This is a genomic window from Rhizobium gallicum bv. gallicum R602sp (assembly GCF_000816845.1).
Classification (GTDB): domain Bacteria; phylum Pseudomonadota; class Alphaproteobacteria; order Rhizobiales; family Rhizobiaceae; genus Rhizobium; species Rhizobium gallicum.
Map to the genome: position 1 here is coordinate 1,419,778 of NZ_CP006877.1, position 221,998 is coordinate 1,641,775.

Here is a 221,998-nt window from a genome sequence, read left to right on the forward strand (position 1 = left end):
CCTGCAGTCGGCGATGGTCTATCCGCTGGCAATCTGCGGCGCCTGCATCCTCACCTCGATCGTCGGTACCTTTTTCGTCAAGCTTGGAACCAACGGCTCGATCATGGGCGCACTCTATAAGGGCCTTATCGTCACCGGCCTCCTTTCGATCGTCGGCCTAGGCGCTGCGACATCGTTGACGGTGGGCTGGGGGTCGCTCGGACAGGCCGGCGGTGTGGATGTTACCGGTACCAATCTCTTCTTCTGCGGCCTCGTCGGCCTCTTGGTTACGGCGCTCATTGTCGTCATCACCGAATATTATACCGGCACCAACAAACGCCCTGTCAATTCGATCGCCCAGGCATCCGTGACCGGCCACGGCACCAACGTCATCCAAGGCCTTGCGGTCTCGCTGGAATCGACGGCGCTGCCTGCGATCGTCATCGTTGCCGGTATTATCGGCACCTACCAGCTCGCCGGCCTCTTCGGCACCGGCATCGCCGTCACCGCCATGCTCGGCCTTGCCGGTATGATCGTTGCACTCGATGCCTTCGGTCCCGTGACCGACAACGCCGGCGGCATTGCCGAAATGTCCCATCTGCCGCCGGAAGTCCGGAAGTCGACGGACGCGCTCGACGCCGTCGGCAATACGACGAAAGCCGTGACAAAAGGCTACGCGATCGGCTCTGCCGGACTCGGCGCGCTGGTGCTTTTTGCGGCCTATTCCTATGACCTCAAATATTTTGCGGCAAATGGCGACAAGTTTCCCTACTTCGCAGGCATAGGGGAGATTTCATTCGATCTCTCCAACCCCTACGTGGTGGCCGGATTGATCTTCGGTGGGCTCATTCCCTACCTCTTCGGCGGTATCGCCATGACGGCTGTCGGCCGAGCCGCCGGCGCAATCGTCGAGGAAGTGCGCCGTCAGTTCAAGGAAAAGCCGGGCATCATGCAGGGCACGGAAAAGCCGGACTACGGCAAGGCCGTCGACCTTCTGACCAAGGCCGCAATCCGCGAGATGATCATCCCCTCGCTATTGCCGGTCCTAGCTCCGATCGTCGTTTATTTCGGTGTTCTGCTGGTCTCCGGCTCCAAGGCCTCGGCCTTCGCCGCACTCGGCGCATCGCTCCTCGGCGTCATTATCAACGGCCTGTTCGTCGCCATCTCGATGACATCGGGCGGCGGTGCATGGGACAACGCGAAGAAGTCATTCGAGGACGGATTCGTCGACAAGGACGGCGTACGCCACATGAAGGGCTCGGACGCACACAAGGCCTCCGTGACCGGCGATACGGTCGGCGATCCTTACAAGGACACCGCAGGTCCAGCCGTCAATCCGGCAATCAAGATCACAAACATCGTCGCCTTGCTGCTCTTGGCGGTCTTGGCCTGATCGAAGAAGAAACCCGCCGGAGCGATCCGGCGGGTTTGTCTGTTGGGGCGGATATTTATCGGATACTTGCAGGATTCTGCGGATTGCCTGAAGGCGTTCCGAACAGGCTCTTTGCTGCACCGCCCGCGCCGCCTGCCAGAACCTGCTGCAGGAAGGTCAGTTCGCGGCCGCCGGTCGGGGTCACGCGCGAAATCGTATCGAAGACCCTGCCGTCCTGGAGCGTGTAATTCGCGCGGCGCGCGACGACGCCGTCCTTATCGAAGTAGATCGCAAGCACGCTCTGGTCGACGACCTTCAGTTTCTGGAAGGCGACGGAGCGCGTGCGCCTCTGCGAGATGTAATAGAAGACCTCGGTGTCGAACGTTGCCGTCGTCGAAGGCGTGCCGAGCGACAGAAGCACCTGTTCGCGGCTCGAGCCTTCCGGAACGAGATTGAGGGATTGCTCGTCGACAATATAGCCGCCGTTAAGCACTGTTCCCGTTTGGCAACCTGTGAGGCCTGCTGAGGCAATCATGATGGCGATGGCTGCGCTGCTGAAGAATTTTATGTCAGACTTGAAATACCGTTTCTTCAACGACATCTACTCCCTTGAGGTCTCGATAGGCAGCTTTCCGGCCCTGCAATCACCGCTGATGCAAAACCTTTGTGGCCTTTCCGGGGTCGAATACTCCCAATTCCCCGAGATCGGGCCGACAAGGGCACTGTCCCGAAAGTGGCCACCTTCGGCATTGCAATTCGCGCCTGCTTCGGTAAACCAGCTTTCGAAATCATGCAACACGGCCCACGCAACTCCGCGTGAAGAACGAGGCTTTTCCGGAAGAAACAATGATCTTCGGGCTCTTTCGAAAGAAAAACAACAATCAGGCGATCGTCGGACGGCAGTATTCGGTGCTGACTGCCGCAGCCCGTATGCCGCAATTCTACGAGACCATGCATGTTCCGGACACCGTGATGGGCCGTTTCGAGATGCTGTCGCTGGTAATGATCCTCTTCTTCCGCCGCACACGCTCCTGCCAAACCAGTGGACAGGAAATTGCCCAGGAGATCGTCGATGCCTTCTTTGAGGATATCGACCATTCGATCCGCGAACTCGGCATCAGCGACAACGGGGTTCCGAAACGCATGAAGAAGCTTGCCGGCATGTTCTACGGACGTCTCGAATCCTATTCGGCGGCAATCGACAGCGGCGACCGCGCGGCCCTTGCCGCAGCCCTTAACCGCAATATCCATCCACAAGCCGCCGACGCTTACGACATGACGGCGCTTGCCAACTGGATGTTTGGCGCCGAAGCCGATCTGTCGGCCCAGTCCGAGGAGCGGATCGCCACCGGCTCGGCGACGCTGCCACAGGCAGCGTAAGGAGGACCCCAATGAAACATCGCAAAGACGACATTCCATTTTCTTACCTAGTCAAGGTCGGCCATATCTCCGCAAACCCTGTCGAAGTGCACCTCAAAGCGGACGAGAAAGAGCGCAAAGCGCTTGCCCAACGCTGGGATGTACTGTCCGTCGACGATCTGCGTGCGGACCTGCAGATTAATCGCTGGAAGAAGGATGGCGTCCGCGTGAAGGGCAGGGTGCAGGCAAAGATCGTTCAGGCCTGCGTGGTGACGCTCGACCCGGTACCTGCCGATATCGACGAGCAGTTCGAGCAGATCTACGTGCCCGAGAATTCGAAACTCGCCCGGCACCCGGCCAATGATGCCGGCGAAATGGTTCTCGATCCTGACGGATCGGACCTGCCTGACACCTTCGTTGGCGACACGATCGACGCGGGAGAAGTGGTGATGGAATTCGCCGCGCTGGCGATCGATCCCTATCCCCGCAAGAAGGGTGTCGAGTTCTCCGGCCATATCGAAGATACGGGTGAAAACGATAAGAAGCCTTCTGCCTTTGGGGTACTCAAGGATTGGCAGAAGGACTGAACACCCGTGGGGTATTTGACACAATTCAGTTGTAAGCGATAGGAAAACCGGTATTTTGGCCGAAATTTTCGCTCCCCTCAGGCGAAAGAAAAGGATCAGGGACGCGTGATCAGAATATCTCTCGACCTCATGGGTGGCGACTTTGGTCCCCAGGTTGTCATCCCCGGTGCCGCGAAAGCATTGGAAAGGCACCCGGATATCTCCTTCGTCTTTTTTGGACTGAAAGAGCAGTGCGATCCGGTTCTCGCCAAGTTTCCGAAGGTGAGGGAAAAGTCCGTCTTCCACGATTGCGAACTTGCCGTTCGCATGGACGAGAAGCCCAGCCAGGCGCTGCGCCGCGGCCGATATATTTCCACCATGTGGCGCTCGATCGAGGCCGTGAAGACGGGCGACGCTGATGTCGCCGTTTCCGCGGGAAACACCGGCGCTCTGATGGCCATGGCAAAGTTCTGTCTGCGCACGATGGCCAATATCGAGCGCCCGGCGATTGCGGCCATTTGGCCGACGCTGCGAGGCGAGAGCATCGTTCTCGATGTTGGCGCGACGATCGGCGCTGATTCTCAGCAGCTGATGGACTTCGCCCTGATGGGCGGCGCCATGGCGCGCGCCCTCTTCGAACTCGAACGGCCGACGATCGGCCTGCTGAACGTCGGCGTCGAAGAGATGAAAGGCCAGGAAGAAGTCAAGGAAGCAGGCCGGCTGCTTCGCGAGGCCAATATCGATTCGCTCGAATATTCCGGTTTCGTCGAAGGCGACGACATCGGGAAAGGCACCGTCGATGTCGTCGTGACCGAAGGCTTTTCGGGCAATATCGCCTTGAAGGCGGCAGAAGGTACGGCAAAACAGATTGCCGCATACCTGCGTGCTGCGATGTCCCGCACGCTGCTTGCCAGGATCGGCTATCTCTTTGCCAAGAGCGCCTTCGACATGCTTCGCGAAAAGATGGACCCGAGCAAGGTCAATGGCGGCGTATTCCTTGGTCTCAACGGCATCGTCATCAAGAGCCATGGCGGCGCCAATGCAGACGGCATCGCTGCTGCCATCGAGGTCGGCTATGATATGGCCAAGAATGGCCTCAATCAGAAAATAGAAAACGATCTCAAGAAATATCATGCCAAGCGGTTACCCCCGATGGGGCCGGAAGCCGCATGAGCAACGAGGTTTAACCAGAATGATCCGTTCAGTGGTTCGCGGGTTCGGAGCCGCACTTCCGAAACGCGTAATGACCAATCGCGAGTTGGAAGATGTCGTCGATACGTCTGACGAGTGGATTGTCCAACGCACCGGCATCCGCCAGCGACATATCGCAAGCGATGACGAGACCACGTCTTCGCTCGGCGAGCGGGCTGCGCGTGCGGCGCTCGACAAGGCAGGGCTGACGCCTGCCGACATCGATCTCATCATCTGCGCCACCTCGACGCCGGACAACACTTTCCCGGCGACGGCGGTCAATATCCAGAACCGTCTCGGCATGCACCACGGCTTCGCCTTCGACGTTCAGGCGGTCTGCACCGGCTTCGTCTATGCCGTGACGACGGCCGACGCCTATATCCGTGGCGGCCTCGCCAGGCGTGCCCTCGTGATCGGTGCGGAAACCTTCTCGCGCATCCTCGATTGGAACGACCGCACCACCTGCGTGCTTTTCGGCGACGGCGCCGGCGCGATCGTGATCGAGGCTGCCGAAGGTGAGGGTACGACAGCCGATCGCGGCATCCTGACGGCGCATCTTCGCTCCGATGGCTCGCACAAGGAGAAACTCTTCGTCGATGGCGGCCCGTCCACCACCGGCACCGTCGGCAAGCTGCGCATGGAAGGCCGCGAGGTCTTCAAATATGCCGTTGGCATGATCACCGACGTAATCCAGGCCGCCTTCGATTCGACGGGTACGACCGCCGAAGATCTCGACTGGCTTGTGCCGCACCAGGCGAACCGCCGCATCATCGACGGCTCCGCCAAGAAGCTGCATATCGCCCCCGAGAAGGTCGTCATCACTGTCGACCTGCACGGCAACACCTCAGCCGCCTCGATCCCGCTCGCACTTGCCACTGCAGCAGGCGATGGACGCATCAAGAAAGGCGATCTGGTGATGCTGGAGGCGATGGGCGGCGGCTTCACCTGGGGTGCTTTGCTGCTGCGCTGGTGACGGCGAAGAATCGCAAAAAACTGGCGACGAACAAGAGCTTGACCGTAAGGCGCAAGACAAATAGTCTTTGCTCGCTTTTAAAAAATATTTTGTAGAATTGGCGGGGAGACCATGACCGGAAAGACAGTGACGCGAGCAGACCTGGCGGAATCGGTTTTCCGGAAGGTCGGTCTCTCCAGGACCGAATCCGCCGAACTCGTCGAGACCGTGCTCGACGAAATCTGCAACGCCATCGTCCGCGGCGAAACCGTCAAGCTTTCCTCCTTCGCCACCTTCCAGGTCCGCGATAAGAATGAGCGCATCGGCCGCAACCCCAAGACGGGCGAAGAAGTGCCGATCTCGCCCCGCCGGGTGATGACCTTCAAGGCTTCGAACGTCCTGAAGACCCGTATTCTCAAGGCGCACACCCTGCGCAAGGTCAAGCAGAAGCCCGCAAATCCGGCCATGTAAGGGTGCAATGGGATAAGTTGAATATCTGTCCCTGATTGCTGCCTCCTGATCATTTTTCTCCAACCGCGCTTTCGGGCTTGTGGGTACGCGAAGACATGACTTGAATTCAACGCCGCAAACCGTTGAAATATGATGAGTCGCGGTTTGGACCGCCACCGGTGATCGCGTAGGGAGTACGACCTTGGACAAGAGCCCCGATGCCTTCCGAACAATCAGCGAAGTCGCTGACGACCTCGATCTGCCGCAACACGTTCTGCGTTTTTGGGAAACGCGCTTTCCGCAGATAAAGCCAATGAAGAGGGGCGGCGGGCGCCGCTATTACCGGCCGGAAGACGTGGATCTGCTGAAGGGCATCCGCCATCTCCTTTACGACCATGGCTATACGATCAAGGGCGTTCAGAAGCTCCTGAAGACCAACGGCAACAAGTTCGTCGTCGCTGTCGCGCAAGGCGATCTCGCCAGCGTCGAGGCGCTTGCCGCGGGTGGCAGGGACAGCGCTCCGGGTGAACCGCGCGTCGGCATTGCGGAGGAGGATCAGCTGGTCGGCCGCGCAAAGCCGCCGATTACCCGCCGCTTCTTCAATTTCGTCGCCGGCGACGACGATCAGTCTGAAGTCTCGATCGGCAAGTCGAGCGTCAGCAAGGAGGACAGGGCGCTTCTGCAGGAGGCGCTCTACGATCTTCTGGAATGCAAGCGCCTTCTCGATCAAGTGCGCTAAAAATCCTTGTGCCTTAGGAATGCGGCCCGTGACCGGGCACTGGACGGTGACAGACGGGGTGACGAAGGTCGGCCAATTCCAGGCGGTATCGTCGACGCCGATTGCCGTCTCCCATGGAAAATTTCGCCGGAAGCAGCGTCTTTTCCGACGGGAGGGTAGGCGAATCCGGCGCTCGCAGCGGTGGTGCTCGCATGCGGCTGGCGGTAGCTGCACCCGTCATGCGCCGGGAAGGCTGATCATCGCCGGCTCTGGACCAAGGCTTCCTGAGGATGAGATGCCTGTGTCTTGCTCTCGGAGGACATGGGCGCGAAGCTTTTGAGCTTCGCGCCTAATCTGATCACTCAAGGATTTGAATGACGCGGTGCGTCTGAGGTTCGACGATCACTCTGCGATTGTTGACGACGGTATAAGCATAACCGTCCATATCCGGGACCTCGTGGATTTCAACCGTCTCCGGAAGCGTCGTTCCGACGACGACATCGCCCTCATAGACGACGGAAGGTACCTGCTGCTCCATCACATAGGTGCGAACTTCCCCCGGCAAGACGATGGAGCCGGTGGGTGCAGGGTCGACGATTACCGTACTCTGCGCGAAGGCGGTAGAGCAGACCGTCAGCGTTACGGCGGCCGTAGCCAGCATGGTCTTGCGCATAGTGCAAACTCCTTTTCCTACCCAGCCTTGATCAAAAAACGCCCCCACGGGTCCGTTGTTCCGGAAAAGGTCGCAGCCGCCTGCTGCTTCGCTGACGAGGCACCGACCTTGGCAAAGCCGCCGGCATCTGTTTAGAGAGGATCGCACGAAAGGACTCGTGCACAGAGAATCGACAGAAAACAGAGAGACAATCCTGATCTCCGTCCGCCTTTCTGCTTACAAAGCCCGTTTTCACAAGGAATTCCCCTGTGTCCTCACTCAATGTACCCGGCAAAGCCTACGATGCATTCCTCTTCGACATGGACGGCACGCTGCTTAACTCCATAGCGGTCGTTGAGCGTATCTGGGGCGATTGGGCAAAGGATCACGGCCTCGAGCCGGAAGTGTTCCTGAAGACGATACACGGCGTCCGTGCCAGCGACACCATCCGTCAACTGGCACTTCCCGGTGTGGATCCGATGCTTGAAGCGAAAAAACTCCTGATCGAGGAAATGGAAGACGTCGACGGCATCGTGCAGATCCCCGGCGCAGTCCGCTTTCTGAACGGCATTCCCGCCAACAGATGGGCGATCGTCACCTCCGCCCCATTTGAACTCGCCAAGCGACGCATGGCCGCCGCCGGCATCCCGATGCCGAAGGTCATCGTCACCGGCGAGGAAGTCCAGGCAGGCAAGCCTAGCCCGGAATGCTACCTGCTCGGCGCCAGCCGCCTGGGTGTCGATCCGAAACGCTGCTTGGTCTTCGAAGACGCGGTTGCGGGCATACTTGCGGGAGAAGGAGCAGGAGCCGATGTCACCGTCATTACCACGACACATGCCACGCCCTTCGAAACACCGCACTTCTCGATTTCGGACTACGAGGCATGGACCGTGACGACAATCGGAGGCATCGGAATCGGAATCGTCGGAGCATAAGTGGCACATCGGCTTTTTGCGCGGAGTACGGCTTTTTCCGCTTGCATTGGGCGACACGAAAAAACTAAACGAAACAAGCTGTTTCGGCAGGTCGAGGCGTAGCGCAACCAGGTAGCGCACTTGACTGGATCAAGGGCGCTGGTTCGATATAGGGATCAGCGAAATTGTTGAGGCCTAGCGAATGAGGCATGTGACGGAATGTAGCGCAGTCTGGTAGCGCACTTGACTGGGGGAAATGGTCCTCTAGTCCAAATTTTCGCCTTATTTCAATACCTTAGAAGTGCTACTTGAATCTCTCGTGGGACTTTTGGTGGGACTTGCTGTCATCTCCAATGCGTTCCGCAGATCGTCGCCCAGAGCGTGCGCATAGCCGGCTGCGACCACGTCTTCTATCGTCTTATTGTCGTCGACGAAGCGGCCGATATCGGCGCGTATGGCCGATTTCAGGCCAGGCGGAAGTTGCTCCCATGGACGCTGCGTCATGCCGGCGACCAGCTTGCGAGCGACCGTCTTGTCCGGCCCGTCACCCGCGGTGCGAAGGTCGCGATAGAGCTTGGCAACAGGATCCTCGCGGACGACCTTCGCTTCTTCGATCTGATCGGTCTTGCTCATGTCAGATGTCTCCCGAGAGATAGATGCGGAGCATCGAGCGCGCATCGTCGGCGTGGTTCTTGATTTGAAAGGTGCTGCCGGGCTCGATCCGCTACTGCAGGGCGTCGAGTTCGAAGATCGTCACGCTGTCGCGCTGGCTGACGAGATCGGGCACCTTTGAATGCGCGACGGAAAGCAGGTGTGTTGTGCCTTCGACGGCCTGCCCCTGCTCTTCGCCTTCATCGACGTCCCGCCACTTCCGGAAGATGGCGCGCACGCCTGAGCGCGGTCTGCCCGGACCAGGTGCCCGGCTTCCACTTGGCGAAGTTCGGATGATCGTAGGAGGCGCCGACATAGGCCGCCGAAGACATGGCCCGGTTCTTTGCCATCTGCAGGCGCACAGCCGCCCTCACTTGTGGAGCAAGCGGCTTTGCATCGGGACCGAGGATCTGCATCTGCGCGCTCATCCGAAGATCACGCCGCGGCTGCGCGCACGAGCCAACGAACGCAGTCCAAGCTGCGCTTCGAGCTGACGGATGTCATCAGCTTGATTTTGTCGGCCAGCGCCGCTGGCTCGCCCGGCTTTCTCGTCTCCGCATAGGCAAGCTCCCAATGCGCGGGCACATCAATCACGTAGTTAAGCCAGTTCTCCCGCATAAGCTCTAAGTCTTCCGGACACCTGATAAGCAAGCCGACGATATACTGAGCCCACGCCTCGCGGAAGTTGTCCTTGTATATCGTGCGACCGCTGCCGAGGGCATGCATTGCCTTCTCGGCAAGAGTGTCGGCTGGCGCAAAGAACTCCTTCTCGATGTCTGCTGCCTCCTCAGGTGGCACGCTCTTCATGGAGTAAAGCTTACTGAGATAGCCCGTCGTTTAGGCGAACCCTCCCGGATATGCAGACCATTTTCCGTCAGCTCGTATATCGTGAGCAGGCCGTTTGTCGTCCATCGCTTCCTGTAGAATTTTGGGATGTAATGGTGGGCCTCGGCGGTGTTCTGAATCGGCTGGCTCATGCCAAGATTCTGCACTGTTGCGTTGCAGAAGGAAGAGCTGCGCCTTGCTAGCCCACAGCTAGGCTATTAGATTGTATTCGCCGCGACGACCGCTTTTGATGCTGTGGACGGCTCCTCCGCCGGCATCGCGATGTGCCATATTTGCGGTGTTGTTCAGGAACCGCATGGGAGGAGCCATCCATGGAAGAGATTACCACGATTGGACTCGACATTGCTAAGTCGGTGTTCCAGGTGCACGCCATTTCCGCGACCGGCACGGTCGTCATCCGCCGACAGTTGAAGCGCCGCTTTGTTCTTCAGTTCTTCGCGAGCCTCAAACCCTGCCTCGTGGGCATAGAAGCCTGCGCAACCGCGCATCATTGGGGTCGAGAGCTGGCAAATCTCGGGCACGAGGTCCGGCTGATGCCGCCGCGCTATGTGAAGCCTTACGTCAAACGCAACAAGAACGATGCGGCGGATGCAGAGGCAATATGCGAGGCGGTGACACGGCCGAACATGCGGTTTGTGCCGATCAAGACAGCCGATCAACAATCGATCCTGATGCTTCATCGGACCCGCATGCTGTTCATTCGCCAGCGGACTATGACCATCAATGCTGTTCGCGCCCATCTCGCCGAGTTCGGCATTGTTGCGGGGATCGGTCGTAATGGACTGCTTGAGCTTCTCCATCTCATTCGGAAGGGCGAGAAACCTGAGATACCGGCGGAGGCATGTTTATGTCTTGCCGCTTTAGCGGACCAAGTCGACCTCTTGAAGCAGCGTATACTGGAAATGGATCGGCAAATCATGAGGTGGCACCGCGCTCACGAACTCAGTCGTAAGCTCGAAGGAATTCCAGGTGTTGGTCCATTGGTGGCAACAGCACTGGCTGCCAGTATTCCCGATCCCAGCGTCTTTCGTTCCGGTCGTGATCTGAGTGCCTGGATTGGCTTAGTCCCGAAACAAAACTCTAGTGGAGGCAAGGAGAAACTCGGTGGGATCAGCAAGGCCGGGAATCGATATCTGAGGCAGCTATTGGTGGTCGGCGCGTTGGCGGTGATCAAGAGAGCGAAGCTATTGGGCTACGCCCGCCATCCTTGGCTGGTCTCACTGATGGAGCGCCGTTCGGCAAAGGTCGCGGCGGTAGCACTCGCCAACAAGATAGCGCGGATTGCCTGGGCGATGATGAGCCGCAACGAACCCTATCGAGCAATCCCGGTCACCGCCGAAAGGTGAAACACGGCGCAAGCGTCGTGAACGTCTTTGGTAAGAGCAGGAGACTTATAACGCACCTACGCCAGTCGGCCCAAGGACAGCCTTCGGCCCGTAGCTGCCGCTCGCCGATACCGCCGGTATGTCCGTGCATGGCTCGCGACGCGGACGTTTACCTTTCCTGGCAAGGTTCGGCCTTGAACAACTGCCGGTGCAGCGGTGTGCTAATCGCACCCGGGACTGCAAACCCGTCTCCCCTCATGCATAGACGCCTGCGCATTGTATCTAATTTCGAGACAATGCGGTCCGTTTTCATCGCCTACTGCGATTATCCGAACCCGATTAGATTTCTGCTCACACCAGTTAGCCATCAACATGGAAACGGTGGACGAAACGTCAAACACGGAGAACTGCCATGCTCACCCGTAGAGGCCTCATCAAGAGCGCAGCGGCGCTTTTTGCAGCGGGAACCGTTTCGGGCGGCTTCACCCCGGCCCTCGCGAAGGCACCCTTTCAGCCTTTCCAGGCTCCCGGCTTTTACAGAATGAAGCTTGGGAACTTCGAACTGACGGCGCTTTCGGATGGTACTATTCCGTTGCCGCTTCCGGAGCTTTACACAAACACCGACGCCGAAGATGCGCGCAGAGCGCTGGCTGCGGCGTTCATGGGCACGCCCACAGATACGTCGGTCAACGCCTTCCTCGTCAACACGGGGGACAGGCTGGTGCTGATCGACGCCGGCACAGGCGCCTATCTCGATGGTGCGCTCGGCGAGCTCGTCGCCAATCTCGAGGCGGCCGGCTACAAAGCGGACCAGATTGACGACATCATCCTGACGCATATCCATACCGACCATTCCGGCGGGCTGACGATCAAGGGCAAGCCGGTGTTCGCCAACGCGACCGTTCACGTCAACAAGCGTGAACATGATTTCTGGATGGAAACGCCTGGGGAAAGCCGATCGGCCAACGTGCCGCTAAGCTATTTCGTCGAGGCGCATGAGAGTCTGGGGCCCTATGCCGAAGCCGGCAGGGTTCGCACCTTCGCCGATAATGCCGGAATCCTGCCGGGCATCGGCTCGATCCTGCGGGCCGGGCACACGCCGGGGCACAGCTCGATAGTCGTGGAAAGCGCAGGCGCAAAGATCGTTTTCTGGGGCGACATTACCCATGGAAACGTGCTTCAGTTCGACGAGCCGGACGTGGCGATCCAGTTCGATACGGATCAGGCCGAGGCGATTCGTGCCAGGGAGGCGGCCTTCGCGGATGCGACCGACGGCAAATACCTGGTGGCCGGCGCTCACATTGCCTTTCCGGGCATCGGCCATGTTCGCCGCGATGCGACGAATTACGAATGGGTTCCCGTCAATTATGCCTCTTGAAAACGACCCATCGCGGCGCAACGGAGCGGAGCCCGTTGCGCCGGTTTCATGTCCGGGCGGCACCGGTCGCGATCAGTCCCGGCTTCAATAGGCCCCGTGCGACCAGCGAACTGCTTGCGACCACCCGGAACAAGAAGCCTCCTCACCACGCCCTGCCGCAGAGCCGTTCAGTGCGAAGCAGCAGCATTCTCGTCGCGGATCTCAGCAAGCTTCAGCCTCGGCACCAGAAAGTCGAGAAACGCCCTGACCTTTGGCGGCTGGATACGTCCGCCTGCTCTCATCGCGTAAAGCGTGGGGGCCGGTCCGGACCATTCGGGCAGCACGTGGACGAGGCGTCCTGCCGCGACGTCCGCCCTGACACGGAGATGACTGGTCATTTGCAGGCCTTCGCCGGCCAGCAGAAAGCCGTGCAACCCTTCGGGATCGCTGGCCACCGCAACGGGCCGTACCGGAAACTCGTTGCACCGCCCCTCGCGCGTCAGAGGCCAGGCGTGGACCGGCTTGTCGAAATAGAACTGTGTCAACAGGCAAGCGTGATCTGCGAGCTCTGCCGGATTCGAAGGGCTTCCGTGCCTTTCAAGATAAGCGGGAGCCGCATATATGCCCATTGGCAGATCGCCAAGTCGGCGGGCAGTGAGCGAGGAATCGGGCATGGGTCCCTCCCACAGACGCAGGGCGATATCAATATCCTTGGCAACGACATCCAGCACCTCATGGGCCAGAAGCAACTGTGGATAGACATCCGGGTAGAACCTTCTGAATTCGCTGAGCACCGGCGCTAAAATGCGGGTCGACAACCAATGTGGAGATGTGATCCTGAGCCAGCCCTTGGGATGTTGCTGCAGCTCGGCCACAGCGTTTTCGGCATCTTCGATATCTTTGACCAAGCCCTCGCAACGCTGGAAGTAGATCGTGCCGGCTTCGGTGAGCTTCAGGCTGCGCGTTGTCCTGTGGAGAAGCTGGGCCCCTAACCGCGCCTCCAATTCCTGAACTTTGCGGCTGATCCGCGTCTTCGGCGTTCGCAGCGCCCGTGCGGCACCGGTGAAGCTGCCCTCCTGCACGACCTTTACGAACGCCGCCGTGTCGCTGAAGTCACGCAGCATGGACCACCCCCATTTATCCTGAATTCGGGACAATGAAGACCGATCTCGCCGGATAATCAAGCCAATTCAATTCCTCTATTTCTCGCATCGATCGCTGCCAAAAAGGGATTCCCGGTTGATCTCCTTGCGCGCCATTGCTTCTCCTAAGCTTACTAAAACCTCGTCGCGTTCATCCTCGTCTAGGCGTGTTAGCTTGCGTGGGCTTATCGTCCGTTAACCTTGTGGGGGTAAGGGCTGCCGAACGCTAAGTGAACGCCCGGGGACTCTGGTGGGACTTTCTGCTCTAACTCGCGCTTTTTCGTACGTTCCGTTCCATTTTTATTCTCACTCGTCGATTTTTCCCTTGCGCCTAAAAACCCAAAAGACTAACAGGATCAAGCCGTTTCGGCGTAACGGAATGTAGCGCAGTCTGGTAGCGCACTTGACTGGGGGTCAAGGGGTCGTCGGTTCAAATCCGGCCATTCCGAGATTTTTACTCGTTCATTCAACGAGTTATCGTTGGGTATACGAAAAGGCGGCTGGTGGGGCAACGTCCGACTGGCCGCTATTTCTATCTGGAACAGTTACTTCGGGCTCTGAACAGAGTTAAACGATAATAGATTCAATAATTTACAGAGTTCCATTTTTGGCGTCACCTGTTTTGGAACGTCGCAGTCGACGCCAGGCAAATCCAGTGCTTGTTGAACAAGTCCGCCTCAAAAATGTCTTCGCCCATATAAAGGCGAGCCCGGCAGCGGATGCCCATCGTCGCGGGCGTTACACGGTTGAAAGGCGCAGATCTTGGTCGCGCTTCGGTAGACCCGATTGCCAAATTCCCTTGCCGGAGCATACATCTAGTCCAGTCGCCCCGACCATTTATCACATTCACATCTCAGGAAAAACTTGACCGAGAGCTCGTCATGGCAGCGCTGGAAGAAACCGGCCGCTCGCGAAAGCGTGATGAGCTGTTATCATGCAGCGCCGGTGTTTCCGGAACAAGCCCGTCCCCTTAGGGTTAGCCTGCCGTCACCCACGCAACACTGGAGGACGTTATGCCAACAAAACTTTTAGCAGCATCCATTCTGGCCCTCGGCATGGCAACATCGGCTTCCTATGCCCAGAGCCAAGGCGCTTCGGCCAGCTCAACGCGTTCGCCCCCATCGGTGCAGGAAGGGGAAGACTATCCTTTCGGCAACAATAGCAATGCGCCTGCTGGGGTTGATCCCAATGTAACCGGCAGCACGACCATGACTCGGGGAGGCTCCATGGAAGGCAATTGCTCTGCGTACGACAAGGCGCGGACCTCTCCTGGTCGCGGCGACGACCAGACCGACATGGCAGAATTATGTGGTAACAAGTAACCGATGTGCTTCCTAGGAAAGGCCGGTGTCGCACCGGCCTTTCCTTTGCTTGTGTCCACTCAATCGGCGCTGTCGACTACATCACGCCGTCTTACGAGCTTGAGGCTTCTGTCCGGTTGAATGATGTAGGTTTCCTCCACCCATCGGCCGGTCGGGTCGATAAATTGATGGGGCAGAACAGAGCCGGGTGGCGATTTGCTAAGCCGCACCGGTGGCTGGCCTCCATATGTGATGCTTCCGCGTATCGGCTCAATTCCTTCGGAGCCGCTGGTGCAGCCGGATAACACCAGAGCAGCTATCAAAATCGTCAGTCGAATTCCCATTACTATTGGCCTTCAAATGTTTTGCCGCGTAACGGCGCAACGTTTCCGTGTCGCGCGCCTCTGGCGCACCAAGTAAATGGTGCTCTGTTTTATGCGGGAAAGCGTAAGCTCGACTGGCATGCAAAAAAAGCAGGCAGATCGCCAGTCAGGGCGCCGGCACAAGCGCAGGCGCGCCGGAATCCAGCCTGCGACCACGAGACATTTGTTCCAGTTGCCAAGCCGGAAATCGGCGCGCATATTATCTATATCGTCGGCCATGGATGGGCGGCCGGCGAATGATGCTAGTTGTGCTTTCGCCCTCATGGGAAGTGCGGCTCGATGCTCGATACACCTTTTCATCCCCGTGATCTGCCGCTCTTTTCGGAAGACCTAGATGTGATTTCCGGCGTGTTGGATGTCGTCTGCAAGGCGAGGGGACTAAGCCGCAACACCCCCGAAGCCGAGCACCTCGGCGCGCTGATCATCCAGCTCTATCGCCAGGGCGCCAAGGACAGCACGAAACTCGCCGCCCTTGCGAAGGCCTATCTCTAGTCCTCACTTTTCCTCGACGGAAATGCCGTTCTGGCCGATGCGAAGTTCGATGCCATCGGGCTTGCGTTCCTCATTAAAAATATAGGCGCCAAGGCCGACAATGACGACGACCAAGGCGCCGATGACGAAATACAGACCATTGTTGCGGTTCAAGATGTTTTCCCCAACGTTTTGATATCGAAAGAAAAACGCGTAAGGATCCCTTTGGTTCCTTGCGCGGGCCACACTCAGTCGTCGTTGGTGGCGTTGAGGTTTTCGGGCCGGATGCCGTCGTCGCTTGACGTGCGCGCCCGCAGACGCACGCCGGGGCCGCCTTCGTCCTGATTGCCGCTGGCGATAAAGATCACGCCGGCTGCCTCCAGCGCGTGCTTGGCGGCAAGGAATGCGCCGGGCTCGCCCATTCCGTCGCCGTCTTCGAGCGCCTCTATAGCTTCCGGCGTCAGGCCGGACGCAGCGGCAAGCTCATCGATGCTCATCCCGGTCATGGCGCGCGCGCCGCGTATCTGCATTCCTGTGATCATGCTTGGAAGTTTAGCGCGAATGCCGCCGTTCTCAAGTACTTAGACCGCGCTATGGCCGGGGAAACTCTGCCGGTAGCGATGTTCGAGTGCGGCGCACCCCCAGACAATGCCGAGGAGAAGATAGACATGCCGCCAATGGTCGATGTCGATCACGTTGCCGATGACTGCGTGGCCGATGATGCAGATCCAGGCGATCATCAGATAAGGCTGCCAGGGCCGATCCCTGAGGAGGTTCTTGAGGCCGAGGTAAAGCGTCCACACGAGTAGCGACACGTAGGAGACGAAGCCGAGCCAGCCATAGGTCGTCAGCGTCTTCAGCCAGATATTGTGCTCGTCTTCCGGAAAGATGGTGCCGAACACCATCGGGCCGAGACCGAGCGGCCTTTCCATCATCATCTGAAAGCCGATGCGGTGGCGGTCGAAGCGGCCGAGATATTCGCCGTCATATTCCTGGACGAGCTGTGCGCGGGTGCTGAACAAATCGCTGACCTGCGGGAATTGAAGCGCAATCAGAAGGGCTGCGACCATCAAAACGATCGCCAGAAGCGAGAGGATGAGGATGCGCAGCCGGAAAGCGCCGCTTCGCTCCTTCAGGAGCATCAGGAAGATGAGCAGCACCACACCGAGCAGGAAGAGGCCCCAGGCGGCGCGCGAAAAGGACAGGAATACGCCGAGCGCAACGATCAGCAGCGCGGCGGCGCGCAACGGCGAGGTCTTCAGGTCGCGCGTCAATATGCCGTGGATGAGATAGAGGGACGGTACGACCAGGAACGGTCCGAAGACGTTCGGATCCTGGAATGCGCCCTTCGCGCGGTCGTAGAGCGTGAAGACCTCGGCGCCGGGAAAGGCATGGAAATATCCAAGTATACCGAGCAACGAGGTGATGACGGCTGCAAAGACCCAGGCATTGAAGATCAGCGGCAGCCGCTTGGCGCTGTCTTCAATGATGGCCGCATAGAAGACAGAGGTCAGGGCAAGGAAGGTCGAGACCGCGACATACATCGGCCCGCCGGTCATGTCCTTCATTTGCGTCAGTGAAAGCATGCCGCCGACATTGAAGGTCAGGAGCAGGGTCAGAAGCATCGCGGTGAAGCGCGAGATTCGAAGGCCGAGGATAAACCAGATGCCGACGAGCCCCGCCATCCACAGTTCGTAAGGCGCAGGCTCATTGATGACGAAGCCAGCGAGGAAGACGCCGAAGGCAACCATCGCCGAGCCGATGAAGCGCAGTGCGGCGCGCTGCGGTTGGGCGACGTGGGAATATGCCGCCTCGATCGGGCTCAATAGGCGTTTTCCGTGTTGAGTAACCGCACCGGCGTCAGGAACAATATCTTGAGATCGAACCAGAGCGACCAGTTCTCGATATAGTAGAGGTCGTAGGCGGTGCGGAACTTGATCTTGTCGTCATTGTCGATCTCGCCGCGCCAGCCGTTGATCTGCGCCCAGCCGGTCACGCCGGGCTTCACGCGGTGACGGGCGAAATAGCCTTCAACGATGTCGCCCCAGGCGCGATCTTTGGTCTGCGCCAGGACTGCATGCGGCCTGGGGCCGACGAGCGAGAGATCGCCTTTCAGCACATTGAATAGTTGCGGCAATTCATCGATCGAGGATTTGCGGATGAAGCGGCCGACCGACGTCACGCGCGGATCGCCCTTGGTCACTACGACCTTGGCGTTGTGATCACTCATGTTGGTGTACATCGAGCGGAACTTGAAGACGTTGATGACCTCATTGTTGAAGCCGTGCCGCTTCTGCATGAAGAAGACTGGACCCTTGGACGTCAGCTTGATTGCAATGGCCGTCAGGATCATCACCGGCCAGAGCAAAACAAGCGCAAGCGATGCGAAGAAGATGTCGAAGCCTCGTTTGGCGACCGAGTCCCAATCACGGATCGGCTTCTTGAAAATGTCGAGCATCGGCACGGAGCCGATATGCGAATAGGCACGCGGTCGGAACCGCAGGCGGTTGGCATGTGCCGCAAGGCGGATATCGACCGGCAGGATCCAAAGTTTTTTGAGAAGCTGCAGGATGCGCGCCTCGGCGCTCAGCGGCAGCGCGATAATCAGCATGTCGATCCGGGTCAGCCGTACGAATTCGACCAGTTCGGCAACGGTGCCGAGCTTCGGATAGCCTGCGACCATGACCGGCGAGCGCTTCTCGCCCCGGTCGTCGAATATGCCGCATATGCGGATATCGTTGTCTGCCTGCTGCTCGAGAACGCGGATCAGATCCTTGGCAGGTTCGCCGCCGCCGACGATCACGGCGCGGCGCTCCATGACGCCGTTGCGCGCCCAGTTGCGGATGCCGTAGGCGACCAGGAAGCGTGAGCCGAGCAGGAAGACTGAGGCAAGCGAGAACCAAGCAACATGCAGGTTTATCTCTGCCCATGCTAGATCGCGGAAGAGCGAAAAGATCGCTTCCGTCACGGCAAAGGCAGCCGCCCAGGCGCCGAAGATGCGCGGAAGCAGACGAATGCGCGCCCGCAGAGCCGGAATGGAATAGGTATCCGAAAGCTGCAGCGCCATGACGCCCAACGCTGCCGCGGCAGCTGCTATGCCCGCCCGCGCGCCAAGGCTTTCGCTGCCGTCTCCAGGCCAGATCAGGAAGGCGAGCAGCCCGATTGCGAATTGAGAGACGAATTCGAAGAGGCGCAGCTGGCCGATGACCATCGACGGGGAACGCGTTCCCTCGCGGAACTGTTCGGCAATCTGCCGGGCATAGGCGTTGATCTCTCCGGGGGTTTCCTTCCCGCCACCGTCTGCGTTGGCAGCGGAAACCCGCTTGCGCAGGGCTTCCACGTCGAACTGATCGCTCTTTTCTGCTTTGTTCATAAGGCTTCAGCCGCTCGTTGTTTCAAACGGCATTAGCAGAAAGGCCCTAAGAAAGGTTTACGGATGCCTCATAGGTTTCGGAGGCTGAAGAGCCCTCCGCGAGCGTGTGGTACAGTTTCAGGACATCTCTTGCCATTACGGAAGAGGAAAAAACGGACTTCACCGAATCGATCGAAGGCATCACGGCATTATGCCAGCCGGGTGTCGTCAGCGCGTCGGCCATGACGCGGGCTAGGTCATCCGCGTTGTCGGGCGCGACGAGGGCAGGGCTGCTCCTGCCGAGCACTTCCGGAATGCCGCCGACGCGGCTGGCGATGACCGTCTTTCCGGCGCCGAGCCCTTCGAGGATGATGTAGGGCATGGCTTCGGCGCGGGACGGCACCACCAGGTTCTGCGCCATCGCGAATGCTTCCTGCACACGCATCGGCGGCAGCATGCCGATACGCTTGCCGAGGCCGCGCTCGACCATCATGTCGCGGTATTTCTCCCGGTCCGGCCCGTCGCCGATCATCAGCGCCGAAAGAGGGCGACCAATCAGCCGCTCGGTCTTGGCAAATGCATCCACAAACAGATCGGGACCCTTAAGGTCCCGGAGCATGCCGACATAGATGAAATGTACGGCATCGGATCGTGTGGGAATAATCTGGAAATCCCGCTCCCCGATCCCGTTGTAGATCAGCCGCGTCAGGGGTCTCGGCCGGCCCACTTTCTGTGCATAGGTGTCGCGCTCGTATTCGCAGATGAAGACGAGGGCATCAGTGAAATATTCCTGCAACCGCTCCATCCGCAGGACGAACTGTCCGGTGAGCGACGAGCGGGAATAGTGCAGGCTTCCGCCGTGGGCGGTATAGAGGCGGGCTACGCGATACCTGTTCACCCGCAAGGCTGAGCCGACAAGGCGCGCGAGCACGCCGCCCTTGGCGCCGTGTCCGTGCAGCACGTCCGGCCGCAAACTTTTGATTTTCTTGTATGTCTCCCATATCACGCCGATATCGGAAAGCGCCACGGAACGCCGGATCGGTATGCGCGTCAGCCCGAGTGAGAGAAAGGGACGGATATCGTCGAAGAGCCGGTCCTCGTGCTCGCCGCCGGTGGAGCTGTCGCAGAGGATGCCGATCTCATGCCCGGCCGTGCTGTGTTCCTCCACCAGATCGCGGACATGGCGGAATATCCCGCCGACGGGCGATCTGAAACAATGGAGTATACGGAGGGGGCGCTGTTGTGCCATCAGCGATCAGAACAGCCGTTCGCGGACATAGATCGTGTCGCCGGCGATGATTGAGGACGAAATGTTGACGCGTCCGGTCAGCACCTGGCCGTTGATCTTGCGGGTGACGTCGACCGTGCCCTGATTGGCGCGGGAGGTGAAGCCGCCGGCAACGGCGATCGCGTTCTGCACCGTCATGCCCGGCACATAGGAATACTGGCCGGGCTGACCGACTTCTCCCATGATGAAGATGGAACGGTAGCGGTCGACATCGATCGTCACATCGGGATCGCGCAGATAGCCCTGCTGCAACTTCTGGGCGATCTGACCGGAAAGCTGCTGCAGCGTGCGTCCGCGCGCCGGCACCTGTCCGACGAGCGGGAAGGCGATGTAGCCTGCCTGATCGACCATATAGGTATTCGTCATGCTCGGCTGATCGAAAACGGTGATGCGCAGGCGGTCGCCGCTGTCGAGCGTATAGGGCTGGATCGTTGCCTGATTGAAAGCTCTCGGCGCGGGCTTATAGGTGTTGCAACCGCTCAATGCCGCCGTCATGGCGACAAGGCTCAGAGCCAGAAGCGTCTTGGGCTGGACGAAAAGCATCCGCGTTTTGCTCACAGGAAACGAACTCGGTACTGCCGTTATCGATCCGTTAGGGTTAATGGCTGGTAAAAATGCGCCGCATTTTTGCATTTTGCCCGGCCACGCTTCGATTTGCTGATGCGGGGCAACATTAACCGTCGGGTTACTATAGTCGTTTACGCTTCGCACCATGTTTTGTTCTCGGAGTACGAGTATGTCCGGCGTAACGGGTAATCAGGATGTGGACATCGACCTTGGCCAGCTCGTTCGAGCCGTCTGGGCCCGCCGGCTGAAGGTTGTCGCCGTCACGCTGATCGGGGCAGGGGTCGCCTTTGCCGGCGCCAAGATGATCTCGCCGAAATACAGTGCCGAAACGCGTCTGCTGATCGAGCAGCGTGCACCGGCTTTCGCCAACACCCAATCGAACGACGGCAATGCCGGACCGCTGCTCGACGAGTTGAACATTGCGAGCCAAGTTCAGCTTCTGCAGTCCGCCGATATCATCAAGCAGGTCATCAACAGCGAGAAGCTCTATGAGCTGCCTGAATTCGACGATGCCGTCAACGGCTCTGCGCTGAGCGACATCCTTGTGGCACTGCATATCAAGAAGAACCCGCTTGATAATCCGCCTGAAGAGCGCGTGATCGATGCGTTCATCGAGCGCCTTCAGGTCTACCAGGTTCCCGGTTCGCGCGTCATCGGCATCACCTTCACGTCGAGGGATCCGAAGATTGCCGCGCGCATTCCGAATGCCATGGCGAATGTCTATCTCGCGACGCAGAGCGGCGCCAAACTCGATACGAACTCGGAGGCCACCCGTTGGCTCGAGCCGGAAATCGAGAACCTTCGCCAGAAGGTAAACGACGCCGAGCAGAAGGTTGCCGAATACCGCGCCAAGCACGGTCTTCTGCCGACGAACGGAGGCGGGAACTTTCCGCAGCAGCAGCTGAACGATATCTCTGTTGAGCTGACCCGCGTACGCGGCGAAAAGGCGAATGCCGAGGCGCGCGCCCAGTCCGTCCGCAACGCGCTCGCCTCCGGTGAGGCGTCGGATACGTTGCCGGACATCATGTCCTCGCAGTCCATGCAGCGGCTCAAGGCCACTGAGTCGGGCCTCCAGTCGCAGATTTCCGATCTCAGCACGTCGCTGCTCAACAACCATCCGAAGTTGAAGAGCCTGCGAGCGCAGCTTGCAGACATCAAGACGCAGATCCGCCAGGAAACGCAAAAGATCCTGGCCAGCGTAGAGGGCGAAGCGAAGGTCGCCGGCCTTCGTGCTGCCGAACTCGAGCGCCAGTCCGGCACCTTGCGGGCAAACAGCGCCCAGGCGGGCGAAGACGAGGTGGGCCTCAATGCCCTGCAGCGCGAGGCGAACGCCCAGCGCCAACTCCTCGAAACCTACCTCGCGCGCTATCGGGAAGCCGCTTCGCGCGCCGACAGCAATTCGAGTCCGGCGGATGCGCGCATCGTCTCGCGCGCCATCGAGCCTGTCGATCCGTACTTCCCGAAGGTCGTGCCGATCGTTGTCGTCGCTGCCGTCGCGACGTTGATCATGAGTTCGATCGTCATCATGCTCGCGGAACTTTTCAGCGGCCGGGCACTGCGTCCCGTCGACGGCAGCGTCCAGCCGGCTGCGCCGATCGAAGAAAAAACGCAGGCCGCCGCCGCGCCGAAAGCCAAGCGTGACGTCAAGCCCAGCATGCTTTCGGCACCGCTGGAAGAAGAGCCTGCGCACGAGGCGCCTCAATCTTTGGAAGAAGAAAGCGAATTCTCGATCAGCTCTGTCGCCCATTATCTCACGAGCAGCCGGGCAACGCTCGCTGTCGCGATATCGCCGACTGGCGACGACGGTTCCGCGGCGACTGTTTCGCTGGCCCGCGCACTTGCCGACGTCGGTCAGCGCGTGGTCCTGGTCGACATGACCGGCTCCGGCTATCCGACCGAGTTGATGGGCGACGACCCGAATGCGCCGGGCGTCACCGACCTGCTCTGCGGCGCTGCCGCTTTCGGCGAAACGATTCATGGCGACCGTGACTCAGATGCTCATCTGATCCCGCAGGGCATCAGCGACATCCGTCAGGCGATGCGCGGCGCAGACCGGCTTTCGCTGCTGCTCGACGCATTGTCCTCAGCCTATGATCTCGTGATTGTCGAGTGCGGCGCAGCCGATGTTGCCGGCGTCTCCCGCCTGACGCGCAGCAAGGATGTCGAGATCATCCTTTCGATGCCGGACGTGATCGAAGAGGAGTTCGTCTTCGCGATGACGGAATTCGAAAAGGCGGGCTATCAGCGCGTCGTGCTGATGTCCGGCGACGAGACAATTGCGGAGGACCTCCCGCGCCGGGCGGCCTGATCAGACGCCGATCTTTGAACGAGCGCGCTGCGCGAATTTATAGAGGCCGGGCCGAGCCTTGATGTGGGCCTTGCTCCGCGTGATGGCCCGGTGCGCAAGCCCGGCGATCCTTCCCACGAAGGACAGCGGCAGCACTACATCGTGATGATCCGTTTCGATCGGTGCCCAAGAACGTTTGTAGACCTGATCGCCGAGGCCGAAATCGAAGAGGGTGACGCCCTTCCCGTGCAATTTGGAAATCATCTGCCAAAAGAGGAATTCGCCCGGGCTTGCATCCGCCGCAACGCTTTCGTTGATCGAACTGAACTGGCAGATCACGTGATCGCCCTTGCGCGAGATACCGGACAGCGCAGCGATATGCCCTTCGTTTTCGCCCTTGAGGCGGATCGCATGCATCTCGAGCCCGAAATCGTCGCCGCCGCGGATATCGATCAGGCCATGGAGAAAGGTCCGCGTTTCGGCGTCGGCAAAGACGTCGGGCAGCCCGAGTGCCTTGAAGCGCTCGGCCTTCTGAGCGAAGAACTGGTCAAGAAAGGCGTGCTGCTCGCCGGCCGTCCCGCCAGCGACATAGTCGAAGCCGCCGATGGCTTCGAGGCGTTTCGATTGCACCCGGAACTTCTTCCGGCGGCTCTTGGAGTTCAATTGCCTGAGCGTCGCCTCGAAATTTTCAAGCAGCGGCAGCTGATAGGCGTGGTTCTGGTTCTGCACCAATGGCAACAGACCGAGCGGGCTCTTCTGGCCGCGCCACTCCAGCGGGATGTTCTGCAAGAGCAGCAGATCGGCCTTGCCGCGAAGGGCGTGACGAAGGCTCTCGGCGAAGCAGTGCGCATCGAGGTCAACGGCGCGGCGCAGAAAATGCTCCGTGAAAAGTCCAGTATTGATGTTGCTGTGATTGGCGCCGATGAATTTCGCGATCCGCACGCCACGGGAGCGCTCGATTTCGACCGGCAGGATAAAGACCGTTTCTGGCCCGCAGACCCCCCGCAAAATGGCGAGCGGCCGCCGATAGGCGCCGACCCAGCTATGGCACCAGTCATAGCCCTGATGGAGAGACGTCAAATTGTCGAGCTCCAAAGCGCGCCAATCCTTTTCCAGCGGCGCCATCGTGTCGAAGACAGTGACATCGAGTTCCGCGCTCAGCGAGCGAGGGCTCGCAATGCCTGCCTCGGCTTTCGCCGCTTCGTCGAGCGGTCGTTGATGGGCATCGAGCTTTTGCGTCTGCACGGGTCTTCTCCGGTCAAGATGGCTTGGCCGGAAGCATAAAGGGCGAGTGCCTTCATTTGGCTTAAATGCAAGAGGGCAGAGCGTCTTTTCCGCGGATCAGGGTTATTCCGGCGTTAACGGCGTTCACTTCTGCCGCGGACCGGCCATCCATTTGATGATCAGCATCGCCGGCAGGACCCAGACAAGGCCCGTCACCGAGAAATAGAGGAGGTGGACCCACCACGACGATTCCCCAAGTGTCGCGACGGCAATCGTGTTCGCCAAAAGCGCATAAAGAAGCACGAGAACGACGATGAGGATCGTGCCGATGAATTTGCGCAAGCGGACGGGCATGAAATCTCTTTCCGGAGTAGGTGGACCCGCGCGACGGCATGCCGCAACAGTTCGGGGCTTGTTTTGCATGAGCCGTTGGGGCAAATCAACTGCCGGAAAGAAGGAACAATCATGGCCGTCGCGAACTTGACCACGCAACAGGCGATCTTGAGCGAGGTCCGCAGGTTGGACCGGAACCGCCGCGCACTGCGCATGTGGCTGGGTATCGTGCTCCTCGCGCTCGTCTGTCTCGTGCTCGTCGGCGGCGCGACGCGTCTTACCAATTCCGGCCTTTCGATCACGGAATGGAAGCCGATCCACGGCGTCATTCCGCCGCTCACTGCCGCTGAATGGGAGGAAGAATTCAAGCTCTACCAGCGCATTCCCGAATTCCAGCAGCTAAACAGCGACATGACTGTGGAAGATTTCAAGACCATCTTCTGGTGGGAATGGGCGCACCGGCTGATCGCCCGCGGGATCGGCGTTATCTTCGCTTTGCCGCTTGCCTTTTTCTGGCTGACGGGCATGGTCGAACGGCGGCTGCGCTGGCCGCTCGCCGGCATCCTGGGGCTCGGAAGCCTGCAGGGTTTCATCGGCTGGTGGATGGTCTCGTCTGGCCTTTCGGTGCGGACCGATGTCAGCCAGCATCGCCTCGCGGCGCACCTCGTCATGGCCTGTCTGATTTTCGCCGCCTGCATGTGGATCATGCGCGGCCTTTCCCCGCATTCGAACGACGCCGCGCCTACTGAAGGCTCGCGGGCGTGGGCGGCGATAATTGCCATTTTCGCGCTCTTCCAGATCTATCTCGGCGCGCTGGTGGCCGGTCTTGATGCCGGCTTCGCCTACAATACCTGGCCGCTGATGGACGGCGCGATCATCCCCTTCGATCTTCTCATCCAAAAGCCCGCCTGGATCAATTTCTTCGAAAACCCGAAGACCGTTCAATTCATCCATCGCGCCGGCGCCTACGTGCTCTTCGCGCTCGCTTTCATCAATATGATGGTTGCGCTCCGCGCAGCGCCCCAAACCACCCACGCCCGCCGCGCTGTCGTGCTCTTCGCGCTCGTCACGCTGCAGGCCGCAGTCGGCATCGCCACGCTCCTTCTGCAGGTCCCGCTTCATTGGGGCCTTTTACATCAGGCAGGCGCCCTGATCGTCTTGGGCTTTGCCGTCGCCAATTGGCGCGGCTTCTACGGTGAGTTTGCGCACGACACGATGATTGCGGAAAGGGACTGAGGAGGAGGTTGCCTCAGGAGCTTACCGCAAAATCCCGTCGAGCGCTGGCATGCCGATGATGGCGGCCGCGGCGATGAGCAGATAGCAGATCAGCCGGAACGTGCTCTCCTTCGCCAAGCCGAACAGCTTCGAGCCGCCATAGAGGCCGAGCGCATAGCCTGGCAGGATGACGAGCGTCAGAGCAAAGACGGCCTGCACGAAAAGCCCTCCGGCATAATAGCTGATCGCGCTGAAGGAGGTGGAGATCGAGAAGTAGAGGATGACATTTGCCCGGACGCGGGTGAACCCGCTCTTGCCGCCGAGCCAATAGGCAACGACCGGCGGGCCGCCAAGCTGTGCCGCGCCGCTGAAAAGACCGGCGATAAGGCCAATCCCGGCACTGAGCGGCGCGCGCGGCTCGCCTTGATGGCGCCAGCCGGACACGAGGAGCGCCAGCAGCGATATAGCCACGGCGGTGATGATCCAGCGGAGCGTCAAGGTATCCATCAGCGCAAGTGCAACTGTGCCCGCGGGAACGCCGAGAGCCGCGCCGATCGCCATCGCGAAGACTTCACGCCGGTCGGCGCTGCGCCAGGCAGGCGGGATCATGCCAAGTGTCGCAAGCCCGTCGATGAGAAGCAAAACGGGAGAAATCAACTTCGGGCCGACAATCGCACCGCCAAGCGGAATGAAGATCAGCGCCGCCCCGAAGCCCGAAAAGCCGCGCGCGAGTCCGGCAATGAAGGCAAAGAAGATTAGCGCATAGATGCCGTGATCCGGCAACGCAGCGGAAAACCATTCAGCAACGCCGGCCGAAAGCGTATCGATCGGCATGTCCTTGGGGCTCCGGAAGGTTTACGAGGCGAGCATCAGGTCCATGTTTTGGACGGCCGCACCCGAGGCGCCCTTGCCAAGATTGTCGAGCAGAGCGACGAGGTTGACCTGACTGGCGCCCGGCGTGCCGAACACGAAGAGCTTCATCGTGTCCTTACCGGCAAGCTCCACGGCATCGATACGGGCAAGTGTGCGACTCGTTTCGAGCGGAACGACCGTGACGATATCCTGACCGGCATAATGCGCTGTCAGGGCCGCATGGATGCTTTCGAGCGTCGCATCGCCCGAGAGACCGTCGAGATGCAGCGGCACCTGGACGATCATCCCCTGCGCGAACTTGCCGACCGAAGGCGAGAAGATTGGCGCTCGGTCGAGCAGGCCATGGATTTTCATCTCCGGCACATGCTTGTGTGTCAGCGGCAGGCCATAGAGGAAATGCGGCGCGGTGATTGCATCGTCGCGGCTTTGGTCTTCGATCTGCGCGATCATCTGCTTGCCGCCGCCGGTATAGCCGGAGACCGCATTGACGGTGACTGGATAGCCGTCCGGCAGAATGCCTGCAGCGCGCAACGGCCGGATGAGGCCGATGGCGCCCGTCGGGTAGCAGCCGGGGTTTGCGACAAAACGCGCGGCCCTGATCTTTTCGGCCTGCTCCTTGTCCATTTCGGCAAAGCCGTAAGCCCAGCCGGGATTGACGCGGAAGGCGGTCGACGTGTCGATAACGCGCACATTGTTGTTCGCCGAAACCATCTGGACGGCTGCCTTCGACGCGTCGTCGGGCAGGCAGAGGATGGCGATGTCGGCGCTGTTCAGCAGGTCCTCGCGCATCGCGGCATTGCGGCGTTCAGCCTCCGGAATGGACAGAAGCTCGACATCGCGGCGGCCGGCCATGCGCGTGCGGATCTGCAGACCCGTTGTGCCGTGTTCGCCATCGATGAAGATTTTCGGTGCCATGATAATCCTGCGCTTTCAATGAGTTCGGGTTGCTTCCGGAATCAGTGTGCCATGAAGTTGAATCAGTTTGATAACGGCCTAGCGTGCCGCTGCGTGCCGCTCGGCGCGGAGCCCCAGCATATACATCGCGACCGTCGCCCCTGCAATGGCGGTGATATCGGCGTGATCATAAGGCGGCGAGACCTCGACCACGTCTGCGCCGCGGATATCGAGCTGCTGCAGGCGTTGCAGGACCGAAAGGATCTTGGCGCTCGACGGCCCGCCCGCTACTGGCGTGCCGGTGCCTGGCGTATAGGCCGGATCGAGGCAGTCGATATCGAAGGTCAGATAGGCCGGAGCGTCCTTGGTGTGCGAGACTATTGCCGAAGCGATCTCAGCGGCATTCATTTCTTCGACCTGGTGGCCGTAGAGGATGCGAATGCCGAAATCCTCCGGCGCGTGGGTGCGGATGCCGATCTGGATGGAGCGGTCCGGGTCGATGATGCCGTCGCGGGCCGCGCGTGCGACGAAGGAGCCGTGATCGATCCGCCGGTTGTCGTCGAGCCACGTATCCTGATGCGCGTCGAACTGCACCAGCGCCAACGGACCGTGCCTGGCCGCATGCGCCTTGAGGATCGGCCATGTGATATAGTGGTCGCCGCCAAGCGTGAGGAGGAAGGCGCCGCTGTCAAGAATCGTATTCGCCTGCCGCTCGATTGCCGCCGGCGTCTCCTGGTGATTGCCGTAGTCAAGCAGGCAGTCGCCGTAGTCGATCACCGCCATTTCGGCGAAGAGATCGCGATTGAAGGGATATTGCGGATCGTTGTCGAAGATCGCCGAGGCGCGACGGATCGCCTGCGGCCCGAAGCGCGTTCCCGGCCGGTTGGAGGTTGCCGCATCGAAGGGAATACCCCAGACGACGACGTCGGCGCCTGTCAGAACCTTGGTGAACCGACGCCGCATGAAGGAGAGCGCTCCGGCAAAGGTTGGATCAGTGGCCGAGGATGTGAGGCTGGTCGCCATAAAAGCGTGATCGATCGACTTTTCTGCCATGGCGGCCCTCCATCACATGTTGGCGGGACGTTGGACAATCACGGCTGACAAGGCAAGCCCCGAACGAAACGAAATTCCTGTCGCTCAGGACGCCTTGGCTTCGAATGCCGGCGGGAAGTCGCCGAGAGCCTTGGCCTCGTTGATGCGTGCACCGATATCTTCCTCGATGATCGACTCCAACTGCGAAAAGCTGTCGATCACGTAATAAATCGGCTGGACGATATCGATCCGGTAAGGCGTTCTCAGCGCCGTCATAAGGTCGAAAGGCCGGAATTCGCATGCCTTGCCTTCCATTGCCGCCCGCGTCTCGTTGGGCGAAGAGACGATACCGGCGCCGAAGCAGCGGCGTCCCTGCGGCGTGTTGATGAGGCCGAATTCCACAGTAAACCAGAAAATCCGAAACAGATGCCAGGAGTACCCCTTGCCAAGGCCGACGGCCTTTTCGCCGAAGCGGCGGACGAAATTGGCGTAGCTCTGGTTGGTCAGGAGCGGACAGTGGCCGAACACCTCGTGGAAGATATCCGGCTCTTCGATATAATCGATATGCTCGCGGCGCCGGATGAACGTCGCCAGCGGAAACTTGGCCTGCGAAAGCAATTCATAGAAGCGCGACGGCGGGATGAGAGCAGGGACGCCTTCCACGCCGAAGCCGGTGGTTTCGTTAAGACGCCGATTGACGTCGCGAAGCTGCGGAACCTTTTCCGGCTTCAGCCCGAGGGTCTTCACGCCGTCCAGATATTCCCGGCAGGCCTTGTCGGCGAGCAGCGTCATCTGGCGCTGATAGAGCTCGCTCCAGATTTTGTCTTCTTCAGCGGTGTAGTGATAGATGCCGTTCGCATCCGGCAGGTTCGCCGTGTAGGTGCTTTCCTTGGTCATGAGCGGCCTCCCGGTCTCTGATCCAATGAGCCGGGCGATTCCGACCTCCGGCTGTCATGTCACCATTATATCCCTGGGAATGCGGGTAAACATTTCAGCATTGCCGGATTATGGTTGGAAAATGGGAGAATAATCCATGAGGAGGGGTAAGAATGAAAGAAAATTTGAAGGCCGCCCGCAAGCTCCTGCAGCTTGTGCAGGCCGGCAGCAGTCTGTCGCTCGCCGAGCTGGCGGAAAAGGCCGGCATGTCGCAAAGCACCGCCTGGCGCAAGATGCAGGAACTCGAGACGGAAGGCGTCATTCGCAAGCGTGTGGCGCTCCTCGATCCGGCAAAGCTCGATCTCAAGCTCTGCATCATCGCCCATGTAACCTTGGAGGATCACCACGAAGAGGCGATCGAGGCCTTTGCCGCCGCAGTGCGCGACCGGCCCGAGATCATGGAATGCTATGCGCTATCGGGGACGTTCGACTATATGCTGAAGATCAGGGCGCGCGACGTCGAAGCCTACGAGGCTTTCATGACGCGGTACCTGATGCGCAATCCACATGTGCGCAATGTGGTGTCGAGCTTCGTCCTGCGCGAACTGAAGTCGACGACAGAGCTGCCGATCTGAGGACCGGTTGCCGGCGATGGCAAAGAAAAGGCCGGGAAAGACCCGGCCTTTGCAAAATCCGTATTCTGAAGCGATTAGCGCTTCGAGAACTGGAACGAACGGCGGGCCTTGGCCTTGCCGTACTTCTTACGCTCGACGACGCGGCTGTCGCGGGTCAGGAAGCCGCCCTTCTTGAGCACGCCGCGAAGGCCCGGCTCGAAGTAGGTGAGTGCCTTCGAGAGACCGTGACGAACGGCACCGGCCTGGCCGGAAAGACCGCCGCCTGCAACCGTTGCAACGATGTCGAACTGGCCGTCGCGGGCTGCAGCGACGATCGGCTGACGCAGGATCATCTGCAGGACCGGACGGGCGAAGTATGCCGTGAAGTCCTTGCCGTTGACGGTGATCTTGCCGGAGCCGGCCTTGAGCCAAACGCGGGCTACGGCATCCTTACGCTTGCCGGTCGCATAGGAGCGGCCAAGCGAATCGACCTTGCGGACGTGAACCGGAGCAGCTGCTTCCGACGACGTGCCGAGGTCCTTCAGGGAAGAGAGGTCAGCCATTATCAGGCGCTCCTTACGTTCTTCTTGTTCAGCTTGGCGACGTCGAGGACGATCGGCTGCTGTGCTTCATGGGGATGGTTGGAACCGGAGTAGACGCGGAGGTTCTTCATCTGGCGACGGCCGAGCGGACCACGCGGGACCATGCGCTCGACGGCCTTCTCGAGGACGCGCTCCGGGAAGCGGCCTTCGATGATCTGGCGAGCGGTGCGCTCCTTGATGCCGCCGGCATAACCGGTGTGCCAGTAGTAGACCTTGTCGGAATACTTCTTGCCGGTGAAAACGACCTTGTCGGCATTGATGACGATAACGTTGTCACCGTCGTCAACGTGAGGCGTGAAGGTTGCCTTGTGCTTGCCGCGCAGACGCATGGCGATGAGTGAAGCGAGGCGGCCAACGACAAGCCCTTCGGCGTCGATGATCACCCACTTCTTCTCCACCTCTGCAGGCTTCTGGGAGAAGGTTGCCATAGTAATTCTCTCTTTTGGATCCCTGAGCCCGAGGGCGAAGGGCGTTTCTTGTTGCTTGGTTTGACGCACCTGGAAGCGCGCCAAAAAGAAAGCAGCCCGGAAAGGCTGCGTTTCTGGCGCGGTGTATAGAGGGAAAGGTCTTAATGGTCAATATCACCTGTTTGCGCCACTGTAAAAAATACTAAACAAAATCAATAAGTTAGCGATGTGGTAATATGATACCGTACTTTTATCGCGGTGGAATCGAATAAGTTGCCGTCGCATGGGCCACCAACTCGGCCGGATTTTCCTGAAAGATGGCGGCGTCGATAACGGCGAGCCGCTTTCCGAGCTTGAGGATCCGGCAGGTGCAGGTCGTCGGCTGCGGCTTCGGCAGGCGCAGGAAATTGATGTTGAGGCTGGTCGTGACGGCAAGTGCGACCGGGCCGATATGGGCAAGCACCGCTGCATAGGCGGTGACGTCCGCCAGCGTGAAGAGGGCAGGACCGGACACGGTGCCGCCAGGGCGCAGATGCCTTTTTGACGGATCGAACCGCGTCGAGACACTGCCGGGCGTAATGTCCGTCACGGTAAAGACGCGCCCGTCCGTGTGGATCTGCGGGAAATCGGTCTCCAGAAACTGGTGGACCTCCTCGATCGTCATGACCGGCTGCATCGCTTCTCCTCGAAATTGCCGATAGCTTGTGACAGAACTGTTAGCACGAAATCGCAATGTAAGGAGTTAGACAATGGCCGAAGTCGTATCCTTCCGGAAGGGCGCAAACGAGGATGGGAGCGTCCTCGTTACCCGCTCGCTTGCCGATGGCGTGCTGCGACTCACGCTCAACAACCCGCCGGCGAACGTGCTTTCGATCGCGGTGATGGAACTGTTGATGGGCGAGCTTCAGAAAGCCGCTGAAGACGGCGAAGTCCGCGTAGTGGTCATCGCCTCGACCGGCGATGTGTTCTCTGCGGGTCACGATCTCAAGGAGATGACGGAGCATCGTGCCGATGCCGATGGCGGGGTGGCCTTCTTTGAGGAGACATTTGCGCTTGCAGCCGATCTCATGCTGGAGATCACCCGCCTCCCGAAACCGGTGATCGCGCAGATCGACGGGCTTGCGACGGCAGCCGGCTGCCAGCTCGTCGTCTCCTGCGACCTTGCGATCTGTACCGACACCGCGACCTTCTGCACACCTGGCGTCAATATTGGGTTGTTCTGCTCGACGCCAATGGTCGCCGTTACGCGCGCCGCGCACCGGAAGCAGGCGATGGAAATGCTGCTGACCGGCGAAACGATCGATGCTTCGACCGCCAAGGACTTCGGCCTCGTCAACCGGATCGTACCCAAGCAGTATCTGACGCAGGTCGTGAGCAAATACGCTTCGGTCATCGCTTCGAAATCACCCTTGACGCTGAAGATCGGCAAGGAGGCCTTCTACCGCCAGCTCGAAATGCAGACAGAAGAGGCATACAGCCACGCGGCCCAGGTGATGGTCGACAACATGCTGACTGCAGACGCGGAAGAGGGCATCGGCGCGTTTCTTGCAAAACGGGTGCCGAGTTGGACCGGCGAGTAGCGCGCTCGACATTCTGCGGGACGAGCAGCCAGGGCCAAATGCTAGTCGTGCTCACTATGCGAAATCGCTGGACGATTTAAGCTAAAATCTGTTGGACTGCATAAATTGAGCTGCGATCGGAAAGATCAGTGGGCAATGACAATCAATGGCCCTTGGCGTCAATGCCTTCGCTTCGAAGAAGGGAAACGATCCGCAGCTTTGGCTCAATCTGCAATCTGCTTGCGATCTGGCTATTGCAGAACGTGAGAAGGGCGAGCGGATTTCAAACGAGGTTATTCCAGCGCGCGGCGTAGTTCTTACCCGAGCTTCAGGATCAGTCCGCCGCTCGCGATGATCACGCCTGCGAGATAACGCCATGGGCTGGCTTTCTCCTTCAGGACCAGCACTGAAATGATGAGCGCGAAGAGAATCGACGTTTCCCGCAGCGCGGCGACGGTGGCGACGGGCGCCTTGGTCATGGCCCAGAGGGCGAAGCCGTAGGAGGCGATCGAACCGGTGCCGCCAATCAGACCGCGCCACCAATTGTAGCGGACATGCACCGCGACCGCGAGAAGGCCGCGGCGCGAGATCGCCCATGCAAAGAGCAGCACCGGCGGCAGCAGCGCCATCCACAGCGTATAGGACACCGCATTGCCGGAGACGCGTGCGCCGATGCCGTCGACATAAGTATAGGTAGCGATGACGCAGGCATTGACGAGCGCGAGCATGATGGCATGTTTGCTGCCGCGCCGCGCCTCGAAGGCAAGGGTCAGAATGCCGGCGCAGATCGTCATCGTGCCGATGAGCGCGCCGCCCGAAAGGCTTTCGTTCAACACGAAGCCGCTTGTGGCGGTGATGAGGAGCGGCGCGCAGCCGCGCATCAGCGGATAGACGAGGCCGATATCGCCTGCGCGGTAAGCGGCCGCGACCAATTGAAAATACGCAAATTGCAGGACGGCCGACGCGCCGATGAAGGGCCAGGCCGTTGGCTGCGGCAGCGGCAGAAAGGGCAGGAACGGCAGCGCCGCCACCGCCCCGCCGGCCGAAACAAGCGCCGCGTCCAGCGATTTGTTGGTCCCCGCCTTGATGATCGCATTCCAAGTCGCATGCAGGAATGCACCGAAGAGAACGAGCAGAATGACGTCGAGGGGCACGATGCGGACCGGAATGGGAGAAGGGGAAGGCTAGTTGGGGAGAATGGGTATGAGCCGTGTTGATGCGAAAATCAATCTTGCGAGCGGATTTTGCAACCGGTGGCTGGTCTCCTGCTTGAAAATGAGAATCGTCATGCTCGGTTCCGGCGCTAACGAGCAGTACCTCCGGGGCGTAGCCCACGCGCTCGAAATACGTTTATTTTGGCTGCGTACACTCAACTATGAGGTGTTTCTAATAGACCCAAGAACGAAAAAGGAACAAAAAGAATACAAAAGAAGTTTAATAGATGATAACATTTCTCCGCTTAGTCCATTCTCGATTTATACTTCTGTAATATAGAGATTGTTCTATAATTTTGCTATATCCATTTTGATGCAAACCCAAGTAGCAATTCGAACCGCTTCTGATATACAAAGGCCGGAAGCTGCGTGTTTCCGGCTCTTGCGAAATCGTTTTCGCGTCCGAACGCCTGCTACAGGGAGTGGTTTGGTATGAAGAACATCCCGTCAAGATTGTCGATACTCTGGCAGTTGAGGACCGGGCAGGACCGGTCGTCTCTGGTCGGTATGTTCTTCCACTCCGCATATTCGTTAGCGTCGCAGTACCGACTGTTGCGGACGTAGCGATCGTAAAGCGGAAGGCCGCGCGGCGAGGTCCAGCGGAAGATGACGGCGCCTTGATTGTGGATTGCGGCGCGGGCACTTTGGCAGGTCATGGACATCGGATTGTAGCGGGAGATCGCCAGCGATGGTGAGGCCGCAAGGACAAGTGCTGCGGTGAGAGCGAGTTTTTTCATGGGTTGTTCCTCCTTGGGAACCCGGATGCCTATATATACGCCCGAAGGAACTGTCAGTTTCAACTCTCTGCAAATAATGTCGACTGGAGGAAAGCTGATGAATCACGACCGTTATCCGGACGATTACATTGCCGGAATTTTGAACTCCGTGAAGACGATCGCGCTGACCGGGGCGTCGCCCAATCCGGCCCGGCCGAGCAACGGCGTGATGGGCTATCTCCTGTCGCGCGGCTACAATGTCATTCCCGTCAACCCCGGGCAGGCAGGCAAGCAGATCCAGGGCCAGCTCGTCTATGCCCGGCTTGCCGATATCCCGGTGCCGGTCGATATGGTCGACGTCTTCCGCGCCTCGGAATATCTCCATGGTGTCGTTGATGAAGCTCTGGCTCTTCCCTTGCGGCCGAAGGTGATTTGGTCGCAGCTCGGCGTGCGCGACGATGCCGCCGCAGCGAAGGCGGAGGAAGCTGGCATAAAAGTTGTGATGGACCGCTGCCCGGCAATCGAAATCCCGCGCCTTGCCGCGTGAGTGCACGGATTTTTCTCCAGACGCCCGGTGGTTGAAACGCAAAGCGATTAACATTTGCGGATCGTAGTCTATGCTCCCGCCATCGATAGCGACGGGAGGACGACATGGCGACGAGCGATCCGGGTTTCAACACGCTGGCAATCCATGCCGGTGCGCAGCCGGATCCGGCGACGGGCGCGCGGATAACGCCGATCTATCAGACGACAGCCTTCGTCTTTAACGATTCCGATCACGCGGCCTCGCTCTTTGGCCTGCAGGCCTTCGGCAATATCTATACGCGCATCATGAACCCGACGCAGGCAGTGCTGGAAGAGCGCGTGGCAGCCCTTGAAGGCGGCACGGCAGCGCTTGCCGTGGCTTCGGGTCACGCCGCGCAGGTCATCGTCTTTCATACGATCATGCGTCCGGGCGAGAATTTCGTCGCGGCCAGGCAGCTCTACGGCGGCTCGGTCAATCAGTTCGGCAATGCCTTCGGGAATTTCGGCTGGCAGGTGCGCTGGGCCGATTCCCTCGATCCGGCAAGTTTTGAAAGCCAGATCGATGAGAAGACGCGGGCGATCTTCATCGAAAGCCTGGCCAATCCCGGCGGCACGTTCGTCGACATCGCGGCGATTGCCGAGGTGGCCCACAGGTACGGCCTGCCACTTATCGTCGACAACACGATGGCCACGCCTTACCTCATTCGGCCGATCGAGCATGGCGCCGACATCGTCGTGCATTCGCTGACGAAGTTCCTCGGCGGCCATGGCAATTCCATGGGCGGCATCATCGTCGATGGCGGCACCTTCGACTGGTCAAAGTCCGGCAACTATCCGATGCTGTCCACGCCGCGCCCGGAATATAACGGCATGGTGCTGCATTCGACCTTCGGCAATTTCGCCTTCGCAATCGCCGCCCGCGTGCTCGGCCTTCGCGACCTCGGCCCGGCCATCTCGCCCTTCAACGCCTTCCTGATCCTCACCGGCATCGAAACGCTGCCACTAAGGATGCAGCGCCACAGCGACAATGCCATAGCGGTCGCCAGATGGCTGAAAGCACACAGCAAGGTCGCCTGGGTGAACTATGCGGGTCTCGAAGATGATCCGAACCACACCCTGCAGCAGCGCTATTCGCCGAAGGGTGCAGGCTCGGTCTTTACCTTTGGCGTCAAGGGCGGCTACGAGGCGGGCAAGGCCCTGGTGGAGGGCCTGGAGCTCTTCTCCCACCTCGCCAATATCGGCGATACGCGCTCTCTGGTCATACACCCGGCCTCGACCACCCACCGCCAGCTGACCGACGAACAGAAGACCGCCGCCGGCGCCGGTCCCGATGTCGTCCGCCTCTCGATCGGCATCGAGGACGTAAAGGACATCATCGCCGACCTTGAGCAGTCGCTTTCGAAGATGTGAGGTCCCATGGCAAACAAGATCACCTTCGGCATAGACGGAACTGAACCCGAGTTCGGCGCACCGGACGCGGACCGCATCGTTTCCGGCAATCCGCAGTTTCGCACCTGGAACCTGGAGGCGGCCGAAGGCGGCCTCTATTCGGGCGTCTGGGAGGCGACCCCCGGCAAATGGCGAATTTCCTATGACGAGTGGGAATATTTCAACGTGCTCTGCGGGCACTCGATCGTCACCGAGGACGGCGGCGAGCCGGTGCATCTGAAGGCAGGTGACCGGATGATTCTAAAGCCCGGTTTCAAGGGAACCTGGGAAGTCGTTGAAACGACTCGCAAGGATTATGTGATCCGGGTTTAGGGCGCAGTACCTCTGTCCTTTTCAGTGGCCGGCGACGAATTTCTTTGCAAAGTCCGGCGAAGCGATGCGGTTCATCGCATTGCGCAGCGCTGCGGATTCCGCTTCGCCGAAGGCGTTGTCGAAACGCGAATGCGCCGCGCGCCAAAGCAGCTGCGCCCCTTGCCACTTTTCGACGCCGATCTCCGTCAATCTTGCCCGCTTCACGCGGCGGTCCTTCTCGTCAGGCACGAGTTCCACAAGTCCGTCGCGGATGAGGGGTTTGAGTGTGTGTCCAAGTGCGGAAAGATCCATCACCAAGCCATCGGCCAGGGATTTCAGGGAAGGGTTGCCGTTGAAGTGAATCTGGCTGAGCAGGCCGTATTGCGTCGCCTTGAGCCCGCTTGGTGCCAGCACATCGTCATAGAGCTGGCCGAGTTGCCGGGTGGCGCGGCGCAATGCGCTGTTGCTGCAATAGGCCCAGCTTTCAAAGCCTTCGGTCTTCTCGTCCATAATCGCTCTCCTGAGGCGATGTCTGCGGATTGTTGACGATCAGTCAATCGCCACTTGGAATTTTTCCATCGATTGCTCTTGCGGGAAATCAGGTTCCGAATATGGTGGTATATACCACTAAAAACCTCGGAAAGGATTACCGATGTCTCGCTCGTCCCTTGGAACTGCACTCGTGACCGGCGCTTCCTCGGGGATCGGCGCGACCTATGCCGATCGCCTGGCCAAACGTGGCTATGATCTCCTGCTTGTCGCCCGCGATGCCAGTCGGCTGCATGCGCTTGCTGAAAAGATAACGGCAGAGCGGGGCATCAAGGCAGAGGTGCTGCCGGCCGATCTCACGGAGCGTGAAGATGTCCGCAAGGTCGAACAACGGCTGCGTCAGGATGAAGATATCACGCTTCTCGTCAACAATGCCGGAATCGGTCCGAAAGGCACGCTGCTGGATGATGACATCGACTATCTCGAAACGATGATCGAATTGAATGTCGTAGCCGTGAACCGGCTCGGCATCGCCGCGGCGCAGACATTCGCCAAACGAGGCAAGGGCGCCATCATCAACATCGCGTCGGTCGTCGCGCTGATCGCCGAGCGTTTCAACGGCACCTACAGCGCCACCAAGGCCTTCGTGCTCAATCTGACGCAGGCGATCAACGCCGAAGCGGGGCCGAAGGGCGTGTAGGTCCAGGCCGTGCTTCCCGGATTGACGCGGACCGAAATTTTCGACCGTGTCGGCAGCTCCTTCGACCGGTTCCCGCCGACGATGATCATGGACGTGACGGACATGGTGGATGCGGCACTGGCAGGCTTCGATCAGGGCGAACTCGTCACCATTCCCTCTCTTCCGGACAATGCCGACTGGAACGCGTTTAGCGCTGCCCGTTCGGCGCTTGGCCCCAACCTCTCGCACGACCACCCGGCCGCCCGCTATGGCGCCCCGAGGGTCTGAGGCGCGCACTGTCTTGGACTGCGGCGAACCAACGCAGTTCCAGGTATTTCTGAAGCAAGCGCTCCGTTCCGTTTCGATCAAGGCGCTAGTTCGGAAGTATTACTACAGCTGACCGCGAGCAAATCATATTATATTTAGCTAATTTAACTTGAGATCGCTTTCCAGTATTGAAACCGCCATCCGGCCTTATCTTTGCGCCGGGAATTTCGTCCGTACGCCTCTTTTCACGCAATCAATCAACTCTTCTTGGGCAGGTGACATGCAGGTGTGGAGGGAAACATCCAGAGGGCACCGCCATATCGCTGTATTGCTTGCCGGTCTTTCGATGGCTGTGACAATATTCAATGTCGCCGTGGCCGGCGAGTTTGTGGATATGCAGCTGGTGATCGCGGCTGACGTATCGACATCAATGGATGCGGAGGAAAAGGCGCTGCAGCAGCGGGGCTTCGTCGAAGCGTTCCGGCGCCCGGAAATCATCGAAGCGATCGCAGCAGGCAGGCACGGCCGGATCGCCGTCACTTATGTCGAATGGGGCGGCGACGGACAGCGAAGGCTAGTCATTCCATGGACCCTCATCGCGAATGAGATGGATTCCTGGATGTTTTCGCTGAAGCTTGAGGTGAGTTTACCGGCAAAGATACACCGAGGCACGTCCATCAGCGCCATACTTTCCTATGCCGATTATCTGATCCGCTCCAGCGGCTATGAGGCGACGCGCTCGCTCGTCAATATCTCCGGCGACGGCGTCAACAACAAGGGGCGCGATGTCATGCCCGTCCGCGCCGGGGTCCTTGCCCGCGGAATCACCATCAATGCCCTAGCTGTTGTGTATGGCGGACTGCTGGGCGATGAAGGAGAGGTCATATCGCCCGAAAACTTGCTTGCCTATTTCCGCAGCGAGGTGATCGGCGGACCAGACGCCTTTGCTGAGCCGGTCGCAGCTCCAGAAGAATATTCGCCGGCAATCTATCGCAAGCTTTTGCGCGAAATCTCCAACATGAGCGAAATCGCAGCGATCGGCGATAAGGCCCGGCATCGCTGAGCTTTGGCGGACAATCGTCACCAGGCCAGATTCAGCGCATCCAGCCCGTGGAAGTGGTAGACGTCCTTCACAGACGGCGTCTTCGCCAACTTGAGGCCCGGCAGCCGTTCAAAGAGGATCGGCAGGACGACGTTGAGTTCGAGCCTGGCGAGCGGCGCGCCGATGCAGAAGTGGATGCCGGCCCCGAAGGAGAGGTTAGGCGCTTCGTTTCGGTCGGGCCTGAAGCTCAGCGGATCGGTGAATCTCGCGGGATCGAGATTGGCGGCGGCAAGGATCAGGCTCACCTTGTCGCCCCGCTTGAAGGAGATGCCATCGATCTCAACGGGCTCCAAGGCCCAGCGCTGGAAGATATGCACCGGCGCGCAGATACGCAGCGTTTCCTCGACCGTGCACTCCGTCGCCGCTTCGTCTTTGAACAGTTCGGCGGGATCACATCCGCTTTCCAGGATGACGCGGACCGAGTTGCCGATCTGGTGCACGGTCGCCTCGTGGCCGGCATTGAGGAGCACGATCGTTGTCGAAACCAACTCGGCATCGGTCAGGTACTGGCCCTTGTGCTCCGTGTGGATCATGTGCGTCAGCAGATCGTCGCGCGGGTTGGCGCGGCGCTCGGCAATCACCGTCTTCACATAATCGGAAAAGTCGCTTGCGGCTCGCTCGGCGCCGTCCTCGTCTTCGCGCGTGCGGCCGAAAAGATACATGCGGATATAGGCGTGTGACCAGGCAAGAAGCTGCGGTCCCATTTCTTCCCGAATGCCGATCATGCGGGCGATCATCGTCACCGGGATGATATCGGCGAAGGCGGAAAGCAGTTCGACCTCGCCCTTGTCCTTGAAACCGTCGATGAGCTTGTTCGCGAGCTCCGCAAGCTCCGGCTTCATCTTTTCGACATGGCGTGAGACGAAGGCGCGGTTGACGAGGGTGCGCAGGCGCGTGTGCTCCGGCGGCTCGAGTTCGAGCAGCGAGTAGCGCTCGGCCAGATCGAAATTTGCCAGATGCTGCTCCGGCTCGGCAAGGCCCAGCTCTTCGCGCGTCGCGATATGCAGGATCTGGCGGCCGAAGCGCCGGTCGCGCAGCAAGCCGTTCACATGGTCGTAGCCGGTGAAGAACCACTGCTTCTGCTGTTCCCAGTAGAAGGTCGGACAATGGCAGTGCAGCGCCTTATAGACCTCGTTCGGATTGCCGTAGAAAGCCGGATCGCTGCTGTCGAGTGAAACGCGGCGGGTGGCGGGATCGATCGAGAAAAAGGGCGCTATCATCATGTTCGCAGGCTTAGCGGATTTGACAGGCCCCGAAAAGGTGGATCGGACGGTCAGCTGGCGCGCGACAGCGAGCCCATCCGCCGGAGCGCGTCGACCTGATCGTCAACCGTCGGGACCAACTCGCCGGCATTCTTGTCCATTTCCGCAGGTGCGGGGGCGGCGGCTTCTTCCGCCCCGAAAATGACACTGCAGTTCCGGCCAGCGGCCTTTGCCGCATAGAGTGCACGGTCGGCTGCGGAAATCAGCTTGTCCATATTGGTTTCGGCCGCAGAGCTGAGCGCAATGCCGATGCTGACGGTGGCCGGCACGATCGCCTCGCCGGTTGCGACCGGCACGCGGCAGAATTCGGCGCGGATCGATTCAGCAAGCGCCTCCGCCTCCATCTGGTCGGAAACGATCGCGAAGGCTGCGAATTCCTCGCCTCCCATGCGGCCAAAGACGTTGTCCGGCACGAACTGGCGCGCCGTCCTCGCAAATGCCGAAAGAACGGCGTCGCCCGCCTGATGGCCGAAACGGTCGTTGACGCGTTTGAAATGATCGAGATCGAAAAGCAGGACTGCGATCTGGCGCTTGTCGTCGAAGGCCTTCTCATGCATTGCATCGAACCGGGCGAAAAGGCCGCGGCGGTTCCAGACGCCGGTCAATGAATCGGTGAGGCTCAAGGCGCGCAAGTGCTTTTCGGAACGTTCCATGACCATGCGGCAGGTGAATGCGAAGGCGATCGTCAGCAGAAAGGCGCTCGCCATGGCAGCTGCGCCGCTGTAGTTGGTCGCTTCTGCGTCGCTCGGCAAGGTCACGGCCATCGTCAGAGCCACGGCAAAGCAGAGCCATGCCTGGCCGATGAAGACGGCGGCAAGTTTGCCGCGCGTCGGTTCGCGGCGCATGCCGGCGCTGCAGACGGCCATGGCAAGGCCGGTGGCGCCGGTCGCCGAAGCAAGATTGTAAAGGATGACGCGGTTGCCGTAGTCGTCGTTGACCCAGGGCAGGTAAACGCCGGCAAGCCATATCGCCGGCGGCAGCAGCGCCCACCATTCGATCTTCCGGCGATCGAGCGCCATGAAGCCTGCAACCCAGGCGCTCTGGCCGAGGAGTGCGGTCGCATTGCCGGCCTCAATCGACAGGATATCGGGGATTTGGCTGCGCAGCGCGATCATGGCAAAACCGGTGCCGCTCAACAGGAACCCGAGGCTCCAATGAAGATAGGCCCTGTTGCGGACGTTATGGCGCCAGGCCATGAACAGCAGCAACGCGAGCGTCATGGCTTCCGCGCACCAGATGGCTAATCCTGTAGTAATATTAAACACGGCAACACCCCTTGGAATGCGGGCAGTTTCGCCGCCGAAATTCTCCAGTCGATTAATGCCGGAACGCCTTGTGCCCTATATTCGCCATTAGGCTTTCCACAAGGTAAACCGCCTCAGGGACTATCCGAGTGTATTTAGGGTTCGTTCATCCTGTCGCGGAGAAAAGCTGTGAGCGCGCTTGGTGGCCTCTCCCGGTCAAGCGGCAGCTGGGAGATAGCCCTGTCATGAGGTTCATCCTGCGCCGGGCTCCGCTTCTTAACGTTATCCTTATGCGTGTCTTGAAGAAGAGGGCGGTGACACTCTATGTAGGGATGAAGCATTTTCTTTGATTCCCGGCGGCAGCCGGCAGACGTTGGCAAAGGACGCACATGAGAAACCCAGTCGATACCGCTATGGCCCTCGTGCCGATGGTCGTGGAACAGACCAATCGCGGTGAACGCTCCTACGACATCTATTCCCGCCTGCTGAAGGAACGCATCATCTTCCTGACGGGCGCCGTCGAGGATCACATGGCGACGCTCGTCTGCGCCCAGCTTCTCTTCCTCGAGGCCGAAAACCCGAAGAAGGAAATCGCGCTCTATATCAATTCGCCGGGCGGCGTCGTGAGTGCCGGCATGGCGATCTATGACACGATGCAGTTCATCAAGCCCGCCGTTTCGACGCTTTGCATCGGCCAGGCGGCCTCGATGGGCTCGCTGCTTCTGGCCGCCGGCCACAAGGATATGCGCTTTGCCACTCCGAATTCCCGCATCATGGTTCACCAGCCCTCAGGCGGCTTCCAGGGGCAGGCATCCGACATCGAGCGCCACGCCAAGGATATCCTGAAGATGAAGCGCCGGCTGAACGAGGTCTACGTGAAGCATACCGGCCGCAGCTACGAAGAAGTTGAAAAGACCCTCGACCGTGACCACTTCATGGATGCCGACGAGGCTCAGAGCTGGGGCGTGATCGACAAGGTCCTGACGTCGCGCATCGAAATGGAAGGTGATCAGGCCTAGTAATTAATAGGGATGGTGTTTTTGCCGCCACAGTTCTATCCCATTTGTGATTGAACAAGGGGTTTAATGCGGTAGCGAAGACGCTAATAGTAACTATTAATGCTATGTTGAATCTGTATGACATAGCATTCGGCATTCGAAGGGGAGTTCGTTGCCGCCGGAACCCGGGCATGTTTTGGCTGGGTACCGGTTTATACCCCTTAAAGCCTTGGCCGGCTGATGCTCCGGTGGGAGCAGGCCGGCGGGCCATTGAGTGGACCGCGATTTCACCTTGAAATGCGGCGTGCTGGAAGGAAAGTGATATGAGCAAGGTCAGCGGCAGCAACGGCGGCGACTCCAAGAATACCCTGTATTGTTCGTTCTGCGGAAAGAGCCAGCACGAAGTCCGGAAGCTAATCGCCGGGCCGACCGTCTTCATCTGCGATGAATGCGTCGAACTGTGCATGGACATCATCCGCGAGGAGAACAAGTCCTCGATGGTCAAGTCTCGCGACGGCGTTCCCACGCCCCAGGACATCATCAAGGTTCTCGACGAATACGTCATCGGCCAGCGGCAGGCGAAAAAGATACTGTCGGTTGCCGTCCACAACCATTACAAGCGCCTGGCGCATGCCACCAAGAACAGTGAAGTCGAACTGGCAAAATCGAACATCATGTTGGTCGGCCCGACCGGCTGCGGCAAGACCTATCTCGCCCAGACGCTCGCCCGCATCATCGACGTTCCCTTCACGATGGCCGATGCAACGACGCTGACCGAAGCCGGCTATGTCGGTGAAGACGTCGAAAACATCATCCTGAAGCTTCTGCAGTCCGCCGACTACAATGTCGAGCGCGCCCAGCGCGGCATCGTCTATATCGACGAGGTCGACAAGATCTCCCGCAAGTCCGACAATCCCTCGATTACTCGCGACGTGTCGGGCGAGGGCGTGCAGCAGGCGCTTCTGAAGATCATGGAAGGCACGGTCGCTTCCGTTCCTCCGCAGGGCGGCCGCAAGCATCCGCAGCAGGAATTCCTGCAGGTCGACACGACGAACATCCTGTTCATCTGCGGCGGCGCCTTCGCGGGTCTGGACAAGATCATCTCGGCACGCGGCGAGAAGACATCGATCGGCTTCGGTGCGACCGTCAAGGCGCCGGATGACCGCCGCGTCGGCGAGGTGCTGCGCGAACTCGAGCCGGAAGATCTGGTGAAGTTTGGCCTCATTCCGGAATTCATCGGTCGTCTGCCGGTACTGGCAACGCTCGAAGACCTCGATGAGGATGCGCTGATCCAGATTCTTTCGGAACCGAAGAACGCACTCATCAAGCAGTATCAGCGCCTGTTCGAGATGGAAGACGTGGAGCTCACTTTCCATGAGGACGCGCTCCGCGAAATCGCCCGCAAGGCGATCGTACGCAAGACCGGTGCCCGTGGCCTTCGCTCGATCATGGAAAAGATCCTGCTCGATACGATGTTCGAACTGCCGGCGCTGGAAGGCGTTCGCGAAGTCGTTATCTCCGAGGAAGTTGCCCGCGGTTCTGCCCGTCCGCTCTACATCTATGCAGACCGGCAGGAGGAAAAGGCAAACGCCTCGGCCTGATGCCCGTCCTCGTATGGTTAGATTTAGGGGCTTGCCGAAGGCAGGCCCCTTTCTATTTGAAAAACCGTGTATGGTCCTGTTAATAATGGCTGGCAAGACTGGGAAAACGCTATTGCTGACGTTGCGGAATGTTCCGTCCTTGGGGATGATGGAATGATTCCATAGCGGGTTTTCCGGCCTGGTGTTTTAGCCGGTTCGAAAGCGGTAAGCGTCGATCCAGTTAGGCGCTTCATTGTACTAGCGTTCCGTTGTAATAAAGCTGTCACAACCGTGGAACGCGGGCGTTAGCGTGGCTTGAAATGCATAGTCAGAACCTCCACTTGTAGCCCAAGTGAGAGCGCCGGCCGATCGCATGCGGCCGCGCAAAGAGCCCGGAAACGGGACGATGGAAAGGAAATAAAATGACGAAGAAAACGTCTGTAGCGAGCAGCACTGCCTATCCTGTTTTGCCCCTGCGCGACATCGTGGTCTTCCCCCATATGATCGTGCCGCTGTTCGTCGGACGGGAAAAGTCGATCCGCGCGCTTGAAGAGGTCATGGGTTCTGACAAGCAGATCATGCTGGTCACCCAGATCAACGCAAGCGATGATGATCCGGATCCTTCAGCAATTCATAATGTCGGCACGGTTGCCAATGTTCTGCAGCTCCTGAAGCTGCCCGACGGCACCGTGAAGGTTCTTGTCGAAGGCCGCGCCCGTGCCGAGATCGATGCCTATACCAGCCGCGAGGATTTCTACGAGGCGCTCGGCCATGTGCTTGACGAGCCGCATGACGACCCGGTCGAGCTGGAAGCGCTGTCGCGCTCCGTCGTTTCGGAGTTCGAGAGCTATGTGAAGCTCAACAAGAAGATCTCGCCTGAAGTGGTCGGCGCTGCCAGCCAGATCGACGATTATTCCAAGCTCGCCGATACGGTTGCTTCGCACCTTTCGATCAAGATTACCGAAAAGCAGGAGATGCTGGAAACCACCAGCGTTAAGGCTCGCCTCGAAAAGGCGCTCGGTTTCATGGAAGGCGAGATTTCGGTCCTGCAGGTCGAAAAGCGCATCCGCTCGCGCGTCAAGCGACAGATGGAGAAGACCCAGCGCGAATACTACCTCAATGAGCAGATGAAGGCGATCCAGAAGGAGCTCGGAGACGGCGAGGAAGGCCGCGACGAAATGGCCGAACTGGAAGAGCGCATCTCCAAGACCAAGCTTTCCAAGGAAGCGCGCGAGAAGGCTGACGCGGAGCTGAAGAAGCTGCGCCAGATGAGCCCGATGTCTGCCGAAGCAACCGTCGTGCGCAACTATCTCGACTGGCTGCTCGGCATTCCGTGGGGCAAGAAATCGAAGATAAAGTCGGACCTCAACCACGCAGAGCAGATCCTCGAAGCCGATCACTTCGGCCTGGACAAGGTCAAGGAGCGGATCGTCGAGTATCTCGCCGTGCAGGCCCGTGCAGCCAAGCTCAAGGGCCCGATCTTGTGCCTCGTCGGCCCTCCGGGCGTCGGCAAGACCTCGCTTGCGCAGTCGATTGCCAAGGCGACCGGCCGTGAGTATGTCCGTATGGCGCTCGGCGGCGTTCGCGATGAAGCCGAAATCCGCGGTCACCGCCGCACCTATATCGGCTCGATGCCCGGCAAGGTCATCCAGTCGATGAAGAAGGCGAAGAAGTCCAATCCGCTCTTCCTGCTCGACGAGATCGACAAGATGGGCATGGATTTCCGCGGCGATCCGTCCTCGGCCCTGCTCGAAGTGCTCGACCCGGCCCAGAATTCGACCTTCATGGATCACTACCTGGAAGTGGAATACGACCTGTCGGACGTGATGTTCATCACGACGGCGAATACGCTGAACATCCCGGCACCTTTGATGGACCGCATGGAGATCATCCGTATCGCCGGCTACACCGAAGACGAAAAGCGCGAGATCGCCAAGCGGCACCTGCTGCCGAAGGCCATCAAGGAACATGCGTTGCAGCCGGAGGAATTTTCCGTCAGCGACGATGCCCTGATGGCGATCAGCCAGCAATACACCCGCGAAGCCGGCGTGCGTAACTTCGAGCGCGAACTTATGAAGCTCGCCCGCAAGGCGGTGACCGAGATCATCAAGGGCAAGGCGAAGTCGGTCGCCGTCACGGCCGCCAACATCGACGACTATCTGGGCGTTCCGCGCTTCCGCCACGGCGAAGCCGAGCGCGAGGACCAGGTCGGCGTGGTCACCGGTCTTGCCTGGACCGAAGTCGGCGGCGAGCTGTTGACGATCGAAGGCGTGATGATGCCGGGCAAGGGCCGCATGACGGTCACAGGCAACCTGAAGGAAGTCATGAAGGAGTCGATCTCCGCTGCGGCCTCGTACGTTCGCTCGCGCGCTGTCGATTTCGGCATCGAGCCGCCGCGCTTTGACAAGAGCGACATCCACGTGCACGTGCCGGAAGGCGCGACGCCGAAGGATGGCCCCTCGGCCGGTGTCGCCATGGCAACCGCGATCGTCTCGATCATGACCGGCATTGCGGTCAACAAGGATGTTGCCATGACCGGCGAGATCACCCTTCGCGGCCGCGTTCTGCCGATCGGCGGCCTGAAGGAAAAGCTGCTCGCAGCGCTTCGCGGCGGCATCAAGAAGGTGCTGATCCCGGAAGAAAATGCCAAGGATCTGGCGGAGATTCCGGACAACGTGAAGAACAACATGGAAATCATCCCGGTATCCCGCATGGGCGAGGTGATCAAGCATGCGCTGGTTCGCAGGCCTGAACCGATCGAATGGGATGGAACGGTTGAAACGCCGGTCATCGCGACGGTCGAGGGCCTCGATGAGACAGGTGCAGCCATCGCTCACTGAGCGCTGCCTGCCACATTTATGTCAAAATGCTGCAAAACTCGGAAAAGGCTGGCTTAAAACGCCAGCCTTTTTTGTGAAAACGTCACAGAGCCGCTTGCTTTTCCTTGATTTGCAGGGCTTTTGGGTTGCGGCGGGCCTGATGAAACTTATTCTGTGCCTGGCTTACAGATTTGAGTCGTTTCGAACCATTGAAAGGGGTGGAAACATGAACAAGAATGAACTCGTGTCCGCAGTTGCCGAAAAGGCTGGCCTCACCAAGGCTGACGCTGCCTCTGCTGTCGACGCTGTTTTCGACGTTGTCCAGGCTGAACTGAAGAAGAAGGGCGACATCCGTCTCGCCGGCTTCGGCAGCTTCACCGTTTCTCATCGCGCTGCCACCAAGGGCCGCAATCCGTCCACCGGCGCCGAAGTCAATATTCCGGCTCGCAACGTGCCGAAGTTCACGCCCGGCAAGGGCCTGAAGGATGCCGTTAACGGCTAATGAGATTTCTGGCCGCCGGATAACGAGACTGGCAGCCCAGGTTTGGAGGGGTCCGGCGAAAGCCGGACCCTTTCCACTTTCCGCAGGTCTTGCGGGCTTTTCAAGTTTCATCTACGGCTTTTCAGTTCTCAGGGCGGGTGAAAGTCCCCACCGGCGGTAAGGGCCTCGGCCCGAGCCCGCGAGCGCCTTTAGCGCGCCCATGGGGGGGAGGGGTCAGCAGATCAGGTGCGATGCCGGAGCCGACGGTCATAGTCCGGATGAAAGAGAATGATCGCATGCACGAAGGGACAGGGAACTGTCCGGCGGTGCTGTTGCGCTCATGCGTCCTGATGTGTGTTGGTCCTTTTTATCTTGGATGAATGACCTGAATCAGACTTCCCTCATTATTTCAACGTCGCATGCCATGGCAGGTGCCGCCTGGATGGTGCTGGCCGGCGTGGTCTTCTCGATCCTCAACGTCGTCACGCAATGGGCGGCGATGAAGCTTGCCTTCCCGTCAGCCTCCATTGCCTTCTGGCAATATGCCTTCGCGCTCGTCTTCTCCCTGCCGTTCCTCTACCGGGCCGGCTTTTCGGCGATGCGCACCAATTATCCTGGCGCCATGTCGTGCGCGTCGCCTGTGCGGCGCTTGGCGTCGAAGCCTGGGTCACGGGGCTCGCCTCCGTGCCAATCTGGCAGGCGACCGCGCTGGTGATGACATCGCCTTTTTTATCATTCTCGGTACGAGACCCTTGCTCAGGAAACGGGTTGGTCCGGCCCGTCGGACGGCAACGGTCGCCGGCTTTGCCGGTGCGATGATCATCTTGCGGCCCTGGTCGGTCAGTTTCACTTGGGCGGCCCTGCTTCCGATCCTCTCGGCGCTGCTCCGGGCGCTTCCTCGCTGATCACCAAGAATCTGACGGGAATCGAGCGGCCCGAAACCATCACGGTCTGGCTGCTGGTGCTTCTGACGCCCATCAATGGCGGGCTTGCGCTGGCGGCCGGCTTCGAGGTTCCGGCGGGCGTCAAGCTGGGGCTTTTCGTACTCGCCGGCCTGCTGACTGTGCTCGCGCAGTATTTTCTCACACTTGCCTATACAGCGGCCGATGCTGCCTATGGGCAGCCCTTCGACGATCTCAAACTGCCGCTCAACGTCTTTGCCGGTTGGCCCGTCTTCGGCTATGCGCCTACCGGTTACCTCTGGCTCGGAGCGGCATTGATCTTTTGCGCCTCCCTCTTCATCATGCGCAACGAACTGCGCCGCGAGCAGACGGCTGCATCGAACATGGCGGTGCAAAACGCGCCGCCTGTCATGTGTCTGTCATCAGCGTCCCTCAAAAATCCCCCGTTTCGGATATTCGACACATGGGGGATTTCATGACCATTTCATCGCGCCAGGCTACCCTGGCTGCCGTGCTTCTCGCGTCCGTTGCGTCCCCGGCCGCTGCGGAGCCTGTTTTCAATCGTATTGCGTCCTTCCCGGTTGCCGCAAACCTGCCCGCCGGCAAGGACAAGCTTTCCACGACCTCCGCCGAAATCATCACCGCCACCGATGACGGCAGGACGCTGATTTACAGCGACAGCCCGCTCGGCGCGATCGGCTTCGTCGACATCATCGATGCCAAGGCCCCCAAGGCCGGCGGCGTGCTGATGATGGACGGCGAGCCGACATCCGTTACGTCGGCAGCGGGCAAGGCGCTCGTTGCCGTCAACACCGGCGAGAGTAAGCAGAAGCCTTCCGGCCATCTGGCAATCGTCGACGTCGCCACCAAAAAGATCGAGAACATCTGCGATCTCGGCGGTCAGCCGGATTCGATCGCGCTCAACAAGGAAAAGACGCTCGGCACCATCGCCATCGAAAACGAGCGCGACGAAGACGTCAACGATGGCAAGATCCCGCAGATGCCGGCAGGCGCTCTCGCGATCTTTCAGGTCAAGGACGGAACGGTCGATTGCGGCACGATCAAGCACGTTGCGCTGACCGGCCTCTCGGCCGTCGCGCCGGAGGACCCGGAGCCGGAATTCGTCGCCTTCAACGGCCAAGATGAGATCGCACTGACATTGCAGGAAAACAACGAGATCGTCATCATCGACGCCAAAACCGCGCAGGTGAAGACGCATTTCTCCGCGGGCAGCACGGACCTTTCCGATATCGACACGAAGAAGGACGGGGCGCTAAGGTTTGCTGGCGAACTGAAGGGTGTTCTGCGCGAACCGGACGCTGTGAAATGGCTGGACGACAACCGTCTCGTGGTCGCCAACGAAGGCGATTATGAAGGCGGCTCGCGCGGGTTCACGATCTTCGACAAGACCGGCAAGGTTCTCTACGAAGCCGGCAGCTCCTTCGAGCGCGCCGTGGCGGTTCTCGGCCATTATCCGGACGGCCGCTCTTCCTCGAAGGGCGTCGAACCGGAGGGCCTGGAAGCAGCCACCTTTGGAGGCCTGCAATATTTCTTCGTGCTTGCCGAGCGCGCTTCTGTTGTCGGCGTCTACAAGGACACGGGCGCCGACCCGGAACTGTCGCAGATTTTGCCATCGGGCGTATCGCCGGAAGGCGCTGTCGCCATCCCCTCGCGCAACCTCTTTGCGACCGCCAACGAAGTCGATCTCGGCGAGGACGGCGGCCCGCGCTCGCATGTGATGATCTACGAGCTTGCCGAAGGAGAGAAGGCCTATCCGCAGATCGTCGAGGCCGAGAAGGATGGCAACCCGGTCGGCTTTGCCGCCCTTTCGGGCCTTGCTGCCGTTCCGGAAAAGCCTGGCAAGCTCTTTGCGGTCAGCGACAGCGTGCTCGGCATGCAGCCGACGATCTACACAATCGACGCGACGCAGAAGCCCGCCGTCATCACCGAGACGCTGATGATCAAGCGTGACGGTGCTGCCGCCCAGAAGCTCGACATCGAGGGCATCGCCGTCGATGAGAAGGGCTGGTTCTGGCTCGCTTCCGAAGGCAACAGCGAAAAGCTGCTGCCGCACGCGCTCTACCACGTCAATCCGAAGGGCGAGATCAAGGCCGAGGTCGCCCTGCCGAAGGAGCTGACCGCCAACGAAATCCGCTACGGTTTCGAAGGCGTGACGATCATCGGCTCCGGAGATGATGCAACGCTGTGGATGGCAATTCAGCGCGAATGGAAGGACGACGAGAAGGGCTTCGTCAAGCTCGTCTCTTACAATCTGAAGAGCAAGGAATGGGGCGCCGTGCGCTACCCGCTCGACAAGTCCGAAAACGGCTGGGTCGGTCTTTCGGAAATCTCTGCCCATGGCGACAGCGTCTATATCATCGAGCGCGACAACCTCGTGGGCGATGCAGCGAAGTTGAAGAAGCTCTATAAGGTGGCGATCGCCGATCTCAAGCCCGCCAAGCTCGGCGGCGAGCTACCGGCCGTCGAGAAGACCGAAGCCTACGACTTCGTCAACGAGCTGAAGACGGCCACCAACGGCTACGTGCTCGACAAGATCGAAGGCTTCACCTTCGACGCCGGCGGCAAGGCCTATGCCGTCACCGACAACGACGGGGTCAGCGACTCCTCAGGTGAAACCCTGTTCTTCCCGGTCAATCTGGTCGGCACGAACTGAGGTCCCAGAACTGAAAGGAAATGGCCGGGTCAAACCCGGCGGGTTAAACTAGGCCATTTTTGGTTCTGAAAGGATAGGCTTACCAGCGCTGATGCACATGCGGTGCAATCAGCCGCTCGTAGATCTCGCGGGTCGCGTCCATCACGTCGTGGCAGAGCGGCGCGAGATCGGCGGCCGCTGCGTTGGCCCTTGCCTGTTCGGCGTTGCGCGCACCGGGGATGACCACGGTTACGGCATCGTTCATAAGGATCCAGCGTAGCGCAAAGGCTGCCATGGAGGCGCCCTGCGGCACCAGCTTGCGCACCTCCTCGACCGCTTGCAGGCCGACCTCGAAGGGAACGCCCGCGAAGGTCTCGCCGACATCGAAGGCCTCGCCGTGGCGGTTGAAATTGCGGTGGTCGTCGCTTGCGAACTTGGTGTCACGGGTGATCTTGCCGGAGAGTAGGCCACTTGCGAGCGGCACGCGTGCAATCACGGCGACGTTCTTGCGGCGGGCTTCCTGGAAGAACAGGCGATCGGGGCGCTGACGGAAGATGTTGTAGATGATCTGGATGCTTTCGACGCCCGGAAACTCGATCGCTTTCAAGCCTTCCTCAACCGTCGAAACGCTGACGCCATAGCCCTTGATCTTGCCGGCCTTCTGGAGCTGGTTGAGACCGTCGAAGACTTCCGAACGGTAAAGCACCTCCGTCGGCGGGCAGTGGAGTTGGACGAGGTCAAGGCTGTCGACCTGCAGGTTCTTCAGGCTGCGGTCGATAAAGCCTTCGAGATTGGCCTTGGTATAACCGCCGGCGACATGCGGGTTCAGCCTTCGGCCGGCCTTGGTGGCGACCATCGGGGGCGTGCCGCCACGGCTCTTCAGCACGTCGGCGACGATTTTTTCCGATCGGCCGTCGCCGTAAACGTCCGCTGTGTCGATGAAGGTGATGCCGGCGTCGAGCGCCGCATTGAGGGCCGCCCGGCCGTCAGCCTCGCTGACATCGCCCCAGGAACCGCCGATCTGCCATGCGCCGAACCCGACATTGGTGACTGAAAACGGCATGCGGCCGAAAGAATGCTGTTTCATGGGAATCCTCCATTCGTGATGAAAAGCTCGCACGGCGACTATCAGCCAGGCCCCGGGCGGACAAGCGCCTGCGGGGGAAATAGGGCGCAGACGTTGCTTGTTCGAGAACGGTGCCGAGTGGTCTCATATCTTTCCACTCCACTTCAAATGGGTCGATCGATGACCTACTTTCTGTGAGGGACGCGCCGGATCAAACAAGGAAGAGGCAATAGCATGGAAATCAAGACAGCCGGTTCCCGGCCATCGGCGAAGGCTTCGGCGGACTATTTCGCCGGCACCGTGCGGCTTGATCCGTTGATCGAAGCGCCCGATCCGGCCCGCGTGAGGGTCGTGCACGTGACATTCGAGCCGGGAGCGCGCACTGCGTGGCACACGCATCCTCTGGGCCAGACGCTGATCGTCACGTCCGGCAAGGGGCTTGTGCAGAGCTGGGGCGGCGAAATCCGCGAAATTAGGCCGGGCGACACCGTGTGGTTCGCGGCCGGCGAAAAGCACTGGCATGGCGCAGCCCCGGAAACGGCGATGACGCATATCGCTATCCAGGAATCACTGAATGGCAGCGTCGCCGACTGGATGGAGCAGGTCAGCGACGAGCAATATGCCGGAAAGGCCTGAAGGACGTTAGACGCGAGAAAATGCGTCGGAAGTCCTCTCAACGCTCAGCTCTTGTACGGCGGCTGGACTTTGCCGTGAAAACAATTTCCGGACTGTCATGGTTTTGTCTCCAAACCTGCTTGACACTCAAATGCGAACCCCTTAGTTAGCCGCTCATCGAAGCGGCCTATCCGTTTTGACAAGGATGCGAAAGCTCCGGATGACTTGAAATGAAGTGCGGGTGTAGCTCAGTCGGTTAGAGTGCCGGCCTGTCACGCCGGAGGTCGCGGGTTCGAGCCCCGTCACTCGCGCCATTTTAAGATGTGCCGCAAGGCGCATTCCGGCCTTTCCTTCAAGATGCGCGGGTGTAGCTCAGTCGGTTAGAGTGCCGGCCTGTCACGCCGGAGGTCGCGGGTTCGAGCCCCGTCACTCGCGCCATTCTTTTCTCCGAGCCATGCAGTTTTTGGTTGGCTGCCATGCAACCTCTCGCAACTTGTGCGTATTTGTCGCGACATCGTTGCATCTGCTTGATAATGTCGCATCCTCACAGGTGGAATTGGCTTTCTAAAAGTCTTGCGCCATGGCTCCGGCTGCGCTAACCACGGCTTGTTGCAACGCACGTTCGCTTGCCGGGCATTTGCCCGTTGCGCTGCCTGGCGCATCCGGCAAGCAGGGATGAACATGATGACTGAACTGCTCAGTTCCTATATTCCGATCGCTATCTTCATCGGCATTGCCCTCGTCATCGGCCTGGCGCTTCTGATTGCGCCGTTTGCCGTGGCCTTCAAGGCGCCGGATTCGGAAAAGCTTTCCGCATACGAATGCGGCTTCAACGCCTTCGACGATGCTCGCATGAAATTCGACATCCGCTTCTATCTCGTGTCGATCCTCTTCATCATCTTCGACCTCGAAGTCGCCTTCCTTTTCCCCTGGGCGGTTTCCTTTGGCGCCATCGGCTGGTTCGGCTTCTGGTCCATGATGGTCTTCCTGCTCGTGCTCACCGTCGGCTTTATCTATGAATGGAAGAAGGGAGCCCTGGAATGGCAGTGACGCCCTCAAGCAATCGCACGCTCGTTGCGCCACAGCCGAACGGGATCATCGATCCCGCCACCGGCAAGCCGATCGGCAGCAACGATGCGTTCTTCGGCGAGATCAACAACGAACTGGCCGACAAGGGTTTTCTCGTCACCTCGACCGACGAGCTGATCAACTGGGCGCGTACCGGCTCGCTAATGTGGATGACCTTCGGTCTCGCCTGCTGCGCCGTCGAGATGATGCAGCTGTCGATGCCGCGTTACGACGTCGAGCGTTTCGGCTTTGCGCCGCGCGCTTCGCCGCGCCAGTCGGACGTGATGATTGTTGCTGGCACCCTCACCAACAAGATGGCGCCCGCGCTCCGTAAGGTCTATGACCAGATGCCTGAGCCGCGTTACGTGATCTCGATGGGCTCCTGCGCCAATGGCGGCGGCTACTATCACTATTCTTATTCGGTGGTGCGCGGCTGCGACCGCGTCGTGCCGATCGACATCTACGTGCCGGGCTGTCCCCCCACAGCGGAGGCGCTGCTTTACGGCGTGCTTCTGCTGCAGAAGAAGATCCGGCGCACCGGCACGATCGAGCGGTAAGGGTTAAGGACAAGACATATGAGCGAAGCCCTCACTGAGCTTTCGTCCCATCTCTCGGAGGCGCGTGGCAGCCTAATTGCCGCGACGCAACTGAAATTCGGCGAGCTGACACTGACAACGACGGGCGAAAACCTGATCGCGCTTCTGGCGTTCCTGCGCGATGACGCCAAGTGCGGTTTCATCAACCTGACGGACATCTGCGGCGTCGATTGGCCGCAGCGCGAAAAGCGTTTCGACGTTGTGTATCATCTTTTGTCGCCGAAGCAGAACTTGCGCATCCGCGTGAAGGTCGCGACCGACGAGGATACGCCGGTTCCCTCGGCCTGCGCGGTCTATCCCGGCGCCGACTGGTTCGAGCGCGAGACCTGGGACATGTACGGCGTTCTCTTCACTGGCCACCCGGATCTCCGCCGCATCCTGACCGACTACGGTTTCGAAGGACATCCCCTTCGCAAGGACTTTCCGACGACCGGCTTCGTCGAAGTCCGTTACGACGATGCGGCAAAGCGGGTCGTTTACGAACCGGTGGAACTGAAGCAGGAATTCCGCAACTTCGACTTCATGTCGCCTTGGGAGGGCACCGAATACGTGCTGCCGGGCGATGAGAAGGCGAAGCAGTAGAAGCGAATAGTGAACAGCGACGAGTCGGGAAGGGGTTGCAGACGATAAACTCCGACAGGGATCTCAAGGTCTGGCAGTTGGCGATCGATCGCGCGGTGGACTGCTATCGGATGACCGAGGATCTTCCCAAGTTGGAGATTTGACGGTCTGACGACCCAGGTACGCAGGCAGCAAATTCGATTGCTGCCAATATTGCTGAAGGGCACGGACGTGAAGTCACTGGAAGCTTTATTCGATATCTGCGCATGTCCCAGGTTCGTTGAAGGAATTGGAAACAGGTATTCATTTCTCACCGCGTCGGTTGATCGGCGAGATTGCGTTCAGGCAGATGACCGAAAAGTGCGACGAGATCAGACGGATGATCAGGGCGCTGGTACGGAGTCTCCAGGAGAAACAATGAAACGGAACGAAACCATTCGCTATTCGCCATTCGCCATCCGCCTAACCAGCGGCGCGTTTGGCTTGGAGTTTGCACCATGACCGAACATAACGTCCGCAACTTCAACATCAATTTCGGGCCACAGCATCCGGCGGCGCACGGCGTTCTTCGTCTTGTCCTGGAGCTCGACGGCGAAATTGTGGAGCGCGTCGATCCGCATATCGGCCTGTTGCATCGCGGCACCGAGAAGCTGATCGAAACCAAAACCTATCTGCAGGCCGTTCCTTATTTCGACCGCCTCGATTATGTGGCACCGATGAACCAGGAACATGCCTATGCGCTGGCCGTCGAGAAGCTGCTCGGCATCGAAATCCCGATTCGCGGTCAGCTGATCCGCGTTCTTTATTCGGAAATCGGCCGTATCCTGTCGCATCTCCTCAACGTCACGACCCAGGCCATGGACGTCGGCGCGCTGACGCCGCCGCTCTGGGGCTTCGAAGAGCGCGAAAAGCTGATGGTGTTTTATGAGCGCGCTTCCGGCTCGCGCATGCATGCGGCTTATTTCCGTCCAGGCGGCGTCCATCAGGATCTGCCGGAAAAGCTCGTTCAGGATATCGGCGACTGGTGCGATCCGTTTCTGAAGGCGTTGGACGATATCGACGATCTTCTGACCGGCAACCGCATCTTCAAGCAACGTAACGTCGATATCGGCGTGGTATCGCTGGAAGACTGCTGGGCTTGGGGCTTCTCGGGCGTCATGGTCCGCGGTTCGGGAGCTGCCTGGGACCTGCGCCGTGCGCAGCCTTACGAGTGCTATTCCGATCTCGAGTTCGATATCCCGATCGGCAAGAACGGCGACTGCTATGACCGTTACCTGATCCGCATGATTGAAATGCGTGAATCGGTCCGCATCATGAAGCAGTGCGTGAACCGCCTGCTCGGCGATGCCAGCACTGGACCATTCTCGTCGGTCGACGGCAAGGTGGTGCCGCCGAAGCGCGGCGAGATGAAGCGCTCGATGGAAGCTCTGATCCATCACTTCAAGCTCTATACCGAAGGCTACCACGTTCCGGCCGGCGAAGTTTACGCCGCCGTCGAAGCGCCGAAGGGCGAGTTCGGCGTCTACCTCGTCTCCGACGGCTCCAACAAGCCGTATCGCTGCAAGATCAAAGCTCCGGGCTATGCTCATCTTCAGGCGATGGATTTCATGTGCCGCGGCCACCAATTGGCTGACGTCGCTGCCATTCTCGGCTCGCTCGACATCGTGTTCGGCGAGGTGGATCGCTGATGCAGCTTGCCGCGCTTTCAGCAGCCGTTTTACTCATGGCATCCGGAGCGTTCGCTCAGGAAAATCAGGGATTCGGCCAGAAGCTGGGCGCGCAGGATGTAGCGCCTCCGGGCGACCAGGCCTCCATGGGCGAGCTATTGTCCAGGGGCTATGAAATCAAGGCTGCCGTTCCGAACGGCAACAAGTTCGTTGTGTTTATGCAGAAAGACCAGTCGGCCTATGCTTGCGAGATGCAGTCTCTGACAGCCTCGCGGTGTGGGACCCTAAACTGACAAGGCGTGAGGAAGAATGTCCGTTCGTCGACTAGCCGAAGATCAATTCCAGCCTGCCGCATTCGCCTTCAATGACGAAAACGCGGTTTGGGCGGATAAAACGATCAAGAAATATCCCGCAGGCCGTCAGCAGTCGGCGGTCATCCCGCTGTTGATGCGGGCGCAGGAGCAGGACGGCTGGGTCACACGCGCGGCGATCGAGAAAGTCGCCGACATGCTGGACATGGCCTATATCCGTGTCCTCGAAGTCGCGACCTTCTACACCCAGTTCCAACTGGGTCCGGTCGGAACGCGCGCACACGTCCAGGTCTGCGGCACGACGCCCTGCATGCTGCGCGGCTCTGAAGGCCTGATGAAGGTCTGCAAGAGCAAGATCCACGATCACCCGTTCGAGCGCAATGCCGAAGGCACGCTCTCCTGGGAAGAGGTCGAATGTCTCGGGGCCTGCGTTAACGCACCGATGGTGATGATCGGCAAGGACACTTACGAAGACCTGACGCCGGAGCGCCTCGAAGAGATCATCGACACGTTCAATGCCGGCAATGGCGCAAGCATCAAGCCCGGCCCGCAGATCGACCGTCATTTTTCCTCGCCCGAAGGCGGTCCGACGACGCTTCTGGCGCCGGATCCCAAGCCGAAGGCTTCCGCAAAGAAGGCCGTCGGCGATGCCGTCAGCCTTCCGCCTTCCGAGGCCGGCCGTCCAAAGAGCGGTGACGCTGAAACCAATCCGGCGCTGAAGACGCCCCATACGGCGCCGAAGGCCGCGGCCAAAAATGTCAAGGCCGTCGAGGCTGCGCCGCTGCCTGCACCGGCCGAAAAGCCTGCAAAGGCAGCCGCTGCTCCGGCCGTGAGTAAGCCGGCGCTGACCGACAAGAACCGGCCGGTCGGCATCGAAAAGCCGACAGCTCCGGACGATCTCAAGCTGATCTCGGGCGTCGGTCCGAAGATCGAGGCCATTTTGAACGAACTCGGAATCTTCACCTACGCGCAGGTCGCAGGCTGGAAGAAGGCCGAACGCGACTGGGTCGATGGATACTTGAATTTCAAGGGCCGCATCGAGCGCGACGACTGGGCCAAGCAGGCCAAGGCGCTCGCCAAGGGCGGCGAAGCGGAATATATCAAGATCTTTGGCAAGAAGCCGCGGTAAGAGGTGTGAAGCATGTTACAAGATAAGGACCGCATCTTTACCAATATCTACGGCCTCAAGGACAAGTCCCTGAAAGGCGCGATGAGCCGCGGCCACTGGGACGGCACCAAGCAGATCCTCGAAAAGGGCCGCGACTGGATCGTCAACGAGATGAAGGCGTCTGGCCTTCGCGGCCGTGGCGGCGCAGGTTTTCCGACCGGTCTCAAGTGGTCCTTCATGCCGAAGGAAAGCGATGGCCGGCCGCACTATCTCGTCGTCAATGCCGACGAGTCGGAGCCCGGCACCTGCAAGGACCGCGACATCATGCGCCACGATCCGCATACGCTGATCGAAGGCTGCGTGGTTGCAAGCTTCGCCATGGGCGCGAACGCCGCCTACATCTATGTCCGCGGCGAATATATCCGCGAGCGTGAGGCACTGCAGGCGGCTATCGACGAATGCTATGATGCCGGCCTGCTCGGCAAGAACAACAAGCTCGGCTGGGACATGGAAATTTATGTCCATCACGGCGCCGGCGCTTACATCTGCGGCGAAGAAACCGCCCTGCTCGAAAGCCTTGAGGGCAAGAAGGGGCAGCCGCGCCTGAAGCCGCCGTTCCCGGCCAATATGGGTCTCTACGGCTGCCCGACGACGGTCAACAACGTCGAGTCGATCGCCGTTGCCCCGACGATCCTTCGCCGCGGCGCCGGCTGGTTCTCCTCGATCGGCCGTCCGAACAATGTCGGCACCAAACTTTTCATGCTCTCCGGCCACGTCAATAAGCCGTGCACCGTCGAAGAGGAAATGGGCATTACTTTCCGCGAGCTTGTCGATCGTCACGCCGGTGGCATTCGCGGCGGCTGGGACAACCTGCTCGCCGTCATTCCTGGCGGCGCCTCGTGCCCGATCGTGCCCGCCAAGGACATCATCGATTGCCCGATGGATTTCGACGGCCTGCGCGCTGTCGGTTCGTCCTTCGGCACGGCCGCCGCGATCGTCATGGACAAGTCCACCGACGTCATCAAGGCGATTGCCCGCATCTCGGCTTTCTTCAAGCATGAGAGCTGCGGCCAGTGCACGCCGTGCCGCGAAGGCACCGGCTGGATGTGGCGCGTGATGGAGCGTATGGCCAAGGGCAATGCCCACAAGCGCGAGATCGACATGCTCTTCCAGGTCACCAAGCAGATCGAAGGCCACACCATCTGTGCGCTCGGCGATGCTGCCGCATGGCCGGTGCAGGGTCTGATCCGTAACTTTCGCCCCGAGATCGAAGCGCGCATCGATCAGTACACGGCGAGCGCCATGGATCACGGTGCGGTTCTCGAGGCAGCGGAGTAGGAAGATGACCAAGGCATCTGGCAGCACAGGGAAGGATGGAGTGGCCGATTTCCCGGCGGACTTCGGCCGTCTTGCAGCCGAGATGCTGGAGCGGGCTCTGCCGATGCATCCGCTGATGGCGCCGCCCGTAGCGGCGATGGCTGCGGCAACTGCGATCGGCTTTGGTTTCTCGACGCAGCTTGCTGGCGCTTTTTTCGGCGCTCTGCAGGGTGTGTTCGAGGAGACCAACAGGATGGCGGAAGCCCTTGACGACACGCCGCCGGAGGAACCAAAGCCGCAAGTGCGCATCAAGCCGGAGAGTATCCGGCCGGCAGCGGCGGGGAAGGCCAAGCTTTCGATTGTCGGCGCAACTGGATCAAAGCCTACGGCACCGAAGAAGCCGGCGGCACGCGCGAAGAAGGCAGACGACCTGAAGCTGATTGCCGGCATCGGTCCGAAGCTCGAGCAGGTGCTGAATGCGAAGGGCATTCGGACCTTCGCCGAGATTGCCGCCTGGACGGATGCGGAAATCGCAAAGCTCGACGCCGAACTTGGTTTCAACGGCCGCGTTGTTCGCGACGATTGGACCGGTCAGGCGAAGGCGCTTTCTGCGAAGGGCCGGAAGCGGACGTGATCTTTTCGGCTGACCCAAGCAGCCGGAGGAGAATGGCGAAGCGGCAAGCGGGCAGGAGCCTGCGAACTGCGCGCCGATCGGGTTTCGGGTTTTCCGAATCCTGGAAGGACAATTTGGGCGACACCGGTGCCTGCGGGGGCAAAATCCCGCATGGCAGCGGTCATGTTGCAAAATAGGTTTGTTTGCCGCCATCCGGCGAACGGGAAACAGGACTGAGTGACGATGGCAAAACTGAAGATAGACGGCAACGAGATCGAAGTCCCGGATCATTACACGCTCATCCAGGCGTGTGAGGAAGCCGGCGCTGAAGTTCCGCGCTTCTGCTTCCATGAGCGGCTGTCGGTCGCCGGCAATTGCCGTATGTGCCTTGTTGAGGTGAAGGGCGGTCCGCCGAAGCCGCAGGCATCCTGCGCTATGGGCGTTCGCGACATTCGCGGCGGCCCGAATGGCGAGCTGCCGGAAGTCTTCACCAACACGCCGATGGTCAAGAAGGCCCGCGAAGGCGTCATGGAATTCCTGCTGATCAATCACCCGCTCGATTGCCCGATCTGCGACCAGGGCGGCGAATGCGACCTGCAGGACCAGGCGATGGCCTTCGGCATCGACACCTCGCGCTATCAGGAAGACAAGCGCGCCGTCGAAGACAAGTATATCGGTCCGCTCGTAAAGACGGTCATGAACCGCTGCATCCACTGCACGCGCTGCGTCCGCTTCACGACGGAAGTCGCCGGCATCTCGGAACTCGGCCTGATCGGCCGCGGCGAGGACGCCGAAATCACCACCTATCTCGAACAGGCGATGACCTCCGAGCTGCAGGGCAACGTCGTCGACCTTTGCCCGGTCGGCGCGCTGACGTCGAAACCCTTCGCCTTCACGGCCCGTCCGTGGGAACTGAACAAGACGGAATCGATCGATGTCATGGACGCGCTCGGCTCCGCCATCCGCGTTGATACCCGCGGCCGCGAAGTCATGCGCATCCTGCCGCGCGTCAACGAGGCGATCAACGAGGAGTGGATTTCCGACAAGAGCCGCTTCATCTGGGACGGCCTGAAGACGCAGCGTCTCGACAAACCCTATGTCCGCAAGGGTGGTCGCCTGCAGCCCGCGACCTGGGCGGAAGCCTTCGGCGCGATCAAGACTGCAGTTTCCAAGACGACCGGCGAAAAGATCGGCGCGATCGCCGGCGACCTCGCTTCGGTCGAGGAAATGTACGCGCTCTCCGAACTGGTGAAGTCGCTCGGTTCCGAGAACCTCGACTGTCGCCAGGATGGGACGGCACTTGATCCGTCGCTCGGCCGTGCAAGCTACCTCTTCAACCCGACGATCGAAGGCATCGAACAGGCTGATGCGCTGCTCATCATCGGCGCGAATCCACGCTTCGAGGCTGCCGTGCTCAATGCCCGCATCCGCAAGCGCTGGCGCCGCGGCGGCTTCCCGATCGGCGTGATCGGCGAAGGCGGTGACCTGCGTTATGATTACGAATATCTCGGTGCTGGTCCCGATACGCTGAAGGATCTGGTGGATGGCAACCATGCCTTCGCCAGGGTTCTGGCGGAGGCCAAGACGCCGCTGATCATCATCGGCCAGGGCGCGCTTTCCCGCACGGACGGCGCGGGTGTTCTGGCAAGCGCCGCAAAGCTCGCCGTTAATGTCGGCGCCGTGGCCGAAGGCTGGAACGGTTTTGCCGTCCTGCACACGGCCGCATCGCGTGTCGGCGGCCTTGACCTCGGCTTCGTGCCCGGCGCCAAGGGCGTCAACGGGGCTGCCATGCTGGCCTCCATGGAGGTGCTTTTCCTGCTCGGCGCCGACGAGCTGGACTTCACCGCCAAGAAGGCCAAGCTCACGGTCTATATCGGCTCGCACGGCGACAACGGCGCGCACCATGCCGACGTCATTCTGCCGGCTGCCGCTTATACTGAAAAGTCGGGCACTTGGGTCAATACCGAAGGCCGCGTCCAGATGGGCAGCCGCGCCGGTTTTGCACCGGGCGATGCCCGCGAGGACTGGGCGATCCTGCGTGCGCTCTCCGACGTCCTCGGCAAGAAGCTTCCCTTTGATTCGCTTGCCGAACTGCGCTCGAAACTCTATGCGGCGTTCCCGCATTTCGCCGCCGTCGACGAGATCGCCGAAGGCGACAGCGCCAAAATTGCCGCACTGGCCAAAAAAGCCGGGAAGATGAACAAATCCGGGTTTGCGTCACCGGTCAAAGACTTCTATTTGACGAACCCGATCGCACGCGCCTCGGCTGTCATGGCCGAATGCTCGGCATTGGCCCGCAACAACTTCAAAGTCGCGGCAGAGTAAGGGCAGGGACCATGGACTCTTTCTTTTCCACATATGTCTGGCCGGGGATCATCATGGTCGGCCAGTCGCTTCTCCTGCTGGTCTGCCTTCTGATCTTCATCGCCTATGTGCTCCTTGCCGACCGCAAGATCTGGGCGGCGGTGCAGCTTCGCCGCGGCCCGAACGTCGTCGGCCCCTTCGGCCTGTTCCAGTCCTTTGCCGACCTTTTGAAGTTCGTCTTCAAGGAGCCGATCATCCCGGCGGGTGCCAACAAGGTCGTCTTCCTGATCGCGCCGCTCGTCGCCGTGCTTCTGGCGCTGTCCACCTGGGCGGTCGTGCCGCTCGCAGACGGTTGGGTGATTGCCGACATCAATGTCGGCATCCTCTATATCTTCGCGATCGCCTCGCTCGAGGTCTACGGCATCATCATGGGCGGCTGGGCTTCGAATTCGAAGTATCCGTTCCTCGGCGCTCTCCGCTCCGCCGCACAGATGGTGTCCTACGAAGTCTCGATCGGCTTCGTCATCGTCAGTGTCCTCCTTTGCGTCGGTTCGCTGAACCTGACCGACATCGTCAATGCGCAGCATGACGGCCTTGGAACGATGCTCGGCCTGCCGGCGTCCTTCCTCGATTGGCATTGGCTCGCACTGTTCCCGATGTTCATCGTCTTCTTCGTTTCCGCGCTTGCCGAAACCAACCGTCCGCCCTTCGATCTTCCGGAAGCCGAATCGGAGCTGGTCGCCGGCTTCATGGTCGAATACGGTTCCTCGCCGTACATGATGTTCATGCTTGGCGAATATGCGGCCGTCTGCCTGATGTGCGCGCTGACGACGATCCTCTTCCTCGGCGGCTGGCTGCCCCCGGTTGACGTTTGGTTCCTGAACTGGGTACCGGGTATCATCTGGTTCACGCTGAAGGCCTGCCTGGTGTTCTTCATGTTCGCGATGGTCAAGGCCTTCGTCCCGCGCTACCGCTACGACCAGCTGATGCGCCTCGGCTGGAAGGTCTTCCTTCCGCTGTCGCTCGCCATGGTCGTCATCGTTGCATTCGTGCTGAAGCTGATGGGATGGGCATGATGATGTCCGCCCTCGTTTCAAGCAATTTTGGAGGTTGAAGATGGCAAGTTTGTCCAACGCCGTCGGCTCGCTGTTCCTCAAGGAATTCGTTGGCGCATTCTTCTTGTCGATGCGCTATTTCTTTCGCCAGAAGGCGACGATCAACTACCCCTTCGAAAAGGGTCCTGTCAGCCCGCGCTTCCGCGGCGAACATGCGCTGCGCCGCTATCCGAACGGCGAAGAGCGCTGCATCGCCTGCAAGCTGTGCGAAGCGATCTGTCCCGCTCAGGCGATCACCATTGAAGCTGGACCGCGCCGCAATGACGGCACGCGCCGCACGGTGCGCTACGACATTGACATGGTGAAGTGCATCTATTGTGGCTTCTGCCAGGAGGCCTGCCCGGTCGATGCGATCGTCGAGGGCCCGAATTTCGAATTCGCCACGGAAACCCGCGAAGAGCTTTATTTCGACAAACAGCGGCTTTTGGACAATGGCGACCGGTGGGAACGCGAAATCGCCCGCAACATGGCGATCGACGCACCTTACCGCTGATTGGAATTTGAAATGCCGCGCGGCGGGCACTCGCCTCCCGCGGTCAACATGCACCGGAGCTTTGCGGGCTTGACGTCACGCCAAGCTCCATTCGGGCAGGGAAACTCCCGGCTGCCCGGGGGAAGATGAAAAAGGCACCAACATGGGTCTGCAGGCTCTATTTTTCTATCTTTTCGCCTTTGTCGCGGTAGCGTCGGCGTTCATGGTCATCTCGGCGAAGAATCCGGTTCATTCGGTTCTGTTCTTAATCGTGACCTTCTTCAATGCCGCAGGCCTCTTCCTGCTGCTCGGCGCCGAGTTCCTGGCGATGATCCTGCTCGTTGTCTATGTCGGCGCAGTCGCGGTCCTTTTTCTCTTCGTGGTCATGATGCTCGATATCGACTTCACGGAGCTGCGCGCGGGCGTTCTTGAATACGCACCGATCGGCGGCCTGATCGGTCTGGTTCTTGCGGCCGAACTCATCGTCGTTGTCGGCGGCAGCGTGATCTCTCCGGAAGTCGCAAAGACCGTCGCGATGCCGATCCCGGCCATTACCGAGCGCACCAATACCGCCGCCCTCGGCGACGTGCTCTATACGAACTACGTCTACTTCTTCCAGATCGCCGGCCTGGTGCTTCTTGTCGCAATGATCGGGGCGATCGTGCTGACGCTGAGGCACCGTACCAACATCAAGCGGCAGAACATTCCAAGACAGGTTGCCCGCACGCCCGCAACTGCCGTTGAGGTGGTCACGGTCAAGCCGGGGCAGGGCCTCTAAAGGCAGGGACAAGGAACAAAGAACATGGTCATCGGTCTTTCCCATTACCTGACGGTTAGCGCCATTCTCCTCACGATCGGTATTTTTGGCATCTTCCTCAACCGGAAGAACGTCATCGTCATCTTGATGTCGGTCGAACTCATCCTGCTTGCGGTCAACATCAACATGGTCGCCTTCTCGTCGTTCCTGAACGACATCGTCGGCCAGGTCTTTGCACTTTTCATTCTGACGGTTGCCGCGGCTGAGGCGGCGATCGGTCTTGCAATTCTTGTTGTCTTCTACCGCAACCGCGGCTCGATCGCGGTCGAAGACGTTAATATGATGAAGGGCTGAGTGGCTCATGTTCCTCTATAAGGCTATCGTCTTTCTTCCCTTGATCGGCGCGATGATCGCCGGCCTCTTCGGCCGTGCGATCGGCGCCAAGGCATCGGAATACGTCACCTGCGGCCTGATGATCGTCGCTGCCGTCCTGTCCTGGTACGTCTTCCTCACCGTCGGCATGGGGCATCTCGAAGGCGGGCCGATCAAGGTCGAGGTCCTGCGCTGGATCCAGTCCGGCGGCATCGACGTTTCCTGGTCGCTGCGCGTCGACACGCTCACCTCCGTCATGCTGATCGTCGTCAACACGGTCTCGACGCTGGTGCATATCTACTCGATCGGATACATGCACCATGATCCGCATCGTCCGCGCTTCTTCGCCTATCTCTCGCTCTTCACCTTCGCAATGCTGATGCTGGTGACCTCCGACAACCTCGCCCAGATGTTCTTCGGCTGGGAAGGCGTGGGTCTGGCTTCGTATCTGCTCATCGGGTTCTGGTACAAGAAACCGTCGGCAAACGCCGCCGCAATCAAGGCCTTCGTCGTCAACCGCGTCGGCGACTTCGGCTTCGTACTCGGTATTGCCGGCATCTTCGTTCTATTCGGTTCGATCAACCTCGACACGATCTTCGCCAATGCCTCGAGCTTCGCGCCGCATGAGGGCGTCGAATCCGCGGGTGAAGTCGTACTTAACCTCTTCGGCATGCAGCTCGACAAGGCGCATGCGCTGACCGGCATCTGCCTGTTGCTCTTCATGGGCGCGATGGGCAAGTCCGCTCAATTCCTGCTGCATACCTGGCTGCCGGACGCTATGGAAGGCCCGACTCCGGTTTCGGCACTCATCCACGCCGCGACCATGGTCACCGCCGGCGTCTTCCTCGTCGCACGCATGTCGCCGCTCTTTGAATTGTCGCCCGATGCGCTGGTCTTCGTCACCATGATTGGCGCGATCACCGCCTTCTTCGCGGCGACCGTCGGTCTCGTGCAGAACGACATCAAGCGCGTCATCGCCTATTCGACCTGCTCGCAGCTCGGCTACATGTTCGTGGCGCTCGGCGTCGGGGCCTACGGTGCGGCGATCTTCCACCTCTTCACACACGCCTTCTTCAAGGCGCTGCTCTTCCTCGGCGCCGGATCGGTGATCCATGCCGTCGACGGCGAGCAGGACATGCGTTACATGGGCGGCCTTCGTAGGCACATCCCGGTTACCTTCTGGATGATGACGATCGGCACGCTGGCGCTGACCGGCGTCGGCATTCCGTTCACGCCGGTCGGTTTCGCCGGCTTCTTCTCGAAGGACGTGATTATCGAAGCGACCTACGCCTCGCATTCACCGGTTGCAGGCTTCGCGTTTACGCTTCTGGTGATCGCGGCCCTGTTCACGAGCTTCTATTCCTGGCGTCTTGCCTTCCTCACCTTCTTCGGCACGCCGCGTGCCTCGCACGAGGTGATGCACCACGTCCACGAATCGCCGCAGGTCATGCTCGTGCCGCTCTATCTTCTGGCGGTCGGCGCGGTTCTCGCGGGTGTCCTGTTCGAGGGCTATTTCTACGGCCACCACTATGCCGAGTTCTGGAAAGGCGCGCTCTTTACCGGCGCCGAAAACGAATTGCTGGAAGAATTCCACCACGTGCCGGCGTGGGTGGCGCTGAGCCCGTTCATCGCGATGCTTCTCGGCTTCGTGACGGCCTGGTACATGTATATCAAGTCGCCCTCGACGCCGCGCGTTCTCGCGCAGCAGCACCGCGTGCTTTACCAGTTCCTGCTCAACAAGTGGTACTTCGACGAGCTCTACGATTTCCTCTTCGTCCGTTCCGCCAAGGCGCTCGGCCGCTTCCTGTGGAAGAAGGGTGATATCGGAGTCATCGACGCTTACGGCCCGAACGGCGTTGCCGCCCGCGTCGTCGACGTCACCAATCGCGTCGTCCGCCTGCAGACCGGTTACCTCTATCACTATGCCTTCGCGATGCTGATCGGCATTGCCGCACTCGTTACCTGGATGATGCTCGGGAGTTCCTTCTGATGACCGATTGGCCCATTCTTTCAACGGTCACCTTCTTGCCGCTCGTCGGCGTGGTGCTTCTGCTGCTGATGAGCGAAAACGGCCCGAGCGGCAGGCGCAACGTGCTTAACATCTCGTTGATCACGACGATCGTTACGTTCATCGTTTCGCTGTTCATCTGGATCGGTTTCGACAATGCGAATCCGGGCTTCCAGATGGTCGAGAAACATAGCTGGCTCGGCACGGGCATCGGTTATCATGTCGGCGTCGACGGCATCTCGATGCTGTTCGTCGTCCTGACGACGGTCCTCATGCCCTTCTGCATTCTGGCGAGCTGGCTTTCCATCGAAAAGCGCCTGAAGGAATACATGATCGCCTTCCTCATCCTTGAAGTGATGATGGTCGGTGTCTTCGTATCGCTCGATATCGTGCTCTTCTACGTCTTCTTCGAAGCGGGTCTCATTCCGATGTTCCTCATCATCGGCGTCTGGGGTGGCAGGGACCGCGTTTACGCAAGCTACAAGTTCTTCCTCTACACGCTGCTCGGTTCGGTATTGATGCTGCTCGCCATCATGGCGATGTACTGGCAGGCCGGCACGACGGATATTTCCGCGCTGCTTTCCTACAAGTTCCCGCCTGCGATGCAGACCTGGCTGTGGCTTGCCTTCTTCGCCTCTTTTGCGGTGAAGATGCCGATGTGGCCGGTTCACACCTGGCTGCCGGATGCGCACGTCCAGGCACCGACGGCCGGGTCCGTCATCCTGGCGGGCGTGCTGCTGAAGCTTGGCGGTTACGGCCTCATCCGCTTCTCACTCGGCATGTTCCCGGTCGCGTCCGATTTCTTCGCGCCGCTGGTCTTCGCCCTGTCGGTGATCGCCATCATCTACACCTCGCTGGTCGCGATGATGCAGGACGACATCAAGAAGCTGATCGCCTATTCGTCGGTTGCTCACATGGGCTACGTCACCATGGGCGTCTTCGCGGCGAACATGCAGGGCGTGCAGGGCTCGATCTTCCAGATGCTGTCGCACGGCATCGTTTCGGGCGCGCTCTTCCTTTGCGTCGGCGTCGTCTATGACCGCACTCATACCCGAGAGATCGTGGCTTATGGCGGCCTGGTCAACAACATGCCGAAATATGCCGTCGCCTTCATGGTCTTCACCATGGCGAATGTCGGCCTTCCGGGCACCTCGGGCTTCATCGGCGAATTCCTGACGCTGATGGGCGTCTTCCGCGTCAATACATGGGTAGCGCTCTTCGCCGCAACCGGCGTGATCCTGTCGGCAGCCTACGCTCTGTGGCTCTACCGCCGCGTGATCTTCGGCGCGCTGGAAAAGGAAAAGCTGAAGGCGCTTCTCGATCTGTCGCCGCGCGAGCAACTGATCCTCTATCCATTGGTGGCACTGACGATCTTCTTCGGCGTCTATCCGGCGCCGGTCTTCGATGCGACGGCCGCCTCCGTGGATATGCTGGTGAACAACTATACGGCCGCCGTAAACGCTGCGCACGACGTTGCGCTGTCGATGAATTGATGACGGGACTTTTTGGACATGACCGCTGAAACCATTCTCGCAAGCCTGCATCTTTCCGCGCCGGAGATCATCCTCGCGGTCGGCGCCCTTGTCCTGCTCATGATCGGCGTCTTTGCGGGCGAGCGGTCGGGCCGTATGGTGAGCGTTCTGGCGCTGATCCTGTTTGCGGCCTCTGCGCTGTGGCTGATCTTCGTGCCGGGCGATGGTCTCGCTTACGGCGGCGTCTACCAGGCGGACGGTTTCTCCCGCTTCATGAAGATCACCGCGCTCGTCGGCTCCTTCGCAGCGCTCTTCATGTCGATCGGTCTTGCCAGGGAAAACCAGCTCGACAAGTTCGAGTTCCCGGTCCTGCTCGTGCTCTGCACCCTCGGCATCTTGCTGATGATCTCGGCAAACGACCTGATCGCGCTCTATCTCGGTCTCGAGCTGCAATCGCTGGCGATCTACGTCGTGGCGGCGATCAACCGGGAGAACCTGAAGTCCACCGAAGCGGGCCTCAAGTATTTCGTTCTCGGCGCGCTTTCCTCGGGCTTGCTGCTTTACGGCATGTCGTTGGTCTACGGCTTCACCGGCCATACGCATTTCGACGATATCGCCCAGGCGCTTTCCGCCGAAGGTGCCCGCTCGCTTGGCCTGGTCTTCGGCTTGGTCTTCATCCTCGCGGGCATTGCCTTCAAGATCTCGGCGGTCCCGTTCCACATGTGGACGCCGGACGTTTACGAAGGTGCGCCGACCCCGGTCACCGCCTTTCTAGCAAGCGCGCCGAAGGTTGCGGCCATGGCCATGATGACGCGCATCGTCATCACCGCCTTCCAGCCGGTCATCGCCGACTGGCAGCAGGTCGTGGTCTTCATCTCGATTGCCTCGATGCTGCTCGGCGCCTTCGCCGCCATCGGGCAGCGGAACATCAAGCGTCTGATGGCCTACTCCTCGATCGGTCACATGGGCTATGCGCTCGTCGGGCTTGCCGCCGGCAACCAGACCGGCGTGACGGGCGTGATGCTCTACATGGTCATCTATATGGTCATGACGCTCGGCTCCTTCGCGATCATCATGTCGATGCGCCGCAAGGACGGCACGGTCGTCGAAGCTGTCGACGATCTCGCCGGCCTTTCCAGCACGAACCCCTTCATGGCGACGGTGCTGACGGCCCTGATGTTCTCGCTCGCCGGCATTCCGCCGCTTGCAGGCTTCTTCGCGAAGTACTTCGTCTTCGTCGCTGCCATCGAAGCCAAGCTCTATGCGCTCGCCATCATCGGCGTTCTCGCCTCGGTCGTCGGGGCCTACTATTATCTGCGTGTCATCAAACTGATGTGGTTTGATGAAGCGACGGATGAGTTTGCCCGCGTTTCCGGCCCACTTCGCCTCGTCTTCGGCCTTTCCGGCCTGTTCGTTCTTGCCTATGTCGTTATCGGTGGCCCGATTGGCGGTGCGGCCGAGCTCGCGGCTGCGACGCTCTTTTGATGATGTTTCCCGTGCGGCGCCGGATATCGCTCGGCGATTTCCGGCACGAGGCGCTGTCGGAAACATCCTCCACCAACAGCGAATGCCTTGCCCGTGCCAGGGCAGGGGACGATGGCTTCCTGTGGGTGACCGCGGAAAAGCAGACCAGTGGCCGCGGCCGCCGCGGCCGCGCGTGGGCTTCGGAACGGGGCAATCTCTACGCTTCCCTTCTCTTGATCGATCCGGCGCCGATGGAGCGCCTTTCGTCGCTTCCGCTGGCAATCGCCGTTGCCGTGCATCAGGCAATCCGCATGGTTCTGCCGCCTGGCGCAGCACCGCTCGAGGTGAAGTGGCCGAACGACATCCTGATCGGCCGCAGGAAGACCTGCGGAATCCTCGTCGAAGGTGAAAAACTTGCAGATGAGCGCTACGCGCTGGTGATCGGGATCGGCATCAACGTCGCCCTCATGCCCGACAATCCGCTCTACCCGGTGACCTGTCTGCGCCAAGAGGGAAGTACCGCCGCCCCCGAAGAACTCTTCGCCCATCTCTTCGCTTCGACGGCAGAGGTGCTCGATATTTGGAACGAAGGACGAGGCGTTCGCGAGATCACCGCCCGTTGGCGGGATGTCGCCTGCGGCATCGGCGAGAAGATCACGGTCAATCTGCCGGACCGCTCGATTTCCGGACAATTCGCCGGGATTGATGATAATGGCTTGTTGATGCTCGAAACCGGCACGGGCAAGATGATGCAGATTGCCGCCGGGGATGTATTTTTTGGATAGTGGAGATTATGGCTAAGCAGGACGAACTGGTATTTCTGCCTTTGGGCGGTGTCGGCGAGATCGGCATGAATCTCGCGCTATACGGCTACGGCCCGGCAGATCACCGCCAGTGGATCATGGTCGATTGCGGCGTCACCTTCCCGGGTCCGGATCTTCCGGGCGTCGATCTGGTGCTGCCCGACATCCGCTTTCTCGCTGCCGAGCGTAAGAACCTCAAGGCGATCATCATCACGCATGCGCATGAGGATCACTACGGTGCACTGGCCGACCTCTGGCCGGGCCTGAATGTTCCCGTCTACGGCTCGCCCTTCACCGCGGGCCTGCTGGAAGCCAAGCGCAATTTCGAGAAAGATGCGATCGGCGAAGTGCCGGTGACGATCTTCAAGGCAGGCGATACGATCAATGCCGGTCCCTTCAGCATTGAAGGCGTGGCTGTCAATCACTCGATCCCCGAGCCGATGTCGTTGATGATCCGCACGCCGCTCGGCAATGTGATCCATACCGGTGACTGGAAGATCGACCACGAGCCGTCGCTTGGACCGCTGACCGACGAGACCCGCTTCCGCCAGCTCGGGGACGAGGGCGTGTTAGCGCTGATGTGTGACTCCACCAATGCGCTTCGCGACGGCGTTTCGCCGTCCGAAAAGGATGTTTCGGAAAGCCTGAGCAGGATCATCGAGAATGCCGAAGGCCGCGTGGCGGTCACCAGTTTCTCCTCGAATGTCGGCCGTATCCGCACCATTGCCGAGGCCGCTGAAGCCGCAGGCCGCGAAGTCTTGCTGCTCGGAAGCTCGCTGAAGCGCGTCGTCGATGTCTCGCGCGAGATCGGACTGATGGAAGGCGTCAAACCATTCATCTCCGAGGACGAATACGGCTATATCCCGCGCGACAAGGTCGTGGTCATCCTGACCGGCAGCCAGGGCGAGCCGCGCGCAGCGCTTGCCAAGCTATCGCGCGACGAGATGCGCAACGTCGCACTCGCCGCCGGCGATATCGTCGTCTTCTCCTCCCGCGCCATCCCCGGCAACGAGAAGGCGATCCAGGATATCAAGAACGGCCTCACCGAACAGGGCGTGCACGTCATCACCGACAACGAAGCGCTGGTTCACGTCTCCGGCCATCCGCGCCGCAACGAGCTTCAGAAGATGTACGAGCTGACACGCCCGAAGATCGTCGTGCCCGTGCACGGCGAGGCGACGCATCTGACAGCTCACAAGGAACTGGCGGAACAATCCGGTATCGGCATCGTGCCGCGGGTGCGCAACGGCGATATTCTGCGGCTTGCGCCCGGTCCGGTCGAGGTCATCGACGAGGCGCCGCACGGACGCATCTACAAGGACGGCATGCTCATCGGCGATTTCGACGAGATGGGGATAGGCGAGCGCAAGAAGCTCTCCTATGTCGGCCATGTCGCGGTCAACCTCGTGGTCGACAGCCGCTACGACATTGTGGGCGATCCCGATCTCGTGGCCATTGGCCTGCCGGTCTATGACGACGAGGGCGACGAGATGGAGGACACGCTCTTCGACGCCGTCGTCGGCGCTATCGAGAGCATCCCGCGCGCCCGCCGCAAGGACCTCGACATGATGCAGGAAGCGGTGCGCCGCGCGGTCCGCGCTGCGGCAAACCAGACCTGGGGCAAGAAGCCGATAGTCACGGCGTTCATCACAAAGGTCTGATCGATGCTTGGCCGCGTCAACCACATCGCCATCGCCGTCCCCGACCTTGCCGCAGCAACGGCAGGCTACCGCGATACGCTGGGTGCCAGGGTCTCGCAGCCGCAAGCTTTACCTGAACACGGCGTCACCGTCGTCTTCGTCGAATTGCCGAACACCAAGGTCGAACTGCTGGAGCCGCTGGGCGACAATTCGCCGGTTGCCGCCTTCCTCGAAAAGAACCCTTCCGGCGGCATGCATCACATCTGCTACGAGGTTTCGGACATTCTTGCGGCGCGCGATCAACTCGCGAAATCGGGCGCGAGGGTGCTTGGCAGCGGCGAGCCGAAAACCGGCGCCCATGGAAGGCCGGTGCTCTTCCTGCATCCGAAGGACTTTTTCGGCACCCTGATCGAGCTGGAACAGGTCTGAGGCAGGCTGCGGCAGAGGGACCTGACTGCGGAAGGGTCCGGATATGGGATTTGAGCTATCCACCATTCCGCTCTATAAGCGCGTCTGTCGCACTGTTTGCAACGGCGTCTCGGGACACAGAAATGCTGCAGATTTTTCTACAGGGCTTTGCCGTCTATTTCATCGTCTGGTGGATCACGCTTTTTGCCGTGCTGCCGATCGGCCTGCGCACGCAGGCGGAGGACAACGATGTGGTTCTCGGCACCGTTCCGAGCGCGCCGACGCGTTTTCGGGCGCTCTTCACCTTTTCACTGACGACCATTGTTTCGGGGGTCGTCTATGGCGCGTGGTATATCTCCTCGACCTATTTCGGCTGGGGTTTCGACGCCCTCCCGCAGATTGGCCCGAGCTTCCGATGAAGTGGAGCTTTTGCTCAATCTTTGAGCATATGTAAACTTGCCGGGAAAGCCGGAGCTGTCATACGGACATCACGGAAATGACGCAGCGGACTCACGCAACGGCATGACGCCTTGCCGTAGGGTAAGAAGTAGGGCTTTTTGCGCCGCGTTAGGCTGGAAAAACCAAAAAAAAACAAGGCTGAAAGCCTTGTTTTAAGTATCGCGTGATCTGTAACCGTTGCCGGGGCTGCGACGAGCGCGCCTAAGATCTGATCCTCCCAAGACTTGACCGCGAATTCGACAGGAATTTAATCTCCCTGCCTGTTTTGTGAGCTAAAGCTAGCTCAAAGATTAAGCTTTGTCATCAGCTTTTTTTGCATTTTTGCTACACTTGAGAAAAAAATACCTGTTGACAAGATTTTGATGCAAACCTTTAGAAATGCCCGCTTTTTTTCGCACAGGCATTTTTCGGCCGCAAACTTGCGTCTACGATAGGCTGCTCGCGCATCACGCGGGTTTCTTTCCGGCCGCGAAGCGGTTATGACGCTCCCGATATCAACGATCGCCGTCGATTCCGCACGAGAGCGGAATCCCAACTGCTCTGGAATCCGCCATGCGTCTGTCCCGCTATTTCATGCCCATCCTCAAGGAAAACCCCAAGGAGGCGGAAATTGTCTCCCACCGGCTGATGCTGCGCGCCGGCATGATCCGCCAGCAGTCGCAGGGCATTTATTCCTGGCTGCCGCTCGGCAAACGCGTTCTCGACAAGGTGAATTCCATTATCCGCGAGGAGCAGAATCGTAGCGGCGCGATCGAGCTTTCCATGCCGACGCTGCAGTCCGCCGAGCTCTGGCAGGAAAGCGGGCGCTACGACGCCTATGGCAAGGAGATGCTGCGTATCAAGGACCGCCAGGACCGGCCGATGCTCTATGGACCGACGAATGAGGAGATGGTGACGGATATCTTCCGTTCATACGTCAAGTCCTACAAGAACCTGCCGCTGAACCTCTATCACATCCAGCTGAAGTTCCGCGACGAGATCCGCCCGCGTTTCGGTACCATGCGCTCGCGCGAGTTCATGATGAAGGATGCCTATTCCTTCGACCTGACGCGTGAAGGCGCCGAGCACTCTTACAAGAAGATGTTCACGGCCTACCTGCGCACCTTCGACCGCCTGGGGCTGCGTGCCATTCCCATGCGCGCCGACACCGGTCCCATCGGTGGCGATCTCAGCCATGAATTCATCATTCTCGCGGAGACCGGCGAATCGGAAGTTTACAGCCACAAGGATTTCGTCAATTTCGATATCCCGCCGGCCGATACCGATTTCGACGATGCCGCCGGCCTGAATGCGATTTTCGACAAGTGGACCTCTGTCTATGCAGCCACCTCGGAGATGCACGACGAAGCAGCATTCAACGCCATCCCGGAAACCGCGCGTCTTTCGGCGCGCGGCATCGAAGTCGGCCACATCTTTTATTTTGGCACGAAATATTCCGAGCCGATGGGCGCCAAGGTGCAGGGGCCAGATGGCAAGGAACACACTGTTCACATGGGTTCCTACGGTATCGGGCCGACACGCCTTGTTCCCGCCATCATCGAAGCATCGCATGACGACAACGGAATCATCTGGCCGGCTTCTGTTGCGCCGTTCGATGCGCTCGTGATCAACATGAAGGCGGGCGATGCCGCTTGCGATGCAGCTTGCGAGAAGATCTACGCGGCGCTTTCGAAGGCCGGCAAGGACGTGCTCTATGACGATACCGATGATCGCGCCGGAACGAAATTCGCCACTGCCGACCTGATCGGCATACCGATGCAGATCATCGCCGGCCCGCGCGCGGTCGCCAACGGCGAAGTGGAACTCAAGGACCGCAAGACCGGTGCCCGCGAAACGATGACGATCGACGCGGCGATCAACAAGCTCTTGGCGTAAGGCCGAACGGAGGCGAAATGGCAGATGCGGCGGTGGACCAGCGGGGTTCGAAATCCGGCCTCGGTCCGGCGGTCAGGCCATTCTCCGCCTTCGAACGCCTTGTGGCGTGGCGTTATCTGCGCGCCCGCCGCAAGGAAGCCTTCATCTCGGTCATCGCCGGCTTTTCCTTCGTCGGCATCATGCTGGGCGTTGCGACGCTGATCATCGTCATGGCCGTCATGAACGGTTTCCGCACCGAGCTGATCTCGCGCATTCTCGGCATCAACGGCCATATGATCGTGCAGCCGGTGGACGGACCTTTTACCGACTATGCGGCATTGACCGACAGGTTCGCGGCGGTGCCCGGCATCAGAATGGCGCTGCCTTTGGTCGAGGGCCAGACGCTGGCGTCGGGCCAGGCGGGTGCCGGAACCGGCGCACTGGTGCGAGGCATCCGCGCCGAAGACCTGACCAAGCTCAAGACGGTTTCCGACAATATCAAGTCCGGAGACCTCGTCGGATTCGCTTCGGGGCAGGGTGTTCTCATCGGTTCGCGCATGGCGGAGCAGCTCGGTCTGCGGGCGGGCGATACCATCACGCTGATTTCACCGGAAGGTGACGTGACGCCGATGGGCATCAATCCGCGCGTCAAATCCTACACCGTTTCCGGCATCTTCGAGATCGGCATGTCGGAATATGACGCGGCGATTATCTATATGCCGCTTGAGGAGGCGCAGCTCTATTTCAATGCCGAGGGCCTCGTTCAGTCGATCGAGCTCTTCGCCAACAATCCCGACGATATCGACAATCTCCGCCCCAAGGTGGAGGAAGCGGCAGGCCGTCAGATCGCCATCACCGATTGGCGCCAGCGCAACCAGACCTTCTTCTCCGCCCTGCAGGTGGAGCGCAACGTGATGTTCATGATCCTGACGCTGATCGTTCTGGTCGCGGCGCTGAACATCATCTCCGGCCTGATCATGCTGGTGAAGGACAAGGGCAGCGATATCGCGATCCTGCGCACCATGGGCGCGACGTCCGGCGCCATCATGCGCATCTTCTTCATGACCGGTGCTGCGATCGGCATCGTCGGCACTATTGCCGGCGTGCTGCTCGGCGTCGTCGTCTGCATCAACATCGAGTCGATCCGCCAGTTCTTCTCCTGGGTCACGGGCACCGTGCTCTTCAATCCGCAACTCTATTTCCTGAGCCAGCTGCCGGCCGAGATGAGTCTCGGCGAGACGGTCTCTGTCGTCGTCATGGCGCTGGCGCTCTCCTTTCTCGCGACCATTTTCCCAGCCTGGCGGGCCTCGCGGCTCGATCCGGTGCAGGCGCTCCGCTATGAATAAGGAATGCTGATTTCAATGAAACGGAACGTCGTTCTCAAGCTTACCGGCGTCGAGCGTCACTATGGCCAGGGCGATACCGTGCTCACCATTCTGAAGGGCGCAGATTTTACCCTCCACAGCGGCGAGATCGTCGCCCTGGTCGCTCCTTCGGGCACCGGCAAATCGACGCTGCTGCATGTCGCGGGCCTGCTGGAGCATCCGGACGGCGGCGAAGTCACCGTCAACGGCCAAGTCTGCGAAGGGCTGACCGACGAGAAGCGCACGGCGATCCGCCGCAGCGAGATTGGCTTCGTCTACCAGTTCCACCACCTCCTTCCGGAGTTTTCGGCCCTCGAGAACATCATGATGCCGCAGATGATTGCCGGTCTGCCGCGAAACGAGGCGGGCGAACGCGCAAAGCAGCTGCTCGACTATATGCGCATCGGCCACCGCGCCAGCCATCGTCCCGGCGAGCTTTCGGGCGGCGAGCAGCAGCGGGTCGCGATTGCGCGCGCGGTTGCCAATGCGCCGACCGTGCTTCTCGCCGACGAGCCGACCGGAAACCTCGATCCCGAGACCGCGAGCTACGTGTTCGATGCGCTGGAGGCGCTCGTCCGCCAGTCCGGTCTTGCAGCGCTGATCGCCACTCATAACCACGAACTTGCTGGCCGCATGGACCGTCGCGTGACCATCAGCGACGGTAAGGTTGTCGAGTTCTGATTAGGGGCGGATGAGGCCGCCTCGGTAATCCAGCTCGTAGGCTCTCCGCTCTGCAACGATGATCATTTCCCGTCCGCTGAAGTGATCGCAATCGCCGGTGCTGTGGTCGGCATAAAAGCCGAAGGCATGCTCGAATTCCATGCCTCCCAGGAAGCGACCGTATTCGGCATACATCGTCGAAAGCGCGGCTTTGATGACCGCACCTGCCTTTTCCCCATCGATCAGCGTCGGCTCGACAATGCGGCCGAAATAGTTCATCACCCAGACGGGCTCGCCGCCCAGCCACACGACTTCTTGTCCGGCGAAATCCGTTCCGCCGAAATAGCTGTCGAGATAGCGCCATTCTCCGCGCGCGTAGCCGATGTCGTGCGATCCGCTGCGGCAGGCGTCTAGCCTTCTTCCGCCGCCGACATAGGTATTTGCCTTCGCTTCGACGACGAAGCCGTTCAATGCAGCAAGATTCATGGCTCTCGGCCTCCCGCTCCGAAGCTCTCCCAAAAACACATGCCTGTAAAGAACAAAATGAGAACTGGCGACTATCGGCCGCAGATCGATTGACCGGTTTCGTCGCTCCACTGCTCGATGGTGATCACGCGTGGCGCGGCTTTCACGTCCTTTCCGTTCTTCTTCAACTCGCCGGTCAGCGCATTGTAGTCGCATGAACCGCCGGCATTGGGATCGAGCGTGTCGTAGTGATTGCGGGTGTAGCCGGCGACAACGAATTGTTTGTTGCGGTAGGCAAGCGTCAGCGTCAGATCCCAGCGCTCGCGGCCGATCGCGCTGTTTTGGGAATGGACTGCAATGGAGGATTTGCCGGCAGCCTTGATCGTGGGCTCTTGGCCGAAAACGCCGTCTGCATCCGTGCTGCCCCAGATCTTGCTGGGCGCGCTTGCCGAAAGCCTGAGAAGTTCGTGGTCGGCGTCACGCAGATAGATGTAGATGCCGATCTGCTCTTTTCTCTCCGCATCGGCCGGTGCGACCAGGATAGCCAGATCCAGCTTTCCGTCGCCATTCCAGTCTCCCGTCGCGCCATCGACGATGGCGCCAGGGTCTATGTCCGCAGCTAACGTCGCCGTTGCGCCGACAATGGCGATGAATGCGATGACAGCCCTCATAATTCTCCTCCGGTTCCGCCGTTAACTATGCGCAAGTGATTCCTGTTGACAACAGAACAATAGAGGAACAAATTGGAAACATAACGAGTAAAGGAGAGCCAGATGACTGACATGATCCGTGATATCGCAGCATTCACCTCCATTGCAATGTTCGTTGGGAGCTTTTCGTTGATCCTCATGGCACTGTAAGTTTTCAGGGGACCGCATCGCTTTCATGCGGTCCGCACAAGGGACTGCTTCTGGACATCGCTGTCATCAACACCGACAATGCAAACCGATTCATTCGGGCGATTGGAAGGGTATGAAATGGCGGATGCGGAGAGCGGCTTTGTCGGCGGTACGCCGGGTTTCGTGCACCTGCGTGTCCACTCGGCTTATTCGCTCCTTGAGGGCGCGCTGCCGCTGAAGAAGATCCTTTACAAGGCATCAGGCGATAGCCAGCCGGCGATCGCCATCACCGACACCAACAATCTGTTCGTCGCTCTCGAATTTTCGCAAAAGGCGATGGAAGAGGGGCTACAGCCGATCATCGGGTGCCAGCTGTCGATCGATATGGACGGCCTGGAGACAGAAAGGCGCGGCGGTCAGCAGGCGCTGGCCAAGCTGCCCTCCATCGTCGTGCTTGCCGCGACCGCGGCAGGCTACGAGCGGCTCGTCGATCTCGTCAGCCGCGCTTATCTCGGCGGCGAAGACAACCAGGCGGTCCATATCAGGGCATCCTGGCTGGAAGAGGCCGGAACCGAAGGGCTGATCGCGCTGACGGGTGCGCTTGGCGGCCCCGTCGATGTGGCACTGAAGCAGGGGCATGCCGCGCAGGCGCAAACCCGGCTGCTTGCTCTGAAGCGGCTCTTCCCAGACCGGCTCTATGTCGAGTTGCAGCGCCACGGAACCTATGACAAGCGCCATGAGCAGAAGGTCGTGGGGCTTGCGTATGAGCACGATCTGCCGTTGGTGGCGACCAACGAGGCCTTCTTCCCGACGCGCGACGATTATGATGCCCATGATGCGCTGATGGCCGTTGCCCATAACGCCATCGTCTCGGACGACAGCCGCTTCCGCCTGACGCCGGACCACTATTTGAAGAGCCGCGCCGAGATGGCGAAACTCTTTGCCGATCTGCCGGAAGCGCTGCAAAACACGGTCGAGATCGCCCGCCGCTGCTCCTTCGTACTGAAGACCCGTAAGCCCATCCTGCCGCGCTTTACCGGCGCCACCGACGATCCCGAGGAGGCCGAACGCGCCGAGGCGCTGGAACTCCGCCGGCAGGCGGAGGAGGGCCTCGACATGCGCCTTTCGACGCTCGGCATGTCGCCCGGCTATGAGGAGAAGGATTACCGCGAACGGCTGGAATTCGAACTCAGCGTCATCGAGCGCATGCGGTTTCCGGGCTACTTCCTGATCGTTGCGGACTTCATCAAATGGGCAAAGCAGCATGATATCCCTGTTGGCCCCGGCCGCGGTTCCGGTGCAGGCTCGCTCGTCGCCTATGCGCTGACGATCACCGACGTCGACCCGTTGCGCTTTTCGCTGCTCTTCGAACGCTTCCTCAATCCGGAACGCGTCTCGATGCCCGACTTCGACATCGACTTCTGCCAGGACCGCCGCGAAGAGGTGATCCGCTACGTGCAGCAGAAATACGGCCGCGCACAGGTGGCGCAGATTATCACCTTCGGTTCGCTGCAGGCGCGCGCTGCCCTCCGCGACGTCGGCCGTGTGCTGGAAATGCCTTACGGCCAGGTCGACAAGATCTGCAAGCTGGTGCCGAACAATCCGGCCAATCCGACGCCGCTCTCCAAGGCGATCGAGGAGGAGCCGAAGCTTCAGGAGGAGGCAGCGAAGGAGCCCGTCGTGGCGCGCCTGCTCGATATCGCCCAGAAAATCGAGGGCCTTTACCGCCACGCCTCGACGCACGCCGCCGGCATCGTCATCGGCGACCGGCCGCTCTCGAAGCTGGTTCCGATGTATCGCGACCCCCGCTCCGATATGCCGGTCACCCAGTTCAATATGAAGTGGGTCGAGCAGGCCGGCCTCGTAAAGTTCGACTTCCTCGGCCTGAAAACGCTGACGGTACTGAAAGTTGCGGTCGATTTCGTGGCCAAACGCGGCATCAAGGTGGACCTCGCCGCGATCCCGCTCGATGACAAGAAAACCTACGAGATGCTCTCTCGCGGCGAAACGGTCGGCGTGTTCCAGGTGGAAAGTGCCGGCATGCGCAAGGCGCTGATCGGCATGAAGCCGGACTGCATCGAGGACATCATCGCCCTCGTCGCCCTTTATCGCCCGGGCCCGATGGAAAACATCCCGACCTACAATGCCCGAAAGCATGGGGAAGAAGAGGTCGAATCGATCCATCCGATGATCGATCACCTGCTCAAGGAGACACAGGGCGTCATCGTCTATCAGGAACAGGTGATGCAGATCGCCCAGGTCCTGTCCGGCTATTCGCTCGGCGAAGCCGATCTTCTGCGCCGTGCCATGGGCAAGAAGATCAAGGCGGAAATGGACCAGCAGCGCGAGCGCTTCGTCGACGGTGCCATCAGCAACGGCGTGTCGAAGCCGCAAGCCGACAACATCTTCGAACTGCTGGCAAAGTTCGCAAACTACGGCTTCAACAAGTCGCACGCCGCCGCCTACGCTATCGTCTCTTATCAGACGGCTTATATGAAAGCGCATTACCCGGTCGAGTTCCTGGCCGCGTCGATGACGCTCGATATGTCGAACACCGATAAGGTCAACGATTTCCGGCAGGATGCCAAGCGCCTCGGCATCGAGGTCATCGCACCCTCGGTTCAAAGCTCGTTCCGCCAATTTGAAACCGGCGACAACCGCATTTATTACGCATTGGCGGCGCTGAAGGGCGTCGGCGAAAATGCCGTCGATCACATTGTCGAGGTGCGCGGCGAAGAGCCTTTTGCAAGCATCGAGGATTTCTGCCTGCGCATCGATCCGCGCCAGGTCAACCGGCGCGTGCTGGAAAGCCTGATCTATGCCGGCGCCTTCGATTGCTTCGGCCAGGATCGCGCAGGGCTCGCAGCCGGCCTTGATCGCATTTTGGGCTATGCCCAGCGCGCGCAGGAAAATAAGCTGAGCGGCCAGTCGGATATCTTCGGCGGCGCGCTGTCGTCCGGGCCGGAGAAAATTGCGCTGCCGCCGTTTTCGCCCTGGCTCGCTTCCGAGCGACTGCTCAAGGAGTTCCAAGTGTTGGGCTTCTACCTGACGGCGCACCCGCTCGACAGCTACAACAACATCCTGCAGAAGATGCGGGTCCAGACCTTTGCGGAATTCTCCGCCGCCGTGAAGCAAGGCGCAACCAATGCCCGGCTTGCCGGGACGGTCATTTCGAAGCAGGAGCGCAAGACGCGCACCGGCAACAAGATGGGCATCATCGTCTTTTCGGATTCGTCCGGACAGTTCGAAGCCGTGCTGTTCTCTGAAATGCTGAACCAGTACCGCGACGTGCTGGAACCGGGGAAGTCCTTTGTGCTAACCGCCACCGGCGAGGAGCGGCCGGAAGGCGTCGGTCTGCGCTTGCAGACGATCCAGTCGCTCGAGGAAAAGTCGTTGCAGATGCAGAAGTCGCTGCGCGTTTATGTCCGCGATTCCGGTCCTATGCGCGCCGTTGCGGCGCACCTGAACGCCAAGGGCGACGGCCTCGTTTCCTTCATCGTCATCAAGGAGGACGGCAAGCGCGAGGTCGAGGTCGAGCTGCCGCAAAAATACCGCATCACACCGGAAATTGCCGCCGCCTTGCGCGCCGCCCCCGGCATCGTCGATGTCGAGCTTGTCTAGGTCATGAACTGCCTGAACCAGAATCAGGGAACGCCCCGTTCCTGAAGAAAGGCTTGAGTGATCTGCTCCGCTAGCCGTGCCATCTCGCCGGCGGGAATCTGCAGCACGCCATGCTCGGCCATGAGCGCGTGGTACTGTTGCTCTTCGAGGGGTACGCCTGCAGGCAGAGGAACCACATGGAAATGGAGGTGGCTGTTGGCTTGCTGGCTGCCGAGTGAAAGAACATAGATTCTTTCAGCATCGAATGCCTTTTTCAGCGCCCGAGACAAGAGGTGTACATGCCCTTGCAATCGCAGGTATTCTTCGGTCGTGAGATCCTGAGCCAAGTCTTCGCGGTGTTTCTTTGGGGAAACCAAACAGTATCCGGGCAGCGTTGGATATTTACTGAGAAAGATGATTGTCTCTTCATCCTCGAAAATGCGATGATGGAAGAACGCAGGATCTCCGCTCACCAGCCCGCAGATAAAACAGGGCCTTGTCGCTATATCGCGCAGGTAGGCTTCGACATTGAACGGCTGGCGTTTGCTCATACTGAACATCAAGGACCATGTGTGTAAATCAAGATTTCTCGCGCTGCCTTTCGGTTTCAAGCGCAGATTGTTTTGCGCGCCTTCGCCGAATCCTGCGTGTGGTCTCTCCGGTTAATGAAGTTGCGTGCCCGAGGGACTGGGTCATGCAGGTACTGATCAGGACCCAGCATCTTGCGTTGATTTAGCTCGGCCGTGCTGAGCGGATCGAAATCGACTCCCTCGATCGCGCAGCCCCACCCGGGATTACGAGATGCCCACCCCTTCCGATGGTGTTCCAGAAGCCGTTCGCGCCTGCAATAGCCGTGATAATCGAAGGCGATGACGCCGTTCGTCACATAGATATGGCCTCCTGCGAAGCCCTCGTTCGGAATGATCCGCTCAGCATGGAAACCTTCGAGCGGCGGAAGCTGAAGGAAGACACCGGCGAGGATGTGGCAGGCGCCATAGCCAAAGAAGATACGGTCAGGCAGCGCCCACCGCTTTTCGGGATTTTTCTTGATCCCGTGTTTCAGGACATACATGCGTGAGCACTTCCATTTTTGATCCAAATGAATCGCGCTGTCATGCAACCAGTATTTCATTGATTGCGACGAGATTGCAATTAGGCGTTATACGCCATGCCTTTGAAATCGATTGCTCAGGCGGCGGCCGAGACACCTCTAAAAGGGCTGCCGGTACGACGGCCGTGCCGCCAGTCATCGAGGGCTTTGCGCTCTAGTGCGTAATTGTGATGAAATCCGTGCCCGCACCTGTCTCTGGGCCGATGCCCGTGTCGGAAATCGTTAGAGTCGAGCCTGCCGCCAGCATGCCGCCGATCCGGCGGCGCGTTTCGTCGGATATCGTAATGCGGTCGAGCGCGCGGGCGATCGGCGTGCCTGTCACGATCGAACTCTCGTTGGCGACGATCCCGAGCCGCTTCATTGCCTGCCTGGAAAGATCGTTCTTGAGCGTCACGCCGAGCCAGTCGGCCTTGCCGTTCTTGGCGTCGACGGCGTGCAGCGCGAAGAAATGCGTGCCAAGTGCCTGCCGTGCATTGTCGATCGTCAGCGGCGCCTCGAAGACCGGCATGAAACCCTGCCGCACCATAATAATGCCGTTCGGCGGCTCGCCTTTGCCTGCCGCGGCGTAAACTTCCCTGAGGAGAGTGTCGCTGACGAGCGCTTTGTCACCTTTGAACTGCGCAGGCCGCAGTGCCTTGAAGGTATTGATGGCCTGAATGGTGGCCGTGCCGACAAGGCCGTCGGGTGTGCCCGTCGAGAAACCGAGCTGGTTGAGATAGGTCTGGATATCGATCACCGTCTCGCGCTCGGTGCGCCGGGAGATGAGAATGCGGATCGGATCGGTGTTTTCCGAGGCCGCGAACTGCGCGACAGGCGGTGGCGCTGCGTTGTTCATCGCCAACTGAACAGGCTCTCCGCGGTTTTCGCCGATCGCCGGGCGCAGTTCCGCATCCGAAAGCAGCAGTGGCGGTTTCGGTAGATCGGGACGGAAGAGATTTGGATGCGCGATCGGCTCGGGCGCCACCTCGGCATCGCTGATGATGACCGGCACGCTAAGATCCGTCATCTTGTAGAGTTGCTTGGCAAAGGCGGCGGGCATGCGCACGCATCCGTGGGAGGCCGGATAGCGCGGCACGGAATTCGATTCATGAAGCGCGATGCCAGACCAGGTCAGTCGCTGCATCCACGGCATCGGAGCTGCCGAGTAGAGGTTGGACTCGTGGTATTTCTTTTTCTCGAGAACGGAAAAGATACCGTTCGGTGTGGTGTGGCCGGCCTTGCCGGTCGAGACTTTCGAGGTCGCGATCACTTCTGTGCCGTCGTAGACGACAAGCGACTGCCTGTCCTTGGAAACAAAGATTTGCAGGGTGCGGGCATCCACCGCAAAGGCCGGGTGATGCACGAGTGCGGTCGCCGACAGCAAGCCGAGGCCGAAAACAAAACGCGAGAACATGTGAGCCAACCAATACGCAATACTTGTCCTTCATATTACGGTACGATGCTTAAGGAAGGCTTGAGCGTTCGTCGTTGGATCGGCGCTCACCCATTGGTGATCTACTTGCGATTGCCCGATTATCCGTCGCGTCTGCCGCTGCCGAACGTATATCCGGTCTCCACGGTCTTCTTGCCGAATTTCTCGCGCAGCTTGTCCATCGCGGTTTCCGCCGCCGCGCGCCGCGTGGATTGCTGGTCGATGAGGTCCGGCGGGTCGGCGCGCGCCGGGTCGCAAAGGTCGGTGACGCCGATGCCGATCAGGCGGAATTTTGTACCGTCCGTTTCCTTCTCCAGAAGCTCGATGCCGGTCCGGAAAATCCTGTCGGCAAGCTGCGTCGGGTCCTCCAGCTTCCGGTTGCGCGTGCGGGACTTGAAATCCGCCGTCTTCATCTTCAAAACGACGGTATTCCCGGCAATGCCGCTCTTCTTCAGCCGCCAGGAGACCTTCTCGGAGAGACTGCGCAGGATCGGCACCAACTCGTCATAGCGTGAAATATCGTCGAAGAAGGTCGTCTCCGAGGAGACGCTCTTTGCCGCATCGTTGAGGTGAACCTCGCGGTCGTCGATGCCGCGCGAAAGGCGCGCGAGCCTCTGGCCGATACTGCCGTAGCGGCGCATCAGATCCGTTTCCTCCATCGTCTGCAATTGTCCGATTGTGCGGATGCCATCCGCTTCGAGCGTTGCCGCGAAAGCCTTGCCCACGCCCCAGATCGTCGTCACCGGGCGCGGCGCCAGAAACTCCACGGCTTCTTCGCGGCCAATGACGGAAAAGCCGCGCGGCTTCTGCAGGTCTGAGGCCACCTTGGCGAGGAACTTGCAGTAGGACAGCCCGACGGAAACCGTGATGCCGATCTCCCTTTCCACTCGACGGGCGAATTTCGCGAGTGTGCGGGCCGGCGGGTCATGGTGCAGGCGCTGGGTGCCGCCGAGTTCGAGGAATGCCTCATCGATCGAAAGCGGCTGCACAAGCGGCGTCAGCTCCTGCATCATGGTGCGGACCTCGCGGCCGACCTTGACGTATTTCTCCATGTCGGGACGGATGACGACCGCCTGCGGGCATGCCTCCAGCGCCTTGAACATCGGCATGGCGGAGCGAACACCGTGGATGCGGGCGATGTAACAGGCAGTGGACACGACGCCGCGCGTGCCGCCGCCGATAATGACCGGCTTGTCGGCAAGCTCCGGATTGTCGCGCTTTTCCACCGCCGCATAGAACGAGTCGCAATCGATATGTGCGAGGGTCAGATCATAGAGTTCCTTGTGCCGCACGAGGCGCGGACTGCCACAAGCCATGCAGCGGCGCGCCTCATCCTTCTGCTCGGCAAGGCAGTCGCGACAGAAGCCGGGTGTCTTGTCAGGGGTGGGGGTCATCGTGGTGAGAACAAAGATTGAACATTGTGAGACTACGCCTTAAACTTCCGAGTCTCAAGAGACTGGAGAGGTTTGGCTTTGGATATCGATCTGCGTTTTGAGCCGGTGACGCCGGAGCGCTGGAAAGATTTCGAGGCGCTTTTCGGTCCGCGCGGTGCCTTCTGTGACTGCTGGTGCGTGGCTCTCAGATTGCCGCATGCAGTGCGCACCAAAATGCGGCCGGATGAGCGGAAAGAGTATATCAAAAACCGCATCGCCGCTGGTCCGCCGCCCGGCATTCTCGCCTATGCGGGCGGCCAGCCGGTCGCATGGGTGCAGGTGGGACCGCGCCAAGATGTTGCCCAATTCAACTCGCCGCGCACGGTTTCCCGGCCGCTGGAGGAGAGCGATGTGCTGGACCCGTCCATCTGGGCTGTGAGCTGTTTCTTTCTTTCGCCGTCACTGCGTGGCAAAGGTTTCAGTCATCGCCTGCTGAAGGGCGCGATCGATCACGCGCGGCAAAACGGCGCGCTCTGTCTCGAAGGCTGTCCCATCGACCATACGAAGCAGTCGAAGTCGGTTACACTCTGCATCGGCTCGACCGCGATCTTCGATGCGGCGGGCTTCGAGCCGGTGGCGCGGCGAAAGCACGGGCGGCCGCTCATGCGGTTGAATTTGCTGCAGTGAGGCTTCGAGCCGCGTCGGCTTCAGTGAAATGACGGCCGATCAGCGATGCAGCCTCGTTCCAGTCGTGAATCCGCTGAATGTCGTGCATGGCCGCAGGCGCGAAACGGTGAATTTCGGAGACCGGCATCAGATGCAGCAGAAGGCAGTTGTCGACATGTTCGCGCACCGAATGAAGATTGACCGCCATGTCGTCGATGAAAGCGACGGGCAGGGGACGCACGCCATGCAGCGCTTTGACGACCGGCCCTTTCGGCTGACGGGTCGCAAGCAGCGGGTAGGGGAGGCTGAAGCGGTCGAGCAACCGCCGCCGTTGATCCGCATAGACCGGCGGCATTGCGGTCAGAAAAACGATATCGGCAGTGGCGGAGAGCCTGCCGAGGGTCTCCGTGGCCCGCGAAAGTGGCAGCTGCCACTCCTCCTGCCGTTCAAAGAAGGTTTCGATCAGCCGGCTGACATGGATAACCTCGAGCGCAACCCCATCTTTAGAAACGATATTGCCATGAAGATGAAAGGAACGCGGCAAAAGCTCATGCCCTTCGCTGAGAAGAAACCGCTGAAAGGGATCGATGAACTGCAGCACGACGTCGTCGACGTCGCAAACGATCAGCGGCCGGTCGCCGAGCCGGACATGCGAGATGTCGAAAGTCTCAGTCTCCATTGCGCTCAGTATTCTCCGGAATCGAGGCCGGGAGAGGAGAAATGCCGCCATACGGCAGCAAGCGTATCGGGCCTCGTGCCGGTCGCCTCGCAGAAGGCCACCGCCGTTGGCTCGTGGTTCATCAGGAAATCCAGCATGCCGGCGAGGAAGCCAGGATCGTGGACGGCGTTGCGGACCTGGGCAGGCTCCACGCCCGTCAGCGCCAGGAAACGCGAGAACATGTCGGGTTCGTTCGCCAGCCAGCTGAGAACGGCAATCGCCGTTTCCTGGGGGTCTGCGGCGAATTGTTTGGAAGTCTTGAAGTTGCTTTGCATTTCGCTGGGTAAGTTACCTTTTCTTCAACCAAATACCGGTAGTTTACCACTATCGGTTTCCTGGATTCGTGCGCGCAGTCTTCTGTCACGGCGCGATCGGCTGCGGGGACGAGACGTAGGGACAAGCATGCCATGCCCAAACAGGTGATGATTGTAGAAGATAACGAGCTCAACATGAAGCTCTTTCGCGACCTGATCGAGGCGTCCGGCTATACGACAATTCAGACCCGAAACGGGATGGAAGCGCTTGATCTTGCTCGAAAATACAAGCCGGACCTGATCCTTATGGATATCCAGCTTCCGGAAGTTTCCGGCCTGGAGGTTACCAAATGGCTGAAGGAAGACGACGAACTGCATGTCATCCCGGTGATTGCGGTAACGGCCTTTGCAATGAAGGGTGACGAGGAGCGCATCCGTCAGGGCGGCTGCGAAGCCTATGTCTCCAAGCCCATCTCGGTTCCGAAGTTCATTGAAACGATCAAGACCTATCTCGGTGATGCCTAGCGCATCTGAAAGACGTTTATGACTGCACGCATATTGGTGGTTGATGATATTCCGGCGAATGTGAAGCTGCTCGAAGCGCGGCTTCTCGCGGAATATTTCGACGTGCTGACGGCGGCGGACGGCTATCAGGCACTGGCGATATGCGAGCGCAACCAGGTCGATCTCGTTCTGCTCGATGTGATGATGCCGGGGCTTGACGGCTTCGAGGTTTGCGCGCGTCTGAAGGCGAGCGCGAAGACCTCGCATATTCCCGTCGTGATGGTGACGGCGCTGGACCAGCCGGCTGACCGCGTGCGCGGCCTGAAGGCGGGCGCCGATGATTTCCTGACCAAGCCGGTCAACGACTTGCAGCTCATCTCCCGCGTGAAGAGCCTTCTGCGCCTGAAGACGCTGAGCGATGAACTGCGCATCCGCGCCGAAACGGCCGAGACGATGGGGATCGACGATCTGCTGCGTGCCGGCGAAGGGCGCCCGGAAGAAGCCGGACAGATTCTATTGGTCGACAGCCGCGCCAATTCGCAGGAGCGTATCATCAAGGCGCTGAAGCCGATCGCCGATGTCACGGCCATCTCCGACCCGCAGGCCGCCCTGTTCGAAGCTGCCGAGAACGCCTTCGAACTCGTGATCGTCAATGCCAATTTCGACGATTACGATCCCTTGCGGCTCTGCTCGCAGTTCCGCTCGCTGGAGCGTACCCGTTTTCTGCCGATCCTGATCATAACGGAGCAGGGCGCTGACGATATGGTCATCCGGGCGCTTGATCTCGGCGTCAACGACTACATTGTTCGTCCGGTCGATACGAACGAACTCGTCGCCCGCGGCTTGACGCAGATCCGCCGCAAGCGCTTCAACGACCGCCTGCGCGCCAGCGTCAAGCAGACGATCGAGCTAGCCGTCACCGATCCCCTGACGGGTCTCAACAACCGCCGTTACCTCGACAATCATCTCAAGGTGCTCTTCAACCGCTCGATGGCCCGGGGGCGGCCACTATCCGTGCTGATCACCGACATCGACCGCTTCAAGCAGGTGAACGACACCCACGGCCATGATGCTGGCGACGAAGTGCTCAAGGAATTTGCCAACCGCATCCGCTCGACCGTCCGCGGCGCCGATCTCGCCTGCCGCTATGGCGGCGAGGAGTTCGTCGTGGTGATGCCGGATACGTCTCCTGAGGTGGCTGCCGCGGTTGCCGAGCGCCTGCGGGCCTCCGTCGAAAGCATTCCTTTTGGGTTGAAATCGGCAGGGCAGGAGCTGAAAGTCACCGCCTCCTTCGGTATCTCGTCACGCCTGTCCTCGGTCATCACGCCGGACCAGCTTATGAAGCAGGCCGATCTTGCTCTTTATGAGGCAAAGAACACCGGCCGGAACCGCGTCGTTGCTGCCGCAGCCTGAAGGCAATACTGTCTCGGGACCGGCGCAGGACATGGTTTTCACCGGAAAAATCCGAACATTACAAATTTGTAATCGTGGCCTTGGCAAAGGGCACACTTCTTCTGTGGAAAAGACCCGGAAATGGATCACTGCCGTCGGTGACCCTCTTAGGGTGCATCTGCCCCGGCGGTAAGAACAAAGGCGCTCTGCCGAAGAATACACGGATAGCGGCAGGCCGCTATGCAAGCAGTGCTATTTCCCGAATGGAAATGTTGCGACCTTACGTAACGTCAACATCTGGCAAAGTTACTGCTATGTGCCTATTGGTTTCTTTGCAAAGCTGGTTCATTTCCTGAGCGCCTAAGTCATTAGGCTGATCTCCACCTGCCCCAAAATTGGACTTTTAACCATAGGACCAGGCAGGAATTGCTCATCATTAAGAATTTGTTGATTTTCTTTCATTTTTGCGCAAATTATTGGCTCATAAGAGAAAAGCACTCCCACTTGAGGAGTCCGCATACCCCATGATGCTCAGGTCCGCCGCATCTCCTGGGTCGTGGGGTCCGGTCGGCTAGCTCGCAATTTTTCGCGGTTCCTCGTGCCGCCTTGCCTGCTGGCCGACCCCCTTTGCCTGAAAAACGCCGTCTTTCCCATCACGGAGAATGACGGCGTTTTTGTTTGCGCTGATAGGGCAAAAATGCAATCTGGGAATGAAAAAAGCGCGCAGCCAGACGGCGCGCGCTTTTTTAAACAACCTGAGATCAAGTATTACTTGATCTTGGTTTCCTTGAACTCGACGTGCTTCTTAGCGACCGGGTCATACTTGGTCTTCGTCATCTTGTCCGTCATCGTACGGCTGTTCTTCGTCGTGACGTAGAAGAAACCGGTGTCGGCCGTCGACAGCAGCTTGATCTTGATTGTGGTAGCCTTGGCCATGGTTGTCCTGCCTTTACGAAAATGAATGCCGTGGAAAGCCGGATGGGCTCCACGGCAAATTCTGGCGCGAAACTACGAATCCGGCCCGAAAAGTCAAGCCCGCTTTCGGAGGAAAAGCAGTCTTATGCCGGCCAGCAAGGCATAAAGCCCGAAGAAACAGGCAATCGCATATGCAAAACCATTGTTTCCGGCAACGTCGATAGCAACTCCGATTGCCTGCGGGCCGGCAACCGTGCCAACGGCATAACAGAAGACGAAGGCGGCATTCGCCGCTGCAAGATCGGAACCTGTCAGCCGGGAACCGAGGTGGCTGAGGCCGACGGTGTAGAGGCCGGCAACGCAACCGCCCCAGAAAAGCAGGACCCCTGCCATCATGATCCAGCTGTGGGACAGCAGTGGAAGCATCAGCGAGCCGATAAGGCCCATGAAGGCCATGGCAGCAAGCAGTGGGCGCTTGTCGGAAATCCGGTCGGAGAGCATTCCGACCGGGATCTGAAAGATCACATTGCCGATACCCATGACGGTCAGCAGCAGCGCCGCCTGCGATTCGGTGAAGTTCGCGCGGATCGCATAGATCGGGAACAGTGAAAGGCCGCCCGCCTCGACCGCGCCGAAAATGAAGACTGCAGCCGTTGCCGTCGGTACCAAAAAGACGTAGCGCATGAAGTGCAGCTCCGGCTTCTCTTCTAGGATCGGGCTTTCGTGTCGCGCGATAAAGATCGGGATGGCCGCAAGTAGGATCGCGGCTGCGCCAACCAGAAACGGCAGTATGCCGTCGCTGCCGAGAATCGAGAAGAGCAGGGGCCCTGCCGCGAAACCGAGCGAAAGCACTGTCGCGTAGATGCCGAGCACGAAGCCTCGTTTCGTGGGCGGTGAGGCGGCATTGATCCAGAACTCGGACAGGATGAACAGGGTCGTCGTCGCGCCGTGGAATGCAAAGCGCAAAGGGAACCAAAGCCAGAAATTCTCGGCGTAGTAAAACCCGAGCGAGCTGAGCGCGGAAATCACCACCGCCCAGAGCATTGTCGGGGCGACCCCGTATTTATGCGCGAGCTTTGTGGTGATCGGGGCGGCAGCCATGGCGGCGATCCCCGCCATGGCCGTATTCAGGCCGATGAGTGTTGAGGGGATACCGCGCTTTTCCAGGATGATGCTGAGAAGCGGAAGTCCGAGGCCGATCGCGATGCCGACAGCGGAAATCGACGAGACGGCGGCAACCAGCGACGGCCAATGGATTTCCTCGACATCGCCCGGTGTGCCGTTTCTCGGCTGAGACATGAATCCATCCTTGAATGACTGAAACGAATCGCCCGTTTGTGGCACATAGAAAGGCACACGCGTGCCAAATCCAAGTGACGGGTTGTGCTTTACGGAAAGTCCGGTGCTGATGGCAATAGATCAAATAATCCAGCTCAAGTTCACTCGGGACTGGCGCTGCGATCCTGCAGCGCCGGCGAGCGTTGCCCACTACACGCGAATTATGTCTGGACGGTGAAGGTGCAGGACTGCTTACGATGAGCGCCCGCGGCCGGGGCTATCCTAATCGTCGTGATCGTCATTCTGGTCGCCGAACCCATGCAGGCGAAGCGCCCATTGCAGGCCGATCACGCCGCCCTTGATCGGCTGGATCGAGACGAGGGCGCTCAGAACGGTGATGGGAGCCCAGATCGCCAGCGTCAGCCAGAGCGGCAGCGGCCAGATCATGTCGGTCATCATGTAGCCGCCGACCACGACGTGGCCGAGAACGAGGATGACGAGATAGGGCGGCAGGTCGTCGGAGCGGTGATGGTGCATGGCCTCGCCGCAGGCGGCGCAATGGTCGACGGGTTTCAGAAAAGCCCTGAAAAGCTTGCCGCTGCCGCAATGCGGACAACGGTTCAGCATGCCGCGCATGATGGAGCGGCCGAGCGGACGCTCGGCCTTATCTGCGTCCCCATAGCGGACCGGTTGTTCGCTCGATGCAGTGGTCATGATCGTTCCTCTTCGAGCCTCCCGACAGGCATGGAGCGCCGAAATCGGCCGCCTTGCGGAGAAGGGACGCTCCTTATTTCAAATGCAGAGCATCCCGAAAAGGATGTCCTATCGCCGCCCCCTTGGCGGCCTTGTCCCGGCCATTTTGCGGGCCTGCCGGTTGTCACGGCGGCCTGCCTTGTGGAACGAGCGCACTGCCGTCGGCATGTTGCGTCCTTCGCTTATCATCTCGAAGCGAAGCGCGCCGGCGAGCGGGATCGCTTCGGCAAGCTTTACGGTGACATCGTCTCCGAGACGGTACCCCAGCCCGGTCCTCTCACCCGACAGCGCCTGATGCGCCTCATCGTAGATGAAGTAGTCCGTGCCGAGCGTAGATATAGGTACGAAGCCGTCGGCTCCATAGTCGGGGAGGGCGACAAATAGTCCCGATTTCGTGACGCCCGATACGCGCCCCTTGAACTCTTCCCCGACACGCGTGCTGAGATGATGGGCGACCAGCCGGTCGACCGTCTCGCGCTCCGCGGCCATTGCTCGGCGCTCGAAGGTGGAGATTTCGGCGGCGATGTCGTCGAGCGCGGCCTCTTCCTGCGGTGTGATGCCGCCTTCGCCGAGACCGAGCGAGCCGACCAGCGCACGATGAACGATCAGGTCCGCATAGCGGCGGATCGGCGAGGTGAAATGCGCATATTTCATCAGGTTCAGCCCGAAATGGCCGATATTTTCGGGGCTGTAGATCGCCTGGCTCTGCGAGCGCAGGACCATCTCGTTGACCATCGTCTGATGCGGCGTGTTCTCGGCTTTTGCCAGGATGCCGTTGAAGTTGTTCGCCCGCACATTGCCGCCCTTAGCAAGCGAGATGCCGAGCGTTGCCAGAAATTCGCGCAGGACCTCCTGCTTGGCGAGGGTCGGGCCGTCGTGGACGCGATAGATCAGCACCTGGCGCTTCTTCTCGAGCGTTTCGGCCGCGCAAACATTGGCCTGGATCATCATTTCTTCGATGAGCTTGTGCGCGTCGAGCCGCGGCGGCACGACGACGCGGTCCACCGTTCCGTCCGGCTTCAGCAGGATCTTGCGCTCGGGCATGTCGAGTTCGAGCGGCTGGCGCCTCTCACGGCCGCGCCTTATCACTTCGTAGGCGTGCCAGAGCGGCTTCAGGATTGGCTCCAGCATCGGCCCGGTCTTGTCGTCTGGCTTGCCGTCGATCGCCGCCTGCGCGTTGCTGTAGGAAAGCTTCGCCGCACTTTTCATCATGATGCGGTGGAACGTATGCCCGGCCTTGCGGCCTTCCTTCGAAAAGACCATGCGCACGGCAAGCGCCGGCCGGTCGACGCCTTCCTTCAGCGAGCAGAGATCGTTGGAGATGCGCTCCGGCAGCATCGGCACGACGCGATCGGGGAAATAGACCGAATTGCCGCGCTTCAGCGCTTCGCGGTCGAGCGCCGAATTGGACCTCACATAGTAGGAGACATCGGCGATCGCTACGGTGATGATCACGCCGCCCGGGTTGTCGGGGGAAGGGTCCGGTTCGGCATAGACCGCGTCGTCGTGATCCTTCGCATCGGCCGGGTCGATGGTGATCAGCGGCACGTCGCGCCAATCCTCGCGATGCGACATCGTCGCGGGCCTGGCCGCATCGGCTTCGTCGATTACCGGCTGCGGAAAGACATGCGGAATGCCGTGCGCGTGGATCGCGATCATCGAGATCGCCTTTTCCGAGGCGACGGAACCGACGACCGACAGCACCTTTGCGCGCGGCAGGCCGAAGCGTCCGAGGCGCGCGATCTCGACTTCGACGAGGTCGCCGTCCTTGGCGTCGCCGGTATAGTCCGGATCGATCAGCATTTCTTCGCCGCGCCGTTCGATCGGCAGCAGCCGTCCGGCGCCGCCGGGGGCGGTGCGGAAAACACCCATGGTCGCGCCGCGGCGCTTGTCGATGATCTTGATGATGCGCGCGGTATAGGCCGGTCCGCCGCGGTCAGCCGCCGGGAAAATCTTCGCCACGACGCGGTCGCCCATCCCGGCAACGGGTGTCTTTCCCTTGCCCTGACGTCCGGCAGGCGACGTCTGGCGGATCGCGACGGCAGGCGCAACGCCCTGATCCTCCGGCCATTCCGCCGGCCGGGCGATCAGTTCGCCGTCCTTGTCGCGTGTGGTGATGTCGAGAACGGTTACGGGCGGCAGTGCGCCCGGCCGGATCAGCGACTTCCGTGTCTTCTGCAGCATGCCTTCCTGTTCGAGGTCCCGTAGCATGTGCTTGAGTTCGACACGGCTGTCGCCCTTGAGGCCGAAGGCCTTGGCGAGCTCGCGTTTGGACGCCTTTTGTGGATGTTCGGCGATGAAGCGCAAAATGACTTCCCGCGACGGCAATGCGCCGTGCACGATGTTTAGCGGTTCGACGGGAGCGGCATCGCGGCTCGCGCGGCCGATCTTCCCCGGGCGCTTGCCCATGGTCTTCGTTCTTTCGCGCGGATTCCTGCTCACTCTCAGCTCTTCTTCGTTTTCGCGGGCGATTTCGCTTTCGCAGCGGCTTTAGCCTTGGGCTTGGCGGCGCTTTTCATCGCCTTGCCTTCGGAAGCGGCAGCCTTTGCCTTCGGTTTTGCTCTGCCCTTGGCCGCCGGCGCCTTGCTGGCCTTGGCCGCGATCAGGGCCAGCGCCTCCTCGACCGTGATTGCCTGCGGATCCTTGCCCCTCGGCAGCGTGGCGTTCACCTTGCCCCAGCTCACATAGGGACCATACTTGCCGTCACGAACGATGATTGCGCCGCCATCCGGATGCTCGCCCAACTCCTTGAGAGCCGCCGGTGTTCCACGCCCGCGGCCGCCCGGAGCCTTGTTCGCCTTCTCGGCAATCAGCGTTACCGCACGGTTGAGACCGATCGAAAACACGTCCTCGACGCTTTCCAGATTGGCATAGCCGCCGTCATGCAGCAGGAATGGCCCGTAGCGCCCGATACCGGAGGAGATCATCTTGCCGGTTTCCGGGTGCTTGCCGATGTCACGCGGCAGCGAGATCAGCGCCATCGCCTTCTCGTAGTCGATGTCTTCCGGCTTCCAGCCCTTCGGCAGCGAAGCGCGCTTGGCATCCTTGCCGTCGCCGCGCTGGATGTAAGGGCCGAAGCGGCCGGAGCGCAGCGTCAGCTCCTCGCCGGTCACCGGATCGGCGCCGAGGTTCTTCGGTTCGTTTTGTGCCCCACCTTCGGCTTCTGCGCCGTTTTCCGAGGTGAGCTGGCGGGTGTAGTTGCATTCCGGATAGTTCGAGCAGCCGACGAAGGCGCCGTATTTGCCGAGCTTCAGCGACAGGTTGCCGGTACCGCAGACCTGGCAGATGCGCGGATCGCTACCGTCCTCCCGCTTCGGGAAGACGAGCGGCGCCAGCTGTTCGTTCAGAGAGTCGAGCACATTGGTGACGCGCAGTTCCTTTGTATCCTCGATCTGCGAGAAGAAATCCTTCCAGAAATCGCGAAGCACCTGTTTCCAGTTGAGCTCGCCTGCCGAGATCCGGTCGAGCTTCTCTTCAAGGTCTGCGGTGAAATCGTATTCGACATATTTGGTGAAGAAGCTCTCGAGGAACGCCGTCACCAGCCGTCCCTTGGAATGGGGGATCAGCTTGCGCTTGTCGATCGTCACATATTCGCGGTCGCGGAGCGTTGCGAGCGTCGCGGCATAGGTGGAGGGACGGCCGATGCCGAGCTCTTCCATCTTCTTGATCAGTGTCGCTTCCGAATAGCGCGGCGGCGGTTCGGTGAAGTGCTGCGTCGAGTTGATTTTCTGCTTTGCGAGGTTCTCGCGCGCATTGATCTCCGGCAGGCGGCCGCCTTCGTCGCTCTCGTCGCTCTGTTCGCCGTCTTCCTTCTGGTCGGTGTAAGCGGCAATGAAGCCGTCAAACCGGATGACGGATCCGACGGCGCGCAGGCCAGCCTTCTGGCCATTGTTGTCAGCAATGATTTCGGCCGTCGTGCGCTCGATTTCGGCCGAGGCCATCTGGCTCGCAATGCCGCGCTTCCAGATCAGGTCGTAGAGCTTGATCTGATCGGCATCGAGGAATTTCCGCACACGGTCAGGCGAACGGTAGAAATCCGTCGGACGGATTGCTTCGTGCGCTTCCTGGGCGTTCTTCGCCTTGGTGGAATAGAAACGGGCCTTCTCCGGCATGTAGCTCTCGCCGAACTGATCGACGATGGCGCGTCGCGCCGCATCGATCGCCTCGGGTGCCATCTGCACGCCATCGGTACGCATATAAGTGATGAGACCGACCGTCTCGCCGCCGATATCAACACCCTCGTAGAGTCTCTGGGCGATCTGCATCGTGCGCGATGCGGAGAAACCAAGCTTGGAGGAGGCCGCCTGCTGCAGCGTCGAAGTCGTGAACGGCGGTCCCGGGTTGCGCTTGACGGGCTTTGCCTCGACGCTGTCGACGACATAGGCTGCACCCTCGAGCAGGGATTTCAGCTTGGCGGCGTCTTCGCCATTGGCGATCGATCGCGCCTGCAACCGTTTGCCATTGGCTGCAACCAGCTTGGCCTCGAATTCATCCCCGCGCGGCGTCTTCAGGAGGGCCGAGATGTTCCAGTATTCTTCCGAGATGAAGCGCTCGATCTCGGTTTCGCGGTCGCAGACGAGACGCAGCGCAACCGATTGCACGCGACCGGCCGAACGGGCGCCCGGCAATTTGCGCCAGAGAACCGGCGAAAGATTGAAGCCGACGAGGTAATCCAGCGCGCGGCGTGCGAGATAGGCATCGACCAGCGGTACGTCGATGTCCCGGGGCTCGGCCATCGCGTCCAGAACCGCCTTCTTGGTGATGGCGTTGAAGACGACGCGCTTCACCGACTTGCCGTTGAGCAAGCGCTTCTTGTTCAGGACGTCGAGCACGTGCCAGGAGATCGCTTCACCTTCGCGATCCGGGTCGGTCGCGAGGATGAGCCCGTCGGAAGACTTCACCGCGTCTGCGATATCCTTCATGCGCTTGGCCGAGGCGCTGTCGACCTCCCAAAGCATTTCGAAGTCCTGGTCAGGAAGAACAGAGCCGTCCTTGGCAGGCAGATCGCGCACATGGCCGAAGGAGGCGAGCACCTTGTATCCGGAGCCCAGATACTTGTTGATCGTCTTGGCCTTGGCAGGCGATTCCACCACTACAACATTCATCATGATTCTCTAAAAAACTACCGCGCCCGGCGAGGAGAAGAGCGTAATACTTGCCGCTCGAAGAATACCGGCCCTCCGACATGGACAGGGAAATCGTTCCGGTCAAGGGGTTTGCTGAATTTAGGCGTTACATCCAGTGCAACCAAAGAGAGATTAAGAACGCATTGCAATTTGCGGTGCCCGTTTTTCAAGTGCGGCCAGGGTTCTTGCAAGCAGCGGTCCGAAATCGTCCAGAGACCACCCTCATGGGGCCCAAGGTTGAAAGGAAGAACAGCGATGGATCGGCCCCGCGGGGAAAAATCGCACCCATCCGCCAAATGTCGCCGAAAAGGAAGAGGTGGATCATGCCGTGCTGTCTGATCGAGATGGCCTATGTCGAGGCCGAGCCTCACGAACCGCATGTAGGAAGCTCAATCGCCCATCGCAAGGCAGACGAGGCAGCCGGCATGCCGGTGCAGCCTTGCGCCGATATCAAGCTCAAGCAGAAACGCGATAATCGCCGAGGCGGAGAGCCCGGCGTGCCGGGTGATCGTATCGATCTGGACTGGCCTCGGCCCCAGCGCATCGGCAATCCTGGCGCGCTCGAAAACATCGGGTGGCACCATGTCCCTTCCGCCAGCGGGGCACTTTCGATCTGTCTCACGTCGACGAAGGGGCGCCGAATTTGCACCAGTTCCAGTTCCCGATATGCCTCGGCTTCGGCGCGCGTCGCACCGCCGCGCGACGAGAGCACCGAGCGCGGTTTGCTCCAGCCGAAATGATTGATGAGGTCGCGGAAGGTGGGCGGGCATTGTCGGAGCGATCAGCCGCAGCCAGGCAATCCGTGCCTTTTCGTCAGCGCAATTCCCTTCGGCCTTGCCCTTGCCGCGGCCATCTTATCCCTTTGCCCCGATCTTGCTCTCCGTCCCACTCATGAGGCGGGAAATGTTGGCTTTGTGCTTGTAATAGGAGATGGCCGACATCACCGCCATGACCGCTGCAACCTTCTCGGCCCCCAGTAGCCACAATGCAACCGGGATGACAAGCATCGCGACCAGCGCCGACAGCGAGGAGTAACGGGTCGTAAAGGCAACCGCGAGCCATACGGCGCCGAAAAGCAAAACCATGACCGGCGCGACGCCAAGCAGCGTGCCGATATAGGTAGCAACGCCTTTGCCGCCCTTAAAGCCAATCCAGACTGGGAAGAGGTGGCCGATGAAGGCGAAGAAGCCGGCAATGATGCCCGCTTCCCCGCCAAGGAAATATCCGACGATCCAGGCTGCGGCCGACGCCTTCAGCGCATCGAGCAACAGGGTCGCAGCCGCAAGCTTCTTGTTGCCGGTGCGCAGCACATTGGTCGCGCCGATATTGCCGGAGCCGATGCTGCGCACATCGCCGAGCCCCGCCGCCTGCGTCAGGATAAGGCCGAAGGGGATTGAGCCCAGCAGGTAGCCCATGGCGGCCGCCGCAAGCGCCAGCGGCGGTGTGATCTGCCAGGTCATCATGTCAGAGACCATTTACTCCATCCCTTTCGTCCAATGGACTTACCCCTCATCCTGACCACTCCTCGCAAACGGGGCGAGGCAACCTGCACAGCGCGCCCTTCGCGAAGGACGAAATGCCGCCGCGAGTCACTTTCACCACGCCTGCGGGGAGAAGGTGCCCGGCAAGGCGGATGAGGGGCACTCCCACTTTATTCCAATCCGTAAACCAGCTTCCCCGCGACATAGGTCGCGACAGCCCGTCCGCTGAAGCGCGCATCCTCGAAAGGCGTATTCTTCGAGCGCGAGAGAAGCATGTCTTCCGAGACAAGCCAAGGCTCGTCGAGATCGATCAGCGCGATATCGGCTTTGGCACCCGGCTTTAGCGTGCCGGCTTTCAGGCCGAAGATCTGCGCAGGGCGCGTCGACATCGCGTCGATCAGCCGCATCAGACTCACCTGGCCGCTGTGGTGGAGGCGCAGGGCCGCTGCAAGCATCGTCTCAAGACCCACTGCGCCATCAGCCGCTTCGCCGAAAGGCAGCCGTTTGGTATCGACATCCTGCGGATCATGCGAAGAAACGATGATGTCGATTGCGCCTCTCGCCAGCGCATCCACCATCGCCACGCGGTCGCCTTCGGAGCGCAGCGGCGGATAGAGTTTGAAGAAGGTACGGTACTCGCCGATGTCGTTTTCGTTAAGCGCCAGGTTGTTGATCGAGATGCCGCAGGTCACCTTGGCGCCGCGGCTCTTCGCAAGCTCGATCGCCTCGACCGATTCCGGTACCGAGATCATCGCCGCATGATACGTGCCGCGTGTCAGCTGTGCGATGCGGAGGTCTCGTTCAAGAGGAATGAGCTCCGCTTCCTTCGGAATGCCCCCGAGACCGAGCCAGCTGGCAAGCAATCCTTCATGCATGACGCCGGTGGCGCCGAGATATTTGTCGCGGGTCTCGCAGGAGATGACAGCGCCGAATTCCCGCGCATAGGTCATCACCCGCCGCATCACCTGCGTGTCGTGAACGCTGGAACGACCATCCGTGAAGGCGACGGCTCCGGCTTCCATCAGCAGGCCGATCTCGGTCATCTCCTCGCCGGCCAGATGTTTGGTGATCGCCGCAGCCGGATAGATGTTGACGAGCGCCGTGTCCCTCGCTGTTTTCTTGACGAATTCGACCAGCGCGATGTCATCGATGACAGGATCGGTGTCTGGCATCATGATGATCGAGGTGACGCCTCCGGCCGCCGCCGCCCGGCTCGCCGAAGCGATCGTCTCGCGGTGTTCGGCGCCCGGCTCGCCGATATTGACGCATGCATCGACCAGGCCAGGCGTTGCGACGAGACCGCTGCAGTCGCGAACCGTGGCACCCTCCGGCGCCCCCTGGTTCTGCGCATCCTTTCCGGCTGCCGCAATCATGCCGTCCTTGACGATGATCGTGCCGATCTCATCGAGATTGCGCGAAGGATCGATAATGCGAACATTCTTGAGAACGATCGAGTTCATCATGCCCGCGGCCCCCGGTTCTGAGACACAAGCAAAGTCTCCATCACCGCCATGCGCACCGCGACCCCCATTTCCACCTGTTCGGCAATCACGCTCTGCGGTCCATCCGCCACCTCGGATGAGATCTCCACCCCGCGGTTCATCGGCCCCGGATGCATCACCAGCGCGTCGTCCTTGGCAGCTTTCAGAGTTTCCGCATCAAGCCCATAGAAATGGAAATATTCCCGCACCGAAGGCACGAAGGCGCCGGACATCCGCTCGCGCTGGAGGCGCAGCATCATAACCACCTCGGCGTCCTTCAGCCCTTCCTTCATCGAGTGGAAGACCTCGACGCCCATCTCCGCGATGCCGGCTGGAAGCAGCGTCGCCGGTGCGACGACACGGACCCGCGCGCCCATGGCATTCAGAAGCAGGATGTTCGAGCGCGCCACCCGCGAATGGAGCACGTCGCCGCAGATCGCCACGATGATGCGCGACAGCCTGCCCTTGGCGCGGCGGATCGTCAGCGCGTCGAGCAGCGCTTGCGTCGGATGCTCGTGCTGGCCGTCGCCGGCATTGACCACCGAGCAGGAGACCTTTTGCGCCAGGAGTGCGGCGGCACCGGCGCTCGAATGGCGGATCACCAGCACGTCCGGGCGCATCGCATTCAGCGTCATCGCCGTATCGATCAGCGTTTCGCCCTTCTTCACCGAGGAATTGCCGACCGACATATTCATGACGTCGGCGCCAAGGCGCTTTCCGGCGAGTTCGAAGGAGGCTTGCGTCCGTGTCGAGGCTTCGAAGAAGAGGTTGATTTGCGTCAGGCCGCGAAGGGTCGATGTCTTCTTCTCGCGCTGCCGGCTGATCTTGACGGCCTCATCCGCCTTGTCGAGCAGGTAGGTGATATCCTGCTCCGTGAGGCCTTTTATGCCGATGAGGTGGCGGTGGGGAAAGAAGACCATGAACCTGCCTCTTGCTGTGTCACGCGCTCTATAATGAGTGGCGCGGTGAGGGGCAAGCATGTGCTGCCGACAAAGGCTTACGTCCCCATGCAATTTTGTCGTAAATCGGCTAGAGCTGAAGCGGGAAAGCTCGAACTTCCGCTTTCCCTTTGCCGGTCTCTTGCACTAGAAGCGAACCATGACATCCGCTGAAGAAAAACTTGCCGAGCTGAACCAGCCAAGTCTCTGGTCCGGCATCAATGCCTACCGGTCCGATCCGCTGATCGTCGACTTGACGGCGGCGCTGCCGCGCGGCACGCGCGAGGACCTGGAAAACATGGGCCGCTACGTGACCTCGCCGGAGGCACAGGAGCTGGCGCGCATGGCAAACCAGGGTACGCCGCAGCTTCGCACCCATGGCCCGCGCGGCGAGCGTCTGGATGTCGTCGAGTTTCACCCGGCATGGCATGCACTGATGCGCCGCTCGATGTCCGTCGGCCTGCATTCCTCAGTCTGGGATCCACAGGCCGATGCCGACGCCAAGGATCAGGCGCACAAGATCCGTGCGGCCCGCTTTTACCTGACTGCCCAGCTCGAATCCGGCCACCTTTGCCCGCTGACGATGACGAGCGCTTCGGTGGCAGCACTCTCCGCTTCGCCTGCCGTGCAGAAGGATTGGGCGCCGAAGATCCTCTCGCGCAAATATGATTCGTCGAACAAGCCAGCCATGCAGAAATCTGCCGTGACGATCGGCATGGGCATGACGGAAAAGCAGGGCGGCACCGACGTTCGCTCCAACAAGAGCACGGCCGAAAAGGTCAGCGAAGGCATTTACCGCCTGTCGGGCCACAAATGGTTCATGTCGGCGCCGATGAGCGATGCCTTCATCATGCTGGCGCAGACGAAGGAAGGCATGGGCTGCTTCCTGGTTCCGCGCCTGCTGGAAGACGGTTCGGCCAATGGCCTGCGATTCCAGCGCCTCAAGGACAAGGTCGGCAACCGCTCGAACGCCTCCTCCGAAGTCGAGTTCAGCGACACCTTCGGCTTCCTGCTTGGCGGCGCGGATGCAGGCATCCGCACGATCCTCGACATGGTGACGTTGACGCGTCTTGACTGCGCGCTTGCCTCGTCTGGTATCATGCGTGCCTCGCTTGCCGAAGCCGTGCACCACACCCGCGGCCGCACCGTCTTCGGAAAGATGCTCGTCAACCAGCCGATCATGACCCGCGTGCTGGCCGATATGGCGCTCGACGTCGCGGCCGCAACGGCTCTGTCCTTCCGCCTCGCTGATGCTTTCGACAAGGCCCGCGGCAATGCGGAAGAGGCTGCCTACGCCCGCGTCATGACGCCGGTTGCGAAATACTGGTGCTGCAAGATCGCGCCGGCGCTGATCTATGAGGCAATGGAATGCATCGGCGGCAGCGGCTACATCGAGGAACGCCCGATCGCCCGCCACTACCGTGAAGCCCCGGTCAACGCCATCTGGGAAGGCTCGGGCAACGTGATGGCGCTCGATGTGCTGCGTGTGCTGACGCGCGGCAAGGATCTCTTCGAAACGGTGTTCACCGGCCTTGCCCGCGATCTCGGCCCGGCCGGCAAGAAGACGATCGACGTCCTTCGCGCCGCAATGGCGCTTTGCGAACGGGACGAGGGCGCGGCCCGTCTGCTGGTTGAACAGCTTGCGCTCGCCGCCGCTGCTGCCGAACTCTACCGCCTCGGTGCCGGCCGCATCGCCGACGCCTTCATCGAGACGCGCCTCGCAGGCGGCTGGCGCGCGACCTACGGCATGCTCGATTCCCGCTTCGACGCGACCTATATCGTGGACCTGCTCTATCCGCCGGCAGGTTAGGGCAAGATAACAGCCTGGGGTACTTGCGCATGGGTTTGAAATCTCGATCGTGAGGCAGCAGGCCGTGACCGCTGCCACAGTTCGTCCATGGCCTTGCGCTGTGCCCGGCGCTGGATGATCTTGCAGGGCTTCCTCGATGGTTCCTTTCTTCGTCGGCAAGCCTTTGAGGCGCATTGCCTGTTCCCTCCGCTCGTCGTCGGTGTCCACATTGGTTTGCATGTTGGCCGCATGTGTATCTTTGGCCGGATTACGCATTCGTCCATTTCAAACAATATCCCCAGGCTTTCCGAGGCCTGCCCATTGTCGGCAAGCAAAGGGTTGGCTACTCACCGCATAGTGACAGGCTGGGCGATCCGATATGTTGAATGAATGCGCGGTTCTTGAAGCTCTTCCGCAGGCTGCAAGCGAAGCCGATAAGCGCGTCCGCGACCGCGGTGCGACCGAAAAGGCGATCCTCAGGGCGGCCAAGGCGCTGCTCTCGGAAGAGGGGTTCCAGAATTTCGGCATTAACGCGGTTGCCCGCCGGGCCGGATGCGACAAGCAGCTGATCTATCGCTATTATGGCGGCCTGGACGGCCTTGTCGAAGCGATCGGCTCCGATCTCGGCACCTGGGTCAGGGACCGCATTCCGGAAGATACCGGCGGCATGTTTCTGCTCACCTACGGCGATCTCATGGAGCGGCTGGCGTTGCTTTTCCTCCAGGCGCTTCGCGATGACCCGCTGATGCGCCGCATCGTCGCCTGGGAAGTCTCGGAGAATACGGAGCAGGTGAGGCGGCTGGCCGAATCCCGCTCGAAGGCGCTGTCGCAATGGCTGGAGCGCATGAAGGGCTCGCTGGCGCCGCCGAAGGGCGTCGATGCCGCCGCCGTCAACGCAATTCTCATTGCCGCGATTCAGCACCTCGTGCTCTCGGCTTCGGCAGGCGGCCAGTGTGTGGGGCTTGCGCTGAAGACCCCCAAGGATTGGGAAAAAGCCGCAACCGCTTTGAAGCGCATCGTTCGCGGCGTTTACGGCTGACGCGGCTTCGTGTCATCCACAGGCGGCGGCTCGCCCGTTAACCTTAACGAATGGTTTACATTGCACCCTGCGGGTTAACGCGACAGGGTATCCGCAGTCTAAAACTTAGCTGTCGGAATCATGGGAACCAAAGCTGCCAAAGCCATGCTGCTCTTTGCCGCGATGATGTTTTTCGCGGTGCTTGCGCTGGATATCGCCGTGCCTGCACTGGTTTTGAGCGTCATGGCATTGTCGACATGGGCGGTCACTCCCGACGCGTCTTTGAGCCGGCAGGAAGGGGAGGCAGCATGAAGTGGTTCCTGGTCTTCTGGTTGGGACCGATCGCCTTTCTGGGCGGCTGGTACTGGCTTTCCTACTACGACATGAACTTCGGCATCTTCATGCTGACGCGCCAGGTTCATGACCTGACCTTCCAGATTTACGGCGATGTGCTCGGCGTACCGCCAGAAACCATTCCGCCGCTTGTCGCGCGCGCGATCGCTGTCGACAGCCTCGTCGTCTTCGCCATCATAGGCTTTCGCAAGCGCAGCAAGCTCATTGCCTGGTGGAAGGCGCGTCAGGCCTCGAAATCGTCCGATCTGGCGAGCAGCGAGAGCCTGTCCAGCGCCCCCTGAAGAATGAAGCTGGCGGCGGCCGAATCGATCCGCCCGGCACGTTTGGCGCGCGACACATCCATCTCGATCAGCGCCCGTTCCGCCGCAACCGTGGAAAGCCGCTCGTCCCAATAGACAAAAGGCAGGGCCGTCTTTTGCTCCATGTTGCGCACGAAGGCTCTCGTCGCCTGAACGCGCGGACCGGCCGAGCCATCCATGTTCATCGGCAGCCCGATGACGAAACCGGAGACTTTTTCCTTCGCGGCAAAAGCAAGTAGCACTTCGGCGTCAATCGTGAACTTCTGCCGTTTGATGACCGGCCGCGGCGTTGCGAAGCGCCGCCCGAGATCGGACATCGCAAGGCCGATCGTCTTTGTGCCAAGATCAAGTCCGGCGATCGCCTGTCCGGACCGCAACACAGCCGCCAGTTCCTCGATCGTCAGCACCGTCATCGTCGTTCATCCCGTCAAAAGAAATTGAAGCATTGGCCGCTTTTCTTTGTGGCCATACCGGATATGTCCTTAGCATCCAATTCCGCTTTTGCATCACGTATTAAGGAGCGATTCCATGAAGATCACCTGGCTCGGCCATTCCGCCTTCCGCATCGAGACGAATGCGGCAAAGATACTGATTGATCCGTTTCTCACCCACAACCCGTCCTTCGCCGGTCAGGACATTAAGCAGGTTGCAAGCGGCATCACCCATATCCTCCTGACGCACGGCCATGGCGACCATGTCGGCGATACCATTTCGCTTGCCCGCGAGACGGGGGCCGTTGTGCTCGCCAATGCAGATCTCGCCGCCTGGCTCGGCTCCAAAGGCGTCGAGAGGATCGAGATGGGAAACACGGGCGGCACGGTTTCGCTCGGAAGTTTCACCGCCACCTTCACCAACGCGCTCCACTCCTCCGCCCAGATTACCGAGGACGGCGTCTCCCATGCGCTCGGCAATCCGAATGGCCTGATGCTGCACTTCGACGACGAGGCAAGCCTGCTCCACATGGGCGATACCGACATCTTCTCCGACATGGCGCTCCTCAATGAACTGCACCAGCCGGACATCGGCATCGTGCCGATCGGCGACCGCTTCACCATGGGCGGTGCCGTCGCAGCACTCGCCTGCCGGCGTTACTTCAATTTCAAGACCGCAATCCCCTGCCACTACGGCACCTTCCCGATCATCGACCAGACGCCGGATAAATTCGTCTCCGGAATGGAAGGCTCGAAGACGCAGGTGAAGGCGCCGAAGCAGGGCGAGACGCTGTCCATCTGAGCAAAACGCCGTTGCACTGGGCGGATATGGCCTTTATAGCGGGTGGGAAATTTCCCATTCGGAGAATGCCATGTCCGTCGATCTTGCCACCGTTAAGCGCGTCGCGCACCTTGCCCGTATTGCCGTTTCGCAAGAAGAGGCAAATCGCATGGTCGGCGAGCTGAATGGCATCCTCGGTTTCGTCGAACAGCTTTCCGAGGTGAATGTCGAAGGCGTCGAGCCGATGACCTCTGTCACGCCGATGGCGATGAAAAAGCGGAAGGACGAGGTCACCGACGGCAGCAAGGCCGAGGACATCGTCGCCAATGCGCCGGTCAGCGACCACAATTTCTTCCTGGTGCCGAAAGTCGTCGAATAAGCCCAGCGCTTTTTCCGACCACGTTGCCAATTCAAAAATCCGAGCGAACACGATGAGCGAACTCACCAGCCTGACCATTGCCGAATCCCGCGAAAAGCTGCGCGCCAAGGAGATCACCGCAACCGAACTGACGGAAGCCTATATTTCGGCTATCGATGCGGCCAACGACCGGCTGAACGCCTATATCAAAGTCACGCCCGATCTCGCCCGCGTCATGGCAAAGAAATCCGACGAGCGCATCGCCGCAGGCCAGGCCGGCGATCTCGAAGGAATCCCCCTCGGCATCAAGGACCTCTTTGCGACCGTTGGCGTCCACACCCAGGCCTGCAGCCACATCCTCGACGGCTTCGAGCCGCGCTACGAATCGACCGTCACCCAGAACCTTTGGGACGACGGCGCCGTCATGCTCGGCAAGCTGAACATGGACGAGTTCGCCATGGGCTCCTCCAACGAGACCTCGCACTACGGCGCGGTCATCAATCCGTGGCGTGCGGCGGGCTCGAACCAGCAGCTCGTTCCGGGCGGCTCTTCCGGCGGCTCGGCGGCGGCGGTTGCTGCCCATCTTTGCGCCGGCGCCACCGCCACCGATACCGGCGGTTCGATCCGCCAGCCGGCCGCCTTTACCGGCACCGTCGGCATCAAGCCGACCTATGGCCGCTGCTCGCGCTGGGGCACGGTCGCCTTCGCATCCTCGCTCGATCAGGCCGGCCCGATCGCCCGCGACGTGCGCGATGCCGCGATCCTGTTGAAGTCGATGGCAAGTGTCGATGCGAAGGATACGACCTCCGTCGACCTGCCGGTGCCGGATTACGAAGCCTCGCTCGGCAAGTCGCTGAAGGGCATGAAGATTGGCATTCCAAACGAATACCGCGTCGACGGAATGCCCGAAGAAATCGAGACCCTCTGGCAGCAGGGCGTCGCCTGGCTGAAGGACGCCGGCGCCGAGATCGTCAACATCTCGCTGCCGCATACCAAATACGCGCTGCCGGCCTATTACATCGTGGCTCCGGCCGAAGCCTCCTCGAACCTCGCCCGCTACGACGGCGTGCGCTACGGCTTGCGCGTCGACGGCAAGGATATCGTCGACATGTACGAGAAGACCCGCGCCGCGGGCTTCGGCAACGAAGTCAAACGCCGCATCATGATCGGCACCTACGTGCTGTCGGCCGGCTACTACGACGCCTATTACCTGCGCGCCCAGAAGGTCCGCACGCTGATCAAGCGGGACTTCGAACTCGCCTTCGACGCCGGCGTCGACGCTATCCTGACGCCCGCCACCCCGTCCTCGGCCTTCGGCATCGCCGACGAGAACCTCGCCTCCGACCCGGTCAAGATGTACTTGAACGACATCTTCACCGTGACGGTCAACATGGCAGGCCTCCCGGGCATCGCCGTGCCTGCCGGCCTCGACCACAAAGGTCTGCCGCTCGGCCTCCAGCTCATCGGCAAGCCCTTCGATGAAGAGACCCTCTTCAAGACCGCGCATGTCATCGAACAGGCCGCGGGCAAGTTCACGCCGGCGAAGTGGTGGTAACGGGCTCATCATCTGCAAAGTGACGGCTTCCGATAAGATGCATCTTGAGAGGTGCTCAGTCGTCAACAGCTGCGGCGCGAGGAGGCGTCATGGACAAGACAGATCTCGCGCCGTTGATCCAGGCATTCGACCGTCTCGCGGCCGGCGGTTTTCACATGGGCGCAGACTGGCAGGCCGTGCATGAAATCTGCCAGGCGAACGAGGGTGAAAAGCCCTTCGACTGGGGTCATGCCCTTTGCCATCGCATCGAAGGCGACGACTGGAATGCTGATTACTGGTACCGACGCGCGGGTAAGAGGCGCGCAGCCGGTACCGTGGCCAAAGAGTGGTCGGCGATGAGGGCCGAGCTTTCGGCGCAGCTCTAACATCGCCCCCAAGGCCACGCGCCGATCACGACATGCGGCTTGGATGGTGCTGCGAAACTATCGATTATCCTGCTCGGCTCTTACCAGCACCAAACCGCGCTCCGTGATGCGGTAGGGCTTACCGCTCGAAGATTTGATCGCCTTCTTCTGTTTGAGTTTGCGGAAGGTGATCAGGTCAAGGCCGGAGAATACCCAGCCTTCGCGGGTATAGAGCTGCAGTTTTTCGATCTTTTTCCTTTCGTCGCGTGTGATTTCGATGCGGCCGCCCTGGGCCAATAGGTGCAGAATGCGCTGCTCCGTGCGGGAAATGTCCATTTGAATGTTGATCCGGTCTTCGCGCCGAAAAAGCGCGTAAAAAAACGATCCGGCGTCAAAGGCGAGCGCCGGGGCTTCGTTTTTTTCTGGCCCATGCGCGCAAGCAGGCTTGCAGGCAGGGCCTTTAGCGGGTCTGAGAGTGGCTCAACATAAGGACTTGGTAGCTCGCCTCGAACAGGAGGTCAAGCAGGCGCCGGGCTTGCGAAAATCGGCTGATAACGATGGCGCGAGCGCGCAAATCATTGGAAAACCCACCGATTCGGTGTTCTACTGAAAGCGTTGAGCGGAGGTGCCATTGATCCACATTCGCAATGCCCGCGAGGGCGAAGCGGACCTTTTGAGTGAGATCGGCCTCAGAGCCTGGCAAAAGGCGATGACGGCAATGGGCGAGTCGGACGCGCTGCTGGATGCGGCGCGCAGTGCTTTCGTCAATTTTACGCAAGGCACATGGTTGACGATCACGGTGATCGAGCTCAACGGTATTGTTGCCGGCTGGGCGGCGCGCGAACACCTGGACGAGACAATATCCGATTTCTGGATCGATCCGGCCTATACCCGCCAGGGCCTCGGCTCTGCGCTTCTGGAAGAGATCGAAAAGGACATTGCCGAGCAGGGTTTCGCGAAGGCGGCAATGCAGACGCATTCGGGAAATACCGAGGCGATCAGCTTTTTCCAGAAACACGGTTACGCCATCCACTGGCTTTCAATCGCCTATAATCCGAAGCTCGACCGCGACGTACCATCGGTCGGATTGGCGAAGGACCTGGAAACCGAGGGCGACGGCATTTACGGGCCTGGCTCTAGCTTCTGACTGACGTGCCGAAAGCCTTGCACCGGCAGACCATTTCCTTTACCTCACCAGTTGAAAAGAACAGCCTCCAAAGAGCATCAAATGACCATTGTCGACGTTCGCACGCCTGATCCGAAACGCTTCATTCCCGGCGCCACCGGCGATTGGGAAGTCATCATCGGCATGGAAGTCCATGCGCAGGTGCTGTCGAATGCGAAGCTCTTCTCCGGCGCCTCGACGGAATTCGGCAAGCCGCAAAATTCAAACGTCTCGCTCGTCGATGCCGCCATGCCCGGCATGCTGCCGGTCATCAACGAGGAATGCGTCAAGCAGGCGGTGCGCACCGGCCTCGGTCTGAAAGCTCAGATCAACAAACGTTCGGTCTTCGACCGCAAGAACTATTTCTATCCCGACCTGCCGCAGGGCTATCAGATCTCGCAGTACAAGGATCCGATCGTCGGCGAAGGCACGATCGTCATTTCGCTTGGTCCTGACCGCCAAGGCCAGTTCGAGGATATCGAGATCGGCATCGAGCGCCTGCATCTGGAACAGGATGCCGGCAAGTCGATGCACGACCAGCATGCGACGATGTCCTACGTCGACCTCAACCGCTCCGGCGTCGCGCTGATGGAAATCGTCTCGAAGCCCGATATGCGCTCGTCGGACGAGGCGAAGGCCTACATGACGAAACTCCGCTCGATCGTGCGATATCTCGGCACCTGCGACGGCAACATGGACGAAGGCTCGATGCGCGCCGACGTCAACGTCTCCGTTCGCCGCCCCGGCGAGCCCTTCGGCACGCGCTGCGAGATCAAGAACGTCAATTCCATCCGCTTCATCGGCCAGGCGATTGAATACGAAGCCCGCCGCCAGATCGGCATCCTGGAGGACGGCGGTACGATCGATCAGGAAACCCGCCTTTTCGACGCGAACAAGGGCGAAACGCGCTCCATGCGTTCCAAGGAAGAAGCGCATGATTATCGCTACTTCCCCGATCCGGACCTGCTGCCGCTCGAATTCGACGATGGCTTCATCAAGGATCTTGCAGCCCACCTGCCGGAGCTGCCGGATGACAAGAAGGAGCGCTTCGTCCGCGAACTCGGCCTTTCGGTCTACGACGCTTCGGTGCTGGTCTCCGAAAAGGCGATTGCCGATTATTTCGAGGCCGTGGCCGAAGGCCGCGACGGCAAGACGGCTGCAAACTGGGTCATCAACGACCTGCTCGGCGCCTTGAACAGGACCGGCAAGGACATCGAAGAGACGCCGGTTTCGCCGGCTCAGCTGGGCGCGATCATCGATCTCATTAAGGCCGAGACCATCTCCGGCAAGATCGCCAAGGACCTCTTCGAGATCGTGCTCAACGAAGGGGGCGATCCGGTTGAGATCGTCGAAGCCCGCGGCATGAAGCAGGTGACCGATACCGGCGCCATTGAAAAGGCCGTCGACGAGATCATCGCCGCCAACCCGGATCAGGTGGCCAAGGCTCAGGCAAAGCCGACGCTTGCCGGCTGGTTCGTCGGCCAGGTGATGAAGGCAACCGGCGGCAAGGCCAATCCGCAGGCCGTCCAGGCGCTCGTCAAGACCAAGCTCGGAATCGAGGAGTAGGGCCGTGTATTTCGTGCGCACGGCAAGCGAGCGGGACCTCGACAAGGTCCGCGCCCTGCTGGTCGAGGCGTTTCGTTCCGCCTATGCCGATCTCTATGGCGAGGCGAAGGTAAGCGAGCTGATCGCGCACCTGTTTTCTCCGGCAGCGCTCCAGGCGCGGCTGGCGAAGAAGAACGCGGAATTCCTCGTCGCCGACAACGGCAAGGCCGTGGGCGGCATTGGCTATGCCGCCATGTCGGACGAGAGGACGAAGACGGTTATGCTGCATTTGCTTTACGTGCGGCCGTCGCTGCATCGCCAAGGCATCGGACGACAAATCTTCGCCGAGCTCGAGACCTGCTTTCCGGATGCAGAGATCATGCGTCTGGAGGTCGAGCCAAGGAACGAAAAGGCGATTGCCTTCTATCACGCGCACGGTTTTACCGACGCCGGCCGCAACGAAAACGACGGACCGGGCCAATCGGGGATCGCGACGCTGGTCCTCGAAAAGCAGCTCGACACCCATTGAACCGGTAACGATGGCCAAAGTTGAGATCCGCAAGGCACGCGAAGGCGGCCTTTCAGATAGGTGGCGACATGCGCTGCAACGCAACTGGTGCGCAGATGATCGAATTGATGTCGGCGATGCAAAAGGCCGCGGCCTTTTGCATCTGCAATTGATCTCCAAAACCAAGCGCCGGATGCGCATCGTTTCTCCAAGCGCCTCAGTTTCAAGCCGTCGCATTTGGGCTTCAAGATGCCCCTGAAATGAGGTTTCGCCGATGGGAATCGCTGGACAATCCAGCGTTCCGGCGGCATAAGCGAAGAACGAATTCCAGTCCCGCTCGCCTTCGGCAAGCACAAGGAAAAGACATGAAGAACCTTCTTTTGCAAATCTTCACCTGGTGGAACGGCCAGACGCTGGGCACCCGTTTTGCGACCTGGCGTTTCGGCAAGCGCGTCGGTGAGGATGAATTCGGCAACGTCTACTATGAAGGCGGCATGTCCTCCTACGGCCTGCCGAAGCGCTGGGTGATCTACAAGGGATATGCCGAAGCCTCCGCCATCCCCCCGGGCTGGCACGGCTGGATGCACCACCGCACTGATGTTCCGCCGTCGAAGGAAAGCTACGTTGCCAAGGAATGGCAGAAGACGCACCGTCCGAACCTCACCGGCTCTGCGCAGGCGTACCGCCCGCCGGGCTCGCTTGCCGTTGCCGGCGAACGTCCGAGGGTGACCGGCGACTACGACGCCTGGACGCCCGGCAACTGATGTCGCTCTGCCAGGCGAGCCGTCCGGCCCCGCTTTTGGCCACAATTGACCTTTACCCGCAGGTTGGTCGCAGGAACTGCGGCCTTGATCTGAAATGCGCTGGAGACGGGTAGATATGACGCTTTTCACGCGGAATCATGTCCTGCGTGCTGCCGGGTTTGCCCTGGCGCTTGGTTCTTCCTTCTTGCCGCAGGCGGCGTCTGCCGCACGCATCGACAATCCCGTTGCCGTCTTCTCCGGCCTCGACAAAATTACCGGCCGCATCACCACCTTCGACGTCTATGTCAACGAGACCGTGCAGTTCGGCGCGCTTCAAGTCACGCCGAAGGCCTGCTATTCGCGCGACCAGGCGGAAGCCCAGAAGATCGACGGGTTCGTCGAAGTCGACGAGATCACCCTCGACCGAAAGATCCGGCGCATCTTCACCGGCTGGATGTTCGCAGACAGCCCCGGCCTCAACGCTGTGGAACACCCGATTTATGACGTCTGGCTGAAGGACTGCAAGGCGCAGTCCGAGGTGCCGGCGCCCGAAGGCGCGGCGAAGTAGCGTTCCATGTCATGAGCAGCGTCGTAGCCATCCTCGTCCGTCGAGGCTACGCCGTATGGGCTTCCGCCAGCACCGATATTTTCCAAGCGCCGACGCCGTGAGAAGCCGTCACCCTGAGGCGAGAGCGAAGCGACCCTCAAAGGGCGAGGGCGGGCGCGGGAAAGACGCTTGCCGCAGCCTCAAAACTTCAGGTGCGGTGAATCCATCGCCGCGGCGAGCATCACCGCATAGTCGTCCTTGGGCACGTCGATGGCGCCGAAGGTCTTCAGATGCTCGGTGGTGAATTGCGTGTCGAGCAGGGTGAAGTCCCTGTCGCGCAGACGCGCAACCAGATGAACGAGACAGATCTTCGAGGCGTCGGTGCGGCGCGAGAACATGCTCTCGCCGAAGAACGCGGAACCGAGCGAGACGCCATAGAGGCCGCCGACCAGTTGATCGTCGTGCCATGCTTCGACGGAATGAGCATGGCCCATGCGGTGGAGCGTCGAATAGAGTGATCTGATCGTATGGTTTATCCAGGTGCTCGGACGGTCGGAGGTCGCCTCGGCACAGGCCGCGATCACGGCATCGAAATCATGATCAAAGCGGATATCGAAGGGTTGCCTGCGGATAGTCTTCGCAAGGCTTTTGGAGACATGGAAGTTGTCGAGCGGCAGCACGCCGCGTAGCTCCGGCTCGACCCAGAAGATTTCCGGATCGTCGGCGGATTCGGCCATCGGAAAGAGGCCGATGGAATAGGCGCGCAGGAGAATCTCCGGGGTAATGCCTGGGGACTTCCTGCGCGAGCCTGCCATTTCCGTTAAGCCGGATGGTTGGCCAGGTAGTGTTCCAGCCAGTGGATATCATAGTCGCCGTTGGCGATATCCTGATTGGACACGAGATCCTGGAACAGTGGTAGCGTCGTCTTGATGCCGTCGACGACGAATTCGTCAAGAGCACGGCGCAGACGCATCATGCATTCGACGCGGGTACGTCCATGCACGATGAGCTTGCCGATGAGGCTATCATAGTAGGGCGGGATCTTGTAGCCCTGATAGGCGCCGCTATCGATGCGCACACCGAGGCCGCCCGGCGCATGGAAATGCGTGATCGTGCCGGGCGAAGGCACGAAAGTGCGCGGGTCCTCGGCATTGATGCGGCATTCGATGGCGTGCCCCTCGAAGGTGACCTCTTCCTGCGTGACGGAGAGGCCGCGGCCGGAGGCGACGCGGATCTGCTCGTGCACGAGATCGATGCCGGTGATCGCTTCGGTGATCGGATGCTCCACCTGCAGGCGGGTGTTCATTTCGATGAAATAGAATTCGCCGTTTTCGTAGAGGAATTCGATCGTGCCGGCGCCGCGATACTTCAGCTTCTTCATGGCGTCGGCGCAGATCTGGCCGATCTTCATGCGCTGCTCGACGTTGAGCGCCGGCGAGTTTGCCTCTTCCCAGACTTTCTGGTGACGGCGCTGTAGCGAGCAGTCACGTTCGCCAAGGTGGATGGCATTGCCTTCACCGTCGCCAAACACCTGGATTTCGATGTGGCGCGGCTTGCCGAGATACTTTTCCATGTAGACGGCGTCGTTGCCGAAGGCCGCCGCCGCTTCCGCGCGTGCCGTCGACCAAGCCTCGATGAGGTCGGCCTCGGATTTTGCGACCTTCATGCCGCGGCCGCCGCCGCCTGCCGTTGCCTTGATGAGAACCGGATAGCCGATCAAGGCTGCCGTCTTGATCGCATCTTCCTCGGTCTTCACTTCGCCGTCCGAGCCTGGAACAACCGGGATTCCGAGTTCCAGCGCGGTCGTCTTGGCGGTGATCTTGTCGCCCATCATGCGGATATGGTCCGCCGTCGGCCCGATAAAGGTGATGTCGTGGGCATCGAGGATGTCCGCGAACTTGGCATTTTCCGAAAGGAAGCCATAGCCCGGATGCACGGCATCCGCACCGGTGATTTCGCAGGCGGCAACGATCTGATGGATGTTCAGATAGCTATCGCGCGAGGGCGGCGGGCCAATGCAGACGCTCTCGTCGGCAAGGCGCACATGCATGGCATCGGCATCGGCGGTGGAGTGAACCACGACGCAGGGAATGCCGAGCTCCTTGCAGGCGCGCAGCACGCGTAGCGCGATTTCCCCGCGATTGGCTATGAGGATTTTGGAGACCATGACGCCCGCCTTATTCGATGACGACGAGGAGTTGGCCGTATTCGACGGGCTGACCATCCTCGACGAGGATCTCCGTGACCTTACCGGACTTCGGAGATGGGATCTGGTTCATCGTCTTCATTGCTTCGATGATGAGAAGCGTTTGGCCTTCCTTCACGGTCGCGCCGACTTCGATGAATGCACGGGCGCCTGGAGCCGGAGCCATGTAGACAGTGCCGACCATCGGCGCGTTGACGGTGTTGGCCGGGTTACGCACTGCGGCGGCCGGAGCAGCAGAAGCAGGCTGCGGTGCGGTTGCGGAAGAAGCGGCTGCAGCATAGGCAGGAACACCAATCGGCGCCTGGACATAATGCGTGTTGCCGGCGCGCGAAACGCGAATACGCAGATCGTCCTGCTCGACCTCGATCTCCGTCAGGTCCGTGTCGTTGAGGATGTTTGCGAGATCGCGGATCAGCGCCTGATCGATACCTTTTTTCGTCTCAGCCATGAGTGTGCCCTGTCTTCTTCTTATGCCGTGAGGTTCTTCAGCGCGTGGAGCGCCAGGATATAGCTATGGGGGCCAAAACCGCAGATGACACCCTTCACAGCGGGCGCAATCAACGACTTGTGGCGAAATTCTTCGCGAGCATGAACGTTGGTGATATGGAGTTCCACCACCGGAATGGAAATAGCGCGGATTGCATCGTGCAGTGCGAGCGAGGTGTGCGTGTAGGCGCCGGCATTGAGCATGACGCCCGCCGCCTTGCCGTTTGCCTCGTGGAGCCAGTCGATGAGGACGCCTTCATGATTGCTCTGGCGGAAGTCGATCTCCAAGCCGAGCTCGCCGCCCGCCGCCTTGCAATCCGTCTCGATATCCTTGAGCGTCTTTCCGCCGTAAATGCCGGGCTCTCTGGTGCCCAGCAAATTCAGGTTAGGTCCGTTCAGGACGAAAATGGTCTGCGTCATCGAATGTTCCGTCAAAAGCACGAGGGCCACCTATAGACTCCCCATGCCTTGATTGAAAGCCCTTTGGGGAAGGCAGCCGGAATCGTGCCATATTTGTCCACATGGCTGAAACACTTGGATTTTGGCGAATTGATGGGCGCGGCCTCAGCAGCTCGTCTTGCCGCAGGCGCGCATGTTCTTGACCTTGGCCTCCAGGTCGTCGAAGCCGACCGCGCCCTGCACCAGCTCGTTGCCGATTACATAGGATGGCGTGCCGGTGATGCCGAGGTTCTGGGCAAGCTGATAGGTCTTCTGAACGCTCTCGTCACTCGGGCTCTTCTTCATCTCCGCGAGGATCTTTTCCTTGCTGACGCCGAGCGATTCCGCAACGCCGAGAGCCTTCTCCTCATCAGCCCGTCCATCGCTGCCGAGCAGGGCGATGTGGAACTCGCCGTATTTTTCAGGCGCAAGCTTGCGGAAGGCGTCCGAGACCTTGTGGGCGGCAGCCGATTCCGGCCCGAGGATCGGAAGTTCCTTCAGCACGAAACGGACGTTCTTGTCTTTTTCGAGCATGGTCTGCATGTCTGAAAGAGCGTGGCGGCAATAACCGCAATTGTAGTCGAAGAACTCGACGATCGTGACGTCGCCCTTCGGATTGCCGATGGTCGCGTCGTATTTCGCGTCGAAGATTTCCTTCTCGTTGTCTTCGATCGCCCTGTTGGCTTTCACGAGGCGAGCCTCTTCCTGCTTCTTCTGGAGGGCGTTTTGAACGTCAATCATGATCTCGGGGTTCTGGATGAGGTATTCCTTGATGAACGCGCCGAACTCCTTCTTCTGCGCGTCATCGAGGGCTGCCGCCGGAAGGGGCAGGGCAACGCTCGCTGCGAGCGCAAGTGTGGTGAAGGCTTTCGGGAAGAAGGTCATTTTATCCTCGTCTACGGCGAATGGGGCGCGATATTTGCTGCATCTTATCATCGCCGTGTTAACAGGTAGAACTGCGAAGCACCAAATTACGGCGCATGGTCCGCTCCTCAAACAGGATTTTTCGCAGGCGCGACGCAATCGCGGGATTGTGATGAGCCGATTATTGCGGCAATTGTCTGGCCGCAAGTGAACTTCCGGAGATATGCAGCCTTGTTTTCCATATCGAGACGCAGCGAAGTCGAACCCTTCCACGCCATGGACGTGCTCGCCGAGGCGACCAGACGGCGCGCAAGCGGTCATCCGGTCATTTCGATGGCGGTCGGCCAGCCTTCCCATCCGACGCCGCAGGCAGCGCTCGATGCGGCACGCGCAGCGCTCGCCAAGGGCAGGATCGGCTATACCGACGCCCTCGGCACCGCACGGCTGAAGCAAGCGCTGGCTGAGCACTACCGCGACCGGCACGGGCTTGACATCGACCCGCTGCGGATCGCCATCACCACCGGCTCGTCTGCGGGCTTCAACCTTGCCTTTCTTTCGCTCTTCGATGCCGGCGATGCCGTGGCGATCGCCAGGCCCGGTTATCCGGCCTATCGCAACATCCTCGCCGCGCTCGGCTTGAAGATTATTGAAGTGCCGGTGACGGCCGAGACGCATTTCACGCTGACGCCGGAAAGCCTGGAGGCGGCGCAGCAGGAAGGCGGCGTCAGGCTGAAAGGCGTGCTGCTCGCAAGCCCGGCCAATCCGACGGGCACGGTGACGGGCAGGGAGGGGCTGAAGACGCTCGGCGATTATTGCGCCGCCAACTCGATCGCCTTCATCTCCGACGAAATCTACCACGGGCTGACATTCGCCGGCGAGGAGACGAGTGCGCTGGAGCTGACCGGCGAGGCGGTCGTCATCAACTCCTTCTCGAAATATTATTGCATGACCGGCTGGCGCATCGGCTGGATGGTGTTGCCGGAGCGTCTGGTCCGGACGATCGAGCGCGTGGCGCAAAGCCTCTACATCTCGCCGCCGGAGCTTTCCCAGATCGCCGCGACGGCGGCACTCAACGCAACGGCGGAGCTCGATCTCTATAGGGCAAGCTATGCCAGGAACCGTGATTTCCTGATGCGGCGTCTTCCCGAGATCGGACTTTCGATCGCTTCGCCCATGGACGGCGCCTTCTATGCCTATGTCGACGTCACCCGCTTCACCAATGACAGCATGGCCTTCGCCAAGCGCATGCTGGCGGAAATCGATGTCGCCGCCACGCCCGGCTTCGACTTCGATCCCTTGGAAGGGAACCGGACGATGCGCATGTCCTATGCGGGCTCCGAGGCCGAGATCGCCGAGGCGGTGGAGCGCATCGGCGTCTGGCTGAAATAGAGTCTGATTTCCGAGGCTTGCCGAGGATTTCGAAAGGATTTTTGAAAGTACTTGAATCAAAATATTTGCAATCATGGTCTCGCGTTCACGCGGTGAGTTTCACCCCGCGTCTTGCGTCTTGCGTTCACTCGGACGGGGCTGGAATTTGCCGCGTTGAAGTAAAGTGTATGGGGCTTCCCACCGCCCCTTCGGGATTTTTATAGCCAACTCGGTCTCTTTCGGATACCGGCGCCTCGTTGGAGCGCAAGGCTTGGGGATGAACGGCCTCACAGACATGTCCGATAACGCCCGGCCCGGAATTTTCTGTCCGAGCGCCGCCCAGAGGGGATCATTTCTGCGGGTGGCTCTCCCCTTACCCATAAAGCCTAGGCCTTGGCCGAGGCCCCAGGGCCAGATTTTGTACCTCTCCCACTCGGAGAGAGGTCGGGCGTCGAGACATCAGGCGAGGTCGCCCATTAATGCCAAGCTGGTGTTGACAAAAGGGTGGCTGGACGCAGCCCGCCGCCCATCCGAACTCGCTGCTGTGCTGTCAGGAGAAACAAGCTCCCCGCAAGTTCAACGGCTTCTTCGAATATCTGCCCGTCACCCACGATCGCATCCAGCGACGTGCCCATATGATGCTCCGCGTGCAGCTTCATACAAACTGCCAAGCCGCGCCAGAGCCTCTTGCCGCATCTTTCACGCAACCAGACGAGCGGATAAAAAAATCCGGCCGCGTTGCCGCAGCCGGATTGTCGCTTCATGATCCTAGGTCGGCGTCTCAGAAGAAGCCGCGGCGTTGCCACCAGCCGGCTTTCTTCGGCTTGCCGTCATTGTCGGCCTCGGCGGGCTCGGTGCGTGTGGATTTGACCGTCGGGGTCGCCGAAGAGGAGATGTTCGATTCGCGGTTGGCGCGGACCGGCTTGGCTTCGTCCTCTGCCGGAGTCGCGAGGTCGGCGTAGGCTTCGGCCGTTTCGGCTTCCGCAGGTACGGCTTCGGCAACCGGTTCTTCGACGGGAGACGCGGCGGCCTTGCGGCGGCTGCGGCCCTTGGCGGGCTTTGCTTCCGTGACAAATGCGCCCGACTCGATGGCTGCCATCGCCGGCTGGCCCTCGACGGCTTCTTCGGCAACGGCCTCGACGATCTCAGCCTGCGTTTCGGCCTCGGTGCCATCCCCGGCATCAGCGGCGTTTTCGTCGACGGCTTCAGCGCCGGCGCTCAGTTCTTCGCCTTCCTCGCGGTTGCGGCGCCCGCCACGTTTGCCGCGGCGCCGGCGTTTGCGGCGCTGGGATTCTTCGCTTTCAGCCCCCGTTTCGGAGGCTGCTGCGGCTATATCATCGCCCTCGCTACCTTCCTCGTCGCCTTCATCCTCGTTTCCGGTTTCGCCGGAAACGGTATCCTGGGCGGCGATCTGCTCACCGGCACCATTGCGGCCACGGCGGCGGCGGCGGCGCTTGCGCTTCCGGCTGCCTTCGCCATCACCTTCGGCGCGCTGCTGAGGCGCGCGCTCGACGGCTGCGGGCTTTTCTTCAAGCTCCTCGTCTTCTTCCTCCTCCGTCTCGATGACGATATCTTCGTCGTCATCGTCAGGGATGGCTGCGAAGTTGAAGAGGGTTTCGATCTTGACCGGATTTTCGACCGGTTCGCCCCGATCGATCGCGAAATGCTGCGAGCCGACTGCGCTATCGGCATCGACGACGATCGCGACGCCGAAGCGGGTTTCATAATCGACGATCGACTGGCGCTTGTGGTTGAGCAGGTAGAGCGCGATTTCCGGCGTGGTGCGCACAGTGATGTCGTGCGTCGTGTTCTTCAGCAGGTATTCCTCGATTCCGCGCAGCACATGCAGCGCGACGGAGGACTGCGAGCGCACATGGCCGGTACCGCCGCAATGCGAGCAGACCTGGGTCGTGGATTCAAGCACGGAAGCGCGGATGCGCTGGCGGGACATTTCGAGCAGGCCGAAATGCGAGATGCGGCCGACCTGGATGCGGGCACGGTCGTTCTTCAGGCATTCCTTCAGCTTCTTCTCGACGGCGCGGTTGTTGCGCTTCTCTTCCATGTCGATGAAGTCGATGACGATGAGACCGGCAAGGTCACGCAGGCGAAGCTGACGGGCGACTTCATCGGCAGCCTCGAGATTCGTCTGGAGTGCCGTGTCCTCGATCGAATGTTCACGCGTCGAGCGGCCGGAGTTGACGTCGATCGAAACGAGCGCTTCCGTCTGGTTCATGATCAGGTAGCCGCCGGACTTCAGCGTCACCTGCGGCTGCAGCATGCGGTCGAGTTGGGCCTCGATGCCGGAGCGCGAGAAGATCGGATGGATGTCGCGGTAGGGCTGAACCACCTTGGCGTGGCTCGGCATCAGCATCTTCATGAAGTCTTTCGCTTCACGATAGCCTTCCTCGCCGGAAACGATGATTTCGCTGATGTCCTTGTTGTAGAGGTCGCGGATCGAGCGCTTGATGAGCGAGCCTTCCTCATAGACGAGGCAGGGCGCGGTGGATGCGAGCGTCAGCGTGCGGACGTTTTCCCACAGGCGCATCAGATATTCGAAGTCGCGCTTGACCTCGACCTTGGTGCGGTTGGCGCCGGCCGTGCGCAGGATGACGCCCATGCCCTGCGGGACTTCGAGCATCCGGGCGATTTCCTTGAGACGCTTGCGGTCCTGCGGATTGGTGATCTTGCGGGAAATGCCGCCGCCGCGAGCCGTGTTCGGCATCAGAACGGAGTAGCGGCCCGCGAGCGAGAGATAGGTGGTGAGGGCCGCGCCCTTGTTGCCACGCTCTTCCTTGGCGACCTGCACAAGCAGGATCTGGCGGCGCTTGATGACTTCCTGAATGCGGTACTGCTTGCGCGGCTTGCGCTGCACGCGGTCGGGAACCTCTTCCATCGCGTCTTCGGCGCCGACGGATTCGATCACTTCCTCTTCATGGTCGTCGTCGTCATCGTCGTCATTGCCGCGCCGGCGCGAATCCACGTCTTCGGAGATCGAGTCGGTCTCGACAGCAGCAGCCATGCTGCCGCCGACGGGGCCTTCGTCATCATTGTCGACGACGGAGGCCGAAGGTGCTTCGACATCGGTCGGGACGGCATCTTCGGTTGCGGTGGTTTCGACGGCCTTCTTGCGGCTGCGGCGCGGCTTGGCCTTCTTGACCGGGGCCTCTTCGGCGGCCGGAGCGCTTGCCTCAACCGGAGCGGCGTCTTCGGAAACCTCTTCGGCGGCGGGCTCTTGCTTCGGCACGATGCCGACGTCGGGCTGCTCCTGGGTCGACAGGTCGCTCACCGGCGCCGTTTCGACATGCTCGACATCGTCGTCTCGGCGGTGCTCCTCGGCCTCGGCGCGAAGCAGAGCCTGACGGTCGGCCAGCGGGATCTGGTAATAGTCGGGATGGATTTCGGCAAAGGCCAGGAAGCCGTGCCGGTTCCCGCCGTAATCGACGAAAGCGGCCTGCAGCGAGGGTTCGACCCTCGTTACTTTTGCGAGATAGATGTTGCCGCGTATCTGCTTCTTGTGCTGCGACTCGAAGTCAAATTCTTCTATACGGTTCCCGCGAACGACAACGACACGTGTCTCTTCCTCGTGAGACGCGTCGATAAGCATTTTGTCTGCCATGTAAGGTGTGCTCCTCGGCGCAGCCGCAGACGCACATTCCCGCCTGTATTGATAACAGGGGGCATGCGATCGAACGTGGGTGCGCCGGATAATGAAAGTCGCGCTTGGTTCGGGCGGGACAGCAGCAGCCAGGCAACAGCGGGGAAATCATTCTCCCGGGGCCTGTAGACTTTGGATAAAACCTGCTGCGAAACCATTATGACCAAGCGAGATCGACAATACTTAAGACCCGTTGGGGTCCGATGAGTTTGCTCCTCAGAGCGTTTGGTGGCTATCCACCGATGAAGTTTCCGCATACGCCGGAAAATTCAGGATCCAGTTTACCGTGGAGAGAAGCGCGTAAGACGGCGGACGATTGCCGGTTGTGGCGCCAGGTCCTCGTGGGGTTGGCAGCCGCGCGGCGACTCTATCCCGTCAACACTTTCTAACCTGAAAATCGTTGTATGGTTTCTCTGTCACAATAGCAAGGGAAAAGCCAAATGCGCCATAATATTGATGGATTTCGAAACGCATAGACGATGGGGGAATCAGCGGTCCTGATTCGGCGGCGGCGTACAAGCGCTGAAAGCCGGGCGGCGCGTGTATTAGGCCGCAAGGTTATTGCAATGACAGATAGGGTGTGCGGTCGATTGTTTAAGAGGGTGCGGCCCGCAGCGGGAAAATCCGGCAAGCGGAAGGTGAGATTCGTAGGCGTGCTCGCAGCGGCGGCGTTTTCGCTCCAGGCCATCATCGCGCTTGCCGCCGATCCGAAGAAGCCCGAGGCATTGCTTGCCTATGGCGCCCGCATCATCGGCGACGACGCCCGTACCCGCGTCGTCATCGATTTCGACCGGCAGCCGAGTTTTTCGGTCCACTATATCGCCAATCCCGAGCGCATCGTCGTCGATCTGCCGGCGACCGCTTTCGGATTCCAGGCCAAGGATCTGGCGGCGAGGGGGCTTTTCAAGGACATCCGCTACGGCACGATGGACGAAGGCAGCGCCCGCATCGTGCTGAGCGCCGTCAAGCCGGTGAAGCTGGCGACGGCCAAGGTGCAGGCCGACGAGGACGGTAGGGGCTACCGCCTCGTGCTCGATGCCGAGATGACCGGCAAGGAGGAGTTTGCAGCCCTCGTCAAGGCGCAGTCCTGGAGCGATCCGGCAGACCGTCCGCAACCGGCGAACGCAATGCCGGCGCCTGAGGCGGCAAAGCCCGGCGATTTCATCATTGCCGTCGACGCCGGCCATGGCGGCATCGATACCGGCGCGATCGGCGTCGATACCAAGACCGAGGAAAAGCAGGTGACGCTCGCCTTCGCCAAGGCGCTGACCGACCGGTTGAACCGCGAGCATGGCATCAAGGCGTTCCTCACCCGCAGCGAGGATGAATTCCTGTCGCTTGCCGAGCGCGTGCAGATCGCCAGGCAAAACCACGCTGGCCTCTTCATCTCGCTGCACGCCGATACGCTGAAGCAGAAGGATATCCGCGGCGCTACGGTTTATACGATCTCGGACAAGGCCTCCGACAAGCTTGCAGCCGATCTTGCCGAGCGCGAAAACCTGTCCGATCAGATCGCCGGCAAGGAAACCGCCGCCGAACCGCCGGAAGTGGCCGATATCCTGCTCGACCTGACGCGCCGCGAGACCCAGGCCTTCTCGATCTCGCTGGCCGAAAGCGTGCTCGGCTCCTTCAAGGATCAGATCAGTACGATCAACAACCCGCATCGGCACGCGGGCTTCCAGGTTCTGCGGGCGCCGGACGTGCCCTCGATCCTGCTCGAACTCGGCTTCCTTTCCAACGCGGAAGACGAAAAGCTGCTGCTCGACGAGAAATGGCGGGTGAAGATCGCCGAGCTGTTGACCGACGCCGTCAAGCGCTACCGCTCCTCCGTGGTTGCCAATGGCGGCTGAGGGCGTGGCTGAGATGTGACACCCGCGGTGAAAGCAAAGCGGAGCATGTGAATGGGGCAGGGGAGCCCTATTTTGCTCACATTCAGGCCGTTACTCGCCGCTATGTTTTCGACAGGCGGGTTGGACGGCTTGTCGCGATGGCGCTCATGGAGTAAGCCCGCGCGGCGTGCAAATCGCCCGCTTCCATGCAAATATAGCGCCTGCGCCGATTGAAAATTTGGAATACCGGTAGCTCAATATGATCAGACTTCTTGGATATTTCTTCGGAATTGCTTGCGTCCTGTTTCTCGGCGCTGCTGCCGTCGTTGCCGTCTACCTGGCAAACGTCGCGAAGGATCTCCCCGATTACGCCGTCCTGAACAGTTATGCGCCGCCGGTCACTACCCGCGTTCATGCCGGCAACGGCGCGCTGATGGCCGAATATGCCAAGGAGAAGCGTCTTTTCCTGCCGATCCAGGCGATCCCGGATCGCGTCAAGGCGGCCTTCCTTTCGGCTGAAGACAAGAATTTCTATAATCATCCCGGCGTCGACTTGAGCGGCCTTGCGCGCGCCATCGTCGTCAACTTGCAGAATTTCGGCTCCGGCCGCCGTCCGGTGGGCGCCTCGACGATCACCCAGCAGGTGGCGAAGAACTTCCTCCTGACATCGGACCAGACGATCGACCGCAAGATCAAGGAAGCGATCCTCTCCTTCCGCATCGAGCAGGCCTACAGCAAGGACAAGATCCTCGAGCTCTATCTGAACGAGATCTTCTTCGGCCTGAACTCCTACGGCATCGCCGGGGCAGCACTCACCTACTTCAACAAGTCGGTCACCGAACTCACCGTCGCCGAAGCCGCCTATCTCGCCTCGCTGCCGAAAGGCCCGGCAAACTATCATCCCTTCCGCCATCCGGATGCCGCGGTGGAGCGCCGCAACTGGGTCATCGACCGCATGGTCGAAAACGGCTATGTGAGCCAGAGCGACGGGGCGGAAGCCAAGAAGCAACTGCTCGGCGTGACCGCCCGCAGCAACGGCCCCTCGCTCTTTGCTTCGGATTACTTCGCCGAGGCTGTCCGTCGCCAGCTCATTGGCCAGTATGGCGAAAAGGCGCTTTACGAAGGCGGGCTTTCGGTCCGCACCTCGCTCGATCCGCAGATGCAGCTTGCCGCCCGCAAGGCGCTGCAGGACGGCCTGACGACCTACGACGAACGCCGCGGCTTCCATGGACCGCTGAAGACGATCGACACCACCGCCGATTGGGGCAAGGCGCTCGCGGAAATCCCAGCACTCTCCGACGTGCCCGAATGGCGTCTCGCCGTCGTCCTTGCCGTTTCCACCGAGAGCGTCGACATCGGCCTCCAGCCCGCCAGGGACGGTGCGGGAAAGGCTGCCGCCGAGCGCGAGCATGGCACGATCGAGGCGAACAACATGCAGTGGGCCTACCGCTCCTCGACCGGCGAGCGCAAGACGGCCAAGTCGCCGGAAGGGGTGCTATCGCCGGGCGACGTCGTCTATGTCGAGCGGCTGGGGAACGAAGGCTCGACGTCCTACCGTCTTCGCCAACCGCCGAAGGTTCAGGGCGGCCTGGTTGCCATGGATCCGAAGACCGGCCGCGTTCTTGCGATGGCAGGCGGTTTTTCCTATGGGCAATCGGAATTCAACCGCGCGACGCAAGCGATGCGCCAGCCGGGCTCTTCGTTCAAACCGTTCGTCTATGCTGCGGCCATGGACAATGGCTACACGCCGGCTTCGGTGATCATGGACGCGCCGATTGAGGTCGTCTCCGGCGGCCAGGTGTGGAGGCCGGAAAACTACGGCGGTGAGTTCAACGGTCCGTCGACGCTGCGCTCCGGCATCGAGCACTCGCGCAACCTGATGACCGTGCGCCTTGCCAATGACCTCGGCATGAACATCGTTGCCGAATATGCCGAGCGCTTCGGCATCTACGACAAGATGCCGGCGCTGCTTGCCATGTCGCTCGGCTCCGGCGAGACCACCGTGTTGCGCATGGTTTCGGCCTATTCGGTGATCGCCAACGGCGGCAAGCAGATCAAGCCGACGCTGATCGACCGCATCCAGGACCGCTACGGCAAGACGATCTTCAGACATGAGGAACGCCTCTGCGACAGCTGCAATGCCGGCGACTGGCAGAACCAGGAAGAGCCGAACATCGTCGACAACCGCGAGCAGGTTCTCGACCCGATGACGGCCTATCAGATCACCTCGATGATGCAGGGCGTCATCACCCGCGGCACTGCGGCCGGCAAGATCGACCTCGGCGAGCGCGACGTGGCCGGCAAGACCGGCACCACCAACGACGAGAAGGATGCCTGGTTCGTCGGCTTCACGCCCGACCTCGTTGCCGGCCTCTACATGGGCTTCGACAATCCGGCGCCGCTTGGCCGCGGCGGCACGGGCGGCGGCCTCTCTGCCCCGATCTTCAACGAATTCATGCAGGCAGCCGTCAAGGACATGCCGGAATCGAAGTTCGTCATCCCGCAGGGCATGAACCTGATCCCGATCGACCGCAAGACCGGCATGGCGGCGATGGAGGGCGATCCGAACACCATCATCGAGGCCTTCAAGCCCGGCACCGGCCCGGCCGACAGCTTGTCCGTCATCGGCATGGACAGCACCATGGCGCCGGAGGAAATCCTGAAGACCTCGCCGCAGGCGAACCAGGCCGTGCAGTCTGGCGCAGGCGGCCTCTACTGATCAATCCCCGTATGGATGCGGCGGCCGCGGCTCTTTACATCCGCGGCCGCCGCAACTATTTGACGGACCAACTCAAGACCAACGCAAAGAAGCAGGAAAATGCGAGCGGAAATCGAAAACGTAGTCGATGAAACCAAGCAGGCTATCACCCTGCTGAGGAGGCATCTTTGACTGGGACCAGGCGATACGACGGCTGGACTGGTTAAACAACAAGGCAGAGGACCCGAATCTCTGGAACGATGCTGCCGAAGCTCAGAAGCTGATGCGCGAGCGCCAGCAGCTCGATGACGGAATCAACGGCGTGAAGCAGCTCGAACAGCAGCTGAACGACCATGTCGAACTCATCGCGATGGGCGAGGAAGAGGGCGATGAAAGCATCGTCAAGGAGGCCGAGGACGCGCTGAAGAGCCTGAAGGCCGAGGCCGCGCGCCGCCAGGTGGAAGCCATGCTATCCGGCGAAGCCGATGCCAACGATACCTATCTCGAAGTGCATTCGGGCGCCGGCGGCACTGAAAGCCAGGACTGGGCAAACATGCTGCTTCGCATGTACACCCGCTGGGCCGAACGCCAGCGCTTCAAGGTCGAGCTTCTCGAAGTCCATGACGGCGAAGAGGCGGGCATCAAGTCCGCGACCCTGCTCGTCAAGGGACACAACGCCTATGGCTGGCTGAAGACGGAATCGGGCGTGCACCGGCTCGTGCGCATCTCGCCCTACGACAGCAATGCGCGCCGCCATACGTCCTTCTCGTCGATCTGGGTTTATCCGGTGGTCGATGATTCTATCAACATAGAGATCAACGAAAGCGACTGCCGCATCGACACCTACCGCTCGTCGGGCGCGGGCGGCCAGCACGTCAACACGACCGACTCGGCAGTGCGCATCACCCACATCCCGACCGGCATCGTCGTCGCCTGCCAGCAGGAGCGCTCGCAGCACAAGAACCGCGCCAAGGCCTGGGACATGCTGCGCGCCCGCATGTATGAAGCGGAACTGAAGAAGCGCGAAGAGGCAGCAAGCGCCGAAGCGGCCTCCAAGACCGAGATCGGCTGGGGCCACCAGATCCGCTCCTACGTGCTGCAGCCCTATCAGCTGGTCAAGGACCTGCGCACCGGCGTTTCGAGCACGGCACCGGGCGACGTGCTCGACGGCGACCTCAACGAGTTCATGGAAGCAGCGCTTGCGCACCGCATCAGCGGCAAGCCGGACGCTGTTCTCGAGGACGTTGATTGAGATTGGAGGGAGAACCGCAGAGGCGGTGAGCCTGACTTAAAGGTGTGAAACCCGGCTTAGCGGCTAAATCCGCTTGCAGCAGGTGGTTGCAAGCGGCTTGGCGTGGGCACCAAGCCTATGGCAAACGATCATGATGTGCCGATGGAAAACACTGCCTTACCTCCTAATCTAAGGGTGCTGCTATCTCAACACGAGTGGAAGCGGGACGATCTGGGATGTTCGTCTGCAGACGTGTTCAGGCTCGCAGAAGCTGGCCGGGCGCGGTATTTCCTGAAAGGCGAAATTGCTGGTCCTTTTGCGGAATTGCCGTTGGAGGCGGAGCGTCTGCTGTGGCTTGCCGAGCAAGGACTGCAGTGCCCCAGCGTCGTCGCCCTGGAAAGCCATGAGGGCAGAAACTGGCTGCTGCTGAGCGCGCTTTCGGGAAGCGACCTGGCTTCGTCCAAATTGACCACAGATAGGCAGCGCATCGAGATCCTGGCGGCCGCTTTGCGTCGATTGCACGAACTTGATCCGGAAACCTGCCCTTTCGACCACAGGCTGACAGCTCGTTTGAGGCTTGCCAAGGCGCGGATGGAAGCGGGAGCCGTAGACGAGGGTGATTTTGATGAAGAGCGGCAAAACGCAACCGCTGCGAGCCTATTTGCATACCTGGAAGCCCACCAGCCTGACGTCATAGATCCCGTCGTTGCCCACGGCGACGCCTGTTTGCCGAACTTCCTCACGCATGAAGGGCAATTCGGTGGATATGTCGATTGCGGCCGTCTGGGCGTTGCGGATCGCTACCAGGATATTGCCCTGGCACTGCGAAGCATCCGATACAATGTCGGGGAAGAGTGGGTTCGGCATTTCCTCGATTGTTATGGGCTTTCCGGCATCAATGACGCGAAAGTCGCCTACTATATGGTGCTTGACGAGTTCTTTTAGTTCGCGCCAATCCTGCCTTACGGGCCAAACCGGCCGAGCGCCGGAGCCTTTCATGAGCTGGAAGGCCTTCGTCAGCCCGGTTTGCTCCAACCAGAACGACGGATTGGGGATCTTGGTCGGATGCTCTGCCATGACGGACCGGGATTTCAGGCAGATCGGAGGCAGTTCCGTTCAGTTCGATCAGATCGGAAGGTGCAGCGAGAGCCTTTTTCTCGAGCAATTCCAGCATTTCGGCCTCTACTGGCAGTGCTTCCACGTCGTTGCTCGATGCAACCCGGAAACTCGCCTCCTCATGCCAGGCGGTGCGGACAATGATCGACAGCGCATTATAATCTCTGCAAGCTCGACTTCGAAAAACATGCGTACGGATATTGTCCAGTTGCTGCGAACGGAAATCTCATCGTTCGTCGCCTTCTCAGGTCTCGACGGAAATCCATGCTGCAGAAAGCCACACGCTGATCGGCAGCGGCCACCACGGGCTGTTGCATGGTGACAACACTGGCCGATCTCTTTCCGCTGACGGGTTGAATCGGTGGCGGTTGTCCGCGATGCTTAGGCTCTCATTGGTCCGATCCCCGGGGAGACTGACATGAAAACGAACCTGTCCAACCAGAAAGGAAACATCGCCCACAAGGACATTCCGCTTCATGCACACTCTGTTCCCCCGCGCGAGGAAAAGCCCGCCGCGCCATAACCGGTTCCTGAAATTCTTCCGCGACTATCCGCACAACGCCGAGCGCGACCGGCGTCGCTTGCGCATGCGCAAGTTCCTCTCCTACTATCGCCCACACCTGCCTTTGCTGCTGGCGGATCTGCTCTGCGCAATCCTCGTCGCCGGTACGGCGGTGGCGCTGCCGCTCTGTGCCAACTTCGTCACCAGCCGCCTTCTGGCCCTGCCCAACATGCCGGAGGCCTACGAGCAGATCCTTGCCGTCGGCGCCTTCATGCTTGCCATCCTGGCGATCCAAACCGTTGCCATCTTCTTCGTCGACTATCAGGGGCACGTGATGGGCGCCCGGATCGAGGCCGCCGTCCGGCAGGAGCTCTTCGAACACTGCCAGAAGCTCTCGTTCAGCTTCTACGACCGTCAACGCACCGGGCAGTTGATGAGCCGCATCACGAACGATTCCCTGTGGCTGGGCGAGCTCTTCCACCACGGCCCGGAGGACCTCTCCATTGCCGTACTCAAGTATGGCGGCGCCATGCTGGTGCTGTTCTTCATCGATCCACCTTTGGCCAGCCTCATCCTGCTGCTCACGCCGGTGGCGGCGGCTTATGCGCTGCATTTCAACCGGCGCATGAACCGCGCGCTCGAAGCGAGCAAGCGGCAGATCGCCGCCGTCAACGAACGCGTGGAGGACGCACTGGCGGGCATTCGCGTCGTCCAGTCCTTCGCCAACGAGGCGCTGGAGCAGGAGCGTTTTGCCACGCTGAACCGGCGGTTCCTGCAGGGCCGCGCCGACGGCTACCGCAGCGAGGCCTGGTTTTCGGTGGGCACCGAAACTTTCGCACAGCTCATCACCATACTTGTCATCGTGATCGGGGGGCTGCGCATCCTGACGGCGGAGCTGTCCGTGGCGGACATCCTCACCTTTCTGCTCTGCGTGGCGGTGCTGGTCGATCCGATGCAGCGGCTCGCCAATTTCGCCCGCCTCTGGCAGGAGGGCTATACCGGTTTCGTTCGGGCCATGGAGATCCTCGAGATCGCACCGGACGTCTTCGATCGCCCGGCCGCCCGTCCCATGCCGGCTCCAAGGGGTGAGATCAGTTTTTCCGACGTCGTCTTCGGCTACGAGTCGGATTGCCCCAAGGTGCTCGAGCGACTCTCGCTTACCATTGCGCCGGGCGAGTTCGTGGCCTTGGTTGGTCCTTCAGGGGTGGGCAAGAGCACGCTTTGCGCGCTCATCCCGCGCTTTTACGATGTGCAGGCCGGGGTGATCCGCATTGACGGTACCGACATTCGCGACGTGACGCTCTCCTCACTGCGGCGACATGTCGGGGTGGTGCAGCAGGACGTCTATCTCTTTGCCGGCACCGTGGCGGAGAATCTTCGCTACGGCCGGCCCGACGCGACCGATGCCGAGGTCGAGGCCGCCGCCCGTGCCGCCAACGCTCACGACTTCATCACGGCTCTGCCAAATGGCTACGCGACCGATATCGGCCAACGCGGTGTCAAGCTTTCGGGCGGCCAGCGGCAGCGCCTCACGATAGCGCGCGCTTTCCTCAAGGATCCGGCAATCCTGATCTTCGACGAGGCCACCAGCGCGCTCGACAACGAGAGCGAACGGGCGGTTCAGAAGGCGCTGCTCAATCTCGCGAACGGCCGAACCACCCTGGTCATCGCCCACCGCCTCTCCACCGTCCGCCATGCCGACCGCATCCTGGTGCTCACAGGCGATGGCATCATCGAAGAGGGCACCCATAACGACCTCATGGCGCAGCAAGGCGTCTATGCCAACCTGCACAGCGTGCAGGCAAGCATTTGACCACTGGCCCGCCGCAACGGTGGCGGGCGGGGGGTCAAAAGCGGCCAGAGCGGGCTTCAGGCCGTCTTAAGCCGACCTGTCCCCGCGAGGCGGGGGACGCATGGCAAGGGCGCGGCCTTGGACGGCGATGGCGATCGCGACGGCGGTCAGAGCCGCCGCGACGGCGAAGGTGACCTGCATGCCGGTGGCAACGGCTTCGGGACCTGCCGTCGTGATATCGGTCGTCATCGCGGCAAAGGAGAACACGGCGCCCATGACGGAAGCGCCGGTGATAAGCCCGAGATTGCGCGACAGGCTGAGCAGGCCGGAAACGACGCCCCGCCGATCGGAGGGGATGCCCGTCATGACGGCGGTGTTGTTGGCTGCCTGGAACAACTGATAACCAGGGGTCAGGACGGCGATGGCGGCAATGTAGCCGGCAACGCCGAACATTGCCGGAAGAACGGATAGGGCAACTGTACCGACGGCCATTTCGATGAGCCCGACGATGACCACGAACGGCGCGCCCAAACGGTCGACCAGACGGCCAGCCGGGGCGCCGGTCAGCGCCGAGACAACCGGGCCAATCGACATGACCATTCCAACGAACGCCGCGTTGAGCCCGAGCGCACGGGAGAGATAGAACGGGCTTACCACCAGCGTCGCCATCATTATCGTCGAGACGAGGGTGTTCATGGCAAGGTTGGCGCTGAACTCAAAATTGCGAAATGCTGCCAATGGGATCAAGGGCGATGCCACCTTCGCCTCGGTGAAAACAAAGAGGACGATGCCGGTGAGTGCAAGCGTCAGGAGCGTCGCATTCAGCGTGCCGAAATGGCCGCGCCCTATCGTCATGGCGAGAGCATAGGCGGCGAGCGCGCCGGCAAGCAGCAGTGTGCCCAGAGCGTCGAAGCCAGGGCGGTCCGTTTTCGGCGTATCGCGGTCGACGGGCAGGAAATGGTGGGCAAGAAAAAAGGCCAGCAGACCGAGCGGGATGTTGACGAGAAAGATTGCCCGCCAGCCGAGCCAGGCGATCGCAATGCCGCCAAGCGACGGACCGAGCGCGGTGCCGATTGCCGACATCGCTCCAAGCAGTCCGATGGCGCTGCCGGTTCTTTGCTTGGGGACCGTCTCGCCGACGAACGCCATGGTCAGCGCCATCAGGACGGCGGCGCCGAGGCCCTGCGCGGCACGGGCGGCAATCAGCCACCAGAGCGAGGGCGCAAGGCCGCAGAGCGCCGAGGCGACAACAAACACGACCAGCCCCGCCAGGAGAACCCTGCGGCGCCCGGCAATGTCGCCCAGCCGTCCGATGCCGACGATCAAGATCGTGATCGCCAGGAGGTAGGCAAGAATGACCCACTGCACCTGTTGGAATGGTGCGACGAACACCTGAGCCAATGTCGGCAAGGCGACATTGGCAATGCTGGTGCCGAGCGAAGGTAGCAGCATGGATAGGCAAAGGCCGGCAAGCGCCCATCGAACCGAGCTTGCCGGGGTTATGCCATCGTTGGTGGGGTCATCTGTGCAGGAGGTCATCGGCCCTTTCCCCTCAGACTTCTACGAGGCTGTTGACGACCCGGCGCGCGAGCGGTTGCGGCAACGAAGACGCCAGCGAAGGCGGCAGGAACAAATCGGACCGATATCATGAAGAGCTGCTCCAAAATGGCGTTAGGGCAGAGATAGCTCGCGGCCAGATGGGGCGGAAGGTGCATCATATGCATCTCATTCGTGCGTTTGACGCCATGTCATCTTGCACCGATCGTGCTATGGTCGCCGCATGTCGCATCCCGATCTCAATCTGCTTATCACCCTAGATGTGCTCCTGACGGAATGCAGCGTCGCCCGCGCCGCCAGAAGGCTGCGGCTAAGCCCGTCCGCGATGAGCCGCGCGCTGGCGCGATTGCGGGAGGCGACCGGCGATCCGCTGCTGGTTCGAGCCGGACGCGGCCTTGTTGCGACGCCGCGGGCGATCGAGCTTCGCGAGCGCGTCGGCCAGCTCGTGCAGGACGCTAAAGCCGTTCTGCGTCCCGTCGAGACACTCGACCTGACACGGCTTGTGCAGACATTCACGCTCAGAAACCAGGATGGCTTTGTCGAGAATTTCGGACCTGATCTCGTTGCACGTGTCGGCAAACAGGCGCCGGGCGTGCAGTTGCGTTTCGTACCTAAGCCGGACAGGGACAGCGCGCCGCTGCGCGACGGAAGCGTTGACCTGGAAACGGGCGTCGTCGGAAAAGCCATGGGGCCGGAGGTGCGCGCGCAAGCGCTGTTCCGAGACCGCTTCGTCGGCGTTGTCCGGATGGGGCATCCGTTGTGCGAGGTTGCGATCACGCCTGCCGATTACGCTGCCGGCCGGCACATCCTCATCTCGCGGCGAGGGCTCGCCAGGGGGCCGGTTGATGACGCGCTTGAGCCATTCGACCTGAAGCGGGAGATTGTAACGGTCGTTGGCGGCTTTTCGGAAGCTCTGGCTCTGGCGCGTGCCTCGGATCTCATCGCCAGTGTCCCCGAACGCTATACGGGAAACCTGCGTGACGGGATGTTCTCTTTCCCTCTGCCGGTTTCGCCGCCGGACATTACGATCTCGCTGTTGTGGCACCCGCGGACGGACCTCGATCCGGCGCATCGCTGGCTGCGCGAGTGCGTTCGGGAGGTCTGTGCGGGCAGGCCGCCGGCTCGAGCAGTCAGTTCGTCGCCTTCTCTATGGTGATCTCGCCGAATTCGTCGATCAGCACGGTCCAGCCCTCGGACTCGGCATTCGGATCGGTCTTCAGGTAGACCGTGGCGAAGAGGCCGGGCTGCTTGCCCATGCCCGTGGAACTTTCCGGACGGATATCGGTGACATAGGGTTTGAGCTGCGTGAACTCGTCGAGCTCGACGCTTGAGACGATTTCCGGGCCGCTGTCGGCCTGCGCGATTTGCTGCAGGTAGATTTTCGAAGTCTTGTCCGGCTGGCGGACGGAAAAGAGCTTGTAATAGCCGCGGCGCGGCTGGAGTTGCGTCTTTGCCGGATCGCTTGCTGCGCCCGGCGCACGCTCGATTGCGATATCCGCACGGCTTTCCTCCCAATAGCCGGTGCTGGTTGCAAAGATCACGGCGGGCGGAAGGATCGTGTCGGCCGGCGTAACAGCCTTGGCAAGGCCTGCCGGGCCGGTGAAGAGCGCTGCGGCAAGAAGAGCGGTTCGAAGCTGCATGGCCTCAATCCTCGAATTGTTCGGCAAGAATGCGATCCGACCATGAGCGGTCCGGATCGGAAAGGATGCGCGCCGTCATGTGCTCCGACTGGGCGATGCGGATATGCAGCACGGATTTGACCTCGGCATTGTCGGCAACCGCATTCACAGGCCGCTTTTCGGCCTCGAGAATATGGATGTCGACCGTCACCTTGTTCGGCAGCAGCGCGCCGCGCCAGCGGCGCGGGCGGAAGGCGCTGACCGGCGTCATGGCAAGCAGCGGCGCTTCCAGCGGCAGGATCGGGCCGTGGGCTGAAAGGTTATAGGCGGTGGAGCCCGCGGGCGTTGCCACCATGAGGCCGTCGCAGATCAGTTCCGCGAGACGCACATGCCCGTCGACCTCGACGCGCAGCTTGGCGGCCTGATAGGACTGACGGAAGAGCGAGACTTCGTTGATGGCGAGTGCCGTGGAATTGGTGCCGTCGGCGTTGGCCGTCGTCATCTGCAGGGGATGGAAGGCATTCTCGACGGCCGCGCAGATGCGGTCCTGCAGTTTTTCGGTGCGATAGTCGTTCATCAGGAAACCGACAGAACCGCGGTTCATGCCATAGACGAGCTTGCCGGAATTCATCGTGCTGTGCAGCGTCTGCAGCATGAAGCCGTCGCCGCCGAGCGCCACGATGACATCGGCTTCCTCGGCGGGAACCTCCCCATAAAGGCCAATCAACTCTTCCCGAGCGGCAAGCGCCTCTGTTGCCGAGGAAGCGAGGAAACAAAGCGTCTGAAATGAACGGCCCATGTGATGCCCTTTATGATCTTCGCCTAGCTAAAGGATAAAGGGCTTATGCGACAAGGTATTTTGCGCGCAAGCAGACTCTGCCGCCTGCGCTGTGGGATGGCGAAGAGGTGATGGCGGCTGCTATTTCTGCTCTCTCGTGCCCGGCGCTGCTTCGCGCTGATCCTTGTCTTCCAGGTCGGTTTCGACGATGTAGACATCGCCGTGTAGGCGGGCCTGTTCCTTCAGGGCGTCCTGTTTCGCGCGTTCATCTGGCTCGATCTGCCCAAAATGGCGGTCCTGCGCTCGAGCGAAGTCCTCCGGCTTGATATCCAGCACGGCTTCGTGCGGATGGCCCATCCCGGAAGCCAGCCCGCGCGCGGCCTGCAATTTGGCTTCCTCCCGACGCTCGGCCGCGGCCGCAGTGTCCGAGCAGCGTGCATCATCCGTGCCGGAATCAAAGCTCTTGTCCTGACCTGGCATGTCGATCTCCTACTGTGACTGGCTCCTACTGTGACTGGTCAATTGCGTGGGGAGCGGGCCGGCCGGGCGTTCCGGACGACTGGAAATAACCAGCGCTCTCGGCGGCAAGAACAGCGGCAAGCGCCAGCGCGACGGCGACCGCCCAGGCATACCGCCGGCTCATTGCGATGCCTCATGCGGCGGCTTCTCGTAGAGTTTCCGCACCCTGCGGTCCTGCGCCTCCTGCTCACTGCGCGAGAGCTTGCGGTTTGTGAGCATGCCGTAGGCGATCGCGCAGCCGAGAAGGAAGGCGCCGCCGGCGATAGCGAAGAGCCAAAGATACTCCGCAACCATGCTTCGATCCTCCTTGACGATTCGAACCGGTGGACGGCGGATTTGTTCCGTTGCGGCAACAGCAAGACCGAAAGGGGACCGGCCGGTCAGGCTGCGGCTTGACATTTTCAGTTGACGGAAAGGCGGCCGTCAGGCGCTCCGGCGAAACGAAACCGCGTAGCGATCCGCTGCGCGTTCGATGCTGTCGAGGGTATTCATGAGATCGACCATATCGCAGGCCTCAGCCCACTGCATGCCGCAGATCGGAATACCGTCCAGGGCGGCTGGCTGCATTGTCATTCCGTCAACAACAAGCCAGCGATCATCGGCTTGATGCCGGAGATTATACCGTCGCATCACCTCTCTCCCGCGGCGACCATATCATATTTTAGCAAGAGCGCGAATACGCTTGGTCAGTCGGTGGATGGCGAATGCAGGGCCCGGTCAGTGCACGGATTGCTCGGTATCGTCCAGAAACGAGCGAATGCCGTCGCGGGCGATTGTCGCCAGGAATTCGTCAAACGCCTCGCGGTCGGTCGCGAACGGTTCGTCCCAGCGGATGAGGTCCTCCTCCTGCGTCACGACTTCCATCGACCAGTCCTCGTTGGAGCCGGCTGTCCGGAAGATATCAACGAGCACGGTAACGCCGTCCTCGGTGAATTCGCCGGCGAGTTCGGAATATTCGAGTTTCGGTTTTTTGGGCATTCGATATCGCAATCCATAATAGTCATAGCGTACACGAGCGAGGTACTTTCACGTGCGCCTGGTAGATTTGTCAAGGAAACAGCCATTCAAAGCAACGCCGCGGTCCGGTTGCGCCGGGTTTCCCGCGAAGAGGGAACTCTCTTAGCCGCGTGTCGTTGTTCCCATGTCACCACCAGCCAATGGAGCGGCAAAATGAGCAAGACAGACGTCAAAAAGCTCGTGAAGCGGGCCGAACGCCAAGTCGAAAACACCAGCGCCGGCGGCCATCTCGGCGGCACCTATTTCGGCCAGCAACCCGACGGAAAGACGGCATCCTCGACCAATAGCGAGGCGCGCAAGTCACGCTCGAACGACGGCAGCAAGTGACGACGAGTATGGACGGCTGCCCTCGGCTGACGATGCGATCGGAGCGTCCGGACTGCTCGGGCGTGTGGCACCGTGCGCCAAAAAATCGTGATGCAAATGGCCCCCGGCACAACGGCCATGCCGAATGTTAGCTACGGACTTCGTTGTGTCCTCATTCTTGTAGGCGTCGACACGCTCACTCTCGAGTGGCGGACTGTTCCTTTCTCGGCGCGATTTGCGCGCCGGCCGGTGAGCGGCATGTTTCGGATCACACAGCCCGCGCACCGCCTCGCCAGCCGGCGGCTTTTCTTACAGCCACATCAAAAAAAGACCGCCCCGATCTGCGAGGCGGTCAATGCGGATTCGATATCCGGCGACCACGGTGAGAGAGGGGTGAGAGACACCGGAGTCGATAGCAGCTTGGCGCAGCTGATCGCCTCTTTGGTTGGGGTGTTGAGGCGATAGAGCAACATATCAATGGACCGCCCCTCCCGAAATTATACGTTGGTTGTCCCAAGCTAGGCCCTTGGTATGCGGCGTCCTGCTTCTTATGCGCGATTCATATTCCATCGAATCGTCGCAACCTGCGGGAAGAGCCCGGAAAACATGGTAATTCTGGTTAAATCATCGACGCATAAAAAAACCGCCAACAAGCGCGGTCCAGCATCAAGTCCCTGATTTTATTAACTAATATATGGTGCCCCCGGCAGGGTTCGAACCCGCGACCCCCTGATTACAAATCAGGTGCTCTACCAACTGAGCTACAAGGGCAATGCGTGCCAACTAGCAGATTCTTCCGGTCTGTAAAGAAAAATCCGGCCTGGGCGCGATTTCGTGATCTATCATAGACCCAATCCCTCTTCATTTCATGAACAAAAGCTGAAGTAACGATTCAGGAGCAGTTCAGGGCAGGAGGCGCAGATTTCGCTCACCTTCATCAAGGAGATGAGCCATGAGAATTGCCCGTTTTGCCATTGCAGCGCTTCTGTCGCTTGGATCGGCCGTCGTTGCCGTCGAGCCCGTGGTTGCCGCTCCCGTACATGCACCTGTTGCTTCCGTCGATAAGAGCGACGTCGTGAAGGTGCACTACCGTGATTATCGCCGCCATGGGCGCCATTCGTGGCGGCATGAACGCCGTTACTGGCGCCATCATCCGTATGCCTATGAGCGCCGCCACTACCGGCCCTGGCGCGCCGAGCGCAGGTGGAGGGAACGTTATTACCGGCGTCATCACTACCGGTCGCACTATTTGTATTTCGGCATCAACCTGTGATTGCCCGCTCGCTTGCTGATGCCGGATTCGTGTGGCCGGCTCTCAAAAGGGTGGCATCATCGGGATATCGAGAATGGGGCTGCTGGAGCAGCCGTCGATCAGCAAACGCGATGCCGCCGGAGCGATTCCCGGCGGCTATTGCACCGGTGGTGTCGGTGTGGGTACCGGCGTCACAGGCGCCAGAGGATCCGGCTGGCGCGTCGGCTGGGTGGGATCGACCCATATGATACTGATAATGATGGCGACGAAGACTGCGATGAACAGGATGCCGAACAGGAGGGGCCGGATTGCCATGCCGGGTATTTTCCTTCTCTCTTGCTGTTGTGCTGCGCTGTGGCGAACCTTGGGCCCACCATTCGTTCATTTTGAGACGTCCGCTTATTTCTTCAGATGAAGCCGGGCCGCATACATCGCGATCGCAGCCGCGTTCGAGACGTTCAGCGATTTGATCGCGCCCGGCATGTCGAGCCGCGCAAGCGCGCTGACGGTCTCGCGCGTCTTCTGCCTGAGACCCTTGCCTTCGGAACCGAGGACGAGCGCAACCTTGTCGCCTGAGAACGTGCCTTCGATCGGCGCTGGTCCTTCGGAATCGAGGCCGATCGAGAAGAAGCCGAGCCGGTGCAATTCACCAAGCGCGTCGGCAAGATTGGTAATCTGTATATAAGGAATGAGTTCGAGCGCGCCGGAAGCCGATTTCGCAAGCACGCCCGATTCGGTCGGGCTGTGTCTTTGCGTGGTGATAACGGCGCCTGCATTGAAGGCGACGGCCGAGCGCATGATGGCGCCGACATTGTGCGGATCGGTGACCTGGTCGAGCACGAGGAGCAGCGGGCTGTCTTTCAGCGCCTCCAGGCGCCGGACGGGCAGGGGGCGGGTCTCCAGCATCACGCCCTGGTGGATCGCATCGGGGCCGAGCACCTTGTCGATATCCTGCGGCGAGACGATCTCGACTGGAATGCCGAGCTGGCCGGCATCGATTTCGAGGCGGGTGAGCGCATTCTGCGTCACCGTCAGCTTGACGTTTTTCCGCTCGGGATTTTCGATTGCGGCGCGCACGGTATGCAGGCCGTAGAGATAAACCTGGTCGGCCGTAAGCGCCGGCGCCTTCCAATCCTCGCCGCCGCGTTTGCGCTTGTGCGGAGGAGGCGTCGGAATTTCGCCGCGCTCGCGCTTGGCATCACGGTGGGCACGCCGCAGAGTGGCGTAGTGCGTATCCTTGGGGGACTTGTCGGTTGCGGGCTTGCCGCCGGATTTGTTGTCTTTGCTCATGCGGCTTTATAACGGCGGTGCTTCACCGCGCATAGGGTTTCTTTGCCGGCGGCGGCTTTCAACATGCGATGAAATTTTTCGTGTTTTTTCTATTGTCTTCATGTTGACATGGGCAAATGCTCCGGTCATATACGCGGCGCAGATCGAGGGGCGGTAACGCTCCTGGGTCTTCGAGCTTGGTTACGATCCAGACGAAAAACTGGAGAGATGCCCGAGTGGTTAAAGGGGACGGACTGTAAATCCGTTGGCTCAGCCTACGTTGGTTCAAATCCAACTCTCTCCACCATTCGTCACTGGGATCGGACCACCCCGCGGGTATAGCTCAATGGTAGAGCAGCAGCCTTCCAAGCTGAATACGCGGGTTCGATTCCCGCTACCCGCTCCAAACTTTTCAATACTTTTGCAATGCCGCGCATTGCGCGCGCGCGTTTTTTGACGTCGCGCCTTCAAGGGCGAAAAATTTCTGTTTGAACGACGCGGATACTGCTGCTTAACTGGCCGCCATTGAGAGGTGTCATGCGAAATGTGATTTTGGCCGCTGCATTTTTGCTTCCGTCGGTCGCCCTTGCCGCCGAGGCCGTGGAAGTCAGGGCCCGCGATCTCAGCTGTGGCGAACTCGCGCAGTTCATCCGGCAAAATAAAACAGTATTTGTCCGAATCGGCATCGGCGGCCGCAGCTTCCGCTATCCGCCGGCGCGCTGCAGGCTGGGGGACAAGCACTCGACGACCAGTTTTCGGGATGCCAGTGGAAAGCTCTGCGTCCTCGATTATGCCTGCGTCTACGATCCAGAGTCTTTTTATAACAAGATCCCGAATTAGGGTTGGAGCTAAGCCGCACGACCAGTCGCCACGGTTTGCAGCGCTCGCCCGTTTGGGAGTTCGCGGGGACCAGGACAGCTTGAACGAGGTGCCTGCGCGATCACCCATTCGATACCGCTGCCCGCTGCAGATTTTCCCCTTGGTTTCAACGATTTTCGCCGGCTTCGGGGCGAATCGTCTTGCTCGGCGCGAATTGTCTCCGATATGCGCTTGCAAGCCAAGAATGGCGTTCGCAATTAGGTCTTGCGCAATCCCGCCGAAAGCCTTAAACGGCGGCACTAAACCGGCTCGCCGGGGTCACCCATTTCGTTCACAGGAAGCATTCAAATGGCAAAGAGTAAGTTTGAGCGCAACAAGCCGCACGTTAACATCGGCACGATCGGCCACGTTGACCACGGCAAGACGTCTCTGACGGCGGCGATCACGAAGTACTTCGGCGAGTTCAAGGCGTATGACCAGATCGACGCTGCGCCGGAAGAAAAGGCTCGCGGGATCACGATTTCGACGGCGCATGTCGAGTATGAGACGGCCAACCGCCACTACGCGCACGTCGACTGCCCCGGCCACGCCGACTACGTCAAGAACATGATCACCGGTGCCGCACAGATGGACGGCGCGATCCTGGTGTGCTCGGCTGCCGACGGCCCGATGCCGCAGACCCGCGAACACATCCTGCTCGCCCGCCAGGTCGGCGTTCCGGCAATCGTCGTGTTCCTGAACAAGGTCGACCAGGTCGACGACGCCGAGCTTCTCGAGCTCGTCGAGCTGGAAGTGCGCGAACTGCTGTCGTCCTACGACTTCCCGGGCGACGACATCCCGGTTGTCAAGGGTTCGGCGTTGGCTGCTCTTGAAGATTCCGACAAGAAGATTGGCGAAGACGCGATCCGCGAACTGATGGCCCAGGTCGACGCCTACATCCCGACGCCTGAGCGTCCGATCGACCAGCCGTTCCTGATGCCGATCGAAGACGTGTTCTCGATCTCGGGCCGCGGTACGGTCGTGACCGGCCGCGTCGAGCGCGGTATCGTCAAGGTTGGCGAAGAAGTCGAGATCGTCGGCATCCGCCCGACCTCGAAGACGACGGTGACCGGCGTTGAAATGTTCCGCAAGCTGCTTGACCAGGGCCAGGCCGGCGACAACATCGGCGCACTGATCCGCGGCGTGAACCGCGACGGCGTCGAGCGTGGCCAGATCCTGTGCAAGCCGGGTTCGGTGAAGCCGCACAAGAAGTTCAAGGCTGAAGCCTACATCCTGACGAAGGAAGAAGGCGGCCGTCATACGCCGTTCTTCACCAACTACCGTCCGCAGTTCTACTTCCGCACGACGGACGTGACGGGCATCGTGACGCTGCCGGAAGGCACCGAAATGGTGATGCCGGGCGACAACGTCACGGTTGACGTCGAGCTGATCGTGCCGATCGCCATGGAAGAAAAGCTGCGCTTCGCCATCCGCGAAGGCGGCCGCACCGTCGGCGCCGGTATCGTTGCATCGATCGTAGAGTAATCTTCGCATTAGCTTGGATTGAAAGAAGCCCCGCTGGAAACGGCGGGGCTTTTGCGTTGCATTATTGTTGACGTTCGGACGTCGAATCGCCACCGATACGGATCATCGGTTCGGCAAGTCCTTCAAAGCCTCGCCGGATTGTAGATGTGGCCCTACGACATCAAGATCTAGGCCCGCGCTGGAAGAGGTGCTGGCCGGAGTCCTGGAAGTGGAAGCAGCATAGGCGAAATCTGACCGTGGCTTCTAAATCGCCACGCCTTCACCTTGCGCCCTGTGGCGGAGCCTTTATCTATTTCTTCTATCTGATGCGGAGGAGATTTCATGAAGAAGCGTATTCTCTTTACCGGCGGTTCGGGCAAGGCCGGACGTCATGTCGTGCCTTGGCTGGTGAATGCCGGCTATGAGGTTCACAATGTCGATCTGGTGCCGCTCGACAGCCCCGGCGTCACCAACCTGATTGCCGACATCACCGACAGCGGCCAGGTCTTCAACGCGCTGTCCATGCATCGCGATCTTCCCGATCTGGAGCCGGGCAACGGCGTCCAAGGCTTCGACGCTGTCGTGCATTTCGCTGCGATACCGCGCATTCAGATCAAAACGGACAATGAGACGTTCCGCATCAACACGATGGGTACTTACAATGTCCTCGAGGCAGCGGTGAAGCTCGGCGTCAGGAAGATCATCCTTGCCTCCAGCGAGACCACCTATGGCGTCTGCTTCGCCGAAGGGAAGAAGGATTTCCATCAGTTTCCGCTGGAGGAGGACTACGACGTCGATCCAATGGACAGCTACGGTCTGTCGAAGGTGCTGAACGAAAAGACGGCGCGCGCTTTTGCCGAGCGGTCCGGTGCCGATATCTATGCCTTGCGCATCGGAAACGTCATCGAGCCGCATGAATATGACAGGTTTCCCGGCTTCATCGCCAATCCCGAGACGCGCCGGCGCAACGCGTGGAACTATGTCGACGCCCGCGATCTCGCGCAGGTCGTCCATTTATGCATCGAAAAGAGCGGATTGGGCTTCCAGGTCTTCAATGCGGTGAACGACACCGTGACTGCCAATATGCCGTCGAAGGAACTCGCCAAACGCTTCTTTCCGAACGTGCCCTTCACCCGCGAGATCGGGGAGCATGAGGGGCTGCTTTCCAACCGCAAGATCCGCGAAGTCCTCGGCTTCAAGGAAGAGCACGACTGGCGCAAATATGTGAAGCTCTGACCGCAGGCCATGCCGGGGTGATGCGGATTGGGAAAAATCGAAAATCGCACTTGCATATCCCGTGCCACCGTCTTAAAGGGAGCGCCATGCTTGCAGGAAGCGCTTCGACCCTCATGGTCAAAGGGCTGAATGTAAAGCGTAAAGGGGTATAGCTCAGCTGGTAGAGCGGCGGTCTCCAAAACCGCAGGTCGGGGGTTCGAGCCCCTCTGCCCCTGCCATCTTCTTCGAAGGGAAAGCGCGGACGTTCTCGCAGCGGTCCGTCGGGGAGGGTATTATGGCAAATTTCGCTAGACGTCGGTTTTCCTCTTGTGCAATTGGGAATCGGTGTTTATGTAGGGTTCAACAGACACGCGGTGCGTGGGGCTGATATGTTCAGCTTTACGTGCCGTAATTGCGTGGGCAGTCGATGGCATCCAAATCTAATCCGTTTGCGTTCCTACAGCAGGTTCGCACCGAAACGTCCAAGGTTACCTGGCCGTCTCGCCGCGAGACTATGATCTCGACGATCATGGTTCTGGTGATGGTCGTCTTTGCCGCGCTGTTTTTCTTTGCTGCTGACCAGCTGATTGGCTGGGCTTTGAGCTACGTGCTCAACACCGGCAACTGATCGGGTGGAGATATAAGATGGCGGCACGTTGGTATATCGTCCACGCGTATTCGAATTTTGAGAAGAAGGTGGCTGAATCCATCGAGGAGAAGGCCAGGCAGAAGGGGCTCGAGCATCTCTTCGAAAAGATCCTCGTGCCGACCGAGAAGGTGGTTGAGGTGCGCCGCGGCCGCAAGGTCGACAGCGAGCGCAAGTTCTTTCCGGGCTATGTCATGGTTCGAGCAAACCTGACGGACGAGGCCTACCATCTCATCAAGAACACGCCGAAGGTCACTGGTTTCCTCGGCTCCGACAACAAGCCCGTTCCGATTCCGGACTCCGAAGCCGAGCGCATTCTCGGCCAGGTCCAGGAAGGTGTCGAGCGGCCGAAGGCTTCGGTTACCTTCGAGGTTGGCGAACAGGTCCGCGTTTCCGACGGCCCGTTCGCGTCGTTCAACGGCACGGTTCAGGATGTGGACGAAGAGCGTTCGCGCCTGAAGGTGGAAGTGTCGATCTTCGGCCGTGCAACGCCGGTCGAGCTGGAATACGGTCAGGTCGAAAAGGTCTGATTTTTGAGATGGAAGTCGGTCAGTACTGACCGGCTTCTGCGCGGCGATAGCCGCCAACCGCGTGGAAGGTGAGGGGTCTTAGCCGGGCCTTAAAATCCGCACCACGCAACCGCAGCCGCCGGAGAAATCCGGCATCACTGGCCGGGCAACCGGTCATCAATGAAAGGCAGAGAGTTATGGCTAAGAAAGTTGCAGGCCAGCTCAAGCTTCAGGTCAAGGCAGGATCGGCAAACCCGTCCCCGCCGATCGGCCCGGCGCTTGGTCAGCGTGGCATCAATATCATGGAATTCTGCAAGGCGTTCAATGCCGCCACGCAGGAAATGGAAAAGGGTATGCCGATCCCGGTTGTCATCACCTACTACCAGGACAAGTCCTTTACCTTCGTGATGAAGCAGCCGCCCGTCAGCTACTTCCTTAAGAAGGAAGCGAAGATCCAGTCCGGTTCGAAGACGCCCGGCAAGGGCTCTGTCGCTGGCAAGCTGACCAAGGCTCAGGTCAAGGCGATTGCCGAAGCGAAGATGAAGGACCTTAACGCAGCAGATATCGAGGGTGCAATGGCGATGATCGAGGGCTCTGCCCGCGCCATGGGCCTGGAAGTGGTAGGTTAAGACCATGGCTGGCAAGCGCACCAAGAAGATCAACGAAGGTGTTGATCCCACGAAGCTCTACGCTCTGAACCTTGCTATCGGCATGGTCAAGGACCGGGCTGTCGCCAAGTTCGATGAAACCATCGAAGTCGCCATGAACCTCGGCGTCGATCCGCGTCACGCAGACCAGATGGTCCGCGGCGTGGTCAACCTTCCGAACGGTACGGGCCGTGACGTTCGCGTCGCCGTTTTCGCGCGCGGCGCCAAGGCTGACGAAGCCAAGGCAGCCGGTGCTGACATCGTCGGCGCAGAAGAGCTGGTCGAAATCGTCCAGGGCGGCAAGATCGATTTCGATCGTGTCATCGCGACCCCCGACATGATGCCGCTCGTCGGCCGTCTCGGTAAGGTACTCGGCCCGCGCGGCATGATGCCGAACCCGAAGGTCGGAACGGTCACCATGGACGTTGCCGGGGCGGTCAAGGCCTCCAAGGGTGGCGCCGTCGAATTCCGTGTCGAGAAGGCTGGTATCGTTCACGCCGGGATCGGCAAGGCATCCTTCGATGCAAAGGCTCTGGAAGAAAACATCCGTGCCTTCGCTGATGCGGTCATCAAGGCGAAGCCGGCTGGCGCAAAGGGCAACTACGTCAAGCGCGTAGCGATCTCTTCGACCATGGGCCCGGGCGTCAAGATCGACCCGTCGTCGGTCACGGCCGCTTAACGAATTTCATCGGGCTTTGCCCGGTGGCAAGAATTCCGGCCTCGAAAGGGGCCGGAATATTCCGGAGCAATCCGGAATCCTGTCCGAGATTGCAGGTGGTTTTCCCTTAATCACTTCGGCCTGCATGAGACGGGTAAGACCCGAATTTCGATGAAGCTCAGCTTCATGGATTTGGTTCGAGCCTTGGATGCCTTGTGCCTTCGGCCTTTTGGCGCGAAGCGCGAGGGGACAGGATCCTCAAGCGCCGCTTGGGATCGCTTCTGATCCCGGGAGGCAAAGGCAACCCGGTGGGTCCGTTTCACGGTCCCGCCAACTGGAGATAGGCAGTGGAAAGAGCGGAAAAACGCGAATTCGTCACGGAACTGAACGAAGTCTTCAAGGCTTCGGGCTCGGTTGTCGTGGCCCACTATGCTGGTGCTACAGTCGCGCAGATGAACGACTTCCGTTCGAAGATGCGCGCTGCTGGCGGCACCGTCAGAGTCGCGAAGAACCGCCTGGCCAAGATCGCCCTTCAGGGTACGGAAGCGGAAGGGATTTCCAATCTCTTCACCGGTCAGACGCTGATTGCATACAGCGCCGATCCGATCACCGCTCCGAAAGTCGTCGTGGATTTCGCCAAGGGCAACGACAAGATCGTTGTGCTCGGCGGCGCCATGGGAACAACCACGCTCAACGCCGATGCAGTCAAGTCGCTTGCGACCCTGCCGTCGTTGGACGAACTGCGCGCGAAGCTGCTGGGCATGATCCAGACACCGGCTACCCGCATCGCAGGCGTTGTTGCAGCACCGGCAAGCCAGCTTGCCCGAGTGTTTTCGGCTTACGCCAAGAAGGACGAAGCCGCTTAAGGCGGTTTTTCGCTGTTTATAGAAAACCGGTTCGAACCGAACAAAAGGAACTGATAAAATGGCTGATCTCGCAAAGATCGTAGACGACCTCTCCTCGCTGACCGTTCTGGAAGCTGCAGAACTGTCCAAGCTTCTCGAAGAAAAGTGGGGCGTTTCCGCTGCTGCTCCGGTAGCTGTTGCTGCCGCTGCTGGTGGTGCTGGTGGCGCTGCTGCCGCTGCTGAAGAAGAAAAGACCGAGTTCGACGTCATCCTCACGGATGCCGGCGCCAACAAGATCAACGTCATCAAGGAAGTCCGCGCCATCACCGGCCTCGGCCTCAAGGAAGCCAAGGACCTCGTTGAAGCCGCTCCGAAGGCTGTCAAGGAAGCCGTCTCCAAGGCTGAAGCCGCTGACATCAAGAAGAAGCTTGAAGACGCTGGCGCAAAGGCCGACGTCAAGTAATCTTGAACTGCATCTGGGAGGCGGTCTTCACCGTCTCCCATTTGCCGTTTTTGTGAACGAATTACCCAAAAGCCGCGTGAAAACGGCTTTTGGGTAATGGGTTCTTCAAGAGCATGGTCTCGAACCGAAGCGCACGGCAATCCGGCCATGTGGCTTCGGGAAGTGGGACGAGATTGAATTATCCATTGATCGACGGGATCGCCTGGCCAGCGGTTCCCGTCCGTTGCAGGCCCGGATGCAATTTTGAAGGAGCGACGATGGCTCAGACCCTTTCGTTCAACGGTCGTAGGCGCGTACGCAAGTTTTTTGGTAAAATCCCCGAAGTCGCAGAAATGCCGAACCTCATCGAGGTTCAGAAGGCGTCCTACGACCAATTCCTGATGGTAGAAGAGCCCAAGGGCGGCCGCCCTGACGAAGGCCTTCAGGCCGTCTTCAAGTCAGTTTTCCCGATCACGGACTTCTCCGGCGCTTCGATGCTGGAATTCGTGTCCTATGAGTTCGAACCGCCGAAGTTCGACGTCGACGAATGCCGCCAGCGCGACCTGACCTATGCCGCGCCGCTGAAGGTTACCCTCCGTCTCATCGTGTTCGATATCGACGAGGATACCGGCGCGAAGTCGATCAAGGACATCAAGGAACAGTCCGTCTACATGGGTGACATGCCGCTCATGACGAACAACGGCACGTTCATCGTGAACGGCACCGAGCGCGTGATCGTGTCCCAGATGCACCGTTCGCCGGGCGTCTTCTTCGACCATGACAAGGGCAAGAGCCATTCTTCCGGCAAGCTGCTCTTCGCCGCCCGCGTGATCCCGTATCGCGGCTCCTGGCTCGACATCGAGTTCGACGCCAAAGACATCGTCTATGCCCGTATCGACCGCCGCCGCAAGATTCCAGTGTCGTCGCTGCTGATGGCCCTCGGCATGGATGGCGAGGAAATCCTCGACACCTTCTATACGAAGTCGCTCTACAAGCGCGACGGCGAAGGCTGGCGCATTCCCTTCCAGCCCGAGGCGCTGAAGGGCGCCAAGGCGATCACCGAGATGGTCGACGCCGACACCGGCGAAGTCGTGGTCGAAGCGGGCAAGAAGCTGACCCCGCGTCTGCTCCGCCAGCTTTCCGACAAGGGTCTCAAGGCTCTGAAGGCGACGGACGACGATCTCTACGGCAACTACCTCGCAGAAGACATCGTCAACTACTCGACGGGTGAGATCTATCTCGAAGCCGGCGACGAAATCGACGAAAAGACCCTGCCGGTCATCCTCGCCAACGGTTTCGACGAAATCCCGGTTCTCGGCATCGACCACATCAATGTCGGCGCCTACATCCGCAACACGCTCAACGCCGATAAGAACGAGAACCGCCAGGACGCGCTGTTCGACATCTACCGCGTCATGCGTCCCGGTGAACCGCCGACCATGGAATCGGCCGAAGCCATGTTCAACTCGCTGTTCTTCGATGCGGAGCGTTACGACCTCTCCGCCGTCGGCCGCGTGAAGATGAACATGCGTCTCGACCTCGACGTCGAAGACACCGTCCGCGTCCTGCGCAAGGACGACATCCTGGCCGTAGTCAAGATGCTTGTCGAGCTACGCGACGGCAAGGGCGAGATCGACGACATCGACAACCTTGGCAACCGCCGCGTCCGCTCGGTCGGCGAGCTGATGGAAAACCAGTACCGTCTGGGCCTTTTGCGCATGGAGCGCGCGATCAAGGAGCGCATGTCCTCGATCGAAATCGACACGGTCATGCCGCAGGATCTGATCAACGCGAAGCCGGCAGCTGCTGCCGTTCGCGAATTCTTCGGCTCCTCGCAGCTCTCGCAGTTCATGGACCAGGTCAACCCGCTGTCGGAGATCACCCACAAGCGCCGTCTCTCGGCACTTGGCCCGGGCGGGCTGACCCGCGAGCGCGCCGGCTTTGAAGTCCGCGACGTTCATCCGACCCACTACGGCCGTATTTGCCCGATCGAAACGCCGGAAGGCCCGAACATCGGTCTCATCAACTCGCTGGCGACCTTTGCGCGCGTCAACAAGTACGGCTTCATCGAGAGCCCTTACCGCCGCATCGTCGACGGCAAGGTGACGAACGATGTTCTTTACCTGTCGGCCATGGAAGAGGCGAAGTATTACGTCGCACAGGCCAACGCCGAGCTCGACAAGGACGGTTCCTTCGTTGACGAATTCGTCGTGTGCCGTCACGCTGGCGAAGTCATGCTCGCCCCGCGCGACAGCATGAACCTGATGGACGTCTCGCCGAAGCAGGTCGTTTCGGTCGCAGCCGCTCTTATCCCGTTCCTGGAAAACGACGACGCGAACCGCGCCCTCATGGGCTCGAACATGCAGCGCCAGGCTGTTCCGTTGCTGCGTGCCGAAGCTCCGTTCGTCGGCACCGGCATGGAGCCGGTCGTCGCTCGCGACTCCGGTGCAGCTATCGGCGCCCGCCGCGGTGGCGTCGTTGACCAGGTCGACGCCACGCGTATCGTCATCCGCGCAACGGAAGACCTCGAAGCCGGCAAGTCCGGTGTCGATATCTACCGCCTGCAGAAGTTCCAGCGTTCGAACCAGAACACCTGCGTCAACCAGCGTCCGCTGGTCACCGTCGGTGACGTTGTCAACCGCGGCGACATTCTGGCGGACGGTCCGTCGACCGACCTTGGCGATCTGGCTCTCGGCCGCAACGCGCTCGTCGCGTTCATGCCGTGGAACGGCTACAACTACGAAGATTCGATCCTGCTCTCCGAGCGTATCGTTGCCGACGACGTGTTCACCTCCATCCACATCGAAGAATTCGAAGTGATGGCGCGCGACACGAAGCTTGGTCCGGAAGAAATCACGCGCGATATTCCGAATGTTTCGGAAGAAGCGCTGAAGAATCTCGACGAGGCAGGCATCGTCTACATCGGCGCCGAAGTTCAGCCGGGTGATATCCTTGTCGGCAAGATCACGCCGAAGGGTGAAAGCCCGATGACGCCGGAAGAAAAGCTCCTGCGCGCCATTTTCGGTGAAAAGGCGTCCGACGTCCGCGATACGTCGATGCGCATGCCGCCCGGCACCTACGGCACGATCGTCGAAGTGCGCGTCTTCAACCGCCACGGCGTTGAAAAGGACGAGCGCGCAATGGCAATCGAGCGCGAAGAGATCGAGCGTCTTGCCAAGGACCGCGACGACGAGCAGGCGATTCTCGACCGTAACGTCTACGGCCGTCTGATCGAGATGCTCCGCGGCCAGATGTCCATCGCCGGCCCGAAGGGCTTCAAGAAGGGCACCGAGCTTTCGAACGCCGTGGTCTCCGAATATCCCCGCTCGCAGTGGTGGATGTTCGCAGTCGAGGACGAGAAGGTCCAGAGCGAACTCGAAGCGCTCCGCGGCCAGTACGATGAATCCAAGTCGCGCCTTGAGCAGCGCTTCATGGACAAGGTCGAGAAGGTCCAGCGCGGCGACGAAATGCCTCCTGGCGTCATGAAGATGGTCAAGGTCTTCGTCGCAGTGAAGCGCAAGATCCAGCCGGGCGACAAGATGGCTGGCCGTCACGGCAACAAGGGTGTCGTGTCGCGCATCGTTCCGGTCGAAGACATGCCGTTCCTCGAAGACGGCACGCATGTCGACGTCGTTCTGAACCCGCTGGGCGTGCCTTCGCGCATGAACGTCGGCCAGATCCTCGAGACGCACCTCGGCTGGGCTTGCGCCGGCATGGGCAAGCAGATCGGTGACCTGATCGAAGCCTACAAGGCGAACGGCAATATCGAGCCGTTGCGCAAGACGATCGGCGACGTTGTCGGCGACGGTCCGAAGGCCGAGCAGGTCAAGGACTTCGACGATGACTCGGTTCTGCGTCTTGCCGACCAGTGGAAGCGCGGCGTTTCGATCGCAACGCCGGTCTTTGACGGCGCCCATGAAGGCGATGTCAACGAGATGCTGCGTCTGGCGGGTCTCAAGGATTCCGGTCAGTCGACGCTGTATGACGGCCGTACCGGCGAGCAGTTCGACCGTCAGGTGACCGTGGGCTACATCTACATGCTGAAGCTCAACCACCTGGTCGACGACAAGATCCACGCCCGTTCGATCGGTCCTTACTCGCTCGTGACCCAGCAGCCGCTGGGCGGCAAGGCCCAGTTCGGCGGCCAGCGCTTCGGCGAAATGGAGGTCTGGGCTCTGGAAGCATACGGCGCAGCCTATACGCTGCAGGAAATGCTGACGGTGAAGTCGGACGACGTCGCCGGCCGCACCAAGGTCTACGAAGCCATCGTCCGGGGCGACGATACGTTCGAAGCGGGTATTCCCGAAAGCTTCAACGTTCTCGTCAAGGAAATGCGCTCGCTCGGCCTTTCCGTCGAGTTGGAGAACTCGAAGGTCGAGGATCTGCAGCAGGCGGGCCAGTTGCCGGACGCAGCCGAGTAACCACTTGATAGGGTGTGCGCCTTAAGAGGGCGCACACCGTTCCCGCCATGGCCCCGCAATGTGTCGGCCGGGCAGGGACGTTTCCGCCGCATTGTGCGGTTATTGTCGTTTTTGAGCGTTGGCGCGGCTCCCGGGATTTGCCGCCGACCATCGCAAGCTAAGGGCGCTTTCGCCCATGAAGGAGACAGGCATGAACCAAGAGGTCATGAATCTTTTCAATCCGCAGGTGCCTGCACAGAATTTCGACTCCATCCGGATTTCGATTGCCTCTCCGGAGAAGATCCTTTCCTGGTCCTACGGCGAGATCAAGAAGCCGGAAACCATCAACTACCGCACGTTCAAGCCGGAACGCGATGGTCTCTTCTGCGCGCGCATCTTCGGGCCGATCAAGGACTACGAGTGCCTTTGCGGCAAGTACAAGCGCATGAAGTACAAGGGCATCATCTGCGAAAAGTGCGGCGTCGAAGTCACGCTGTCGCGCGTTCGGCGCGAGCGCATGGGCCATATCGAGCTTGCAGCACCCGTTGCCCACATCTGGTTCCTGAAGTCGCTGCCGAGCCGCATTTCCACGTTGCTCGACATGACGCTGAAGGATGTCGAGCGCGTCCTGTATTTCGAAAACTACATCGTCACCGAGCCGGGCCTCACGGCCCTTAAGGAACATCAGCTCCTCTCGGAAGAAGAGTACATGCTCGCCGTCGACGAATATGGCGAAGACCAGTTCACGGCGATGATCGGCGCTGAAGCCATCTACGAGATGCTGGCATCGATGAACCTCGAGAAGATCGCCGGCGATCTGCGTTCCGAGCTTGCCGACACCACGTCGGATCTCAAGCAGAAGAAGCTGATGAAGCGGCTGAAGATCGTCGAGAACTTCATGGAATCCGGCAACCGTCCGGAATGGATGATCATGAAGGTCGTTCCGGTGATCCCGCCGGATCTGCGTCCGCTGGTTCCGCTCGATGGCGGCCGCTTTGCCACGTCGGACCTGAACGATCTCTATCGGCGCGTCATCAACCGTAACAATCGTCTGAAGCGCCTGATCGAGCTTCGTGCGCCGGGTATCATTATCCGCAACGAAAAGCGCATGTTGCAGGAATCCGTCGATGCGCTGTTCGACAACGGCCGTCGCGGCCGCGTCATCACGGGTGCCAACAAGCGTCCGCTGAAGTCGCTCTCCGACATGCTCAAGGGCAAGCAGGGCCGCTTCCGCCAGAACCTGCTCGGCAAGCGCGTTGACTATTCCGGCCGCTCGGTCATCGTGACCGGTCCGGAGCTGAAGCTGCACCAGTGCGGCCTGCCGAAGAAGATGGCGCTCGAACTCTTCAAGCCGTTCATCTACGCGCGCCTCGACGCCAAGGGTTATTCCTCGACCGTCAAGCAGGCGAAAAAGCTGGTCGAGAAGGAAAAGCCGGAAGTCTGGGATATCCTCGACGAGGTCATCCGCGAGCATCCGGTTCTCTTGAACCGCGCGCCGACGCTGCACCGCCTGGGCATCCAGGCCTTCGAACCCACCCTGGTCGAAGGCAAGGCGATCCAGCTGCATCCGCTCGTTTGCACGGCCTTCAACGCCGACTTCGATGGTGACCAGATGGCCGTCCACGTGCCACTGTCTCTCGAAGCCCAGCTCGAAGCCCGCGTTCTGATGATGTCGACGAACAACATCCTGCACCCGGCCAACGGCGCACCGATCATCGTTCCGTCGCAGGACATGGTTCTCGGCCTCTACTACCTCTCGATCATGAACCAGAACGAGCCGGGCGAAGGCATGGCCTTCTCCGACCTCGGCGAACTGCATCATGCTCTTGAAAGCAAGGTCGTCACGCTGCACACCAAGATCCGTGGCCGCTTCAAGTCGATCAGCGAGGACGGCAAGCCGTACTCCAAGATCTATGAAACGACCCCGGGCCGCCTGCTCATCGGCGAATTGCTGCCGAAGAACGGCAAGGTGCCTTTCGACATCTGCAACCAGGAAATGACCAAGAAGAACATCTCCAAGATGATCGACACGGTCTACCGTCATTGCGGCCAGAAGGACACGGTCATTTTCTGCGACCGCATCATGCAGCTCGGCTTCTCGCATGCCTGCCGCGCCGGCATCTCGTTCGGCAAGGACGACATGGTGATCCCGGATACCAAGGTTAAGATCGTCGGCGATACCGAAGCACTCGTGAAGGAATACGAGCAGCAGTACAACGACGGCCTCATCACGCAGGGCGAAAAGTACAACAAGGTCGTCGATGCCTGGGGCAAGGCCACCGAGAAGGTCGCCGAAGAGATGATGGCCCGCATCAAGGCTATCGAGTTCGACGAAAAGACCGGCCGCCAGAAGCCTATGAACTCGATCTACATGATGAGCCACTCGGGCGCCCGCGGTTCGCCGAACCAGATGCGTCAGCTGGGCGGCATGCGCGGCCTGATGGCTAAGCCGTCGGGCGAAATCATCGAGACGCCGATCATCTCGAACTTCAAGGAAGGCCTGACCGTCAACGAGTACTTCAACTCGACGCACGGCGCCCGTAAGGGACTGGCAGACACCGCCTTGAAGACGGCAAACTCGGGCTACCTGACCCGCCGTCTCGTCGACGTCGCGCAGGATTGCATCGTCAACTCCGTGGATTGCGGCACCGACAAGGGCCTCACCATGACTGCGATCGTCGATGCCGGCCAGGTCGTTGCCTCGCTCGGCGCACGTATCCTCGGCCGTACGGCACTCGACAACATCGATCACCCGGTCACCGGCGAGCGCATCGTCGATGCCGGCAAGATGATCCTCGAGCCAGATGTCGTCGAGATCGAAAAAGCTGGTATCCAGTCGATCCGCATCCGTTCGGCACTGACCTGCGAAATCCAGACAGGCGTCTGCTCTGTCTGCTACGGCCGCGACCTTGCTCGCGGTACGCCGGTCAACATGGGCGAAGCGGTCGGCGTCATCGCGGCTCAGTCGATCGGCGAGCCAGGCACGCAGCTCACCATGCGTACCTTCCACCTTGGCGGTACGGCCACCGTGGTCGACCAGTCGTTCCTGGAGGCCTCGTATGAAGGAACGGTTCAGATCAAGAACCGCAACCTTCTGCGGAACTCCGAAGGCATCCTCGTTGCCATGGGCCGCAACATGACCGTCCAGATCCTGGACGAGCGTGGCGTTGAGCGCTCCTCGCAGCGCGTTGCCTACGGTTCTAAGCTGTATGTGGACGAGGGCGACAAGGTAAAGCGCGGCCAGCGTCTGGCTGAGTGGGATCCGTACACCCGTCCGATAATGACGGAACTGGCCGGTACCGTTCAGTTCGAAGACGTTGTCGACGGTCTCTCCGTCCTCGAAGCGACCGACGAATCCACGGGGATCACCAAGCGTCAGGTCATCGACTGGCGTTCGACCCCGCGTGGTTCGGACCTCAAGCCGGCAATTGTCATCAAGGACGCAAGCGGCAATGTCGCGAAGCTGTCTCGCGGCGGCGATGCCCGCTTCCTGCTTTCGGTCGACGCGATCCTTTCGGTCGAGCCAGGCCAGAAGGTCTCCCAGGGTGACGTGCTTGCACGTTCGCCGCTGGAAAGCGCCAAGACCAAGGACATCACCGGCGGTCTGCCGCGCGTTGCCGAACTCTTCGAAGCCCGCCGCCCGAAGGATCATGCCATCATCGCTGAGATCGATGGTACGATCCGCCTCGGCCGCGACTACAAGAACAAGCGCCGCGTCATCATCGAGCCGGCGGAAGACGGTGTCGAGCCGGTCGAATACCTGATCCCGAAGGGCAAGCCCTTCCACCTTCAGGAAGGCGACTATATCGAAAAGGGCGACTACATCCTCGACGGCAACCCGGCACCGCATGACATCCTGGCGATCAAGGGCGTGGAGGCTCTGGCTTCCTACCTCGTCAACGAGATCCAGGAAGTCTACCGCTTGCAGGGCGTTGTCATCAACGACAAGCACATCGAAGTGATTGTCCGTCAGATGCTGCAGAAGGTGGAAATCACCGATGCTGGCGACTCGACTTATATCGTCGGCGACAACGTCGACCGTATCGAGCTCGAGGACGTCAACGACGGCCTGATCGAGCAGGGCAAGAAGCCTGCCTATGGCGAGCCGGTTCTTCTGGGCATCACCAAGGCGTCGCTGCAGACCCCGTCCTTCATCTCCGCCGCTTCCTTCCAGGAAACGACGAAGGTGCTGACGGAAGCTGCGATCGCCGGCAAGACCGACGGCCTGCAGGGTCTCAAGGAAAACGTCATCGTCGGACGCCTCATCCCGGCCGGTACCGGCGGCACCATGACGGCGATCCGCCGTATCGCGACGTCGCGCGATGAGATGATCCTCGAAGAGCGTCGCAAGGGCACGGGCGCGGATGCCGCAACCCCGATGCTCCAGGACATGGCCGGCGAAAACGCTTCGGCTGCCGAATAACCGGCAGCCCGGCCTCAGAACTGAAAAACCGCCCGGAGCGATCCGGGCGGTTTTTTGTTTGATTTCGCGGCGGCGGGGAGGCCGAAAATAGTTCTCCATTTTTCTTGATAACGACTACGGACTCGCCCCCATATAGCTTACGGAGTCGTTCACATGGCACGGAACCGCATGTAGCTTTTCGATGATAGGAAAAGACACGCATCGCGCGATGCCGCTTTGGCCCGCGGGATGACCAGGTCGAAGCCGGCTGCAACCGGCAGCGACGTTCTTGCCGAGCTGAAAGACCGCATAATCGTTTCGTCGAAGGTGCATATTGTGCACGTCGCCAACAGCGCGATGAACTACGAAGCGATCGCAACTTCCCAGCTTGGGGTTGTTAGGGAAGCAGGATGAGGCAATTGTGCATTCCGTAGCCGAGCCTGGCCTTTGCTGCTGCGATATCAATCCAGAAAAAGCGGAGCAGGATCGGCCCGCCGCCGTCGAATGGTGTCATCTCGTGATGAAGCCAGGTCTCGGGGTAGGGCCCTCCAATATCGGCATGATAGTAATGCCGCCGGTGGCAGATGGCGGCACCGTTCTTGATGAAGCGGTAGTCATCGATTGCAAGCGGACGAAGCGTGTTGCTCAGCGCAAGACCTGTCTCTTCGGCGAATTCGCGGGCTGCCGCTTGCTCAGGGTCTTCGCCGGGTTCGACCGTCCCGCCCGGAACCTGCAGTTCGATCTCCGGAAAATCCGGCTCGTCGAAAACCAGGAGCCGACGGCGCCAGGTGGCGTAGATCAGCACCTTTTGCGCATCGGGCCGAGCCATGTCTTCAGTTGAAGCGGATGATCGCGACTTCGCCTTCGAGCGCGCCTTGGTACGCCGAGGCATGCGGTTCTTCGTCGGGAACGTCGGTCAGCATGCCGATCTGGTCGAGGTCGGCTTCGATGAAGCCTTCTTCGGCAAGGGCGTTCAGCGCCTCGCGCACTGCGCTGTCGTCGTCGGCCGCCTTCAACATCACGTGCAGGTCGACGCCCTCGGCGCCATCGGACTCGTAGCCCTTGCCGATGATGATGAAGATCATCGGGCCTACGGAATTATTGTCGTTGTCGGGCTTCTCGATCATTCATCGGTCCTTTGGATATCTGGCGATTCGAAACTCGAATCCGTTTTTTGACAGGCGCGTGGCCTGCGATCGCTGATTCCTTATCCGTTTTTGCAGCGATGCCCAAGTTCAACTTGGCATGCGGTGACCGTTGCGTCTAAAAGCGTTCAAAGAGCGCACGGAGCCCGGGTTTCAAGGCGATCCGCCGAAGATTATTTCTTAACCGGCCTTGACGAACCAGCGGGAAACCAGTAGTACCCGCGCCATCGGAACCCATGTGAGGCATGGCTGTCCGGGGCGTCTCGTCCTGGAGTTCTCCTCAAACAAGGTTCGAAACGCACGTTGAAGATTTGATGCCTGCACGCATGACGCATGTCTTTTTGCGTCCTCTGCCTTCAGTGGTCCATCTGCGCAAGCAGATCGGGCCACATTTTGCGCATTGACGACAGCCGTGTGATCTTGCCGGAGACGGCGCGAGTTACGCCCGCAAGGGTTTGAGAGATAAACGTAAGGGATGGTTGAATGCCTACCGTAAACCAGCTGATCCGCAAGCCTCGCCAGGCAAGTGTAAAGCGTAACAAGGTTCCTGCGCTGCAGGAAAACCCGCAGAAGCGCGGCGTTTGCACCCGCGTCTACACCACGACGCCGAAGAAGCCGAACTCGGCTCTGCGTAAGGTTGCCAAGATCCGCCTCACCAACGGCTTCGAAGTCATTGGTTACATTCCCGGCGAAGGTCACAACCTTCAGGAACACTCCGTCGTCATGATCCGTGGCGGCCGCGTGAAGGACCTTCCGGGTGTCCGTTACCACATCATCCGCGGCGTTCTCGATACCCAGGGTGTCAAGAACCGCAAGCAGCGCCGTTCGAAGTACGGTGCGAAGCGTCCGAAGTAATTCGGTTTTGGTTTTCCGGCGCTGCGCGAGGTTCTCCGCGTGGTAAAGCGCCTTAACAGTTGAAGAGACGAGAAGTATGTCCCGACGTCACAGAGCAGAAAAGCGCGAGATCAACCCGGACCCGAAGTTCGGCGATCTGGTTGTCACGAAGTTCATGAATGCCATCATGCTCGACGGCAAGAAGTCCGTTGCTGAAAACATCGTATACGGCGCATTCGACGTCGTGCAGGGCAAGTCCAAGCAGGAGCCGATTGCGGTTTTCCACGCTGCGCTCGATAACATCGCCCCGCACGTCGAAGTCCGCTCGCGCCGCGTCGGTGGTGCGACCTACCAGGTCCCGGTCGACGTCCGTCCGGAGCGCCGTCAGGCCCTCGCCATTCGCTGGCTGATCGCTGCTGCCCGCAAGCGCAACGAAACGACCATGGTTGACCGCCTCTCGGGCGAGCTTCTCGATGCATCCAACAACCGCGGCAGTGCCGTCAAGAAGCGCGAAGACACGCACAAGATGGCTGATGCCAACCGTGCGTTCTCGCACTATCGCTGGTAATTCCGAACGGTATCGAAAGGCAGTCCACAATGGCTCGCGAATATAAAATCGAAGACTACCGCAATTTCGGTATCATGGCGCACATCGACGCCGGCAAGACCACGACCACCGAACGTATTCTTTATTACACCGGTAAGTCGCACAAGATCGGCGAAGTCCACGACGGCGCAGCCACCATGGACTGGATGGAGCAGGAGCAGGAGCGTGGCATCACGATCACCTCCGCTGCGACCACGACCTTCTGGAAGGGCCGTGACGGCAAGATGCGCCGCTTCAACATCATTGACACCCCCGGCCACGTCGACTTCACCATCGAAGTCGAGCGTTCGCTGCGCGTTCTCGACGGCGCCATCGCGCTTCTCGATGCCAACGCAGGTGTCGAGCCGCAGACTGAAACCGTCTGGCGCCAGGCCGAGAAATATCACGTTCCGCGCATGATCTTCTGCAACAAGATGGACAAGACCGGTGCGGATTTTTACCGCTCGGTCGAGATGATCAAGACCCGTCTCGGCGCGACGGCTGTCGTCATGCAGCTGCCGATCGGCGCAGAAACCGAGTTCAAGGGCGTTGTCGATCTGATCGAGATGAACGCTCTCATCTGGCGCGACGAATCGCTCGGCGCACAGTGGGACGTCGTCGAAATTCCGGAAGACATGAAGGCCAAGGCTGAAGAATATCGCGAAAAGCTGATCGAGACGGTTGTCGAGATCGACGAAGCCGCAATGGAAGCCTACCTCGAAGGCAACATGCCGGACAACGATCAGATCCGTGCGCTCGTTCGCCGCGGCACCATCGACGTCAAGTTCCATCCGATGTTCTGCGGTACTGCCTTCAAGAACAAGGGCGTTCAGCCGCTGCTCGACGCAGTCGTCGATTACCTGCCGTCGCCGCTCGACATTCCGGCGATCAAGGGTATCGACGTGAAGACGGAAGCTGAAATCGAGCGTCACCCCGATGACGCCGAGCCGCTCTCCATGCTCGCCTTCAAGATCATGAACGACCCCTTCGTCGGTTCGCTCACCTTTGCCCGCATCTATTCCGGCAAGCTCGAGAAGGGCGCGTCGGTCATGAACACGGTCAAGGACAAGCGCGAGCGCGTCGGCCGCATGCTGCAGATGCATTCCAATTCGCGAGAAGACATCGAAGAAGCCTTCGCCGGCGACATCGTTGCTCTCGCAGGCCTCAAGGAAACCACCACTGGCGATACGCTGTGTGATCCGCTGAAGCCGGTCATCCTCGAGCGCATGGAATTCCCCGAGCCGGTCATCCAGATCGCCATCGAGCCGAAGACCAAGGGCGACCAGGAAAAGATGGGCCTCGCGCTCAACCGCCTGGCTGCCGAAGACCCGTCCTTCCGCGTGAAGACGGACCAGGAATCGGGCCAGACGATCATCGCCGGCATGGGTGAACTTCACCTCGATATCATCGTTGACCGCATGCGCCGCGAGTTCAAGGTTGAAGCAACCGTCGGTGCGCCGCAGGTTGCCTACCGCGAAACCATCACGAAGACGCACGAAGAAGACTACACGCACAAGAAGCAGTCCGGTGGTACCGGCCAGTTCGCGCGCGTCAAGATCATCTTCGAACCGAACCCGGAAGGCGACGAATTCAAGTTCGAGTCCAAGATCGTCGGCGGTGCTGTTCCGAAGGAATACATCCCGGGCGTTCAGAAGGGCATCGAAAGCGTTCTGACCTCCGGTCCGCTCGCAGGCTTCCCGATGCTCGGCGTCAAGGCGACGCTGATCGACGGTGCCTTCCACGATGTCGACTCGTCGGTCCTGGCGTTCGAAATCGCCTCGCGCGCTTGCTTCCGTGAGGCAGCGAAGAAAGCTGGCGCTCAGCTGCTGGAGCCGATGATGAAGGTCGAAGTCGTGACGCCGGAAGACTATGTCGGCGACGTCATCGGCGACCTGAACTCGCGCCGTGGTCAGATCCAGGGCCAGGAGAGCCGCGGCATCGCCGTCGTCATCAACGCGAACGTTCCGTTGGCGAACATGTTCAAGTACGTCGACAACCTGCGCTCCATGTCGCAGGGCCGCGCTCAGTACACGATGACCTTCGATCACTATGCGCCGGTTCCGTCGAACGTCGCAACTGAAATCCAGGCAAAGTATTCCGGTCAGAAGTGACCGGAATACCAATTGACCGATAACAAGAATTAGATCCCTTCGGGGACTAGCAGAATGGAGAGCCGAAAATGGCAAAGAGTAAGTTTGAGCGCAACAAGCCGCACGTTAACATCGGCACGATCGGCCACGTTGACCACGGCAAGACGTCTCTGACGGCGGCGATCACGAAGTACTTCGGCGAGTTCAAGGCGTATGACCAGATCGACGCTGCGCCGGAAGAAAAGGCTCGCGGGATCACGATTTCGACGGCGCATGTCGAGTATGAGGCGGCCAACCGCCACTACGCGCACGTCGACTGCCCCGGCCACGCCGACTACGTCAAGAACATGATCACCGGTGCCGCACAGATGGACGGCGCGATCCTGGTGTGCTCGGCTGCCGACGGCCCGATGCCGCAGACCCGCGAACACATCCTGCTCGCCCGCCAGGTCGGCGTTCCGGCAATCGTCGTGTTCCTGAACAAGGTCGACCAGGTCGACGACGCCGAGCTTCTCGAGCTCGTCGAGCTGGAAGTGCGCGAACTGCTGTCGTCCTACGACTTCCCGGGCGACGACATCCCGGTTGTCAAGGGTTCGGCGTTGGCTGCTCTTGAAGATTCCGACAAGAAGATTGGCGAAGACGCGATCCGCGAACTGATGGCCCAGGTCGACGCCTACATCCCGACGCCTGAGCGTCCGATCGACCAGCCGTTCCTGATGCCGATCGAAGACGTGTTCTCGATCTCGGGCCGCGGTACGGTCGTGGCCGGCCGCGTCGAGCGCGGTATCGTCAAGGTTGGCGAAGAAGTCGAGATCGTCGACATCCGCCCGACCTCGAAGACGACGGTGACCGGCGTTGAAATGTTCCGCAAGCTGCTTGACCAGGGCCAGGCCGGCGACAACATCGGCGCACTGATCCGCGGCGTGAACCGCGACGGCGTCGAGCGTGGCCAGATCCTGTGCAAGCCGGGTTCGGTGAAGCCGCACAAGAAGTTCAAGGCTGAAGCCTACATCCTGACGAAGGAAGAAGGCGGCCGTCATACGCCGTTCTTCACCAACTACCGTCCGCAGTTCTACTTCCGCACGACGGACGTGACGGGCATCGTGACGCTGCCGGAAGGCACCGAAATGGTGATGCCGGGCGACAACGTCACGGTTGACGTCGAGCTGATCGTGCCGATCGCCATGGAAGAAAAGCTGCGCTTCGCCATCCGCGAAGGCGGCCGCACCGTCGGCGCCGGTATCGTTGCATCGATCGTCGAGTAATCTTTTAGGCAAGCGGCCCCAGGGCCGCTTGCTTATGACATAAAAATGTAGCAAATGGCGCGCGAGCGCGATTTGCGTCTGCTTCGGCTTCGAGGCAGGCAATGAACAGACAAGGTGGGCCTTAAGGCCTGGAGACTGGAAAGGGACATCGTTTTCGGTGTCCCCTTCGATCTTTGAAACCGGTGGTCCGCCTTAGGAAAAGAAGAACAGCCCGTGCCGTTTTGTTGGCACGCGAAGAACAAACACAAGGATAACGTCGAATGAACGGCCAAAATATCCGCATTCGCCTGAAGGCGTTCGATCACCGAATTCTCGATGCTTCCACGCGCGAGATTGTGTCGACGGCGAAGCGCACCGGAGCTAGTGTCCGGGGCCCCGTTCCGCTTCCGACCCGCATCGAGAAGTTTACGGTCAACCGGTCCCCGCACATCGACAAGAAGAGCCGCGAGCAGTTCGAGATGCGCACGCATAAGCGCCTCCTCGACATCGTAGACCCGACCCCGCAGACGGTGGACGCGCTGATGAAGCTCGATCTCGCCGCCGGTGTCGATGTTGAGATCAAGCTCTGAGCCTGGCTCGAGCGGATTTGGAAGGATTGAACCGATGCGTTCAGGTGTGATTGCACAGAAGGTGGGAATGACCCGCGTCTACAACGACGCCGGCGAGCATGTCCCGGTAACGGTATTGCGTATGGAAGGCTGCCAGGTCGTTTCTACGCGCACTGTGGAAAAGAATGGCTATACCGCAGTTCAGCTCGGTGCTGGCCAGGCGAAGGTTAAGAACACGTCCAAGGCGATGCGCGGCAACTTTGCCGTCGCCAACGTCGAGCCGAAGGCCAAACTCGCAGAATTCCGCGTTTCGGAAGACAACCTGCTCGAGGTCGGCACCGAGCTCAAGGCTGGTCACTTCGCTGCAGGTCAGCTCGTCGACGTGACGGGTACGACAATCGGTAAGGGCTTTGCCGGCGCCATGAAGCGCCACGGCTTCGGCGGTCTGCGCGCCACGCACGGTGTGTCCGTTTCGCACCGTTCGCATGGTTCGACGGGTTCGCGTCAGGATCCAGGCAAGGTTTTCAAGAACAAGAAGATGGCTGGTCACATGGGCCAGACGCGCGTAACGACTCAGAACCTGGAAGTAGTTTCGACCGATGAAGATCGCGGTCTGATCCTGATCAAGGGTGCAGTACCCGGTTCCAAGGGTGCCTGGATCATCGTGCGCGATGCCGTCAAGTCGGCAGCGAAGTAAGGAGCCGGACCAATGGAATTCAACGTCAAGACCCTCGAGGGAAAAGACGCAGGGAAGGTTTCTCTCTCTGACGCGATTTTCGGCCTCGAGCCCCGCGAAGACATTCTTGCCCGCGTCATCCGCTGGCAGCTTGCCAAGAAGCAGCAGGGCACGCACCAGGCAAAGGGCCGCGCGGACGTTTCGCGCACCGGCGCCAAGATGTACAAGCAGAAGGGTACGGGCCGGGCTCGTCACCATTCTGCTCGCGCTCCGCAGTTCCGCGGCGGTGGTAAGGCTCACGGCCCGGTCGCACGAAGCCACGAGCACGACCTTCCGAAGAAGGTTCGCGCTCTCGGCCTGCGCCACGCTCTGTCGGCCAAGTTCAAGTCCGAGGACGTCATCGTCATCGACAATCTGGTCGCTGCTGAAGCAAAGACCAAGGCTCTCGCATCCGTTTTTGAGACGCTGGGCCTGACCAATGCGCTCTTCATCGGCGGCGCTGAGCTTGACGGCAACTTCAAGCTTGCAGCAAAGAACATCCCGAACATCGATGTTCTGCCGATCCAGGGCATCAACGTTTACGACATCGTGCGCCGCGGCAAGCTCGTGCTTTCCAAGGCTGCCGTTGAAGCTCTAGAGGAGCGTTTCAAGTGACCGATCTTCGCCACTACGATGTGATCGTCTCGCCGGCGATCACCGAAAAGTCCACGCTGGTATCGGAAAACAACCAGGTTGTTTTCAACGTCGCCAAGGCGGCCACGAAGCCGGAAATCAAGGCTGCAGTCGAGGCGCTCTTCGGCGTCAAGGTCACGGCCGTCAACACTCTGCTCCGCAAGGGCAAGACCAAGCGTTTCCGCGGTTTTGTAGGCAAGCAGAAGGACGTGAAGAAGGCTGTCGTGACGCTGGCTGAAGGCCAGACGATCGACGTCTCCACCGGTCTCTGAGGAATAAGAAAATGGCATTGAAAACATTCAATCCTACGACCCCGAGCCAGCGCCAGCTCGTCATCGTTGACCGTTCTGGCCTGTGGAAGGGCAAGCCGGTCAAGGTGCTGACGGAAGGCCTGACCTCCAAGGGTGGCCGCAACAACGCCGGCCGCATTACGGTCCGCTTCCAGGGCGGCGGTCATAAGCGCACCTATCGTCTCGTCGACTTCAAGCGCCGCAAGTTTGACGTCGAGGGCACGGTCCAGCGTATCGAATATGACCCGAACCGCACGGCATACATCGCGCTCGTAACCTACACGGACGGCGAACAGGCCTACATCCTCGCTCCGCAGCGCCTCGCTGCCGGCGACAAGGTCATCGCTTCCGACAAGGCCGTCGACGTGAAGCCGGGCAACACCATGCCGCTTCAGTTCATCCCGGTCGGCTCCATCATCCACAACGTGGAAATGAAGCCGGGCAAGGGCGGTCAGATCGCACGTTCGGCTGGCGGTTACGCACAGCTCGTCGGCCGCGACCAGGGCATGGCGATCCTTCGCCTGAACTCGGGCGAGCAGCGCCTTGTCCACGGCACCTGCCTGGCGACGATCGGTGCCGTTTCCAACCCGGACCACGGCAACATCAATGATGGCAAGGCCGGCCGTTCGCGCTGGCGTGGCAAGAAGCCGCACAACCGCGGCGTCGTCATGAACCCGGTCGACCATCCGCACGGCGGTGGTGAAGGCCGCACCTCGGGTGGCCGTCATCCGGTCACCCCGTGGGGCAAGCCGACCAAGGGCAAGCGCACCCGGTCGAACAAGTCGACCGACAAGATGATCATGCGCTCGCGTCATCAGCGTAAGAAGTAAGAGAGGAAGTCTCCAATGGCTCGTTCAGTATGGAAAGGTCCGTTCGTTGACGGCTATCTTCTCAAGAAGGCTGAGAAGGTTCGTGAAGGCGGACGTGCAGAAGTAATCAAGATCTGGAGCCGTCGCTCCACGATCCTGCCGCAATTCGTCGGTCTCACCTTCGGCGTCTACAATGGCAGCAAGCATGTTCCGGTCAGCGTCAATGAAGACATGGTCGGTCACAAATTCGGTGAATTCTCTCCGACCCGGACCTATTACGGTCACGGTGCGGACAAGAAGGCAAAGAGGAAGTAACAATGGGCAAGGCAAAAGCCGAACGCCGGCTGAAGGACAACGAGGCGCAAGCAGTCGCCCGCACGCTCCGCGTCAGCCCACAGAAGCTCAACCTGGTTGCTGCGGCCATCCGCGGCAAGAAGGTTGACCGCGCACTCGCTGAGCTGGAGTTCTCCCGCAAGCGCATCGCAGGCGCCGTCAAGAAGACGCTCGAATCTGCGATCGCCAACGCCGAGAACAACCACGATCTCGACGTCGACTCGCTGGTCGTAGCAGAAGCCTATGTCGGCAAGTCGATCGTCATGAAGCGCTTCCACGCTCGTGGCCGCGGCCGTGCATCTCGCATCGAGAAGCCGTTCGCCCACCTGACGATCGTCGTCCGCGAAGTGCAGGCACAAGAGGAGGCCGCATAATGGGTCAGAAAATCAATCCAATCGGTTTCCGTCTTGGCATCAACCGCACCTGGGATAGCCGCTGGTTCGCGGACAATGCCGAGTACGGTCAGCTCCTGCACGAAGACCTGAAGATGCGCAAGTTCGTCATGAGCGAACTGAAGCAGGCTGGTATTGCAAAGGTCGTCATCGAGCGTCCGCACAAGAAGTGCCGCGTCACGATCCACTCGGCTCGCCCGGGTCTGATCATCGGCAAGAAGGGTGCAGACATCGACAAGCTTCGCAAGAAGCTGTCGGACATGACGAACTCCGAAACGCACCTCAACATCGTCGAAGTGCGCAAGCCGGAAGTCGACGCGACGCTCGTCGCACAGTCGATTGCCCAGCAGCTGGAACGCCGCGTGGCTTTCCGCCGCGCCATGAAGCGCGCTGTTCAGTCGGCAATGCGTCTTGGCGCCGAAGGCATCAGGATCACCTGCGCAGGCCGTCTCGGCGGCGCGGAAATCGCTCGTACCGAATGGTACCGCGAAGGCCGCGTTCCGCTGCACACCCTGCGTGCGGACATCGATTACGGTACGGCTGAAGCCGAAACCGCATTCGGCATCTGCGGCATCAAGGTCTGGATCTTCAAGGGCGAAATCCTTGAACACGATCCGCTGGCCTCCGAGCGCCGCGCACTCGAGGGTGACGCTCAGGGTCCGGCAAGCCGTGATCGCGATCGTCGCCGCGACAACGCTTGATAGCGTTGGTGGCAGATAAGTTCGGAGAATAAGAAAATGTTGCAGCCAAAGCGTACCAAGTACCGCAAGCAATTCAAGGGCCGCATCAAGGGCGTCGCCAAGGGTGGTTCCGACCTCGCCTTCGGTGAATTCGGCCTGAAGGCTCAGGAGCCCAACCGCGTCAACGCACGTGAAATCGAAGCGGCCCGCCGCGCGATCACGCGCTACATGAAGCGCGCCGGCCGTGTATGGATCCGCGTGTTCCCGGACGTTCCGGTAACCGCAAAGCCGACCGAAGTCCGCATGGGTAAGGGTAAGGGTTCTGTCGAATATTGGGCATGCAAGGTCAAGCCTGGCCGCATGATGTTCGAGATCGACGGCGTCACCGAAGAAATCGCCCGCGAGGCGCTTCGTCTCGGCTCGGCCAAGCTCTCGGTCAAGACGCGCTTCGTTCAGCGCATTGCAGAGTAAGGAGAGGCAGATGAAAGCCGAAGAAGTCCGCGGCCTCACGGCCGATCAGCTCAAGGACAAGCTCGCCAACCTCAAGAAGGAGCAGTTCAACCTGCGCTTCCAGAAGGCAACCGGCCAGCTCGAAAAGTCCTCGCGCATCAACGAAGTCCGCAAGGACATCGCCCGCGTGAAAACCATTGCCCGCCAGAAGGCGGCAGAAGCAAAGGCGTAAAGGAAAAATAACATGCCGAAGCGCATTCTGCAGGGCGTTGTCGTTGGCGACAAGAACGAGAAGACTGTCGTAGTTCGCGTTGAGCGCCGTTTTGCTCACCCGCTGCTTCAGAAGACCGTTCGTCGTTCCAAGAAGTACAAGGCCCACGACGAAAACAACCAGTACAAGATCGGCGATACCGTATCCATCGAGGAATGCGCACCGATCTCCAAGGACAAGCGCTGGACGGTCATTTCCGCCCAGGGCAAGTAACAGAATTTTGCGCGAGGCCTTGCGTCTCGCCGAAATTTCTGTATGAAGCAGCGTCAGAACGCTCGAATGCCGGGCGTTCTTTTGCTTTGAGCGCATGGAAGGTCCCGTCGGGAAACCACCTTGGCACGATTTTTCCCGCGCTATTCAAGCTATTGCCGTGTCTGTACCCGCCCGTGAGGCGGGTTCGGCGGGCTGACAATTTTCATGAGCCGGGGTAGGGGGCGCAAGCCCAACCATTCCGGTAAAACAAGAAGGCGACCTGATATGATTCAGATGCAAACAAACCTCGACGTCGCGGATAATTCCGGCGCACGTCGTGTCATGTGCATCAAGGTGCTGGGCGGCTCGAAGCGCAAGTATGCCTCGATCGGCGACGTCATCGTCGTTTCGATCAAGGAAGCGATCCCGCGCGGCCGCGTGAAGAAGGGTGACGTGATGAAGGCGGTGGTTGTTCGTACCGCCAAGGAAATCCGTCGCGTGGATGGCAGCATCATCCGCTTCGACACGAATGCAGCAGTCCTCATCGACAACAAGAAAGAGCCGATCGGCACCCGTATCTTCGGACCGGTTCCGCGCGAACTTCGCGCCAAGAACCACATGAAGATCATCTCGCTGGCTCCCGAAGTACTGTAAGGAGCGGGAACGATGCAGAAGATTCGTAAAGGCGACAAGGTCGTCATGCTCGCAGGCAAGGACAAAGGCCGTACCGGCGAAGTCCTCCAGGTTCTGCCGAAGGAAGATCGCGCGGTCGTCCGTGGCGTCAACGTCGTCAAGCGCCACCAGCGCCAGACGCAGACGCAGGAAGCCGGCATCATCAGCAAGGAAGCCTCGGTTCACCTGTCCAACATTGCAATCGTCGACAAGGACGGCAAGCCGACCCGCGTCGGTTTCAAGGTCGTTGACGGCAAGAAGGTCCGTGTGGCCAAGCGTTCTGGAGATGTGATCGATGGCTGAGGCAAAGTACGAGCCGCGGCTCAAGAAGGAATATGTCGAGCGCATCCGCAAGGCGATGCAGGAGAAGTTCTCCTATGCCAACGAGATGCAGATCCCGAGGCTCGACAAGATCGTAATCAACATGGGTGTTGGCGAAGCAACGGCCGACTCGAAGAAGCCGACGATTGCCGCAGCCGACCTGGCAGCGATCGCTGGCCAGAAGGCAGTCATCACCCGTGCACGCAACTCCATCGCTGGCTTCAAGGTCCGCGAGCAGATGCCGATCGGCGCCAAGGTCACCCTGCGTGGCGCCCGCATGTACGAGTTCCTGGACCGTCTCGTGAACATCGCGCTTCCGCGCGTTCGCGACTTCCGCGGCCTGAACCCGAAGAGCTTTGACGGCCGTGGCAACTTCGCCATGGGCATCAAGGAGCACATTGTGTTCCCTGAGATCAACTACGACAAGGTTGATCAGATGTGGGGCATGGACATCATCGTTTGCACGACGGCAACGAAGGACGACGAAGCACGGGCTCTGCTGACAGAGTTCAACTTCCCGTTCCGTCAGTAACCGTAACGACGAGCGTAGAAAAGGAACCTGACATGGCGAAGACAAGCGCAGTTGAAAAGAACAAGCGCCGCCGTACTACGGTCGCAAACCAGGCTGCCAAGCGTGCAGTCCTGAAGGCGATCATCATGAACCAGTCTCTTCCGATCGAAGAACGGTTCAAGGCCTCGATCAAGCTGGCATCCCTGCCGCGCGATGGATCGAAGACCCGCATTCGCAACCGTTGCGAAGTATCGGGCCGCCCGCGCGCGTACTACCGCAAACTGCGCATGTCGCGTATCGCGCTGCGTGAGCTGGGCAATCTCGGCAAGGTGCCGGGCATCGTCAAGTCGAGCTGGTAAGGAGCAGGTTAGATGACAATGACTGATCCGTTGGGCGATATGCTCACTCGCATCCGCAACGGCGCTTCCCGCCGCAAGTCGTCGGTATCGACGCCTGCGTCCAAGCTCCGTGCACGCGTTCTCGATGTCCTGCAGTCCGAAGGCTACATCCGTGGCTATTCCGTTGTCGATTTCGGCAATGGCAAGTCGGAACTCAGCATCGAGCTGAAGTACTACGAAGGCACGTCGGTGATCCGTGAGATCGGCCGTGTGTCCAAGCCGGGCCGCCGGGTTTATGTCTCGGTCAAGTCCATTCCGCAGGTCGCGAACGGTCTCGGCATCACCATCCTTTCGACTCCGAAGGGCGTGATGGCCGATCACCAGGCTCGCGAACAGAACGTTGGTGGCGAGGTTCTTTGCTCTGTCTTCTAAGACAGGGCAGGGATCTCCATTGCGAACAGACAGGATTTAAACATGTCTCGTATCGGTAAGAAGCCCGTTCAGGTACCTGCTGGAATCACGGCTACGGTCGATGGCCAGAAGGTTACTGCAAAGGGCCCGAAGGGCGAGCTGTTCTTCGTCGCAAACGACGAAGTCGGCGTAAAGCTCGAAGATAACGCGGTCGTGGTCACGCCGCTCAACCAGACCAAGGATGCTCGCGCAAAGTGGGGTATGTCCCGCACAATGATCGAGAACATCTTCAAGGGCGTCAAGGACGGTTACGAGCGCAAGCTCGAAATCAACGGCGTTGGTTATCGTGCATCCATGCAGGGCAAGAACCTGCAGCTGGCTCTCGGTTTCAGCCACGACGTGGTCTATGAGCCGCCGGTCGGTATCTCGATCGCTGTTCCGAAGCCGACGGAAATCGTCGTCACCGGCATCAACAAGCAGCAGGTCGGTCAGGTCGCCGCCGAAATCCGCGAATACCGCGGTCCCGAGCCCTACAAGGGCAAGGGCGTGAAGTATGCCGACGAGCGCATCGTCCGCAAAGAAGGCAAGAAGAAGTAAGGATCACGCGAAATGGCTAGCAGGAAAGAAGCACTTGCACGTCGTGCCAACCGCGTGCGCCGTCAACTCAAGTCGGTGGCCAATGGCCGTCCGCGCCTGTCGGTTCATCGCTCCTCGAAGAACATCTACGCACAGATCATCGATGATGTGGCCGGCAAGACGCTTGCGGCTGCCTCCACGCTCGACAAGGATCTGCGCGGTTCTCTGAAGACCGGTGCCGACACCGCAGCAGCTGCCCTCGTCGGCAAGCTCGTTGCAGAGCGCGCCTCCAAGGCAGGCGTCAAGGAAGTCGTATTCGACCGTGGCGCCTTCATCTATCACGGCCGCATCAAGGCTCTTGCAGAAGCAGCCCGCGAAGGCGGTCTGACCTTCTAAGGAGATTTCCGGCCGCGCGTCTTTTGGACAGCGGCCGGATTTTCACCGGACCGCAAACGCTCCCGCAAGGGAGACCGATGCGGTCCTCGTTTGTTTGCCGATTGCACCCGGAAAAGAAAAAGGAAGAGGACAATGGCACAGGAAAGAAGGGGTTCTCGCGAAGATCGCCAGAGCCGCGAAGAGCGCGACAGCGAATTCGTCGACAAGCTTGTCGCGATCAACCGCGTCGCTAAGGTTGTTAAGGGTGGCCGCCGTTTCGGTTTCGCCGCTCTCGTCGTCGTCGGTGACCAGAAAGGCCGCGTAGGCTTCGGTCATGGTAAGGCACGCGAAGTGCCGGAAGCGATCCGCAAGGCAACGGAAGCCGCCAAGCGCGAGCTGATCTTCGTTCCCCTGCGTGAAGGCCGAACCCTGCATCACGATGTCCATGGCCGCCATGGCGCCGGCAAGGTTCTGCTGCGCTCGGCCAAGGTCGGTACCGGTATCATCGCCGGCGGTCCGATGCGCGCCGTTTTCGAAACGCTCGGCGTTCACGACGTTGTCGCCAAGTCGACCGGTTCCTCGAACCCGTACAACATGGTTCGCGCAACCTTCGACGCTCTGAAGCACCAGGTTCACCCGAAGGACATCGCAGCTCAGCGCGGCATCAAGTATGCTACGCTCCAGGCTCGCCGTGCTGCCTCCGGCAACGCCTCTGAAGAATAAGAGGAGTCTGACCCATGGCTAAGGCTACCAAGAAGACCGAAGCGAAGACGGTTACCGTCGAGCAGATCGGCAGCCCGATTCGCCGGCCGGCTGTACAGCGCCAGACGCTGATCGGCCTCGGCCTCAACAAGATGCACCGGACCCGCACCCTGGAAGATACGCCTTCCGTTCGCGGCATGATCCGTGCTGTCCAGCATCTCGTTCGCGTCGTCGACGAGAAGTGAGACGGAGGTTATCATCATGAAACTCAATGAAATCAGAGATAACGAAGGTTCGACCCACAGCCGCAAGCGCCTCGGCCGCGGTATCGGTTCGGGCTCGGGCAAGACCGGTGGTCGCGGTGTGAAGGGTCAGAAGTCCCGTTCCGGCGTCGCCATCAACGGTTTTGAAGGTGGTCAGATGCCAATCTACCGCCGTCTGCCGAAGCGCGGCTTCACGAACATCTTCAAGGCTGACTTCGTCGTCGTCTCTCTCGCACGCATCCAGGCTGCGATCGACGCCGGCAAGCTCGATCCCAAGGCGACTGTCGACGCCGCAGCCCTCAAGGCCGCCGGCGTGATCCGTCGCGCCAAGGACGGCGTTCGCGTTCTCGCCGACGGCGAGCTGAAGGCAAAGATCAAGCTCGAAGTCGCAGGCGCTTCCAAGCCCGCCGTCGAGAAGATCGAAAAGGCCGGCGCTTCGATCACGCTTCTTTCTGCCGCAGCGGCAGAATAATAATCTTATGATATGTCGCCCGGGGTGGCTTCACACCGGGCGATTTTGCTCCCATATGTGGGCCTCACAAGAATCTGCATCGTTGCACCCCGCAGCATGCCGGTTTCGACGAAATCAAGGGTGAGGCATAGGTTGCGCCAGCAATCCGTCCGTAGCCCGATTGTGAATAATTTGATTACTGATTCCGGGTCCGGCACTCGCTCGCAGCGCCCGAATTGGTAGCGCGGAGAATCGCATGGCGTCTGCAGCGGAACAATTGGCTTCCAATCTTAGTTTTTCGACCTTCGCCAAAGCCGAGGATCTCAAGAAGCGCCTGTGGTTCACGCTGGCAGCTCTCCTCGTCTATCGTCTTGGTACGCACATTCCGCTTCCAGGCCTCAATCCCGAAGCCTATGCCCAGGCCTTCCGCGGCCAAGCCGGCGGCATTCTCGGCCTCTTCAACATGTTTTCGGGCGGCGCCGTCGAGCGCATGGCGATCTTTGCGCTCGGCATCATGCCCTATATCTCCGCTTCGATCATCGTGCAGTTGATGACCTCGGTCGTGCCGGCACTCGAAAACCTGAAGAAGGAAGGCGAGCAGGGTCGCAAGATCATCAACCAGTACACCCGCTACGGCACCGTGCTGCTCGGCGCACTGCAGGCCTATGGCATCGCGGTCGGCCTTGAAAGCGGCAGCGGCCTCGTGGTCGATCCGGGCTGGTTCTTCCGTATTTCCACCGTCATCACACTGCTTGGCGGCACGATGTTCCTGATGTGGCTCGGCGAACAGATAACTTCGCGCGGCATCGGCAACGGCATTTCGCTGATCATTTTCGCAGGCATCGCTGCCGGTCTTCCGAGCGCGCTTGCCGGCACGCTCGAACTCGGCCGCACCGGTGCGCTTTCGACGTCGCTGATTCTCGCTGTCATCTTGATCGCAATGGCCGTTATCGCCGTCATCGTCTTCGTCGAGCGCGCCCAGCGCCGGCTGCTGATCCAGTATCCGAAGCGTCAGGTCGGCAACCGGATGTTCCAGGGCGATACCTCGCACCTGCCGCTGAAGCTGAATACCTCGGGCGTCATCCCGGCGATCTTCGCCTCGTCGCTGCTGCTTCTGCCAGCGACCGTCGCGGGCTTTGCCAACACGACGGCTCTGCCGTCCTGGGCGACGGCGATCGTTGCGGCGCTCGGCCACGGCCAACCGCTCTATATGCTGCTCTACGCGGCGCTGATCGCCTTCTTTGCCTTCTTCTACACGGCCATCGTCTTCAATCCGAAGGACACGGCCGACAATCTGAAGAAGCATGGCGGCTTCATTCCCGGCATCCGTCCAGGCGAGCGCACCGCCGAATATATCGATTTCGTCTTGACCCGCATCACGGTCATCGGCGCGATCTATCTCGTGTTCGTCTGCATCCTGCCTGAGATCCTGGTGTCGCAAACCGGCATCCCATTAGCCCTTGGTGGTACTTCGCTTTTGATCGTGGTTAGCGTAACTCTTGATACGGTGGCTCAGATCCAGGGTCATCTGATTGCACAGCAGTACGAAGGCCTGATCAAGAAATCGAAGTTGCGTGGAGGAAAGAGGGGGCGATGAGACTCATACTTTTGGGGCCGCCGGGCGCGGGCAAGGGAACCCAGGCCCAGCGGATCGTGGAGAAGTACGGCATTCCGCAGCTTTCCACGGGTGACATGCTTCGTGCAGCTGTTCACGCCGGAACCGAGGTCGGCAAGCGGGCCGATGCCTTGATGAAGGCGGGCAAGCTTGTGCCCGATGAAGTTGTAAACGCCATCGTCTCCGAGCGCATCGACCAGCCGGACTGTGCGAATGGCTTCATCCTCGACGGTTTCCCCCGGACGCTGATCCAGGCGGATGCCACGGAAGCGATGCTTCGCGCAAAGGGTCTCGACCTTTCCGTCGTCATCGAGTTGAAGGTCAACGACGACGAGCTCATTCGCCGTGTTGCGGGGCGCTATTCATGCGCACAATGCGGCAGTGTCTACCATGACACCGACAAGGCCCCGGAAAGCGAAGGCGTCTGCGACAAGTGCGGTTCGACGCATTTCAAGCGCCGGCCGGACGACAACCCGGAGACGATGACGGCGCGGCTTCAGGTCTATTACAAGGAAACCTCGCCGTTGATCGGCTACTACTACGCCAAGGGGAAGCTCAAGAGCGTGGACGGCATGGCCGACATAGACCGCGTCACTGGCGAGGTCGACACCATCCTTTCGAAGCTTTAAGGCTTTGAAAATAAACTTGGCGGGACCGGTTGCCTTTCAGCGCTGATTCCGCTAAACACCGCGCCAACTCGCGATATTCGATGCGATCGGCGCGGATTTCCCAAAGGAAGTCCGGGTTCGGTCGTTTTGACATGTTACGAACCCAAATTTGAACGAGCGGCCCTTCGGAGGGCGGCATAATCGAAGCCCTCTTGCCGGATGGCAACTGGAACTCAAGGAGAATAGGCGTGGCACGTATCGCTGGCGTCAACATCCCGACTGCGAAGCGCGTCGTTATCGCGCTGACCTATATTCACGGGATCGGTTCGAAATTCGCACAGGAAATCGTCGAAAAGGTCGGCATCCCGGCTGATCGCCGCGTGCACCAGCTCACGGACGCTGAAGTTCTTCAGATCCGCGAAACGATCGACCGCGACTATCAGGTCGAAGGTGATCTTCGTCGCGAAACCTCGATGAACATCAAGCGTCTGATGGACCTCGGCTGCTACCGCGGCCTGCGTCATCGCCGCGGCCTTCCGGTTCGCGGTCAGCGTACCCACACCAATGCCCGCACCCGCAAGGGCCCGGCAAAGGCGATCGCTGGTAAGAAGAAGTAATTTCCGGGAAACCGGGAGTGGGAGGCTGGCGGTCTGCGCCGGCCTCTTTTGAGTTTGGGGCGGGGCCTAGGCGCCGTTCCGGTGTAGCCGCTGGTATTACGGCGGTGAAGATATCCAAGAAAGGGATACAATGGCCAAGGAAGCCGTCCGCGTTCGCCGTCGCGAACGTAAAAACATTTCGTCGGGTGTGGCTCACGTCAACTCGACCTTCAACAACACGATGATCACCATCACTGACGCGCAGGGTAATGCAATCGCCTGGTCGTCCGCTGGTGCCAAGGGCTTTAAGGGTTCGCGCAAGTCGACCCCGTTCGCGGCCCAGATCGCAGCTGAAGATGCTGCCAAGAAGGCGCAGGAACATGGCATGAAGTCGCTGGAAGTCGAAGTTTGCGGTCCGGGTTCTGGTCGTGAATCCGCTCTGCGCGCGCTCCAGGCTGCCGGTTTCATGATCACGTCCATCCGCGACGTGACGCCGATCCCGCACAATGGCTGCCGCCCGCGCAAGAAGCGCCGCGTCTGATCATCGCCACTCACAACACCGGTGAGCGTTTTGTTGACGCTCCCGGTGCTTCTCAAGCTCGGTTGCCACGATTGGATGGTGGCAACGAACGGAAGGCAAAAAAATGATCCAGAAGAACTGGCAGGAATTGATCAAGCCGAACAAGGTCGAGTTCTCTTCGAACTCGCGCATCAAGGCGATGCTCGTTGCAGAGCCGCTGGAGCGCGGTTTCGGCCTGACCCTCGGCAACGCGCTTCGTCGCGTTCTGCTTTCGTCGCTGCGCGGTGCCGCTGTGACGGCCGTGCAGATCGACGGCGTGCTGCACGAATTCTCCTCGATTCCGGGCGTCCGCGAAGACGTGACGGATATCGTGCTCAACATCAAGGAAATTGCCATCAAGATGGATGGCGATGACGCAAAGCGCATGGTCGTCCGCAAGCAGGGCCCGGGCGTTGTGACGGCTGGCGACATCCAGACGGTCGGCGATATCGAAATCCTCAACCCTGAGCATGTCATCTGCACGCTCGACGAGGGTGCCGAGATCCGCATGGAATTCACCGTCAACAACGGCAAGGGCTATGTTCCGGCCGAACGCAATCGTGCGGAAGATGCTCCGATCGGCCTGATCCCGGTCGACAGCCTCTATTCGCCGGTCAAGAAGGTGTCCTACAAGGTTGAAAACACCCGCGAAGGACAGGTTCTCGATTACGACAAGCTGACGATGACCATCGAAACCGATGGCTCGGTTTCCGGCGAAGACGCCGTCGCTTTTGCGGCGCGCATCCTCCAGGACCAGCTTGGCGTCTTCGTCAACTTCGACGAGCCGCAGAAGGAAGCCGAAGAGGAAGCAGTCACCGAGCTCGCTTTCAACCCGGCGCTCCTCAAGAAGGTAGACGAACTCGAACTGTCGGTCCGCTCGGCAAACTGCCTGAAGAACGACAACATCGTCTACATCGGCGACCTCATTCAGAAGACCGAAGCAGAAATGCTCCGCACGCCGAATTTTGGTCGCAAATCGCTGAACGAAATCAAGGAAGTTCTCGCTTCCATGGGCCTGCATCTCGGCATGGAAGTGCCGGCATGGCCGCCTGAGAACATCGAAGATCTCGCCAAGCGATACGAAGACCAGTACTAACCATCAAACGGCGGGCGAGATGCCTGCATGTGAAGGAGAATAGCAATGCGCCACGGTAAAGCCGGCCGCAAGCTGAATAGAACCGCAAGCCACCGCAAGGCGATGTTCGCCAACATGGCGGCTTCGCTCATCACGCATGAGCAGATCGTGACGACCTTGCCGAAGGCAAAGGAAATCCGTCCGATCGTTGAAAAGCTCGTTACCCTCGGCAAGCGCGGCGACCTGCACGCTCGCCGTCAGGCGATCTCGCAGATCAAGGACGCCGCAGTCGTTTCGAAGCTTTTCGACACGATCGCTTCGCGCTACGCAACCCGCAATGGCGGCTACCTGCGTATCATGAAGGCCGGCTTCCGCCAGGGCGATAACGCCGCTCTCGCCGTCATCGAATTCGTTGACCGCGACACCTTCGCCAAGGGCGCAGCCGACAAGGCACGCTCCGCCGCCGAAGAGCAGGCCGTCGCCGCCTAATATTGTCCGGTTCACCGGAAGCAAGCAGCCGGGCCTTTCGAGCCCGGCTGTTCTTGTTTGTCGCTTTTGGACGTGTTGAACGCCGATTGGGCTATGCGAACTGACGATGCCGACGATTTCAACGCGTGGTGGAGCTCATGGGAAATTTACCTGAACTGCTGAGTGAAATCCGCGTTCTCGAAGAGACCCTTCACCGCCCCGAGATGCGCCGTTCAAGAACGGCACTGGAAGAGCTGCTTTCGCAGGATTTCGTAGAGTTCGGCAGTTCCGGGGCAATATATCGCCGTAACGAGATCATCGACCTTCTCGTGCAGGAGAACGACAACGAAGACCCTGGCAAGGTGCTGGCCTACGATTATTCACTCAGCATCATATCTTCGGACGCAGTTTTGCTAACCTATCGCACTCGTCGCACAAGAGAGGACGGATTTGAGCGACATGTCTTGCGCAGCTCAATCTGGAAGCACTTTGAAATTGGATGGCAAATGCTGTTTCACCAAGGGACGGTTATAGCCTGACGCTGCAGGCTCAACCGGCGGTCGCCGCTGCCCGGCTGTCTTGCCGTCCTTGCCCGCGCTTCCTGCTGCGGGCGATCGGCCTCCAGGAACGGTAGAGGATCAACAGGATCAGCAGGCCGACATAAATGTATTGCTCGAGGCTTAAGACCTTGGTCGAGAGGGCGAAGTGCAGCGCGCCGCAGGCTGCGACGATGTAGGCGAGCCGGTGCAGGCGGACCCAGTTCGGGCCGAGGCGGCGGATCGAGAAATTGTTGGATGTCAGCGCAAGCGGAATGAGCAGCGTCAGGCCCGCCATGCCGAACATGATGAAGGGCCGTTTCATGACATCGTCGATGACAGCTTGAATGATCAATGCCTGGTCGAGCACCATGTAGACGGTGAAATGCATTGCGACATAGTAGAAACAGAGCAGGCCGAGGCAACGGCGATAGCGCAGGTAATTCCAGCCGAAGAGATCGCGGGCAGGGCTGACGGCGAGCGTCAGGATCAGGAAGCGGATCGCCCAGATGCCGAGAAACAGTTCGAAGGTCTTGACCGGATCGGCGCCGAGACCGTCCGTTGCGCCGAGGTAGAAATACCAGGCAGCGGGCAGGAGCCCCGCCACGTAGAGCAGCCAGACGGATGCCGGCTGCCAGCGTCTCGCAAGCGTAACCGAGAAATCCGTCATCAGAAATTTGCCTTCAGGTCCATACCGGAATAGAGGCTTGCGACCTCATCGGCGTAACCGTTGAAAGGCAGCGTCGGATGGCGGCTGGCGCCGAAGAAGCCGCTTTCGCCGATGCGCCGTTCGCTCGCCTGGCTCCAGCGGGGATGATCGACTGCCGGATTGACGTTGGCATAGAAGCCGTATTCCTGCGGGTTGGTGACCTGCCAGGTGTTCTTCGGCTGCTGGTCGGTGAGCGTGATCTTTACGATCGACTTGATGCCCTTGAAGCCGTATTTCCACGGCACGACGAGGCGGATGGGCGCACCATTCTGGTTAGGCAGCGTTTCGCCATAGAGACCGACGGCAAGCAGCGCCAGCGGGTGGCGGGCCTCGTCCAGGCGCAGGCCCTCGACATAAGGCCATTCGAGTGACTGGAATATGCCTTTCTGGCCCGGCATCTCGTCCGGCCGGACGACGGTTTCAAAGGCGACGTATTTGGCGCTGCCCAGCGGCTCCACCTTGTCGAGCAGGGCTGCAAGCGGGAAGCCGTCCCATGGGATCACCATCGACCATGCCTCGACACAGCGCATGCGGTAGACGCGCTCCTCGATCGGAAATTCCTTGATCAGGGCCTCGATATCGAAGGTGCCCGGTTTGCCGACCATGCCGTCGACCTTGACGGTCCAGGGCAGGGGCTTGAAGTCGCCGGAAAGGGCCGCGGGATCTCCCTTGTCGAGGCCGAATTCGTAGAAGTTGTTATAGGTCGTCACATCCTTCAGCGGCGTCGTTTTTTCATCGACCTTGTACTTGCTCTCAATGACGGAAAGTGCCGCAGCGCTCGCCTTACCAGCCCCATAGAGCGCCATGGCGCCGAGCGTTGCAGCGCCAAGGAACTCGCGGCGGCGGAGATAGACTTGGCGCGGCGTGACCTCCGAAGACGGGATCTTTGACGGATGATAAGCCGGCATTTCGAAATCCTCCTGGGCGGGAACGGCCCGATATCTCAATAAACGCATCATGAGCGTCTTTGGATGACTGTGTAGGCCTTGAAGATTGCTTTCGGGAAGCCAATTTTTTGTGTTCGGGTGTGATGGAATAGACTGTAACAGAAGACTGCGATCCACCGTATATGCCAGATGGGCGCAAATGGGCGGCGTACCGGATTTGCCCTTGCCGGTAGTGACAGTCCCGGCTGATTGGATTAGGACAATTCCAAAATGCAGCGGCTGCCCGGCCTGCAAGCTTTCTTGCCGTCCCGCATCGTCCGCGCAATTTCCGCGAAGCAAGGAAGAAACCGATGCCAGCTTACCGTTCCAGAACCACGACTCACGGCCGCAACATGGCGGGCGCGCGCGGCCTTTGGCGCGCGACGGGCATGAAGGACGCGGATTTCGGCAAGCCGATCATCGCGGTGGTGAATTCCTTCACCCAGTTCGTGCCGGGCCACGTGCATCTGAAGGACCTCGGCCAGCTTGTCGCCCGCGAGATCGAAGCGGCCGGTGGCGTTGCCAAGGAATTCAACACGATCGCTGTCGACGATGGCATCGCCATGGGCCATGACGGCATGCTCTATTCGCTGCCGTCGCGCGAGCTGATCGCCGACAGCGTCGAATACATGGTCAACGCCCATTGCGCCGACGCCATGGTCTGCATCTCAAACTGCGACAAGATCACCCCGGGCATGCTGATGGCGTCGCTGCGCCTCAACATCCCGTCAGTCTTTGTTTCCGGCGGCCCGATGGAAGCAGGCAAGGTCGTGCTGCAGGGCAAGAAGCATGCGCTCGATCTGGTCGATGCCATGGTTGCCGCCGCTGACGACAAGATCAGCGACGAGGATGTTCAGACGATCGAGCGCTCGGCCTGTCCGACCTGCGGCTCGTGCTCCGGCATGTTTACGGCCAATTCCATGAACTGCCTGACAGAAGCGCTCGGCCTGTCGCTGCCCGGCAACGGCTCGACGCTTGCAACCCATGCCGACCGCAAGCGCCTCTTCGTCGAGGCCGGGCACCTGATCGTCGATCTCGCCCGCCGATACTACGAGCAGGACGACGTCAAGGCGCTGCCGCGCACGATCGCTTCGAAGCGGGCCTTTGAAAACGCCATGGCGCTCGATATCGCCATGGGCGGTTCGACCAATACCGTTCTGCACATCCTGGCTGCCGCCCATGAAGGCGAGGTCGATTTCACACTGGCCGACATCGACGCGCTGTCGCGCCGCGTGCCGTGCCTTTCCAAGGTCGCGCCGGCCAAGGCCGACGTGCACATGGAAGACGTCCACCGCGCCGGCGGCATCATGTCGATCCTCGGCGAGTTGGACAAAGGCGGTCTGCTCAACCGCGACTGCCCGACCGTTCATGCCGAGACGCTGGGTGATGCTATCGACCGCTGGGATATCACCCGTACCAGCAGCGAGACGGTTCGCGACTTCTACCTCGCGGCCCCCGGCGGCATCCCGACCCAGGTCGCCTTCAGCCAGAGCGCCCGCTGGGAAGAGCTGGATACCGACCGGGAAAAGGGCGTCATCCGCTCGGTCGAGCATCCGTTCTCGAAGGATGGCGGCCTGGCTGTCCTCAAGGGTAACCTCGCGCTCGACGGCTGCATCGTGAAGACGGCGGGTGTCGATGAATCGATCCTGAAATTCTCCGGTCCGGCCAAGGTCTACGAAAGCCAGGATGCTGCGGTGAAAGCCATCCTCGGCAATGAGGTGGTCGCGGGCGACGTCGTCGTCATCCGCTACGAGGGCCCAAAGGGCGGCCCCGGCATGCAGGAAATGCTCTATCCGACGAGCTATTTGAAGTCGAAGGGCCTCGGCAAGGCGTGCGCGCTGATCACCGACGGCCGCTTCTCCGGCGGCACCTCCGGCCTCTCGATCGGCCACGTTTCGCCGGAAGCGGCCAACGGTGGCACGATCGGCTTGGTGCGCCCGGGTGACATGATCGATATCGACATCCCGAACCGCACGATCAGCCTGCGCATCAGCGACGCTGAACTTGCGACCCGCCGTTTTGAGCAGGAAGAGAAGGGCTGGCATCCGGCCGAACACCGCAAGCGCAATGTCACGACGGCGCTGAAGGCCTATGCGGCTTTCGCGACCAGCGCGGACCGCGGCGCGGTGCGCGATCTCGGCGGCCGCTGACAACTGCAAGTCTTGATCAGGAAACGGCTGCCTTGCGGAATGCGGGCGCCGTTTTGCCTGGCTGTCCAAGGCAATACGGAATGCCTTCCTCTGCAGAGGGCTTTGCAGGCGCGGCTATAGCGGCCGGTTGATGTTTTTGTAGGTCTCGTCAAGCTGTTTCATCCGCTCGTCATAGGCGGCCTTGATGCAGGCGGCATCAGCCCCGCATTCCTGGCGCTTCTTCAGCCAGGCCGTTTGCTCGTCCTGCAGCGTGCCGCGCGAGCCCATGGCGAGCAGGCCTGAAAGAAGGTCGAACGTCGTCGTCATCTTCACGTCGGCATCATTGAGCGCGCGGTTGTCGCAGATCACCTTTTCGTCCGGCTTCAGCTCTTTTGCATCGCAGTCGAAGCTCGCGGCTTCCGCGGCGCCAGAGCTCAAAGATGCAGCGGACAAGGCAATTATGGCAAGGGTGAGGGAACGTCTCATGCAAATCTTCCTGCTTCAGGGAGGTAGCGCCTCAAAGGAACGCCAGTACCAGAAAGATGAAGCAGCAAGTCCAGACGGCAAGGACGAAAAGGAGCCCCGCTCTGCTACTGGCCGGACGGCTGGCGCGCAATGCGGCCTCCTTGCGGAGTTCGGCCATGATCTGCGGCGGGACGAGCTTGACGGCCAACAGAATGCCGAGCGGCACGATGACGAGGTCGTCGAGATAGCCGAGGACGGGCACGAAATCCGGGATCAGATCGATAGGTGAAAGCGCATAGGCCGCCACTGCTGCAGCCGTCGCTTTTGCAAGCCACGGAACGCGTGGGTCGCGGGCGGCAAGCCATAATGCGGCAATGTCACGCCTCAGTGACTTCGTCCATGTTTTCGCTTTTGATATCAATTTCATGCCGCAAGTTCCTCACGTGCTTTCAAACCTGCCTTAATCCTTCATGCTTCCGCCCTCTTTCCTTTCTAACGTCCAGCGCTACAACACTTTCTCAATACGAATTCAGAAGGGATTCCAATGCAAGGCCTGTTGAAACGCGCTTCCATTTCGCTCTTTGCGCTGGTCGTCGCTTTGCCGTTCGGCGCAGATGCGCAGGACGCGAAGGCGGTGCCGCAAAGCCAGGCGGAACTGCAGCTTTCCTTCGCGCCGCTCGTCAAGCAGACGTCGGGCGCCGTGGTGAATGTCTACGCAGAGAAGATCATCCAGCGCCAATCTCCCTTCGCAGGCGACCCTTTCTTCGAGCAATTCTTCGGCCAGCAGATGCCGAATCGCACCGAAAAGCAATCCTCGCTCGGCTCTGGCGTCATCGTTGAAGCGAACGGCACAGTGGTGACGAATAATCACGTCATCGAGGGTGCGGACGACATCAAGGTGGCGCTGTCGGACGGCCGCGAGTTCCCGTGCAAGGTCGTGCTGCGTGACGACCGGCTCGATCTCGCGGTGCTGAGGATCGAAACCAAGGCGAGCTTCCCGACGCTGGCGATCGGCAATTCGGATGCCGTCGAGGTCGGCGATCTCGTGCTTGCGATCGGCAATCCCTTCGGCGTCGGCCAGACGGTGACGAGCGGCATCGTTTCGGCGCTTGCGCGCAACCAGGTCGTCAAGAACGAGTTCGGCTTCTTCATTCAAACCGACGCGTCGATCAATCCAGGCAATTCGGGCGGTGCGCTGATGAACATGAAGGGTGAACTGATCGGCATCAATACGGCGATCTTCTCGCGCGGCGGCGGCTCGAACGGTATCGGCTTCGCAATCCCCGCCAATCTGGTGAAGGTGTTCCTGGCATCGGCCGACGCTGGCGTGAAGTCGTTCGAACGTCCCTATGTCGGTGCCACCTTCGACGCGGTGACCTCCGAGGTTGCAGAGGCGCTCGGTCTCGACAAGGCACGCGGCGCACTGATCGTGAAAGTGACGGATGGCGGTCCTGCATCCAAGGCGGGTTTGAGAGCCGGCGAGATCGTCACGGCGGTGAACGGCGTTCCGGTCGAGCATCCCGACGCGCTTCTCTATCGTCTGACGACGGCGGGCCTCGGCAGCTCCGTCAACCTGACCGTGGCCGAGAATGGCGGCGAACAGCAGGTGGCGCTGAAGCTCGACCGGGCGCCGGAACCCTCGCCGCGTGACCAGCGCACGATTGGCGGGCGCACGCCCTTCACCGGTACTGTCGTCGAGAACCTGTCGCCGCGCGTCGCCGACGAGCTTCGCATGCCGACGGAATCGACCGGTGTCGTCGTTGCCGATGTGAAGGATGGCTCGCCTGCAGCGCGTCTCGGCTTCGAGCCGAAGGACATCATCGTTTCGATCAATGGCGCACCGGTACAGACAACGGAGGAGTTGGAACAGATGGCCGACGCGGACCCGGGTTTCTGGCGCGTCGAGATCGAGCGCGAGGGCCAGCGGATAAGGCAGTTCTTCCGATGAGCGACGATCTCTTCGCACCGCGTGTTCCAGAGGAGGTCGCCAACAGGCGGCCTCTCGCCGATCGGCTCCGGCCACAGACGATTGCCGAAGTCACCGGCCAGGAACACCTGACGGGCGAGGACGGCGTATTGCGCCGGATGATCGCAAGCGGCTCGCTCGGCTCCATGATCTTCTGGGGACCGCCCGGCACCGGCAAGACGACCGTTGCCCGGCTGCTTTCCGGTGAAGCGGGCCTCGCCTTCGAACAGATCTCGGCGATCTTCTCCGGCGTCGCCGACCTGAAGAAGGTTTTCGACACCGCGCGCCTGCGGCGCATGGACGGCCGCCAGACGCTGCTTTTCGTCGACGAAATCCACCGCTTCAACCGTGCCCAGCAGGATAGCTTCCTGCCGGTCATGGAAGACGGCACCATCATCCTCGTCGGTGCCACCACAGAGAATCCGTCCTTCGAACTCAATGCCGCTCTCTTGTCTCGCGCACGCGTTCTGACCTTCAAATCGCATGATGAAGAAAGCCTGGAAGAACTGCTGAAGCGCGCCGAGACAGCCGAAGGCAAGGCGCTGCCGCTGACGGCGGATGCACGCGCCAGCCTCTTGCGCATGGCAGACGGCGACGGCCGTGCCGTACTGACACTTGCCGAGGAGGTCTGGCGCGCCGCCCGCGACGGTGAGACGTTCGATACCGAAGCGCTGACGCGCATCGTGCAGCGCCGTGCCCCGGTCTATGACAAGGCGCAGGACGGCCACTACAATCTCATCTCCGCGCTGCATAAGTCCGTGCGCGGCTCCGATCCGGATGCAGCGCTCTACTATCTCGCCCGCATGTTCGATGCCGGCGAGGACCCGCTCTATCTCGGGCGGCGGCTGGTGCGCATGGCGGTGGAGGATATCGGCCTTGCCGATCCGCAGGCGCTGGTCATCTGCAATGCCGCCAAGGACGCCTATGATTACCTTGGGTCACCGGAAGGTGAATTGGCATTCGCACAGGCCTGCGTCTATCTGGCGACCGCCCCGAAATCCAATGCCGTCTACACTGCTTTCAAGGCCGCCACGCAGGCGGCGAAAGAGAACGGCTCGCTGCTGCCGCCGAAGCATATCCTGAACGCGCCGACCAAGCTGATGAAGGGCGAAGGTTACGGCGAGGGCTATCGCTACGACCACGACGAGCCCGACGCCTTTTCGGGCCAGGACTATTTTCCGGAGAAGATGGGCCGCCAGACCTTCTACGATCCGCCGGAGCGCGGCTTCGAGCGCGATATCCGCAAACGGCTGGAATATTGGGCGAAGCTCAGAAAGGAGCGCAATCCGCGCTAGTTGCCATCCGGTGACTTTTATGACGCGTGCTTCTGTCCCGCCGGCGCGGCAATCACCTTCACTGCGGATTCGGCAAGCCCGTGATGGCCTTCCATGTCCACGATCAGATGCCAGCGGCCGCTTTCGGGAATGGCGAGCCTGATGGGCGATTTTTTGGCAACTCCGCCGATATACCTGAAATCGAGAACCTCGGTGAAGCGCTGATAGTTCGGCCCCGTCATCAGCCGCACATTGTTCACCGCATTCAGTGCCACCTCGATAACGGTTCCGGCGCGCTGCTCGTGAAGATCATAATGGGTAAAGCGGAAGTTCGGTTTTAGCATCGGTCTTTGCGGATTAAATGTCTATTGCCGCTAATGTTAGGGGACGCCGGTTAAGGAAGAGTTGGGCTGCGCGAGGGCGTAAGGCGCCGGACGCTGCTGCTCTAGGACTGCGGGAGCAGCGCAGGCAGTGCTTCGGGCATCTTACCTCACGACAACTGCCAGAGATTGGCGATGATGACGTAGAGTTCGACAAAGGCAAGCACGATGCCGAAGATCATCAGGATTTGCGCCGTCCGGCGTTCGCGCATCTGGCGCGCTCCGGTCTTGTGGCGCGAAGGAGGAAACGAAAAGGGCGAAAACATCAGACGCATGGCATTTCACCTTTGCATGATGCCGAAGGCTACCGCCGATGCGGATAGGAAATCCATTCGCGCTCACGGGTGAAGATATATGAATGTCATAAAACGTCTGGCAGGTGCCGGAACAGTCTACCGCTGGTTCTCCCGATCGAGCTGCGAGACCAGCGCGAATACCGTTTCGGAGACCGGCGTCGGCACCGACACGAGCCGTCCCAGCGTGATGATCATGCCGGTGAGAGGCACGATTTCGAGCGGCTTTCCGGCCAAAAGATCCTGCAGCATCGAGGTGCGCACTGCGCCTACGTGCCGGGATTGCTCGAGCCGCTCTTCGATGGTGCTGTCAAAGCGAGCGCCAAGCGCGCGGCCGACGGTGCGCACTTCGGTCATCACCTTGCCGACGGTTTCGGCAAGCGCCGGATTGGCCATGATGTCGGTCATCAAGGCTCGCGTCAGGGCGCTGATCGGATTGAAGGCGGCGTTGCCAGTAAGCTTGTTCCAGATTTCGTCGCGGATGCGCTGCGTGGCCGTAATACTGAGGCCGGCGCGGGAGAAGAGCGCGGCGATCGCATCGAGATCGGCGGATGGTTCACCGCACGGCTCGCCCAGGATGAAGCGGCCATCGTTCGAGAGCTTCACCTGGCCGGGATTGATCACTTCCGCGCCCTGATAGGCAACGCAGCCGATGACGCGTTGCGGACCGATCAGGCGCCAGAGCCGGCCGCCCGGATCGAGGTCCTCCAACTGCAGTTCGGCATGCGGGCTTTGCCTGTCGCGGTGAAAATACCACCACGGAATGCCGTTCAGGATCATGACGACACGCGTTCGGTCCTTCAGCAGGTTGGCGATGCCTTCGGCTGCCGGGCCAAGCTGATGGCCCTTAAGACCCGTAACGATCAGATCCTGCGGCGGAAGCGCCGATGGATCATCCGTTGCGGTGATACGGGCGTTGATCGGCGTCTCGGAGCCGGCCTCGAAGAGGTCAAGGCCATTCTTCCTCATCGCATCGAGATGGGCGCCTCGCGCAACCACGGAGATCGTTGCTCCGGTGCCGAGTCCGGCTGCAAGCTTCACCGCCATGGCACCGCCAAGCGCGCCGGCGCCATAGATACAGATAGTCCTGAAAGGCATTGGGAGGGCTCCGCGCGATCATTGCTGTCGCGCTAGACTTAGGACGCACTCGCGCGATGGCGAGCGAAAATTATCGCTTCATGACCGATTTTTGACGCCTGCGTCAATGGGACGTGACGTCCGCAACAAGCTCATTGCGGCGGAGCTCATCGATCGCGGCAACCGCGTCCTCTGCCGACCATCCGGCGCGGACGGCAGCGGCGATCATCTTCACCTCCACCTCCTGCTCCAGAGCCAGAAAGAGCGGTTCCAGCGCTTCCTGGACTGTCAGAATATGCTCGCGCGGCGAGGCGATAGTCTGGCTTGCGGCTGACAAAGGCATCTCAGCAGTTCTCCTCCCGGCGAATTATTCATGAATCTCTACAACTATGCCACCAAGAAAAAAGTTCCATGGGGTATTCAGAAAGCATACGGCTTGTTCTTTCGCCCTGCCTCTGCCTTGTTGCTTGCTTAGCCTGACACTCGATTCGGTTTGCCGCAACGAGGGCGGGACGAGAGATGGCATCAAAGGAGAATATGATGACGGACGCCAAGAGCGGGATTTCGGGATTGCGGCCGCGGATCACGGTGATCGGCGTTGGCGGCGGCGGCGGCAATGCCATCAACAACATGATCTCCGAAAATCTGGAAGGTGTCGACTTCATCGCCGCCAATACGGATGCTCAGGTGCTGGCAACGTCCAAGGCGTCGCGCCGCATTCAGCTCGGCGCGCACGTGACTGAGGGGCTCGGTGCCGGATCGTTGCCGGAAGTCGGCCGTGCAGCGGCCGAAGAATCGATCGACGAGATCATGGATCACCTGGCAGGTTCGCATATGTGCTTCGTCACCGCCGGCATGGGCGGTGGCACCGGCACGGGTGCTGCGCCAGTGATTGCGCATGCGGCACGCTCAGCCGGCATCCTGACGGTCGGCGTCGTCACCAAGCCCTTCACCTTCGAGGGCAACCGGCGCCTGAGGACGGCGGATATCGGCATCGAGGCGCTGCGCCAGGCGGCCGATACCGTAATCGTCATTCCGAACCAGAACCTTTTCCGCATCGCCGATGCGAAGACCACCTTCGCTGACGCCTTCATGACCGCCGACCGCGTACTCTTTGCCGGTGTCGGCTGCATCACTGACCTGATCGTCAAGGAAGGCCTGATCAATCTCGACTTCGCCGACGTCAAATCGGTGATGCGCGGCATGGGCCGGGCGATGATGGGGACCGGTGAGTCATCCGGCGACGAGCGCGCGCTGAAGGCGGCCGAAGCGGCGATCGCCAATCCCTTGCTCGACGACATCTCGATGAAGGGCGCCAAGGGCGTGCTGATCTCGATTTCCGGCGGTTCGGACATGACGCTCTTCGAAGTGGACGAGGCCGCAAGCCGCATCCGCGACGAGGTGCAGGATGACGCCGACATCGTCGTCGGCGCGATCTTCGACCGCAATCTCGACGGCAAGTTCCGCGTGTCCGTCGTCGCAACGGGCCTCGACGCTGAGCTCTCCGCATCTGCACCGGATGCCGTCGCTCAGCGGATCCATACGCGCACGCTTCAATAAGACGCAATTTCGCTCCGCCTCGGATTTTCCTCAGGCGGAGCGAAATTACTGGCAGCAGTTTCGTCAAGCGGCGGCGTCTGCTTGAAAATCCGTCGAGACGGCGAGTTCGCGCCATTCGGCAAGCTCTTTGGCAACGCTCGCATTCTGCTCCTCGATCTTCGCGACTGTATCGCTGCCGAAGGGCATGCGGAGCGGCGGGTTTGCCGCGTTCGCAAGGGTGATGATGCCGGCTGCGAGCCTTGCCGGGTCGCCCGGCTGGGCATGGTTTGCATCGGCTGCGAAATCGCGCATGTTGCCGGCCGGCGTGCCGATATAGTCCGGGATCGAGGCCGGGCTGACCGCCAGCGAGTTGTCGGCGAGGAAATCGGTGCGGAAGAAGCCGGGCTCGACGATCGTCACCTTGATGCCGAAGGGCTCGAGTTCGGCGGCCAGGGATTCCGACAGGCCTTCGATGGCGAACTTGGTCGAACCATAGACGCCCCAGCCGGGATAGCCGAAATAGCCGCCGATCGAGGAAAAGTTCAAGATATGTCCCGAACGCTGGCGGCGCATATAGGGCAGGACGGCACGGGTGACCTTCAGGAGGCCGAAGACATTGGTGGCGTAAAGCCTTTCGACTTCCTCGGCGGTTGCTTCCTCGACGGCGCCGAGCAGGCCGTAACCGGCATTGTTAGCGAGGACGTCGATGCGGCCGAAGCGTTCGACGGCTTTTGCAGCGGCTTCCTTCGCTTGTCCCTCATCGGTGACGTCAAGGGCGACCGCGACAAGGTTCGGGCGGTCGCCGAACTTATCGGTCACGTTCTTCGGATTGCGGGCTGTGGCGACGACCGCATCGCCGGCTGCAAGCGCTTCCTTCGTCATCAGCGCGCCGAAGCCGCGGGATGCACCAGTGATGAACCAGACTTTCATGACACGTTCCTTTCAAGCTCTACGGTTCCTGGGTGTCTGCATCTTCTGTGCCGACGGGAGGAATTTGACTGAAAACTGGTTGCTGTATAAGATTTGTTATTATCGAAACTATGATGAGTGAAATTCAGCAATGCGCGCCACCGAGCTTTCCGAACTGGCAGCTTTTGCCGCCGTTGCCCGGCACCGGAGCTTCAGAAAGGCGGGCGAGGAGAGGGGCGTCACGGCCTCCGCCGTCAGCCATGCGGTTCTCAATCTCGAGGACAGGACCGGCGTCCGGCTTTTGAACCGCACGACGCGCAGCGTCTCGCTGACGGAGGCGGGCGAACTCCTGAAGTCGCATCTCGATTCGGCCTTTGGCGAGATCACCGCAGCGCTCGATGCGCTGAACCGGTTTCGTGACACGCCCTTCGGCAAGGTCAGGATCAACGTTCCGAATTCGATCGCGCCTTTCGTGATCGGCCGCGTGATCGGCCCGTTGCTCGAAAAGAATCCGAACCTGCAGCTCGAAATCAGTGCCACCGACCGCCTGATCGATATTGTCGAGCAAGGTTTCGATGGCGGGATAAGGTTTGGGGAGCGGGTGACGGAGGGCATGATCGCCTTGCGCATCAAGCCGCGGCTGCGCCTGGTGGTCGTCGGTTCGCCCGCCTATTTCGAGCGGCGGCCGAAGCCGGTGACACCGCACGACTTGAAGCGTCATCTCTGTATCCAGAACATGTTTCCCTCCGGCGCGCGTTACCCATGGGATTTCGAGAAGGACGGGCAGGCGATTACCTTCCACCCGGCCGGCCCGCTTTCGCTCGACGACCACGAACTGATGACCCACGCGGCCCTGGGCGGCGTGGCGCTCGCCTATGTCTGGGAAGATCGCGTGGAGAAGATGATCGCGGCCGGCGAACTCATCCAGGTGCTCGACGACTGGTGCCAACCGGAAGAGCCGCTCTACCTCTACTACCCCAGCCGGCGCCACATGCCGGCGGGGTTCAGGGCAGTGATAGAAGCGATGAAGGCGGAATAGCGCCAGGCGTTCTGGGCTCTGGGGCACCTCTTGCCGCGATGACCTCATCAAGACAACTGGCGAGAGGACAGAGCGGCGGCTCATGCGCAGCAGTCCTCAATGGTGCCGGCGGGTCTGACCCGCCGATAGGGCTTTTCCTCGCAGTCCGATGTCGGCCAGGCGCTGCAATTGCGGCACCAATCCCAAGTGTCTTTGCCCTTGCTCTTCCGATCTGCCATGTCCGCCCTCCCGTAGATTGGCGCGAGGAGGTAAAACGGCAGGCTTGCCTCAGGCGAGCCCCGTGACCGGGCGGCCGACGGTGAGTGCCTTGCGGAGATTGGGGTCGAGCCGTTCGGCATAGACATGGTCCGGTGCCGCACCCAGTGCATCCAGCATCTTCGAGAAGAAGCAGCGGGCTGCCGCCGCCGCGGTGATGTCGAAGATCTCGGCATCGGTGAGCTGGTGCTTTTTCAACCCGTCGACATCCTGCTGCGTCACCGAGGTCGCGTCGCGCACCACTTTGGCGGCAAAGGCCATGACGGCGCGCTCGACGGCATCGATCGGCGCCTTTTCCGTCTCGTTCGCCACGGCCGCCAGCCCGTCATTGGTGAAGCCCTCGCGCAACAGCACGGAACCGTGCGCTAGCATGCAATACGAGGACTTGAGCTCCTTGGCCGCCGCCAGCGTCACCAGCTCGTAGCGCCTGGGGCTCATATGACTGCGGATGCTCGAAAGCAGGGCACCCCAGTTCTCCATCACCTCGGGCCGGTGCCCGAAGGCGCGGTACATGTTTGGCAGATAGCCATAGTTCGTTTCGGCGGACGCGTACATGGACGCGGTCTTCTCGCTGGCGGACGCGTCGGGGGTGTGGATGAAGGGCATGGCTTGATCCTCCTCTATCATGCATGAAGGATAGGCGGAAAAACGCGGACGGCAATCTGCGGGACGGTCTTTGTGCGCGCCGGCGTGCTTGGAGTTCGGCGGAGCCTCGAAATGGCAGGGTCCGCCGCCGCCCGGCTCATGACGCCGGCCACTTCCAGTTTCTGACCTCGGGCATGTCCTCGCCATATTCCCGGACGTAGGCGTGGTGTTCGGCGAGTTTCAGATGCAGCCGGTCGAGGACGTCCGGCACCTTCTCCTTCAATCCCGGCACGCGCTCGATGGCCTCGATGGCGAGATGGAAGCGGTCGAGCTCGTTCAGCACCGTCATGTCGAAAGGCGTCGTCGTCGTTCCTTCCTCGATGAAGCCGCGCACGTGGATGTTTTCGTGGTTTGTGCGTTTATAGGTCAGCCGGTGGATGAGATAGGGATAGCCGTGATAGGCGAAGATCACCGGCTTGTCCTTTGTGAAGATGCGGTCGAATTCACCGTGCTCCAGGCCGTGCGGATGCTGCTCCTTGGCCTGCAGCGCCAAAAGGTCGACGACGTTGACGACGCGCATTTTCATATCGGGGATCATCTCGCGAAGGAGGCTGACGGCGGCAAGCGTTTCCATCGTCGGCACGTCGCCGGCGCAGGCCATGATCACGTCGGGCGCGATCGTGTTGTCCTCGTTGCTAGCCCATTCCCAGATGCCGATCCCGGCCTTGCAGTGCTTGATCGCCTCATCCATCGTCAGATATTGCGGCTCCGGCTGCTTTCCTGCGACGATGACGTTGACGCGGTCGTAGGTCTTCAGGCAATGGTCGCCGACCCAGAGCAGTGTGTTGGCGTCCGGCGGCAGGTAGATGCGGACAATATCGGCCTTCTTGTTGGCGACGAGATCGACGAAGCCCGGATCCTGATGGGAAAAGCCGTTGTGATCCTGCCGCCAGACATGCGAGGTGAGCAGGTAGTTGAGGGAGGATATCGGCTTTCGCCACGCCAGTTCGCGGGTGACCTTCAGCCATTTGGCGTGCTGGTTGAACATCGAGTCGACGATGTGGATGAAGGCTTCGTAGCACGAGAACAGGCCGTGCCGTCCGGTCAGAAGGTAGCCCTCCAGCCAGCCCTGGCAGAGATGTTCGCTCAGGACCTCCATGACGCGGCCGTCGCGGGAAAGATGCACGTCATAGGGCTCGATGTTCTCCATCCAAACGCGGTCCGTCGCCTCGAAGACGCTGCCGAGGCGGTTCGAGTCCGTTTCGTCGGGGCCGAAGATGCGGAAATTCGCGTTCTTGGCATTGAGTTTCAGCACATCGCGCAGGTACTGACCGAAAATTTCGGTCGACTGCACCGCCTGGCTGCCACGGTCCCCGATCTTGATCTCGTAATCGCCGATATTGGGGACGGAAAGCTCCTTGCGCAACAGGCCGCCATTGGCGTGCGGGTTTGCCCCCATCCGGCGGTTTCCCTTGGGCGCCAGCGCCTGCAGGTCGTCTTTCAGGCGTCCGTCCGCATCGAACAAGTTTTCCGGCTCGTAGCTGCGCATCCAGTCTTCGAGGATCTTCCGGTGGCCGTCGTCGCCGCGGCAGTTGGAGACCGGCACCTGATGGGCGCGCCAGAAGCCCTCGACCTTCTTGCCGTCGACTTCCTTGGGCCCCGTCCAGCCTTTCGGGCTGCGAAGCACGATCATCGGCCAGCGCGGCGTGCCGGCGCCGCCTGAGCGCGCTTTCGCCTGGATGTCCCTGATCTGGTCGAACACTGCGTCGAAGGCGGCCGCCATCTTGCTGTGCATGTCGGCCGGCTCGTGTCCCTCGACGAAGAAGGGCTGGTAGCCATATCCCTGGAAGAGATCGCGCAGATCAGCGTTGCTGGCGCGGGCAAGAATCGTGGGGTTAGCGATCTTGTAGCCGTTGAGATGCAGAATCGGCAGCACCGCGCCGTCGCGGGCAGGGTTCAGGAACTTGTTCGAATGCCAGCTGGCGGCAAGCGGGCCGGTTTCGGCCTCGCCGTCGCCGACGACACAGGCGACGGTCAGCTCCGGATTGTCGAAGGCGGCGCCATAGGCATGGACGAGGGCGTAGCCGAGCTCGCCGCCTTCATGAATCGAGCCGGGCGTTTCGGGTGCTGCATGGCTTGGAATACCGCCGGGAAAGGAAAACTGGCGGAAGAGCTTTTGCATGCCGTCCGCATCCTCGGAAATATCCGGATAGATTTCGCTATAGGTGCCTTCGAGATAGGTGTTGGCAACCATGCCCGGCCCGCCATGGCCGGGTCCGCACATATAGATGATGTCGAGGTCACGGGCACGGATCATCCGGTTGAGGTGGACATAGATGAAGTTCAGTCCCGGCGTCGTGCCCCAGTGGCCGAGCAGGCGCGGCTTGATATGCTCGGGCTTCAGCGGTTCGCGCAAAAGCGGGTTATCCAAGAGGTAGATCTGGCCGACGGAGAGATAGTTGGCCGCCCGCCAGTAGCGGTCGAGCAAAGCGAGATCGGCGCCGGAAAGCGTGGAAGGGACGGTGTTCGAGGCGTGCTGTTCCATGGGTTTTCACCTGTTCGAAACGTATTCAGGTTCAACTCTAGCGGCTTGCGCCGGGCCGGTTCTTGATCTGGATCACCCCGCGCGGAGAATGGCGAGCGCCTCGTCGGCGATTACCTGCTCCTCGTCGGTGGGGATGACGAGCGCGGCAATCCTGCTGTCCGGCGCGCTGATGACCGTTATGTTGGCCTCGTTCCGGCCATCGTCGAGATGAAGGCCCATCCAGCGGAGATGGGCAGCGACGCGGCGCCTGATTTCCGGCTGGTTTTCGCCGATGCCGGCGGTGAAGACGATCGCGTCCAGGCCGCCGAGCGTCACCGACATGCGGCCGATCTCGCTGGCGATGCGGAAGCAGAAGAGGTCGATCGCCTGGGCAGCTTCCGGCCGCACGTCCTTCAGAAGATCCCGGGTATCCCCGCTGATGCCGGAGACGCCCAGCATGCCGCAGGCATGATAGAGGAAGTGTTCCAGCTCGCTTTGATCGCGCGTTCCCTTGCGCATGAGATAGAGGAGGGCGCCTGGATCAAGCGACCCCGGCCGCGTTGCCATCGGGATGCCGTCAAGGGCCGAGAACCCCATGCTGCAATCGCGGCTGATGCCGCCTTGCAGGGCGCAGAGGCTGGCTCCGCTGCCGAGGTGAGCGGCCACGACCTTTCCGCCGGCCTCCGGCGCCTGTCGTTTGAGCGCGCCGGCGATGAATTTGTAAGACAGGCCGTGGAAGCCGTAGCGGCGCAAGCCCTCGTCATGCAGCGATCGCGGGATCGCCAGGCGCCGGACGAGATCGTCCTGCGTCGCGTGGAAGGCGGTGTCGAACGATGCCGTCTGCAGAATGTCGGGTCGCAGATCCTGCAGCGCGCGGATCACCCGAAGCGCCTGCGGCTGGTGCAGTGGGGCGAGCGGAACCATCGCCTCGATGTCGCAGATCGTCTGCGCGTCGAGCGCGGCGGCCTCACGAAACCGAAGGCCGCCATGGACGACGCGATGGGAGGCGAGCTTCAGGGAGCCGGGTGGCAGTTGAGCCAGCAGGTGATCCAACGAGCCTTCGATGACCTCGGCAAACCGATCGCCATTGTCGCCCGAAAGCGGGCGCTCGAAGCTGTCGTCCCCCAGCCAATAGCGCAGGACGAGCGCGCTGTCGTCGAAGTCGATCTTTCCCTTGCCGATCGGCCGGGCGGCGCCCGTGCCGGCATCGAAGATGCCGATCTTGAGCGTCGATGATCCGGCATTGAAGGTCAGGCAGACTCTGTCGGCATCCATGCTTGCCTCTGCGCACTGAGGAACGGCCGCAAGAACTGCCGCCGTTTCGTTATCTAGGGCCCTTCACCCTCGCGTAAACCACGGTGGTGGCCGGCGTGCGAGACAGCCCGGAACTGCCGTTGCGAGCCGGACAGCCGAGACAAGAAGAAGCCCGCCGAAGCGGGCCAAGGTTGGGAGGTCTTCCCAGGGGAACTGGAGTCACGGCCTGATGTTAGGCTACTGCGGGCAAAAATTGAAGTACGTTCGGCAAATTTCCGCGCATTTGGGCAGCCACGGCGTGCCTTCCCCTAGTGTCTCGTTGCTGTTGCGGGTGCTCTGAAGTACCGTCCGTGCTCATCGACGTCGAGGTTCGGCGATGAAGCACGGGTGGATTTTCGGTTTGATTGCTGGTATCGGCCTGTCGGCCGCAGCCGTGCTGTATGTCGTCAGCCCGTCCAAGGTTTCGCCTGATCAGATCCAGGCCTCGGTCACCCAAGCGCCGGATCTGATCAACCGCGCCTGGATGCTTCCGGTAGCCGCCACTTTCAAGTCGAACGTCACATGGCAATCGAACGGTTCGCGTTGCGGACCGGCGAGCGTGGCCAATGTGTTCCGATCGATCGGCGAGGAGGAGACGACGGAAGCCGAGGTCCTCGACGGCACGGGAAAATGCTGGACGGGCATCTGCTTCATGGGGCTCACGCTTGATGAGCTCGCCGACGTCGCAAAGGCACAGACCACAAGGGACGTTTCGGTCCTCCGCGATCTTACCAGCGAGGCGTTTCGCGAGCATATGAAGCGAGCCAACGATTCCGGCCGCCGCTACATCATCAATTTCAGCCGTGAGAAGATTTTTGGCGCCGGCGTCGGCCACCACTCGCCAATCGGCGGCTATCTCGAAACCGAGGACATGGTATTCGTTCTCGACGTGAACGAAAACTTCAAGCCGTGGCTGATCGAGCGCGAGCGCCTTTTTTCTGCGATGGACACCATGGACGGCGACAAAAAACGAGGTCTGCTGATGATCGACGAATAGCGCTGTCGGCAGGCGTCATCATCTCGTCATCTTTAAGAGCGACCGTTTGGCATGGACGAGCTTGAGAGGCTTCCATGAATCACCGCGTCAACCATTACATAGAGATCACCAGCCGTATCAGATCGGGCAGGAGGTTCTGCGAGTTCATTGCATCAGGCGGAACGGTATGGGACCAGCCGGCCGGATCTCCATGGCGCAATGTGACGATCGAGGTGATGGAGCGGGAGCGGCGGAACGTGGAGGAGCTGGAACGCATCAGGCTCAGGCTCTATCCCGATCTGGCCGCCGAAGACGTGTCGCCGCCGCTCTACAATAGCCACTGACAGCTATCGCATTTCGCCTGACACGAGTCGGTACGGCTGAATGCGCCAGCTATGGCTCGGCTACGGAAACAGGCTCGAAAATCTCGTTGGAGGGACTACTCCGCCAGTTCGCCTCCTTGTTAGATAAGGTCCCCGCATGGGCTGGGCCTCCGATCCTCAATACAACTTGAGTTCGAGTGAACCACTCATCGTGAATCTTGAGGTGAAAGATCCTTATGCTCATTGTCGAAGCGTTAACTGGCGACACCGGCTTTGCTTGGAAGTATCATTCGTCAGCAACAGTCCCTTCAGCGGTATGATCTAATGCGAACCCGTCAAATAGCGCTCACGCCAGAGCATCTGGCTCAGGTTCATCGCACCGTGGAGGATCCTGGTCCGGACCCAACTTGGACCTATCACGCCGACCAAGACTATAAGGCCATCGTGCAGGGCCTGCTGGCCTCGCATCCTGGCGGGCCGGACGCGTGGCTCTTTGCCTACGGCTCCCTGATCTGGAAACCTGAGCTCGTCCACGTTGAGGCACGCCGCGCTACGGCCCGAGGATGGCACCGCTCCTTCTGCTTCCGGATCGAGCGGTTCCGGGGCACCAAGCACAAGCCGGGACTGATGATGTCGCTCGACCGGGGCGGCCAATGTCGGGGCGTCGTCTTCAAACTGCCCCCGGACGATCTGGAAAGCCAGTTGGACAAGCTGGTGCGGCGTGAGATCACGGTGAAGCCACCCAACAACATCCCGCGCTGGGTCACCGTCGAAACGGATAAGGGATCGCTGTGCGCCATCGCCTTCGTGATGAACCGGCAGTCGCGCTTCTACACGGGCAGACTGCCACCTGAGGAGGTTGCCGACGTGCTGGCGGAAGCTTGCGGCCACTGGGGTTCCGGCGCCGAGTATCTCCACAACACAGTAGCGCATCTCGAGGAGCAAGGCATCCGCGATCGCAACCTTTGGCGGTTGCAGGCTCTGGTTGCGGAGCGGATCAGATCCAATGCATAGTGTGGCGCCTTGGGCCGAATGAAATGAAGGCCACGCGGGGACACGCTGCCGTGAGCGTCACAACACTGCTAGTGATCCTGCCGCTGATGGCGGCTTTCGTCTACTCGGCCCTTGTAGGCCTGGTGTATTTTTCCCAGCGTGCTCTCCTCTTTCCCGGCGCCACCGCCGCACCTACTCCAGAGCGTGCGCGCTGGGGCGAGAACGTATATATCCAGACGCCGGACGGAGAGGTGCTTCATGGGCTCTACAGCCAGGGCGAATCCGACAAGCCTTGCGTGCTACTCTTTTTCGGAAACGGTGACCTCGTCGACAATTACGGCTTTGTCGCGCGGGCGCTGGCCGCGCGAGGCGTTGGAATGCTGGCCATTTCCTACCGAGGCTATCCGGGATCGACGGGCTCGCCGAGCGAGGAGGGGCTGCTGACCGACGGCATCGCCGCGTTTGACTGGCTTTCGGTGCGCTCCACAAGCAAGATCATTGTGCTAGGTCGGTCGCTTGGCACCGGCGTCGCAGTGGACACGGCCGGGCAGAGGCCGGCCTTCGGAGTCATCCTGGTGTCCCCATACCTGTCGGTTGTGTCAGTGGCGCAGATGCATTATCCGCTCTTTCCGGTTGCGCTTCTTATAAAGGACCCATTCCGTTCAGACCTCAAGATCGCAAAGGTGAGACAACCGAAGCTTTTCATTCACGGTCGACGTGACGAGAGCATTCCCTTATCGTCGGGCGAGGCGTTATACCGCATCGCTCCCGAACCCAAGCAAATGCTGATCTACGACGACTCGGGTCACAACGACATTTTTAACGACAGCATGGTGGGCGACGTGATCCTCTTCATCGAGACGCTGAGAAGAGACGTCCCCTAGGCCTGTGACCATCTGAAATTGCGGCAATGACCATTTGAAAGCCAAGTGGTGACGGGAATGCGATGTCCCACCACAGGGCCGCTGGCCGACAATCGGCCCCAAGAGCCCGGCACGACCCCGGGCTCTTTTGCACGGGATCAATCCTTGCCCGCGCTGGCGAGCCCACGGATCAGTTTCCGCTCATTTCGGCGATCTTGTCGAGACCGGCTTTGTAAATGCCGCTGATGACGTCCTTTGCCTCGCTATCCGATTTACCCTTTGCGTCAAAGCTGCTTTTCCAGTCCACCCTGGTCCGATCTCCTTCTGCCGAGACGCTGATCGTGGCGCGATAGTTCTCAACGGGGAGCGGTGAATCGATGATCTCATAGGTGTAGCTGGTATCCGTGTGCTCGACGAGTTTCTCCTTGACTGTGCCGCCGTCGGAGGTCGTGAGCGTGCGATAGGTCGAACCACCTTCCTCGCTCTGCGCGCACTTCGATATGGCGGGATGCCAAGTCTGAATGGCGCAGAAGTCGCCGATCTTTTGCCAGACCACGTCCGGTTTGCCCGCCACGGTGGCGGAACTGGCGACCTCCAGCGCGGCGGCCGATTCGACCAGAAGGCCCATTGCTGCAATAGCGGCCGCCAGGGTTCTTAGAGTTCTTTTTGTCATCTGCGTGTTCCTCCCTACGATAGCCCCCTCACCATTTATTTTCTCATGAATGTCGGCTTCCCGATAGCGACGCATGCCCGAAGGCCGGCCCGCCGTGCGAAATAGCAACGCCCGCGTTGGCGCAAGAGAGCAATGACGAGCTACCTTGGCGAGTGACTGCTTACCCACCCTTCTCAGACCGGTGCCCGGTACTTCCGATGCATGACGGAAACGAGTTTGAAATTGGTTCGATTTGCAGTTCTTTCAGTCGTTTTTGCGCTACTCGCCGGTCCTTCTTATGGGTTGGCCAAGAGGGGACCGTTCTCGCTTGTCGATCTCATTTCGCAGACGTGTGCTAGAAGCACGTCGTCGGCTACGGAGCTGATACTGCGCAAAAAAAAAGGCCGCAGTAATGCAGTCTAGCGACTTTGAGGATCGTATGTGCGGTGCCTTCAAACAACAAAATCATGCTATGGTCCATCCGTTCGACAGAAAGGCACCAAGCATGACCGTTCGGCGAGACTTCACTTACGAGGAATGGAGCATCCTTTTGCAGCTCTACCGGCATGAGAACGCTGCATTGGCGGACGAAATTGATCGGAGGTTCGTCGAGCTTGGCGTTATTGAAAGAACTGCCGGCGCAAGAGGTCTCAGTGCCGCAGGTAAGCGTCTGGTTGAGCACGAGCTTCTGATGGAACGAAGGAACCGGCTTCAGCGATGACGGGTCAAGCAAGCGTAGGCCGCTTGGTCCGACGATAGCGGCTTGGAGGCATTGCCCCTGGACAGCGGGTCTGGGCGGTCGACCGACCCAAACGCATCGCCATCTCTGCGTCCGCTTTGAAGGTGCCGCAGGCTGGCGCCTTCAGTCCTTGCGGCTGGCTCCGATTTCTGATGTGGGGTCGCATTTCCCTTTGATGAATGCTCGGAAGCGATACCTGCGAATTGCAAAGCTGCGCCTTGCTAAGTCTACGTTCGCCATCACGAGTGGAAGCGGCGACTGCCGGCAGCGGCGTCACCGAAGCTCGCCAGCGAAATCGCGAACCGTCCCTTCAAGAGTGATTGCAAGAAGGCACCCGAACGATGTTCGGGTGCCTTCCTTCAATGGGGCCATCAACGACGGGGTCGTGGCAAAAGTGTCGTCCAAATAATCCTGCACTCGCGTTGGATTCGGGCAGACTGCCACCAGCTTGCGTTTCGCCGATCGCCTCTGGGCGCTCGCAGTACCGCGTAAACGACGGCGCGCGTCCTTGGCAGGGCTCATGGAACGTTTGAAGCGATCGACGTAGTCAGCGCTCCTCAGGCGGACGATGCTTCCGGAACATGAAGAGCAGCAGGACGTCATAGACGATCTTCAGCGCCGCTGCGGCGACGAGGGGCCAGCCGAAACTGGAAATAGACATCAGCCAGCCTGCAAGAAGGGGACCCGACGCCGCGGCCAGGCTCCGTGGAACGGCCGTGACGCTTGCCGCCGCCGCCCGTTCGCCGGGGGCGACGATCGCCATGACGTAGGAGGTGCGGGTCGGAACGTCCATCTGCGACAGGGCGCTCCTGATCAACAGGAGCCCAATGGCCTGAGCAAGGTGCGGCATGAAGGGAACGAGTATAAGGCACAGGCTCGAGGGCAGGTGCGTGAACACCATCGTGTTGACAAGCCCGATTCGCTTGGAAATGCGCACGGCTATAAGATACGATCCGGACGAAAGGACGCCCGTCCAGAAGAAGATGGCTCCAGTCGCAGCGAGCGATAGATCGAAGCGTTGGTAGAGCCACAGCGCCAGCAGCGACTGCACGATGAGACCACCGGCGAAGGCATCGAGGCTGAACAGTGCGGCAAGCGTCAGGACGATGGTTCTGGATTTTCCCAAGGGTTCCGCCGGTGCCGCAGTTGCATCAAACGGTTCGACCGGCAGCCGACGATAGAGGAACAGCGTAGCGAGCCCAAGCGACGCATAGAGCAGGAAAGCTGCCTGCAGGGCCCCTTTGATGTCCAGGCCGATAGCTTCGCCGAGAATATCGGGGGCTCCGGCGGCGAGCGCGCCAACGGCGCCGGCAAGCGAGCCGATAAGGCTGTATCGAGCGAACAGCGCCGTGCGATCACGGTCGGTAACGCTGTGGGCGAGTTGCGCGTGTTCTAAAGGCAAAAACACGCTCACGTCGCCGGAGGACGGGTTCAGCGTCCCGACGAATGCGATGAGAAGCAACGGCCAGAAGTCCTGGACAAGGGCAAAAGCGACGCCGGTCGCCATCATCAGGACGGCCGCTGCGATCAACAGGGTGCGGCGGGAGAAATGGTGCGCGACAATGCCGACAGTCAAGGTGAGCGCCGCCGAACCGGCGAGCGTCGCCGTCGCGAGGACGCCGATTTCGAACGCGTTGAAACCGAGAACGGCCAGATAGGCTGGAAGCAGGAGGCTGACAAGTCCATCGCCGAACGCCCGCAGCCCTCTCGACGTCAGCAGGTAGGCTGCTGTGGGCTGGGCACCGGCAGGCAGGAGTGTCTGCCGCTCTTTTCTATTTGTTCGGACAAAACGGCATTCGTTGGACCCCAAACATGCCTCCTTCCCGTACCATCGTTGCGGTGGACATCAGACCGATCCCGTCGCGACTCCAAAAAGCATGCCCAGGATCGAACACGCCGCAAGCACGGGTATCATGCCGATCTTGAAGCGGAACACCGCGAGCAAGGCACCCAGGGTCAGGACCAACGAGGCCATGTTGACCGAACTGAGCACAGGCACATCGACCGTCATGCCGAACCCGCGAACCTGATGCAGTTCCCCAAACAGGACATGAAGTGCGAACCACACGGCGAGGTTCAGGATCACGCCCACCACCGCCGCCGTGATCGCCCCCAGCGCCGCCGACAGAGCCCTATTGCTGCGCAGCGTCTCGATGTATGGCGCGCCGAGAAATATCCAGAGGAAGCAGGGTGTGAAGGTGACCCAGGTGGTGAGAAGGCCGCCGAGCGTGCCGGCCAGGAGCGGGTTGAGCGTCCCCGGCGCGCGATACGCACCCATGAATCCGACGAACTGAGTGACCATGATCAGCGGGCCTGGCGTCGTTTCCGCCATGCCGAGGCCGTCGAGCATCTCCCCCGGCTTCAGCCAGCGATAGGTGTCGACGGCCTGCTGCGCCACATAGGCGAGGACGGCGTAGGCGCCGCCAAAGGTCACCACGGCCATTTTCGAGAAGAACACGGCGATGTCGCTGAAGACATTGCCTGGGCCGAAAACCGCCAGCAAAGCCAGAACCGGCGTCAGCCACAGGACCAGAAACACGCCGCCCATCTTCAGCGACCAACTGAGCGGCGGGCGGGCATGAGCGGGAATGCCTTCGCCCAGCGCAGTCTCCGCGTCGGCGACCTGGTTGCCACCCACCTTGCCATGACCATTGCCGGCAAGGAAGGATGCTTTTTTGGCGCGCCCGCCGAAGTATCCGATTACCGCCGCACCCAGGATGACCAGCGGGAAGGGCGCGTGAAAGAGGAAGAGCGCCAGGAAAGCGGCTGCGGCAAGGGCCACCATCACGTTGTTTTTGAGCGCCCGCTTGCCGACCCGAACGACGGCTTCCAGCACGACGGCCAGCACAGCGGCTTTCAACCCAAAGAAAAGCGCCTGGACGGCCCCGACATTGCCGAAGATCGCATAGATCCAGCTAAGCGCCATGATGGTCGCGACACCCGGCAGCACGAACAGGATGCCGGCGACCAGCCCGCCACGCGTCTTGTGCAGCAGCCATCCGATATAGATCGCGAGCTGCTGGGCTTCCGGTCCGGGCAGGAGCATGCAGTAGTTCAGGGCATGCAGGAACCGCGTCTCGCCGATCCAGCGCTTCTCCTCGACAATGATACGATGCATGACCGCGATCTGGCCAGCCGGGCCGCCGAAGCTCAATGCGGCAACGCGGGCCCACACCCGGACAGCTTCGCGGAAGGGGATGCCATGCGAAGGTGTATCACCGCGAGGATCCGTGGCCGGCTCGGTGGCGTGGATGTCGGTCATGATTTTTCCTTACCCGCGCTTCTGGCGGAAATATTGATAGAGATTGTCGAAGACGTGGAAGCCTTGCCCGAGTCTTTGCTCGTCTGCCTTGTTCGTCATGACGATCCCGGCAATCAGGCTGGCAATCCCTGCCGTCTCCTCGCGGCCGAACTTGCCGTCCTTGAGGTCAATGTCGTGGACAATCTCTGCGATGGCCTGGAGCGCCGGATCCGTCATGCCGGTGCGGATGAGCAGGACCTCGAAACTGCAGCGGTCGCCCTCATGGGTGATCTCGCCTTCGAACATGTCGAAACGTATCTCCCCAGGCTTCGGGACATAACCCTTTCCTGGCACGAAGCGGATGGGGGCATTCGCATCGATGAATCGACGGATCAGCCAACTGCAGGCGATGCGATCGACATGAACATCCCGCCTCGTCACCCAGGTCCGCCCCTTGAATTCGGCGATCGGATCGGCGGCTTTTGATGGAGCCCTGCTCATACCCTCATCCTCCGTAACCCGTTCATCGAGGTTGGCGAGCAGTCCTTCGACAGTTAAGCGGCCCGTGGCGCCGAAAAAGTCGATCGCCACGAGCTCGGCGAGTCGCTTGCGCATGCGGACGAGTTGGGAGCGAGCGTCCGCGCGCTTGTCTGCCGTCACCTCCGTATCCAGCTCTGCGGCCAGAGCGCGTGCTTCCCTGGCGATCTCGGCGAAATCGTCGTCACGCGCGGCGTCGAACAGGGCGCGGACCTGTGCGTCTGACAGGCCGTCGATGAGGCGCGCCTCACAGATCAACGCCTCGCCGCCACCGTCGATGATCTCCTTCAGCACCCACTCGAAGTCCTCCTGCGTCTCGGCGTTGGCCGGTAGCGCGTACACTGTGCTCTTGACGGCGACCGCTCCGATACCTTGTAGCCGTCTCCAGATCTTGACCCGAAAATAGGATGGCTTCGTCGGTAGTTGGTGGATCAGGAGCAGCCAGCGCTGCTCAGCCTCGAGTTCACCTGCGTTCATAAGCATACCGTATCACTCAGAACTCCAAATGCAACACTTGTATCATTTTCTGTTCAGGCGTACCCTGCGTCCGTGTCCGATGAGGGTCAGCGAGGACGCCATGCATAGGATCATGCCTCTCCCCTTCAAACCGCCTCACCTTACGGGTCTTTCCGAACGGCTGTTGGCGAGCCATTACGAGAACAACTACGGCGGCGCAGTTCGTCGTCTGAATGCAATCGAGCGCCGGCTTGACGTACTCGATTGGGACGCCGCACCCGTTTTCGACATCAACGGACTGAAGCGGGAGGAGCTGGTCGCCGCCAACTCGGCGATTCTGCACGAGATTTATTTCGACGGACTCGGCGGTTCGGGCGATTCCAACGGTGACCTCGCCTCTGCTCTGGAGCGAGATTTTGGAAGCGTCGCCGGCTGGCGCGCGCAGTTTACGGCTTGCGCCAAGGCACAGGCCGGAGGCTCGGGATGGACCCTCCTCACGTGGTCCGAGCGTCACGACCGGCTGACAGTCCAATGGGCGGCGGATCACACCAACTGCCTCGCCGGCGGTGTGCCGGTCCTTGCGCTTGACATGTACGAGCATGCCTATCACCTCGATTTCGGGTCCAGAGCCGGCGCCTATGTCGATGCCTTCATGAAAAACATCCACTGGGAGCGGGTCGCTTTGCGTCACCGGCGCGTGATGGCTCGACGAGGCGAACCTGTCGGACCTGTCTCCGATGACGGCACGCATGCTGTCGCTCCGGAAGATCTGAAGGAGCGTCTGGATCGAAAAGAAGACGTCGTCCTGCTCGACGTCTGCTTGGCCGAGGATCTTGCCAAACGCAGCGACATGCTGCCGGGAGCGCAACTCCGCGCCCCGGAGAAGATCGCCGATTGGGCCGATGATCTGCCAAGGGACAAAGCGATCGTCGTCTATTGCCTCTATGGTTTCCAGGTCAGCGGCGATGCCTCTGCCGAACTGCGCCATCGTGGCTTCGACGCGCGGATCCTGGCGGGTGGCATAGCCGCCTGGCATGCGATCGGCGCTCCGACCGTCCCGCTGACGGCCCATCAAGGAGGATGAACAATGAAATGGGTTACTCGCGAACGTCCGGTCATCGACCGGATTGCATGCCCGTGGCTGATTGCCCGGTTCGTCGACAAGGAACCCGAATTCCTGTTTGTCCCACCCAACGAGGTGAACCGCGTCGCAAACGAGACCGGGGCAATACCCTATGACGTGCCGGACGTCGAATTCACGCATGTCGGCGACGGCTGCAGCTTCGACACGTTCGTCTCGAAGTACGGGCTCGACCGCGATCCGGCAATCGTGACGATTGCCGCGATCGTGCGGGGCGCCGATACAGACCGGCACGATCTCACGCCGCAATCGGCTGGACTTCTGGCGGTCTCGATGGGATTGCGGGATTTGAGCGCCGACGACCATGAGGTGCTGAAGCACGGCTTCATCATCTACGACGCCCTCTATGCTTGGGCATCGCGCCGCAAGGCGGAGACGCATAGCTGGCCGCCGGTTATGACGTCAACTTCAGCGTGAACTCACGATATCGGGTTGAAAAAGAAGAGCTTGATGCATGGCAGGTTCGTCAGCGGCGTCCCTCGATTTCGATTGAAATGCGCTTGCAGCCTCCGCGACCGCAGGGGCGATGCCACGCCAGTCAGGGCTATCGAGCACTCAATATCGAAGAATAAGCAATATCCATGTGCAAGCTGATCCGATCTATGGATTCATGTGAAGACGTTTTCATGAACGGAGACGGCGAGCAGAATCACACCGGCAGCCGCCTCGATGGTCTTGGAGGCCGCAGCCAGCAGTCGGGGACGCGTGCTCAACAGCCTTGCGAGCTGCTCGCGGAACGCCACTGACAGAAGGGCGACGGCCAACAGCGTCACTCCGACGCCGATCATCATGGCGATGGCGAAGAGCGCTGGCTGGACATCCTGTCGCGCAATAGGAGCCGCATGGTCTGCATGCCGCGAATGTCACTGCGGCAGAAGATGTCGGAGATGCGGATGAATGTCGCGCTTCAAGGGTTTGTCCGCGTTGACCTCCTGATCGGCGATTTCGAGATGGTACGAGTAGACGGAGAGATCAGCATCCCGCGATGAGGCGGTGAACTCAGAACATGGCGCCCGAGCTGGGATAAAATACGTCGGTCCTCCTCTGACGAGGACTCCCCCCACGCACCGGCCATCCTCCCGTCTCACGGCGCAACTCTCGACCCGATGCCGACGTCGCTCAGCCCTGAGGCGGGTCAAGCTGGACGGACCGGGTCTACGTCCAACGAGATACCCATCAGGTGGTCGACAAAGGCACTGACGATCGTCGATGGGCGTCGGCCCGGCGGAAGCAGCAGCAAATATCTCTCGGACGAAGGGCCCTTGTAAGGCCTCTCCAGATGTTTCTCGTCGGTATGCGAGTAGGAATTGAAAGCTCTCCTGCTCCTTGAGGCTCGATGATCTTGTTTTGTTCCCTACGCCAGTATCCAGGCGCCGAGGCGCCTGGATTGTCTATCTTCTCTAACCGAAAACTTCCTTGACCGTTTTTAGCTTCGGCGCTGGCCAGAATTCGGCTGATTCTCGCCTATTTGGCCAGGACAAGGTTCGTTTTCTCATTCAGGCACGACGGGGACATATATTCACAGAAATCAGCTGCATCCGCTCGTCGCGCCACACGTATCGCACTTCTCGCAGGTCCCATTCCGTACCATCGTGAAGTTCTGGCACTCGGTGCACATATTGCCCGTGTAGCCCTGCATGATGGAGCGGGCGCGACGTTCGGCTTCGACCTTCTTTGCTTCGGTCTTGGCAGAGGCTGCGTCGGCAGCGGCGGCGTCGGTGAAGAGCGTGCTGGATTCCTCAGCAATCTCTTCGGCGATTTCCTCCGCCAGCTCCTTGGCGCGTTCCTCGTAATCGCGCTTGAAGGCGACGACTTCGGAGGCGGCGGCGACGGTTTCGAGCTTGCGCACGGTGTTGCCGGCAATCGCCGTGATCGTCGCGCCCGAGGAGGCGCGGACAGGGGCGGCGGTTGCAGCACCCTTGATCTCCGACGCCGCGCGCTCGGTCGCGTTTCCGGAAACCAGCGTCGGCTTATAGCCGCGAGTCAGGCCCTTGGAGACGACATCCGCCTTGCCTTCCGACACGCCGCGGCCGAGCGCCGTGTTATTGAAGTCGGACGTATCAACGTGCGCCAGATCGTGGCGGCCGAGATAGGAGATGGCGAGTTCGCGGAACACGTAGTCGAGGATCGACGTCGCATTCTTGATCGCGTCGTTGCCGGTGACGATGCCCGCCGGCTCGAACTTCGTGAAGGTGAAGGCATCCACATATTCCTCGAGCGGCACGCCGTATTGCAGGCCGAGCGAGACCGAGATTGCGAAGTTGTTGATGAATGCTCGAAGGGCCGAACCTTCCTTGTTCATGTCGAGGAAGATCTCGCCGAGTCGGCCGTCGTCATATTCGCCGGTGCGCAGGAAAATCGTGTGGCCGCCGATCTTTGCCTTCTGGGTGTAGCCCTTGCGGCGGCCCGGCAGCTTTTCCTGGCTGCGCACGACCTTCTCGATCACCCGCTCGATGATCTTCTCGGTGACGGTGACGGCCTGGGCCGCTGCCGGCTGGGCCAGCAGTTCCTCCAGCGTGTCCTCGTCGCCTTCGTCCTCGATCAGCGAGGCGTTCAGCGGCTGCGACAGCTTCGAGCCGTCGCGGTAAAGCGCGTTGGCCTTGAGGCCGAGCTTCCAGGAGAGCATGTAGGCGCTCTTGCAATCGTCGACGGTTGCATCGTTCGGCATGTTGATCGTCTTGGAGATCGCACCCGAGATGAAGGGCTGGGCAGCCGCCATCATGCGGATGTGGCTTTCGACCGAGAGGTAACGCTTGCCGATCTTGCCGCAAGGATTGGCACAATCGAAGACGGCGAGGTGCTCGTTCTTGAGGAACGGAGCGCCTTCCAGCGTCATCGCACCGCAAACATGGATGTTTGCAGCCTCGATATCCTTCCTCGAGAAGCCCATGTGGTCGAGCAGGTTGAAGCTCATGTCGGCAAGCTGGTCGTCGGAGACCTTCAGCGTGCCCTTCAGGAAGTCGAGCCCGAGCGTCCACTGGTTGAAGACGAACTTGATGTCGAAAGCGGACTTCAGCGCCGCGTTGACGGCCTCGACCTTCTCGTCGGTGAAGCCCTTGGACGTCAGCGTCGAGGGGTTGATGGCGGGCGCCTGGTTCAGGTTGCCGTGGCCGACAGCATAGGCTTCGATCTCGGCGATCTGGCTTTCGGAGTAGCCGAGCGTGCGCAGCGCTTCGGGTACCGCGCGGTTGATGATCTTGAAGTAGCCGCCGCCGGCGAGCTTCTTGAACTTGACGAGCGCGAAGTCGGGCTCGATGCCAGTCGTATCGCAATCCATAACGAGGCCGATCGTGCCGGTCGGCGCAATTACGGTTGCCTGGGCGTTGCGGTAGCCGTGCTTTTCGCCGAGTTCCAGTGCCTTGTCCCAGGCGCTCTTGGCATGCGCGGCGAGATCTTGATCCGGGTTTTCGCCGTGGATGAGGGCGACCGGGTTGATCGACAGGCCTTCATAGCCGGACCTCTCGCCATAGGCGGCGCGGCGATGGTTGCGGATGACGCGCAGCATGTTCTCGCGGTTCGGCGCAAACATCGGGAACGGGCCGAGTTCAGCAGCCATTTCCGCCGAGGTGGCATAGGAAATGCCGGTCATGATCGCCGTCAGGGAGCCTGCGATGGCGCGGGCTTCGTCGCTGTCATAAGGAATGCCGGACGACATCAGCAGGCCGCCGATATTGGCATAGCCGAGACCGATCGTGCGGTATTCGTAGGAGAGCTCGGCAATGCGGCGCGACGGGAACTGCGCCATCATCACGGAGATTTCGAGCACGACGCTCCACAGACGCACGGCATGCTCGTAGTCGGCGATGTTGATCCGCTTTGTCGCCGCATCCTTGAACTGCATGAGGTTCAGCGAGGCAAGGTTGCAGGCCGTGTCGTCGAGGAACATGTATTCCGAGCACGGGTTGGAGGCGCGGATCGGGCCGGCGGCCGGGCTGGTGTGCCAGTCGTTCATCGTCGTATTGAAGTGCAGGCCGGGATCGGCCGATGCCCAGGCGGCATAGGAGATCGTCTCCCAGAGGTCGCGGGCCTTCAGCGTCTTCATGACCTTACCATCCTTGCGGGCCGTCAGGTTCCAGTCGCCATCGGCTTCGACGGCGCGCAGGAAGTCGTCGCGGATCGAGACCGAGTTGTTGGAGTTCTGGCCGGAAACGGTGAGGTAGGCTTCACTATCCCAGTCCGTGTCGTAGGTCTTGAACTCCATGTCCTTGTAGCCCTGGCGGGCGAACTGGATGACGCGGCTCACATAGTTTTCCGGGACCTGGTCCTTCTTGGCGGCGCGGATTTCGCGCTTGAGGGCAGGGTTCTTGGTCGGGTCGAAGCAATCCGCATCGGCGCCGCCTTCGCAATTGAAGCAGGCCTTCATGATCGCCTTCAGGTGCTTGGCGACGATCTTCGAACCGGTGACGAGGGCAGCAACCTTCTGCTCTTCCTTGACCTTCCAGTTGATGTATTCCTCGATGTCTGGATGATCGATGTCGACGACGACCATCTTGGCCGCACGGCGCGTCGTGCCGCCCGACTTGATGGCGCCCGCCGCACGGTCGCCGATCTTCAGGAAGCTCATCAGGCCGGAGGAGCGGCCGCCGCCAGAAAGTTTTTCGCCTTCGCCGCGCAGATACGAGAAGTTGGAGCCCGTGCCGGAGCCGTACTTGAAGAGGCGGGCTTCGCGAACCCAGAGGTCCATGATGCCGCCTTCGTTGACGAGGTCGTCCTCGACCGACTGGATGAAGCAGGCATGCGGCTGGGGATGCTCGTAGGCCGACTTGGACTTCGTCAGCTTGCCGGTGAAGGGGTCGACGTAGAAGTGGCCCTGGCCGGGGCCGTCAATGCCGTAGGCCCAGTGCATGCCGGTGTTGAACCACTGCGGGGAGTTCGGGGCGACGCGTTGGGTAGCGAGCATGTAGGCGAGTTCGTCGCGAAAGGCAGAGGCATCTTCCTCAGACGAGAAGTAGCCGCCCTTCCAGCCCCAGTAGGTCCAGGTCCCAGCCAGACGGTCGAAGACCTGGCGCGCATCGATTTCGGAACCGTACTGCTGGTCCTTCGGCAGCTCCTTGAGGGCTGCCTCATCGGCAACCGAACGCCACAGAAAGGAGGGAACGTCGTTTTCCTCAACCTTCTTCAGCTTTGCCGGAACGCCGGCCTTGCGGAAATATTTCTGGGCAAGGATGTCGGCCGCGACTTGGGAGAACTGCGCGGGAACGTCGATGTTCTCAAGGCGGAATACGATCGAACCGTCGGGGTTCTTGATCTCGCTCGTCGCCTTGCGGAATTCGATGTCCGCGTAAGCGCTCTGGCCTGCCTTTGTGAAACGGCGTTCTATGCGCATGTCCTTGCACCTCTGTTTGCGCGCCCCATCCCCGTTGACCAGGACGCAAGTTTCCTCATCCGGCAGCGCCGGAAGATGCGCAGCCAGTTCTCGTTTCCGTACCGTCACAGGAGTGTCATCCGGAGATGTCTTTCCTGTATCTTGTGGTGATGGTGGCTGCAAACACTAAATATAGTATTAACAGCTTATTATCGCCAGCCCCGGATGTCACTTTTTTGGAGGTCAAAAATCGCGCAAAAGGTCCCCTCACGGCTGCCATCCATCATGGATGCAACACCCTGATTCCACGCTCGAATTTTGAAGAGAACCGGCCTCGTTAAACCCGGTCCAGCTGCCGCCGCAACATCGGGAGCCATTAAGTGAGAAATGGGCGATTCCGTCAAGGGGTGGTTTTTAACGAAGCGTTCACCACAACATATTGTGGACGGCCCTGTGAAGACTGGGGAAAAGCCTGGAGGCCCTGAATTTCAGGGCTTTGCGGGCTTCAGGCACCTGAAAAGCGAGGACGAAAAGAAAAAGTTAGCCGAACCCAAATCTAAGGATGGCATTTTCGGCCCGGATCGGCATCGCGATTCGGAGGCCTCACATCGCATCGAGCGCGACGGTCACGGTGGCAATGCCGATCGCCGCTCCAGCCTCGTCGCGGATGGTAAAACTGGCCTGAGCCTCGAGAATCTGCGTAGTCTCGTCGCGCTCGGCGCGATCGACGAAAGTCTCGTCCGAATCGCGGGCGAAGGTCTGCAGATATTTGTTTTCGTCGGCCTGCCAGAAATCCGTCGTCACTCTGCTCTCGCCGACATTGAGCCCATTCCTGTCGGTAATGAAGAACTCGACGATAACGCCCTGCGACGCATCCTGTTTTTCCTTCAAGTAGCGCGAAACGGGCGTGGATAGAATGGCGGACACCATCTGCAGGGTGCCGGTTTCCACTTCGGATCGGTAGGTCGAATCAAGGACTTGGATATCAGTGCTGCTGACGTCACTGAATTTGGCGTTCTGCTCTCTGATCGCCGCGAGAACCATCGGCGTGCTGACCATCGGCCGGACGACGGTATCCACATATTCGCGGACGACGGCGACATAAGCGGGTTCGGCAAAGGCCGGCACGGGCAACAAAGAGGGGATCGCCAGCCCTGAAGCGACGACCGCTCTAACCCAACCCCGGTATGCCATTCCCCTCTTCCTTGCTCCGCGCGTTTTCGCCCTCGCGCGATCCGTGACCCGGCCCTTTGGCACGGCGCTCGGATCGCGCGTGCAGGCCAAGCTCGCATCATACATCTGCAGTATTACTAAGATGACAATTCCGCGTGGAGTTTATTGGTGCCTGAATGGCGACGCTGTCAGCGCGGACCCTTGGCGATCGGCTCCTGATAGGTGAAGCCCATGTCCCAGGGGAAGTAGATCCAGGTATCCTGGCTGACCTCCGTGACGAAGGTGTCGACCGTCGGCACGCCGAGCGGCTTTGCGTAGACGCAGGCAAAATGCGCCTTGGGCAGCATGGCGCGCACTTGCACGGCCGTCTTGCCGGTATCGGTGAGATCGTCGATGACGAGGATCCCTTCGCCGCCATTTTCCTTGAGCTCCGGGGCAACGCCCTTCAGCACCACCATATCCCCCTGGTTCACGTAGTCATGGTACGAAGCGACGCAGACCGTTTCGATCAGGCGGATGTCGAGTTCGCGGCAGATGATTGCCGCAGGAACCAAGCCGCCGCGGGTGATGCAGACAATGCCCTTGAATTCCTTGTTGAGGCCGGCGATGCGCCAGGCAAGCGCGCGGGCGTCGCGATGGAACTGATCCCAGGAAACGGGAAAGGCTTTATCGGGAAAAGACATCGAACTGCTCCGCGGCATGAAAGAAAAACCCGCCGGCGACCAAGCGCAATCCGTCAAACGCAAATCGCGCAGGGCCAACCCGCGCGAAAGGAAGTTCTGGAGCCCGTCACCGGTTGCCGCAATTAGCGGGATTTGCGGGTAAAACGCAAGTCCCGCCGGTGCTTCGTCAACGGGAGAGGAGGGTGAGCGCCGTCATCGACTGCAAGAGCGACTTCGTCGTGCCGCCGAAGATCATCTGCCAGAGGCGCGAATGGGTGTAGGCGCCCATCACCAAGAGATCGATGCTGCTGTCGGAGAGGCGGTTTTCGATGACGTTCGAGGCGCTCTTATGGGTGCCTTCCGCAACGGCAAGCGTCGCCTTCACGCCGTGGCGGGAAAGCGTGGCTGCGATTTCCGCTCCCGCCAGGCCCGCCGTCTGCATCGCCGAATCCACCGGATCGACGGAAAAGACCTCGACTTCGTCGGCAGCCTTCAGGATAGGCATGGCATCGAATGTCGCGCGCGCGGCTTCCTTCGAGCCGTTCCAGGCGATCATGACGCGTTTGATCGCTTTCGGTTGGCGCAAGATATACGGGATCATCAGAACCGGACGGCCGCTTTCGAAAAGAAAGCTGTCGATATCGACCTGGCTGTCAGATGGCTTGGAAGGGTCCGCTTGCGAGGCGATCAAGAGGTCCGCGCTGCGGGCGCTCTCGATCAGCGGCGCCGAGCCGTAACCCACTGAGGTGGCGAAGCTGCGCCATTCGAACGATGCGCCGGACGCTTCGGCTTTCTGGCGGAAGATGCGCTCCACTTCCACGGTCTCGGAATGCGCCATGTCCTGCAGCGCCTGAACGGCGACTGGATCGGGAATTTCCATCGGAGCGACCAGCGGCACGGCCGAGATGTTTTCGGCGTGGAGACCGATGACATGGGCATCGTTTTCGGCGGCAAGCGCAAAGGCAAAATCGGAGACCGCGCGGCTGTTGTCGGCCGTATCGAGAATGGCGAGTATGGTCTTGTAAGGCATATCAATTTTCCTCGGCGGCTGAAAATGGCTTCGTAAGCAGGAAATGCGTTGTCGGTGGAACGGTTCCTCGTTGCTCGAGGGCGGTGTGTTGCTGCTCTAAGCTTCGGCGGACCGGTTTTCGTCAATCTCCCTGGTCCTGCGAATGTTCTCGATCATGGCGTGAACCTCCGCGCCCGCCGCATCGACAGGCGCCTGTGACCGGCCGCGCACGACGATCTCCGTGGAGAATTTCTGGCCGATATAGCGCGGATAGGAGCCGATGCTGGTGTCCGGGTGCGCCTTCTGAATGGCGGCGAGCAGCGTGCCGATATCGCCTTCGGCATAGGGGCAGGCGATCGCCAGCGACAGCACGCGCTGCCCCGTGCGCAGCGTCGGCAGCACATTGTCGACCATGGCCTGGAACACCTGCGGCACGCCCGCCATGACGTAGACATTGCCGATGATGAAGCCGGGCGCAGTCGACACCGGATTGGCGATGTGTGCCGCACCGCGCGGCATGCGCGCCATACGCTTGCGCGCTTCGGTGAATTCCATCTCGCGGCGCTTGTACATGTCACCGAGCAGTGTCATGGCCGCTGCATCATAGTCGCAGCGAACGCCAAAAGCCTTCGAGACTGCGTCCGCGGTGATATCGTCATGCGTCGGGCCTATGCCGCCCGAGGTGAAGACGTAGTCGTATTTGCCGCGAAGGGCGTTCAGAGCCTCGACGATCGCGTCCTCGTCATCGGCGACGATCCGCACCTCTTTGAGATCGATGCCGGAAAGCTGAAGCATATCCGCCAGATGGCCAATGTTTTTGTCCTTGGTTCGGCCGGACAGAAGCTCATCGCCGATGGCGACCATGGCGGCGGTGATGACGGTGTCAGTGCTCATGAGAGATATCCGATGATGGGGCTTTGCTATAGGTAGCGCCGTTTTTCCGGCTTGCAAATGGCGGCACCCGGTCGCGGCAGAAGGCGAGGGAACGGTAAGTGAATTTAGGCTACATTACATTGAACGCCGAGTCCTGCGCAGGCAGGTTATGCTCAAGGAAGCGCTAATAGGACTTCGTCCGGACAACTATACAACCTGTGCCGCGAGCGAGTTCGTCATGGCAAAGGTCCTCGTTCTTTGCTATTCGGCGGCCTATGGCCAATCGAAACCATGGCATATGCCGTTGCGGAAGGCGCCAAGTCTGCGGGCGTCGAAGTCACTGTAAAGCGCGTTCCGGACCTGGTTCCCGAAGAGGTCGCAAAGTCCTTCAATTCAAATTCGATCAGAAAGCTTTGATCCCAACCGTCGCTTCCAGGGCGAGATGGCCGTTGATGAGATCAAGGGCAGCTCGCCCTTCGGAACGTCCACGATCACCGACGGCGATGGCTCGCGCCAGCCTTCAGCAATCGAGCTGGAATCCGCGAAATACCAGGCCGCGCACGTCGCAAGGGTCGCGGCGAAGCTCGGGTAAGACGCTTTTCGATCAAATGGTAGAGGTGCGACTCATCGCCGCGCCGTTGCTTGGCCGCAAGTGGGGCTTTCGTGCAATTCCTGTTGATTTTGACCGAAGCAGCTTCACGCGGCGCCAAAGTCGGCCGCTACCCGTGAAACTGCAGCGCTATGACCAGCAACATGGTCCCGGCAAGCATGCTCCCGAACAAACACGCAGCGGCTGTTTTGTAAAACTTGAGACGCCGCGCCCTTTCTCCACTCCAATCGTAAACCATCGTCTTACTCCCACAAGACAAGCTTACACGCACCGTGGCACAGTAATTCGTGCATCCGCAAAGGCGCCTTCGAGCCCTGCCACCTTTCAGATGCCGGCATAAAATCATATTTATTGGGATTGATAAAGATGGTGGGGCGAGACCAGTGGGCGCATAGTACTTTCCGCCGCGGCTGTACTGACCTGCGATTTCGTCCTATGTGCCAATAGGACCGGAGATTTTGATGCGCGCTGTTATCGCTTCCCTGCTGGTCGCCCTTGGCCTTGCCGGATGCAACACGGCTCCGCCGGAGCCCATCCGCGGCAGCCTCACCTATGGCAGAGTCGTCCACGTTCCTGCGCGAGCGGGCTACACGGTCAAGCACGAGTTTCCGGATAAGTTCGGATACCGGGTCTACGAAAGATACGTGGTTCAGCCGGATGGCACGCTGAAGCTCATCTCCCGCCGAACCGGTTCCGACTACTGGCACTTCCCCCGGATGAAATGGTGAGTGGATGCCCGACGTCGCAAAAACCTCGCGTCACGGCTGCGTGCTGGTGCGGGCGACGGGGATCGAACCCGTAAGGATTGCTCCGAGGGATTTTAAGTCCCTTGCGTCTACCAGTTTCGCCACGCCCGCGCGCGATCCTCAATTAACGACTGGAGTGATTCAGTCAAGAGCGCCGGCGGCGGCACCGGTTTGCGGCTTTGGAGCAGGAACGGCCTCGATCCTCTGCTTCATCTGCCCGCGCCGGTAGGTAGCGCGGCCGATAAGAATGCCGAGCATGGCGCCGGCTGCCTTGATGACCGCGTCGTGCAGGCGTGCATGACGTGTCGGCGACAGGTATTGCAGGAACTCGATTGCGAGTGCGCCGAAGAAAAGAAGCAGTGCGACGAGCTTCCACTGCTTCGGATAGCCGAGCGCGAAAACGAAGCCAGTGACGGCATAGGCAAGCGCGCGGTCGGCGTTGACGCTGGTCATCGTATGCGGCCTGAGGCCGATCGGCGAAATGGTGACGAAAATGATGGCGGCAAGCAGCAGCCAAGCGAGCGGTCGCATAAAATGGGATATCATCATGCCTTCACGTTAGCAGCATTGCAAAGCGAACGCACGGGGGAGCTGCAGCAATCCGCCAAGCGCGATGAAGAAAGCTTTCCGCAGAACGAACCGCACCGCGGTTAAACGGACTTCTTTTGCCGGCCGACCTGTGCCATAGCGAGGTCTTGAGACAGGAATGGACCGATGACCGTCATAAGACAGGATGTAGATCGCGCGGAAGAGGCGCTGCGCAGCCTCTTTCCGGCAACGCCGTTGCAGCTCAACGACCATCTTTCGGCGCGCTACGGTGCCGAAATCTGGCTGAAGCGGGAGGATCTGTCGCCCGTCCGTTCTTACAAGATCCGCGGCGCCTTTAATTTCTTCCGCAAGGCGATTGCCGAAGGGAGCGGCGAGCGTCTCTTCATCTGCGCATCGGCAGGCAACCATGCGCAGGGCTTTGCCTATGTCTGCCGCCATTTCGGCGTTCAGGGCGTGGTCTTCATGCCGGTGACGACGCCGCAGCAGAAGATCGACAAGACGCGCATGTTCGGCGCCGAATTCATCACCATCAAGCTCTACGGCGATTTCTTCGATCAATGCTATCAGGCCGCCCGCGACCATGCGGAGGCGGCCGGAGGCGTCATGGTGCCGCCCTTCGACCATGAGGACATCATCGAGGGGCAGGCAACGGTCGCAGCCGAAATCATGCAGCAGCTGCCGGAGGGTAGGGTGCCGGACATGCTGGTCTTGCCGGTCGGCGGCGGCGGGCTTGCCGCGGGGATCACGGGCTACCTCAAGGGCTCGGTCCCGAATTCCGCCTTTGTCTTCACCGAGCCGGCAGGCGCGCCGAGCCTGAAACGCAGCATCGAGGCCGGCGAAGTGGTGACGCTTTCCAAGGTCGACAATTTTGTCGACGGCGCGGCCGTTGCCCGCATCGGCGACCTGAATTTCGCAGCGCTCAAAGGCTTTGCAGCCGCGCAGGTCATGTTGATGCCGGAGAACGCCATCTGCGTGACGATCTCGGAAATGCTCAATGTCGAGGGCGTCGTGCTGGAGCCGGCAGGTGCTTTGTCTTTGACGGCGATCGCCGCGATGGATCCGCAGGCCATTCGCGACAAGACGATCGTCGCTGTTGTCTCCGGCGGCAATTTCGACTTCGAGCGGCTGCCCGACGTCAAGGAGCGGGCGATGCGTTATGCCGGGCTGAAGAAATACTTTATCCTGCGGCTGCCGCAGCGCCCCGGCGCGCTCCGCGATTTCCTCAATCTGCTGGGGCCGGACGACGACATCGCCCGCTTCGAATACCTGAAGAAGACGGCGCGCAACTTCGGCTCGGTTCTGATCGGCATCGAGACCAAGGCGCCGGAGAACTTCGCCACCCTGATTTCGAATTTCGAAAAGGCCGGCATGGGCTTCGAGGACATCACCGAGAACGACATCCTCGCCAACCTCATCATTTGACTTTGCGGGCGCGAGCGGCCCGTGTTAAAGGCGGAACATGGCTTCGATCTTATCCAGCATTTTCTCGATGTTTTCCGGTGGCGGCAAATCGGCCGAGGCGAGCGCAGGCCCGAAGGGTGAGCCGCAGCTTTACGCCGATTGCGCCATCTACGCTGAGCCGCGCAAGGAAGGCGGACAGTTTCGCCTGGCAGGCCGCATCGAAAAGACGGTCGGCGGCGAGGTTCTGGTTCGCAATTTCATCCGCGCCGACATGTTCTCCTCTTCGGACGATGCGATCGAATGCACGGTGCGCAAAGCGCACCAGATCATCGATCAGCACGGCCCCTCGCTTTTCGGCGACGGTGCCAAGGAGCGGCAGGTCTAGCCGCGCTCTTCCCAAGCCTTCGCCGGGGCGGCTTTGCGGCGGCAGCCATACAGGGAGGCCGCGGGTTACCCTGACGTCACGCGACCGTTTCTTAACCGTATCGCGCTATGAAGAAGCGGTTGGAGAGCGGAAAGCGCGATGGCAATTGTCAATCTCGGTCTCATTGTGGTTGAAGCCGTCGGCTATTTCTCGCTGATGGTGAGCCTGCTGCATTTCCGCCACCGGCTGGGCCTTGGCGTTTTCATGACGGCGCTCGGCGTCATGCATTTCATGGAAACCTATCTCGCCGCCGTATTCTACGTGTCGCTGCCTTTCGGTGTCGCCTCGCCCGGATCGTCGGTCTTCTTCGCCGGCAAGCTGATGATGATCCTGATGCTTTACCTGGAGGAAGATGCTTCGACGGTCCGGCAGCCGATCTACGGCCTGTTCCTTGGAAATCTCCTGACGGTCGCGATCGCGTGGGTTCTGCAACTGCATGATACCGTCGAGATTTCACCCGGCAATGCAGCCGATTTCAGCTTCCTGAAGGAGATCGGATGGCTGATGGTCTGGGGTACGGCGCTTCTCTACCTCGATGCGCTCGGTATCATTCTGCTGTACGAACGCCTTGGTCATTGGATGAAGCGCAAGGTGATCCTTCGTTTCGTGCTGTGCGGCTTCGCACTTCTGACCTTCGACCAGATCGGCTTCTTCGGCGCACTGCATTATTTTCTCGACGTACCGCTTGCAGCCTTCTGGGACGGCTGGAGGGCAAAGATGTTTGCGGTCTGTATCTATACCGCGCTCTTTGCCATCTACCGGCTCTGTATTCATCGAAACGGCGTTCCTGCGGCAGCACGCTCGCTCAGCGATCTGTTCGGCGACCTGACATTCCGCGAGCGGTACAACGATCTTCTGGAGCGGACGGGCAGGGACATTCTGACAGGCGTCTACGACCGCTCGCGCATGGAGTTCGAAGCACCGGTCATGATGCGGGAAGCCCTGCGGCAAGGGCAGTTCACGACCGTCATCATCATCGATGCCGACCACTTCAAGGACGTCAACGACAACTTCGGCCATCTGCAGGGTGATGAGGTGCTGAAGTCGATCGCCGCCCGGCTGGTGACGATCCTGCGTTCTGCAGACAGGGTATTCCGCTTTGGCGGTGAGGAATTCGTTGCAATTTGCCCGGGCACGGACCACGAGGAGGGCTTGTTGGTCGCAGAACGGCTCCGATGGACGATCGAGACGAGCGTCAGGACACCAGATGCAAGACCGGTAACCGTCAGCATCGGCGTTGCAACCGCCGACGAAGATGGCGTGAGCTTCATGACGGTTCTCTCTACTGCAGATGACCGGCTCTACCGGGCAAAGAAGAATGGCCGCAATTGCGTCTTCGGCCGTACCGGTCTGGTCAAAGTCAGCTAATCTGACACTTGGTTCCGGGGCCTGCTCGCCCGACAAACTCCTGCTCGAGATGCACGCGGCTGTTGGCTGCGTCGCTCATGCTCGACTTCATCAGGGCGCGCACCCAACAGTAAAGTGAAAGCACGCGAAAGCTTGATTGACAACGCCTGAGCAGTGGTGACGAGGGCTACCAACGCCCTATCCTCGCGTCATTCAAACCGAGCGACAACGACGACCGCAACGGTGTCAGACTCGCCGGGTATGGCGCAGCGGAAACAAAAAACGGCCGGACAGAGCCGGCCGCTTCTGGGGGCGATGTTAAGCGGTTAGGCGGCGAGAGCGATCTCTTCGGCGCGGGCCTTGGCGGCGCCGATCGCCTTTTCGGCAGCTTCCGGACCGAAGGCGAGACCTTCGACATAGACGGTTTCGATGTCGGTGATGCCGAGGAAGCCCAGAACCGACTTCAGATACGGAACGGCATGGTTCATGCTGGCGGCAGGACCCTGCGAGTAGACGCCGCCGGAGGCGAGCACGACATAGACCTTCTTGCCGGTTGCAAGCCCGACCGGGCCGCTTTCGGTATACTTGAAGGTGCGGCCGGCGCGGGCAACGTTGTCGATCCAGGTCTTCAGGGACGAATAGATATTGAAGTTGATGAGGCCGGTGCCGATGACGATGGTGTCGGCGGCGAGCAGTTCGTCGATGAGCGCGTCGGAGGTCTTCACGGCTTCGGCTTCCTGCGCCGTGCGGTCTTCGGCAGGCTTGCGGATTGCGGCGGTAAACAGGTCATCGATGTGCGGAAGCGGATTGGCGGCGAGGTCACGGCGGACGATGACGGTTCCCGGCTTCTGGGCCTGGAGCTTGCCGGCAAGATCGGTGGCAATGGTGGTCGAAAGCGATTCAGCGCGCGGGCTGGATGTCAGGAGCAGGATGGACGACATAATTGAATTCCTCTCGAATTGGGATGCTGCGAGCTCGCTTGGGAGGTTCGAGCCGCCTTCAAGGGAAAAATAAGACTGGCCGACTATCGAAAAAACTGGGATAATGTCGATCAAAATTATCGATAGATTGGATGGAAGATGCTTCCCAACCCGACATTGGATCAGCTGCAGGTGTTCCTTACCGTGGCGGAAACCGGCAGCTTCTCCGCCGCCTCGCGCGCGCTCAACCGCGCGCAGTCGGTGGTCAGCTACACGATCGCGAACCTCGAGGCACAGCTCGAGATGCCGCTTTTTGAGCGTTCCGGCGCCCGCCAGCCGAAGCTCACGGATGCGGGCAAGGCCATGCTCGAAGATGCGCGCCGCCTACTGACCGACCTGCAGGTGATGCGCGCCCGCGTCAAAGGGCTGAAGGAAGGATTGGAAGCGGAGGTCTCTGTGGCGATCAGCGTCATGGTGCCGTCTCCGGCAACGGTGGACGTGTTGCGTGAGTTCCGTGAGCAATTTCCGTCCGTTGCGCTCAATCTTGCGGTCGGCGAGCTTGGCATGGTCATGGAGACCGTCCTGAGCGGCAAGGCGGCGATCGGCATCGGCGGAGCCGTCCAGAAGCCGGACGACTCGATGCTGATGGAAAAGATCGGCCATTCCTTCATGATGCCGGTGGCCTCGCGCAATCATCCGTTAGCGCAGATAGGTCGGCCGTTGACGCTTGGCGATGTTCGCGAGGAAGTACAGCTCGTCGTCACCGATGCGTCCGGGCTGACGAAAGGCCGCGATTTCAACGTGCTTTCTTACAAGACCTGGCGTGTCAGCGACATCTCGACCAAGCACGCGTTGATCCGCGGCGGCCTCGGCTGGGGCGGCCTGCCTGCATCGATAATCCGTGACGACCTGATGAGCGGCGCACTCGTTCATCTCGACCTTGAGGCCTATGAGCAAGGCGAGTATCCGATCTATGCCATGCGCCGCCTCGCCAATCCGCCAGGCCCAGCTGCGGCATGGATGATCGATGCATTCCGCACCAGGCTATCCCAATGCCCCAACCACGCCGATTTCACCGCGGCGCTGAACGAGATTCGCGGACCGGAAATGCCGCTTGCAGCGGAATAGGCGAGGGGCTGCCGCCTCGCTTGGTTTCCACATCGGCTAGAGAACCAGCCTGATCTTTGCAAATCCGTCCGCGCCTTCGCCGGCATCCTCCAGCTTGACACTCTTGACGTCGGCTAGGAATTGCTTCGCCTTCGGTCCGCTCTGGAAGACGGCGCTCGTGCCCGGCAACGGCTTGAAGGTCCAGTTGCCGTCGGCGGACGGATTGATCGTGCCCTGATCATGAACGAAGCGGACGATCACGTCGCGGTTGGTGTCCGGAGCCTGGAAGACGACCTTGTCGGCTGCAATCTCCGGGAACTTGCCGCCGCCGCCCGCACGGTAGTTGTTGGTGACCACGACGAACTTCTGCTTGAGGTCGATCGGCTTGCCGTCGAACTGCAGATTCTGGATGCGGTTCGACCTTTCATTGATCGCCTTGCCATCATTGTCGTATTTGCGCGGCTGCGAGAGGTCGATCTGGTAGGTCACACCGTCGATGACATCGAAGTTGTAGGACGGGAAATCACCGTTGAGCAATTCCGCATCCGTTGCGCCGGGCCTCACCTCGTTGAACATGCCGGCCGACATTTCCAGCCAGTTCTTCACCTGCTCGCCGGTAATGACCACTGCCTGCACGGTGTTCGGGTAGAGGTAGAGGTCGGCGACATTCTTGATCGCGACATCGCCCGCCGGAACGTCGGTGTAGTACTCCGCGCCGCCGCGGCCGCCTGCCTTGAAAGGAGCAGCGGCCGAAAGGACGGGCAGATCCTTGAAATCGGTATCAGCCAGCATCTGCTTGATGTACCAGGTCTGCGCCTGGCTGACGATCTGCACGGAGGGATCGTCGGCAACGAGGGCGAAGTAGGAATAGAGCGGCGCCGACGTCTTGCCGACCGGGGTGCGGACATAGGCGAGCGTCGCCTCATGCTCGGCCTTTGCGGCTTCGATCACGTCCTTCTTGTCGCCCACGTCGGCAACGACCTTCTTCTTGTCGTCGCGGTGATAGATCGGCCGAGCCTCGGCGGTGAAATCAACGATCGTCCAGCTCTTTCCGTTCTTTTCCAGAAGCAGGTCGATGAGGCCGAGATGCGAGCCCCAGAATCCGGCCATGACCGTCGGCTTGCCATGCAGAGTGCCTTTCACCGGATCGGCGTCGGCAATCCCGTCCCAACTCTTCGGGCCGGGGAAGACAAGGTGCTGATGGCCGGTGAAGATCGCATCGATGCCGTCCACGGCGGCAAGATGCAGCGAGGCATTCTCCATCTTCTCGGAGGGGGCGGAGCCGTCGATGCCGGAATGGGAAAGCGCGATGACGATATCGGCGCCTTCCTCCTTCATCGCCGGAACCCAGGCCTTGGCGGCCTCGACGATGTCGCGGGTCTGCGCCTTGCCTTCGAGGTTCTTGATGTCCCAGAGCATGATCTGCGGAGGCACGAAGCCGATGAAGCCGA

Annotated in this window: 229 protein-coding genes, 8 tRNA genes, 5 pseudogenes and 1 riboswitch (2 of these 243 running past the window's edge); of the genes and pseudogenes, 146 read left to right on the forward strand and 96 right to left on the reverse strand. The window is 60.4% G+C overall.

Features of this window, described 5'->3' with window-relative positions; genetic code table 11:
* On the forward strand, positions 1–1,372 hold the 3' portion of the coding sequence (locus tag RGR602_RS06940; protein WP_039844511.1) for a sodium-translocating pyrophosphatase. 764 nt of this gene lie to the left of the window's left edge; 1,372 of the gene's 2,136 nt are visible here — the last part of the coding sequence; the start codon falls outside the window, past its left edge; the stop codon is at positions 1,370–1,372.
* A gap of 55 nt (positions 1,373–1,427) precedes the next feature.
* On the opposite strand, the gene RGR602_RS06945 is transcribed toward RGR602_RS06940, so the two are convergent.
* Complete coding sequence (locus RGR602_RS06945; protein ID WP_039844512.1) at positions 1,428–1,952, reverse strand: outer membrane protein assembly factor BamE; 525 nt, start codon at positions 1,950–1,952, stop codon at positions 1,428–1,430.
* Between the two features lie 189 nt (positions 1,953–2,141).
* On the opposite strand from RGR602_RS06945, the pseudogene RGR602_RS06950 reads away from it, so the two are divergent.
* The 6 genes and pseudogenes from RGR602_RS06950 (at position 2,142) to RGR602_RS06975 (ending at position 6,608) form a co-directional block, all read left to right on the forward strand.
* A pseudogene (locus RGR602_RS06950) lies at positions 2,142–2,731 on the forward strand (ubiquinol-cytochrome C chaperone family protein).
* A gap of 11 nt (positions 2,732–2,742) precedes the next feature.
* Positions 2,743–3,297 carry a YceD family protein gene (locus RGR602_RS06955; protein WP_039844514.1) on the forward strand — a complete coding sequence of 185 codons (555 nt, stop codon included), beginning with the start codon at positions 2,743–2,745 and terminating at the stop codon, positions 3,295–3,297.
* Between the two features lie 105 nt (positions 3,298–3,402).
* Complete coding sequence (gene plsX, locus RGR602_RS06960) at positions 3,403–4,449, forward strand: phosphate acyltransferase PlsX (RefSeq protein WP_039844515.1); 1,047 nt, start codon at positions 3,403–3,405, stop codon at positions 4,447–4,449.
* A gap of 19 nt (positions 4,450–4,468) precedes the next feature.
* Positions 4,469–5,440, forward strand: coding sequence for a beta-ketoacyl-ACP synthase III (locus RGR602_RS06965; RefSeq protein WP_039844516.1), 972 nt, complete (start codon positions 4,469–4,471; stop codon positions 5,438–5,440).
* Positions 5,441–5,551: 111 nt separating this feature from the next.
* Positions 5,552–5,890: an integration host factor subunit alpha gene (locus tag RGR602_RS06970; RefSeq protein ID WP_022714764.1), complete on the forward strand. Its 339-nt coding sequence runs from the start codon at positions 5,552–5,554 to the stop codon at positions 5,888–5,890.
* Positions 5,891–6,071: 181 nt separating this feature from the next.
* A complete protein-coding gene (locus RGR602_RS06975) occupies positions 6,072–6,608 on the forward strand; it encodes a MerR family transcriptional regulator (RefSeq protein WP_039844517.1) in 537 nt (178 codons plus the stop codon).
* 337 nt (positions 6,609–6,945) lie between these two features.
* Here the strand turns inward: RGR602_RS06975 and RGR602_RS06980 are convergent, their stop codons facing one another.
* A complete protein-coding gene (locus tag RGR602_RS06980) occupies positions 6,946–7,260 on the reverse strand; it encodes a DUF1236 domain-containing protein (RefSeq protein WP_039844518.1) in 315 nt (104 codons plus the stop codon).
* 299 nt (positions 7,261–7,559) lie between these two features.
* On the opposite strand from RGR602_RS06980, the gene RGR602_RS06985 reads away from it, so the two are divergent.
* Complete coding sequence (locus RGR602_RS06985; RefSeq protein ID WP_210263627.1) at positions 7,560–8,174, forward strand: HAD family hydrolase; 615 nt, start codon at positions 7,560–7,562, stop codon at positions 8,172–8,174.
* A 261-nt stretch (positions 8,175–8,435) separates the two neighbouring features.
* Here RGR602_RS06985 and RGR602_RS06990 read toward each other — a convergent pair whose 3' ends face one another.
* From RGR602_RS06990 to RGR602_RS07005, 4 genes are all read right to left on the reverse strand, one after another.
* On the reverse strand, positions 8,436–8,786 hold the full coding sequence (locus RGR602_RS06990; RefSeq protein ID WP_052451499.1) for a hypothetical protein: 351 nt from the start codon (positions 8,784–8,786) through the stop codon (positions 8,436–8,438).
* A 91-nt stretch (positions 8,787–8,877) separates the two neighbouring features.
* Positions 8,878–9,042, reverse strand: coding sequence for a hypothetical protein (locus RGR602_RS36940; RefSeq protein ID WP_203226207.1), 165 nt, complete (start codon positions 9,040–9,042; stop codon positions 8,878–8,880).
* On the reverse strand, positions 9,005–9,232 hold the full coding sequence (locus tag RGR602_RS07000; RefSeq protein ID WP_039844520.1) for a hypothetical protein: 228 nt from the start codon (positions 9,230–9,232) through the stop codon (positions 9,005–9,007). The genes RGR602_RS36940 and RGR602_RS07000 overlap by 38 nt, the downstream gene beginning before the upstream one ends.
* Positions 9,233–9,239: 7 nt before the next feature.
* Positions 9,240–9,611, reverse strand: a complete 372-nt coding sequence (locus RGR602_RS07005) for a hypothetical protein (RefSeq protein ID WP_039844521.1) — start codon at positions 9,609–9,611, stop codon at positions 9,240–9,242.
* A gap of 350 nt (positions 9,612–9,961) precedes the next feature.
* On the opposite strand from RGR602_RS07005, the gene RGR602_RS07010 reads away from it, so the two are divergent.
* Both RGR602_RS07010 and RGR602_RS07015 read left to right on the forward strand, forming a co-directional pair.
* Positions 9,962–10,996, forward strand: coding sequence for an IS110 family RNA-guided transposase (locus tag RGR602_RS07010; RefSeq protein WP_039844522.1), 1,035 nt, complete (start codon positions 9,962–9,964; stop codon positions 10,994–10,996).
* Positions 10,997–11,387: 391 nt separating this feature from the next.
* Positions 11,388–12,353 (forward strand): MBL fold metallo-hydrolase, encoded by a 966-nt coding sequence (locus RGR602_RS07015; RefSeq protein WP_039844523.1) that lies wholly within the window; start codon positions 11,388–11,390, stop codon positions 12,351–12,353.
* 167 nt (positions 12,354–12,520) lie between these two features.
* Here RGR602_RS07015 and RGR602_RS07020 read toward each other — a convergent pair whose 3' ends face one another.
* Positions 12,521–13,456 (reverse strand): LysR family transcriptional regulator, encoded by a 936-nt coding sequence (locus RGR602_RS07020; protein WP_039844524.1) that lies wholly within the window; start codon positions 13,454–13,456, stop codon positions 12,521–12,523.
* A gap of 393 nt (positions 13,457–13,849) precedes the next feature.
* Here RGR602_RS07020 and RGR602_RS07025 point away from each other — a divergent pair.
* Positions 13,850–13,923 (forward strand) — tRNA-Pro (locus RGR602_RS07025).
* Positions 13,924–14,487: 564 nt separating this feature from the next.
* The gene (locus RGR602_RS36945) at positions 14,488–14,796 is read left to right on the forward strand and encodes a hypothetical protein (protein WP_133940235.1); all 309 of its coding nucleotides are present in this window, start codon (positions 14,488–14,490) and stop codon (positions 14,794–14,796) included.
* 59 nt (positions 14,797–14,855) lie between these two features.
* On the opposite strand, the gene RGR602_RS38140 is transcribed toward RGR602_RS36945, so the two are convergent.
* Positions 14,856–15,119 carry a hypothetical protein gene (locus RGR602_RS38140; RefSeq protein ID WP_082046502.1) on the reverse strand — a complete coding sequence of 88 codons (264 nt, stop codon included), beginning with the start codon at positions 15,117–15,119 and terminating at the stop codon, positions 14,856–14,858.
* Between the two features lie 318 nt (positions 15,120–15,437).
* On the opposite strand from RGR602_RS38140, the gene RGR602_RS07035 reads away from it, so the two are divergent.
* Positions 15,438–15,650 carry a hypothetical protein gene (locus tag RGR602_RS07035; protein WP_039844526.1) on the forward strand — a complete coding sequence of 71 codons (213 nt, stop codon included), beginning with the start codon at positions 15,438–15,440 and terminating at the stop codon, positions 15,648–15,650.
* Positions 15,651–15,653: 3 nt separating this feature from the next.
* On the opposite strand, the gene RGR602_RS36950 is transcribed toward RGR602_RS07035, so the two are convergent.
* The 6 genes from RGR602_RS36950 to RGR602_RS07065 form a co-directional block, all read right to left on the reverse strand.
* A complete protein-coding gene (locus RGR602_RS36950) occupies positions 15,654–15,803 on the reverse strand; it encodes a hypothetical protein (protein ID WP_039844527.1) in 150 nt (49 codons plus the stop codon).
* A gap of 74 nt (positions 15,804–15,877) precedes the next feature.
* On the reverse strand, positions 15,878–16,171 hold the full coding sequence (locus RGR602_RS07045) for a helix-turn-helix domain-containing protein (RefSeq protein WP_039844528.1): 294 nt from the start codon (positions 16,169–16,171) through the stop codon (positions 15,878–15,880).
* Positions 16,172–16,210: 39 nt separating this feature from the next.
* On the reverse strand, positions 16,211–17,455 hold the full coding sequence (locus RGR602_RS07050) for an O-antigen ligase family protein (protein ID WP_039844529.1): 1,245 nt from the start codon (positions 17,453–17,455) through the stop codon (positions 16,211–16,213).
* Entirely contained in the window at positions 17,452–19,002 is a 1,551-nt protein-coding gene (locus RGR602_RS07055) for an undecaprenyl-phosphate glucose phosphotransferase (protein ID WP_039844530.1), read from the reverse strand. The genes RGR602_RS07050 and RGR602_RS07055 overlap by 4 nt, the downstream gene beginning before the upstream one ends.
* 46 nt (positions 19,003–19,048) lie before the next feature.
* Complete coding sequence (locus RGR602_RS07060) at positions 19,049–20,230, reverse strand: glycosyltransferase (RefSeq protein WP_039844531.1); 1,182 nt, start codon at positions 20,228–20,230, stop codon at positions 19,049–19,051.
* Between the two features lie 6 nt (positions 20,231–20,236).
* Positions 20,237–20,812 carry a polysaccharide biosynthesis/export family protein gene (locus RGR602_RS07065; protein WP_022714777.1) on the reverse strand — a complete coding sequence of 192 codons (576 nt, stop codon included), beginning with the start codon at positions 20,810–20,812 and terminating at the stop codon, positions 20,237–20,239.
* A gap of 193 nt (positions 20,813–21,005) precedes the next feature.
* On the opposite strand from RGR602_RS07065, the gene RGR602_RS07070 reads away from it, so the two are divergent.
* Positions 21,006–23,144 (forward strand): GumC family protein, encoded by a 2,139-nt coding sequence (locus RGR602_RS07070; protein ID WP_039844532.1) that lies wholly within the window; start codon positions 21,006–21,008, stop codon positions 23,142–23,144.
* Here RGR602_RS07070 and RGR602_RS07075 read toward each other — a convergent pair whose 3' ends face one another.
* Positions 23,145–24,368 carry a GNAT family N-acetyltransferase gene (locus tag RGR602_RS07075; protein WP_039844533.1) on the reverse strand — a complete coding sequence of 408 codons (1,224 nt, stop codon included), beginning with the start codon at positions 24,366–24,368 and terminating at the stop codon, positions 23,145–23,147.
* 123 nt (positions 24,369–24,491) lie between these two features.
* Positions 24,492–24,701 (reverse strand): DUF2842 domain-containing protein, encoded by a 210-nt coding sequence (locus RGR602_RS07080; RefSeq protein WP_022714780.1) that lies wholly within the window; start codon positions 24,699–24,701, stop codon positions 24,492–24,494.
* Between the two features lie 111 nt (positions 24,702–24,812).
* On the opposite strand from RGR602_RS07080, the gene RGR602_RS07085 reads away from it, so the two are divergent.
* On the forward strand, positions 24,813–25,916 hold the full coding sequence (locus RGR602_RS07085) for a COX15/CtaA family protein (protein WP_039844534.1): 1,104 nt from the start codon (positions 24,813–24,815) through the stop codon (positions 25,914–25,916).
* Between the two features lie 21 nt (positions 25,917–25,937).
* Here the strand turns inward: RGR602_RS07085 and RGR602_RS07090 are convergent, their stop codons facing one another.
* The 4 genes from RGR602_RS07090 to RGR602_RS07105 all read right to left on the reverse strand — a co-directional run bounded on the left by RGR602_RS07090 (position 25,938) and on the right by RGR602_RS07105 (position 29,591).
* Entirely contained in the window at positions 25,938–26,729 is a 792-nt protein-coding gene (locus RGR602_RS07090; RefSeq protein ID WP_039844535.1) for a sulfite exporter TauE/SafE family protein, read from the reverse strand.
* A gap of 21 nt (positions 26,730–26,750) precedes the next feature.
* The gene (gene argC / locus RGR602_RS07095; RefSeq protein ID WP_039844536.1) at positions 26,751–27,683 is read right to left on the reverse strand and encodes an N-acetyl-gamma-glutamyl-phosphate reductase; all 933 of its coding nucleotides are present in this window, start codon (positions 27,681–27,683) and stop codon (positions 26,751–26,753) included.
* A gap of 78 nt (positions 27,684–27,761) precedes the next feature.
* Entirely contained in the window at positions 27,762–28,715 is a 954-nt protein-coding gene (speB, locus tag RGR602_RS07100; protein ID WP_039844537.1) for an agmatinase, read from the reverse strand.
* 84 nt (positions 28,716–28,799) lie between these two features.
* Entirely contained in the window at positions 28,800–29,591 is a 792-nt protein-coding gene (locus RGR602_RS07105; protein ID WP_039844538.1) for a phenylalanine 4-monooxygenase, read from the reverse strand.
* A 152-nt stretch (positions 29,592–29,743) separates the two neighbouring features.
* Between RGR602_RS07105 and RGR602_RS07110 the strand changes: the two genes are divergently transcribed.
* Complete coding sequence (locus RGR602_RS07110; protein WP_039844539.1) at positions 29,744–30,205, forward strand: Lrp/AsnC family transcriptional regulator; 462 nt, start codon at positions 29,744–29,746, stop codon at positions 30,203–30,205.
* A 74-nt stretch (positions 30,206–30,279) separates the two neighbouring features.
* Here the strand turns inward: RGR602_RS07110 and rpsI are convergent, their stop codons facing one another.
* From rpsI to RGR602_RS07125, 3 genes are all read right to left on the reverse strand, one after another.
* Positions 30,280–30,747, reverse strand: a complete 468-nt coding sequence (gene rpsI, locus RGR602_RS07115) for a 30S ribosomal protein S9 (protein WP_022714787.1) — start codon at positions 30,745–30,747, stop codon at positions 30,280–30,282.
* A 2-nt stretch (positions 30,748–30,749) separates the two neighbouring features.
* Positions 30,750–31,214, reverse strand: coding sequence for a 50S ribosomal protein L13 (gene rplM, locus RGR602_RS07120; protein ID WP_039844540.1), 465 nt, complete (start codon positions 31,212–31,214; stop codon positions 30,750–30,752).
* Between the two features lie 229 nt (positions 31,215–31,443).
* Positions 31,444–31,869: a PaaI family thioesterase gene (locus RGR602_RS07125; protein ID WP_039844541.1), complete on the reverse strand. Its 426-nt coding sequence runs from the start codon at positions 31,867–31,869 to the stop codon at positions 31,444–31,446.
* A 73-nt stretch (positions 31,870–31,942) separates the two neighbouring features.
* Between RGR602_RS07125 and RGR602_RS07130 the strand changes: the two genes are divergently transcribed.
* Positions 31,943–32,773 (forward strand): enoyl-CoA hydratase, encoded by an 831-nt coding sequence (locus RGR602_RS07130; protein ID WP_039844542.1) that lies wholly within the window; start codon positions 31,943–31,945, stop codon positions 32,771–32,773.
* 296 nt (positions 32,774–33,069) lie between these two features.
* On the opposite strand, the gene RGR602_RS07135 is transcribed toward RGR602_RS07130, so the two are convergent.
* Positions 33,070–33,906, reverse strand: coding sequence for an EamA family transporter (locus RGR602_RS07135; RefSeq protein ID WP_039844543.1), 837 nt, complete (start codon positions 33,904–33,906; stop codon positions 33,070–33,072).
* A gap of 49 nt (positions 33,907–33,955) precedes the next feature.
* On the opposite strand from RGR602_RS07135, the gene RGR602_RS07140 reads away from it, so the two are divergent.
* Positions 33,956–34,246, forward strand: coding sequence for a hypothetical protein (locus tag RGR602_RS07140; protein ID WP_039844544.1), 291 nt, complete (start codon positions 33,956–33,958; stop codon positions 34,244–34,246).
* Between the two features lie 133 nt (positions 34,247–34,379).
* Here the strand turns inward: RGR602_RS07140 and RGR602_RS07145 are convergent, their stop codons facing one another.
* Positions 34,380–34,703, reverse strand: coding sequence for a hypothetical protein (locus tag RGR602_RS07145; RefSeq protein ID WP_039844545.1), 324 nt, complete (start codon positions 34,701–34,703; stop codon positions 34,380–34,382).
* A gap of 97 nt (positions 34,704–34,800) precedes the next feature.
* On the opposite strand from RGR602_RS07145, the gene RGR602_RS07150 reads away from it, so the two are divergent.
* The 3 genes from RGR602_RS07150 (at position 34,801) to RGR602_RS07160 (ending at position 36,968) form a co-directional block, all read left to right on the forward strand.
* On the forward strand, positions 34,801–35,229 hold the full coding sequence (locus RGR602_RS07150; RefSeq protein WP_022714794.1) for a CoA-binding protein: 429 nt from the start codon (positions 34,801–34,803) through the stop codon (positions 35,227–35,229).
* A 104-nt stretch (positions 35,230–35,333) separates the two neighbouring features.
* Positions 35,334–36,617, forward strand: coding sequence for an O-acetylhomoserine aminocarboxypropyltransferase (locus RGR602_RS07155; RefSeq protein ID WP_039844546.1), 1,284 nt, complete (start codon positions 35,334–35,336; stop codon positions 36,615–36,617).
* A 6-nt stretch (positions 36,618–36,623) separates the two neighbouring features.
* Positions 36,624–36,968, forward strand: coding sequence for a cupin domain-containing protein (locus RGR602_RS07160; RefSeq protein ID WP_039844547.1), 345 nt, complete (start codon positions 36,624–36,626; stop codon positions 36,966–36,968).
* A 21-nt stretch (positions 36,969–36,989) separates the two neighbouring features.
* Here the strand turns inward: RGR602_RS07160 and RGR602_RS07165 are convergent, their stop codons facing one another.
* Positions 36,990–37,457, reverse strand: a complete 468-nt coding sequence (locus tag RGR602_RS07165) for a MarR family winged helix-turn-helix transcriptional regulator (RefSeq protein ID WP_039844548.1) — start codon at positions 37,455–37,457, stop codon at positions 36,990–36,992.
* Between the two features lie 142 nt (positions 37,458–37,599).
* On the opposite strand from RGR602_RS07165, the pseudogene RGR602_RS07170 reads away from it, so the two are divergent.
* Positions 37,600–38,403, forward strand: a pseudogene (locus RGR602_RS07170) (SDR family NAD(P)-dependent oxidoreductase).
* 325 nt (positions 38,404–38,728) lie between these two features.
* Positions 38,729–39,445: a DUF1194 domain-containing protein gene (locus RGR602_RS07175; protein WP_170251229.1), complete on the forward strand. Its 717-nt coding sequence runs from the start codon at positions 38,729–38,731 to the stop codon at positions 39,443–39,445.
* A 17-nt stretch (positions 39,446–39,462) separates the two neighbouring features.
* Here the strand turns inward: RGR602_RS07175 and RGR602_RS07180 are convergent, their stop codons facing one another.
* Both RGR602_RS07180 and RGR602_RS07185 read right to left on the reverse strand, forming a co-directional pair.
* On the reverse strand, positions 39,463–40,707 hold the full coding sequence (locus RGR602_RS07180; RefSeq protein ID WP_039844549.1) for a cytochrome P450: 1,245 nt from the start codon (positions 40,705–40,707) through the stop codon (positions 39,463–39,465).
* Between the two features lie 50 nt (positions 40,708–40,757).
* On the reverse strand, positions 40,758–42,011 hold the full coding sequence (locus RGR602_RS07185) for a sensor domain-containing diguanylate cyclase (protein WP_039844550.1): 1,254 nt from the start codon (positions 42,009–42,011) through the stop codon (positions 40,758–40,760).
* Positions 42,012–42,379: 368 nt separating this feature from the next.
* Here RGR602_RS07185 and clpP point away from each other — a divergent pair, with 368 nt between their 5' ends.
* The 6 genes and pseudogenes from clpP (at position 42,380) to RGR602_RS07215 (ending at position 51,444) form a co-directional block, all read left to right on the forward strand.
* Positions 42,380–43,009, forward strand: coding sequence for an ATP-dependent Clp endopeptidase proteolytic subunit ClpP (clpP, locus tag RGR602_RS07190; protein WP_039844551.1), 630 nt, complete (start codon positions 42,380–42,382; stop codon positions 43,007–43,009).
* Between the two features lie 302 nt (positions 43,010–43,311).
* Complete coding sequence (gene clpX / locus RGR602_RS07195; RefSeq protein ID WP_022714809.1) at positions 43,312–44,589, forward strand: ATP-dependent Clp protease ATP-binding subunit ClpX; 1,278 nt, start codon at positions 43,312–43,314, stop codon at positions 44,587–44,589.
* A 401-nt stretch (positions 44,590–44,990) separates the two neighbouring features.
* Complete coding sequence (lon, locus tag RGR602_RS07200) at positions 44,991–47,408, forward strand: endopeptidase La (protein WP_039844552.1); 2,418 nt, start codon at positions 44,991–44,993, stop codon at positions 47,406–47,408.
* 205 nt (positions 47,409–47,613) lie between these two features.
* Positions 47,614–47,889 carry a DNA-binding protein HupB gene (gene hupB / locus RGR602_RS07205; RefSeq protein ID WP_028739578.1) on the forward strand — a complete coding sequence of 92 codons (276 nt, stop codon included), beginning with the start codon at positions 47,614–47,616 and terminating at the stop codon, positions 47,887–47,889.
* Between the two features lie 120 nt (positions 47,890–48,009).
* A riboswitch (FMN riboswitch) is annotated at positions 48,010–48,162 on the forward strand.
* An 82-nt stretch (positions 48,163–48,244) separates the two neighbouring features.
* Positions 48,245–49,147: pseudogene (locus RGR602_RS07210) on the forward strand (DMT family transporter); the annotation flags it as partial.
* Between the two features lie 86 nt (positions 49,148–49,233).
* Positions 49,234–51,444 (forward strand): esterase-like activity of phytase family protein, encoded by a 2,211-nt coding sequence (locus RGR602_RS07215; RefSeq protein ID WP_203226189.1) that lies wholly within the window; start codon positions 49,234–49,236, stop codon positions 51,442–51,444.
* Positions 51,445–51,523: 79 nt separating this feature from the next.
* On the opposite strand, the gene RGR602_RS07220 is transcribed toward RGR602_RS07215, so the two are convergent.
* Positions 51,524–52,510 carry an aldo/keto reductase gene (locus tag RGR602_RS07220; RefSeq protein WP_039844553.1) on the reverse strand — a complete coding sequence of 329 codons (987 nt, stop codon included), beginning with the start codon at positions 52,508–52,510 and terminating at the stop codon, positions 51,524–51,526.
* Positions 52,511–52,723: 213 nt separating this feature from the next.
* On the opposite strand from RGR602_RS07220, the gene RGR602_RS07225 reads away from it, so the two are divergent.
* The 27 genes from RGR602_RS07225 to RGR602_RS07360 all read left to right on the forward strand — a co-directional run bounded on the left by RGR602_RS07225 (position 52,724) and on the right by RGR602_RS07360 (position 77,518).
* Positions 52,724–53,125 carry a (R)-mandelonitrile lyase gene (locus RGR602_RS07225; protein ID WP_039844554.1) on the forward strand — a complete coding sequence of 134 codons (402 nt, stop codon included), beginning with the start codon at positions 52,724–52,726 and terminating at the stop codon, positions 53,123–53,125.
* Between the two features lie 216 nt (positions 53,126–53,341).
* Positions 53,342–53,418 (forward strand) — tRNA-Asp (locus RGR602_RS07230).
* A gap of 47 nt (positions 53,419–53,465) precedes the next feature.
* A tRNA-Asp gene (locus RGR602_RS07235) sits at positions 53,466–53,542 on the forward strand.
* A gap of 246 nt (positions 53,543–53,788) precedes the next feature.
* Positions 53,789–54,154 carry an NADH-quinone oxidoreductase subunit A gene (locus RGR602_RS07240; RefSeq protein WP_028739579.1) on the forward strand — a complete coding sequence of 122 codons (366 nt, stop codon included), beginning with the start codon at positions 53,789–53,791 and terminating at the stop codon, positions 54,152–54,154.
* The gene (locus RGR602_RS07245) at positions 54,145–54,729 is read left to right on the forward strand and encodes a NuoB/complex I 20 kDa subunit family protein (protein WP_039844555.1); all 585 of its coding nucleotides are present in this window, start codon (positions 54,145–54,147) and stop codon (positions 54,727–54,729) included. Before RGR602_RS07240 ends, RGR602_RS07245 begins: the two co-directional genes overlap by 10 nt.
* A gap of 18 nt (positions 54,730–54,747) precedes the next feature.
* On the forward strand, positions 54,748–55,350 hold the full coding sequence (locus tag RGR602_RS07250; RefSeq protein ID WP_039844556.1) for an NADH-quinone oxidoreductase subunit C: 603 nt from the start codon (positions 54,748–54,750) through the stop codon (positions 55,348–55,350).
* A 191-nt stretch (positions 55,351–55,541) separates the two neighbouring features.
* The gene (locus RGR602_RS39625) at positions 55,542–55,613 is read left to right on the forward strand and encodes a hypothetical protein (protein ID WP_407692051.1); all 72 of its coding nucleotides are present in this window, start codon (positions 55,542–55,544) and stop codon (positions 55,611–55,613) included.
* 213 nt (positions 55,614–55,826) lie between these two features.
* A complete protein-coding gene (locus RGR602_RS07260; RefSeq protein WP_022714819.1) occupies positions 55,827–57,017 on the forward strand; it encodes an NADH-quinone oxidoreductase subunit D in 1,191 nt (396 codons plus the stop codon).
* The gene (locus RGR602_RS07265; protein ID WP_039844557.1) at positions 57,017–57,289 is read left to right on the forward strand and encodes a hypothetical protein; all 273 of its coding nucleotides are present in this window, start codon (positions 57,017–57,019) and stop codon (positions 57,287–57,289) included. The genes RGR602_RS07260 and RGR602_RS07265 overlap by 1 nt, the downstream gene beginning before the upstream one ends.
* 16 nt (positions 57,290–57,305) lie before the next feature.
* Positions 57,306–58,436: an NADH-quinone oxidoreductase subunit E gene (locus RGR602_RS07270; protein ID WP_039844558.1), complete on the forward strand. Its 1,131-nt coding sequence runs from the start codon at positions 57,306–57,308 to the stop codon at positions 58,434–58,436.
* 12 nt (positions 58,437–58,448) lie between these two features.
* Positions 58,449–59,753: an NADH-quinone oxidoreductase subunit NuoF gene (gene nuoF, locus RGR602_RS07275; protein WP_022714822.1), complete on the forward strand. Its 1,305-nt coding sequence runs from the start codon at positions 58,449–58,451 to the stop codon at positions 59,751–59,753.
* Positions 59,754–59,757: 4 nt separating this feature from the next.
* On the forward strand, positions 59,758–60,366 hold the full coding sequence (locus RGR602_RS07280) for an NADH-ubiquinone oxidoreductase (protein ID WP_039844559.1): 609 nt from the start codon (positions 59,758–59,760) through the stop codon (positions 60,364–60,366).
* A 222-nt stretch (positions 60,367–60,588) separates the two neighbouring features.
* Positions 60,589–62,670, forward strand: a complete 2,082-nt coding sequence (gene nuoG, locus RGR602_RS07285) for an NADH-quinone oxidoreductase subunit NuoG (protein ID WP_039844560.1) — start codon at positions 60,589–60,591, stop codon at positions 62,668–62,670.
* A gap of 11 nt (positions 62,671–62,681) precedes the next feature.
* Positions 62,682–63,725 (forward strand): NADH-quinone oxidoreductase subunit NuoH, encoded by a 1,044-nt coding sequence (nuoH, locus tag RGR602_RS07290; protein ID WP_039844561.1) that lies wholly within the window; start codon positions 62,682–62,684, stop codon positions 63,723–63,725.
* A gap of 40 nt (positions 63,726–63,765) precedes the next feature.
* Complete coding sequence (gene nuoI / locus RGR602_RS07295; RefSeq protein ID WP_039844562.1) at positions 63,766–64,257, forward strand: NADH-quinone oxidoreductase subunit NuoI; 492 nt, start codon at positions 63,766–63,768, stop codon at positions 64,255–64,257.
* A gap of 142 nt (positions 64,258–64,399) precedes the next feature.
* Complete coding sequence (locus tag RGR602_RS07300) at positions 64,400–65,014, forward strand: NADH-quinone oxidoreductase subunit J (protein WP_022714827.1); 615 nt, start codon at positions 64,400–64,402, stop codon at positions 65,012–65,014.
* Between the two features lie 24 nt (positions 65,015–65,038).
* On the forward strand, positions 65,039–65,347 hold the full coding sequence (gene nuoK / locus RGR602_RS07305; RefSeq protein WP_039844563.1) for an NADH-quinone oxidoreductase subunit NuoK: 309 nt from the start codon (positions 65,039–65,041) through the stop codon (positions 65,345–65,347).
* A gap of 7 nt (positions 65,348–65,354) precedes the next feature.
* Positions 65,355–67,355, forward strand: a complete 2,001-nt coding sequence (nuoL, locus tag RGR602_RS07310) for an NADH-quinone oxidoreductase subunit L (RefSeq protein ID WP_039844564.1) — start codon at positions 65,355–65,357, stop codon at positions 67,353–67,355.
* Positions 67,355–68,866 (forward strand): NADH-quinone oxidoreductase subunit M, encoded by a 1,512-nt coding sequence (locus RGR602_RS07315; protein WP_039844565.1) that lies wholly within the window; start codon positions 67,355–67,357, stop codon positions 68,864–68,866. The genes nuoL and RGR602_RS07315 overlap by 1 nt, the downstream gene beginning before the upstream one ends.
* A gap of 18 nt (positions 68,867–68,884) precedes the next feature.
* Positions 68,885–70,330: an NADH-quinone oxidoreductase subunit NuoN gene (gene nuoN, locus RGR602_RS07320; RefSeq protein ID WP_039844566.1), complete on the forward strand. Its 1,446-nt coding sequence runs from the start codon at positions 68,885–68,887 to the stop codon at positions 70,328–70,330.
* Positions 70,330–71,094, forward strand: a complete 765-nt coding sequence (locus tag RGR602_RS07325; protein WP_039844567.1) for a biotin--[acetyl-CoA-carboxylase] ligase — start codon at positions 70,330–70,332, stop codon at positions 71,092–71,094. The genes nuoN and RGR602_RS07325 overlap by 1 nt, the downstream gene beginning before the upstream one ends.
* 8 nt (positions 71,095–71,102) lie before the next feature.
* Positions 71,103–72,773, forward strand: coding sequence for a ribonuclease J (locus RGR602_RS07330; protein ID WP_039844568.1), 1,671 nt, complete (start codon positions 71,103–71,105; stop codon positions 72,771–72,773).
* Positions 72,774–72,776: 3 nt separating this feature from the next.
* The gene (gene mce / locus RGR602_RS07335) at positions 72,777–73,181 is read left to right on the forward strand and encodes a methylmalonyl-CoA epimerase (protein WP_039844569.1); all 405 of its coding nucleotides are present in this window, start codon (positions 72,777–72,779) and stop codon (positions 73,179–73,181) included.
* 122 nt (positions 73,182–73,303) lie between these two features.
* Positions 73,304–73,579, forward strand: coding sequence for a DUF1467 family protein (locus tag RGR602_RS07340; RefSeq protein ID WP_039844570.1), 276 nt, complete (start codon positions 73,304–73,306; stop codon positions 73,577–73,579).
* Between the two features lie 592 nt (positions 73,580–74,171).
* A complete protein-coding gene (proS, locus tag RGR602_RS07350; protein ID WP_039844572.1) occupies positions 74,172–75,494 on the forward strand; it encodes a proline--tRNA ligase in 1,323 nt (440 codons plus the stop codon).
* A gap of 17 nt (positions 75,495–75,511) precedes the next feature.
* Positions 75,512–76,819, forward strand: coding sequence for a lipoprotein-releasing ABC transporter permease subunit (locus tag RGR602_RS07355; protein ID WP_039844573.1), 1,308 nt, complete (start codon positions 75,512–75,514; stop codon positions 76,817–76,819).
* 15 nt (positions 76,820–76,834) lie between these two features.
* Positions 76,835–77,518 carry an ABC transporter ATP-binding protein gene (locus RGR602_RS07360; protein WP_039846709.1) on the forward strand — a complete coding sequence of 228 codons (684 nt, stop codon included), beginning with the start codon at positions 76,835–76,837 and terminating at the stop codon, positions 77,516–77,518.
* Here the strand turns inward: RGR602_RS07360 and RGR602_RS07365 are convergent, their stop codons facing one another.
* Both RGR602_RS07365 and RGR602_RS07370 read right to left on the reverse strand, forming a co-directional pair.
* On the reverse strand, positions 77,519–77,983 hold the full coding sequence (locus RGR602_RS07365; protein ID WP_039844574.1) for a DUF5680 domain-containing protein: 465 nt from the start codon (positions 77,981–77,983) through the stop codon (positions 77,519–77,521).
* 71 nt (positions 77,984–78,054) lie between these two features.
* Positions 78,055–78,633 carry a hypothetical protein gene (locus tag RGR602_RS07370; RefSeq protein WP_039844575.1) on the reverse strand — a complete coding sequence of 193 codons (579 nt, stop codon included), beginning with the start codon at positions 78,631–78,633 and terminating at the stop codon, positions 78,055–78,057.
* 306 nt (positions 78,634–78,939) lie between these two features.
* On the opposite strand from RGR602_RS07370, the gene dnaE reads away from it, so the two are divergent.
* A complete protein-coding gene (gene dnaE, locus RGR602_RS07375) occupies positions 78,940–82,422 on the forward strand; it encodes a DNA polymerase III subunit alpha (protein ID WP_039844576.1) in 3,483 nt (1,160 codons plus the stop codon).
* A 23-nt stretch (positions 82,423–82,445) separates the two neighbouring features.
* Here the strand turns inward: dnaE and RGR602_RS07380 are convergent, their stop codons facing one another.
* The 4 genes from RGR602_RS07380 to RGR602_RS07395 all read right to left on the reverse strand — a co-directional run bounded on the left by RGR602_RS07380 (position 82,446) and on the right by RGR602_RS07395 (position 86,317).
* A complete protein-coding gene (locus tag RGR602_RS07380) occupies positions 82,446–82,952 on the reverse strand; it encodes an HIT family protein (RefSeq protein WP_039846710.1) in 507 nt (168 codons plus the stop codon).
* Positions 82,953–83,008: 56 nt separating this feature from the next.
* A complete protein-coding gene (locus tag RGR602_RS07385; RefSeq protein ID WP_039844577.1) occupies positions 83,009–83,473 on the reverse strand; it encodes a hypothetical protein in 465 nt (154 codons plus the stop codon).
* 193 nt (positions 83,474–83,666) lie between these two features.
* Complete coding sequence (locus RGR602_RS07390; protein ID WP_039844578.1) at positions 83,667–84,905, reverse strand: L,D-transpeptidase family protein; 1,239 nt, start codon at positions 84,903–84,905, stop codon at positions 83,667–83,669.
* 119 nt (positions 84,906–85,024) lie between these two features.
* Complete coding sequence (locus tag RGR602_RS07395; RefSeq protein ID WP_039844579.1) at positions 85,025–86,317, reverse strand: DNA polymerase IV; 1,293 nt, start codon at positions 86,315–86,317, stop codon at positions 85,025–85,027.
* A 78-nt stretch (positions 86,318–86,395) separates the two neighbouring features.
* Here RGR602_RS07395 and RGR602_RS07400 point away from each other — a divergent pair, with 78 nt between their 5' ends.
* Positions 86,396–86,983, forward strand: coding sequence for a GNAT family N-acetyltransferase (locus RGR602_RS07400; RefSeq protein WP_039844580.1), 588 nt, complete (start codon positions 86,396–86,398; stop codon positions 86,981–86,983).
* Here RGR602_RS07400 and RGR602_RS07405 read toward each other — a convergent pair.
* Both RGR602_RS07405 and RGR602_RS07410 read right to left on the reverse strand, forming a co-directional pair.
* The gene (locus RGR602_RS07405) at positions 86,958–87,641 is read right to left on the reverse strand and encodes a hypothetical protein (RefSeq protein ID WP_039844581.1); all 684 of its coding nucleotides are present in this window, start codon (positions 87,639–87,641) and stop codon (positions 86,958–86,960) included. The two genes, RGR602_RS07400 and RGR602_RS07405, sit on opposite strands and share 26 nt — an antisense overlap.
* 5 nt (positions 87,642–87,646) lie before the next feature.
* Positions 87,647–87,955 (reverse strand): DUF3572 domain-containing protein, encoded by a 309-nt coding sequence (locus tag RGR602_RS07410; RefSeq protein WP_039844582.1) that lies wholly within the window; start codon positions 87,953–87,955, stop codon positions 87,647–87,649.
* Between the two features lie 132 nt (positions 87,956–88,087).
* On the opposite strand from RGR602_RS07410, the gene RGR602_RS07415 reads away from it, so the two are divergent.
* Positions 88,088–88,459: a response regulator gene (locus tag RGR602_RS07415; RefSeq protein WP_022714852.1), complete on the forward strand. Its 372-nt coding sequence runs from the start codon at positions 88,088–88,090 to the stop codon at positions 88,457–88,459.
* 18 nt (positions 88,460–88,477) lie between these two features.
* Positions 88,478–89,851, forward strand: a complete 1,374-nt coding sequence (locus RGR602_RS07420; protein ID WP_039844583.1) for a PleD family two-component system response regulator — start codon at positions 88,478–88,480, stop codon at positions 89,849–89,851.
* Positions 89,852–90,598: 747 nt separating this feature from the next.
* Here RGR602_RS07420 and rpmG read toward each other — a convergent pair.
* The 9 genes from rpmG to RGR602_RS07470 all read right to left on the reverse strand — a co-directional run bounded on the left by rpmG (position 90,599) and on the right by RGR602_RS07470 (position 101,784).
* Positions 90,599–90,766, reverse strand: a complete 168-nt coding sequence (rpmG, locus tag RGR602_RS07430) for a 50S ribosomal protein L33 (protein ID WP_003547442.1) — start codon at positions 90,764–90,766, stop codon at positions 90,599–90,601.
* A gap of 93 nt (positions 90,767–90,859) precedes the next feature.
* Positions 90,860–92,044, reverse strand: coding sequence for an MFS transporter (locus RGR602_RS07435; RefSeq protein ID WP_039844585.1), 1,185 nt, complete (start codon positions 92,042–92,044; stop codon positions 90,860–90,862).
* 261 nt (positions 92,045–92,305) lie between these two features.
* A complete protein-coding gene (locus tag RGR602_RS07440; protein ID WP_039844586.1) occupies positions 92,306–92,737 on the reverse strand; it encodes a DUF983 domain-containing protein in 432 nt (143 codons plus the stop codon).
* 108 nt (positions 92,738–92,845) lie between these two features.
* Positions 92,846–95,218: a ribonuclease R gene (gene rnr / locus RGR602_RS07445; protein ID WP_039844587.1), complete on the reverse strand. Its 2,373-nt coding sequence runs from the start codon at positions 95,216–95,218 to the stop codon at positions 92,846–92,848.
* Between the two features lie 2 nt (positions 95,219–95,220).
* Complete coding sequence (topA, locus tag RGR602_RS07450; protein ID WP_039844588.1) at positions 95,221–97,881, reverse strand: type I DNA topoisomerase; 2,661 nt, start codon at positions 97,879–97,881, stop codon at positions 95,221–95,223.
* A gap of 410 nt (positions 97,882–98,291) precedes the next feature.
* Positions 98,292–98,672, reverse strand: a complete 381-nt coding sequence (locus tag RGR602_RS39630; protein WP_170251232.1) for a DprA-like winged helix domain-containing protein — start codon at positions 98,670–98,672, stop codon at positions 98,292–98,294.
* An 84-nt stretch (positions 98,673–98,756) separates the two neighbouring features.
* Entirely contained in the window at positions 98,757–99,377 is a 621-nt protein-coding gene (gene plsY / locus RGR602_RS07460; RefSeq protein ID WP_039844590.1) for a glycerol-3-phosphate 1-O-acyltransferase PlsY, read from the reverse strand.
* A gap of 176 nt (positions 99,378–99,553) precedes the next feature.
* Positions 99,554–100,846 carry a dihydroorotase gene (locus RGR602_RS07465; protein ID WP_039844591.1) on the reverse strand — a complete coding sequence of 431 codons (1,293 nt, stop codon included), beginning with the start codon at positions 100,844–100,846 and terminating at the stop codon, positions 99,554–99,556.
* Entirely contained in the window at positions 100,843–101,784 is a 942-nt protein-coding gene (locus RGR602_RS07470; RefSeq protein WP_039844592.1) for an aspartate carbamoyltransferase catalytic subunit, read from the reverse strand. Before RGR602_RS07470 ends, RGR602_RS07465 begins: the two co-directional genes overlap by 4 nt.
* Before the next feature lie 178 nt (positions 101,785–101,962).
* On the opposite strand from RGR602_RS07470, the gene RGR602_RS07475 reads away from it, so the two are divergent.
* Positions 101,963–103,612 (forward strand): acyl-CoA dehydrogenase family protein, encoded by a 1,650-nt coding sequence (locus RGR602_RS07475; protein ID WP_039844593.1) that lies wholly within the window; start codon positions 101,963–101,965, stop codon positions 103,610–103,612.
* A 165-nt stretch (positions 103,613–103,777) separates the two neighbouring features.
* Here the strand turns inward: RGR602_RS07475 and RGR602_RS39635 are convergent.
* A pseudogene (locus tag RGR602_RS39635) lies at positions 103,778–103,867 on the reverse strand (hypothetical protein); the annotation flags it as partial.
* A 103-nt stretch (positions 103,868–103,970) separates the two neighbouring features.
* Here RGR602_RS39635 and RGR602_RS07480 point away from each other — a divergent pair.
* The 3 genes from RGR602_RS07480 (at position 103,971) to RGR602_RS07485 (ending at position 105,244) form a co-directional block, all read left to right on the forward strand.
* A complete protein-coding gene (locus tag RGR602_RS07480; RefSeq protein ID WP_039844594.1) occupies positions 103,971–104,630 on the forward strand; it encodes a TetR/AcrR family transcriptional regulator in 660 nt (219 codons plus the stop codon).
* 120 nt (positions 104,631–104,750) lie between these two features.
* Positions 104,751–104,921 (forward strand): transposase, encoded by a 171-nt coding sequence (locus RGR602_RS36965; protein WP_052451501.1) that lies wholly within the window; start codon positions 104,751–104,753, stop codon positions 104,919–104,921.
* Positions 104,918–105,244 (forward strand): DUF6105 family protein, encoded by a 327-nt coding sequence (locus RGR602_RS07485; RefSeq protein ID WP_039844595.1) that lies wholly within the window; start codon positions 104,918–104,920, stop codon positions 105,242–105,244. The genes RGR602_RS36965 and RGR602_RS07485 overlap by 4 nt, the downstream gene beginning before the upstream one ends.
* On the opposite strand, the gene ruvX is transcribed toward RGR602_RS07485, so the two are convergent.
* Positions 105,187–105,675: a Holliday junction resolvase RuvX gene (ruvX, locus tag RGR602_RS07490; protein WP_039844596.1), complete on the reverse strand. Its 489-nt coding sequence runs from the start codon at positions 105,673–105,675 to the stop codon at positions 105,187–105,189. The genes RGR602_RS07485 and ruvX overlap by 58 nt on opposite strands.
* Positions 105,676–105,790: 115 nt before the next feature.
* Between ruvX and RGR602_RS07495 the strand changes: the two genes are divergently transcribed.
* The 4 genes from RGR602_RS07495 (at position 105,791) to RGR602_RS07510 (ending at position 108,752) form a co-directional block, all read left to right on the forward strand.
* Positions 105,791–106,495, forward strand: a complete 705-nt coding sequence (locus RGR602_RS07495; protein ID WP_039844597.1) for a metal-dependent hydrolase — start codon at positions 105,791–105,793, stop codon at positions 106,493–106,495.
* A 70-nt stretch (positions 106,496–106,565) separates the two neighbouring features.
* Positions 106,566–106,853, forward strand: coding sequence for an Asp-tRNA(Asn)/Glu-tRNA(Gln) amidotransferase subunit GatC (gatC, locus tag RGR602_RS07500; protein ID WP_039844598.1), 288 nt, complete (start codon positions 106,566–106,568; stop codon positions 106,851–106,853).
* Positions 106,854–106,905: 52 nt separating this feature from the next.
* A complete protein-coding gene (gene gatA, locus RGR602_RS07505) occupies positions 106,906–108,387 on the forward strand; it encodes an Asp-tRNA(Asn)/Glu-tRNA(Gln) amidotransferase subunit GatA (RefSeq protein WP_039844599.1) in 1,482 nt (493 codons plus the stop codon).
* 89 nt (positions 108,388–108,476) lie between these two features.
* Entirely contained in the window at positions 108,477–108,752 is a 276-nt protein-coding gene (locus RGR602_RS07510; RefSeq protein ID WP_039844600.1) for a hypothetical protein, read from the forward strand.
* A gap of 57 nt (positions 108,753–108,809) precedes the next feature.
* On the opposite strand, the gene RGR602_RS07515 is transcribed toward RGR602_RS07510, so the two are convergent.
* On the reverse strand, positions 108,810–109,067 hold the full coding sequence (locus tag RGR602_RS07515; protein WP_039844601.1) for a YjhX family toxin: 258 nt from the start codon (positions 109,065–109,067) through the stop codon (positions 108,810–108,812).
* A 295-nt stretch (positions 109,068–109,362) separates the two neighbouring features.
* On the opposite strand from RGR602_RS07515, the gene RGR602_RS07520 reads away from it, so the two are divergent.
* The 5 genes from RGR602_RS07520 to RGR602_RS07545 all read left to right on the forward strand — a co-directional run bounded on the left by RGR602_RS07520 (position 109,363) and on the right by RGR602_RS07545 (position 113,260).
* On the forward strand, positions 109,363–109,878 hold the full coding sequence (locus RGR602_RS07520; protein ID WP_039844602.1) for a GNAT family N-acetyltransferase: 516 nt from the start codon (positions 109,363–109,365) through the stop codon (positions 109,876–109,878).
* Positions 109,879–109,959: 81 nt separating this feature from the next.
* Positions 109,960–111,462 (forward strand): Asp-tRNA(Asn)/Glu-tRNA(Gln) amidotransferase subunit GatB, encoded by a 1,503-nt coding sequence (gene gatB / locus RGR602_RS07525; protein ID WP_039844603.1) that lies wholly within the window; start codon positions 109,960–109,962, stop codon positions 111,460–111,462.
* A gap of 4 nt (positions 111,463–111,466) precedes the next feature.
* A complete protein-coding gene (locus RGR602_RS07530; protein ID WP_039844604.1) occupies positions 111,467–111,970 on the forward strand; it encodes a GNAT family N-acetyltransferase in 504 nt (167 codons plus the stop codon).
* Between the two features lie 344 nt (positions 111,971–112,314).
* Positions 112,315–112,713, forward strand: a complete 399-nt coding sequence (locus RGR602_RS07540) for an NADH:ubiquinone oxidoreductase subunit NDUFA12 (RefSeq protein ID WP_039844606.1) — start codon at positions 112,315–112,317, stop codon at positions 112,711–112,713.
* Positions 112,714–112,828: 115 nt separating this feature from the next.
* Positions 112,829–113,260 (forward strand): DUF2155 domain-containing protein, encoded by a 432-nt coding sequence (locus tag RGR602_RS07545; RefSeq protein WP_039844607.1) that lies wholly within the window; start codon positions 112,829–112,831, stop codon positions 113,258–113,260.
* A gap of 179 nt (positions 113,261–113,439) precedes the next feature.
* Here RGR602_RS07545 and aat read toward each other — a convergent pair whose 3' ends face one another.
* The 5 genes from aat to RGR602_RS07570 all read right to left on the reverse strand — a co-directional run bounded on the left by aat (position 113,440) and on the right by RGR602_RS07570 (position 117,254).
* The gene (gene aat / locus RGR602_RS07550) at positions 113,440–114,054 is read right to left on the reverse strand and encodes a leucyl/phenylalanyl-tRNA--protein transferase (protein ID WP_039844608.1); all 615 of its coding nucleotides are present in this window, start codon (positions 114,052–114,054) and stop codon (positions 113,440–113,442) included.
* A 5-nt stretch (positions 114,055–114,059) separates the two neighbouring features.
* Positions 114,060–115,406 (reverse strand): acetyl-CoA carboxylase biotin carboxylase subunit, encoded by a 1,347-nt coding sequence (accC, locus tag RGR602_RS07555; protein WP_039844609.1) that lies wholly within the window; start codon positions 115,404–115,406, stop codon positions 114,060–114,062.
* Positions 115,407–115,416: 10 nt separating this feature from the next.
* A complete protein-coding gene (accB, locus tag RGR602_RS07560) occupies positions 115,417–115,893 on the reverse strand; it encodes an acetyl-CoA carboxylase biotin carboxyl carrier protein (RefSeq protein WP_039844610.1) in 477 nt (158 codons plus the stop codon).
* Positions 115,894–115,913: 20 nt separating this feature from the next.
* Positions 115,914–116,351, reverse strand: a complete 438-nt coding sequence (gene aroQ, locus RGR602_RS07565; RefSeq protein ID WP_039846711.1) for a type II 3-dehydroquinate dehydratase — start codon at positions 116,349–116,351, stop codon at positions 115,914–115,916.
* A 144-nt stretch (positions 116,352–116,495) separates the two neighbouring features.
* Positions 116,496–117,254, reverse strand: coding sequence for a DsbA family protein (locus RGR602_RS07570; protein ID WP_039844611.1), 759 nt, complete (start codon positions 117,252–117,254; stop codon positions 116,496–116,498).
* 210 nt (positions 117,255–117,464) lie between these two features.
* Between RGR602_RS07570 and RGR602_RS07575 the strand changes: the two genes are divergently transcribed.
* Positions 117,465–118,622 (forward strand): pyridoxal phosphate-dependent aminotransferase, encoded by a 1,158-nt coding sequence (locus tag RGR602_RS07575; protein ID WP_039844612.1) that lies wholly within the window; start codon positions 117,465–117,467, stop codon positions 118,620–118,622.
* 455 nt (positions 118,623–119,077) lie between these two features.
* Here the strand turns inward: RGR602_RS07575 and RGR602_RS07580 are convergent, their stop codons facing one another.
* Positions 119,078–119,365 (reverse strand): hypothetical protein, encoded by a 288-nt coding sequence (locus RGR602_RS07580; protein WP_039844613.1) that lies wholly within the window; start codon positions 119,363–119,365, stop codon positions 119,078–119,080.
* A gap of 17 nt (positions 119,366–119,382) precedes the next feature.
* Complete coding sequence (locus tag RGR602_RS07585) at positions 119,383–122,217, reverse strand: Rne/Rng family ribonuclease (protein WP_039844614.1); 2,835 nt, start codon at positions 122,215–122,217, stop codon at positions 119,383–119,385.
* Between the two features lie 605 nt (positions 122,218–122,822).
* Between RGR602_RS07585 and RGR602_RS07590 the strand changes: the two genes are divergently transcribed.
* The 4 genes from RGR602_RS07590 to RGR602_RS07605 all read left to right on the forward strand — a co-directional run bounded on the left by RGR602_RS07590 (position 122,823) and on the right by RGR602_RS07605 (position 128,959).
* Positions 122,823–124,106 (forward strand): N-acetylmuramoyl-L-alanine amidase, encoded by a 1,284-nt coding sequence (locus tag RGR602_RS07590; RefSeq protein WP_407692042.1) that lies wholly within the window; start codon positions 122,823–122,825, stop codon positions 124,104–124,106.
* Between the two features lie 238 nt (positions 124,107–124,344).
* On the forward strand, positions 124,345–126,804 hold the full coding sequence (locus tag RGR602_RS07595; protein ID WP_039844616.1) for a penicillin-binding protein 1A: 2,460 nt from the start codon (positions 124,345–124,347) through the stop codon (positions 126,802–126,804).
* 99 nt (positions 126,805–126,903) lie between these two features.
* Positions 126,904–128,035, forward strand: a protein-coding gene (prfB, locus tag RGR602_RS07600; protein ID WP_133940266.1) for a peptide chain release factor 2 whose coding sequence is annotated in 2 segments (ribosomal slippage) — positions 126,904–126,972 and positions 126,974–128,035 — 1,131 coding nt in all. Because the reading frame shifts where the segments join, the coding sequence is not laid out codon by codon here.
* Positions 128,036–128,176: 141 nt separating this feature from the next.
* A complete protein-coding gene (locus tag RGR602_RS07605; RefSeq protein ID WP_039844618.1) occupies positions 128,177–128,959 on the forward strand; it encodes an APH(3') family aminoglycoside O-phosphotransferase in 783 nt (260 codons plus the stop codon).
* Here RGR602_RS07605 and RGR602_RS38155 read toward each other — a convergent pair.
* Complete coding sequence (locus tag RGR602_RS38155) at positions 128,910–129,215, reverse strand: hypothetical protein (protein WP_267285093.1); 306 nt, start codon at positions 129,213–129,215, stop codon at positions 128,910–128,912. The two genes, RGR602_RS07605 and RGR602_RS38155, sit on opposite strands and share 50 nt — an antisense overlap.
* Positions 129,216–129,606: 391 nt before the next feature.
* On the opposite strand from RGR602_RS38155, the gene RGR602_RS07615 reads away from it, so the two are divergent.
* The gene (locus RGR602_RS07615) at positions 129,607–131,445 is read left to right on the forward strand and encodes an ABC transporter ATP-binding protein (protein WP_039844620.1); all 1,839 of its coding nucleotides are present in this window, start codon (positions 129,607–129,609) and stop codon (positions 131,443–131,445) included.
* Positions 131,446–131,511: 66 nt separating this feature from the next.
* Here RGR602_RS07615 and RGR602_RS07620 read toward each other — a convergent pair whose 3' ends face one another.
* A complete protein-coding gene (locus RGR602_RS07620) occupies positions 131,512–132,963 on the reverse strand; it encodes an MFS transporter (RefSeq protein WP_052451503.1) in 1,452 nt (483 codons plus the stop codon).
* Between the two features lie 241 nt (positions 132,964–133,204).
* On the opposite strand from RGR602_RS07620, the gene RGR602_RS07625 reads away from it, so the two are divergent.
* Entirely contained in the window at positions 133,205–134,137 is a 933-nt protein-coding gene (locus RGR602_RS07625) for a LysR family transcriptional regulator (RefSeq protein ID WP_039844621.1), read from the forward strand.
* Here RGR602_RS07625 and RGR602_RS07630 read toward each other — a convergent pair.
* The 7 genes from RGR602_RS07630 to RGR602_RS07655 form a co-directional block, all read right to left on the reverse strand.
* The gene (locus RGR602_RS07630; RefSeq protein ID WP_039844622.1) at positions 134,112–134,621 is read right to left on the reverse strand and encodes a hypothetical protein; all 510 of its coding nucleotides are present in this window, start codon (positions 134,619–134,621) and stop codon (positions 134,112–134,114) included. The two genes, RGR602_RS07625 and RGR602_RS07630, sit on opposite strands and share 26 nt — an antisense overlap.
* Positions 134,622–134,625: 4 nt before the next feature.
* Positions 134,626–135,399 (reverse strand): NAD kinase, encoded by a 774-nt coding sequence (locus tag RGR602_RS07635; protein ID WP_039844623.1) that lies wholly within the window; start codon positions 135,397–135,399, stop codon positions 134,626–134,628.
* A gap of 120 nt (positions 135,400–135,519) precedes the next feature.
* Positions 135,520–135,858, reverse strand: a complete 339-nt coding sequence (locus tag RGR602_RS38160) for a hypothetical protein (RefSeq protein ID WP_223843981.1) — start codon at positions 135,856–135,858, stop codon at positions 135,520–135,522.
* A gap of 25 nt (positions 135,859–135,883) precedes the next feature.
* A complete protein-coding gene (locus RGR602_RS36970; protein WP_166677469.1) occupies positions 135,884–136,021 on the reverse strand; it encodes a hypothetical protein in 138 nt (45 codons plus the stop codon).
* Positions 136,018–136,191, reverse strand: coding sequence for a hypothetical protein (locus tag RGR602_RS36975; protein WP_166677470.1), 174 nt, complete (start codon positions 136,189–136,191; stop codon positions 136,018–136,020). Before RGR602_RS36975 ends, RGR602_RS36970 begins: the two co-directional genes overlap by 4 nt.
* A 129-nt stretch (positions 136,192–136,320) precedes the next feature.
* Positions 136,321–136,464, reverse strand: coding sequence for a hypothetical protein (locus RGR602_RS07650; RefSeq protein ID WP_223843982.1), 144 nt, complete (start codon positions 136,462–136,464; stop codon positions 136,321–136,323).
* A 150-nt stretch (positions 136,465–136,614) separates the two neighbouring features.
* Positions 136,615–136,875 carry a hypothetical protein gene (locus RGR602_RS07655; RefSeq protein ID WP_022714901.1) on the reverse strand — a complete coding sequence of 87 codons (261 nt, stop codon included), beginning with the start codon at positions 136,873–136,875 and terminating at the stop codon, positions 136,615–136,617.
* Between the two features lie 192 nt (positions 136,876–137,067).
* Between RGR602_RS07655 and RGR602_RS36980 the strand changes: the two genes are divergently transcribed.
* Entirely contained in the window at positions 137,068–137,241 is a 174-nt protein-coding gene (locus RGR602_RS36980) for a hypothetical protein (protein WP_166677471.1), read from the forward strand.
* A 674-nt stretch (positions 137,242–137,915) separates the two neighbouring features.
* On the opposite strand, the gene RGR602_RS07665 is transcribed toward RGR602_RS36980, so the two are convergent.
* Positions 137,916–137,991 (reverse strand) — tRNA-Thr (locus RGR602_RS07665).
* 181 nt (positions 137,992–138,172) lie between these two features.
* Here RGR602_RS07665 and RGR602_RS07670 point away from each other — a divergent pair.
* Positions 138,173–138,493 (forward strand): hypothetical protein, encoded by a 321-nt coding sequence (locus RGR602_RS07670; protein WP_039844627.1) that lies wholly within the window; start codon positions 138,173–138,175, stop codon positions 138,491–138,493.
* A 135-nt stretch (positions 138,494–138,628) separates the two neighbouring features.
* Here the strand turns inward: RGR602_RS07670 and RGR602_RS36985 are convergent, their stop codons facing one another.
* Positions 138,629–138,787: a hypothetical protein gene (locus RGR602_RS36985; RefSeq protein ID WP_166677472.1), complete on the reverse strand. Its 159-nt coding sequence runs from the start codon at positions 138,785–138,787 to the stop codon at positions 138,629–138,631.
* Positions 138,788–138,871: 84 nt separating this feature from the next.
* On the reverse strand, positions 138,872–139,762 hold the full coding sequence (gene rlmB / locus RGR602_RS07675; protein WP_039844628.1) for a 23S rRNA (guanosine(2251)-2'-O)-methyltransferase RlmB: 891 nt from the start codon (positions 139,760–139,762) through the stop codon (positions 138,872–138,874).
* Positions 139,763–139,963: 201 nt separating this feature from the next.
* Between rlmB and RGR602_RS07680 the strand changes: the two genes are divergently transcribed.
* The 14 genes from RGR602_RS07680 to rpoC all read left to right on the forward strand — a co-directional run bounded on the left by RGR602_RS07680 (position 139,964) and on the right by rpoC (position 155,848).
* Positions 139,964–140,048, forward strand: a tRNA-Tyr gene (locus RGR602_RS07680).
* Positions 140,049–140,073: 25 nt separating this feature from the next.
* Positions 140,074–140,147: transfer RNA gene (locus tag RGR602_RS07685), tRNA-Gly, on the forward strand.
* Positions 140,148–140,278: 131 nt separating this feature from the next.
* Entirely contained in the window at positions 140,279–140,581 is a 303-nt protein-coding gene (locus tag RGR602_RS07690) for a hypothetical protein (RefSeq protein WP_039844629.1), read from the forward strand.
* A gap of 327 nt (positions 140,582–140,908) precedes the next feature.
* Positions 140,909–142,084: an elongation factor Tu gene (tuf, locus tag RGR602_RS07695; protein ID WP_039844630.1), complete on the forward strand. Its 1,176-nt coding sequence runs from the start codon at positions 140,909–140,911 to the stop codon at positions 142,082–142,084.
* A gap of 321 nt (positions 142,085–142,405) precedes the next feature.
* Entirely contained in the window at positions 142,406–143,299 is an 894-nt protein-coding gene (locus RGR602_RS07700) for an NAD-dependent epimerase/dehydratase family protein (protein ID WP_039844631.1), read from the forward strand.
* Between the two features lie 142 nt (positions 143,300–143,441).
* Positions 143,442–143,517, forward strand: a tRNA-Trp gene (locus RGR602_RS07705).
* 188 nt (positions 143,518–143,705) lie between these two features.
* Entirely contained in the window at positions 143,706–143,906 is a 201-nt protein-coding gene (gene secE / locus RGR602_RS07710; protein WP_039844632.1) for a preprotein translocase subunit SecE, read from the forward strand.
* Positions 143,907–143,923: 17 nt separating this feature from the next.
* The gene (gene nusG / locus RGR602_RS07715; RefSeq protein WP_022719204.1) at positions 143,924–144,454 is read left to right on the forward strand and encodes a transcription termination/antitermination protein NusG; all 531 of its coding nucleotides are present in this window, start codon (positions 143,924–143,926) and stop codon (positions 144,452–144,454) included.
* A gap of 176 nt (positions 144,455–144,630) precedes the next feature.
* Positions 144,631–145,062, forward strand: a complete 432-nt coding sequence (gene rplK / locus RGR602_RS07720) for a 50S ribosomal protein L11 (protein ID WP_022719203.1) — start codon at positions 144,631–144,633, stop codon at positions 145,060–145,062.
* A gap of 4 nt (positions 145,063–145,066) precedes the next feature.
* A complete protein-coding gene (gene rplA, locus RGR602_RS07725) occupies positions 145,067–145,759 on the forward strand; it encodes a 50S ribosomal protein L1 (RefSeq protein ID WP_039844633.1) in 693 nt (230 codons plus the stop codon).
* Positions 145,760–146,085: 326 nt separating this feature from the next.
* Positions 146,086–146,604: a 50S ribosomal protein L10 gene (rplJ, locus tag RGR602_RS07730; protein ID WP_022719201.1), complete on the forward strand. Its 519-nt coding sequence runs from the start codon at positions 146,086–146,088 to the stop codon at positions 146,602–146,604.
* 58 nt (positions 146,605–146,662) lie between these two features.
* Positions 146,663–147,046, forward strand: a complete 384-nt coding sequence (gene rplL / locus RGR602_RS07735) for a 50S ribosomal protein L7/L12 (protein ID WP_022719200.1) — start codon at positions 146,663–146,665, stop codon at positions 147,044–147,046.
* Between the two features lie 257 nt (positions 147,047–147,303).
* Entirely contained in the window at positions 147,304–151,446 is a 4,143-nt protein-coding gene (gene rpoB, locus RGR602_RS07740; RefSeq protein WP_039844634.1) for a DNA-directed RNA polymerase subunit beta, read from the forward strand.
* A gap of 190 nt (positions 151,447–151,636) precedes the next feature.
* Positions 151,637–155,848, forward strand: coding sequence for a DNA-directed RNA polymerase subunit beta' (gene rpoC / locus RGR602_RS07745; RefSeq protein WP_039844635.1), 4,212 nt, complete (start codon positions 151,637–151,639; stop codon positions 155,846–155,848).
* A gap of 376 nt (positions 155,849–156,224) precedes the next feature.
* Here rpoC and RGR602_RS07750 read toward each other — a convergent pair whose 3' ends face one another.
* A complete protein-coding gene (locus RGR602_RS07750) occupies positions 156,225–156,656 on the reverse strand; it encodes an NUDIX hydrolase (protein WP_039844636.1) in 432 nt (143 codons plus the stop codon).
* 4 nt (positions 156,657–156,660) lie between these two features.
* Positions 156,661–156,954, reverse strand: a complete 294-nt coding sequence (locus RGR602_RS07755; protein ID WP_022719195.1) for a hypothetical protein — start codon at positions 156,952–156,954, stop codon at positions 156,661–156,663.
* A 501-nt stretch (positions 156,955–157,455) separates the two neighbouring features.
* Here RGR602_RS07755 and rpsL point away from each other — a divergent pair.
* The 32 genes from rpsL (at position 157,456) to RGR602_RS07915 (ending at position 177,140) form a co-directional block, all read left to right on the forward strand.
* Entirely contained in the window at positions 157,456–157,827 is a 372-nt protein-coding gene (gene rpsL, locus RGR602_RS07760) for a 30S ribosomal protein S12 (RefSeq protein ID WP_022719193.1), read from the forward strand.
* A 76-nt stretch (positions 157,828–157,903) separates the two neighbouring features.
* Entirely contained in the window at positions 157,904–158,374 is a 471-nt protein-coding gene (gene rpsG / locus RGR602_RS07765) for a 30S ribosomal protein S7 (protein WP_022719192.1), read from the forward strand.
* A gap of 29 nt (positions 158,375–158,403) precedes the next feature.
* Positions 158,404–160,503 carry an elongation factor G gene (fusA, locus tag RGR602_RS07770; protein WP_039844637.1) on the forward strand — a complete coding sequence of 700 codons (2,100 nt, stop codon included), beginning with the start codon at positions 158,404–158,406 and terminating at the stop codon, positions 160,501–160,503.
* A gap of 68 nt (positions 160,504–160,571) precedes the next feature.
* Positions 160,572–161,747 (forward strand): elongation factor Tu, encoded by a 1,176-nt coding sequence (gene tuf / locus RGR602_RS07775; protein ID WP_039844638.1) that lies wholly within the window; start codon positions 160,572–160,574, stop codon positions 161,745–161,747.
* A gap of 260 nt (positions 161,748–162,007) precedes the next feature.
* Positions 162,008–162,316, forward strand: coding sequence for a 30S ribosomal protein S10 (gene rpsJ, locus RGR602_RS07780; protein WP_003547547.1), 309 nt, complete (start codon positions 162,008–162,010; stop codon positions 162,314–162,316).
* A 34-nt stretch (positions 162,317–162,350) separates the two neighbouring features.
* On the forward strand, positions 162,351–162,992 hold the full coding sequence (gene rplC, locus RGR602_RS07785) for a 50S ribosomal protein L3 (protein WP_022718392.1): 642 nt from the start codon (positions 162,351–162,353) through the stop codon (positions 162,990–162,992).
* A 12-nt stretch (positions 162,993–163,004) separates the two neighbouring features.
* The gene (rplD, locus tag RGR602_RS07790; RefSeq protein WP_022718391.1) at positions 163,005–163,625 is read left to right on the forward strand and encodes a 50S ribosomal protein L4; all 621 of its coding nucleotides are present in this window, start codon (positions 163,005–163,007) and stop codon (positions 163,623–163,625) included.
* Positions 163,622–163,915, forward strand: a complete 294-nt coding sequence (locus RGR602_RS07795) for a 50S ribosomal protein L23 (protein ID WP_022718390.1) — start codon at positions 163,622–163,624, stop codon at positions 163,913–163,915. The genes rplD and RGR602_RS07795 overlap by 4 nt, the downstream gene beginning before the upstream one ends.
* Positions 163,916–163,926: 11 nt before the next feature.
* On the forward strand, positions 163,927–164,763 hold the full coding sequence (gene rplB / locus RGR602_RS07800; RefSeq protein WP_039844639.1) for a 50S ribosomal protein L2: 837 nt from the start codon (positions 163,927–163,929) through the stop codon (positions 164,761–164,763).
* A 15-nt stretch (positions 164,764–164,778) separates the two neighbouring features.
* Entirely contained in the window at positions 164,779–165,057 is a 279-nt protein-coding gene (rpsS, locus tag RGR602_RS07805; protein WP_007531666.1) for a 30S ribosomal protein S19, read from the forward strand.
* Between the two features lie 2 nt (positions 165,058–165,059).
* Positions 165,060–165,449 (forward strand): 50S ribosomal protein L22, encoded by a 390-nt coding sequence (gene rplV, locus RGR602_RS07810; RefSeq protein ID WP_022718388.1) that lies wholly within the window; start codon positions 165,060–165,062, stop codon positions 165,447–165,449.
* Complete coding sequence (gene rpsC, locus RGR602_RS07815; protein ID WP_022718387.1) at positions 165,449–166,168, forward strand: 30S ribosomal protein S3; 720 nt, start codon at positions 165,449–165,451, stop codon at positions 166,166–166,168. Before rplV ends, rpsC begins: the two co-directional genes overlap by 1 nt.
* A gap of 36 nt (positions 166,169–166,204) precedes the next feature.
* Positions 166,205–166,618, forward strand: a complete 414-nt coding sequence (rplP, locus tag RGR602_RS07820) for a 50S ribosomal protein L16 (RefSeq protein WP_022718386.1) — start codon at positions 166,205–166,207, stop codon at positions 166,616–166,618.
* A gap of 10 nt (positions 166,619–166,628) precedes the next feature.
* A complete protein-coding gene (rpmC, locus tag RGR602_RS07825) occupies positions 166,629–166,829 on the forward strand; it encodes a 50S ribosomal protein L29 (RefSeq protein ID WP_022718385.1) in 201 nt (66 codons plus the stop codon).
* Positions 166,830–166,841: 12 nt separating this feature from the next.
* Positions 166,842–167,081, forward strand: coding sequence for a 30S ribosomal protein S17 (gene rpsQ, locus RGR602_RS07830; RefSeq protein WP_003547557.1), 240 nt, complete (start codon positions 166,842–166,844; stop codon positions 167,079–167,081).
* 264 nt (positions 167,082–167,345) lie between these two features.
* The gene (gene rplN, locus RGR602_RS07835) at positions 167,346–167,714 is read left to right on the forward strand and encodes a 50S ribosomal protein L14 (protein ID WP_018900268.1); all 369 of its coding nucleotides are present in this window, start codon (positions 167,346–167,348) and stop codon (positions 167,712–167,714) included.
* Between the two features lie 12 nt (positions 167,715–167,726).
* Complete coding sequence (gene rplX / locus RGR602_RS07840) at positions 167,727–168,035, forward strand: 50S ribosomal protein L24 (protein ID WP_022718384.1); 309 nt, start codon at positions 167,727–167,729, stop codon at positions 168,033–168,035.
* Complete coding sequence (gene rplE, locus RGR602_RS07845) at positions 168,028–168,585, forward strand: 50S ribosomal protein L5 (RefSeq protein WP_039844640.1); 558 nt, start codon at positions 168,028–168,030, stop codon at positions 168,583–168,585. The genes rplX and rplE overlap by 8 nt, the downstream gene beginning before the upstream one ends.
* A 32-nt stretch (positions 168,586–168,617) precedes the next feature.
* Positions 168,618–168,923 (forward strand): 30S ribosomal protein S14, encoded by a 306-nt coding sequence (rpsN, locus tag RGR602_RS07850; RefSeq protein WP_039844641.1) that lies wholly within the window; start codon positions 168,618–168,620, stop codon positions 168,921–168,923.
* Between the two features lie 12 nt (positions 168,924–168,935).
* Positions 168,936–169,334: a 30S ribosomal protein S8 gene (gene rpsH / locus RGR602_RS07855; protein ID WP_022718381.1), complete on the forward strand. Its 399-nt coding sequence runs from the start codon at positions 168,936–168,938 to the stop codon at positions 169,332–169,334.
* Positions 169,335–169,376: 42 nt separating this feature from the next.
* On the forward strand, positions 169,377–169,910 hold the full coding sequence (gene rplF / locus RGR602_RS07860) for a 50S ribosomal protein L6 (protein ID WP_022718380.1): 534 nt from the start codon (positions 169,377–169,379) through the stop codon (positions 169,908–169,910).
* A gap of 12 nt (positions 169,911–169,922) precedes the next feature.
* Entirely contained in the window at positions 169,923–170,285 is a 363-nt protein-coding gene (rplR, locus tag RGR602_RS07865) for a 50S ribosomal protein L18 (RefSeq protein WP_022718379.1), read from the forward strand.
* Between the two features lie 132 nt (positions 170,286–170,417).
* The gene (rpsE, locus tag RGR602_RS07870; protein WP_022718378.1) at positions 170,418–170,987 is read left to right on the forward strand and encodes a 30S ribosomal protein S5; all 570 of its coding nucleotides are present in this window, start codon (positions 170,418–170,420) and stop codon (positions 170,985–170,987) included.
* Positions 170,988–171,001: 14 nt separating this feature from the next.
* Positions 171,002–171,211, forward strand: a complete 210-nt coding sequence (rpmD, locus tag RGR602_RS07875) for a 50S ribosomal protein L30 (RefSeq protein WP_022718377.1) — start codon at positions 171,002–171,004, stop codon at positions 171,209–171,211.
* Between the two features lie 16 nt (positions 171,212–171,227).
* Positions 171,228–171,701: a 50S ribosomal protein L15 gene (rplO, locus tag RGR602_RS07880; protein ID WP_039844642.1), complete on the forward strand. Its 474-nt coding sequence runs from the start codon at positions 171,228–171,230 to the stop codon at positions 171,699–171,701.
* Positions 171,702–171,936: 235 nt separating this feature from the next.
* Positions 171,937–173,277 carry a preprotein translocase subunit SecY gene (secY, locus tag RGR602_RS07885; RefSeq protein WP_039844643.1) on the forward strand — a complete coding sequence of 447 codons (1,341 nt, stop codon included), beginning with the start codon at positions 171,937–171,939 and terminating at the stop codon, positions 173,275–173,277.
* The gene (locus RGR602_RS07890; protein ID WP_039844644.1) at positions 173,274–173,924 is read left to right on the forward strand and encodes an adenylate kinase; all 651 of its coding nucleotides are present in this window, start codon (positions 173,274–173,276) and stop codon (positions 173,922–173,924) included. Before secY ends, RGR602_RS07890 begins: the two co-directional genes overlap by 4 nt.
* Positions 173,925–174,151: 227 nt before the next feature.
* On the forward strand, positions 174,152–174,520 hold the full coding sequence (gene rpsM / locus RGR602_RS07895) for a 30S ribosomal protein S13 (protein ID WP_022718373.1): 369 nt from the start codon (positions 174,152–174,154) through the stop codon (positions 174,518–174,520).
* A 130-nt stretch (positions 174,521–174,650) separates the two neighbouring features.
* A complete protein-coding gene (gene rpsK, locus RGR602_RS07900; RefSeq protein ID WP_022718372.1) occupies positions 174,651–175,040 on the forward strand; it encodes a 30S ribosomal protein S11 in 390 nt (129 codons plus the stop codon).
* A gap of 103 nt (positions 175,041–175,143) precedes the next feature.
* Positions 175,144–176,154, forward strand: a complete 1,011-nt coding sequence (locus tag RGR602_RS07905) for a DNA-directed RNA polymerase subunit alpha (RefSeq protein ID WP_039844645.1) — start codon at positions 175,144–175,146, stop codon at positions 176,152–176,154.
* 45 nt (positions 176,155–176,199) lie between these two features.
* Positions 176,200–176,622, forward strand: a complete 423-nt coding sequence (gene rplQ, locus RGR602_RS07910) for a 50S ribosomal protein L17 (RefSeq protein ID WP_039844646.1) — start codon at positions 176,200–176,202, stop codon at positions 176,620–176,622.
* A gap of 137 nt (positions 176,623–176,759) precedes the next feature.
* Positions 176,760–177,140, forward strand: a complete 381-nt coding sequence (locus tag RGR602_RS07915) for a nuclear transport factor 2 family protein (RefSeq protein ID WP_039846714.1) — start codon at positions 176,760–176,762, stop codon at positions 177,138–177,140.
* 10 nt (positions 177,141–177,150) lie between these two features.
* Here RGR602_RS07915 and msrQ read toward each other — a convergent pair whose 3' ends face one another.
* Together msrQ and msrP are read right to left on the reverse strand one after the other, a co-directional pair.
* Positions 177,151–177,807: a protein-methionine-sulfoxide reductase heme-binding subunit MsrQ gene (msrQ, locus tag RGR602_RS07920; protein ID WP_039844647.1), complete on the reverse strand. Its 657-nt coding sequence runs from the start codon at positions 177,805–177,807 to the stop codon at positions 177,151–177,153.
* Complete coding sequence (gene msrP / locus RGR602_RS07925) at positions 177,807–178,754, reverse strand: protein-methionine-sulfoxide reductase catalytic subunit MsrP (RefSeq protein WP_039844648.1); 948 nt, start codon at positions 178,752–178,754, stop codon at positions 177,807–177,809. The genes msrQ and msrP overlap by 1 nt, the downstream gene beginning before the upstream one ends.
* Positions 178,755–179,083: 329 nt before the next feature.
* Between msrP and ilvD the strand changes: the two genes are divergently transcribed.
* Positions 179,084–180,922, forward strand: a complete 1,839-nt coding sequence (ilvD, locus tag RGR602_RS07930) for a dihydroxy-acid dehydratase (protein WP_039844649.1) — start codon at positions 179,084–179,086, stop codon at positions 180,920–180,922.
* 114 nt (positions 180,923–181,036) lie between these two features.
* On the opposite strand, the gene RGR602_RS07935 is transcribed toward ilvD, so the two are convergent.
* Together RGR602_RS07935 and RGR602_RS07940 are read right to left on the reverse strand one after the other, a co-directional pair.
* A complete protein-coding gene (locus tag RGR602_RS07935; RefSeq protein WP_052451504.1) occupies positions 181,037–181,387 on the reverse strand; it encodes a lysozyme inhibitor LprI family protein in 351 nt (116 codons plus the stop codon).
* Between the two features lie 31 nt (positions 181,388–181,418).
* Positions 181,419–181,793 (reverse strand): YkvA family protein, encoded by a 375-nt coding sequence (locus tag RGR602_RS07940; RefSeq protein WP_039844650.1) that lies wholly within the window; start codon positions 181,791–181,793, stop codon positions 181,419–181,421.
* A 117-nt stretch (positions 181,794–181,910) separates the two neighbouring features.
* Between RGR602_RS07940 and RGR602_RS07945 the strand changes: the two genes are divergently transcribed.
* Positions 181,911–183,314 carry a DegQ family serine endoprotease gene (locus RGR602_RS07945; RefSeq protein ID WP_039844651.1) on the forward strand — a complete coding sequence of 468 codons (1,404 nt, stop codon included), beginning with the start codon at positions 181,911–181,913 and terminating at the stop codon, positions 183,312–183,314.
* Positions 183,311–184,627 carry a replication-associated recombination protein A gene (locus RGR602_RS07950; protein WP_039844652.1) on the forward strand — a complete coding sequence of 439 codons (1,317 nt, stop codon included), beginning with the start codon at positions 183,311–183,313 and terminating at the stop codon, positions 184,625–184,627. Before RGR602_RS07945 ends, RGR602_RS07950 begins: the two co-directional genes overlap by 4 nt.
* A gap of 17 nt (positions 184,628–184,644) precedes the next feature.
* On the opposite strand, the gene RGR602_RS07955 is transcribed toward RGR602_RS07950, so the two are convergent.
* The 4 genes from RGR602_RS07955 to RGR602_RS07965 all read right to left on the reverse strand — a co-directional run bounded on the left by RGR602_RS07955 (position 184,645) and on the right by RGR602_RS07965 (position 186,699).
* Positions 184,645–184,950: a DUF1883 domain-containing protein gene (locus tag RGR602_RS07955; protein WP_039844653.1), complete on the reverse strand. Its 306-nt coding sequence runs from the start codon at positions 184,948–184,950 to the stop codon at positions 184,645–184,647.
* Between the two features lie 146 nt (positions 184,951–185,096).
* Complete coding sequence (locus RGR602_RS36990) at positions 185,097–185,261, reverse strand: hypothetical protein (RefSeq protein WP_170251109.1); 165 nt, start codon at positions 185,259–185,261, stop codon at positions 185,097–185,099.
* A gap of 117 nt (positions 185,262–185,378) precedes the next feature.
* Positions 185,379–186,377 (reverse strand): ketopantoate reductase family protein, encoded by a 999-nt coding sequence (locus RGR602_RS07960; protein WP_039844654.1) that lies wholly within the window; start codon positions 186,375–186,377, stop codon positions 185,379–185,381.
* Between the two features lie 103 nt (positions 186,378–186,480).
* Positions 186,481–186,699 (reverse strand): hypothetical protein, encoded by a 219-nt coding sequence (locus RGR602_RS07965; RefSeq protein ID WP_039844655.1) that lies wholly within the window; start codon positions 186,697–186,699, stop codon positions 186,481–186,483.
* A 197-nt stretch (positions 186,700–186,896) separates the two neighbouring features.
* On the opposite strand from RGR602_RS07965, the gene ftsZ reads away from it, so the two are divergent.
* Positions 186,897–187,916, forward strand: a complete 1,020-nt coding sequence (gene ftsZ, locus RGR602_RS07970; protein ID WP_039846716.1) for a cell division protein FtsZ — start codon at positions 186,897–186,899, stop codon at positions 187,914–187,916.
* Between the two features lie 63 nt (positions 187,917–187,979).
* Here ftsZ and RGR602_RS07975 read toward each other — a convergent pair whose 3' ends face one another.
* Positions 187,980–188,825 (reverse strand): oxidoreductase, encoded by an 846-nt coding sequence (locus RGR602_RS07975; protein ID WP_039844656.1) that lies wholly within the window; start codon positions 188,823–188,825, stop codon positions 187,980–187,982.
* A gap of 130 nt (positions 188,826–188,955) precedes the next feature.
* Between RGR602_RS07975 and RGR602_RS07980 the strand changes: the two genes are divergently transcribed.
* Positions 188,956–189,843, forward strand: a complete 888-nt coding sequence (locus RGR602_RS07980; protein WP_039844657.1) for a LysR family transcriptional regulator — start codon at positions 188,956–188,958, stop codon at positions 189,841–189,843.
* A gap of 267 nt (positions 189,844–190,110) precedes the next feature.
* On the opposite strand, the gene RGR602_RS07985 is transcribed toward RGR602_RS07980, so the two are convergent.
* The 3 genes from RGR602_RS07985 to RGR602_RS07995 all read right to left on the reverse strand — a co-directional run bounded on the left by RGR602_RS07985 (position 190,111) and on the right by RGR602_RS07995 (position 194,482).
* Positions 190,111–190,704, reverse strand: coding sequence for a carboxymuconolactone decarboxylase family protein (locus RGR602_RS07985; protein WP_039844658.1), 594 nt, complete (start codon positions 190,702–190,704; stop codon positions 190,111–190,113).
* Positions 190,705–190,840: 136 nt separating this feature from the next.
* Complete coding sequence (locus RGR602_RS07990; protein ID WP_039844659.1) at positions 190,841–193,228, reverse strand: phosphoketolase family protein; 2,388 nt, start codon at positions 193,226–193,228, stop codon at positions 190,841–190,843.
* A gap of 72 nt (positions 193,229–193,300) precedes the next feature.
* Positions 193,301–194,482, reverse strand: a complete 1,182-nt coding sequence (locus tag RGR602_RS07995) for an acetate/propionate family kinase (protein WP_039844660.1) — start codon at positions 194,480–194,482, stop codon at positions 193,301–193,303.
* A gap of 355 nt (positions 194,483–194,837) precedes the next feature.
* On the opposite strand from RGR602_RS07995, the gene RGR602_RS08000 reads away from it, so the two are divergent.
* From RGR602_RS08000 to RGR602_RS08015, 4 genes are all read left to right on the forward strand, one after another.
* Positions 194,838–195,497: a phytochelatin synthase family protein gene (locus tag RGR602_RS08000; RefSeq protein ID WP_039844661.1), complete on the forward strand. Its 660-nt coding sequence runs from the start codon at positions 194,838–194,840 to the stop codon at positions 195,495–195,497.
* Positions 195,498–195,571: 74 nt separating this feature from the next.
* The gene (locus RGR602_RS08005) at positions 195,572–195,820 is read left to right on the forward strand and encodes a hypothetical protein (protein WP_039844662.1); all 249 of its coding nucleotides are present in this window, start codon (positions 195,572–195,574) and stop codon (positions 195,818–195,820) included.
* Between the two features lie 303 nt (positions 195,821–196,123).
* Positions 196,124–196,813, forward strand: coding sequence for a gamma-glutamylcyclotransferase (locus tag RGR602_RS08010; protein ID WP_039844663.1), 690 nt, complete (start codon positions 196,124–196,126; stop codon positions 196,811–196,813).
* Positions 196,814–196,863: 50 nt separating this feature from the next.
* Positions 196,864–197,676, forward strand: a complete 813-nt coding sequence (locus tag RGR602_RS08015) for an alpha/beta hydrolase (RefSeq protein WP_039846717.1) — start codon at positions 196,864–196,866, stop codon at positions 197,674–197,676.
* A gap of 169 nt (positions 197,677–197,845) precedes the next feature.
* Here the strand turns inward: RGR602_RS08015 and RGR602_RS08020 are convergent, their stop codons facing one another.
* On the reverse strand, positions 197,846–198,328 hold the full coding sequence (locus RGR602_RS08020) for an SRPBCC family protein (RefSeq protein ID WP_039844664.1): 483 nt from the start codon (positions 198,326–198,328) through the stop codon (positions 197,846–197,848).
* A gap of 391 nt (positions 198,329–198,719) precedes the next feature.
* Here RGR602_RS08020 and RGR602_RS08025 point away from each other — a divergent pair, with 391 nt between their 5' ends.
* The gene (locus RGR602_RS08025) at positions 198,720–199,028 is read left to right on the forward strand and encodes a hypothetical protein (RefSeq protein WP_223843983.1); all 309 of its coding nucleotides are present in this window, start codon (positions 198,720–198,722) and stop codon (positions 199,026–199,028) included.
* Between the two features lie 565 nt (positions 199,029–199,593).
* Here RGR602_RS08025 and RGR602_RS08030 read toward each other — a convergent pair.
* The 3 genes from RGR602_RS08030 to RGR602_RS08040 all read right to left on the reverse strand — a co-directional run bounded on the left by RGR602_RS08030 (position 199,594) and on the right by RGR602_RS08040 (position 203,307).
* Entirely contained in the window at positions 199,594–200,799 is a 1,206-nt protein-coding gene (locus RGR602_RS08030; protein ID WP_039846719.1) for an MFS transporter, read from the reverse strand.
* A gap of 93 nt (positions 200,800–200,892) precedes the next feature.
* Positions 200,893–202,308, reverse strand: coding sequence for a chromate efflux transporter (gene chrA, locus RGR602_RS08035; RefSeq protein WP_039844665.1), 1,416 nt, complete (start codon positions 202,306–202,308; stop codon positions 200,893–200,895).
* Between the two features lie 9 nt (positions 202,309–202,317).
* Complete coding sequence (locus RGR602_RS08040; RefSeq protein ID WP_223843984.1) at positions 202,318–203,307, reverse strand: chromate resistance protein ChrB domain-containing protein; 990 nt, start codon at positions 203,305–203,307, stop codon at positions 202,318–202,320.
* A 94-nt stretch (positions 203,308–203,401) separates the two neighbouring features.
* Here RGR602_RS08040 and RGR602_RS39375 point away from each other — a divergent pair, with 94 nt between their 5' ends.
* Both RGR602_RS39375 and RGR602_RS08050 read left to right on the forward strand, forming a co-directional pair.
* Positions 203,402–204,364, forward strand: a complete 963-nt coding sequence (locus RGR602_RS39375) for a Fe-Mn family superoxide dismutase (protein ID WP_052451635.1) — start codon at positions 203,402–203,404, stop codon at positions 204,362–204,364.
* A 3-nt stretch (positions 204,365–204,367) separates the two neighbouring features.
* Positions 204,368–204,838, forward strand: a complete 471-nt coding sequence (locus RGR602_RS08050) for a chromate resistance protein ChrB domain-containing protein (protein WP_039844666.1) — start codon at positions 204,368–204,370, stop codon at positions 204,836–204,838.
* Positions 204,839–205,029: 191 nt separating this feature from the next.
* Here RGR602_RS08050 and RGR602_RS08055 read toward each other — a convergent pair whose 3' ends face one another.
* The 6 genes from RGR602_RS08055 to RGR602_RS08080 all read right to left on the reverse strand — a co-directional run bounded on the left by RGR602_RS08055 (position 205,030) and on the right by RGR602_RS08080 (position 213,464).
* Positions 205,030–205,185 carry a hypothetical protein gene (locus RGR602_RS08055; protein WP_323808237.1) on the reverse strand — a complete coding sequence of 52 codons (156 nt, stop codon included), beginning with the start codon at positions 205,183–205,185 and terminating at the stop codon, positions 205,030–205,032.
* Between the two features lie 764 nt (positions 205,186–205,949).
* A complete protein-coding gene (locus RGR602_RS08060; RefSeq protein ID WP_039846722.1) occupies positions 205,950–209,747 on the reverse strand; it encodes a vitamin B12-dependent ribonucleotide reductase in 3,798 nt (1,265 codons plus the stop codon).
* Positions 209,748–210,329: 582 nt separating this feature from the next.
* The gene (locus RGR602_RS08065; protein WP_039844668.1) at positions 210,330–210,920 is read right to left on the reverse strand and encodes a hypothetical protein; all 591 of its coding nucleotides are present in this window, start codon (positions 210,918–210,920) and stop codon (positions 210,330–210,332) included.
* A gap of 167 nt (positions 210,921–211,087) precedes the next feature.
* Entirely contained in the window at positions 211,088–211,582 is a 495-nt protein-coding gene (gene gpt, locus RGR602_RS08070; RefSeq protein ID WP_039844669.1) for a xanthine phosphoribosyltransferase, read from the reverse strand.
* A gap of 166 nt (positions 211,583–211,748) precedes the next feature.
* Complete coding sequence (locus tag RGR602_RS08075) at positions 211,749–212,591, reverse strand: universal stress protein (RefSeq protein WP_039844670.1); 843 nt, start codon at positions 212,589–212,591, stop codon at positions 211,749–211,751.
* Positions 212,592–212,687: 96 nt separating this feature from the next.
* Positions 212,688–213,464: a competence/damage-inducible protein A gene (locus RGR602_RS08080; protein ID WP_039844671.1), complete on the reverse strand. Its 777-nt coding sequence runs from the start codon at positions 213,462–213,464 to the stop codon at positions 212,688–212,690.
* 217 nt (positions 213,465–213,681) lie between these two features.
* Here RGR602_RS08080 and RGR602_RS35120 point away from each other — a divergent pair.
* Positions 213,682–214,035, forward strand: a pseudogene (locus RGR602_RS35120) (hypothetical protein).
* 479 nt (positions 214,036–214,514) lie between these two features.
* Positions 214,515–214,781: a hypothetical protein gene (locus RGR602_RS08090; protein ID WP_039844672.1), complete on the forward strand. Its 267-nt coding sequence runs from the start codon at positions 214,515–214,517 to the stop codon at positions 214,779–214,781.
* 44 nt (positions 214,782–214,825) lie between these two features.
* On the opposite strand, the gene RGR602_RS08095 is transcribed toward RGR602_RS08090, so the two are convergent.
* Both RGR602_RS08095 and RGR602_RS08100 read right to left on the reverse strand, forming a co-directional pair.
* Positions 214,826–214,910: transfer RNA gene (locus RGR602_RS08095), tRNA-Leu, on the reverse strand.
* A 30-nt stretch (positions 214,911–214,940) separates the two neighbouring features.
* The gene (locus RGR602_RS08100; RefSeq protein WP_052451506.1) at positions 214,941–215,348 is read right to left on the reverse strand and encodes a VanZ family protein; all 408 of its coding nucleotides are present in this window, start codon (positions 215,346–215,348) and stop codon (positions 214,941–214,943) included.
* Between the two features lie 165 nt (positions 215,349–215,513).
* Here RGR602_RS08100 and ilvA point away from each other — a divergent pair, with 165 nt between their 5' ends.
* The 3 genes from ilvA (at position 215,514) to RGR602_RS08115 (ending at position 218,541) form a co-directional block, all read left to right on the forward strand.
* Positions 215,514–216,770 (forward strand): threonine ammonia-lyase, encoded by a 1,257-nt coding sequence (gene ilvA / locus RGR602_RS08105; protein WP_039844673.1) that lies wholly within the window; start codon positions 215,514–215,516, stop codon positions 216,768–216,770.
* A gap of 37 nt (positions 216,771–216,807) precedes the next feature.
* On the forward strand, positions 216,808–217,134 hold the full coding sequence (locus tag RGR602_RS08110) for an HlyU family transcriptional regulator (RefSeq protein WP_039844674.1): 327 nt from the start codon (positions 216,808–216,810) through the stop codon (positions 217,132–217,134).
* 138 nt (positions 217,135–217,272) lie between these two features.
* Entirely contained in the window at positions 217,273–218,541 is a 1,269-nt protein-coding gene (locus RGR602_RS08115) for a GGDEF domain-containing protein (protein WP_039844675.1), read from the forward strand.
* Positions 218,542–218,846: 305 nt separating this feature from the next.
* Here RGR602_RS08115 and RGR602_RS08120 read toward each other — a convergent pair whose 3' ends face one another.
* A complete protein-coding gene (locus RGR602_RS08120; protein WP_039846724.1) occupies positions 218,847–219,461 on the reverse strand; it encodes an FMN-dependent NADH-azoreductase in 615 nt (204 codons plus the stop codon).
* A gap of 138 nt (positions 219,462–219,599) precedes the next feature.
* Here RGR602_RS08120 and RGR602_RS08125 point away from each other — a divergent pair, with 138 nt between their 5' ends.
* Positions 219,600–220,568: a LysR family transcriptional regulator gene (locus RGR602_RS08125; protein WP_039844676.1), complete on the forward strand. Its 969-nt coding sequence runs from the start codon at positions 219,600–219,602 to the stop codon at positions 220,566–220,568.
* A gap of 36 nt (positions 220,569–220,604) precedes the next feature.
* Here RGR602_RS08125 and RGR602_RS08130 read toward each other — a convergent pair whose 3' ends face one another.
* Positions 220,605–221,998 carry the 3' portion of a bifunctional 2',3'-cyclic-nucleotide 2'-phosphodiesterase/3'-nucleotidase gene (locus tag RGR602_RS08130; protein ID WP_039844677.1) on the reverse strand. The gene runs 595 nt beyond the window's last position, so 1,394 of the gene's 1,989 nt are visible here — the last part of the coding sequence; the start codon falls outside the window, past its right edge; it ends in the stop codon at positions 220,605–220,607.

Bases quoted from the DNA above. Each gene is read 5' to 3' on its own strand.
- RGR602_RS06945 (WP_039844512.1), bottom strand. From the start codon at position 1,952: ATGTCGTTGAAGAAACGGTATTTCAAGTCTGACATAAAATTCTTCAGC.
- RGR602_RS06955 (WP_039844514.1), top strand. From the start codon at position 2,743: ATGAAACATCGCAAAGACGACATTCCATTTTCTTACCTAGTCAAGGTC.
- RGR602_RS06965 (WP_039844516.1), top strand. From the start codon at position 4,469: ATGATCCGTTCAGTGGTTCGCGGGTTCGGAGCCGCACTTCCGAAACGC.
- RGR602_RS06970 (WP_022714764.1), top strand. From the start codon at position 5,552: ATGACCGGAAAGACAGTGACGCGAGCAGACCTGGCGGAATCGGTTTTC.
- RGR602_RS06980 (WP_039844518.1), bottom strand. From the start codon at position 7,260: ATGCGCAAGACCATGCTGGCTACGGCCGCCGTAACGCTGACGGTCTGC.
- RGR602_RS06985 (WP_210263627.1), top strand. From the start codon at position 7,560: ATGGACGGCACGCTGCTTAACTCCATAGCGGTCGTTGAGCGTATCTGG.
- RGR602_RS06990 (WP_052451499.1), bottom strand. From the start codon at position 8,786: ATGAGCAAGACCGATCAGATCGAAGAAGCGAAGGTCGTCCGCGAGGAT.
- RGR602_RS07000 (WP_039844520.1), bottom strand. From the start codon at position 9,232: ATGAGCGCGCAGATGCAGATCCTCGGTCCCGATGCAAAGCCGCTTGCT.
- RGR602_RS07005 (WP_039844521.1), bottom strand. From the start codon at position 9,611: ATGAAGAGCGTGCCACCTGAGGAGGCAGCAGACATCGAGAAGGAGTTC.
- RGR602_RS07010 (WP_039844522.1), top strand. From the start codon at position 9,962: ATGGAAGAGATTACCACGATTGGACTCGACATTGCTAAGTCGGTGTTC.
- RGR602_RS07015 (WP_039844523.1), top strand. From the start codon at position 11,388: ATGCTCACCCGTAGAGGCCTCATCAAGAGCGCAGCGGCGCTTTTTGCA.
- RGR602_RS07020 (WP_039844524.1), bottom strand. From the start codon at position 13,456: ATGCTGCGTGACTTCAGCGACACGGCGGCGTTCGTAAAGGTCGTGCAG.
- RGR602_RS36945 (WP_133940235.1), top strand. From the start codon at position 14,488: ATGCCAACAAAACTTTTAGCAGCATCCATTCTGGCCCTCGGCATGGCA.
- RGR602_RS38140 (WP_082046502.1), bottom strand. From the start codon at position 15,119: ATGGGAATTCGACTGACGATTTTGATAGCTGCTCTGGTGTTATCCGGC.
- RGR602_RS07035 (WP_039844526.1), top strand. From the start codon at position 15,438: ATGCTCGATACACCTTTTCATCCCCGTGATCTGCCGCTCTTTTCGGAA.
- RGR602_RS07045 (WP_039844528.1), bottom strand. From the start codon at position 16,171: ATGATCACAGGAATGCAGATACGCGGCGCGCGCGCCATGACCGGGATG.
- RGR602_RS07055 (WP_039844530.1), bottom strand. From the start codon at position 19,002: ATGAACAAAGCAGAAAAGAGCGATCAGTTCGACGTGGAAGCCCTGCGC.
- RGR602_RS07060 (WP_039844531.1), bottom strand. From the start codon at position 20,230: ATGGCACAACAGCGCCCCCTCCGTATACTCCATTGTTTCAGATCGCCC.
- RGR602_RS07065 (WP_022714777.1), bottom strand. From the start codon at position 20,812: ATGCTTTTCGTCCAGCCCAAGACGCTTCTGGCTCTGAGCCTTGTCGCC.
- RGR602_RS07070 (WP_039844532.1), top strand. From the start codon at position 21,006: ATGTCCGGCGTAACGGGTAATCAGGATGTGGACATCGACCTTGGCCAG.
- RGR602_RS07080 (WP_022714780.1), bottom strand. From the start codon at position 24,701: ATGCCCGTCCGCTTGCGCAAATTCATCGGCACGATCCTCATCGTCGTT.
- RGR602_RS07085 (WP_039844534.1), top strand. From the start codon at position 24,813: ATGGCCGTCGCGAACTTGACCACGCAACAGGCGATCTTGAGCGAGGTC.
- RGR602_RS07090 (WP_039844535.1), bottom strand. From the start codon at position 26,729: ATGCCGATCGATACGCTTTCGGCCGGCGTTGCTGAATGGTTTTCCGCT.
- argC (WP_039844536.1), bottom strand. From the start codon at position 27,683: ATGGCACCGAAAATCTTCATCGATGGCGAACACGGCACAACGGGTCTG.
- speB (WP_039844537.1), bottom strand. From the start codon at position 28,715: ATGGCAGAAAAGTCGATCGATCACGCTTTTATGGCGACCAGCCTCACA.
- RGR602_RS07105 (WP_039844538.1), bottom strand. From the start codon at position 29,591: ATGACCAAGGAAAGCACCTACACGGCGAACCTGCCGGATGCGAACGGC.
- RGR602_RS07110 (WP_039844539.1), top strand. From the start codon at position 29,744: ATGAAAGAAAATTTGAAGGCCGCCCGCAAGCTCCTGCAGCTTGTGCAG.
- rpsI (WP_022714787.1), bottom strand. From the start codon at position 30,747: ATGGCTGACCTCTCTTCCCTGAAGGACCTCGGCACGTCGTCGGAAGCA.
- rplM (WP_039844540.1), bottom strand. From the start codon at position 31,214: ATGGCAACCTTCTCCCAGAAGCCTGCAGAGGTGGAGAAGAAGTGGGTG.
- RGR602_RS07125 (WP_039844541.1), bottom strand. From the start codon at position 31,869: ATGCAGCCGGTCATGACGATCGAGGAGGTCCACCAGTTTCTGGAGACC.
- RGR602_RS07130 (WP_039844542.1), top strand. From the start codon at position 31,943: ATGGCCGAAGTCGTATCCTTCCGGAAGGGCGCAAACGAGGATGGGAGC.
- RGR602_RS07140 (WP_039844544.1), top strand. From the start codon at position 33,956: ATGAGCCGTGTTGATGCGAAAATCAATCTTGCGAGCGGATTTTGCAAC.
- RGR602_RS07145 (WP_039844545.1), bottom strand. From the start codon at position 34,703: ATGAAAAAACTCGCTCTCACCGCAGCACTTGTCCTTGCGGCCTCACCA.
- RGR602_RS07150 (WP_022714794.1), top strand. From the start codon at position 34,801: ATGAATCACGACCGTTATCCGGACGATTACATTGCCGGAATTTTGAAC.
- RGR602_RS07155 (WP_039844546.1), top strand. From the start codon at position 35,334: ATGGCGACGAGCGATCCGGGTTTCAACACGCTGGCAATCCATGCCGGT.
- RGR602_RS07160 (WP_039844547.1), top strand. From the start codon at position 36,624: ATGGCAAACAAGATCACCTTCGGCATAGACGGAACTGAACCCGAGTTC.
- RGR602_RS07165 (WP_039844548.1), bottom strand. From the start codon at position 37,457: ATGGACGAGAAGACCGAAGGCTTTGAAAGCTGGGCCTATTGCAGCAAC.
- RGR602_RS07175 (WP_170251229.1), top strand. From the start codon at position 38,729: ATGGCTGTGACAATATTCAATGTCGCCGTGGCCGGCGAGTTTGTGGAT.
- RGR602_RS07180 (WP_039844549.1), bottom strand. From the start codon at position 40,707: ATGATGATAGCGCCCTTTTTCTCGATCGATCCCGCCACCCGCCGCGTT.
- clpP (WP_039844551.1), top strand. From the start codon at position 42,380: ATGAGAAACCCAGTCGATACCGCTATGGCCCTCGTGCCGATGGTCGTG.
- clpX (WP_022714809.1), top strand. From the start codon at position 43,312: ATGAGCAAGGTCAGCGGCAGCAACGGCGGCGACTCCAAGAATACCCTG.
- lon (WP_039844552.1), top strand. From the start codon at position 44,991: ATGACGAAGAAAACGTCTGTAGCGAGCAGCACTGCCTATCCTGTTTTG.
- hupB (WP_028739578.1), top strand. From the start codon at position 47,614: ATGAACAAGAATGAACTCGTGTCCGCAGTTGCCGAAAAGGCTGGCCTC.
- RGR602_RS07215 (WP_203226189.1), top strand. From the start codon at position 49,234: ATGGGGGATTTCATGACCATTTCATCGCGCCAGGCTACCCTGGCTGCC.
- RGR602_RS07220 (WP_039844553.1), bottom strand. From the start codon at position 52,510: ATGAAACAGCATTCTTTCGGCCGCATGCCGTTTTCAGTCACCAATGTC.
- RGR602_RS07225 (WP_039844554.1), top strand. From the start codon at position 52,724: ATGGAAATCAAGACAGCCGGTTCCCGGCCATCGGCGAAGGCTTCGGCG.
- RGR602_RS07240 (WP_028739579.1), top strand. From the start codon at position 53,789: ATGACTGAACTGCTCAGTTCCTATATTCCGATCGCTATCTTCATCGGC.
- RGR602_RS07245 (WP_039844555.1), top strand. From the start codon at position 54,145: ATGGCAGTGACGCCCTCAAGCAATCGCACGCTCGTTGCGCCACAGCCG.
- RGR602_RS07250 (WP_039844556.1), top strand. From the start codon at position 54,748: ATGAGCGAAGCCCTCACTGAGCTTTCGTCCCATCTCTCGGAGGCGCGT.
- RGR602_RS07260 (WP_022714819.1), top strand. From the start codon at position 55,827: ATGACCGAACATAACGTCCGCAACTTCAACATCAATTTCGGGCCACAG.
- RGR602_RS07265 (WP_039844557.1), top strand. From the start codon at position 57,017: ATGCAGCTTGCCGCGCTTTCAGCAGCCGTTTTACTCATGGCATCCGGA.
- RGR602_RS07270 (WP_039844558.1), top strand. From the start codon at position 57,306: ATGTCCGTTCGTCGACTAGCCGAAGATCAATTCCAGCCTGCCGCATTC.
- nuoF (WP_022714822.1), top strand. From the start codon at position 58,449: ATGTTACAAGATAAGGACCGCATCTTTACCAATATCTACGGCCTCAAG.
- RGR602_RS07280 (WP_039844559.1), top strand. From the start codon at position 59,758: ATGACCAAGGCATCTGGCAGCACAGGGAAGGATGGAGTGGCCGATTTC.
- nuoG (WP_039844560.1), top strand. From the start codon at position 60,589: ATGGCAAAACTGAAGATAGACGGCAACGAGATCGAAGTCCCGGATCAT.
- nuoH (WP_039844561.1), top strand. From the start codon at position 62,682: ATGGACTCTTTCTTTTCCACATATGTCTGGCCGGGGATCATCATGGTC.
- nuoI (WP_039844562.1), top strand. From the start codon at position 63,766: ATGGCAAGTTTGTCCAACGCCGTCGGCTCGCTGTTCCTCAAGGAATTC.
- RGR602_RS07300 (WP_022714827.1), top strand. From the start codon at position 64,400: ATGGGTCTGCAGGCTCTATTTTTCTATCTTTTCGCCTTTGTCGCGGTA.
- nuoK (WP_039844563.1), top strand. From the start codon at position 65,039: ATGGTCATCGGTCTTTCCCATTACCTGACGGTTAGCGCCATTCTCCTC.
- nuoL (WP_039844564.1), top strand. From the start codon at position 65,355: ATGTTCCTCTATAAGGCTATCGTCTTTCTTCCCTTGATCGGCGCGATG.
- RGR602_RS07315 (WP_039844565.1), top strand. From the start codon at position 67,355: ATGACCGATTGGCCCATTCTTTCAACGGTCACCTTCTTGCCGCTCGTC.
- nuoN (WP_039844566.1), top strand. From the start codon at position 68,885: ATGACCGCTGAAACCATTCTCGCAAGCCTGCATCTTTCCGCGCCGGAG.
- RGR602_RS07325 (WP_039844567.1), top strand. From the start codon at position 70,330: ATGATGTTTCCCGTGCGGCGCCGGATATCGCTCGGCGATTTCCGGCAC.
- RGR602_RS07330 (WP_039844568.1), top strand. From the start codon at position 71,103: ATGGCTAAGCAGGACGAACTGGTATTTCTGCCTTTGGGCGGTGTCGGC.
- mce (WP_039844569.1), top strand. From the start codon at position 72,777: ATGCTTGGCCGCGTCAACCACATCGCCATCGCCGTCCCCGACCTTGCC.
- RGR602_RS07340 (WP_039844570.1), top strand. From the start codon at position 73,304: ATGCTGCAGATTTTTCTACAGGGCTTTGCCGTCTATTTCATCGTCTGG.
- proS (WP_039844572.1), top strand. From the start codon at position 74,172: ATGCGTCTGTCCCGCTATTTCATGCCCATCCTCAAGGAAAACCCCAAG.
- RGR602_RS07355 (WP_039844573.1), top strand. From the start codon at position 75,512: ATGGCAGATGCGGCGGTGGACCAGCGGGGTTCGAAATCCGGCCTCGGT.
- RGR602_RS07360 (WP_039846709.1), top strand. From the start codon at position 76,835: ATGAAACGGAACGTCGTTCTCAAGCTTACCGGCGTCGAGCGTCACTAT.
- RGR602_RS07365 (WP_039844574.1), bottom strand. From the start codon at position 77,983: ATGAATCTTGCTGCATTGAACGGCTTCGTCGTCGAAGCGAAGGCAAAT.
- RGR602_RS07370 (WP_039844575.1), bottom strand. From the start codon at position 78,633: ATGAGGGCTGTCATCGCATTCATCGCCATTGTCGGCGCAACGGCGACG.
- dnaE (WP_039844576.1), top strand. From the start codon at position 78,940: ATGGCGGATGCGGAGAGCGGCTTTGTCGGCGGTACGCCGGGTTTCGTG.
- RGR602_RS07380 (WP_039846710.1), bottom strand. From the start codon at position 82,952: ATGAGCAAACGCCAGCCGTTCAATGTCGAAGCCTACCTGCGCGATATA.
- RGR602_RS07385 (WP_039844577.1), bottom strand. From the start codon at position 83,473: ATGTATGTCCTGAAACACGGGATCAAGAAAAATCCCGAAAAGCGGTGG.
- RGR602_RS07390 (WP_039844578.1), bottom strand. From the start codon at position 84,905: ATGTTCTCGCGTTTTGTTTTCGGCCTCGGCTTGCTGTCGGCGACCGCA.
- RGR602_RS07395 (WP_039844579.1), bottom strand. From the start codon at position 86,317: ATGACCCCCACCCCTGACAAGACACCCGGCTTCTGTCGCGACTGCCTT.
- RGR602_RS07405 (WP_039844581.1), bottom strand. From the start codon at position 87,641: ATGGAGACTGAGACTTTCGACATCTCGCATGTCCGGCTCGGCGACCGG.
- RGR602_RS07410 (WP_039844582.1), bottom strand. From the start codon at position 87,955: ATGCAAAGCAACTTCAAGACTTCCAAACAATTCGCCGCAGACCCCCAG.
- RGR602_RS07415 (WP_022714852.1), top strand. From the start codon at position 88,088: ATGCCCAAACAGGTGATGATTGTAGAAGATAACGAGCTCAACATGAAG.
- RGR602_RS07420 (WP_039844583.1), top strand. From the start codon at position 88,478: ATGACTGCACGCATATTGGTGGTTGATGATATTCCGGCGAATGTGAAG.
- rpmG (WP_003547442.1), bottom strand. From the start codon at position 90,766: ATGGCCAAGGCTACCACAATCAAGATCAAGCTGCTGTCGACGGCCGAC.
- RGR602_RS07435 (WP_039844585.1), bottom strand. From the start codon at position 92,044: ATGTCTCAGCCGAGAAACGGCACACCGGGCGATGTCGAGGAAATCCAT.
- RGR602_RS07440 (WP_039844586.1), bottom strand. From the start codon at position 92,737: ATGACCACTGCATCGAGCGAACAACCGGTCCGCTATGGGGACGCAGAT.
- topA (WP_039844588.1), bottom strand. From the start codon at position 97,881: ATGAATGTTGTAGTGGTGGAATCGCCTGCCAAGGCCAAGACGATCAAC.
- RGR602_RS39630 (WP_170251232.1), bottom strand. From the start codon at position 98,672: ATGCCCGCCCACCTTCCGCGACCTCATCAATCATTTCGGCTGGAGCAA.
- plsY (WP_039844590.1), bottom strand. From the start codon at position 99,377: ATGGTCTCTGACATGATGACCTGGCAGATCACACCGCCGCTGGCGCTT.
- RGR602_RS07465 (WP_039844591.1), bottom strand. From the start codon at position 100,846: ATGATGAACTCGATCGTTCTCAAGAATGTTCGCATTATCGATCCTTCG.
- RGR602_RS07470 (WP_039844592.1), bottom strand. From the start codon at position 101,784: ATGGTCTTCTTTCCCCACCGCCACCTCATCGGCATAAAAGGCCTCACG.
- RGR602_RS07475 (WP_039844593.1), top strand. From the start codon at position 101,963: ATGACATCCGCTGAAGAAAAACTTGCCGAGCTGAACCAGCCAAGTCTC.
- RGR602_RS07480 (WP_039844594.1), top strand. From the start codon at position 103,971: ATGTTGAATGAATGCGCGGTTCTTGAAGCTCTTCCGCAGGCTGCAAGC.
- RGR602_RS36965 (WP_052451501.1), top strand. From the start codon at position 104,751: ATGGGAACCAAAGCTGCCAAAGCCATGCTGCTCTTTGCCGCGATGATG.
- RGR602_RS07485 (WP_039844595.1), top strand. From the start codon at position 104,918: ATGAAGTGGTTCCTGGTCTTCTGGTTGGGACCGATCGCCTTTCTGGGC.
- ruvX (WP_039844596.1), bottom strand. From the start codon at position 105,675: ATGACGGTGCTGACGATCGAGGAACTGGCGGCTGTGTTGCGGTCCGGA.
- RGR602_RS07495 (WP_039844597.1), top strand. From the start codon at position 105,791: ATGAAGATCACCTGGCTCGGCCATTCCGCCTTCCGCATCGAGACGAAT.
- gatC (WP_039844598.1), top strand. From the start codon at position 106,566: ATGTCCGTCGATCTTGCCACCGTTAAGCGCGTCGCGCACCTTGCCCGT.
- gatA (WP_039844599.1), top strand. From the start codon at position 106,906: ATGAGCGAACTCACCAGCCTGACCATTGCCGAATCCCGCGAAAAGCTG.
- RGR602_RS07510 (WP_039844600.1), top strand. From the start codon at position 108,477: ATGGACAAGACAGATCTCGCGCCGTTGATCCAGGCATTCGACCGTCTC.
- RGR602_RS07515 (WP_039844601.1), bottom strand. From the start codon at position 109,067: ATGGACATTTCCCGCACGGAGCAGCGCATTCTGCACCTATTGGCCCAG.
- gatB (WP_039844603.1), top strand. From the start codon at position 109,960: ATGACCATTGTCGACGTTCGCACGCCTGATCCGAAACGCTTCATTCCC.
- RGR602_RS07540 (WP_039844606.1), top strand. From the start codon at position 112,315: ATGAAGAACCTTCTTTTGCAAATCTTCACCTGGTGGAACGGCCAGACG.
- RGR602_RS07545 (WP_039844607.1), top strand. From the start codon at position 112,829: ATGACGCTTTTCACGCGGAATCATGTCCTGCGTGCTGCCGGGTTTGCC.
- aat (WP_039844608.1), bottom strand. From the start codon at position 114,054: ATGGCAGGCTCGCGCAGGAAGTCCCCAGGCATTACCCCGGAGATTCTC.
- accC (WP_039844609.1), bottom strand. From the start codon at position 115,406: ATGGTCTCCAAAATCCTCATAGCCAATCGCGGGGAAATCGCGCTACGC.
- accB (WP_039844610.1), bottom strand. From the start codon at position 115,893: ATGGCTGAGACGAAAAAAGGTATCGATCAGGCGCTGATCCGCGATCTC.
- aroQ (WP_039846711.1), bottom strand. From the start codon at position 116,351: ATGACGCAGACCATTTTCGTCCTGAACGGACCTAACCTGAATTTGCTG.
- RGR602_RS07570 (WP_039844611.1), bottom strand. From the start codon at position 117,254: ATGACCTTCTTCCCGAAAGCCTTCACCACACTTGCGCTCGCAGCGAGC.
- RGR602_RS07580 (WP_039844613.1), bottom strand. From the start codon at position 119,365: ATGAAGCGACAATCCGGCTGCGGCAACGCGGCCGGATTTTTTTATCCG.
- RGR602_RS07585 (WP_039844614.1), bottom strand. From the start codon at position 122,217: ATGGCAGACAAAATGCTTATCGACGCGTCTCACGAGGAAGAGACACGT.
- RGR602_RS07590 (WP_407692042.1), top strand. From the start codon at position 122,823: ATGACAGATAGGGTGTGCGGTCGATTGTTTAAGAGGGTGCGGCCCGCA.
- RGR602_RS07595 (WP_039844616.1), top strand. From the start codon at position 124,345: ATGATCAGACTTCTTGGATATTTCTTCGGAATTGCTTGCGTCCTGTTT.
- RGR602_RS07605 (WP_039844618.1), top strand. From the start codon at position 128,177: ATGGAAAACACTGCCTTACCTCCTAATCTAAGGGTGCTGCTATCTCAA.
- RGR602_RS07615 (WP_039844620.1), top strand. From the start codon at position 129,607: ATGCACACTCTGTTCCCCCGCGCGAGGAAAAGCCCGCCGCGCCATAAC.
- RGR602_RS07620 (WP_052451503.1), bottom strand. From the start codon at position 132,963: ATGACCTCCTGCACAGATGACCCCACCAACGATGGCATAACCCCGGCA.
- RGR602_RS07625 (WP_039844621.1), top strand. From the start codon at position 133,205: ATGTCGCATCCCGATCTCAATCTGCTTATCACCCTAGATGTGCTCCTG.
- RGR602_RS07630 (WP_039844622.1), bottom strand. From the start codon at position 134,621: ATGCAGCTTCGAACCGCTCTTCTTGCCGCAGCGCTCTTCACCGGCCCG.
- RGR602_RS07635 (WP_039844623.1), bottom strand. From the start codon at position 135,399: ATGGGCCGTTCATTTCAGACGCTTTGTTTCCTCGCTTCCTCGGCAACA.
- RGR602_RS38160 (WP_223843981.1), bottom strand. From the start codon at position 135,858: ATGCCAGGTCAGGACAAGAGCTTTGATTCCGGCACGGATGATGCACGC.
- RGR602_RS36970 (WP_166677469.1), bottom strand. From the start codon at position 136,021: ATGAGCCGGCGGTATGCCTGGGCGGTCGCCGTCGCGCTGGCGCTTGCC.
- RGR602_RS36975 (WP_166677470.1), bottom strand. From the start codon at position 136,191: ATGGTTGCGGAGTATCTTTGGCTCTTCGCTATCGCCGGCGGCGCCTTC.
- RGR602_RS07650 (WP_223843982.1), bottom strand. From the start codon at position 136,464: ATGCAGCCAGCCGCCCTGGACGGTATTCCGATCTGCGGCATGCAGTGG.
- RGR602_RS07655 (WP_022714901.1), bottom strand. From the start codon at position 136,875: ATGCCCAAAAAACCGAAACTCGAATATTCCGAACTCGCCGGCGAATTC.
- RGR602_RS36980 (WP_166677471.1), top strand. From the start codon at position 137,068: ATGAGCAAGACAGACGTCAAAAAGCTCGTGAAGCGGGCCGAACGCCAA.
- RGR602_RS07670 (WP_039844627.1), top strand. From the start codon at position 138,173: ATGAGAATTGCCCGTTTTGCCATTGCAGCGCTTCTGTCGCTTGGATCG.
- RGR602_RS36985 (WP_166677472.1), bottom strand. From the start codon at position 138,787: ATGGCAATCCGGCCCCTCCTGTTCGGCATCCTGTTCATCGCAGTCTTC.
- rlmB (WP_039844628.1), bottom strand. From the start codon at position 139,762: ATGAGCAAAGACAACAAATCCGGCGGCAAGCCCGCAACCGACAAGTCC.
- RGR602_RS07690 (WP_039844629.1), top strand. From the start codon at position 140,279: ATGCGAAATGTGATTTTGGCCGCTGCATTTTTGCTTCCGTCGGTCGCC.
- tuf (WP_039844630.1), top strand. From the start codon at position 140,909: ATGGCAAAGAGTAAGTTTGAGCGCAACAAGCCGCACGTTAACATCGGC.
- RGR602_RS07700 (WP_039844631.1), top strand. From the start codon at position 142,406: ATGAAGAAGCGTATTCTCTTTACCGGCGGTTCGGGCAAGGCCGGACGT.
- secE (WP_039844632.1), top strand. From the start codon at position 143,706: ATGGCATCCAAATCTAATCCGTTTGCGTTCCTACAGCAGGTTCGCACC.
- nusG (WP_022719204.1), top strand. From the start codon at position 143,924: ATGGCGGCACGTTGGTATATCGTCCACGCGTATTCGAATTTTGAGAAG.
- rplK (WP_022719203.1), top strand. From the start codon at position 144,631: ATGGCTAAGAAAGTTGCAGGCCAGCTCAAGCTTCAGGTCAAGGCAGGA.
- rplA (WP_039844633.1), top strand. From the start codon at position 145,067: ATGGCTGGCAAGCGCACCAAGAAGATCAACGAAGGTGTTGATCCCACG.
- rplL (WP_022719200.1), top strand. From the start codon at position 146,663: ATGGCTGATCTCGCAAAGATCGTAGACGACCTCTCCTCGCTGACCGTT.
- rpoB (WP_039844634.1), top strand. From the start codon at position 147,304: ATGGCTCAGACCCTTTCGTTCAACGGTCGTAGGCGCGTACGCAAGTTT.
- rpoC (WP_039844635.1), top strand. From the start codon at position 151,637: ATGAACCAAGAGGTCATGAATCTTTTCAATCCGCAGGTGCCTGCACAG.
- RGR602_RS07750 (WP_039844636.1), bottom strand. From the start codon at position 156,656: ATGGCTCGGCCCGATGCGCAAAAGGTGCTGATCTACGCCACCTGGCGC.
- RGR602_RS07755 (WP_022719195.1), bottom strand. From the start codon at position 156,954: ATGATCGAGAAGCCCGACAACGACAATAATTCCGTAGGCCCGATGATC.
- rpsL (WP_022719193.1), top strand. From the start codon at position 157,456: ATGCCTACCGTAAACCAGCTGATCCGCAAGCCTCGCCAGGCAAGTGTA.
- rpsG (WP_022719192.1), top strand. From the start codon at position 157,904: ATGTCCCGACGTCACAGAGCAGAAAAGCGCGAGATCAACCCGGACCCG.
- fusA (WP_039844637.1), top strand. From the start codon at position 158,404: ATGGCTCGCGAATATAAAATCGAAGACTACCGCAATTTCGGTATCATG.
- tuf (WP_039844638.1), top strand. From the start codon at position 160,572: ATGGCAAAGAGTAAGTTTGAGCGCAACAAGCCGCACGTTAACATCGGC.
- rpsJ (WP_003547547.1), top strand. From the start codon at position 162,008: ATGAACGGCCAAAATATCCGCATTCGCCTGAAGGCGTTCGATCACCGA.
- rplC (WP_022718392.1), top strand. From the start codon at position 162,351: ATGCGTTCAGGTGTGATTGCACAGAAGGTGGGAATGACCCGCGTCTAC.
- rplD (WP_022718391.1), top strand. From the start codon at position 163,005: ATGGAATTCAACGTCAAGACCCTCGAGGGAAAAGACGCAGGGAAGGTT.
- rplB (WP_039844639.1), top strand. From the start codon at position 163,927: ATGGCATTGAAAACATTCAATCCTACGACCCCGAGCCAGCGCCAGCTC.
- rpsS (WP_007531666.1), top strand. From the start codon at position 164,779: ATGGCTCGTTCAGTATGGAAAGGTCCGTTCGTTGACGGCTATCTTCTC.
- rplV (WP_022718388.1), top strand. From the start codon at position 165,060: ATGGGCAAGGCAAAAGCCGAACGCCGGCTGAAGGACAACGAGGCGCAA.
- rpsC (WP_022718387.1), top strand. From the start codon at position 165,449: ATGGGTCAGAAAATCAATCCAATCGGTTTCCGTCTTGGCATCAACCGC.
- rplP (WP_022718386.1), top strand. From the start codon at position 166,205: ATGTTGCAGCCAAAGCGTACCAAGTACCGCAAGCAATTCAAGGGCCGC.
- rpmC (WP_022718385.1), top strand. From the start codon at position 166,629: ATGAAAGCCGAAGAAGTCCGCGGCCTCACGGCCGATCAGCTCAAGGAC.
- rpsQ (WP_003547557.1), top strand. From the start codon at position 166,842: ATGCCGAAGCGCATTCTGCAGGGCGTTGTCGTTGGCGACAAGAACGAG.
- rplN (WP_018900268.1), top strand. From the start codon at position 167,346: ATGATTCAGATGCAAACAAACCTCGACGTCGCGGATAATTCCGGCGCA.
- rplX (WP_022718384.1), top strand. From the start codon at position 167,727: ATGCAGAAGATTCGTAAAGGCGACAAGGTCGTCATGCTCGCAGGCAAG.
- rplE (WP_039844640.1), top strand. From the start codon at position 168,028: ATGGCTGAGGCAAAGTACGAGCCGCGGCTCAAGAAGGAATATGTCGAG.
- rpsN (WP_039844641.1), top strand. From the start codon at position 168,618: ATGGCGAAGACAAGCGCAGTTGAAAAGAACAAGCGCCGCCGTACTACG.
- rpsH (WP_022718381.1), top strand. From the start codon at position 168,936: ATGACAATGACTGATCCGTTGGGCGATATGCTCACTCGCATCCGCAAC.
- rplF (WP_022718380.1), top strand. From the start codon at position 169,377: ATGTCTCGTATCGGTAAGAAGCCCGTTCAGGTACCTGCTGGAATCACG.
- rplR (WP_022718379.1), top strand. From the start codon at position 169,923: ATGGCTAGCAGGAAAGAAGCACTTGCACGTCGTGCCAACCGCGTGCGC.
- rpsE (WP_022718378.1), top strand. From the start codon at position 170,418: ATGGCACAGGAAAGAAGGGGTTCTCGCGAAGATCGCCAGAGCCGCGAA.
- rpmD (WP_022718377.1), top strand. From the start codon at position 171,002: ATGGCTAAGGCTACCAAGAAGACCGAAGCGAAGACGGTTACCGTCGAG.
- rplO (WP_039844642.1), top strand. From the start codon at position 171,228: ATGAAACTCAATGAAATCAGAGATAACGAAGGTTCGACCCACAGCCGC.
- secY (WP_039844643.1), top strand. From the start codon at position 171,937: ATGGCGTCTGCAGCGGAACAATTGGCTTCCAATCTTAGTTTTTCGACC.
- RGR602_RS07890 (WP_039844644.1), top strand. From the start codon at position 173,274: ATGAGACTCATACTTTTGGGGCCGCCGGGCGCGGGCAAGGGAACCCAG.
- rpsK (WP_022718372.1), top strand. From the start codon at position 174,651: ATGGCCAAGGAAGCCGTCCGCGTTCGCCGTCGCGAACGTAAAAACATT.
- RGR602_RS07905 (WP_039844645.1), top strand. From the start codon at position 175,144: ATGATCCAGAAGAACTGGCAGGAATTGATCAAGCCGAACAAGGTCGAG.
- rplQ (WP_039844646.1), top strand. From the start codon at position 176,200: ATGCGCCACGGTAAAGCCGGCCGCAAGCTGAATAGAACCGCAAGCCAC.
- RGR602_RS07915 (WP_039846714.1), top strand. From the start codon at position 176,760: ATGGGAAATTTACCTGAACTGCTGAGTGAAATCCGCGTTCTCGAAGAG.
- msrQ (WP_039844647.1), bottom strand. From the start codon at position 177,807: ATGACGGATTTCTCGGTTACGCTTGCGAGACGCTGGCAGCCGGCATCC.
- msrP (WP_039844648.1), bottom strand. From the start codon at position 178,754: ATGCCGGCTTATCATCCGTCAAAGATCCCGTCTTCGGAGGTCACGCCG.
- ilvD (WP_039844649.1), top strand. From the start codon at position 179,084: ATGCCAGCTTACCGTTCCAGAACCACGACTCACGGCCGCAACATGGCG.
- RGR602_RS07935 (WP_052451504.1), bottom strand. From the start codon at position 181,387: ATGAGACGTTCCCTCACCCTTGCCATAATTGCCTTGTCCGCTGCATCT.
- RGR602_RS07940 (WP_039844650.1), bottom strand. From the start codon at position 181,793: ATGAAATTGATATCAAAAGCGAAAACATGGACGAAGTCACTGAGGCGT.
- RGR602_RS07945 (WP_039844651.1), top strand. From the start codon at position 181,911: ATGCAAGGCCTGTTGAAACGCGCTTCCATTTCGCTCTTTGCGCTGGTC.
- RGR602_RS07950 (WP_039844652.1), top strand. From the start codon at position 183,311: ATGAGCGACGATCTCTTCGCACCGCGTGTTCCAGAGGAGGTCGCCAAC.
- RGR602_RS07955 (WP_039844653.1), bottom strand. From the start codon at position 184,950: ATGCTAAAACCGAACTTCCGCTTTACCCATTATGATCTTCACGAGCAG.
- RGR602_RS36990 (WP_170251109.1), bottom strand. From the start codon at position 185,261: ATGCGTCTGATGTTTTCGCCCTTTTCGTTTCCTCCTTCGCGCCACAAG.
- RGR602_RS07960 (WP_039844654.1), bottom strand. From the start codon at position 186,377: ATGCCTTTCAGGACTATCTGTATCTATGGCGCCGGCGCGCTTGGCGGT.
- RGR602_RS07965 (WP_039844655.1), bottom strand. From the start codon at position 186,699: ATGCCTTTGTCAGCCGCAAGCCAGACTATCGCCTCGCCGCGCGAGCAT.
- ftsZ (WP_039846716.1), top strand. From the start codon at position 186,897: ATGACGGACGCCAAGAGCGGGATTTCGGGATTGCGGCCGCGGATCACG.
- RGR602_RS07975 (WP_039844656.1), bottom strand. From the start codon at position 188,825: ATGAAAGTCTGGTTCATCACTGGTGCATCCCGCGGCTTCGGCGCGCTG.
- RGR602_RS07980 (WP_039844657.1), top strand. From the start codon at position 188,956: ATGCGCGCCACCGAGCTTTCCGAACTGGCAGCTTTTGCCGCCGTTGCC.
- RGR602_RS07985 (WP_039844658.1), bottom strand. From the start codon at position 190,704: ATGCCCTTCATCCACACCCCCGACGCGTCCGCCAGCGAGAAGACCGCG.
- RGR602_RS07990 (WP_039844659.1), bottom strand. From the start codon at position 193,228: ATGGAACAGCACGCCTCGAACACCGTCCCTTCCACGCTTTCCGGCGCC.
- RGR602_RS07995 (WP_039844660.1), bottom strand. From the start codon at position 194,482: ATGGATGCCGACAGAGTCTGCCTGACCTTCAATGCCGGATCATCGACG.
- RGR602_RS08000 (WP_039844661.1), top strand. From the start codon at position 194,838: ATGAAGCACGGGTGGATTTTCGGTTTGATTGCTGGTATCGGCCTGTCG.
- RGR602_RS08005 (WP_039844662.1), top strand. From the start codon at position 195,572: ATGAATCACCGCGTCAACCATTACATAGAGATCACCAGCCGTATCAGA.
- RGR602_RS08010 (WP_039844663.1), top strand. From the start codon at position 196,124: ATGCGAACCCGTCAAATAGCGCTCACGCCAGAGCATCTGGCTCAGGTT.
- RGR602_RS08020 (WP_039844664.1), bottom strand. From the start codon at position 198,328: ATGACAAAAAGAACTCTAAGAACCCTGGCGGCCGCTATTGCAGCAATG.
- RGR602_RS08025 (WP_223843983.1), top strand. From the start codon at position 198,720: ATGCAGTCTAGCGACTTTGAGGATCGTATGTGCGGTGCCTTCAAACAA.
- chrA (WP_039844665.1), bottom strand. From the start codon at position 202,308: ATGACCGACATCCACGCCACCGAGCCGGCCACGGATCCTCGCGGTGAT.
- RGR602_RS08040 (WP_223843984.1), bottom strand. From the start codon at position 203,307: ATGCTTATGAACGCAGGTGAACTCGAGGCTGAGCAGCGCTGGCTGCTC.
- RGR602_RS39375 (WP_052451635.1), top strand. From the start codon at position 203,402: ATGCATAGGATCATGCCTCTCCCCTTCAAACCGCCTCACCTTACGGGT.
- RGR602_RS08050 (WP_039844666.1), top strand. From the start codon at position 204,368: ATGAAATGGGTTACTCGCGAACGTCCGGTCATCGACCGGATTGCATGC.
- RGR602_RS08060 (WP_039846722.1), bottom strand. From the start codon at position 209,747: ATGCGCATAGAACGCCGTTTCACAAAGGCAGGCCAGAGCGCTTACGCG.
- RGR602_RS08065 (WP_039844668.1), bottom strand. From the start codon at position 210,920: ATGGCATACCGGGGTTGGGTTAGAGCGGTCGTCGCTTCAGGGCTGGCG.
- gpt (WP_039844669.1), bottom strand. From the start codon at position 211,582: ATGTCTTTTCCCGATAAAGCCTTTCCCGTTTCCTGGGATCAGTTCCAT.
- RGR602_RS08075 (WP_039844670.1), bottom strand. From the start codon at position 212,591: ATGCCTTACAAGACCATACTCGCCATTCTCGATACGGCCGACAACAGC.
- RGR602_RS08080 (WP_039844671.1), bottom strand. From the start codon at position 213,464: ATGAGCACTGACACCGTCATCACCGCCGCCATGGTCGCCATCGGCGAT.
- RGR602_RS08090 (WP_039844672.1), top strand. From the start codon at position 214,515: ATGCGCGCTGTTATCGCTTCCCTGCTGGTCGCCCTTGGCCTTGCCGGA.
- RGR602_RS08100 (WP_052451506.1), bottom strand. From the start codon at position 215,348: ATGATGATATCCCATTTTATGCGACCGCTCGCTTGGCTGCTGCTTGCC.
- ilvA (WP_039844673.1), top strand. From the start codon at position 215,514: ATGACCGTCATAAGACAGGATGTAGATCGCGCGGAAGAGGCGCTGCGC.
- RGR602_RS08110 (WP_039844674.1), top strand. From the start codon at position 216,808: ATGGCTTCGATCTTATCCAGCATTTTCTCGATGTTTTCCGGTGGCGGC.
- RGR602_RS08115 (WP_039844675.1), top strand. From the start codon at position 217,273: ATGGCAATTGTCAATCTCGGTCTCATTGTGGTTGAAGCCGTCGGCTAT.
- RGR602_RS08120 (WP_039846724.1), bottom strand. From the start codon at position 219,461: ATGTCGTCCATCCTGCTCCTGACATCCAGCCCGCGCGCTGAATCGCTT.
- RGR602_RS08125 (WP_039844676.1), top strand. From the start codon at position 219,600: ATGCTTCCCAACCCGACATTGGATCAGCTGCAGGTGTTCCTTACCGTG.